This window comes from Agromyces sp. Marseille-Q5079 (assembly GCF_051016555.1).
Classification (GTDB): Bacteria; Actinomycetota; Actinomycetes; order Actinomycetales; family Microbacteriaceae; genus Agromyces.
In genome coordinates this window covers 229,688-458,039 of the sequence record NZ_JBPEJF010000003.1, presented here as the reverse complement: position 1 = coordinate 458,039, position 228,352 = coordinate 229,688, and the positions used below count along the sequence as shown (strand labels likewise).

At 71.0% G+C, this 228,352-nt stretch carries 203 protein-coding genes, 2 rRNA genes and 1 pseudogene (2 of these 206 cut by a window edge); 59 read left to right on the top strand and 147 right to left on the bottom strand.

The genetic code is table 11. From position 1 onward, the window contains the following. Positions 1-160, top strand: partial view of a TetR/AcrR family transcriptional regulator gene (locus ACR3IO_RS09575; RefSeq protein ID WP_434070960.1) — the final stretch only. 494 nt of this gene lie to the left of the window's left edge; 160 of the gene's 654 nt are visible here — the last part of the coding sequence; its start codon lies beyond the left edge, outside the window; it ends in the stop codon at positions 158-160. A 68-nt stretch (positions 161-228) separates the two neighbouring features. Here the strand turns inward: ACR3IO_RS09575 and ACR3IO_RS09570 are convergent, their stop codons facing one another. Further along, positions 229-1,071, bottom strand: coding sequence for a VOC family protein (locus ACR3IO_RS09570; RefSeq protein ID WP_434071175.1), 843 nt, complete (start codon positions 1,069-1,071; stop codon positions 229-231). A gap of 197 nt (positions 1,072-1,268) precedes the next feature. On the opposite strand from ACR3IO_RS09570, the gene ACR3IO_RS09565 reads away from it, so the two are divergent. Next, positions 1,269-1,796: a DUF1269 domain-containing protein gene (locus ACR3IO_RS09565; protein ID WP_434070959.1), complete on the top strand. Its 528-nt coding sequence runs from the start codon at positions 1,269-1,271 to the stop codon at positions 1,794-1,796. A gap of 85 nt (positions 1,797-1,881) precedes the next feature. Here the strand turns inward: ACR3IO_RS09565 and ACR3IO_RS09560 are convergent, their stop codons facing one another. Further along, positions 1,882-2,829: a phosphoribosylaminoimidazolesuccinocarboxamide synthase gene (locus ACR3IO_RS09560; RefSeq protein WP_434070958.1), complete on the bottom strand. Its 948-nt coding sequence runs from the start codon at positions 2,827-2,829 to the stop codon at positions 1,882-1,884. Between the two features lie 11 nt (positions 2,830-2,840). After that, positions 2,841-4,148, bottom strand: a complete 1,308-nt coding sequence (gene purD, locus ACR3IO_RS09555) for a phosphoribosylamine--glycine ligase (protein WP_434070957.1) — start codon at positions 4,146-4,148, stop codon at positions 2,841-2,843. Positions 4,149-4,238: 90 nt separating this feature from the next. Here purD and ACR3IO_RS09550 point away from each other — a divergent pair, with 90 nt between their 5' ends. After that, complete coding sequence (locus ACR3IO_RS09550) at positions 4,239-4,649, top strand: sterol carrier family protein (RefSeq protein ID WP_434070956.1); 411 nt, start codon at positions 4,239-4,241, stop codon at positions 4,647-4,649. 65 nt (positions 4,650-4,714) lie between these two features. Here the strand turns inward: ACR3IO_RS09550 and ACR3IO_RS09545 are convergent, their stop codons facing one another. Genes ACR3IO_RS09545 through ACR3IO_RS09535 form a run of 3 tightly spaced genes read right to left on the bottom strand, consistent with a single transcriptional unit; the run spans position 4,715 to position 7,727 of the window. Further along, positions 4,715-5,479: a heme ABC transporter ATP-binding protein gene (locus tag ACR3IO_RS09545; protein ID WP_434070955.1), complete on the bottom strand. Its 765-nt coding sequence runs from the start codon at positions 5,477-5,479 to the stop codon at positions 4,715-4,717. Next, on the bottom strand, positions 5,476-6,576 hold the full coding sequence (locus ACR3IO_RS09540) for a FecCD family ABC transporter permease (protein WP_434070954.1): 1,101 nt from the start codon (positions 6,574-6,576) through the stop codon (positions 5,476-5,478). Before ACR3IO_RS09540 ends, ACR3IO_RS09545 begins: the two co-directional genes overlap by 4 nt. After that, positions 6,573-7,727 (bottom strand): heme/hemin ABC transporter substrate-binding protein, encoded by a 1,155-nt coding sequence (locus ACR3IO_RS09535; RefSeq protein ID WP_434070953.1) that lies wholly within the window; start codon positions 7,725-7,727, stop codon positions 6,573-6,575. The genes ACR3IO_RS09540 and ACR3IO_RS09535 overlap by 4 nt, the downstream gene beginning before the upstream one ends. Positions 7,728-7,879: 152 nt before the next feature. On the opposite strand from ACR3IO_RS09535, the gene ACR3IO_RS09530 reads away from it, so the two are divergent. Together ACR3IO_RS09530 and ACR3IO_RS09525 are read left to right on the top strand one after the other, a co-directional pair. After that, positions 7,880-12,700, top strand: a complete 4,821-nt coding sequence (locus tag ACR3IO_RS09530) for an HtaA domain-containing protein (protein WP_434070952.1) — start codon at positions 7,880-7,882, stop codon at positions 12,698-12,700. A 115-nt stretch (positions 12,701-12,815) separates the two neighbouring features. Continuing rightward, on the top strand, positions 12,816-13,226 hold the full coding sequence (locus ACR3IO_RS09525; RefSeq protein WP_434070951.1) for a potassium transporter Trk: 411 nt from the start codon (positions 12,816-12,818) through the stop codon (positions 13,224-13,226). 97 nt (positions 13,227-13,323) lie between these two features. Here the strand turns inward: ACR3IO_RS09525 and purF are convergent, their stop codons facing one another. Beyond that, the gene (gene purF / locus ACR3IO_RS09520) at positions 13,324-14,781 is read right to left on the bottom strand and encodes an amidophosphoribosyltransferase (protein ID WP_434070950.1); all 1,458 of its coding nucleotides are present in this window, start codon (positions 14,779-14,781) and stop codon (positions 13,324-13,326) included. Positions 14,782-14,898: 117 nt separating this feature from the next. Then, positions 14,899-15,384 carry a carboxymuconolactone decarboxylase family protein gene (locus tag ACR3IO_RS09515; protein ID WP_434070949.1) on the bottom strand — a complete coding sequence of 162 codons (486 nt, stop codon included), beginning with the start codon at positions 15,382-15,384 and terminating at the stop codon, positions 14,899-14,901. Positions 15,385-15,431: 47 nt separating this feature from the next. Here ACR3IO_RS09515 and ACR3IO_RS09510 point away from each other — a divergent pair, with 47 nt between their 5' ends. Beyond that, positions 15,432-16,832 (top strand): PLP-dependent aminotransferase family protein, encoded by a 1,401-nt coding sequence (locus ACR3IO_RS09510; RefSeq protein WP_434070948.1) that lies wholly within the window; start codon positions 15,432-15,434, stop codon positions 16,830-16,832. Positions 16,833-16,848: 16 nt separating this feature from the next. Here the strand turns inward: ACR3IO_RS09510 and ACR3IO_RS09505 are convergent, their stop codons facing one another. Both ACR3IO_RS09505 and ACR3IO_RS09500 read right to left on the bottom strand, forming a co-directional pair. After that, a complete protein-coding gene (locus ACR3IO_RS09505) occupies positions 16,849-17,283 on the bottom strand; it encodes a PaaI family thioesterase (RefSeq protein ID WP_434070947.1) in 435 nt (144 codons plus the stop codon). 85 nt (positions 17,284-17,368) lie between these two features. After that, positions 17,369-17,980, bottom strand: a complete 612-nt coding sequence (locus tag ACR3IO_RS09500; RefSeq protein WP_434070946.1) for a zinc-binding alcohol dehydrogenase — start codon at positions 17,978-17,980, stop codon at positions 17,369-17,371. A gap of 90 nt (positions 17,981-18,070) precedes the next feature. Here ACR3IO_RS09500 and purM point away from each other — a divergent pair, with 90 nt between their 5' ends. Continuing rightward, complete coding sequence (purM, locus tag ACR3IO_RS09495) at positions 18,071-19,177, top strand: phosphoribosylformylglycinamidine cyclo-ligase (RefSeq protein WP_434070945.1); 1,107 nt, start codon at positions 18,071-18,073, stop codon at positions 19,175-19,177. Positions 19,178-19,190: 13 nt separating this feature from the next. Then, positions 19,191-20,003: an LLM class flavin-dependent oxidoreductase gene (locus tag ACR3IO_RS09490; RefSeq protein WP_434070944.1), complete on the top strand. Its 813-nt coding sequence runs from the start codon at positions 19,191-19,193 to the stop codon at positions 20,001-20,003. Between the two features lie 129 nt (positions 20,004-20,132). Here the strand turns inward: ACR3IO_RS09490 and ACR3IO_RS09485 are convergent, their stop codons facing one another. Further along, a complete protein-coding gene (locus ACR3IO_RS09485; protein ID WP_434070943.1) occupies positions 20,133-20,351 on the bottom strand; it encodes a DUF3073 domain-containing protein in 219 nt (72 codons plus the stop codon). Positions 20,352-20,362: 11 nt separating this feature from the next. Then, positions 20,363-20,500: a hypothetical protein gene (locus tag ACR3IO_RS09480; protein ID WP_434070942.1), complete on the bottom strand. Its 138-nt coding sequence runs from the start codon at positions 20,498-20,500 to the stop codon at positions 20,363-20,365. A gap of 33 nt (positions 20,501-20,533) precedes the next feature. Here ACR3IO_RS09480 and ACR3IO_RS09475 point away from each other — a divergent pair, with 33 nt between their 5' ends. After that, positions 20,534-21,712, top strand: coding sequence for an NAD(P)-binding domain-containing protein (locus ACR3IO_RS09475; protein WP_434070941.1), 1,179 nt, complete (start codon positions 20,534-20,536; stop codon positions 21,710-21,712). A gap of 119 nt (positions 21,713-21,831) precedes the next feature. On the opposite strand, the gene ACR3IO_RS09470 is transcribed toward ACR3IO_RS09475, so the two are convergent. From ACR3IO_RS09470 to ACR3IO_RS09445, 6 genes are all read right to left on the bottom strand, one after another. Next, positions 21,832-23,880 (bottom strand): APC family permease, encoded by a 2,049-nt coding sequence (locus tag ACR3IO_RS09470; RefSeq protein WP_434071174.1) that lies wholly within the window; start codon positions 23,878-23,880, stop codon positions 21,832-21,834. Positions 23,881-23,971: 91 nt separating this feature from the next. Beyond that, positions 23,972-24,352 (bottom strand): fluoride efflux transporter CrcB, encoded by a 381-nt coding sequence (gene crcB, locus ACR3IO_RS09465; protein ID WP_434070940.1) that lies wholly within the window; start codon positions 24,350-24,352, stop codon positions 23,972-23,974. Then, positions 24,349-24,768, bottom strand: coding sequence for a fluoride efflux transporter FluC (locus tag ACR3IO_RS09460; protein WP_434070939.1), 420 nt, complete (start codon positions 24,766-24,768; stop codon positions 24,349-24,351). Before ACR3IO_RS09460 ends, crcB begins: the two co-directional genes overlap by 4 nt. Positions 24,769-24,777: 9 nt before the next feature. Further along, positions 24,778-25,290, bottom strand: coding sequence for a GNAT family N-acetyltransferase (locus ACR3IO_RS09455; RefSeq protein ID WP_434070938.1), 513 nt, complete (start codon positions 25,288-25,290; stop codon positions 24,778-24,780). A gap of 87 nt (positions 25,291-25,377) precedes the next feature. Then, the gene (locus ACR3IO_RS09450; protein WP_434070937.1) at positions 25,378-26,025 is read right to left on the bottom strand and encodes a PadR family transcriptional regulator; all 648 of its coding nucleotides are present in this window, start codon (positions 26,023-26,025) and stop codon (positions 25,378-25,380) included. Further along, a complete protein-coding gene (locus ACR3IO_RS09445) occupies positions 26,022-26,909 on the bottom strand; it encodes a DUF4097 family beta strand repeat-containing protein (RefSeq protein ID WP_434070936.1) in 888 nt (295 codons plus the stop codon). The genes ACR3IO_RS09450 and ACR3IO_RS09445 overlap by 4 nt, the downstream gene beginning before the upstream one ends. 215 nt (positions 26,910-27,124) lie before the next feature. Here ACR3IO_RS09445 and ACR3IO_RS09440 point away from each other — a divergent pair, with 215 nt between their 5' ends. Then, positions 27,125-27,883, top strand: a complete 759-nt coding sequence (locus tag ACR3IO_RS09440) for a MerR family transcriptional regulator (protein ID WP_434070935.1) — start codon at positions 27,125-27,127, stop codon at positions 27,881-27,883. Positions 27,884-27,976: 93 nt separating this feature from the next. Here ACR3IO_RS09440 and ACR3IO_RS09435 read toward each other — a convergent pair whose 3' ends face one another. Continuing rightward, positions 27,977-28,657, bottom strand: coding sequence for a YczE/YyaS/YitT family protein (locus ACR3IO_RS09435; RefSeq protein ID WP_434070934.1), 681 nt, complete (start codon positions 28,655-28,657; stop codon positions 27,977-27,979). A 61-nt stretch (positions 28,658-28,718) separates the two neighbouring features. Between ACR3IO_RS09435 and ACR3IO_RS09430 the strand changes: the two genes are divergently transcribed. Beyond that, positions 28,719-30,170, top strand: a complete 1,452-nt coding sequence (locus tag ACR3IO_RS09430) for a PLP-dependent aminotransferase family protein (RefSeq protein WP_434070933.1) — start codon at positions 28,719-28,721, stop codon at positions 30,168-30,170. A gap of 58 nt (positions 30,171-30,228) precedes the next feature. On the opposite strand, the gene ACR3IO_RS09425 is transcribed toward ACR3IO_RS09430, so the two are convergent. Both ACR3IO_RS09425 and ACR3IO_RS09420 read right to left on the bottom strand, forming a co-directional pair. After that, positions 30,229-31,455 (bottom strand): hypothetical protein, encoded by a 1,227-nt coding sequence (locus tag ACR3IO_RS09425; protein WP_434070932.1) that lies wholly within the window; start codon positions 31,453-31,455, stop codon positions 30,229-30,231. Positions 31,456-31,570: 115 nt separating this feature from the next. Beyond that, positions 31,571-32,695, bottom strand: a complete 1,125-nt coding sequence (locus tag ACR3IO_RS09420; RefSeq protein WP_434070931.1) for a hypothetical protein — start codon at positions 32,693-32,695, stop codon at positions 31,571-31,573. Between the two features lie 152 nt (positions 32,696-32,847). On the opposite strand from ACR3IO_RS09420, the gene ACR3IO_RS09415 reads away from it, so the two are divergent. Further along, positions 32,848-36,468, top strand: a complete 3,621-nt coding sequence (locus tag ACR3IO_RS09415) for an efflux RND transporter permease subunit (RefSeq protein ID WP_434070930.1) — start codon at positions 32,848-32,850, stop codon at positions 36,466-36,468. 72 nt (positions 36,469-36,540) lie between these two features. On the opposite strand, the gene ACR3IO_RS09410 is transcribed toward ACR3IO_RS09415, so the two are convergent. From ACR3IO_RS09410 to ACR3IO_RS09390, 5 genes are all read right to left on the bottom strand, one after another. Then, complete coding sequence (locus ACR3IO_RS09410) at positions 36,541-38,616, bottom strand: ABC transporter ATP-binding protein (protein ID WP_434070929.1); 2,076 nt, start codon at positions 38,614-38,616, stop codon at positions 36,541-36,543. Beyond that, positions 38,613-40,349, bottom strand: a complete 1,737-nt coding sequence (locus ACR3IO_RS09405) for an ABC transporter ATP-binding protein (RefSeq protein ID WP_434070928.1) — start codon at positions 40,347-40,349, stop codon at positions 38,613-38,615. The genes ACR3IO_RS09410 and ACR3IO_RS09405 overlap by 4 nt, the downstream gene beginning before the upstream one ends. 14 nt (positions 40,350-40,363) lie before the next feature. Further along, positions 40,364-41,038 (bottom strand): TetR/AcrR family transcriptional regulator, encoded by a 675-nt coding sequence (locus ACR3IO_RS09400; protein WP_434070927.1) that lies wholly within the window; start codon positions 41,036-41,038, stop codon positions 40,364-40,366. Positions 41,039-41,209: 171 nt separating this feature from the next. Further along, the gene (locus tag ACR3IO_RS09395; RefSeq protein ID WP_434070926.1) at positions 41,210-42,571 is read right to left on the bottom strand and encodes an RNA polymerase sigma factor; all 1,362 of its coding nucleotides are present in this window, start codon (positions 42,569-42,571) and stop codon (positions 41,210-41,212) included. Positions 42,572-42,614: 43 nt separating this feature from the next. Next, the gene (locus ACR3IO_RS09390; RefSeq protein WP_434070925.1) at positions 42,615-43,043 is read right to left on the bottom strand and encodes a YciI family protein; all 429 of its coding nucleotides are present in this window, start codon (positions 43,041-43,043) and stop codon (positions 42,615-42,617) included. Between the two features lie 684 nt (positions 43,044-43,727). Here ACR3IO_RS09390 and ACR3IO_RS09385 point away from each other — a divergent pair. After that, positions 43,728-44,918 (top strand): 16S ribosomal RNA (locus ACR3IO_RS09385). A gap of 44 nt (positions 44,919-44,962) precedes the next feature. Here the strand turns inward: ACR3IO_RS09385 and ACR3IO_RS09380 are convergent. After that, positions 44,963-46,482: ribosomal RNA gene (locus tag ACR3IO_RS09380) — 16S ribosomal RNA — on the bottom strand. A 698-nt stretch (positions 46,483-47,180) separates the two neighbouring features. Further along, positions 47,181-48,482 (bottom strand): tyrosine--tRNA ligase, encoded by a 1,302-nt coding sequence (gene tyrS, locus ACR3IO_RS09375; RefSeq protein WP_434070924.1) that lies wholly within the window; start codon positions 48,480-48,482, stop codon positions 47,181-47,183. A 124-nt stretch (positions 48,483-48,606) separates the two neighbouring features. Between tyrS and ACR3IO_RS09370 the strand changes: the two genes are divergently transcribed. After that, positions 48,607-49,254 (top strand): DNA-binding protein, encoded by a 648-nt coding sequence (locus tag ACR3IO_RS09370; RefSeq protein WP_434070923.1) that lies wholly within the window; start codon positions 48,607-48,609, stop codon positions 49,252-49,254. A 67-nt stretch (positions 49,255-49,321) separates the two neighbouring features. Continuing rightward, positions 49,322-49,927, top strand: coding sequence for a hypothetical protein (locus ACR3IO_RS09365; RefSeq protein ID WP_434070922.1), 606 nt, complete (start codon positions 49,322-49,324; stop codon positions 49,925-49,927). Between the two features lie 74 nt (positions 49,928-50,001). On the opposite strand, the gene ACR3IO_RS09360 is transcribed toward ACR3IO_RS09365, so the two are convergent. The 12 genes from ACR3IO_RS09360 to ACR3IO_RS09305 all read right to left on the bottom strand — a co-directional run bounded on the left by ACR3IO_RS09360 (position 50,002) and on the right by ACR3IO_RS09305 (position 64,670). After that, complete coding sequence (locus ACR3IO_RS09360; protein WP_434070921.1) at positions 50,002-50,667, bottom strand: DNA-3-methyladenine glycosylase; 666 nt, start codon at positions 50,665-50,667, stop codon at positions 50,002-50,004. A gap of 8 nt (positions 50,668-50,675) precedes the next feature. Further along, positions 50,676-52,145 carry an argininosuccinate lyase gene (argH, locus tag ACR3IO_RS09355; RefSeq protein ID WP_434070920.1) on the bottom strand — a complete coding sequence of 490 codons (1,470 nt, stop codon included), beginning with the start codon at positions 52,143-52,145 and terminating at the stop codon, positions 50,676-50,678. Beyond that, positions 52,142-53,077 carry an ornithine carbamoyltransferase gene (argF, locus tag ACR3IO_RS09350; protein ID WP_434070919.1) on the bottom strand — a complete coding sequence of 312 codons (936 nt, stop codon included), beginning with the start codon at positions 53,075-53,077 and terminating at the stop codon, positions 52,142-52,144. The genes argH and argF overlap by 4 nt, the downstream gene beginning before the upstream one ends. Positions 53,078-53,126: 49 nt before the next feature. Continuing rightward, a complete protein-coding gene (locus ACR3IO_RS09345) occupies positions 53,127-54,320 on the bottom strand; it encodes an acetylornithine transaminase (RefSeq protein ID WP_434070918.1) in 1,194 nt (397 codons plus the stop codon). Further along, entirely contained in the window at positions 54,317-55,228 is a 912-nt protein-coding gene (gene argB, locus ACR3IO_RS09340) for an acetylglutamate kinase (RefSeq protein ID WP_434070917.1), read from the bottom strand. The genes ACR3IO_RS09345 and argB overlap by 4 nt, the downstream gene beginning before the upstream one ends. Before the next feature lie 2 nt (positions 55,229-55,230). Continuing rightward, on the bottom strand, positions 55,231-56,382 hold the full coding sequence (argJ, locus tag ACR3IO_RS09335) for a bifunctional glutamate N-acetyltransferase/amino-acid acetyltransferase ArgJ (protein ID WP_434070916.1): 1,152 nt from the start codon (positions 56,380-56,382) through the stop codon (positions 55,231-55,233). Further along, on the bottom strand, positions 56,379-57,422 hold the full coding sequence (gene argC / locus ACR3IO_RS09330) for an N-acetyl-gamma-glutamyl-phosphate reductase (RefSeq protein WP_434070915.1): 1,044 nt from the start codon (positions 57,420-57,422) through the stop codon (positions 56,379-56,381). Before argC ends, argJ begins: the two co-directional genes overlap by 4 nt. A 269-nt stretch (positions 57,423-57,691) precedes the next feature. Next, complete coding sequence (locus ACR3IO_RS09325; RefSeq protein WP_434070914.1) at positions 57,692-59,395, bottom strand: dipeptide ABC transporter ATP-binding protein; 1,704 nt, start codon at positions 59,393-59,395, stop codon at positions 57,692-57,694. Continuing rightward, on the bottom strand, positions 59,392-60,252 hold the full coding sequence (locus ACR3IO_RS09320) for an ABC transporter permease (protein ID WP_434070913.1): 861 nt from the start codon (positions 60,250-60,252) through the stop codon (positions 59,392-59,394). Before ACR3IO_RS09320 ends, ACR3IO_RS09325 begins: the two co-directional genes overlap by 4 nt. Next, positions 60,249-61,196, bottom strand: a complete 948-nt coding sequence (locus ACR3IO_RS09315) for an ABC transporter permease (RefSeq protein WP_434071173.1) — start codon at positions 61,194-61,196, stop codon at positions 60,249-60,251. The genes ACR3IO_RS09320 and ACR3IO_RS09315 overlap by 4 nt, the downstream gene beginning before the upstream one ends. 97 nt (positions 61,197-61,293) lie before the next feature. Next, entirely contained in the window at positions 61,294-62,943 is a 1,650-nt protein-coding gene (locus ACR3IO_RS09310; RefSeq protein WP_434070912.1) for an ABC transporter substrate-binding protein, read from the bottom strand. Positions 62,944-62,954: 11 nt separating this feature from the next. Next, positions 62,955-64,670, bottom strand: coding sequence for an amidohydrolase (locus ACR3IO_RS09305; protein WP_434070911.1), 1,716 nt, complete (start codon positions 64,668-64,670; stop codon positions 62,955-62,957). Between the two features lie 186 nt (positions 64,671-64,856). Between ACR3IO_RS09305 and ACR3IO_RS09300 the strand changes: the two genes are divergently transcribed. Further along, complete coding sequence (locus tag ACR3IO_RS09300) at positions 64,857-65,552, top strand: TetR/AcrR family transcriptional regulator (protein WP_434070910.1); 696 nt, start codon at positions 64,857-64,859, stop codon at positions 65,550-65,552. A 27-nt stretch (positions 65,553-65,579) separates the two neighbouring features. Here ACR3IO_RS09300 and ACR3IO_RS09295 read toward each other — a convergent pair whose 3' ends face one another. The 11 genes from ACR3IO_RS09295 to infC all read right to left on the bottom strand — a co-directional run bounded on the left by ACR3IO_RS09295 (position 65,580) and on the right by infC (position 75,276). Then, positions 65,580-65,984, bottom strand: coding sequence for a DUF1801 domain-containing protein (locus tag ACR3IO_RS09295; RefSeq protein ID WP_434070909.1), 405 nt, complete (start codon positions 65,982-65,984; stop codon positions 65,580-65,582). Between the two features lie 64 nt (positions 65,985-66,048). Beyond that, positions 66,049-68,571 carry a phenylalanine--tRNA ligase subunit beta gene (gene pheT, locus ACR3IO_RS09290; RefSeq protein WP_434070908.1) on the bottom strand — a complete coding sequence of 841 codons (2,523 nt, stop codon included), beginning with the start codon at positions 68,569-68,571 and terminating at the stop codon, positions 66,049-66,051. Positions 68,572-68,574: 3 nt separating this feature from the next. Further along, positions 68,575-69,615 carry a phenylalanine--tRNA ligase subunit alpha gene (pheS, locus tag ACR3IO_RS09285; protein ID WP_434070907.1) on the bottom strand — a complete coding sequence of 347 codons (1,041 nt, stop codon included), beginning with the start codon at positions 69,613-69,615 and terminating at the stop codon, positions 68,575-68,577. 63 nt (positions 69,616-69,678) lie between these two features. Continuing rightward, positions 69,679-70,608 (bottom strand): amino acid ABC transporter permease, encoded by a 930-nt coding sequence (locus ACR3IO_RS09280; protein WP_434070906.1) that lies wholly within the window; start codon positions 70,606-70,608, stop codon positions 69,679-69,681. Next, complete coding sequence (locus ACR3IO_RS09275) at positions 70,605-71,255, bottom strand: amino acid ABC transporter permease (protein ID WP_434070905.1); 651 nt, start codon at positions 71,253-71,255, stop codon at positions 70,605-70,607. The genes ACR3IO_RS09280 and ACR3IO_RS09275 overlap by 4 nt, the downstream gene beginning before the upstream one ends. Before the next feature lie 60 nt (positions 71,256-71,315). Continuing rightward, a complete protein-coding gene (locus ACR3IO_RS09270; protein ID WP_434070904.1) occupies positions 71,316-72,176 on the bottom strand; it encodes a glutamate ABC transporter substrate-binding protein in 861 nt (286 codons plus the stop codon). Positions 72,177-72,226: 50 nt separating this feature from the next. Further along, entirely contained in the window at positions 72,227-73,015 is a 789-nt protein-coding gene (locus ACR3IO_RS09265; protein ID WP_434070903.1) for an amino acid ABC transporter ATP-binding protein, read from the bottom strand. Positions 73,016-73,094: 79 nt separating this feature from the next. After that, the gene (locus ACR3IO_RS09260; RefSeq protein ID WP_434070902.1) at positions 73,095-73,898 is read right to left on the bottom strand and encodes a TrmH family RNA methyltransferase; all 804 of its coding nucleotides are present in this window, start codon (positions 73,896-73,898) and stop codon (positions 73,095-73,097) included. Between the two features lie 92 nt (positions 73,899-73,990). Beyond that, on the bottom strand, positions 73,991-74,377 hold the full coding sequence (gene rplT, locus ACR3IO_RS09255; protein ID WP_434070901.1) for a 50S ribosomal protein L20: 387 nt from the start codon (positions 74,375-74,377) through the stop codon (positions 73,991-73,993). A 29-nt stretch (positions 74,378-74,406) separates the two neighbouring features. Beyond that, positions 74,407-74,601: a 50S ribosomal protein L35 gene (gene rpmI / locus ACR3IO_RS09250; protein ID WP_434070900.1), complete on the bottom strand. Its 195-nt coding sequence runs from the start codon at positions 74,599-74,601 to the stop codon at positions 74,407-74,409. A 54-nt stretch (positions 74,602-74,655) separates the two neighbouring features. Beyond that, positions 74,656-75,276: a translation initiation factor IF-3 gene (gene infC / locus ACR3IO_RS09245; protein ID WP_434071172.1), complete on the bottom strand. Its 621-nt coding sequence runs from the start codon at positions 75,274-75,276 to the stop codon at positions 74,656-74,658. Positions 75,277-75,629: 353 nt separating this feature from the next. Between infC and ACR3IO_RS09240 the strand changes: the two genes are divergently transcribed. Further along, positions 75,630-75,965, top strand: a complete 336-nt coding sequence (locus ACR3IO_RS09240) for a DUF1844 domain-containing protein (RefSeq protein ID WP_434071171.1) — start codon at positions 75,630-75,632, stop codon at positions 75,963-75,965. A gap of 67 nt (positions 75,966-76,032) precedes the next feature. Here the strand turns inward: ACR3IO_RS09240 and ACR3IO_RS09235 are convergent, their stop codons facing one another. The 9 genes from ACR3IO_RS09235 to ACR3IO_RS09195 form a co-directional block, all read right to left on the bottom strand. After that, a complete protein-coding gene (locus tag ACR3IO_RS09235) occupies positions 76,033-76,812 on the bottom strand; it encodes a DNA-formamidopyrimidine glycosylase family protein (protein ID WP_434070899.1) in 780 nt (259 codons plus the stop codon). Then, positions 76,799-81,361 carry an ATP-dependent helicase gene (locus ACR3IO_RS09230; RefSeq protein WP_434070898.1) on the bottom strand — a complete coding sequence of 1,521 codons (4,563 nt, stop codon included), beginning with the start codon at positions 81,359-81,361 and terminating at the stop codon, positions 76,799-76,801. The genes ACR3IO_RS09235 and ACR3IO_RS09230 overlap by 14 nt, the downstream gene beginning before the upstream one ends. Before the next feature lie 50 nt (positions 81,362-81,411). Beyond that, entirely contained in the window at positions 81,412-82,806 is a 1,395-nt protein-coding gene (locus tag ACR3IO_RS09225) for a pyridoxal phosphate-dependent decarboxylase family protein (RefSeq protein WP_434070897.1), read from the bottom strand. 70 nt (positions 82,807-82,876) lie between these two features. Further along, on the bottom strand, positions 82,877-83,797 hold the full coding sequence (locus ACR3IO_RS09220; protein WP_434070896.1) for an SseB family protein: 921 nt from the start codon (positions 83,795-83,797) through the stop codon (positions 82,877-82,879). Further along, complete coding sequence (gene priA / locus ACR3IO_RS09215) at positions 83,781-84,530, bottom strand: bifunctional 1-(5-phosphoribosyl)-5-((5-phosphoribosylamino)methylideneamino)imidazole-4-carboxamide isomerase/phosphoribosylanthranilate isomerase PriA (RefSeq protein WP_434070895.1); 750 nt, start codon at positions 84,528-84,530, stop codon at positions 83,781-83,783. The genes ACR3IO_RS09220 and priA overlap by 17 nt, the downstream gene beginning before the upstream one ends. 105 nt (positions 84,531-84,635) lie before the next feature. Continuing rightward, the gene (gene hisH, locus ACR3IO_RS09210) at positions 84,636-85,274 is read right to left on the bottom strand and encodes an imidazole glycerol phosphate synthase subunit HisH (RefSeq protein ID WP_434070894.1); all 639 of its coding nucleotides are present in this window, start codon (positions 85,272-85,274) and stop codon (positions 84,636-84,638) included. Continuing rightward, complete coding sequence (hisB, locus tag ACR3IO_RS09205) at positions 85,271-85,885, bottom strand: imidazoleglycerol-phosphate dehydratase HisB (RefSeq protein WP_434070893.1); 615 nt, start codon at positions 85,883-85,885, stop codon at positions 85,271-85,273. The genes hisH and hisB overlap by 4 nt, the downstream gene beginning before the upstream one ends. Then, entirely contained in the window at positions 85,882-87,006 is a 1,125-nt protein-coding gene (locus ACR3IO_RS09200; protein WP_434070892.1) for a histidinol-phosphate transaminase, read from the bottom strand. The genes hisB and ACR3IO_RS09200 overlap by 4 nt, the downstream gene beginning before the upstream one ends. A 62-nt stretch (positions 87,007-87,068) precedes the next feature. Then, a complete protein-coding gene (locus ACR3IO_RS09195) occupies positions 87,069-87,542 on the bottom strand; it encodes a LysM peptidoglycan-binding domain-containing protein (protein ID WP_434070891.1) in 474 nt (157 codons plus the stop codon). Between the two features lie 252 nt (positions 87,543-87,794). On the opposite strand from ACR3IO_RS09195, the gene lexA reads away from it, so the two are divergent. After that, entirely contained in the window at positions 87,795-88,484 is a 690-nt protein-coding gene (gene lexA / locus ACR3IO_RS09190) for a transcriptional repressor LexA (RefSeq protein ID WP_434070890.1), read from the top strand. A gap of 137 nt (positions 88,485-88,621) precedes the next feature. Here lexA and metE read toward each other — a convergent pair whose 3' ends face one another. The 3 genes from metE to hflX all read right to left on the bottom strand — a co-directional run bounded on the left by metE (position 88,622) and on the right by hflX (position 93,795). Next, positions 88,622-90,967: a 5-methyltetrahydropteroyltriglutamate--homocysteine S-methyltransferase gene (metE, locus tag ACR3IO_RS09185; RefSeq protein WP_434070889.1), complete on the bottom strand. Its 2,346-nt coding sequence runs from the start codon at positions 90,965-90,967 to the stop codon at positions 88,622-88,624. Further along, complete coding sequence (locus tag ACR3IO_RS09180; RefSeq protein ID WP_434070888.1) at positions 90,964-91,956, bottom strand: methylenetetrahydrofolate reductase; 993 nt, start codon at positions 91,954-91,956, stop codon at positions 90,964-90,966. Before ACR3IO_RS09180 ends, metE begins: the two co-directional genes overlap by 4 nt. A 306-nt stretch (positions 91,957-92,262) precedes the next feature. Further along, entirely contained in the window at positions 92,263-93,795 is a 1,533-nt protein-coding gene (gene hflX / locus ACR3IO_RS09175) for a GTPase HflX (protein ID WP_434070887.1), read from the bottom strand. A gap of 92 nt (positions 93,796-93,887) precedes the next feature. Here hflX and ACR3IO_RS09170 point away from each other — a divergent pair, with 92 nt between their 5' ends. Next, a complete protein-coding gene (locus tag ACR3IO_RS09170; protein ID WP_434070886.1) occupies positions 93,888-94,496 on the top strand; it encodes a class I SAM-dependent methyltransferase in 609 nt (202 codons plus the stop codon). A gap of 40 nt (positions 94,497-94,536) precedes the next feature. On the opposite strand, the gene dapF is transcribed toward ACR3IO_RS09170, so the two are convergent. The 18 genes from dapF to ACR3IO_RS09080 form a co-directional block, all read right to left on the bottom strand. Beyond that, a complete protein-coding gene (gene dapF, locus ACR3IO_RS09165; RefSeq protein ID WP_434070885.1) occupies positions 94,537-95,418 on the bottom strand; it encodes a diaminopimelate epimerase in 882 nt (293 codons plus the stop codon). A 4-nt stretch (positions 95,419-95,422) separates the two neighbouring features. Then, positions 95,423-96,343 (bottom strand): tRNA (adenosine(37)-N6)-dimethylallyltransferase MiaA, encoded by a 921-nt coding sequence (miaA, locus tag ACR3IO_RS09160; protein ID WP_434070884.1) that lies wholly within the window; start codon positions 96,341-96,343, stop codon positions 95,423-95,425. Positions 96,344-96,359: 16 nt separating this feature from the next. Beyond that, a complete protein-coding gene (gene miaB / locus ACR3IO_RS09155) occupies positions 96,360-97,973 on the bottom strand; it encodes a tRNA (N6-isopentenyl adenosine(37)-C2)-methylthiotransferase MiaB (protein WP_434070883.1) in 1,614 nt (537 codons plus the stop codon). A 12-nt stretch (positions 97,974-97,985) separates the two neighbouring features. Continuing rightward, positions 97,986-98,747 (bottom strand): regulatory protein RecX, encoded by a 762-nt coding sequence (locus tag ACR3IO_RS09150; protein ID WP_434070882.1) that lies wholly within the window; start codon positions 98,745-98,747, stop codon positions 97,986-97,988. 85 nt (positions 98,748-98,832) lie between these two features. Beyond that, a complete protein-coding gene (gene recA / locus ACR3IO_RS09145; protein ID WP_434070881.1) occupies positions 98,833-99,900 on the bottom strand; it encodes a recombinase RecA in 1,068 nt (355 codons plus the stop codon). 318 nt (positions 99,901-100,218) lie between these two features. Further along, a complete protein-coding gene (locus tag ACR3IO_RS09140) occupies positions 100,219-100,464 on the bottom strand; it encodes a DUF3046 domain-containing protein (protein WP_434070880.1) in 246 nt (81 codons plus the stop codon). Positions 100,465-100,534: 70 nt separating this feature from the next. Next, positions 100,535-100,843: a helix-turn-helix domain-containing protein gene (locus ACR3IO_RS09135; protein WP_434070879.1), complete on the bottom strand. Its 309-nt coding sequence runs from the start codon at positions 100,841-100,843 to the stop codon at positions 100,535-100,537. Between the two features lie 217 nt (positions 100,844-101,060). Beyond that, positions 101,061-101,549, bottom strand: a complete 489-nt coding sequence (locus tag ACR3IO_RS09130) for a CinA family protein (protein ID WP_434071170.1) — start codon at positions 101,547-101,549, stop codon at positions 101,061-101,063. 13 nt (positions 101,550-101,562) lie between these two features. Beyond that, positions 101,563-102,165: a CDP-diacylglycerol--glycerol-3-phosphate 3-phosphatidyltransferase gene (gene pgsA / locus ACR3IO_RS09125; protein ID WP_434070878.1), complete on the bottom strand. Its 603-nt coding sequence runs from the start codon at positions 102,163-102,165 to the stop codon at positions 101,563-101,565. A 97-nt stretch (positions 102,166-102,262) separates the two neighbouring features. Continuing rightward, positions 102,263-105,178, bottom strand: coding sequence for a DNA translocase FtsK 4TM domain-containing protein (locus tag ACR3IO_RS09120; RefSeq protein ID WP_434070877.1), 2,916 nt, complete (start codon positions 105,176-105,178; stop codon positions 102,263-102,265). Positions 105,179-105,288: 110 nt separating this feature from the next. Next, positions 105,289-105,780, bottom strand: coding sequence for an N-acetyltransferase family protein (locus ACR3IO_RS09115; RefSeq protein WP_434070876.1), 492 nt, complete (start codon positions 105,778-105,780; stop codon positions 105,289-105,291). Between the two features lie 62 nt (positions 105,781-105,842). Beyond that, entirely contained in the window at positions 105,843-107,084 is a 1,242-nt protein-coding gene (locus tag ACR3IO_RS09110) for an ABC transporter permease (protein ID WP_434070875.1), read from the bottom strand. Beyond that, complete coding sequence (locus tag ACR3IO_RS09105; RefSeq protein ID WP_434070874.1) at positions 107,081-107,905, bottom strand: ABC transporter ATP-binding protein; 825 nt, start codon at positions 107,903-107,905, stop codon at positions 107,081-107,083. Before ACR3IO_RS09105 ends, ACR3IO_RS09110 begins: the two co-directional genes overlap by 4 nt. Continuing rightward, positions 107,902-108,936: a biotin/lipoyl-binding protein gene (locus ACR3IO_RS09100; RefSeq protein WP_434070873.1), complete on the bottom strand. Its 1,035-nt coding sequence runs from the start codon at positions 108,934-108,936 to the stop codon at positions 107,902-107,904. The genes ACR3IO_RS09105 and ACR3IO_RS09100 overlap by 4 nt, the downstream gene beginning before the upstream one ends. A gap of 147 nt (positions 108,937-109,083) precedes the next feature. Beyond that, on the bottom strand, positions 109,084-110,760 hold the full coding sequence (locus ACR3IO_RS09095; protein WP_434070872.1) for a ribonuclease J: 1,677 nt from the start codon (positions 110,758-110,760) through the stop codon (positions 109,084-109,086). Between the two features lie 104 nt (positions 110,761-110,864). After that, positions 110,865-111,839, bottom strand: a complete 975-nt coding sequence (gene dapA, locus ACR3IO_RS09090; protein ID WP_434070871.1) for a 4-hydroxy-tetrahydrodipicolinate synthase — start codon at positions 111,837-111,839, stop codon at positions 110,865-110,867. Between the two features lie 3 nt (positions 111,840-111,842). Further along, positions 111,843-112,406 (bottom strand): dihydrofolate reductase, encoded by a 564-nt coding sequence (locus ACR3IO_RS09085; protein WP_434070870.1) that lies wholly within the window; start codon positions 112,404-112,406, stop codon positions 111,843-111,845. Further along, complete coding sequence (locus ACR3IO_RS09080) at positions 112,403-113,212, bottom strand: thymidylate synthase (RefSeq protein WP_434070869.1); 810 nt, start codon at positions 113,210-113,212, stop codon at positions 112,403-112,405. Before ACR3IO_RS09080 ends, ACR3IO_RS09085 begins: the two co-directional genes overlap by 4 nt. 141 nt (positions 113,213-113,353) lie before the next feature. On the opposite strand from ACR3IO_RS09080, the gene ACR3IO_RS09075 reads away from it, so the two are divergent. From ACR3IO_RS09075 to ACR3IO_RS09060, 4 genes are read left to right on the top strand one after another with little or no spacing between them, the layout of a single operon-like run. Then, a complete protein-coding gene (locus ACR3IO_RS09075; protein WP_434070868.1) occupies positions 113,354-113,830 on the top strand; it encodes a thioredoxin family protein in 477 nt (158 codons plus the stop codon). Beyond that, positions 113,817-114,320 carry a DUF4395 domain-containing protein gene (locus ACR3IO_RS09070; RefSeq protein ID WP_434070867.1) on the top strand — a complete coding sequence of 168 codons (504 nt, stop codon included), beginning with the start codon at positions 113,817-113,819 and terminating at the stop codon, positions 114,318-114,320. Before ACR3IO_RS09075 ends, ACR3IO_RS09070 begins: the two co-directional genes overlap by 14 nt. 53 nt (positions 114,321-114,373) lie before the next feature. After that, positions 114,374-114,799, top strand: coding sequence for an OsmC family peroxiredoxin (locus tag ACR3IO_RS09065; protein ID WP_434070866.1), 426 nt, complete (start codon positions 114,374-114,376; stop codon positions 114,797-114,799). A gap of 1 nt (position 114,800) precedes the next feature. Further along, positions 114,801-115,703 carry a TIGR01777 family oxidoreductase gene (locus ACR3IO_RS09060; RefSeq protein WP_434070865.1) on the top strand — a complete coding sequence of 301 codons (903 nt, stop codon included), beginning with the start codon at positions 114,801-114,803 and terminating at the stop codon, positions 115,701-115,703. Here ACR3IO_RS09060 and ACR3IO_RS09055 read toward each other — a convergent pair. Continuing rightward, complete coding sequence (locus ACR3IO_RS09055) at positions 115,678-116,115, bottom strand: hypothetical protein (RefSeq protein WP_434070864.1); 438 nt, start codon at positions 116,113-116,115, stop codon at positions 115,678-115,680. The two genes, ACR3IO_RS09060 and ACR3IO_RS09055, sit on opposite strands and share 26 nt — an antisense overlap. 55 nt (positions 116,116-116,170) lie before the next feature. Continuing rightward, entirely contained in the window at positions 116,171-116,929 is a 759-nt protein-coding gene (locus tag ACR3IO_RS09050) for a 4-hydroxy-tetrahydrodipicolinate reductase (protein WP_434070863.1), read from the bottom strand. A 37-nt stretch (positions 116,930-116,966) separates the two neighbouring features. Between ACR3IO_RS09050 and ACR3IO_RS09045 the strand changes: the two genes are divergently transcribed. After that, positions 116,967-117,455, top strand: coding sequence for a GNAT family N-acetyltransferase (locus ACR3IO_RS09045; protein ID WP_434070862.1), 489 nt, complete (start codon positions 116,967-116,969; stop codon positions 117,453-117,455). A gap of 52 nt (positions 117,456-117,507) precedes the next feature. On the opposite strand, the gene ACR3IO_RS09040 is transcribed toward ACR3IO_RS09045, so the two are convergent. The 8 genes from ACR3IO_RS09040 to ACR3IO_RS09005 form a co-directional block, all read right to left on the bottom strand. Then, positions 117,508-118,110 carry a histidine phosphatase family protein gene (locus ACR3IO_RS09040; protein WP_434070861.1) on the bottom strand — a complete coding sequence of 201 codons (603 nt, stop codon included), beginning with the start codon at positions 118,108-118,110 and terminating at the stop codon, positions 117,508-117,510. A 45-nt stretch (positions 118,111-118,155) separates the two neighbouring features. Beyond that, complete coding sequence (locus ACR3IO_RS09035) at positions 118,156-119,538, bottom strand: M16 family metallopeptidase (RefSeq protein ID WP_434070860.1); 1,383 nt, start codon at positions 119,536-119,538, stop codon at positions 118,156-118,158. A gap of 60 nt (positions 119,539-119,598) precedes the next feature. Next, positions 119,599-120,705: an aldo/keto reductase gene (locus tag ACR3IO_RS09030; RefSeq protein WP_434070859.1), complete on the bottom strand. Its 1,107-nt coding sequence runs from the start codon at positions 120,703-120,705 to the stop codon at positions 119,599-119,601. A 177-nt stretch (positions 120,706-120,882) separates the two neighbouring features. Then, the gene (locus ACR3IO_RS09025) at positions 120,883-121,701 is read right to left on the bottom strand and encodes an HpcH/HpaI aldolase/citrate lyase family protein (RefSeq protein WP_434070858.1); all 819 of its coding nucleotides are present in this window, start codon (positions 121,699-121,701) and stop codon (positions 120,883-120,885) included. Further along, positions 121,698-122,258 (bottom strand): MaoC family dehydratase, encoded by a 561-nt coding sequence (locus tag ACR3IO_RS09020; RefSeq protein WP_434070857.1) that lies wholly within the window; start codon positions 122,256-122,258, stop codon positions 121,698-121,700. The genes ACR3IO_RS09025 and ACR3IO_RS09020 overlap by 4 nt, the downstream gene beginning before the upstream one ends. 23 nt (positions 122,259-122,281) lie before the next feature. After that, the gene (locus ACR3IO_RS09015) at positions 122,282-123,448 is read right to left on the bottom strand and encodes an acyl-CoA dehydrogenase family protein (RefSeq protein ID WP_434070856.1); all 1,167 of its coding nucleotides are present in this window, start codon (positions 123,446-123,448) and stop codon (positions 122,282-122,284) included. After that, positions 123,438-125,534 carry an acetyl/propionyl/methylcrotonyl-CoA carboxylase subunit alpha gene (locus ACR3IO_RS09010; protein WP_434070855.1) on the bottom strand — a complete coding sequence of 699 codons (2,097 nt, stop codon included), beginning with the start codon at positions 125,532-125,534 and terminating at the stop codon, positions 123,438-123,440. The genes ACR3IO_RS09015 and ACR3IO_RS09010 overlap by 11 nt, the downstream gene beginning before the upstream one ends. Before the next feature lie 114 nt (positions 125,535-125,648). Beyond that, positions 125,649-126,248 (bottom strand): TetR-like C-terminal domain-containing protein, encoded by a 600-nt coding sequence (locus tag ACR3IO_RS09005; RefSeq protein WP_434070854.1) that lies wholly within the window; start codon positions 126,246-126,248, stop codon positions 125,649-125,651. A gap of 116 nt (positions 126,249-126,364) precedes the next feature. Here ACR3IO_RS09005 and ACR3IO_RS09000 point away from each other — a divergent pair, with 116 nt between their 5' ends. Beyond that, complete coding sequence (locus ACR3IO_RS09000) at positions 126,365-127,090, top strand: MBL fold metallo-hydrolase (protein ID WP_434070853.1); 726 nt, start codon at positions 126,365-126,367, stop codon at positions 127,088-127,090. Positions 127,091-127,161: 71 nt separating this feature from the next. Here ACR3IO_RS09000 and ACR3IO_RS08995 read toward each other — a convergent pair whose 3' ends face one another. From ACR3IO_RS08995 to ACR3IO_RS08985, 3 genes are all read right to left on the bottom strand, one after another. Then, complete coding sequence (locus tag ACR3IO_RS08995; RefSeq protein ID WP_434070852.1) at positions 127,162-127,833, bottom strand: GAP family protein; 672 nt, start codon at positions 127,831-127,833, stop codon at positions 127,162-127,164. Then, a complete protein-coding gene (locus ACR3IO_RS08990; protein ID WP_434070851.1) occupies positions 127,830-129,515 on the bottom strand; it encodes a SulP family inorganic anion transporter in 1,686 nt (561 codons plus the stop codon). The genes ACR3IO_RS08995 and ACR3IO_RS08990 overlap by 4 nt, the downstream gene beginning before the upstream one ends. A gap of 72 nt (positions 129,516-129,587) precedes the next feature. Then, positions 129,588-131,195: a carboxyl transferase domain-containing protein gene (locus ACR3IO_RS08985; RefSeq protein ID WP_434070850.1), complete on the bottom strand. Its 1,608-nt coding sequence runs from the start codon at positions 131,193-131,195 to the stop codon at positions 129,588-129,590. Between the two features lie 100 nt (positions 131,196-131,295). On the opposite strand from ACR3IO_RS08985, the gene ACR3IO_RS08980 reads away from it, so the two are divergent. Both ACR3IO_RS08980 and ACR3IO_RS08975 read left to right on the top strand, forming a co-directional pair. Then, complete coding sequence (locus ACR3IO_RS08980) at positions 131,296-131,931, top strand: TetR/AcrR family transcriptional regulator (protein WP_434070849.1); 636 nt, start codon at positions 131,296-131,298, stop codon at positions 131,929-131,931. Beyond that, positions 131,910-132,278, top strand: a complete 369-nt coding sequence (locus ACR3IO_RS08975) for a hypothetical protein (protein ID WP_434070848.1) — start codon at positions 131,910-131,912, stop codon at positions 132,276-132,278. The genes ACR3IO_RS08980 and ACR3IO_RS08975 overlap by 22 nt, the downstream gene beginning before the upstream one ends. 80 nt (positions 132,279-132,358) lie before the next feature. Here the strand turns inward: ACR3IO_RS08975 and ACR3IO_RS08970 are convergent, their stop codons facing one another. The 4 genes from ACR3IO_RS08970 to pdhA are packed head-to-tail and all read right to left on the bottom strand — an operon-like array spanning position 132,359 to position 136,287. After that, complete coding sequence (locus ACR3IO_RS08970; RefSeq protein WP_434070847.1) at positions 132,359-132,667, bottom strand: 4a-hydroxytetrahydrobiopterin dehydratase; 309 nt, start codon at positions 132,665-132,667, stop codon at positions 132,359-132,361. Between the two features lie 49 nt (positions 132,668-132,716). After that, on the bottom strand, positions 132,717-134,108 hold the full coding sequence (locus ACR3IO_RS08965) for a dihydrolipoamide acetyltransferase family protein (protein WP_434070846.1): 1,392 nt from the start codon (positions 134,106-134,108) through the stop codon (positions 132,717-132,719). A 2-nt stretch (positions 134,109-134,110) separates the two neighbouring features. Next, positions 134,111-135,121 (bottom strand): alpha-ketoacid dehydrogenase subunit beta, encoded by a 1,011-nt coding sequence (locus tag ACR3IO_RS08960; protein ID WP_434070845.1) that lies wholly within the window; start codon positions 135,119-135,121, stop codon positions 134,111-134,113. Further along, positions 135,118-136,287 (bottom strand): pyruvate dehydrogenase (acetyl-transferring) E1 component subunit alpha, encoded by a 1,170-nt coding sequence (gene pdhA / locus ACR3IO_RS08955; RefSeq protein WP_434070844.1) that lies wholly within the window; start codon positions 136,285-136,287, stop codon positions 135,118-135,120. Before pdhA ends, ACR3IO_RS08960 begins: the two co-directional genes overlap by 4 nt. A 164-nt stretch (positions 136,288-136,451) precedes the next feature. Between pdhA and ACR3IO_RS08950 the strand changes: the two genes are divergently transcribed. The 4 genes from ACR3IO_RS08950 to ACR3IO_RS08935 all read left to right on the top strand — a co-directional run bounded on the left by ACR3IO_RS08950 (position 136,452) and on the right by ACR3IO_RS08935 (position 138,837). Beyond that, positions 136,452-136,916 (top strand): Lrp/AsnC family transcriptional regulator, encoded by a 465-nt coding sequence (locus tag ACR3IO_RS08950; protein WP_434070843.1) that lies wholly within the window; start codon positions 136,452-136,454, stop codon positions 136,914-136,916. Then, positions 136,913-137,812 carry an ATP-grasp domain-containing protein gene (locus tag ACR3IO_RS08945; protein WP_434070842.1) on the top strand — a complete coding sequence of 300 codons (900 nt, stop codon included), beginning with the start codon at positions 136,913-136,915 and terminating at the stop codon, positions 137,810-137,812. Before ACR3IO_RS08950 ends, ACR3IO_RS08945 begins: the two co-directional genes overlap by 4 nt. A gap of 136 nt (positions 137,813-137,948) precedes the next feature. Then, positions 137,949-138,629 carry an ArsR/SmtB family transcription factor gene (locus tag ACR3IO_RS08940; protein ID WP_434070841.1) on the top strand — a complete coding sequence of 227 codons (681 nt, stop codon included), beginning with the start codon at positions 137,949-137,951 and terminating at the stop codon, positions 138,627-138,629. A 1-nt stretch (position 138,630) separates the two neighbouring features. After that, complete coding sequence (locus ACR3IO_RS08935) at positions 138,631-138,837, top strand: hypothetical protein (RefSeq protein ID WP_434070840.1); 207 nt, start codon at positions 138,631-138,633, stop codon at positions 138,835-138,837. 111 nt (positions 138,838-138,948) lie between these two features. On the opposite strand, the gene ACR3IO_RS08930 is transcribed toward ACR3IO_RS08935, so the two are convergent. Then, positions 138,949-141,231 carry a polyribonucleotide nucleotidyltransferase gene (locus tag ACR3IO_RS08930; protein WP_434070839.1) on the bottom strand — a complete coding sequence of 761 codons (2,283 nt, stop codon included), beginning with the start codon at positions 141,229-141,231 and terminating at the stop codon, positions 138,949-138,951. Positions 141,232-141,480: 249 nt separating this feature from the next. Further along, positions 141,481-143,613, bottom strand: a complete 2,133-nt coding sequence (locus ACR3IO_RS08925) for a glycosyltransferase (protein WP_434070838.1) — start codon at positions 143,611-143,613, stop codon at positions 141,481-141,483. A 136-nt stretch (positions 143,614-143,749) separates the two neighbouring features. Between ACR3IO_RS08925 and ACR3IO_RS08920 the strand changes: the two genes are divergently transcribed. From ACR3IO_RS08920 to ACR3IO_RS08900, 5 genes are all read left to right on the top strand, one after another. Next, positions 143,750-144,454: a TetR family transcriptional regulator gene (locus ACR3IO_RS08920; protein WP_434070837.1), complete on the top strand. Its 705-nt coding sequence runs from the start codon at positions 143,750-143,752 to the stop codon at positions 144,452-144,454. A 55-nt stretch (positions 144,455-144,509) separates the two neighbouring features. After that, positions 144,510-145,436: an ATP-binding cassette domain-containing protein gene (locus ACR3IO_RS08915; protein ID WP_434070836.1), complete on the top strand. Its 927-nt coding sequence runs from the start codon at positions 144,510-144,512 to the stop codon at positions 145,434-145,436. Next, the gene (locus tag ACR3IO_RS08910) at positions 145,433-147,091 is read left to right on the top strand and encodes an ABC transporter permease (RefSeq protein WP_434070835.1); all 1,659 of its coding nucleotides are present in this window, start codon (positions 145,433-145,435) and stop codon (positions 147,089-147,091) included. Before ACR3IO_RS08915 ends, ACR3IO_RS08910 begins: the two co-directional genes overlap by 4 nt. A gap of 54 nt (positions 147,092-147,145) precedes the next feature. Further along, a complete protein-coding gene (locus ACR3IO_RS08905; protein WP_434070834.1) occupies positions 147,146-147,367 on the top strand; it encodes a DUF5302 domain-containing protein in 222 nt (73 codons plus the stop codon). Positions 147,368-147,465: 98 nt separating this feature from the next. Next, the gene (locus ACR3IO_RS08900; RefSeq protein WP_434070833.1) at positions 147,466-151,290 is read left to right on the top strand and encodes a DUF3376 domain-containing protein; all 3,825 of its coding nucleotides are present in this window, start codon (positions 147,466-147,468) and stop codon (positions 151,288-151,290) included. Positions 151,291-151,454: 164 nt separating this feature from the next. Here the strand turns inward: ACR3IO_RS08900 and ACR3IO_RS08895 are convergent, their stop codons facing one another. From ACR3IO_RS08895 to ACR3IO_RS08885, 3 genes are all read right to left on the bottom strand, one after another. Next, positions 151,455-152,084 carry an FMN reductase gene (locus ACR3IO_RS08895; RefSeq protein ID WP_434070832.1) on the bottom strand — a complete coding sequence of 210 codons (630 nt, stop codon included), beginning with the start codon at positions 152,082-152,084 and terminating at the stop codon, positions 151,455-151,457. A gap of 9 nt (positions 152,085-152,093) precedes the next feature. Further along, complete coding sequence (locus tag ACR3IO_RS08890; protein ID WP_434070831.1) at positions 152,094-153,305, bottom strand: LLM class flavin-dependent oxidoreductase; 1,212 nt, start codon at positions 153,303-153,305, stop codon at positions 152,094-152,096. Between the two features lie 186 nt (positions 153,306-153,491). After that, positions 153,492-155,114, bottom strand: a complete 1,623-nt coding sequence (locus ACR3IO_RS08885; protein WP_434070830.1) for a M28 family metallopeptidase — start codon at positions 155,112-155,114, stop codon at positions 153,492-153,494. A 187-nt stretch (positions 155,115-155,301) separates the two neighbouring features. On the opposite strand from ACR3IO_RS08885, the gene ACR3IO_RS08880 reads away from it, so the two are divergent. Beyond that, positions 155,302-155,679: a thioredoxin family protein gene (locus ACR3IO_RS08880; RefSeq protein ID WP_434070829.1), complete on the top strand. Its 378-nt coding sequence runs from the start codon at positions 155,302-155,304 to the stop codon at positions 155,677-155,679. On the opposite strand, the gene ACR3IO_RS08875 is transcribed toward ACR3IO_RS08880, so the two are convergent. The 3 genes from ACR3IO_RS08875 to ACR3IO_RS08865 form a co-directional block, all read right to left on the bottom strand. After that, on the bottom strand, positions 155,676-156,287 hold the full coding sequence (locus ACR3IO_RS08875; RefSeq protein WP_434070828.1) for a hypothetical protein: 612 nt from the start codon (positions 156,285-156,287) through the stop codon (positions 155,676-155,678). The genes ACR3IO_RS08880 and ACR3IO_RS08875 overlap by 4 nt on opposite strands. Positions 156,288-156,350: 63 nt before the next feature. After that, positions 156,351-157,262, bottom strand: coding sequence for an LLM class flavin-dependent oxidoreductase (locus ACR3IO_RS08870; RefSeq protein ID WP_434070827.1), 912 nt, complete (start codon positions 157,260-157,262; stop codon positions 156,351-156,353). 10 nt (positions 157,263-157,272) lie between these two features. Next, the gene (locus ACR3IO_RS08865) at positions 157,273-158,268 is read right to left on the bottom strand and encodes an EamA family transporter (RefSeq protein ID WP_434070826.1); all 996 of its coding nucleotides are present in this window, start codon (positions 158,266-158,268) and stop codon (positions 157,273-157,275) included. A 94-nt stretch (positions 158,269-158,362) separates the two neighbouring features. Here ACR3IO_RS08865 and ACR3IO_RS08860 point away from each other — a divergent pair, with 94 nt between their 5' ends. Continuing rightward, entirely contained in the window at positions 158,363-158,914 is a 552-nt protein-coding gene (locus ACR3IO_RS08860) for a CGNR zinc finger domain-containing protein (protein WP_434070825.1), read from the top strand. A gap of 55 nt (positions 158,915-158,969) precedes the next feature. Here ACR3IO_RS08860 and ACR3IO_RS08855 read toward each other — a convergent pair whose 3' ends face one another. Next, the gene (locus ACR3IO_RS08855; protein ID WP_434070824.1) at positions 158,970-159,683 is read right to left on the bottom strand and encodes an HNH endonuclease family protein; all 714 of its coding nucleotides are present in this window, start codon (positions 159,681-159,683) and stop codon (positions 158,970-158,972) included. 110 nt (positions 159,684-159,793) lie between these two features. On the opposite strand from ACR3IO_RS08855, the gene chrA reads away from it, so the two are divergent. Then, entirely contained in the window at positions 159,794-161,011 is a 1,218-nt protein-coding gene (gene chrA / locus ACR3IO_RS08850) for a chromate efflux transporter (protein ID WP_434070823.1), read from the top strand. A gap of 4 nt (positions 161,012-161,015) precedes the next feature. Here chrA and ACR3IO_RS08845 read toward each other — a convergent pair whose 3' ends face one another. After that, complete coding sequence (locus ACR3IO_RS08845; RefSeq protein ID WP_434070822.1) at positions 161,016-161,645, bottom strand: uracil-DNA glycosylase family protein; 630 nt, start codon at positions 161,643-161,645, stop codon at positions 161,016-161,018. A gap of 30 nt (positions 161,646-161,675) precedes the next feature. Here ACR3IO_RS08845 and ACR3IO_RS08840 point away from each other — a divergent pair, with 30 nt between their 5' ends. Next, complete coding sequence (locus ACR3IO_RS08840; protein ID WP_434070821.1) at positions 161,676-164,681, top strand: DUF2207 domain-containing protein; 3,006 nt, start codon at positions 161,676-161,678, stop codon at positions 164,679-164,681. Positions 164,682-164,724: 43 nt separating this feature from the next. Here the strand turns inward: ACR3IO_RS08840 and ACR3IO_RS08835 are convergent, their stop codons facing one another. The 6 genes from ACR3IO_RS08835 to rpsO all read right to left on the bottom strand — a co-directional run bounded on the left by ACR3IO_RS08835 (position 164,725) and on the right by rpsO (position 176,074). After that, a complete protein-coding gene (locus ACR3IO_RS08835; protein ID WP_434070820.1) occupies positions 164,725-165,483 on the bottom strand; it encodes an HNH endonuclease family protein in 759 nt (252 codons plus the stop codon). Between the two features lie 208 nt (positions 165,484-165,691). After that, positions 165,692-168,850, bottom strand: coding sequence for a hypothetical protein (locus tag ACR3IO_RS08830; RefSeq protein WP_434070819.1), 3,159 nt, complete (start codon positions 168,848-168,850; stop codon positions 165,692-165,694). 8 nt (positions 168,851-168,858) lie between these two features. Further along, positions 168,859-172,278, bottom strand: a complete 3,420-nt coding sequence (locus tag ACR3IO_RS08825) for a tubulin-like doman-containing protein (protein WP_434070818.1) — start codon at positions 172,276-172,278, stop codon at positions 168,859-168,861. Positions 172,279-172,317: 39 nt separating this feature from the next. Then, a complete protein-coding gene (locus tag ACR3IO_RS08820) occupies positions 172,318-175,032 on the bottom strand; it encodes a hypothetical protein (RefSeq protein ID WP_434070817.1) in 2,715 nt (904 codons plus the stop codon). A 5-nt stretch (positions 175,033-175,037) separates the two neighbouring features. Beyond that, the gene (locus tag ACR3IO_RS08815; RefSeq protein ID WP_434070816.1) at positions 175,038-175,367 is read right to left on the bottom strand and encodes a hypothetical protein; all 330 of its coding nucleotides are present in this window, start codon (positions 175,365-175,367) and stop codon (positions 175,038-175,040) included. 437 nt (positions 175,368-175,804) lie between these two features. Then, positions 175,805-176,074 carry a 30S ribosomal protein S15 gene (gene rpsO, locus ACR3IO_RS08810; RefSeq protein ID WP_056658110.1) on the bottom strand — a complete coding sequence of 90 codons (270 nt, stop codon included), beginning with the start codon at positions 176,072-176,074 and terminating at the stop codon, positions 175,805-175,807. Positions 176,075-176,247: 173 nt separating this feature from the next. Between rpsO and ACR3IO_RS08805 the strand changes: the two genes are divergently transcribed. Further along, positions 176,248-176,439, top strand: coding sequence for a hypothetical protein (locus ACR3IO_RS08805; protein WP_434070815.1), 192 nt, complete (start codon positions 176,248-176,250; stop codon positions 176,437-176,439). A gap of 14 nt (positions 176,440-176,453) precedes the next feature. Beyond that, positions 176,454-176,849 (top strand): DUF488 domain-containing protein, encoded by a 396-nt coding sequence (locus ACR3IO_RS08800; protein WP_434070814.1) that lies wholly within the window; start codon positions 176,454-176,456, stop codon positions 176,847-176,849. A 58-nt stretch (positions 176,850-176,907) separates the two neighbouring features. Here ACR3IO_RS08800 and ACR3IO_RS08795 read toward each other — a convergent pair whose 3' ends face one another. The 3 genes from ACR3IO_RS08795 to ACR3IO_RS08785 all read right to left on the bottom strand — a co-directional run bounded on the left by ACR3IO_RS08795 (position 176,908) and on the right by ACR3IO_RS08785 (position 179,891). Next, positions 176,908-178,017 (bottom strand): lysostaphin resistance A-like protein, encoded by a 1,110-nt coding sequence (locus ACR3IO_RS08795; protein WP_434070813.1) that lies wholly within the window; start codon positions 178,015-178,017, stop codon positions 176,908-176,910. 118 nt (positions 178,018-178,135) lie between these two features. Next, the gene (locus tag ACR3IO_RS08790) at positions 178,136-178,990 is read right to left on the bottom strand and encodes a CPBP family intramembrane glutamic endopeptidase (RefSeq protein WP_434070812.1); all 855 of its coding nucleotides are present in this window, start codon (positions 178,988-178,990) and stop codon (positions 178,136-178,138) included. A gap of 10 nt (positions 178,991-179,000) precedes the next feature. Continuing rightward, the gene (locus ACR3IO_RS08785) at positions 179,001-179,891 is read right to left on the bottom strand and encodes a hypothetical protein (RefSeq protein ID WP_434070811.1); all 891 of its coding nucleotides are present in this window, start codon (positions 179,889-179,891) and stop codon (positions 179,001-179,003) included. Positions 179,892-179,966: 75 nt separating this feature from the next. Between ACR3IO_RS08785 and ACR3IO_RS08780 the strand changes: the two genes are divergently transcribed. After that, positions 179,967-181,013 (top strand): M4 family metallopeptidase, encoded by a 1,047-nt coding sequence (locus tag ACR3IO_RS08780; protein WP_434070810.1) that lies wholly within the window; start codon positions 179,967-179,969, stop codon positions 181,011-181,013. A 25-nt stretch (positions 181,014-181,038) separates the two neighbouring features. Continuing rightward, positions 181,039-181,368: a protealysin inhibitor emfourin gene (locus tag ACR3IO_RS08775; protein ID WP_434070809.1), complete on the top strand. Its 330-nt coding sequence runs from the start codon at positions 181,039-181,041 to the stop codon at positions 181,366-181,368. Here ACR3IO_RS08775 and ACR3IO_RS08770 read toward each other — a convergent pair. Both ACR3IO_RS08770 and ACR3IO_RS08765 read right to left on the bottom strand, forming a co-directional pair. Further along, positions 181,280-181,951, bottom strand: a complete 672-nt coding sequence (locus tag ACR3IO_RS08770) for a lysoplasmalogenase (RefSeq protein WP_434070808.1) — start codon at positions 181,949-181,951, stop codon at positions 181,280-181,282. The genes ACR3IO_RS08775 and ACR3IO_RS08770 overlap by 89 nt on opposite strands. 152 nt (positions 181,952-182,103) lie before the next feature. Continuing rightward, positions 182,104-182,475, bottom strand: coding sequence for an FKBP-type peptidyl-prolyl cis-trans isomerase (locus ACR3IO_RS08765; protein WP_434070807.1), 372 nt, complete (start codon positions 182,473-182,475; stop codon positions 182,104-182,106). Between the two features lie 337 nt (positions 182,476-182,812). Between ACR3IO_RS08765 and ACR3IO_RS08760 the strand changes: the two genes are divergently transcribed. Then, positions 182,813-183,439 (top strand): hypothetical protein, encoded by a 627-nt coding sequence (locus tag ACR3IO_RS08760; protein ID WP_434070806.1) that lies wholly within the window; start codon positions 182,813-182,815, stop codon positions 183,437-183,439. A 32-nt stretch (positions 183,440-183,471) separates the two neighbouring features. On the opposite strand, the pseudogene ACR3IO_RS08755 reads toward ACR3IO_RS08760, so the two are convergent. The 3 genes and pseudogenes from ACR3IO_RS08755 to ACR3IO_RS08745 form a co-directional block, all read right to left on the bottom strand. Beyond that, positions 183,472-183,636, bottom strand: a pseudogene (locus ACR3IO_RS08755) (DUF779 domain-containing protein); the annotation flags it as partial. Next, positions 183,636-184,829: a PrsW family intramembrane metalloprotease gene (locus ACR3IO_RS08750; RefSeq protein ID WP_434070805.1), complete on the bottom strand. Its 1,194-nt coding sequence runs from the start codon at positions 184,827-184,829 to the stop codon at positions 183,636-183,638. The pseudogene ACR3IO_RS08755 and the gene ACR3IO_RS08750, both read right to left, overlap by 1 nt. Continuing rightward, the gene (locus ACR3IO_RS08745; RefSeq protein WP_434070804.1) at positions 184,826-186,226 is read right to left on the bottom strand and encodes an FAD-binding oxidoreductase; all 1,401 of its coding nucleotides are present in this window, start codon (positions 186,224-186,226) and stop codon (positions 184,826-184,828) included. Before ACR3IO_RS08745 ends, ACR3IO_RS08750 begins: the two co-directional genes overlap by 4 nt. Positions 186,227-186,301: 75 nt before the next feature. Between ACR3IO_RS08745 and ACR3IO_RS08740 the strand changes: the two genes are divergently transcribed. Both ACR3IO_RS08740 and ACR3IO_RS08735 read left to right on the top strand, forming a co-directional pair. After that, a complete protein-coding gene (locus ACR3IO_RS08740; protein WP_434070803.1) occupies positions 186,302-187,933 on the top strand; it encodes a DNA-3-methyladenine glycosylase 2 family protein in 1,632 nt (543 codons plus the stop codon). An 82-nt stretch (positions 187,934-188,015) separates the two neighbouring features. Continuing rightward, a complete protein-coding gene (locus ACR3IO_RS08735) occupies positions 188,016-188,687 on the top strand; it encodes a FadR/GntR family transcriptional regulator (protein ID WP_434070802.1) in 672 nt (223 codons plus the stop codon). Between the two features lie 172 nt (positions 188,688-188,859). Here ACR3IO_RS08735 and ACR3IO_RS08730 read toward each other — a convergent pair whose 3' ends face one another. The 4 genes from ACR3IO_RS08730 to ACR3IO_RS08715 form a co-directional block, all read right to left on the bottom strand. Continuing rightward, complete coding sequence (locus ACR3IO_RS08730) at positions 188,860-189,843, bottom strand: ABC transporter substrate-binding protein (RefSeq protein ID WP_434070801.1); 984 nt, start codon at positions 189,841-189,843, stop codon at positions 188,860-188,862. Between the two features lie 74 nt (positions 189,844-189,917). Continuing rightward, entirely contained in the window at positions 189,918-190,955 is a 1,038-nt protein-coding gene (locus tag ACR3IO_RS08725; RefSeq protein ID WP_434070800.1) for an ABC transporter permease, read from the bottom strand. Continuing rightward, positions 190,952-192,481, bottom strand: coding sequence for a sugar ABC transporter ATP-binding protein (locus ACR3IO_RS08720; protein WP_434070799.1), 1,530 nt, complete (start codon positions 192,479-192,481; stop codon positions 190,952-190,954). The genes ACR3IO_RS08725 and ACR3IO_RS08720 overlap by 4 nt, the downstream gene beginning before the upstream one ends. Further along, on the bottom strand, positions 192,478-193,782 hold the full coding sequence (locus ACR3IO_RS08715) for an enolase C-terminal domain-like protein (RefSeq protein WP_434070798.1): 1,305 nt from the start codon (positions 193,780-193,782) through the stop codon (positions 192,478-192,480). Before ACR3IO_RS08715 ends, ACR3IO_RS08720 begins: the two co-directional genes overlap by 4 nt. A gap of 245 nt (positions 193,783-194,027) precedes the next feature. Here ACR3IO_RS08715 and ACR3IO_RS08710 point away from each other — a divergent pair, with 245 nt between their 5' ends. Next, positions 194,028-194,951: a fumarylacetoacetate hydrolase family protein gene (locus tag ACR3IO_RS08710; RefSeq protein WP_434070797.1), complete on the top strand. Its 924-nt coding sequence runs from the start codon at positions 194,028-194,030 to the stop codon at positions 194,949-194,951. Positions 194,952-194,988: 37 nt separating this feature from the next. On the opposite strand, the gene ACR3IO_RS08705 is transcribed toward ACR3IO_RS08710, so the two are convergent. After that, complete coding sequence (locus ACR3IO_RS08705; RefSeq protein ID WP_434070796.1) at positions 194,989-196,479, bottom strand: aspartate ammonia-lyase; 1,491 nt, start codon at positions 196,477-196,479, stop codon at positions 194,989-194,991. Between the two features lie 40 nt (positions 196,480-196,519). Continuing rightward, positions 196,520-198,097, bottom strand: coding sequence for an amino acid permease (locus tag ACR3IO_RS08700; RefSeq protein ID WP_434070795.1), 1,578 nt, complete (start codon positions 198,095-198,097; stop codon positions 196,520-196,522). Between the two features lie 219 nt (positions 198,098-198,316). Between ACR3IO_RS08700 and ACR3IO_RS08695 the strand changes: the two genes are divergently transcribed. The 5 genes from ACR3IO_RS08695 to ACR3IO_RS08675 are packed head-to-tail and all read left to right on the top strand — an operon-like array spanning position 198,317 to position 203,505. Next, complete coding sequence (locus ACR3IO_RS08695) at positions 198,317-199,684, top strand: glutamine synthetase family protein (RefSeq protein ID WP_434070794.1); 1,368 nt, start codon at positions 198,317-198,319, stop codon at positions 199,682-199,684. Positions 199,685-199,742: 58 nt separating this feature from the next. Next, positions 199,743-200,510 carry a gamma-glutamyl-gamma-aminobutyrate hydrolase family protein gene (locus ACR3IO_RS08690; RefSeq protein WP_434071169.1) on the top strand — a complete coding sequence of 256 codons (768 nt, stop codon included), beginning with the start codon at positions 199,743-199,745 and terminating at the stop codon, positions 200,508-200,510. Beyond that, complete coding sequence (locus ACR3IO_RS08685) at positions 200,507-201,862, top strand: aldehyde dehydrogenase family protein (RefSeq protein WP_434070793.1); 1,356 nt, start codon at positions 200,507-200,509, stop codon at positions 201,860-201,862. The genes ACR3IO_RS08690 and ACR3IO_RS08685 overlap by 4 nt, the downstream gene beginning before the upstream one ends. Positions 201,863-201,890: 28 nt before the next feature. Then, positions 201,891-202,682 carry a 3-oxoacyl-ACP reductase gene (locus ACR3IO_RS08680; RefSeq protein ID WP_434070792.1) on the top strand — a complete coding sequence of 264 codons (792 nt, stop codon included), beginning with the start codon at positions 201,891-201,893 and terminating at the stop codon, positions 202,680-202,682. 10 nt (positions 202,683-202,692) lie between these two features. Next, entirely contained in the window at positions 202,693-203,505 is an 813-nt protein-coding gene (locus ACR3IO_RS08675) for a FadR/GntR family transcriptional regulator (protein ID WP_434070791.1), read from the top strand. A 64-nt stretch (positions 203,506-203,569) separates the two neighbouring features. On the opposite strand, the gene ACR3IO_RS08670 is transcribed toward ACR3IO_RS08675, so the two are convergent. Next, positions 203,570-203,863: a DUF4190 domain-containing protein gene (locus ACR3IO_RS08670; protein WP_434070790.1), complete on the bottom strand. Its 294-nt coding sequence runs from the start codon at positions 203,861-203,863 to the stop codon at positions 203,570-203,572. Between the two features lie 122 nt (positions 203,864-203,985). Here ACR3IO_RS08670 and ACR3IO_RS08665 point away from each other — a divergent pair, with 122 nt between their 5' ends. Further along, a complete protein-coding gene (locus tag ACR3IO_RS08665) occupies positions 203,986-205,272 on the top strand; it encodes a uracil-xanthine permease family protein (protein WP_434070789.1) in 1,287 nt (428 codons plus the stop codon). A gap of 93 nt (positions 205,273-205,365) precedes the next feature. Here ACR3IO_RS08665 and ACR3IO_RS08660 read toward each other — a convergent pair whose 3' ends face one another. From ACR3IO_RS08660 to ACR3IO_RS08630, 7 genes are all read right to left on the bottom strand, one after another. Continuing rightward, on the bottom strand, positions 205,366-206,820 hold the full coding sequence (locus ACR3IO_RS08660; protein ID WP_434070788.1) for an NCS2 family permease: 1,455 nt from the start codon (positions 206,818-206,820) through the stop codon (positions 205,366-205,368). A gap of 73 nt (positions 206,821-206,893) precedes the next feature. Further along, positions 206,894-207,238: a peptidase gene (locus ACR3IO_RS08655; protein ID WP_434070787.1), complete on the bottom strand. Its 345-nt coding sequence runs from the start codon at positions 207,236-207,238 to the stop codon at positions 206,894-206,896. Further along, on the bottom strand, positions 207,235-208,416 hold the full coding sequence (locus tag ACR3IO_RS08650) for an anion permease (protein WP_434070786.1): 1,182 nt from the start codon (positions 208,414-208,416) through the stop codon (positions 207,235-207,237). The genes ACR3IO_RS08655 and ACR3IO_RS08650 overlap by 4 nt, the downstream gene beginning before the upstream one ends. A gap of 97 nt (positions 208,417-208,513) precedes the next feature. Continuing rightward, positions 208,514-208,996 carry an 8-oxo-dGTP diphosphatase gene (locus tag ACR3IO_RS08645; protein WP_434070785.1) on the bottom strand — a complete coding sequence of 161 codons (483 nt, stop codon included), beginning with the start codon at positions 208,994-208,996 and terminating at the stop codon, positions 208,514-208,516. 28 nt (positions 208,997-209,024) lie between these two features. Next, complete coding sequence (locus tag ACR3IO_RS08640) at positions 209,025-210,056, bottom strand: 6-phosphofructokinase (RefSeq protein ID WP_434070784.1); 1,032 nt, start codon at positions 210,054-210,056, stop codon at positions 209,025-209,027. 188 nt (positions 210,057-210,244) lie between these two features. Then, positions 210,245-212,368, bottom strand: coding sequence for a DEAD/DEAH box helicase (locus ACR3IO_RS08635; RefSeq protein WP_434070783.1), 2,124 nt, complete (start codon positions 212,366-212,368; stop codon positions 210,245-210,247). Between the two features lie 273 nt (positions 212,369-212,641). Then, a complete protein-coding gene (locus tag ACR3IO_RS08630) occupies positions 212,642-213,388 on the bottom strand; it encodes a ZIP family metal transporter (protein WP_434070782.1) in 747 nt (248 codons plus the stop codon). A 110-nt stretch (positions 213,389-213,498) separates the two neighbouring features. Between ACR3IO_RS08630 and ACR3IO_RS08625 the strand changes: the two genes are divergently transcribed. Beyond that, positions 213,499-213,747 carry a hypothetical protein gene (locus tag ACR3IO_RS08625; protein ID WP_434070781.1) on the top strand — a complete coding sequence of 83 codons (249 nt, stop codon included), beginning with the start codon at positions 213,499-213,501 and terminating at the stop codon, positions 213,745-213,747. Here the strand turns inward: ACR3IO_RS08625 and ACR3IO_RS08620 are convergent. Further along, the gene (locus ACR3IO_RS08620; RefSeq protein WP_434070780.1) at positions 213,706-215,583 is read right to left on the bottom strand and encodes a DUF2207 domain-containing protein; all 1,878 of its coding nucleotides are present in this window, start codon (positions 215,581-215,583) and stop codon (positions 213,706-213,708) included. The genes ACR3IO_RS08625 and ACR3IO_RS08620 overlap by 42 nt on opposite strands. Before the next feature lie 91 nt (positions 215,584-215,674). Between ACR3IO_RS08620 and ACR3IO_RS08615 the strand changes: the two genes are divergently transcribed. Genes ACR3IO_RS08615 through mmuM form a run of 3 tightly spaced genes read left to right on the top strand, consistent with a single transcriptional unit; the run spans position 215,675 to position 217,592 of the window. After that, positions 215,675-216,358, top strand: coding sequence for a hypothetical protein (locus ACR3IO_RS08615; protein WP_434070779.1), 684 nt, complete (start codon positions 215,675-215,677; stop codon positions 216,356-216,358). Between the two features lie 60 nt (positions 216,359-216,418). Beyond that, positions 216,419-216,697, top strand: a complete 279-nt coding sequence (locus ACR3IO_RS08610) for a metal-sensitive transcriptional regulator (RefSeq protein WP_157428201.1) — start codon at positions 216,419-216,421, stop codon at positions 216,695-216,697. Next, a complete protein-coding gene (gene mmuM / locus ACR3IO_RS08605) occupies positions 216,690-217,592 on the top strand; it encodes a homocysteine S-methyltransferase (RefSeq protein WP_434070778.1) in 903 nt (300 codons plus the stop codon). The genes ACR3IO_RS08610 and mmuM overlap by 8 nt, the downstream gene beginning before the upstream one ends. A 61-nt stretch (positions 217,593-217,653) precedes the next feature. Here the strand turns inward: mmuM and ACR3IO_RS08600 are convergent, their stop codons facing one another. From ACR3IO_RS08600 to ACR3IO_RS08570, 7 genes are all read right to left on the bottom strand, one after another. Continuing rightward, positions 217,654-218,655: a glycerophosphodiester phosphodiesterase gene (locus ACR3IO_RS08600; protein WP_434070777.1), complete on the bottom strand. Its 1,002-nt coding sequence runs from the start codon at positions 218,653-218,655 to the stop codon at positions 217,654-217,656. Positions 218,656-218,731: 76 nt separating this feature from the next. Then, positions 218,732-220,207 carry an SDR family oxidoreductase gene (locus ACR3IO_RS08595; protein ID WP_434070776.1) on the bottom strand — a complete coding sequence of 492 codons (1,476 nt, stop codon included), beginning with the start codon at positions 220,205-220,207 and terminating at the stop codon, positions 218,732-218,734. A 31-nt stretch (positions 220,208-220,238) separates the two neighbouring features. Next, the gene (locus ACR3IO_RS08590) at positions 220,239-220,478 is read right to left on the bottom strand and encodes a hypothetical protein (protein ID WP_434070775.1); all 240 of its coding nucleotides are present in this window, start codon (positions 220,476-220,478) and stop codon (positions 220,239-220,241) included. A gap of 8 nt (positions 220,479-220,486) precedes the next feature. Continuing rightward, entirely contained in the window at positions 220,487-221,347 is an 861-nt protein-coding gene (locus tag ACR3IO_RS08585; protein WP_434070774.1) for an aldehyde dehydrogenase family protein, read from the bottom strand. Then, a complete protein-coding gene (locus ACR3IO_RS08580; RefSeq protein WP_434070773.1) occupies positions 221,344-222,924 on the bottom strand; it encodes an aldehyde dehydrogenase family protein in 1,581 nt (526 codons plus the stop codon). Before ACR3IO_RS08580 ends, ACR3IO_RS08585 begins: the two co-directional genes overlap by 4 nt. Positions 222,925-222,933: 9 nt before the next feature. Continuing rightward, positions 222,934-223,941, bottom strand: a complete 1,008-nt coding sequence (gene deoC / locus ACR3IO_RS08575) for a deoxyribose-phosphate aldolase (RefSeq protein ID WP_434070772.1) — start codon at positions 223,939-223,941, stop codon at positions 222,934-222,936. Between the two features lie 43 nt (positions 223,942-223,984). Continuing rightward, positions 223,985-224,929 carry a sugar-binding transcriptional regulator gene (locus ACR3IO_RS08570; protein WP_434070771.1) on the bottom strand — a complete coding sequence of 315 codons (945 nt, stop codon included), beginning with the start codon at positions 224,927-224,929 and terminating at the stop codon, positions 223,985-223,987. Between the two features lie 116 nt (positions 224,930-225,045). Between ACR3IO_RS08570 and ACR3IO_RS08565 the strand changes: the two genes are divergently transcribed. Continuing rightward, a complete protein-coding gene (locus tag ACR3IO_RS08565) occupies positions 225,046-225,978 on the top strand; it encodes an ROK family protein (RefSeq protein ID WP_434070770.1) in 933 nt (310 codons plus the stop codon). A gap of 49 nt (positions 225,979-226,027) precedes the next feature. Here ACR3IO_RS08565 and ACR3IO_RS08560 read toward each other — a convergent pair whose 3' ends face one another. The 3 genes in view from ACR3IO_RS08560 to ACR3IO_RS08550 are tightly spaced (at most 10 nt apart) and all read right to left on the bottom strand, a layout consistent with a single transcriptional unit that may run on beyond the window. Then, positions 226,028-227,245, bottom strand: a complete 1,218-nt coding sequence (locus tag ACR3IO_RS08560; RefSeq protein WP_434070769.1) for an MFS transporter — start codon at positions 227,243-227,245, stop codon at positions 226,028-226,030. Positions 227,246-227,255: 10 nt separating this feature from the next. Continuing rightward, entirely contained in the window at positions 227,256-228,206 is a 951-nt protein-coding gene (locus tag ACR3IO_RS08555) for a bifunctional riboflavin kinase/FAD synthetase (protein ID WP_434070768.1), read from the bottom strand. Beyond that, positions 228,203-228,352, bottom strand: partial view of a hypothetical protein gene (locus ACR3IO_RS08550; RefSeq protein WP_434070767.1) — the end only. The gene runs 369 nt beyond the window's last position; the window shows 150 of its 519 coding nt (coding positions 370-519); its start codon lies beyond the right edge, outside the window — the gene reads right to left on this strand; its stop codon occupies positions 228,203-228,205. Before ACR3IO_RS08550 ends, ACR3IO_RS08555 begins: the two co-directional genes overlap by 4 nt.

The following is a 228,352-nucleotide window of genomic DNA, read 5'->3' as shown; positions in this document are numbered from 1 at the left end:
GAGCGCGTACCTGCCGTTCTGGCGCAGGCAACTGACGATCGTGCTCGACGGACTGCGCGCACGGCCCGACAACACGCCGATCGAGGGCGAGGCGCAGGGGTTCGACGAGTTCCACGACATGTCGCACGCGAAGGGGCCGACCCGCCTGCGGCCCGAGTAGGCGCCCCGGCGCCGCGCAGGAGTCCGCCGGTCGAGTCGGCGCCCCGGCGCCGTATCGAGACCCGTGTCTCAGGCGCTCGCGCGCACCTCGACGAGATTCGCCCACGGGTCGTCGAACGACAGGCTGCGGCCGTCGTCGCGGGTCGGCACCGCGAAGTGCGCCATGCGCTCGCCCAGCTCGCCGAGGTCGTCGGCGGTCGGCACGAGGATCTCGACCTTGCCGAGTCCGAGCGCGAGCCCGCGACGGCCCGCGCCTCGGCTCGCCCACGTGTTCATCGCCATGTGATGGTGGTAGCCGCCCGCCGAGACGAAGAGCGCCTGGTCGCCCATGGCGGCCGTGGTCTCGAAGCCGAGTCGGTCGACGTAGAACTCGCGTGCGCTCGCCACGTCTCCCACCGACAGGTGCACGTGCCCGACGACGGCGTCGCCGAGGCCGGTGCCGGCGGCCGCGGCATCCGCCCCGGCCTGGCCGAGGTGCTCGCGGAGGTAGCCGTTGGGGTCGAGGAAGATGGTCGCCATCTCGATGGTGCCGTGCGTCCAGCTCCACTGCGAGCGGTCGCGGTCGAAGTAGAGTTCGACGCCGTTGCCCTCGGGGTCGGTGAAGTAGAAGGCCTCGCTCACGAGGTGGTCGGCGCTGCCGGTGAAGCTGCCCGGATGCCGCGAGGCGACCGAGTAGATCGCGGTCGCGAGCGCCTCGCGCGTGTCGAACAGGATGGCCGTGTGGTAGAGCCCGGCATCGCGCGGCGAGGCGTGCTTCAGCTCGGGGGAGTGCTGGAGGATCACGATGGGGGTCGTGCCCCGGCCGAGTACGGCCACCGGGCCGTCGTGGCTCAGCAGCTCGAGCGTCACCGCATCGCGGTAGTAGCGGATCATGCCGTCGAGGTCGCCGACGCGCAGGGTCACGGCGCCCATGCCGGTGTCGGCCGCGAGCAGTCCCGAGCCCTGAGGCGTTCCATTGGTTGTAAGCACAACTAATGATAACCCGGCGTTCGCGACGCGTATTCCGACCGGCCGTGACACGGCCCTTGGCAGCACCGTGCCGCATCCCTATGGTTGAGTCATCACCAGCTCCCAGGGGCAGCGGGGGGCACATGTCGAGGGGAACACACATGGGAATGGACAATCTGGCGCTGTACGTCGCGACGTACGACGAGGCCGCCACCGCCACCGACGAGTACCGGTCGCTCAAGGAGGCCGCAGCGTCGGACGACCTCGAGATCGTGTCGTCGGTCGTGCTGCGTCGCGGAGACGACGGCCGGGTCACGGTCGACGAGCACGGAACCGGGCAAGTCGCCGCCGGCGCGTGGATCGGCGGTGCCGCAGGCCTCGTCGTCGGGCTGTTCTCGCCGCCGCTGCTCGCAGCCACGGCCATCGGAGCCGGCGTCGGTGCCATCTCCGGCAAGCTCGCGAAGAAGCACGACGAGAAGAAGGTGGGCCTCGAGCTCGAGGAGTACCTGCCGAAGGGCACGTCCGCCATCGTCGCGGTCATCGACGACAAGTACCTCGACCGCATCGACGCGGCCCTGGGCAAGGCCGTCAAGAAGGTCAACAAGGCCATCGATCGCGAGGACTACGAGGCCCTCGAGAAGGCCATCGACGAGGGCGGCGACAAGATCGCCAAGGCCATCGCCTCGTAACGGAGCGGATGCAACGACGGCCGGCGCTCGCGCGCCGGCCGTCGTGCGTCTCCGGTGAGGTCGCCGCTGGTCGCGGCGGTGCGCGTCAGGCGCCGGTGGTCAGCCGATCGAGCAGCTCGCGGTACTTCGCCGCGGTCTGCTCCACGATCTCGTGCGGCAGCGTCGGCGGCGTCTCCGAGGCGGACCGGTCCCAGTTCGCCGCGAGCCAGTCGCGCACGATCTGCTTGTCGAAGCTCGCCATGCGCAACTCGGGCGTCGCCGCGCTCGCGTAGGTCGCGGCATCCCAGTACCGGCTCGAATCGCTCGTCAGCACCTCGTCGGCCAGGGTCACGATGCCGGTGGCGCGGTCGGCGCCGAACTCGAACTTCGTGTCGGCGAGCACGAGCCCGCGCGTCTCGGCGAGCACCGACGCCCGCGTGAAGATCTCGAGCGAGAGCTCCCGAAGCTGTGCGGCGACGGTCTCGCCGACGATCTCGACCGTGCGCTCGTACGAGATGTTCTCGTCGTGCTCGCCCAGCGGGGCCTTCCACGCGGGCGTGAAGATGGGCTCGGGCAGGCGGTCGCCGTTCGAGAGGCCCTCGGGCAGCGGGATGCCGCCGATGGCGCCCGTCGCCTGGTACTCCTTCCAGCCGCCGCCCGTGATGAATCCGCGCACGACGCATTCGATGGGGAACATGTCGAGGGTGCGGCAGAGCGTCGCGCGATCGGCGAGCTCGGCCGGGATCCCGGGCAGGTCGAGCGCCTCGAGGCGGTCGTCCTCGGCGTAGGCGAGGTGATTGGGCACCTCGGGGAGCTGGTCGAACCACCAGCGGGTGAGCTCGGTGAGCATCGCACCCTTGCCGGGGATCGCCGGCTCGAGCACCTCGTCGAACGCGCTCACACGGTCGCTCGCGACCACGAGCACGACGGGGGACAGCCGCAGCGGGTCGCCGGTCCACGAGTCGTCGTCGTCGAGCAGCGAGCTCGGCACGTACAGGTCGCGCACCTTGCCGGAGTAGACGTGGGTCCAGCCGGCGTATTCGCGATCGCTCATGGGGTGCTCACTCACTCCGCGACGCGCGCGGCGATGTCGGTGCGGTACTGGCCGCCGTCGAGGCGGAGGTGGCCGAGCGCCTCGTAGGCGCGACGGCGGGCATCGCCGAAATCGTCGCCGACGGCGACGACGTTCAGCACGCGGCCGCCCGTCGCGATGAGCGGCGAGGCCCCGTCGACCGCGGCGCCGACGGCGGTCGCCGCGTGCGCGATGTGCACGCCGGGCACGGATGCCGCGGCGTCGAGTCCCTCGATGACCCGGCCGGTCTCGGGCGCCTCGGGATACCCCTCGCTCGCGAGCACGACCGTGACCGCGGCATCCGGGCGGAAGACGGGCCGGGGCAGCTCGCCGAGGCCGCCGCTCGCCGCCGCGAGGAGCAGGCCCGACAGCGGGGTCTCGAGTCGCGGCAGCACGACCTGCGTCTCGGGGTCGCCGAAACGGGCGTTGAACTCGATCACGCGGATGCCGCGCGTCGTGAGGATGAGCCCGGCGTAGAGCAGGCCGATGAACGGCGTCTGCTCGTCGGCGAGCTGCTTCACGGTGGGCAGCGCGATGGTCTCGATGACCTCGTCGACGAACGCTTGCTCGCTGCCGAAGTCGGCGTCGAGCCACGGCAGCGGCGAGTACGCGCCCATGCCGCCCGTGTTCGGGCCCTGGTCGCCGTCGCGCAGCCGCTTGTAGTCCTGCGCGGGCGAGAGCGGCAGCACGTTCGTGCCGTCGGCGAGCAGGAACAGCGAGACCTCCTGGCCGTCGAGGAACTCCTCGACGAGCACGGGCCCCTGCTGCAGGTAGTGGGTGGCGTGCGCCAGTGCCGCGTCGCGGTCTTCGGTGACGAGCACGCCCTTGCCCGCCGCGAGGCCGTCGGCCTTCACCACGTAGGGGGCGCCGTACTCGTCGAGCGAGGCCTCGACGTCGGCGAGGGTCTCGGCCAGCCGTGCGCGACCGGTCGGCACGTTCGCGGCCTCCATGATGCGCTTCGCGAAGGTCTTCGAGCCCTCGAGGGCGGCGGCCGCCTTGCCGGGGCCGAACACGGGCACGCCGCGCCGGCGCAGGGCGTCGGCGACGCCCGCGACGAGCGGCGCCTCGGGGCCGACCACCACGAGGTCGATTGCGTTGTCGAGCGCGTACGCGGTGACGACGGAGGGGTCCGTCGGGTCGAGCGCGATCGTCGTGACGCTGCCGCGGGCCGACGACGTCGAGGATGCCGCGATGCCGGCATTGCCCGGTGCGGCGATGATCTCGTGTCCGGCCTCCTCGTCGAGGAGCGCGAGGATGATGGCGTGCTCGCGCGCGCCCGAGCCGAGGATGAGGATTCTCACCGGTTCAGGCTACCCGATCGCCGCTCCGCCGCCCGGGCCGCGAACGCCCGTGCGGCCCCGCATGACGGCGGTCTGCGCGAGGATGGACGCATGGCGAGAGCGAGGATCGGCGACGACGAGGGCCGCGCGGCGGTGGCCGCCTGGCGGGCGGCATCCGCCGAGGGTGCGAACGGGGCCGCCGGCGCCGGGGCATCCGCCCCGCCCGCGGTCGACCGCACGACGCTCGCGCTCGCCGTCCGGTACTCGCTGCAACTGCTCGCCGAACGCGCGCCGGGCGGCACCGTCGAGGTGCGCGTGCCCCCGTTCGCCGCGGTGCAGTGCGTCGAGGGCCCCAAGCACACGCGCGGCACCCCGCCCAACGTCATCGAGACCGACGCCGCGACCTGGCTCGCGCTCGCGACCGGCGGGCTCGCCTGGGCCGAGGCACGCTCCGCGGGGCGCGTGCACGCGTCGGGGCAGCGCGCCGACCTCGAGGGGCTGCTGCCGGTGCTCCGGAGCTGAGGCGTCCGGTCCGCGACGAGGCCGACTGGTTCCCGCCGACCTCGCCGACCTCGCCGACCGCGAGGTCAGCGCACCGGCAACACCAGCGGAACACCCGAGCGCGGATGTTCGATCACCTCGACGGCCTGTCCGTAGACGTCCTCGATGCGCTCGGCGGTCAGCACCTCCGCGGGCGAACCGTGCGCCGCCACGCGCCCGCGCTGCAGCAACGTGATCTCGTCGCTGTACGCGGCGGCGAGGTTCAGGTCGTGCAGCACGACCACCACGGCATCGCCGTCGGCCGCCTGCGCGCGAGCGAGCCGCAGCACGTCCTCCTGGTGCCGCAGGTCGAGTGCGGCCGTCGGCTCGTCGAGCAGCAGCACGGGCGCGCGCTGGGCGAGCACGCGGGCCAGCGCGACGCGCGCCTTCTCGCCGCCCGACAGGTGGGCGACCGGGCGATCGGCGAGGTGCGCGACATCCGTCACCGCCATCGCGCGCGCGATCTCGCGCTCGTCGTCGTCCTCGGCGGGCGTGCGAGCCCACGGGTGCCGGCCCATCTCGACGATCTCGCGGGAGCGGAACGCGAATGTCACGCCGTGCTCCTGCGTGAGCACGGCTCGCTCGCGGGCGAGCTCGCGGAGCGGCCACTCGTCGAGCCGCCGGCCGCGCAGGAGGACACGACCCGCGTCGGGTGCGCGGTCGCCCGCGAGCACGCCGAGCAGCGTGGACTTGCCCGCGCCGTTGGGGCCGATGAGCGAGTGCACGCGTCCGGGCGCGGCGGTGAACGAGACATCCGCCAGCAGGTCGGCGCGGTCGATCGAGACCGAGACGTGCTCGGCGACGAGGCTCATCGCCAGCCTCCTGCGCTCCGGCGCTGACGTCGGAGCAGCCAGAAGAAGAACGGCCCGCCGACGAGCGAGGTCAGCATGCCGATCGGCAGGTCGGCCATCGGCACGGCCGTGCGCGCGACGAGGTCGGCCACGAGCAGCAGCACGGCGCCGCCGAGTGCGCTGGCCGCGATGAGGCCCCGATGCGACGGCCCGATCACCATGCGCATGAGGTGCGGCACGATCAGGCCGACGAAGCTGATGATGCCCGCGAACGCGACGGCCGCGCAGGTCAGCAGGGCGACGACGACGATCGAGACGATGCGCACCCGTTCCACGTGGACGCCGAGGTGGCGTGCGCCGCGCTCGCCGAGGGAGAAGAGGTCGAGCTGCCGGGCCAGCCCGAACGCCACCACGAGCGACACGATGACGAGCGGGGCGATCACGGCGATCTCCTGCCAGCGCGAGCCGTTCAGCGACCCGAGCTGCCAGAACACGATCTCCTCGCGGCTGGCCGTGTCGCCGAGGAAGGTGAGCAGGGCGAGGCCGCCGGCGGCGAAGGCGTTCACCGCGATGCCCGTGAGCACGAGGGTCACGACCTCGGTGCGTCCGCCCGACCGGCTGGCGAGGTAGACGATCATCGTGGTCGCGAGCCCGGCGACGAAGGAGACGCCCGCCGTGACCCAGTCGCTCGTCGCCGTGAGGCCGAACACGATCGTGACGGCGGCGCCGAGCGCGGCGCCCGACGAGACGCCGACGACGCCGGGTTCGGCGAGCGGGTTGGCGAAGACGGCCTGCATCATGGTGCCCGCGACCGCGAGTGCCGCCCCGATGAGGATCGCGGCGACGATGCGCGGGAAGCGGATGGTCCAGAGGGCGGAATCGACGTGCGGCGCCGCGGCCGGTGCGTCGCTCAGCCCGAGTCCGCGCAGCAGGCTGTTCCACACCTCGCCCGGCGCGATCTGCAGTTGGCCCATGCCCGCGGAGACGAGCGCGAATCCGACGAGGGCGACCGAGAGCGCGGCGAAGAGGATGGCGCGACGTCGCTTCGACTGGTGGGCCTCGACGGGTGGTGCGGATGCCGCGACGACCGCCGGGGCGTCGGCGTCGAGTCGCGTCATCCGTCGGTCCCGGTCTTCGCGTCGTCGGCGGGCGTCTCGAGGGTCCCGGGTGCGTAGACGGCGCGGGCGAGCGCGTCGACGACGACGGGCGTGCGGGGGCCGAATCCGAGGATCTCCGTATCGGCCATGTCGATGATGCGCCGGTGCTCGCCCGCGGGCGTCGCGGCGAGTGCGGGAAGCCGCTCGAGCAGGCCGTCGACGCCGCCGGCCGAGGCGAGCCCCTCGGTCATGACGAGCACGACGTCGGGTGCGGCCTGGACGAGCGCCTCGGCGGTGACGGGCCGCATGCCCTCCCAGCCGATCTCGCCGGCGACGTCGACGCCGCCCACGGCCTCGATGAGCGAGTCCGCTCCGGACTCCTCGCCGAACAGGTAGTAGACGTTCGCGCTGCCGCGCACGTAGAGGAAGATCATGCGAGGGCGGTCGGCCGGGTCTGTCGGGATCGCCGCGTCGATCGCGGTGGTGACCCGGTCGAGATCGGTGCCGATGGCGTCCTTCAGGAGTTCGGCGCGCTCCGTGACGCCGAGTGCCGCGGCGACCTGGTCGACGAGCTCGCCGACGTTCTCGACGCTGCGTTCCTTCGTGACGATCACCACGGGGACGCCGGCGTCGCGCAACTGGGCAAGGGCATCGCGCGGGCCGAGTGTCGTGTCGGTGATCACTACGGTCGGGTCGAGCGCGAGCACGGCCTCGGCGGAGAGCGTGTGGCCCTCCTGCGTGACCTCGGGGAGGTCGGCGGCCTCGGCGAACCCGGTGGAGGAGTCGCGCCCCACGACCTGGTCGCCGAGCCCGAGGCTGAACACCGTGGCGGCGATGGTGCCGGTGATGTCGAGGGGCAGGATCCGCTCGGTCGAGTCGACGGTCACCTCGACGCCGTCGACGCCCGTCACCGTGAGGGGAACCGCGGATGCCTCGTCCGACGCGACGATCGGCAGGCTCGTGTCGGCGAGGCAGGCGGTCGAGGGGCCGTCGATCGCACGAGCGTCGTCGGCGAGGGCGAGTCGGTCGAACGCGGTCTCCGAGCCCGGGCACTGCACTTCGGCGCCGGTCGAGGTCTCCGCGGCGCTCGAGGTCGCGCAGCCGGTGAGCGCGAGCGCGAGCAGTGCTGCGACCGCCGTCGAGATGGCGCGCGCGATTGGTCTGGTGGTCATATTGAGGTTAGCCTTACCTCACCTTGCGCGGTGAGTCTTCGATCGCTTATGTTAGCTGAGCCTAACCTAACTTGGCATTCCCCCTCACCCGCTGCTTCGCCACGGAACCCCGCGTTCCGTCGCGCTCGCGCGCCGACCCGGAGGTCCGCGTCTTGACGTCGTCACTGCCCACAGCCCAACCCCCTGAGACGACGAAGGGCGGTCGAGCGCGGCGACGACGCTGGCTCGCGACCGTCCTCGCCGGAGCGCTCGCGCTCGGCGGGTCGATCACGGCGACGGCCCCGGCATTCGCCGACGGCACTCCGACGGTGACCGTGACCGAGGCGCCCCGCGAGGGCGGCAGCGTCACGATCGCGGGCACCGGGTTCAGGGCCGACGCCACCGGCGTCTACGTGGGCATCGGCTCGGCGGGGGCCACGGGCTTCTACGCCGCCGGCATCGGCGAGTCGGGCACCGTCTGGGTCGCGACCGGCCTCGAGCCGACCGCGACCCGCGCACCGATGTCCGCCGACGGCTCGTTCTCGCTCGAGCTCGCGGCGCCCGCGGTGGGCGACGCCGAGCTCGCGGTGTTCACGTCACGCGCCCATGGCGGCGGACTGATGGGCGATCTCTCCCAGGACACGAAGACCACGCTGGCCTACGCGGCTGCCCCGGAGGAGCCGGGCACGGAAGAGCCGGGCACGGAGGAGCCGGGCACGGAGGAGCCGGGCACGGAAGAGCCGGGCACGGAAGAGCCGGGCACTGAAGAACCGGGCACGGAGGAGCCCGGTACCGAGGAGCCCGGTACGGAAGAGCCGGGCACGGAGGAGCCGGGCACGGAGGAGCCGGGCACGGAGGAGCCGGGCACGGAGGAGCCGGGCACGGAGGAGCCGGCGACGGAAGAGCCGGCGACGGAAGAGCCGACCGTCGTCGTCTCGAAGACGACGGGCCTCGACCCGCACGGCGAGACGGTCACGATCACCGGTTCGGGCTTCGTGCCGAACGGTTCGGCCACGACCGGCGCGCGTCCGCCGCTCGCCGGCAAGTTCACGGGCGCGTACGTCGCGTTCGGCGCGTTCGCCGACGACTGGGCGCCGAGCACCGGCGCCGCGGCATCCACCCGGCCGACGGCCGACGTGAAGTGGGGGGTACACGAGGGTGATCTCGCGACGATCGGCGGCACGGCCAGGGGTGGCATCGTGATCGCCGAGGACGGCACCTTCGAAACCACCCTGACCGTCTCCTACGGCTACACCGGGGCGCTCGCCGAGGGCAACTACGGCATCTACACCTACCCGGGCGGCGGTGCGAAGAACGCCGAGTTCGAGAGCTTCACGCCGATCGGCTTCAAGCCCGGCGTCGTCGTCTCCGAGACCGAGGGGCTCGACCCGTTCGGCGACACCGTCACCGTCAAGGGCGTCGGCTTCACGCAGAGCGCCGAGACGACCGCAGCCCGCCCGCCGCTCGCCGGCCGGTTCGGCGGCGCCTACGTCGCGTTCGGTGCGTTCGCCGACAGCTGGTCGCCGAGCACCGGCGCTGCAGCCGGGACGCGGCCGACCGGCGACGTGAAGTGGGGCGTGCACGAGGCAGACCTGGGGGCGATCGGCGGGTCGGCCAACGGCGGCATCGTCATCGCCGAGGACGGCACCTTCGAGACCGAGCTCCGCGTGAGCGCGGACTACGAGAAGCTCGTCGTCGACGGCGACTACGGCATCTACACCTACGCCGGCGGCGGTGCGAAGTCCGCGTCCTTCGAGACCGAGACCGCGATCTCCTTCGCCCCGAAGGTCACCGTCTCCAAGACGAGCGGACTCGACCCATCAGGCGACACCGTGACCGTGCGCGGCGCGGGCTTCCTTCCGGCCGGTGCGGCCACGACCGGCACCCGTCCGCCGCTGGCGGGCACGTTCTCGGGCGCCTACGTGGTGTTCGGATCGTTCGCCGACGGCTGGCAGCCGAGCGCGGGCGGCGCGGCCGCCCTCCGCAAGGTCGACGCCCAGAAGTGGGCCGTGCACGCGAGCGAGCTCGCGACGATCGGCGGCGCGAACGCCGGCGGCATCGTGATCGGCAAGGGCGGCTCCTTCGAGTCCACCCTCACCGTCCGCGAGTTCGAGGGCGCGCTCGAGAACGGCCGGTACGGCGTCTACACCTACCCGGGCGGCGGCGCGAAGTACGCGCCGTTCGAGACCGCGACGCCCCTCGCCTTCGCCGAGCCCGAGCCGGAGCCCGAGCCCGAACCCGTCATCGACCCGGAGCTCACGGTGACCCCGTCGACCGCCGTCGACTCGACCGTGGCGAACACGTTCACGGTCTCGGGCACGGGCTACGTCGGCGACGGCGCGAAGAACGGCGCCTACGTGCTCATCGGCGAGTCCGGCGTGTGGGACGGCAGGGGTCCGCTGCCGTCGGCCGGGTGGCTCGTGCAGGGCTGGGTGATGCCGCAGCAGATCAGGGACGGCGCGTTCACCGCGACCCTGACCGTGCCGGCCGGCACGCTCGACCCCGCGAAGCGCTACGTCGCGGCGTCCTCCGCCGCGCACGGCCTCTCGGTCACCGATCGCAGCCTCGACGCGTTCGCGCCGATCACGGTCGCGCCGGTGTCCGTGACCTCGCCGAAGCTGACGGTGACCCCGTCGAAGGACATCGACGGCACGGTCTCGAACACCTTCACGATCTCGGGCACGGGCTACGTCGGCACCGGTGCGGCGAGCGGCGTCTACGTGCTCCTCGGCGAGGACGACATCTGGACCGGTGACGGCCCGCTCGTCGCCGACGGGTGGCTCGTCCAGGCCTGGGTCACGCCCATGCAGATCACGGACGGCGCGTTCACCACGACGCTGACCGTGCCTGCCGGCACGTTCGACGCGACCGAGGGCTATGCCGTGGCATCCTCCGCCGCGCACGGCCTCTCGGTCACGGATCGCAGCATGGACGCGTTCGCGCCGATCACCGTGGCGACGGGCACCGTCGATCCCGGGGGACCGGGCGAGCCCGGCACCCCCGTCGACCCGTCGAAGCTGAAGCTCGCCGTCTCGCCGTCGAAGGATCTCGACGGCTCCAAGAGGAACGTGCTCACCGTCACGGGCACGGGCTACACCGGCACGTCCGCCGCACAGGGCGTGTACGTCGTCTTCGGCGATAAGACGGTGTGGGCCGGTGAGGGCCCGCTCCCGGCCGACGGCTGGATCGCGCTCGAGTGGGTGAGCCCCGATCAGATCTCCAAGGGCGCCTTCACCGTGAAGATCACGGTTCCCGCGGGCAAGCTCGACGCGACGCGTTCGTACGTCGTCGCGAGCTCGGCCGCCCACGGCCTCTCGCAGACCGACCGCAGTCTCGACGCCTTCGCCCCGGTCACCGTCGAGACGGGTGCGAAGCCCGAGCAGCCGACGACGCCGACCACCCCGCCGGTGGTCCAGCCCGGTCCCACCACGAACCCCGGCACGGTCGTGTCCGGCGGCTCGCTGAGCTGGGGCGTGTACGACCGCTTCGTCGCGTACATCGGCGGGCCGATCGCCGACGGCAGCATCAGCGTGAGCGGCGCGACCCGTTCGGGCGGCGCGTTCCAGTTCGGCCAGTCGGGCGGCAGCTACGACGCCGGCGCCGGGCGCGGCACCGCCGAGTACGCGGGCTCCGTGAACTTCCGGGGACACGGCGGCGTGCTCGACCTGACCTTCGCCGACCCGGTGCTGCGCGTCGCCTCGTCGCAGTCCGGCGTGCTGAGCGTCGCCGTCAACGGTTCGCGCGTCGACCTCGCGAGCGTCGACCTCGGCGCCGCGGCCACGAGCGTCCAGAACGGGGCGACGCGCTTCGCGAACGCCCCGGTGACCCTGCTCGCGACGGGCGTGTCCGCCTTCAACGGCTTCTACGGCGCGGGCCAGGCGCTCGCTCCGCTGACGGCCGTGATCGGCTCGCCCGCCGCGGCTCCTTCCGGCGACAGCGGCACGGTCGTCACCGCGGCCGCGACGAGGAGCACCGCACGCGACATCCCCGCGACGCCCCCGGCCACCACGGGCATCGTGCTCGACACCGCGACCCTCGCGGCACTGGGCGCGGGTGAGGTCGTCACCGTCACGGCGGGCGGCTTCGAGCCCGGCGAGGAGGATGTCGCCGCCGTCGTGTACTCCACGCCGATCGTGCTCGCCGACGACCTGTCGGCGGATGCCGCGGGCAGCGTGACCTGGACGGGACGCATCCCGGCCTCGCTCGAACCCGGCGTGCACACCCTGACCTTCCAGGGGTCCACGAACGTGGGCGTGCAGTTCACGGTGCCGGCCGACGCCGCAGGCGTCTGCCAAGTCACCGCAGGCGACCTCGACTGGGGATTCAAGGAGTCGTTCCGCAGCTACCTCACGAGCGGGATCGCCAACGGCGACTGGGCGCTCGCGGGGGTCGCCGAGGACGGCGGCGTGTTCGCCTTCACCGGTGCGACCGGCTCGCTCGGCGAGTCGGGCCGCGGCGTCGTCGCCTACCCCGGAACCATCGAGTTCACCGGCCACGACGGCGCGCTCGACACGACGATCGCAAACCCGAAGGTCGAGCTCGACGGCGACGGCGGGGCGGTCCTGCTTCTGGATGTCGCGGGGACCACGCAGGACGGCGAGCCGATCGCCCTGACGTCGGTGCGCTTCGCCGAGCTCGACCTCGCCGACGGCGTCTCGATCGAGGACGGCGTGCTCTCGGGCGAGGCGACCGCCGTGCTCACCGAGGACGGCGCGGCCGCGTTCGGCACGTACCCGGCCGGCGAGGAGCTCGACCCGGTGTCGTTCACCGCGACCGTCTCGGGCGACTGCGTCGGGACCGCGCCCGTCGCGGACTCGTCGACCGAGGCCGAGGGCCCCACGGCCGAGGGCGATTCGGCCGCCGCGGCGACCGAGACGACCCAGTCCGGACCGGTCTGGTGGATCTGGGCGCTCCTCGCATCGCTGCTCGTGATCCTGCTGGCGGTCATCGCGGTCATCGTCATCCGCGCCCGTCGGGTCTCCGACCGGAGCTGATCGACCGACATCGCGGCGGGGCCGCCGATCCTCCACCGGATCGGCGGCCCCGCTGCGTTCCCGCTCCCGCTTCGGAGATGGCCGGACGCTCAGGCTGGTGCGAGACAATGGAGGGGTGAGCGAAGCCCCCAACCCCGCCGAGGCGAACGAGTCCGCCGTCGCACCCGTGCCCGTCGCGGCATCCGAGCCGGTCGTCGAGTCCGTCATCGAGACCGACGTCACGAGCGACACCGTGACCGTGCGGCGGGCGCCCAAGTACGGGCGGTTCATGACCATCGGCGGCGCGCTCGGCGCGGTGGTCGCCCTCGTGCTCACGCTGTCGTTCTCGCCGAACCCGACCCCGCTCCAGCAGGACCTGGGCATCGACAGCGGCCAGGTCTTCGGCTTCATGCTGCTCATCTGCGGGGCGATCGGCGTCGGCATCGGCGCCCTGGTCGCGCTCGCGTTCGACCGTTCGCTGGCCAAGCGCACCGCCTCGGTCACCGTCGAGCACGAGGTCGCGCACCGCGTCGACGAGACGCCGTAGCCCGTCCTGCACATGCCGAAGGGCCGCCCTGCGAACAGGGCGGCCCTTCGTGCGTCGTCGGCGCTGCGGCATCCGGATGCCGCGTGCCGGGCGCGGATCAGCTCAGCTGCGTCTGCTCCACCCAGGAGAGGTACTCCTCGGTGACCGTGCCGGTGACGTAGTCGCCCGTGAAGCACGACAGGTCGAGCGACTCGATGGAGGTGCCCTCGGTGATCGCGGCCTGCAGGTCGGCGACCTCCTGGTAGATCATGTGGTCGGCGCCGAGCTCGGCGGCGATCTCGGGGATCTTTCGTCCGTGGGCGATGAGCTCCTGACGGCTCGGCATGTTGATGCCGTAGACGTGCGGGAAGCGCACGGGGGGTGCCGCCGAGGCGAAGGTCACCTTGTTGGCGCCGGCGTCGCGGGCCATCTGCACGATCTGCTGCGAGGTCGTGCCGCGCACGATCGAGTCGTCGACGATGAGGATGTTCTTGCCCCGGAACTCGGTGCCCATCGCGTTCAGCTTCTGGCGCACCGAGCGCTTGCGCTCCGACTGCCCGGGCATGATGAACGTGCGGCCGACGTAGCGGTTCTTGTAGAAGCCCTCGCGGTACTCGATGCCGAGCTTCTGCGCGACCTGCATGGCCGAGGGGCGCGAAGAGTCGGGGATCGGCATGACCACGTCGGCGTCGCCGAGCGGCATGTGCCGCGCGATCGTGTCGGCGAGCCGGTCGCCCATGCGCAGCCGGGACTCGTAGACCGAGATGCCGTTCATGACCGAGTCGGGGCGGGCGAGGTAGACGTACTCGAACGAGCAGGGCACGAGGCGCGGGTTGCGCGCGCACTGCTTCGAGATCATCTCGCCGTCGAGGGTGATGAAGATCGCCTCGCCGGGCTCGACGTCGCGCACGATCTCGTAGTCGCCGTTCTCGAGCACGAGCGATTCGGATGCCACGATCCACTCGTCTTTGCCGGCCGCGGTGCTGCGGCGGCCGAGGATCAGCGGGCGGATGCCGAACGGGTCGCGGAACGCGAGCAGGCCGTGCCCGGCGATGAGCGCGATGACCGCGTAGGAGCCCTCGACGCGCTCGTGCACCTGCTCGACGGCGGTGAAGACCTGGTCGGGGTCGAGGTCGAACCCGGTGATCTGCCCCTGGAGCTCGGTGGCCAGCACGTTCAGCAGCATCTCGGTGTCGCTCGTGGAGTTCACGTGGCGGCGGTCGATGCGGAAGAGGTCTTCGCTCAGCTCGCGCGTGTTCGTGAGGTTGCCGTTGTGCACGAGGATGATGCCGTAGGGCGCGTTCACGTAGAACGGCTGGGCCTCCTCCTCGCGCTCGGCGGCGCCCTTCGTCGTGTAGCGCACGTGGCCGAGGCCGATGTTGCCCATGAGCGAGCGCATGTCGCGGGTGCGGAACGCCTCGCGCACCTGCCCGCGGGCCTTCGCCATGTGGAACACCGGCCCGTCGGCGGTGGCGATGCCGGTCGAGTCCTGCCCGCGATGCTGCAGGAGGAGCAGGCTGTCGTAGACCTGCTGGTTGACGGGTTCGGTCGAGACGATTCCGACAATGCCGCACATGCGAGCGATGGCTCCTCGAAGGTGGGGGGATGCGTCCGAGCGGACGTTCAATCCTCCCACATGCGCGCGTGTGAGCCGACTGGATGCGGGCTGCTGCTCAGTTGAGCGTCGACCGCGTCAGCCGCGCAGTTTCGCCCGCCATCCGCGCGTCGCGACCGAGATCTCGTTCCAGGCGTTGATCGAGACGAGCAGGGCGAGCAGGGCCGCGAGTTCGTCGTCGCTGAAGTGGGCGGACGCCTCGTTCCAGACGGCGTCGGGAACGTGCGTCTCCGACAGGCGGGTCACCGAGTCGGTGAGCGCGAGGGCGGCGCGTTCGCGCGCGGTGAAGAAGTTGGCCTCGGGCCACACGGCGACGGCGAAGATCCGCTGGTCGGACTCTCCGGCCTCGCGCGCGTCGTGCGAATGCAGGTCGACGCAGTACGCGCAACCGTTGAGCTGCGAGGCGCGCAGCTTCATCAGGTCGCGGAGTCCCTGCTCGATGCCGGCGCGGTCGGCTTCGGCGGATGCCGCGTCGTCGAGTGCGCTGACGGCGCGGGTGAAGGCGGGCGCGACGCCGTCGACGTCGAGGCGGCGGGCGGGGGTGATGGTGGCGGTGGTCGTCATGGAAATCACGCTACGGAGTGCGCCTCCCGCTGGTAACGTCCATTCGCATGGCGGATGACTGGGCCAATTCTGGATTGGACCTGCACGTCCTGCTCGACCCGCGCCGCAAGGTCGGCTCCCTCGAGCAGGCGCTCCGCGCCGTGATCGACGACGGCACGCTCGCCGCCGGCACTCGGCTGCCGGCGAGTCGCGCGCTCGCCGCAGACCTCGGCATCGCCCGCAACAGCGTCGTCGAGGTCTACGAACGGCTGCTCGGCGAAGGGCGCCTCGAGGCGCGGGTCGGGTCGGGCACCTGGGTGCGCGAGCGTCCGGTACCGAGCCGGCTTGCCCGTGTCGACCGGTCGACGCGGTTCGAGCTGGACCTTCGCGGCGGGCTGCCGGATGCCTCCGCGTTCCCGCGTTCGGCCTGGCTGGCCGCCATGCGGCAGGCCCTGGCCGCGGCGTCGAGCACGTCGCTCGGCTACGGCGCGCCCGAGGGGGTCGCGTCACTGCGCACCGCGCTCGCCGAGTACCTCGCTCGTGCTCGAGGCGTGCGCGTGCACGCCGACGACGTGATCGTGACGCACGGGTTCGGCGAACTGCTCGGCCTCGTGGCCCGGGCCATCGCGGCGCGTGGCGGCCGTCGCATCGCGGTCGAGGCCTACGGGCACGGCTCGCACCGCGACGTGCTCGCGGCGGCCGGGCTCGAGCCCGTGCCGCTCGAGGTCGACGTCGACGGGGCCGCGATCGAGCGCCTGCACGATGCCGGCGTCGACGCGGTGCTGTTGACTCCGGCCCACCAGTTCCCCACGGGGGTCCCGCTCTCGTCATCGCGACGTTCCGCGCTCGCGGAGTGGGCAGCCACCACCGGCGGCATCGTGATCGAGGACGACTACGACGGCGAGTTCCGGTTCGACGGGCGGTCGATCGGCGCATTCCAGTCCCTCGCGCCCGACTCCACCGTGTACGGCGGCACCGCCAGCAAGGCCCTCTCGCCGGCGGTCGGCATCGGGTGGGGCGTCCTGCCGCCCTCGCTCCGCGAGGACGTGCTGGCGCAACGGCGCCGCACCGGTGCGGCCACCGACGCGATCACCCAGTCGGCCCTGGCCGTGCTCATCGCCTCGGGCGGGTACGACCGGAGCGTGCGAACGCTGCGCACGAGGTACCGGGCGCGCCGGGAACGGTTCGAGGCGATGCTCGCCGAAGGCGCGCCCGATGCACGCGTGCTCGGCCTCGCCGCCGGCATCCACTGCCTGCTCGAGTTGCCCCACGGCATCGCCGAGGCGGCGGTCGTCGAGGCCGGGGCCGAACGCGGCCTGCGCTTCGACGGACTGGCCGCCTATGCCGCCGACGCGGAGACCGCCTCGAGGCGCCGTCCCACCATGGTCGTCGGCTTCGGCGCACCGCCCGACCTCAGGTTCGAGCAGGCCGTCGCCGCGGTCGTCGCGTCGATCGACGCGGCGCGCTGAGGCGGGCGCTCGGCAGTCAGTACTGCGAGGGGACCGGCAGCACGGCCATCGTGCAGCGCGACACGCACACGAGCTTGCCCGCATCGTCGGTGATGCGGATGTCCCAGACCTGGGTCGTGCGACCGCGGCTGATCGGGCGCGCCTCGCCGCGCACGAAGCCCTCGGCCACAGGGCGCACGTGGTTCGCGTTGATCTCCATGCCGACGCAGTAGTACTTCTCCGCGTCGACCGTGAAGCTCGCGCCCCAGCTCGCCAGGGTCTCGGCCAGCAGCACGGATGCCCCGCCGTGCAGCACGCCGCCGGGCTGGCGGGTGCGGCCGTCCACCGGCATCCGCCCGATCAGCGACTCGTCGGTGACCTCGATCATCTCGATGCCGAGCGCGCGGATCGCGGTGCCCTCGCAACGCGAGTTCGCCCACTCCACCGAGGGCTCGCCGTACCAGATACTCATGCCCTCGAGTCTGGCATGCGGCGCGCTGCCGGCGACCGGCTCGGCTCGACGGCGCGGACCCTGGAGGCCGGACCCGTGCTCCCGGCTAGGCCAGCTCGGCGATGATCGGGTGGATCGCGTCGTCGAACGCCGCGGCATCCGATCGCAGCGAGTCCGTGACCGCGACCGTCTTCTCGCCGATCCACCACACGCCGGTCGTGGCGAGCGGCAGCACCTCGACGTTGAGCTCGAACGAGTGCGCACGGCGGCCGACCTCGCGCTCGTGCTCGGCGATGGTGCCGGCGTAGGCGCGGTAGGAGTCGCCGCGCCTGGCGGCCGACGCCGAGCGATACGAGGACTGCGACCACTCGGCCCAGCCGCGGGCGGCCTCGGCGTGCGGCACGATCGCGACGGCGAGCACCTCGGCGCCCGAGACGGGCAGCGCGACCTCGGTCTCGTACGCGTCGACGAGCTCGAGCGGAACCGGAGACGGATGCGACTCGGGCTCGACGGTCATCGCCCACCAGTCGCGCCACTGCCGTTCGAGCAGGTCCTGCTGGTCGATCGCGAGTCCGGACCCGACCTTGCCGACATCACGGATGCGGGGCAGTTCGACGGGCGATGCGATGCCGAGGACCGCGCGGAGGTACAACGCGAGCAGCACCGGCCGACTCGCGTTCTCTCGGATCACCCACGACGGTGTGCCTCCCGGCTGCATGGCCGAATTCTACGCGCGCAACCGGCTCGCGGCCCGGATGGACGCGCGATCGGGGCGTCGCGCATGCCGCGCGGCGGGTACCCTTGACGGGTGAGCGCGAACTCGTCCTACGCCGCTGCCGGAGTCGACACCGCAGCAGGCGACCTCGCCGTCGAACTCATGAAGGCCTCCGTGGCCGCGACGCACGGTCCGAACGTGCTCGGCGGCGTCGGCGGCTTCGCGGGGCTCTTCGACCTCTCGTTCGCGAAGGAGTACGAGCGTCCACTGCTGGCGACCTCCACCGACGGCGTCGGAACGAAGATCGCGATCGCGCAGGCGCTCGACAAGCACGACACGATCGGTCAAGACCTGGTGGGCATGGTCGTCGACGACATCGTCGTGGTCGGGGCGACGCCGCTCTTCATGACCGACTACATCGCGTGCGGCAAGGTCGTACCCGACCGCATCGCCGCCATCGTCACGGGCATCGCGCGCGCGTGCGCCGAGACGGGCACCGCGCTCGTCGGCGGCGAGACGGCCGAGCACCCCGGCCTCATGGGCGTCGACGACTACGACGTCGCCGGTGCGGCCGTCGGCGTGGTCGAGGCCGACCGCCTGCTCGGCGCCGACCGCGTGCGTCACGGCGACGTCGTGCTCGCCATCGAGTCGAGCGGCCTGCACTCCAACGGCTTCTCGCTCGTGCGCCACATCCTCGCGAACGCCGGCCTGACCTACACCGACTCCGCGGCAGACCTCGCAACCACGTGGGGCGAGGCCCTGCTCGAGCCCACCCGCCTGTACTCGGGCCCCCTCGTGCAACTCCTGGCCGACGAGCGGCTCGGCTCGGCCGTCCACTCGCTCTCGCACGTCACGGGCGGCGGCATCGCCGCGAACCTCGCGCGCGTGCTCCCGCTCGGCTCCTGGGTCGAGGTCGACCGCTCAACGTGGTCGCCCGCGCCCGTGTTCCGCTCGCTGAGCGCCCTCGCCGGGTCGACGCTCGAGAGCTCCGAGGGAACCTGGAACCTCGGCATCGGCTTCTTCGCGGTCGTCTCGGCGGATGCCGCGTCCGACGTGGTCGCGGCGCTCGGCGCCCTCGGGCTGCCCTCGTGGCAGGTCGGCGAGGTCGCGATCGGTGCGCGGGACCTCACCGGGTTCGAGCAGGGTGCCAAGGGCGTCGACGGCGGCGCCGTGCGCCTCGTCGGGTCGTACTCGGCCTGAGCGGGCAGTGCGCATGACCCAGGCGATCTCGATCGGGCTGATGGGCACGACGCCCGTCGACGTCCTGCGCGTGCTCGCGCCGCGCATCGAGCGCCTCGGGTTCGACGCCCTGTGGCTGAACGACGTCCCGAGCGGGGATTCCCTCACCGGGCTGCGCGCGGCCGCCGACGTCACGACGACGCTGCGCCTCGCGTCGGGGGTCATCCCGCTCGACCGCCGGCCCGTCGACACGCTCGACCTCGCCGGGATCCCCGCCGAACGCCTGCGCCTCGGCATCGGCTCCGGGGGCCTGGCCCGCCCGCTCCGACCCGTCCGCGACGCCGTGCGCGCCCTGCGCGAGCGCACCGCGGCCGCGGTCGTCGTGGGCGCCCTCGGGCCTCGCATGCGTCGCCTCGCCGCCGAGGAGGCCGACGGAGTCCTGCTCAACTGGCTCACGCCCGATTCCGCGGGCACGGCGATGCACGAACTCGCCGCCGATGCCGCCGCAGCCGGCCGCGACGAGCCGGGAGCCGTGCGCGGGGTGCTCTACGTGCGCACGATCGTCGAGGAGTCGGCTCGACCCAACCTCGAGGCCGAGTCGGCGAAGTACGCCGCCGTGCCGGCGTATGCGGCGAACTTCGAACGGCTCGGGTTCCGGGCCGTCGACGCCACGATCGACGACGCGTCGGGTCTCGCCGCGTACGCGGACGATCGCGGTGACCGTGGCGCTCCGGCCGACGAGATCGTCCTGCGCGCGATCACGCCGAACGCGCCGCGTGCGTCACTCGACGAGCTCGAGTCGGTCGTCGAACGCACGGCCTCGTGGTTGGCAGCCGGCCGGCCGTGACCCGGCTGCCGCGCAGCTCGCGGCCCGTACGGCGTGCGTGACCCGCGGCATCCGCTGCACGTGAAATCGCTGCGACCTCGAGGGGCGCAGCGGGTCGACGAGCTCGGCGTCGGTGAAACTCGGGTCAGGCTACGCGCGCTCGCGTTGCTCGCGCGGTTCTTCGTCGGCGACGTAGCTGTCGTCTTCGTCGTCGGCGTATTCCGCCCACTTCGAAGCCTCTTCGCTGTAATCGTCATGGTTCGAACTCGTGAGTTCGCGCTCAAGCGCCGTGTAGTCGGTATTCGGGCTGAAGTACTTCAGCTCCCGAGCGACCTTGGTGTGCTTGGCTTTCTGACGGCCGCGCCCCATGCGTGACCCCCTTACGACGTCTGGCCGGATGGAATGATCTTCACCCGGCGCTTCTGGATATGAGTTTTGTCCGGCGGCCAGTTTAGCACCGCGTGCAGGGTGCCGATGCTGTCGTCCACAGGTGTCGGAACCCGCACATCATTGGGCATGCGCACAGCCGAACGTGGTTCGATGGAGGGGTGATGTCGAGCCCCGAACGCGTGAAGATCGTCGTGATCGGCGCAGGTCAGGCCGGCCTCTCCGTCGCGTACTACCTTCGGCGCTTCGAACTCGTCGCCGGCGAGGATTTCGTCATGCTCGACCGTGCGCCAGGCCCCGGGGGAGCATGGCAGCACCGCTGGTCGTCCCTCCGCCTCGGGTCCGCGCATCGCGTCAACGACCTGCCGGGCATGTCCGAGCTCGGGCTGAGCTTCGACACGGCCGACCGGGCGCTTCCCGCGCGCGAGGTGGTCGCCGACTACTACGGGCGGTTCGAGCAGCACTTCCAGCTCGAGGTCCGCCGGCCGATGGACGTGCGCTCGGTCACCAACGACGGCGCCGACCTGCTCGTGCGCTACGACGACCTCAGCCCGCAGCCCCTTGAAGAGCAGCAGGCCCGGGGCTTCTTCGGTCGCCGCCGCAAGTCGTTCCAGGAGCCCGAGCCGACCACCCCGCGCCACGAGCTCGCGGCCCAGTTCCTCGTGAACGCCACCGGCACCTGGGGTTCGCCGTTCGTGCCCTACTACCCCGGCATGGCCGACTTCGCCGGCCGGCACGTGCACACGTCCGACTTCGCCGACGCCGAGGACTTCCGCGGCAAGAATGTCGTCGTCGTCGGTGGCGGCACGTCGGCGATCGGCTTCATGCTCGAACTCGAGGGCGTGGCGGCCGGTCTCACCTGGGTCTCCCGTCGTCCGATCGACTGGCTCGACCGACAGGAACTCGACCTCGAGGGGGCATCCGCCGCGGTCGCCATGCAAGACGAGGCCGCCCGCTCCGGGCGTGCGCTGCCGTCCATCGTGAGCGGCACCGGCGTGCCGAAGAACCGCCGCATCGCCGCGGGCATCGAGCGCGGACTGCTCGTCGCACGGCCCATGTTCGATCGCATCGCGGCCGACCGCGTGATCTGGGACGGCGACGGCGACACGCCCGCGGGCGAGGTCGCCGCCGACGCGATCATCTGGGCCACCGGCTTCCGCCCCGAACTGCGCCACCTGTCGCCGCTGCGCCTCCGCGAGAAGGCGGGCGGCGTCACGGTCGGCCAGGGCGCGTCGTGGAACGACCCGCGCATCTTCCTCGCGGGCTATGGCCCCCAAGCGTCGACGATCGGGGCCAGCCGGGCCGGACGCATGATCGCGCGCCAGATCATGGCGATGATCTGACCCGATCGCACGGGCACGCCGCAGGCGCGTCGAGGCGAGTCGAGTCGAGTCGAGGCGCCGTGCCTCGCCGTGCGACTCGGCCTACGGCGAGACCGCCGCTGCCTGCACCGGCGCGGCGACTACGGCTTGTTCGACTTCGTCGGGGTGGTCGTGGCCGGGCGGCGCGGCAGCGGTCGCACCGGTTCGCCGCGTCGATCCTGTCCGGGCAGTGGTCGTGAGCGACGGCCGTAGATCATGTCGGACGAGTCGAGCAGCCAGGGCACGAGCGCGACGGTCACGCCGTGCACGAGCATGACCTTCTGGCGGATGCGGCGCGCCTTGTGGTTGTGGAGGATGCCCTCCCACCAGTGGCCGACGATGAACTGCGGCATGTAGACCGTGACGACCTCGGAGCCGTGCTCCTCTCGCCGCGACTTGATGTACTGGATCAGCGGGTAGCTGAGATCCCTGTACGGCGACGACAGGATGCGCAGCTTCACGTGGATGTTCTGCTTCACCCAGTCCTTCTTGAGCTGCTTCGTCGCGTCGTCGTCGATCGAGACGTGCACGGCCTCGATGGAGTTGTGACGGGCGGCGATCGCGTAGTCGAGCGCCTTCAGGGTCGGCTTCTGCATGCGGCCGACGAGCACGATCGCGTGGTCGCCGTTGGAGCCGAACGTGGTCGTCGGGTCGGGCTCGATCTCGCGCTCGACGTCGCGGTAGTAGCGGTTCACGCCCACCATGAGGAAGAACAGGATCGGCATCATCACGAAGACGATCCAGGCGCCGTGCGTGAACTTCGTCACGGTGACGACGATGAGCACGACCGCGGTCATGCCGGCGCCGATCGCATTGATCACGAGCGCCCGCATCATCGCGGACCGGGAGAGGGCGCGATCGTCCTCGGGCGCGCGACGGGCTGCCTGCGACTTCGACACCGGATGCCGCTGCTTCGAGAGCTCGCGCAACCAGTGCCGCACCATGCCGGTCTGGCCGAGCGTGAACGACACGAACACGCCGATGATGTAGAGCTGGATGAGCACGGTGAGGTTCGCCTGGAACACCACGAGGATCACGGTTGCCGCGAGTGCCAGGATGACGACGCCGTTCGAGTAGATCAGGCGGTCGCCGCGCGTCGAGAGCGACTTCGGGGCGTAGCCGTCGCGGGCCAGCACCGAGCCGAGCAGCGGGAAGCCGTTGAACGCCGTGTTGGCCGCGAGCAGCAGCACCAGCGCGGTGGTCGCCTGGATGAGGTAGAAGAACACGCTGGAGTCGCCGAACGTCGCGCCGGCGACTTGGGCCATGAGGCTCTGCTGCGGCTCCGTCGCGCACTCCGCCCAGCCGATGAGATGGCATGGATCCTCGGCGTAGTGCACCTGCGAGATGAGCGCGAGCGCGGTGAGCCCGGCGAACAGGATGATCGCGATGCCGCCCATGAGCACGAGGGTGCGCTGCGCGTTGCGCACCTTGGGGCGGCGGAACGCAGGCACGCCGTTCGCAATGGCCTCGACGCCCGTCAGGGCGGAGCATCCGCTCGCGAAGGAGCGCAGCAGCAGCAGGATCACGCCCGCCTGGGTCAGGGATTCGGCGTCGACCTGGTACTGCGCCGATTCGGCGATCGGAGGGTTGCCGAGCATCGTGCGCGTGAGCCCGACGACGATCATCACGAAGACGCTGCCGATGAAGAGGTACGTCGGCAACGCGAACGCCTTCGACGACTCGCTGACGCCGCGGAGGTTGGCCGCCGCGAGGATGATGACGAAGACGACCGCGATTTCGACGCGGAACGGGTCGAGCTCGGGGATCGCCGAGATGATGTTGTCCACGCCCGACGCGACCGAGACCACGACGGTCATCACGTAGTCGACGAGCAGGGCGGATGCCACGACGAGGCCGGCCTTCTCGCCGAGGTTGCGGTGGGCGACCTCGTAGTCGCCGCCGCCCGACGGGTAGGCGCGGATCAGCTGGCGGTACGACGCGACCACCGTCACGAGGAGCACCACGACGGCCAGGGCGACCCACGGCGCGAAGCTCAGGAACGCGAGTCCGCCGACCGTCAGGATCATGAGGAGCTCCTGCGGCGCGTACGCCACGGAGCTCAACGGGTCGCTCGCGAAGATCGGGAGCGCGAGGTGCTTCGGAAGGAGCTGCCCCTCGAGCTTCTCGGTCGGCAGCGGGTCGCCGATGATCCAGTGCTTCGGCGATTTCAGTTCTGGTGGCGGTGAACCCGCCTCATCTGTCACGGCGCATGACACTACACCCGCCACGCCCCATGTCAAGTCAGCGCGCGAGCAGGTACGCGATCGTTGCGGTCGCGGCCCCGAGCACGAGCGTGAGGAGCACGTTCAGGATCGCGGCGCGCCATCGGCCGCCGTCGAGCAGCTCGATGGTCTCGACGCTCCACGTGCTGAAGGTCGTGAGGCCGCCGCAGAAGCCCGTGACGAGGATCAGCTGGAGGTCGCCGCCGATCGCCGCACGCTCGGCGAGGCCGATCACGGCGCCCGCGATGCCCGACCCCACGACGTTGACGATGAGGATGCCGCCCGGCAGGTGCCCCGGTCGCACGGGCAGGGCCCGCGACAGGGCGAAACGGATGACCGCACCGGCGGATCCGGCCACGAGCACTGCGATCACCACGATCGGGGCGAGGGTGGCCGTCACAGGGTCTGCCCGGCGTCGGTGACCGTCGTGGGCATCGGTCGGTGGGCGATCAGCGATCCGAGGCGCAGGCCGAGTGCGGCGAGGGCGAGTCCGCCGACCACCGAGACGCCGAGGTAGAGGGCGGCGAGCCACACCTCGCCGGAGGTCGTCAGCAGGGGGAGTGCGGCCATGACGGCCGACATCGTCGTGAACGACCCGAGCACGCCCGCCCCGACGCCTGCCCGCACCCAGGTCGGCATGGTGGGCCGGGTCCAGAGTCCGCCGACGAGCCACCCGAGGAGGAGCGCGCCGATGAGGTTGACGATGAGGGTGCTCCACGGGAACTCGTTCTCGGCGTGCGGCAGCGTGAGATCCCAGGCCAGGCGCAGCCCGGTGCCGACGAGGCCGCCCAGGGCGACGGCGAGGTAGGTGCGCACGGCTCGAGATTACGCCGACGGCGCGGTGAGGTCGTACACCCAGTCGTTCGTATGCAGCACGAGGCCGGGCTTGATCTCGAACTCCAGGGGGCCGAGGAGCGTGTACCCCGCCTTGCGGCAGACCACGTTCGACGCGAGGTTGTCGACGCGCGGGTAGGCGTGCACCGGCCGCAGGTCGCCGCTCGCGCGAGCCAGGTCGAGCATCGCGCGCACGGCGGCGGGGGCGATGCCGCGGCCCCGGTACTCCGCCTCGACCGACCAGCCGGATTCGAAGGCGCGTTCCTCGCCGTGCTCGAGGTCCCAGTAGCCGACCATGCCGACCCCCTCGGGATGGCCCGGGATCACGATGCGGAACTGGAAGCCCGTGCCCTCCTGCCGGATGCGCTGGTACCTGGCGTGGCGCGCGATGACCTGCTCGTCGGTCTCGGGCCCGCCCATCTGGTCCATCAGCTCGGGCGTGTTGGCCCGACGCAGGAGGTCGAGGTCGGCGGCCGACCAGGGCACGAGGGTGACGTCCGTCATCTCCTCATGCAACCACCGGCCGCCGACACCCGGAAAGGGCCGGCAGTCGGCGGCGGAGCGCCTCGTGCCGACCCTGCCGGTCGGGCTTCAGCGTTCGGTGAACGTCGCGAGCACGTCGGCGCGCACCTGCTCGAGGCGGGCCTTCAGCATCGTGACCGCCTCGGGTCGAACCCGATCGCGGTGCGTGCGCAGGTCGGTGCGGAGCTGCTGGCGGAACGCGGCGACGGCGAGGTCGGCGTCCTGCAGTGCACGCTCGACGTCGATGCGACCGCGGTCCGCCGACCCGGCGGCGGAGGAGGCGCCACCGGTCGAGGCCGAGCTCGCCGTGGCATCCGTCGCCGCCCGCTTGGCCTCTCGGGCCGCGCTGGCGAGCTCGGCCCGCAGTGAGCGCATCGCCTCGTTCACCTCGGCGCGCACGCCGTCGGCGAGGCGGCGGACCGAGTCGGTAACCTCGTTCTCGATGCCGTCGAGCTCGTGCCGACGGGATTCGAGTTCCGCCCGGCCGGCCGCGGTGATCTCGTAGACGGTCTTGCGGCCGTCGGTCGACTTCGTGACGAGTCCCTCCTCCTCGAGCTTGGACAGGCGCGGGTAGATGGTGCCGGCGCTCGGCGTGTACGTGCCGCCGAAGCGCTCGGTGAGCGCCTGGATCAGCTCGTACCCGTGGCGGGGCTGCTCCTCGAGCAGGGCGAGCAGGTACAGGCGCAGGCTGCCGTGGGCGAAGACCGGCGGGGTCATGCTGCGCTCGTGTCGCTCGCGTCGGACGTGCCCGTCGTCGTGGTCGTGCGGGTGGTGCCCGAGGCATCCGCCGTGTCGGTGCGAACCCGGGTCATGACCGAGATCGAGCCCGAGACGCTGTTCGCGCCGAGGTCGAGCCATTCGCCCGCGAGCTCGCCCGTGATGCGCTCGAAGCCCTTGCCGAGCACGCCCTTGATGCGCGTGTCGTCGAGCAGGACGGTGCCGCCGACGGTGTTGATGCGGAAGCGGGCGCCAGCGCCGGCGTCGTAGCGCACGGTCAGTGACCCGGAGACCGTGTTCGTGTCGACGGATGACGGGGTGCCCTGCGCATCGAGGATCATGTCGCCCGCGACGGTGTCGGCGTCGAAGCGGTGGATGCGACCGGTCGCGATCACGTCGCCCGAGACCGAGTGCGCGTCGATGGATCCGACGTGGTTGCCGACCGACATCTCGCCCGAGACGCTCGAGACCTCGACGTCGCCCTCGTGGTTGTCGACGACCAGGCTGCCCGAGACGGTGCTGAGCTTCGCGTCGGTCGTGAACCCCGACACGAGCGCGTCGCCCGACACCATGCCGAGCTTCAGCGCGATGTGCCGGGGGGCGAGGATCGAGACGTCGGCCTTGGCCGACCCGGCCCAGCCCTTGAAGACGTCGATGAAGTTGTCCCAGCCGAGCTGCGGGTGGTCGATCTCGAGCACGTCGCCGTCGATCGAGACCTTCAGGTCCTTGCCGGTGACGCCCGTGATCTCGACGCGGGCGCCGGGCTCGTCGTGGGCGATGACGTCGACCTTGCCGCCGATCAGGCTGACCTTGAGGCGACGGACGAGTTCGAGGTCGATGACGCGGGACTCCCCGGGGTTGACGACCCACTGCTCGATGCTCATGAGGTGCTCCTTCTTCTCTGCGGGCGGGGAGGTCGATCACCCGCCCCGAAATCCATGTCGCGATATATCGCGTGTGCTGAGAGTCACGATATATCGCGTTTACACGGAATGCAACCCGAGAGCGGATGCCGCGAGCTTGACCTTGACGTAGCGTCAATCTCTAACGTGGCATCCGTGGGGGTGAACGCCCCGATGATCACCGAGAGGAGCACGTCGTGGACTGGTCGATCCAGGAGATCGCGAAACTCGCCGGCACCACCAGCAGGACCCTGCGTCACTACGACGACATCGGGCTGCTGGCGCCGGCCCGCGTCGCGTCGAACGGCTACCGCCACTACGACGCCGAGGCGCTCGTGCGACTGCAGCGCATCCTGCTGCTGCGCGAGCTCGGCCTCGGCCTCCCGGCGATCGCCGACGTCCTCGAGCGCGAGGACCGGGCGCCCCACGCCCTGCGCGGTCACCTCGAGTGGCTTCGCAGGGAGCAGGACCGGCTGGCGCGGCAGATCGCGTCGGTCGAGCAGACGATCGATTCATTGGAAGGAGGTGAACGACTCATGGCGGAGCAGATGTTCGACGGGTTCGACCACACCCAGTACAAGGAGGAGGTCGAGCAGCGTTGGGGCGAAGACGCGTACGCGAAGTCCGACGCCTGGTGGCGCTCGATGAGCGCCGAGGAGAAGCGCGCCTGGCAGGAGCGGCTCGCACAGCTGAGCGGCGACTGGATCGCCGCGCACGAACGCGGCATCGACCCGGCCGGCGACGAGGCGCAGGCGCTCGCCCAGCGCCACTTCGAGTGGCTTCGCGGCATCCCCGGCACTCCGGGCGGCGGCGCCCGGGGCCCGAGCCGGGAGTACTTCCTCGGCCTGGCCGAGATGTACGTGGCCGACGACCGCTTCGGTGCGAACTACGGCGGCGGCGACGGCGCCCGGTTCGTGCGGGACGCGATGACCGTCTACGCGGAGCGGAACCTGTAGCGGGGACGGCACGAGGCCCCGACCGCATCCTCCGGTCGGGGCCTCGTCGGTACGGCGGGTCGACGGGTGTCCCGACGCGTCGACCCTCCGGGCTCAGGGGGTCGCGGTGACGGGTGCGCGCTCGCCGGAGGCGCCGGCATCCGTCGCCTCGACCGGGGCGCGCCTGATGGCGAACAGCGGGATGGTGTACCCGCAGAGCGGGCCGATGAGCACGGCGAACGCGACGGTGCCGATGCCGACGTTGCCGCCGAGCAGCCACCCGGCTGCGAGCACGAGGGCCTCGATGCTCGTGCGCACGATCCAGATGGGCCATCCGGTCCGTCGGTGCAGCCCCGTCATGAGGCCGTCGCGCGGACCCGGGCCGAAGTGCGCGCCGATGTACAGGCCGGTGGCCACCGCGAGCACGAGGATGCCGGCGGCGAGCAGGAGGATTCGCACCCACAGGTCGAGGCCGGCGGGGATCAGCCACAGGCCGAGATCGGCCGCGGGCCCGACGAGGAGCACGTTCATGATCGTGCCGAAGCCGGGCTTCTGGCGGATCGGGATCCAGAGCAGCAGCACGAAGACGCTCGTGATGACCGTGATGAGGCCGAAGTTCAGCCCGGTCTGCTTCGCGATGCCCTGCGTCAGCACGTCCCACGGGGCGACCCCGAGCTCGCCGCGCACGATGAGCGCGATGGCGATGCCGTAGAGCAGCAGGCCGGCGTACAGCTGCACGAGGCGCCGAGCGAGGATCGGCGCAGGATCGCGGAATGAGGAGAATCGGCGGAGCATGGCTCAATCCAATTCCATGATTGGACTTCCCGTATACATCCAATTCTCCTAAAGTGGCCTGATGGTCGATCGGTCGCTCAGCGCACGCTCACTCGAACTCCTCCTCGGCGACTGGCGTGGCACGGGCAGCGCGTACGAGGCGCTCGCCGACCGCATCCGCCTGCTGATCGTCGACGGGCGCGTCCCGGTCGAGACCCGCCTTCCCGCCGAGCGGGACCTCGCCGAGCGACTCGGCCTCAGCCGCACCACCGTCGCGGCGGCGTACCGGCGGTTGCGCGAGCTCGACCACCTGCACAGCGTTCGAGGCTCCGGGAGTGTCGCCCGCCTCCCCGGCGCGCCCCTGATGCTGCCGGTCCCGCTCGAGTCCGAGTACCTCGACTTCTCCAAGGCTGCGCCGTCGGCCCTGCCGTGGCTCCCCGACCTGGCCCGGCAGGCCGCCGAGGACCTTCCCGCGCACCTGGGCGACGCCGGGTACGACGCGATCGGCATCCCGTCGCTGCGGCAGGCCATCGCCGACCGCTACACCGCGCGCGGACTGCCCACCTCGCCCGACCAGGTCATGGTGACCATCGGGGCGCAGCACGCGATCGCGCTGGTCTCCCGGGCCGTGATCGCCCGCGGCGACCGGGCGGTGATCGAGGCGCCGACCTATCCGCACGCCTATGAGGCGCTGCGCGGTGCCGGTGCGCGCCTCGTCGGAACGCCGGTCGTGCCGCGTGCCACCGGTGACGCCGGCGCCGAGGTCGACCGCGAGGAGGCGGCGGGGCTCGTGCAGGCGATCCGCCACTCCAATCCCGTCATCGCCTACCTGATGCCCGACTTCCAGAACCCGACCGGGCGCACGATGAGCCGCGAGTCGCGGGCGATGGTGCTGGATGCCGCGGCGCGGCAGGGCACGGTCGTCATCGCCGACGAGACCATCGCCGACCTCGACATCGACCGGGTGGGCGAGTATCCGCCCATGGCCGCCGACGGACCCGCCGTGCTCATCGGCAGCGTCGGCAAGACGGTCTGGGGCGGGCTCCGGGTCGGCTGGATCCGCGCCGACCGACCCCTGATCCGCAGGTTGCTCGCCGTGCGGTCCCCCGGCGACCTCGGCACGCCGATCCTCGAACAGCTGCTCGTGGCCCGCGCGCTCGAGCGCTTCGACGAGGTGCTCGAGCTGCGTCGCGAACAACTCCGCGCCGGTCGCGACCGGCTCGAGCGGCGCGTGGCCGAGCTGCTGCCCGAATGGAGCGTGCCGCACGTCGACGGCGGCATCGTGACCTGGGTCGGCCTCGGTGCGCCGGTCAGCTCGCAGCTCGCGCTCGCCGCGCGTCGCGAGGGGCTCATCATCACCGCCGGTCCCCGCTTCGGCATCGACGGCGCCTTCGAGCGCTTCCTCCGACTGCCGATCTGCCAGACGCCCGAGGCGACGGATGCCGCGGTGCAGGCGCTCGCGCGAGCGTGGCGCTCGCTCGCGGGGGCGCCGCTCGGCGAACCCGAGCCCGAACTGCTCGCGTCGGTCGTCTGACGGCAGGCCGAAGCGGCGGGCCGGACCGTCGAGGTCCGGACCGCCGCTTCGCCGTGGTTCAGCCCTGCAGGGCGAACCGCCGCATTCCGACGAGCACGAGGCCGAGCGCGAGCATGAGCCCCGCGAGCGGGAGCATGCTCGTGCCGGCTCCGGTCGAGGCGAGCATGCCGTCGTCGCTCGCGGTGACGACGCTCGTCACCGTCGTGGACGCCGCGGTCGTGGTGCTGCCGCCGGTGCTCCCGTCCGTCCCGTCCGTGCCCGGCGTGCCCGGTGTGCCCGGCGTGCCCGGGTCGGTCGGGTCGGTCGGGTCGGCGGGATCGGTCGGGTCGACAGGATCGGTCGGGTCCGTCGGGTCGACGGGATCCGTCGGGTCCGTCGGGTCGGCGGGATCGGCCGGGTCGACGACGGTCGTCGTCCCGTCCGTCACGCTGTCGCCGACGACCGAGACGGCGTTGCCACCGACGGTGACGGGCAGGGACAGGTCCGGAATGAGCTGTGTTCCCCCGAGCAGCCCGTCGGATCCATCCGTCGTGGCGGAACCGCCGCCCGTTCCCGGCACGACGACCGTCTCGGCGCCCGCCGACTCGCTGTCGCCGATGACGGAGATGGCGTTGCCGCCCACCGTCACGGGGATCGCGGCGTCGATGATCGCCTGGGTGCCACCGAGCAGCGAGTCGTCGCCGCTCGTGGACGCTCCGTCGCCCGAGCCCGTCGCGCCTGACGGCTCGACGGACGTCGCGGCATCCGTCGTCGACGAGTCGCCGATGACGGAGATGGCGTTGCCGCCCACCGTCACGGGAACCGCGGCGTCGATGACCGCCTGGGTGCCGCCGAGGACGCCGTCGTCACCCGAGGTCGAGGCGCTGCCCTCTGACCCGGCCGATCCGGCGGACTCGGTCGCGGCATCCGTGGACTCGCTGTCGCCGACGACCGAGATGGCGTTGCCGCCGACGGTCACCGGGACGGAGACGTCGACGAGGCCCTGCAGGCCGCCGAGCAGCGAGTCGTCACCGCTCGTGGCGGCTGCGGGTTCTGCCGCCGCCTCCGCGGGTGCGGGTGCGACCTCGGTCGCGGCATCCGTCGACGACGAATCGCCGAGGATCGAGATGCCGTTGCCCGAGGCCGTGACCGGCACCTCGATCGAGACGATCGCCTGCGTGCCCGAGAGGATGCCGTCGTCGCCGCCCGTTTCGGACGCGTGCGCGACGCCGGCGCCGAGGAGCGTGAGGCCCCCGGTTGCGAGGGTCGCATAGAGCGCCCTCATGGCGAACCGCTTGAGGTTCATGGTGTTCTCCTGACTGGATTGATGCGGATGCTCCACGCGTGGAGCGATGACCGTGTCCGCCGTCGTCCGGGCGTGCCGAATGAACGGCCCGCGAGGGCGGGCGGAACGGTCCCCGTCAGTCAGGGGTGGTGTCGGTGCCGTACACCGGCGACGACGGCAGTGCGTCATCATCGGCCGCGGAGAGTGCGAGCGACACGGTCGCATCGAGCCCCAGCGACGCGTCGACCGTGTCGGAGCCGAGAGCGCCCGATCCTCCGGCCGAACCGGCTCCCGAGCCTGCGCCGCCGGAGCCGCCGGAGCCGCCGGTGCCCACGGGCGCGCTCGACGGTCCGCCCGCGCCGCCTGGCGGGGCGAGGGACGCCGGACCCGACGCGGTCTGATGCGCGCCGACGACCGGGTCGGGCGGTGAACCGAGATCGGAGAAGCGGTCGGGCGACGTCGTGGAGCGAGCCGATGCGTCGCCGCGGTCGGCGGCGGGCGGATGCGGCCGGGCGGCCGGATTCGGAGCGACCGGTATCGTCGGCTCGCCGCCGGCCGTGCCCGGGACACCGGGGTCGACGGGGACCACCGGGTCGTCGGCGCCGTCGCCGGGAAGCACTGGAATCGCGGGGATGGTGGGGAGCACGCCGTCGGGCAGCTCGCCGGTCGACCCGACGACATGGTCGAGGGTCTCGTCGACCAGCCCGGTCACGGGGGCCACGACGACGCTCACGGCCCGGTCGCCGAGCAGCCCGTCGACGAGTCCGTCCACGATCGGCGTGTCGTCGACCACGTCGTCGACGGCGCCGGCCACGGGGTCGAGGAGCCCGCCGACCGTGCCGCCGTTCGCGACATCCGTCACCGTCGAGGTCGTGTCCTCGACGATCCCGACGACGGCCGTGTCGGTCGCGTCGACGATGCCGCCGACCGCCTCCGTGGTGTCGTCGACGAGGTCGGGAACCGTGTCGACGACCTCGGCGACGGGTTCGGGCGCGACCTCGACGACAGGATCGAGCACCGTGTTCACGGGAGCCGTGACGGAGTCGAGCACGGTCTCGAGCGTGCCGCCGACCGCGTCGGTCGTCTGCGAGACGCCGCCGACGAGGGAGCCGACCGCTCCGAGGAGGCCGGACGGGGCCTCGCCCTCATCGGCCGTGGCGCTCTGCCCGCCGGTGACGAGGGTGAGCGCGAGCCAGCCGGCCGAGAGCCCGACGCCGAGCAGGGCGTATCGAACACCCGTGCGCTGCGACGCCCTCGTCATCGAGACCACCGGATCACCCCCATCCATCCCGAACGTTACCGGCCGTCCCCCGAACGGGGCTAGTGGGCGCGACGAAATCGCGCCGATCGGATGCCCGAGTTCACAGCCATCCGTGACCGAAACGCCCCCGGCGTGCTGCGAGGATTGACCGCATGTCACTGCTCGCTGCACTCAGCATGAAGAACCGTGCCCTGATCGCGCTCGTCACCGTCGTCGTGGCGATCTTCGGCGGGCTCGCGCTGACCTCGCTCAAGCAGGAACTCGCGCCCTCGATCTCCTTCCCCCAGTTGACGATCGTCACCTCGTACCCGGGCGCGTCGCCCGACGTCGTGAACACTGACGTGTCGACGCCCATCGAGACGGCGATCCAGGGCATCACCGGCCTTGAAGACACCTCGACGACGAGCTCGACCGGCTTCTCGCGCGTGACGGCGAGCTTCACGTACGGCACCGACCTCGCGTTCGCCGAGCAGAAGCTGCTCTCCTCGGTCAACCGCATCCAGAACCAGCTGCCCGACGACGTCGACCCCCAGGTGTTCGCCCTGAGCCTCGACGACTTCCCGGTCCTGCAGATCGCCGTGACGGGCGCCGACGACCCGGCGACCCTGTCCGACGAGATCACGCGCACCACGCTCGGCGAGATCAAGGACGTCGACGGCGTCCGCGACGCGACCCTCGTCGGCGACGTCGGCCAGCGCGTGACCATCACGCCCGACGCCGAGAAGCTGGCCGCCTACGGCATCACCTCGCAGGCCATCGGCGACGCCCTCGCGCAGAACGGCGTGCTCATCCCCGCCGGATCGATCACCGAGGACGACAAGACCTACGCCGTGCAGACCGGCACGCGCATCACCGACATCGACGAGCTCTCGGCACTGCCGGTGCTCGGCGCGACCGAGCAGCAGCCGGCCGACACCGACGCGGATGCCGCATCCGGCGCGCTTCCCGATGGCGTCACGCTGCCCGACGCGACCGCGCTGCCCGGCGCCGCGGCCGCCGCGGTGAGCGTGCCCGTCGCGATCACGGTCGGCGACGTGGCATCCGTCGAGGTCACCGAGAACCCCGTCACGAGCATCTCGCGGGTGAACGGCGAGCCCGCGCTGACGATCCAGGTCACGAAGCTGCCCGCGGCGAACACGGTCGAGGTCTCGAACGCCGTCACCGCCCTGCTGCCCGACCTGCAGGCCTCGCTCGACACGACGAACCCCGGTGCCGAGTTCACCGTGGTCTTCGACCAGGCCCCGTACATCCAGCAGTCGATCGAGTCGCTCGCGACCGAGGGGCTGCTCGGGCTCGCGTTCGCCGTGATCGTCATCCTGCTGTTCCTCATGTCGGTGCGCGCGACCCTCGTCACGGCGATCTCGATCCCGACCTCCGTGCTCATCACCTTCATCGGGCTGCAGGCCACGGGATACACGCTGAACATCCTGACCCTCGGCGCCCTCACGATCGCGATCGGGCGCGTCGTCGACGACTCCATCGTCGTGATCGAGAACATCAAGCGGCACCTGGTCGCCGGCGTCGACAAGGCGTCCACGATCGTGCACGCCGTCCGCGAGGTCGCCGGCGCCATCACGGCGTCCACCATCACCACGGTGGCGGTGTTCCTGCCGCTCGCGCTCGTCGAGGGCGTGACGGGCGAGCTGTTCCGTCCGTTCGCGTTCACCGTCACGATCGCGCTGGTCGCGTCGCTGCTCGTCTCGCTCACGATCGTGCCCGTGCTCGCGTACTGGTTCCTCAAGCCCGCGAAGCTGCACCGGCACGAGGAGGAGGCCGAGGTCGCCGCGGCGGCGTTCGTCGACGACGTCTGGCTCGCGCCCGAGCTCCGCGGACCCGAGGGCGAGGCCGGACTCGGCCGGCCGGCACCCGGCGTGGGCGCGGCATCCGGGCGTCCCGCTGGCGGCACGGCCGTGCTCGAGGCCGCTCCGGCGGTCGTCGCACCCCACGTCGACGAGCTCGAGCACCCCTCGCGGCTGCAGCGCGGGTACCTCCCGATCATCGCCTGGACCCTGAAGCACAGCGTCGTGACGATCCTCATCGCGGTGCTGGTGCTCGCCGGCACCGTCGCGATGACCCCGCTCATGAAGACGAACTTCCTCGGCTCCTCCGGACAGAACACGTTCCAGGTCACCCAGGAGCTGCCCGTCGGCACGAGCCTCGACGCCATGGATGCGGCGTCGGAGCCGGTCGAGGACGCGATCCGCGGCACCGAGGGCGTCGAGACCGTGCAGACCTCCATCGGGTCGAGCGGGCAGGACCTCGCCGCCATCTTCGGCAGCGGCGGCGCGACGGTGACCTACTCGATCACGACCGACGAGGATGTCGACCAGGAGGCGCTCCAGGCCGAGGTGCGGGACGAGATCGACGGGCTCTCCGACGTCGGCGAGGTCACCCTCACGGCATCGAGCGGCTTCGGCGCCTCGAACGACATCGCGGTGAACATCACCGCCTCGAACGCCGAAGACCTCGAGAAGGCGACCGATGCCGTCGTCGACGAGTTCGAGAGCTTCGACTCGCTCACCCAGGTGAGTTCGAACCTCGGCGAATCGCGCGAGTACATCGCGGTCGAGATCGATCGGGATGCCGCGGCCGAGGCCGGGTACTCCGAGGTCGCCCTCGGCGGGTACGTGTCGGGCAATGTGTCCCCGCAGACCAAGGGCTCCATCGTGATCGACGAGCAGACGCTCACGATCTACATCGCCGACGAGAACCCGCCGACGACCATCGAGGAACTTCAGGCGCTCGAGATCCCCACGGCCACGGGACTCGTCCGGCTCGACACACTCGCGGCCGTCGAGACGGTCGACGGCCCGACCTCGATCACCACGGTGCAGGGGCTCCGAAGCGCGACCGTGACGGCCACTCCGTCCGGTGACGACCTCACGGCCGCGAACGCCGACGTGCAGGTCGCCCTCGCCGAGGTCGACCTGCCGGCCGGCACGTCGGCGGAGATCGGGGGTGTCTCGGCCGACCAGGCGGAGTCGTTCTCGCAGCTCGGGCTGGCGCTGCTCGCCGCGATCCTCATCGTCTACATCGTGATGGTCGCCACGTTCCGCTCGCTCCTGCAGCCGCTGCTGCTGCTCGTGTCGGTGCCGTTCGCCGCAACCGGCGCGATCGCGCTGCAGGTCATCACGGGCGTCCCGCTCGGCGTGCCCTCGCTCATCGGCGTGCTGATGCTGGTCGGCATCGTGGTGACGAACGCGATCGTCCTCGTCGACCTGGTGAATCAATACCGAGACCGGGGCATGAACGTGCGGGACGCCCTCGTGCACGGCGCATCCCGTCGTCTCCGGCCGATCCTCATGACCGCGCTCGCGACGATCTTCGCCCTCGTGCCGATGGCGCTCGGCATCACCGGACACGGCGGCTTCATCTCGCAGCCGCTCGCGATCGTCGTGATCGGCGGCCTGTTGTCGTCGACGGTGCTGACCCTCGTCGTGCTGCCCGTGCTCTACAACCTCGTCGAGGGCGGACGCGAGCGTCGGGCGGCCAAGCGCGCCGCCCGCGCGAAGGACGGCGGCAGCCGGGTCGCACCCGTGCTCGCAACGGCCGGCGCCGGCGTCGAGACGTCGGCCGCACAGCCGTCCGCCGCGCAGCCGTCCGCCGGGCAGCCGACGTCCGACGCATCGGGCTCGGTTCCCTCCGACACGGAGGCACCGGCATCCGGGGCCGAGACCGCGACCGACGCCGAGCCGGCGGTCGAGCCGCGGCCGGAACCCGGCGCCGAGCCCGGTTCGGCGCCCGACTCGGACTCCGACTCCCCGAAGGCCTGACCCGCGACATCCGGCGATGACGAAGGGGCTGTGCGCGATCGCTCGCGCACAGCCCCTTCGTCGTGACCCCGATCAGACCTGTTCGTCGACCGGCGCCTCGAACTGCGCGTTGTACAGGCGGTAGTAGGCGCCCTTGGCGTTGAGCAGCTCGGTGTGCGATCCCTGCTCCACGATCGAGCCGTTCTCCATGACCAGGATCACGTCGGCGTCGCGGATGGTCGACAGCCGGTGCGCGATGACGAAGCTCGTGCGGTCGGCGCGCAGTGCCGCCATGGCCTTCTGCACGAGCACCTCGGTCCTGGTGTCGACCGAGCTCGTCGCCTCGTCGAGGATCAGCACGCTCGGTCGAGCAAGGAACGCCCGTGCGATGGTGATGAGCTGCTTCTCGCCGGCCGAGAGGTTGCCTGCCTCGTCGTCGAGCACGGTGTCGTACCCGTCGGGCAGCGCGTGCACGAACCGGTCGACGTAGGCCGCGACGGCCGCGGCGAGGATCTCCTCCTCCGTGGCGCCCGGGCGACCGTAGGCGATGTTGTCGCGGATCGTGCCCCCGAACAGCCACGTGTCCTGCAGCACCATGCCCGTGCGCGAGCGCAGGTCGTCGCGGGTCATGTCCGCGATGTCGACGCCGTTGAACGTGATGCGGCCGGAATCGACGTCGTAGAACCGCATGATGAGGTTCACGAGCGTCGTCTTGCCCGCGCCGGTCGGGCCGACGATCGCGACCGTCGAGCCGGGTTCCGCCACGAGGTTCATGTGCTCGATGAGCGGCTTCTCGGGCGAGTAGCTGAACGAGACGTCCTCGAAGGCGAGCCGTGCGCCGGATTCCCCGCCGTCGATCACGGATGCCGGTGACGCCGGCGTCGCGGGGTCGGAGTCCTGCTCGTCGGCGTCGAGCAGCTCGAAGATGCGCTCGGCGCTCGCAACGCCCGACTGCAGGAGGTTCGCCATCGAGCCGAGCTGGCTGAGCGGCTGCGTGAACTGCCGAGAGTACTGGATGAACGCCTGCACGTCGCCGAGGCGCATGGTCCCGGCGGCCACCATGAGGCCGCCGACCACGGCGATCGCCACGTAGACGAGGTTCCCGACGAACATCATCGCGGGCATGATGATGCCCGAGACGAACTGGGCGCCGAAGCTGGCGGTGTAGAGCTCGTCGTTCTTCTCGTCGAACGCCGCGTCGACCTCCTTCTGCCGGCCGAACACCTTGACGAGCGCGTGGCCGCTGAAGGTCTCCTCGATGCGGGCGTTGAGGGCGCCGGTGTGCTTCCACTGGGCGGCGAAGAGCTTCTGCGAGCGCTTCGCGATCACGACCGTGATCACCGCCGACAGCGGAACCGTGACGAGGGCGACGAGCGCGAGCAACGGGGAGATCGTGAACATCATCACGAGCACGCCGACGACGGTGAGCAACGAGGTGAGCATCTGGCTCATCGTCTGCTGCAGGCTCTGCGAGACGTTGTCCATGTCGTTGGTGACCCGCGAGAGCACCTCGCCGCGCTGCAGGCCGTCGAAGTACTTGAGGGGCAGGCGATTGATCTTCTCCTCGACGTCCTCGCGCAGGCGGTACACGGTGCGCTGGATCGCCCCGTTCAGCACCCAGCCCTGCAGCCACATGAAGAGCGATGCGAGCAGGTACAGCACGAGCACGCCGATGAGCACCATGCCGAGCGCCTGGAAGTCGATGCCGGCACCGACGCTGAAGTCGTTCATCGCGGCGACCATGTTCGCGATGTCGTCCTGCCCGGCCGCCCGGAGCATGTCGACGGCCTCGGCCTGGGTGGTGCCCGCGGGCATCTGCTGCCCGAGGGCGGACGAGACCACGCCCTCGAAGATGATGTTCGTGCCCTCGCCGAGGAGCTTCGGGCCGAGCACGGTGAAGACCACGCCGATGATCGCGAGGATCGTGACCGTGATGACGGGCCAGGCCTCGGGACGGAGCCGGCCGATCAGGCGCCTGGCCGAGGGGCCGAAGTTCATGGCCTTCTGCACGGGCCCCTGGGCGCCGCCGCCGAATGGACCTCCGCCTCGTCGCGGCGGCGCCGCGGAGGGTGCGGGGGCGGCTTCGGCCTCCGAGGCGATCTCGGACTGCGTTGCCGCGCTGATCGAGCCCGTGTCGGGCCCTGCGTCGTTGCGCTGCTCGGTGGTCATGCTGCGGCCTCCTCGGCGCTGAGCTGGCTGGAGACGATCTCCTCGTACGTAGGCGAGCTCGCGAGGAGCTGCTCGTGGGTGCCGCGCGCGACGATCTCACCGTGCTCGAGCACGAGGATCTGGTCGGCGTCGACGATGCTCGAGACGCGCTGGGCCACGACGAACATCGACGCGTCGCCGATGTCGGCTCGGAGCGCTCGGCGGAGGCGCCCGTCGGTCGCCACGTCGAGTGCCGAGAACGAGTCGTCGAACACGTAGATCTCTGGCCGCTTCACCAGCGCCCGCGCGATCGCGAGTCGCTGGCGTTGCCCGCCCGAGACGTTCGTGCCGCCCTGGGCGATCGGGGCTTCGAGCCCGCCGGGCATCGCCGCGACGAATGCGCGGCCCTGCGCGACCTCCAGTGCGTGCCAGAGCTCCTCGTCGGTGGCGTCGGGCTTGCCGTACCGCAGGTTCGAGGCGACCGTGCCCGAGAACAGGTAGGGCTTCTGGGGCACGAGTCCGATGCGCTCCCAGAGGGCGTCGGGTTCGAGGTCGCGCACATCCACGCCGTCGATCCGCACGCTGCCCTCCGTCGCATCGAAGAGCCGCGGCAGCAGGTTGACGAGCGTCGTCTTGCCGGCGCCCGTGCTGCCGATGACCGCGGTGGTCGTGCCCGGCTCGGTGAGGAACGTGAGCCCGCGGAGCACCGGCGCCTCGGCGCCCGGGTACGAGAAGCTCACGTCGTCGAACTCGATCGCACCGTGCATGGAGATCTCGGAGACGGGCTGGAGAGGCGGCACGACGCTCGACTCGGTGTCCAGCACCTCGCCGATGCGGTCGGCGCTCACCGAGGCCCGCGGGATCATCACCGCCATGAACGTCGCCATCATGACCGCCATGAGGATCTGCATCAGGTACTGCAGGAACGCCATGAGCGTGCCGACCTGCATGCTGCCGTCCTCGACGCGGAACGCGCCGAACCACAGCACGGCGACGCTCGAGACGTTGAGCACCGCCATGACCACGGGGAACATCAGGGCCATGAGCCGCCCGGCGCGCGTCGCGACATCCGTGATCTCGGTATTCGCGACCGCGAACCGATCGCGCTCGACGGGCTCGCGCACGAACGCGCGGATGACGCGGATGCCGGTGAGCTGCTCGCGCAGCACGAGGTTCACGCGGTCGATCTTGGTCTGCATCACCCGGAACAGCGGCAGCATGCGCGTCACGATGAGGCCGACGGCGATGAGCAGGACCGGGACGCTGACCGCGATCAGCCAGGAGAGCTCGAGGTCTTGCTGCATCGCCATGATCACGCCGCCGATCGCGAGGATCGGTGCGGAGACGAGCATGGTCGAGGTCATCAGCACGAGCATCTGCACCTGCTGCACGTCGTTCGTGGTGCGCGTGATGAGCGACGGGGCGCCGAACTTCGAGACCTCGCGCTCGGAGAAGGCGCCGACCTTGCGGAACACCCCGCGCCGCAGGTCTCGGCCGACGGCCATCGCCACCTTCGCGCCGAAGAACACGGCGGTGATCGAGCACGCGACCTGCGCGAGGGTGATCAGCAGCATCCATCCGCCGGTCGTGAGGATGTACGCCGTGTCGCCGGTGGCGACGCCGTTGTCGATGATGTCCGCGTTCAGGGTCGGCAGGTAGAGCGACGCCATCGACTGGGCGAGTTGGAAGACGATCACGCCCGTGACCAGCCACCAATATGGCTTCACGTAGCGCTTCAACAGGGTCATCAGCATGCGGATGCGGCTTTCTACGAGGTGGCGGATGCGGATGCGGCGGTGGTACCGACGGCGGATGCCGCGGCGTCGCGTTCGGCGGCGGTCGCGGGAGCGCGGTCGCCGGGAGATGGGGTGGAGAAGCCGTGGAGCAGCAGCGCGCTGATCTCCTCGGCCGGCACGATGTCGCCTCCGGTGATGAGCGGATGCGTCATCGAGAAGGTCGCGTACCGGATGAACTGAGCGGCCCGTCGAGGCGACACCGTGAGCTGTTCGCGGTGCGGCAGCAGCACGTCGGCGATCGCCTGGATGACGGGTTCGTTGTCGGGCGGGCGACGCTTGGCGTTCTCGGGCGTGCGCTCGTGGAACCCGAGGATCGCGACGAGCGCGAAGATCTGCTGGGTGCGGTGCTGCGTGAGTTCGACGATCTGGCGGATCACTTCGTCGAGCTCGGTGGCCCCGGGGATGTCCCTGATGGCATCCACCATCGAGGTGGCCTCGATGTGCCGGTGGATCGCGGCGTGGATGATCTCGTCCTTGTCGTCGAACACGGAGTAGAGCGTCCCCTCGGCGACGCCGGCCGCCTTGGCGAGCTGCTTGCTCGTCACGTCCCGCCCGTACTGCACGAGCAGCGGGATCGCGGCGTCCATGATCGACGCCCGGCGTTCGTCACGGCTCAGCGATTTCGCACGGGTCGGCTTCTCGGTCATGCGGGAAGTGTAATTGAATGAGCGCTCACTCAGAAGCCCGCGACGTGCGATCTCGTTCCGCTTTCAGCGATCGCGACGCCCACCCTGCAGGTCCTGACGCCGGTCGGGTGAGCAGATGCCGCGGCGTGGCCTGATGCCCGCGGTGCGCGGCGCACCCGGTGTCGGAACGGCTCACGCACTCCCCAGCGCGGCGGCCCTCTCGAGCAGCGCCGCTCGCTCGCGTTCATTGCCCGTGAGACGCGCGGCGGTGGTGAGTTCGCCCCGCGCCTCCTGGGTACGGCCGAGTCGTGCCAGCACCTCGCCCCGCACCGCCGGCAGTCCGGGATACCCGGCGAGTCGTCCTGCGCGCGCGAGGTCGTCGAGGATTCGCAGCGCGCTCGCCGGCCCGGTCGACATCGCGACCGCGACCGCACGGTTCAGCTCGACCACGGGCGAGGGCGCGATGCGACCCAGCGCCTCGTAGAGCATCACGATCCGTGCCCAGTCGGTGTCCTCGGGTCGCGCGGCGACGGCATGGCACTCGGCGATCGCGGCCTGGAGTCCGTACGAGGCCCGGCCGCGGCCGATGCGGTCGGCATGGGCGAGCGCCGCGCGTCCGCGCTCGATCTGCGCGCGATCCCATCTCGTCCGATCCTGCTCGTCGAGCGGGATCGGAACGCCGTCGGGACCGACGCGTGCGGCGAATCTCGACGCATGGAACTCCATGAGCGCCACGAGTCCGTGCGCCTCCGGCTCGCGGGGCATGAGCGCCGCGACGACCCGCGCAAGGCGAAGCGCCTCGGCCGCGACATCGGGGCGCACCCAATGCTCACCCGACGCGGGCAGGTAGCCCTCGTTGAACACGAGGTAGAGCACTGAGAGCACCGAGCCCAGGCGTGCGGGGTAGTCCTGCGGCTCGGGCACCTCGAACGGAACCGCTGCGGCCGTCAGCGTCTTCTTCGCCCGCACGATGCGCTGCTGCACCGTGGCGACGGGCACGAGGAACGCCCGTGCGATCTCCTCGCTGGTCAGGCCGCCGACGACTCGCAGGGTGAGCGCGACCTGCGCCTCGCGGGAGAGCACGGGGTGGCACGACACGAACACGAGCCGGAGCACGTCGTCGTCGATCGTGTCGGGGTCCCATCCCCGGTCGGATGCCGCCTCGCCGCGCTGTTCGAGGTCGTGCGCGATGGTGGCGTAGCGCGCATCGAGCCGCTCGCGCCTGCGCCATGTGTCGATCGCCCGCCGCTTCGCGACGGTCGTCAGCCAAGCGCCCGGGTTCGACGGGATCCCGTCGACCGGCCACTGTCGCAGCGCCTCGAGCAGCGCCTCCTGGGCGAGGTCCTCGGCCTGCTCGACGTCGCCCGCGGCGAAGCGGGCGAGCGTCGCGACGATGCGCGCCGACTCGATGCGCCAGACCGCCGCGACGGCGCGACGAGCGCGGCCGGCGGCGTCTGCACGCGCGACCTCGCTCGTCGCATCCGAATCGACCGCGGCATCCGCACTCGTCTCGGTCGTCGCGATGTCGCTCGCATCCGCTCCGCGTTCGCTCATGTTCCGCTCACGCCCTTCCGGTCGTCCGGCCGCGTGCGACTCGTCATTCCCCGGCCGCGGCGGCCTCGGCGTCGGCCCGCCAGCCGGCCTCCTTCTGGATCCACTCGTTGTCCTGCGGGAAGTCCTCGAGCTCGTTCACCCGGCGCACCTCGAGTCGCGTGCCCGGACCGAGCGGGCACCGCTTCGCCCACTCCACGGCCTCCTCCTTGCTGGAGACGCCGATGATCCAGAACCCGTTGAACAGTTCCTTCGCCTCGGCGTACGGGCCGTCGGTGACGACCGGCGGGGTCGAGTCGAAGTCCACGACGAACCCCTCCTGCGCGTCGGCCAGCCCCTCGCCGGCGAGCAGGACCCCCGCCTTGATGAGCGACTCGTTGTACGCGCCCATCGCCGCGATGACCTCGGTGAAGTCGAGCTCCTCGTAGTTGGCGATGCCCTGGTCGTCGGCGCGCATGATCAGCATGTACTTCACGGTGTTCTCCCTCTTCGGTCGGGCCGGATGCCCGTTCACCTCTGCGTCGAACGACACCTGCCCCGGATCGACATCACGTGGAATTTCCTTCGAGCAAGTCTGGTCGCAGGGGGCGCTCCGTGCCAGATCCCGGTCGAAGCCGGCATCTCGAGTGCACCGCTGTTCAGCCGAGGTCGGACCGCTCGTCACGAGGTGCGCACACCGGAGGAAGCGCCGCCCCGGCGCCGACCGGATCGGGCGCGACTGGGTGTTTCCGGCCGTCTGGTCTGGGGTTGTGGTGGGGTGTGGGTGCGACACGCCCGGGGTGTGTGGTGGACGGTGTGGGGTGGGGGGTGGGGATTGTAGATTTGTTGCGGCGATCTCGGTTCGTCTCGTCAAATAAATTCAGGTTTGCACCCCCGGTGATTTCAAGCCTACACTCAGGTGCCGGCTTACGCCGGTTTCCCGGAGTGCGGACGTGGCTGGGGTCCCAGTGTTTTTGCGCGAGGCGGTTTGGTTATGGCGGCTGGCGTGGTGGCCGTCCCGAAGGCTGCGGGTTCGGCTTGAGACACAGCGTGCTCAGTCTCGGCAGTTTCACGCCGTCATTTATCGAATTTCAGCCTGCTTCCGGGGTGGGTATGACTTTTTGATTGATGGATAATTTGATTTTATAGTCGTCCGGACTCCTCGGGGTGTTGGGAACCATTTTTTGAGAGCTTGACTGGCTCACCGCCGGCGGCGTGCTTAACATGCAAGTCGAACGATGAACCCGAGCTTGCTCTGGGGATTATGGCGAACGGGTGAGTAACACGAGCAATCTGCCCTGACTCTGGGGATTTGTTGGAAAAACGACGTCTGCATGATCTGCGAAAGTTTTTCGCCCGGGGACGGACTGGCCTACCGTTTGCCGGCGGCAATGGCTCGTCGACGGTAGCCGGCCTGAGACCGGCCACACCGGGATCGAGACACGGCTCCAGCAAGTAGCAGTGGGGAATACGACAATGGGCGCAAGCCTGACAGGCCGCGTTTGATGGCCTTCGGGTTCGTAAACCGCTTTTAGCAGGGGAAGAAGGGGCTTGACGGCACCTCGAGCGACGCCAGCAGCCGCGGTAATAGCGGGCAGCTGTCCGGAATTATTGGGCGTGCAAAGGCCCGGGGGCGGTTTGCTGCGTCTGCTGTGAAATCTGAAGTGGGCCTCCAGTTTTAGTAGCCGGGCAGCGGTGGAAATGCAGATATCGAACACTGATGGCGAAGGCGCCCGCCAGGGGTACTGATGCGCTGAGGAGCGAAAGTGGGGGAGCGAATATAGATACTTCTGAAGTCCACGCCAAATGTTGGGCGCTGGGAGAACTGTTTCCCGTGTCGCAGCCAACGCATTAAGATAGCCCCGCAGCGGCCGCAAGCGTTGCAACCGGGGGCCTGCACTGCGGCGGAGCATGTGATTAATCTGATGTGCAAGGCGAAGAACCTACCAGTTTTGATGACCGAGAACGCCGCAGAGTCGTGGAACTTTTGGATCACTGCCGGCAGGTGGTGCATGTTGCCTTCGCGCCGTGATTGGGCCAGTTTCCGCAACGAGCGCACCTCTTCAGCACGTAACTGCGGGGAACTCCCATGTGAGATCCTGGTGGAGCGGTAGGATGATGTCATCATCATCTAAACGGCTTTCACGCATGCGTGTAAGGCGGAGCGAACAAAAAAGCCGGTCCAGTCTGGATTGAGGTCTGCACCCGACGTTGTAATCGCAGATCAGCAACGCCGTGGTATCATGTTTCGGCCTTACCGCTTCCGCCATGAAATGGCTGAGCCGCGGTGGCCCACCCATTTTCGTCGGCGGGATCGGCGAGGACTGTCGTAACAAGTCGTACCGGTGCTGCGGCTGGATCAATCTCCTTTCTATGAGCAACTCAGGAACCTGGAAAGTTCCTGAGTTGCTCCAGAAAGGAGGTGATCCAGCCGCACCTTCCGGTACGGCTACCTTGTTACGACTTAGTCCTAATCACCGATCCCACCTTCGACTTGCCCCCTCCACAAGGGTTAGGCCACCGGCTTCGGGTGTTACCGACTTTCATGACTTGACGGGCGGTGTGTACAAGGCCCGGGAACGTATTCTACCGCAGCGTTGCTGATCTGCGATTACTAGCGACTCCGACTTCGCGAGGTCGAGTTGCAGACCTCAATCCGAACTGAGACCGGCTTTGGGATTCGCTCCGCCTTACGACATCGCAGCCCTTTGTACCGGCCATTGTAGCATGCGTGAAGCCCAAGACATAAGGGGCATGATGATTTGACGTCATCCCCACCTTCCTCCGAGTTGACCCCGGCAGTCTCACATGAGTTCCCACCATTACGTGCTGGCAACATGCGACGAGGGTTGCGCTCGTTGCGGGACTTAACCCAACATCTCACGACACGAGCTGACGACAACCATGCACCACCTGTAACCGAGTGTCCAAAGAGTTCCACATTTCTGCGGCGTTCTCGGTCATGTCAAGCCTTGGTAAGGCCTCGCGTTGCATCGAATTAATCCGCATGCTCCGCCGCTTGTGCGGGCCCCCGTCAATTCCTTTGAGTTTTAGCCTTGCGGCCGTATCCCCAGGCGGGGCGCTTAATGCGTTAGCTACGACACGGAAACCGTGGAAAGGTCCCCACATCTAGCGCCCAACGTTTACGGCGTGGACTACCAGGGTATCTAACTGTTCGCTCCCCACGCTTTTTGCTCCTCAGCGTCAGTTACGGCCCAGAGAACTGCCTTCGCCATCGGTGTTCCTCCTGATATCTGCGCATTCCACCGCTACACCAGGAATTCCATTCTCCCTACCGCACTCTAGTCTGCCCGTACCCACTGCAGGCTGGAGGCGAGCCTCCAGATTTCACAGCAGACGCGACAAACCGCCTACGAGCTTCCTTACGCCCAATAATTCCGGACAACGCTCGGATCTCTCTACGTATTACCGCGGCTGCTGGCACGTAGTTAGCCGGTCCTTTTTCTGCAGGTACCGTCAAGCCGAAGCCCTTCTTCCCTACTAAAAGCGGTTTACAACCCGAAGGCCGTCATCCCGCACGCGGCGTTGCTGCATCAGGCTTGCGCCCATTGTGCACATTCTCACTGCTGCCTCCCGTAGGAGTCTGGGCCGTGTCTCAGTCCCAGTGTGGCCGGTCACCCTCAGGCCGGCTACCTGTCGACGCCTTGGTGAGCCATTACCTCACCAACAAGCTGATAGGCCGCGAGTCCATCCCAGACCGAAAACTTTCCCACCCCAGATCATGCGATCCAGGGTCCTATCCGGTATTAGACGTCGTTTCCAACGCTTATCCCAGAGTCCAGGGCAGGTTACTCACGTGTTACTCACCCGTTCGCCACTAATCCCCCAGAGCAAGCTCCGGGTTCATCGTTCGACTTGCATGTGTTAAGCACGCCGCCAGCGTTCGTCCTGAGCCAGGATCAACTCTCCAAAAAAAATGGTTCCCAACACCTAAAGGGCGTCAGGGAGTTTGTTCACTGACAGAGAAACAACTGACTATAAAAATCAAATTGTCCATCAATCAAAGGAATCCATACCCACCCCTGAAAAGGAGCAGGCTGGGGTTCAATAAATTGGCATTGAACATAGTGCACGCTGTTGAGTTCTCGTAAGAAACGGACGCACCCGAACCAGACAACCTGCACCAGCGGCCCGACCTTCAGGGCAACCTGTCAACCATACCACCAACCAAACCGCACCAGAACACAAGGCCCCGAACTACGATCACACTCCCAGAAACCAGCCCAAAACAAGCCAGCACACAAGAGAAGGTGGAGATCCGATCTTAGACTTGAAATCACCGAGTCGCAAACGCGCCTACGAGGTTATTTGGCTGAGATCTTCACCACACGAACCAGATCAACTCCAGCCCGCCGCGGCGACAAGAGAAAATCTACAATCCCCCACCCCACCCACACAAATCCACCACACACCCCGGGCGTGTCGCACCCACTTGGAACACCACAACCCCAGACCAGACGCGAATTCGCCCGATCCCGGCGCCACGACCGTTGCGGACGACAGGGTGGAGACCTCCGATCGCCGACCGTCCCGACCTCAGCCGGGCACGACGCAGAACGGCCCCGCTCCCCCTGCGAACAGGATGGGCGGGGCCGTTCCGACGTGGTGCCGGCTATTCGACGAAGATGCCGGCGAGCGTCTTCTTGCCGCGACGCAGGACGGCCATGCCACCACGAGCCACGCGGCCCTCGATGGTCGCGGTCTCATCCTCGATCTTGACGTTGTCGAGCGAGACGCCGCCCTGGGCGATCGCCCGCCGCCCCTCGCTCGCGGACTTCACGAGACCGGTGTCCACGAGCAGTTGCGCGATCGGGGCATCGGGAGAGGTCGTGGTGTTGGGCAGCTCGCGAAGGGCCGACTCGAGCGTCGCCTCGTCGAGCGCGGCGAGATCGCCCTGCCCGAAGAGCGCCTCGGACGCCGCGATGACGGCGGCCGTGGCATCCGCCCCGTGCACCAGGGTGGTGACCTCGTTCGCGAGCGTTCGCTGCGCCTCGCGGCGGAACGGCTCGCTTTCGACGAGCGCCTCGAGCTGTTCGATGCGCTCGCGCGAGAGGAACGTGAACACCTTGAGGCGTGAGATCACGTCGGCGTCGTCGGTGTTGAGCCAGAACTGGTAGAAGCGGTAGGGGCTGCACATCTCGGCGTCGAGCCAGATGGCGTTGCCCTCGCTCTTGCCGAACTTGGTGCCGTCGGAGTTCGTGATGAGCGGCGTGCCGATCGCGTGCACGCTGCGGCCCTCGACGCGATGGATCAGGTCGGTCCCGCTGGTGAGGTTGCCCCATTGGTCGCTGCCGCCGGTCTGCAGCACGCAGCCGTACTGGCGGAAGAGCTCGAGGTAGTCGAATCCCTGCAGGATCTGGTAGCTGAACTCCGTGTAGCTGATGCCGGCGTCGGAGTTGAGTCGCGATGCGACCGCGTCCTTCTTCAGCATCGTGCCCACGCGGTAGTGCTTGCCGATCTCGCGCAGGAAGTCGATCGCGCTGAGGTCGCCGGTCCAGTCGAGGTTGTTGACGAGGCGCATGGCGTTGCCTCCCTCGACGGAGACGAACCGACTCACCTGGCCCTGCAGGCGACCGACCCACTCGACCACGGTCTCGCGGGTGTTCAGCGTTCGCTCGGCCGTCGGCCGCGGATCACCGATGAGGCCCGTCGAGCCGCCCACGAGGCCGAGCGGCCGGTGTCCGGCGAGCTGCAGCCGACGCATGACGAGCAGCTGCACGAGGTTTCCGAGGTGCAGGCTCGGCGCGGTGGGGTCGAACCCGCAGTAATACGTGATCGGATCGCCGGCGAGGAGTTGCTTCAGGGCGGACTCGTCGGTGGAGACGTGCACGAGGCCGCGCCAGCGGAGCTCCTCCCAGACGTCCTCGAAGGAGTCGTCGTTGTGCTGGGATGCGAGGATCACGGGGTCTGACACGGGTGCAAGGTTACCAGCGCAGGCCACTCCGCCTTGGTCAATGCTCCACCCTTTACTCGACTGGATTCATGTTGTAGCCTTGATTCATCAAGATCAATGCCAGGGCATTCATCAGGGAGGCATCGTGTACGTCGTCACCGCCGATCAGGTCGCCAGTCGCCGCCATCCCGACCGCGCCGCCGCGTTCATCGGCGCCGTGGCGTCGCGGCACCGAGCGGCCCTGGCCCTGCCCGCCGATCAGACGGCCGGCGACGAGGTGCAGCTGATCACCGAGTCCGCACCCGCGGCCCTCGCGATCGTGCTCGACGCCACGCGCGACGGCCACTGGAGCGTCGGACTCGGCATCGGCGAGGTCCGTACGCCGCTTCCCGACGCGGCGCGCAAGGCGAGCGGGACGGCGTTCATCGCCGCCCGCGAGGCCGTCCAGGCGGCGAAGCGGGCCGACGGACGCTTCGCGCTGCGCGCGGCATCCGCGATCCGCACCGAAGGCGACCGACCCGGCGACGACCTCGATGCCGCAGAGGTCGAGGCGCTCATCCGCCTCGTGGTCCTCCTGCGCGAGCGCCGCAGCGACCTCGGCTGGGAGGTCGCCGACCTCGCACGGGCAGGGCACCTGCAGAAGGACATCGCGGCCATGCTCGGCGTGAGCGCGGCCGCCGTCAGCGCCCGACTGAAGGCCGCGATGTGGCGCGCCGAGGCCGACGCCCTGCCGGTGCTCGAGCGATTGCTCGCGGGCCTCGACACCGGGACCGGACGCGCCGGGTCGTCCTGAGCCGCGCACGTCGGTCGTCCTCGCTACGCTGATCGCATCCGCCCTGCCGGCCTCCCGAAGGAGCCCCGTGTTCGATCTCACCGCCGTCGCCGACACCGTCGCGTCGACCGTGCTCTTCCTCTCGCTCGCGGGAGCCGCGGCGGTCTCGGTGATCGCCTACCTGCGACCGAGGGCGCTGTTCGTCTGGATCGCGACCGGTGCCCTCGCGGTCGCGCTCATGTGCGCCTCGACGCTGTCGGCTCCCACCGCCGGCGGGTTCGCGCCGCTCCTCACGATCCTCGCGCTCACCGTCGCCGTCTTCGGCGGCAGCCCCGCCGCGGGCACCGCACTGCAGCTCGCGATGGGCACCAGCGTGTCCCCCGGCATCCACGGCGGCATCCTCATCACGACCAAGCCCACCACCGACGCCGAACGGCAAGGGCTCGTCGCCACCCCGCAGCACGAGGTCCTCCGAGGGGGGCGCGTCATCGGCATCCTCGAACGCGTCGCCGCGGCGGGCTCCATCGTCGCCGGGTTCCCAGAGGCCCTGGCCATCATCGTCGCCGTCAAGGGCGTCGGCCGATTCACCGAGCTCGAGGCGGCCGAGGCGCGCGAACGCTTCATCATCGGCACGCTCGCGAGTCTGATCTGGGCCTGCGCCGCGGGCCTGGTCGTGCATCTCGCCGTTCGCTGACGCCGAGGCCGCACGGCCGCCGCTCCCGTCGCGGCGGGTATTCGCGTCTCGCGGATCCGACGGGCGCTCGCGTCTCAGTCGTGCGACTTCGCGTGCCGGCGATAGGCGGACACACCCGGCTCGCCGGCGATCCAGAACCGCCACGGATATGCCGCTCCCCCACCTGCGCCGCTGATGCCCGTGCGCGGACCGGCCTCGAACGAGACGGGCCGCTCGGGCACGCGCAGCGAGAACGGCGGCGCGAGCAGGTCTGCACCGCTCGCCCGCAACGGCACCCCGAGCGCGACCGCGAGCCGCGCCGGACCGCGCGCGAGATCGCGATCGGATGCCGCGCCTCGCCGCTCGCGCGCGAGGTCGAGGCCCTCGACGACGGTGCCACCGCGCAGCAGGACGGCGGACGCCGTGCCCTCGTGACCGGCGACCACGTTGAGGCACGTGTGCATGCCGTAGGTGAAGTACGCGTACAGGTGCGCGGCCTCGCCGAACATGACCGCGGTTCGCGGCGTCATGCCGCGGAACGCGTGCGAACCGGGATCCTCGCCGACACCGCGGTAGGCCTCGACCTCGGAGAGGCGCACCGAGACCCGGCCTGCATCCGTCTCGAGCGAGAGGATCGCGCCGAGCAGCAGCGGCGCGAGCTCGACGGAGTCGCGCGCGAAGAACTCGCGCCCGACGACGAGGCCCGGCCCGGTCCCGCCGCCCGGAGACGGCGGGACGCGATCGAGGCCGGGGCGCGGCATCCGCTCGGTCAGTTCGCCGTCGTCGGCAGCCCGGCGACGAGGTGGCGCACGCGGTCGGCGAGCCTGGAGAACTGCTCGGCGACCCGGTCGGGGGCGGTACCGGAGACGCCGTCGCGGCTCGCGACCGAGCCCTCGATGGTGAGGACCGCGCGGACGTCGGGGGTCAGGTGCGGCGAGACGGCGGCCAGCGCCGCATCGTCGACCTCGTCGAGCCCGAGCGAGTGCTCCTCGGCGTAGCGCACCAGGGCGCCCGTGATCTCGTGCGCGTCGCGGAACGGGACGTGGCGCTTCACGAGCCACTCCGCGACATCGGTGGCCAGCGAGAAGCCCGCGGGCGCGAGCTCGGCCATGCGCTCCGTGTGGAACGTGAGCGTGGCGATCATGCCGGTGAAGGCCGGCAGCAGCACCTCGAGCGTCTCGACCGAGTCGAAGACGGGCTCCTTGTCCTCCTGGAGGTCGCGGTTGTAGGCCAACGGCAGCGCCTTGAGCGTCGCGAGCAGGCCCGTGAGGTTGCCGATGAGTCGGCCGGACTTGCCGCGAGCGAGCTCGGCGATGTCGGGGTTCTTCTTCTGCGGCATGATCGACGAACCGGTCGAGTAGCCGTCGTGCAGGGTGACGAAGCCGAACTCGCGGGTGTTCCAGAGGATGATCTCTTCGGCGATGCGGGAGAGGTCGATGCCGATCATCGCCGTCACGAACGCGAACTCGGCGACGACGTCGCGGCTGGCGGTGCCGTCGATCGAGTTCTCGGACGGGGCGGCCAGGCCGAGGTCACGGGCGACGGATGCCGCGTCGAGGCCGAGCGTGGACCCGGCGAGGGCGCCGCCGCCGTAGGGCGAGACATCCGCTCGCTTCGTCCAGTCGACGAGGCGGTCGAGGTCGCGCGAGAGCGCCCAGCCGTGCGCCAGCAGGTGATGGGCGAGCAGCACGGGTTGCGCGTGCTGGAGGTGGGTGCGCCCCGGCATGATCGCCGTTCGATGGGCATCGGCCTGCGAGGACAGGGCGTCGATGAGGTGCACGAGCAGCTGCCCGATGGCGGCCGCGTGATCCTTCAGGTACAGGCGAACGAGCGTCGCGATCTGGTCGTTGCGGCTGCGGCCGGCACGGAGCTTGCCGCCGAGCTCGGCACCGACGATGCCGATGAGCGCGGCCTCGAGCGCGCCGTGCACGTCTTCGTCGGCGTCGCCGGCCACGATCTCGCCGCTCGCGACGCGCTCCTCGAGCGTGTCGAGGCCCGCCAGCATCGCGGCGAGCTCCTCGGCGTCGAGGTACCCGGCGGCCGAGAGTGCTCGGGCGTGCGCCCGCGAGCCGGCGATGTCGTACGGCGCGAGCTGCCAGTCGAAGTGGGTCGACTTCGACAGCGCCTGCAGCTCGGGCGACGGCCCGCTCGCGAAGCGGGCGCCCCAGAGCGATCCCTCGTTGGTGCCGTGCGGTTCGGCGGTGCCGGCAGGGTCGGTGGGTTCGGTGGGTTCGGTCATCGTGCGTCCTCCTGGTGGGCGAGCAGCCAGACGAGCAGGGCCTTCTGCGCGTGGAGCCGGTTCTCGGCCTCGTCCCACACGACCGACTGCGGGCCGTCGATGACGGAGGCCTCGACCTCGTAGCCGCGGTATGCCGGAAGGCAGTGCAGGAAGATCGCGTCGGCGGATGCCTCGGCCATGAGTGCGTCGTCGACGCCGAAGCCGCCGAAGACGGCGATGCGCTCGGCCTTCTCGGCCTCCTGGCCCATCGAGATCCATGTGTCGGTGACGACGACGTCGGCGCCGCGCGCGGCCTCGCGCGGGTCGGTCGTGACGAGCACGGAACCCCCGGTCTCGGCGGCGATGCGACGCGCGTCCTCGACGATGTCGGCACGCGGGGCGTAGTCGGCCGGAGCGCCGATGCGCACGTGCATACCGGCGGTGGCGCCCGCGAGCAGATAGGAGTGGGCCATGTTGTTCGCGCCGTCGCCCACGTACACGAGCGACCGTCCGGCGAGGTCGCCGAAGCGTTCCTTCACGGTGAGCAGGTCGGCCAGCAGTTGGCACGGGTGGTAGTCGTCGGACAGGGCGTTGACGACGGGAACGGTCGTGCCCTCGGCCATCTCCTCGAGCCCGGACTGTGCGAACGTGCGCCACACGATCGCCGCGACCATGCGCTCGAGCACGCGCGCCGTGTCGGCGACGGACTCCTTCGCGCCGAGCTGGCTGTCGCCCGAGGCCGTGATGAGCGGGACCCCGCCGAGGTCGGCGATGCCGACCGAGAATGAGACCCGGGTGCGGGTCGAGGTCTTGTCGAAGAAGACGGCGACCGTCTGCGGCCCCGCGAGCGGGCGCTCGGCGAACCGGTCGCCCTTGAGCCGGAGCGCGAGGTCGAGCACCTCGGCCTGTTCGGCGGGCGACAGGTCGTCGTCGCGGAGGAAATGGCGGGTCATGTGGTTCTTTCCGTTCGGTGGGTCGGTCGGGCCGACGCGTCGGTTCGGGTCAGGAGAGCTCTCGCGCGACGACGTCGAGCGCGGCGGCGAATCGGTCGGCGAAGAGGTCGATCTCGGCGTCGCCGATGATGAGCGGGGGCGCGAGGCGGATCGTCGAGTCGTTCGCCGCATTCACGATGAGCCCGTGCTCGAGGGCCGCCGCGGCGACCCGTGCGGCGACGGGTTCGGTCAGCGCGACGCCGATGAGCAGGCCCCGCCCGCGCGTCGCCGCGACGAGCGGCGAGCCGATCGCCTCGATGCGCTCGCGCACCTGCGGGCCGCGCCGTGCAGCGTTGCCGACGAGGTCGGCGCGCTCGATCTCGCCGAGCACCGCGTTCGCGACCGCCGTCGCGAGCGGGTTGCCGCCGAACGTCGAGCCGTGCTGCCCCTTGGAGTACAGGTCGGATGCCGCGCCGAACGTGACGAGTCCGCCGATGGGGATGCCGCCGCCGATGCCCTTCGCGACCGTGATCGCATCGGGCGTGATGCCCGCGTGCTGGAACCCGAACCACTCGCCCGTGCGGCCGGCACCCGTCTGGATCTCGTCGACGATGAGCAGTGCGCCGTGGCGCCGGGTCAGCTCACGCGCCGCCACGAGGAAGCCGTCGGGCAGTTCGACGACGCCGGCCTCGCCCTGGATGGGCTCGACGATGAGCGCCGCCACGGCGTCGTCCATCGACGCCTCGAGCGCCTCGATCGTGGCCGGGATGTGCTCGACTCCGCCGGCGAGCGGTTCGAACGCCTCGCGCATGTGCGGCTTGCCCGTGAGCGCGAGCGACCCCATGGTGCGGCCGTGGAAGGCGTCGACGAGCGCGAGCACCCGGGTGCGGGCGCCGCCCGAGTTGTTCAGTCGGGCGAGCTTGAACGCGGCCTCGTTGGCCTCGGCGCCGGAGTTGCCGAACCAGGCCCGGCCGTTCTCGCCGGCGCGGGCGAGGCGCACGATGCGCTCCGCGAGTTCGAGCGCGGGCTCGGTGGTGAAGTAGTTGGACACATGCGCGAGGGTGGCCGCCTGGCGGCTCACCGCCTCGACGAAGACCGGGTGCGCGTGCCCGAGGGAATTGACCGCGATGCCGGCGAGGAAGTCGAGGTACTCGCGCCCCTCGTCGTCCCACACCCGGGCGCCTTCGCCGCGTTCGAGCTTCAGGAGCGGCATGCCGATGGAGCGCATGACGCGCCGGTCGAACCGCTGCTGCCAGGCGTTCATGCGGCCACCACCTCGGTGCCGATGCCCGCGGGCGTGAAGATCTCGAGCAGGATCGAGTGCGGCACCCGGCCGTCGATGATGGCGGCCTTCGCGACGCCGCCCTCGACGGCTTCGAGGCACGCCGCCATCTTCGGGATCATGCCGGACTCGAGCGTCGGCAGCAGCCCGGCGAGCTCGGCGGAGTCGATCTGCGACACGAGCGAGTCCCGGTTCGGCCAGTCTCGGTACAGGCCCGCGACATCGGTCAGCACGACGAGCTTGGCGGCGCCGAGCGCGACCGCGAGCGCCGCCGCGGCGGAGTCGGCGTTCACGTTCAACGACTGCCCCGAGTTGTCGGCGTCGGGCGCGATCGAGGAGACCACCGGGATGCGGCCGGCCTCGAGCTGGGCGATCACGGCGGCCGGATCGACCTCGACGACGTCGCCGACCTGGCCGAGGTCGACCTCGACGCCGTCGACCACGACGCCGCGACGGCGACCGCGGAAGAGCCCGGCATCCTCGCCGGAGAGCCCGATCGCGAGCGGCCCGTGCTCGTTCACGAGGGACACGAGCTCGCGGTTGACCTGACCGGAGAGCACCATGCGGACCACGTCCATCGCCTCGGGAGTCGTGACCCGGTAGCCGCCGCGGAACTCGCTCTCGATGCCGAGGCGGTCGAGCATCGACGAGATCTGGGGGCCGCCCCCGTGCACCACGACGGGCTTGATGCCCGCGTAGCGGAGGTAGACCATGTCTTCAGCGAAGGCCCGCTGCAGCTCGGGGCTGACCATCGCGTTGCCGCCGAACTTCACGACCACGGTCTCGCCGTGGAACCGCTTCAGCCATGGGAGGGCGTCGATGAGGACATGGGCCTTGGCCGATGCCGAAGCCTCGGCGTCGGCGGCATCCGTCTGTGCGCGTGTCTGCATCATCAGCTCGCGTACGCGCTGTTCTCATGCACGTAGTCGTGCGTGAGGTCGTTCGTGAGGATGGTGGCGGATGCCTCGCCCGCGTGCAACTCGATGAGCACGTGCGTCGAGCGCGGCGTCAGGTCGACCTGCTCGCGCGGCGCGTCGGGGCGACCCGAGTGGCACACCCGCACCCCGTTCATCGAGACGTCGACGAGGTACGGATCGAACGGCGCCTGCGTGGTGCCGATGGCCGCGAGCACCCGACCCCAGTTGGGGTCGTTGCCGAAGATCGCGGCCTTGAACAGGTTGTTGCGGGCGACCGAACGACCGACCTCGACCGCGTCGTCTTCGGTGACCGCCCCGCGCACCTCGATCGCGATGTCGTGGCTCGCGCCCTCGGCGTCGGCCTGCAGCTGCTCGGCGAGCGACCGGCAGGCCTCGGTCACCGCGGCGCGGAACGCCTCGCGCTCGGGCACGACACCCGATGCCCCCGACGCCAGGAGCGTCACCTGGTCGTTCGTCGACATGCACCCGTCGGAGTCGAGACGGTCGAACGTGACCCGCGTCGCCGCCCGGAGCGCGGCGTCGAGCGCGTCGCTCGGCAGGTCGGCGTCGGTCGTGAGCACCACCAGCATCGTCGCGAGGCCCGGCGCGAGCATGCCCGCACCCTTCGCCATGCCGCCCACGCGCCATCCGCCGCCCTCGACCACGACGGTCTTGGGCTTCGTGTCGGTGGTCATGATCGCGCGGGCCGCGTCGTCGCCGCCGTCACCGGACAGCCGCGCCGCGGCGGAGAGCACGCCCTCCTCGAGCACCTCGCCGTCGAGCTGGTCGCCGATGAGGCCGGTCGAGCAGACGAGCACGTCGCCCGCGGCGACGCCCAGTGCGGATGCCGCGGCCTCCGCCGTGCGGTGCGTGACCTGGAAGCCCTCGGGCCCCGTGAAGCAGTTGGCGCCGCCCGAGTTCAGGACGATCGCCGAGACCACGCCGTCGAGGATGACCTGCTCCGACCAGAGGATCGGATTGGCCTTCGCGCGGTTCGAGGTGAAGACGGCCGCCGCCGCCGAGGACGGTCCGCGGTTGACGACGACCGCGAGGTCGAGCGCTCCCGAGCGCTTGATGCCCGCGGCGATGCCCGCGGCGTCGAAGCCGGCGGGAGAGGTGACGGTCACGGAGCGACTCCATTCATGGGAAGACCGGTGGATTCGGTGAGGCCGAGCGCGATGTTCGCCGCCTGGATCGCGGCTCCGGCCGTGCCCTTGACGAGGTTGTCGACCGCGGCGACGACGACCACGCGGCCGGCGGCCTCGTCGATCGCCAGCCCGATGAGCGCCGTGTTCGCACCCTGCACGTCGGCCGTGCGCGGGAACTGCCCCTCGGGCAGCAGCTGCACGAACAGCTCCCCCGCGTAGGCGTCCTCCCAGGCCGCGCGGACCGTCGCGGCATCCGTGCCGGGCACGATGCGCGCGGTGGACGTCGCCAGGATGCCGCGGCTCATGGGCACGAGCACGGGCGTGAACGAGATCGTGGGCGCCGCGGCGCCCGCCCACCGCAGGGCCTGCTGGATCTCGGGGATGTGGCGATGCGAGCCGCCGACCGCGTACGGGTTGGCGGAGCCGAGGATCTCGGCCGCGAGCAGGTTCGTCTTCAGGCTCTTGCCCGCACCCGACGGGCCGACGGCGAGCACCGACACGAGGTCGCGATCCTCGATGACGCCCGCGCGGATGCCGGGGGCGAGCGAGAGCGCGACGGTCGACGCGTTGCAGCCGGGCGCGGCGATGCGGCGAGCGCCGGTCAGTCGTTCGCGCTGCGTGCCGGACAGCCGGGGCAGTTCGGGCACGCCGTAGGCCCAGGCGCCATGGTGCTCGCCGCCGTAGAAGGACGCCCAGTCGTCGGAGGACTCGAGCCGGTGGTCGGCGCCGCAGTCGATCACGAGCGTGTCGGGCGAGAGTTCGGCCGCGATCGCGCCGGACGTGCCGTGCGGCAGCGCCAGGAAGACGAGGTCGTGGCCGGCGAGCGTCTCGGCCGTCGTCTCGCGCAGCGTGAGGTGCGTGTACGAGCGCAGGTGCGGCTGCACCGAGACGAGGGATTGGCCGGCGTTCGAATGCGCCGTGACCGTTCGCACCTCGAATTCGGGATGGTCTGCGAGGAGCCGAAGGATCTCTCCTCCGGCATAGCCGGACGCGCCGGAAACGGCGACGGAGTACGTCATGGAATCCACCTTATGGTCTGAACGAGCGGGGCGATGTTCCGGCGACGCCCCGCGTCAGACCTCAGCCTGCCGCAGGGGTCGCCGAGATTCGGCGCTCGCCACGGCGTCGGTCGGCCACGATCGAGACATGCGCGAGGCATGCGATCGAGGAGGACTCGGCGGCGGACATGGCTCGACCCTACCCGCGCGGCGAGCGCGGCCGCAAACCGGCCGCGCTCGCTCCCCTCCCGCTCGGACTGTTCGCGGCTCCTCGCCGCCGTCCGCGACGCTCACGACGCGATGGTGAGGACCTCCGTCTCGCCGGCGGGCTTGGGTACCGAGTCGATCAGCAGTCGCGTGTACGGATGCTGCGGGGCGTCGAGGAGTTCGGCGGTGGCACCGCGCTCCACGATCTCGCCGCGGCGCATCACGAGCACCTCGTCGCACACCCGGCGCACGACCGCGAGGTCGTGGCTGATGAAGAGCACGGTGAGCCCCCGCTCGCGACGCAGCTCGGCGACGAGGTCGAGCACCTGTGCCTGCACCGAGACGTCCAGGGCGCTCGTCGCCTCGTCCATGACGAGCACGTCGGGTTCGATGGCCAGGGCTCGCGCGATCGCGACGCGTTGGCGCTGACCACCCGAGAGCGTGCGCGGCCTGGCATCCGCGTGCGCGGCCGTGAGTCCGACCTGTTCGAGCAGGTCGCCCACCCGCGACCGCGCGGAGGCACGGTCGCGGACGGCGTGGAGTCGAAGCGCGTCCTCGATGGCCCGGCCCGCGGTGATGCGGGGGTCGAGCGAGAGGTACGGGTCCTGGAAGACCATCTGGACGCTGCGGGCATGCGCGAGTCGCTCGGCCCGACCACGCGGAACCGAGGCGCGGTCCCGGCCGGCGATGAGGAGCTCGCCGCCGTCGCTCGCCTCGAGGCCGACGATCATGCGGGCGAGCGTGGACTTGCCCGATCCCGACTCCCCGACGATGGCGAGTGCGCCGCCGCGGGCGAGGTCGAAGGAGGCCTCGACGACCGCCTGCACCGGCGGCTTGCCCCGACGGTGATACGTCTTGGCGAGCCCGCGAGCCGAGAGGATCGGGGCATCGCCGGCGACGGCTGACGCGCCGGGTGCGGCTGCCGGGACCGACCCCGGCTCGGGCGCCGCGGCGACGGACGCGACGGCGACCGCGGCGGCGGCCGCGGCATCCGCGGTGCTCGCGTCGCGACCCGGGACGAGCGTCGGCGTCGCGGCGACGAGGCGGGCCGTGTACTCGGCCTGCGGCGCGGTGAACACCTGCAGCGCCGGCCCCTCCTCCTCGACCCGGCCCGCCCGCATGACGACCACGCGGTCGCAGATCGAGGCCGCCAGGTTGAGGTCGTGGGTGATGAACAGCATGCCCATGCCGCGGGCGTCGCGCTGGTCGGCGAGCACGCGGATGATCTCGGCCTGCGTCGTGACGTCCAGCGCGGTCGTCGGTTCGTCGCAGACGAGCAGCTTCGGCGAGCTCGTGAGGGCGCCGGCGATCATCACGCGCTGCAGCATGCCGCCCGAGAACTCGTGCGGATACTGGCGCAGGTGCTCCTCGGGGCGCGGCAGTCGGACGGCGGCCAGGAGCTCGAGCGCCCGAGCCGTGGCATCCGCGCTCGAGAGCCCCTCGCAGAGGCGCAGGGTCTCGGTCATGTGGTCGCCGATGGTGCGCATCGGGTTGATGCCCGACCTCGGGTCCTGGAAGATCATCGCGGCCGAGTGCCTGCGGAGCGCGAGGATGTCGCGGCCGCTCGCGCCGATCACCCCGTGCCCGTCGAGTTCGATGCGACCGCCGAGCCGCGACCGGTCGGGCGTGAGCCCGATGACGGCGCGCGCGGTCAGCGACTTGCCCGACCCGGACTCGCCGACGAGGCCGACGGTCTCGCCCGCCGCGACGGCGAGCGAGATGCCGTGCAGCAGCCGGGTGCCGTTCTCGAGGTCGAGGGTCAGGTCGGAAATCTCGAGCAGGCTCATGCGGGGATCCCCCCTCCGATGCGATCGGAGAGCTCGTCTCCGATGATGTTGACGGCCACGACCACGATGACGACCGCGACCGCGGGCACGAGGGCGGGCAGGAATGCGCCGGCGAGGATGCCGGACTGGGCCTCGTTGATCATCGCGCCCCAGTCGGGCGTCGGCGGCTGCACGCCGAGGCCGAGGAAGGACAGGCCCGCGAGTTCGGCGAGCACGTAGCCGAAGTTCAGCGTGGACTGGGCGCCCACGATCGGCGTGACGTTGGGCAGCACCCGTCGGAACGCGATCCAGCCGCCGCCGAAGCCCTGCACCCGGTAAGCCGACACGTAGGGCCGGTTCACCTCGGCCTTCACGAGCGACCTGGTCAGGCGCGCCACGAACGGGGCGTACGCGATGCTCATCGCGATCACCGGGGCCACGAGCCCCTTGCCGAACAGGGCGACGGCCATGATCGCGAGGAGCAGCGACGGGAACGCGAAGAGCACGTCGAACACCCGCCCGAGCACGGCGTCGATCCACCCTCCGCGCCACCCGGCGATGAGGCCGAGCACCATGCCGACGATCGTCGAGCCGATCACCACGAGCAGTGGGCCGAGCAGCGCGGTCCGTGCACCGTAGATGAGCCGGCTGAGCAGGTCGCGGCCCAGTCCATCGGTGCCGAGCCAGTGCGCGGCGCTCGGCGGTGCGTTGACGGCGAGCAGGTCGATCGCGTCCGGCGGGTAGGGGGCGACGAAGGGGGCGAAGATCGCCGCGAGCGTCATGGCGCCGAGGACGCCGACGGCGACCGCGAAGGACAGGTCGGGACGGCGCACGCGCGGCGAGCGCAGCACCTGGACGGCGAGGGTCGGCGTCGTCATCGCGCACCCGCCCCGGCCGCCGAGCGCGGATCGATCCACGGCTCGGCGAGGTCGACGATCGCGTTCACGACGACGAACGCGGTGACGATGAGCATCACGATCGCCTGCACCACCGGGAAGTCGAGCCGGTCGACGGACTGCACGAGGAGCGAGCCGATGCCCGCGAGCCCGAACGCCGCCTCGACGATCGTGCTCGCCACCAGGAGGCCGGCCACGAGGACGCCGCTCACCGTGAGGATGGGGCCGAGCGCGTTGCGGACCACGTGCCGGCGCACGACCGTGCCCCGGCGCAGGCCGCGGCTCGTCGCCACCTCGACGTGTTCACGACCGAGCTGCTCGACCATGGAGGAGCGCGTCACCTTGCCGACGAGCACGATGAACACGATCGCGAGCGCGATCGACGGGAGCACGAGGTGGTAGGCCATGTCGGCGAATCCCTCCCCCGACCCGAAGGTCGGGAACCAGCCGAGCTGCACGGCGAACACCGAGATGAGCACGATCGAGCCGACGAAGGACGGGATCGCGCTCAGCACGGTCAGTCCGACGAGCGTCGCCCGGTCGAGGGCGCGACCGCGGTTCAGCGCGGCGACGATGCCCGCCGAGACGCCGATGACGGCGATGATGAGGCCCGCCATCACGACGAGCATGAGCGTGACGGGCAGGCGTTCGGCGATGACGGTGGAGACATCCTGCCGATACTGCAAAGATCGGCCGAAGTCGCCGTGGATCGCGCCGGCGAGCCAGTGGAGGTACTGCTGCCACGGGGGCAGGTCGAGCCCGTACTGCTCGGTGACCTGTGCGATCGCCTCGGGACTCGGCTGCCGTCCGCGGAGGAGGAAGCTCACGGGATCGCCGGGAACGATGAACCGGGAGAAGAACACGAGCAGCGACGCCAGGAACAGCGTCAGCACGAGGCCGCCCAGTCGGCCGGCGATCCGGCGGATGCCGCCGGAATACCGACCCGGGGCGGCCGGCGCTGCCGGATCGAGCGGGGGGACCGCCCCGGTCGCCGAGGGAGTCGCGGCGACCGGGACCGTGGACCTATCGGGCGCCAATGGTCGCCGCCCACGGGTAGTACAGGAACGCGATCGACGGGGCGACGCCCGTGATGCGCTCACCGACGAACACCGGCATGGGGCTGGTGTACAACGGCAGCCAGGGCAGCTGGTCGTTGGCGATGTGCTGCAACTCGCTCGTGAGCTTCGCCCGTGCCTCCGGGTCCGCCGTGCCGACGGCCTCGGTCGCGATCTCGTCGAAGTCGGGGTCGCTCCACTCGCCGTAGTTGCTGAACTCGCCGGTGCGCAGCACCCCGTACATCTCCAGCGGGTCGGGGCTGGAGAGGTACCAGACCGTGTAGAAGAGGTCCACGCCCTCGCGCGCGCTCGGGTCCGAGAAGAGGGCCGTGTAGGCGTTGGGCGTGACGGTCTTGATCTCGGCCTCGAGGCCGATCGACTGCGCGGCGGCCACGGTCGCCTGCGACACGACGGTGAAGTCGTTGCTGATCGGGGCGGTCGCGATCACGATCTTCTCACCGGTCGCGCCGGCCTCCTCGACGAGCTTCTTCGCCGCCTCGATGTCCCGCGGGTACTCCTCGAGATCGCTGAACGCGTCGGTGCGGGTCTGCTCGGATGCCTCTCCCCAGACGGACTCGGTCGTCAGCGCGTTGGACACCGAGCCGTAGCCCTTGGCGGCGGCCTCGAGGATGCCTTCGCGGTCGAGTGCCATCATGAGCGCCTTGCGCACCCTGGGGTCGCTCAGCGGCCCATCGGTGTCGGAGACGATGAGGTCCGACGTGGCCGTGCTCAGGCCGAAGTAGACCTCGCCGGCACCTGACGCCTGGAGTTGCGCGATGCCGTCGGTGGGGATCATCCAGCTCCCGTCGACGTCGCCCGACTTCAGGGCGTTGATGCGGGCGTTGGCATCGTTCATGAAGACGAAGCGCACCTCGCCCGACTTCGCCTTCAGCGTGTCGTCCCAGTAGTCGTCGTACCTCGTGAGGGTGATGGACTCCCCCGACTTCCACTCAGTCAGCTCGAACGGACCGGTGCAATTGACGAGTCCGGTCGAGTTGCCGTAGTCGGCGCCCTTCTCCGCGAGCGTCGCCGCGGACTCGATGACGCCGGCCGAGCCGCCCATGCCCTGGTTGAACTGGGAGTCGGGGATCGCCGTCGTGACCGTGACCTCGCGGTCGCCCGTCTGCTCGATCGACGTGACGTTCTGGTAGACCGAGAACCACGACGACCCGACCGCGGGGTCGATGTGGCGACTCATCGAGGCGACGACGTCGGCGGCGGTGAGCGGCGTTCCGTCGTGGAAGGTCACGCCGTCCCTGATCTGGTAGACCCACGTCGTCGGGCTCGACTGCTCGTAGGACTCGGCGATACCGGGCGTGAGCGTGTAGTCGGGATTCAGCCGCAGCAGCGATTCGCAGACGTTCGACAGCACCATGTTGTCGGCGTAGTCGAACGCGTACGCGTAGTCGAGCGAGTACGGCTCGCCGTAGTTCGCCCAGGTGAAGGAGTCGATGTCGCCCGAGGGCGCCGCGGTCTGCGCGGTGAGCTCCCAGTCGGGCGCCGACGCCTTCGGCGTCGTCTGCGGCGTGCACGCGGTGAGCGCCAGCGCGCCCGCCGCGAGACCGGCGATGAGCAGGATGCCGCGTCGTCGGCCGATACGGGATCGGAATGTGGTCATGATGGGGCTCCTCAGCGGGTGGGGGTGGGGATTCCGGGCGCAGCGGCGGGGTCGGCGAGGCGGGTCTCGTCGCCGTCACGGAGGTAGACGGGTTCGCCTTCGATCCACGTCGAGGCCACCGCGGCGAGATGCAGGTCCTCGTCGGGAAGGGCGAACGGGTTCGGCTCGATGACCACGAGGTTCGCGAGGTACCCCTCGCGCACGTACCCGGTGTCGTGATCGCGGTGGTTCACGTACGCGCTTCCGGAGGTGTACGCGGCCATGGCCGTCTCGAGGTCGAGTCGCTGGTGCGCCCCGCCGAGCGGTTCGGCGTCGAGCTCGGGCGCGACCCTCGTGACGGCGATGTGGATCGCGGCCAGCGGGTCGGCCGAGGACACGGGCCAATCGCTGCCCGCAGCCAGGCGGGCGCCGTCGCGCACGAGGTCGCCGAACGGATACTGGCGCGCCTCGGCGCCATCCTGGAGGAACGGCAGCGTGAGCACGTCGATCTGGCTCTCGTGGGTCGCCCAGAGCGCCTGCAGGTTGGCGACCGCGTCGAGTTCGGCGAATCGGGCGGTGTCGGCTTCGGCGACGACCTGGAGGTGGGCCAGGTGGTGTCGGCCGTCGCTCGCCCCGTTCGCGGCGCGAGCCGACTCGATGGCGTCGAGCGCCTCGCGCACGGCCCGATCGCCGAGCGCGTGGAAGTGGACCTGCATGCCGGCGGCGTCGAGCGCTTCGACCGCACGCCGCAGAACCGTGGGATCGACGAACGAGATGCCGCGGTTCGCGGTGTCGTGGCCGTGCGCATCGCGATACGGCGCGAGCATCGCGGCGGTCTGGTTCTCGGCGACGCCGTCGACCATGATCTTGACGGTGCCGAAGGAGAGCCGCTCCTCGTGCCCGCGCCGAGCGATCTCATCGCGCAGCTGCAGCATGCCCTCGACCTGCTCGAGCCCTCCGGAGCGCTCCCACCACTGAGCGCCGACGACGTGCGCGCGAAGGGCGCCCTCGTCGACGGCCCGCAGGTAGGCGCCGGTCGGGTCGGAGATGCCGGCCGACTCGCCGGCGACGAGCGCATCCTGCCAGCCGGTGATCCCGAGCGAGAGCAGGAGCTCCTGGGCACGGAGCAGTCCGCGGTACGAGAGATCCTCGCTGCCGACCGGACGGACCTCGGCGAAGAGATCGCTCGCCCCCTCGTGGAAGGTTCCCGCGGGCGTCCCGTCGGCCTCGCGTTCGATACTTCCGTCGGCCGGGTCGGGGGTCTCGGCATCGATGCCGGCGAACCGGATCGCGGTGGTGTTCGCCCAGGAGCTGTGGTGGTCGCGGCTCATGAGGAGCACCGGGCGGTCTGGCACGACCGCGTCGAGCAGGGCGCGGACAGGCGCTCCCCCGACGAAGTGGTCCATCGACCAGCCGCCGCCGAGGATCCACGGCTCATCGGGGTTCGCGGCCGCGTAGGCGGCGACCGTCTCGACCGCGTCGGCGGCATCCGTCGCGCCGGTCAGGTCGCACTGGAGCAGTTCCACGCCGCCTCCGACGGGGTGGATGTGGGCGTCCTGGAATCCAGGCGACAGCAGGGCGCCGTCGAGCTCGACGACCTGCGTGTCGGGGCCGACGAGGCTCGCCGCCTCGGCCTCGGGCACGATCGCGGCGATGCGCCCGCGCCAGATGCCCACGGCGTGGTCGTGCAGGGGCGAGCCGGATCCGGTGAACACGGACCCGCCGGTGAATAGGACGTCGACAGCCACTTCGCCTCGATTCTTCGTTGTGTGTGGTGGCGACAGTAGCCGCCGTCGGAGTTCGCGTCAACAGTGTTGACAGCACCGTTGTCCAATTCGTTATGCTGGCCGACGAGACGCACGCCCGACCCTCCGCCGAGGGCCGCCGGCGCGTGACAGGATGGGTCCCACCCACGCGAACCGAAGGCAGATGCGATGATCACCGCGAGCGAACCCAATCGCCATACCGCAGCGGGCGGCGGCGCGAAGGTGCGCCTCGATCGCGACACGATCCTCGCCACCGGCCTCGAACTCGCCGCCGACACGGGCGCGACCTCCATCTCGGTCCGTGAGCTCGGCGCCAGGCTCGGCACCGACCCCACGGCGATCTACCGGCACTTCCGCAACAAGGAAGCGCTCATGCAGGCGCTGCTCGACGAACTCAACGCGCGCTCCGTCGCCGCGGTCACGGCCGAACCCGACCAGTGGCGCGAGCGACTCCGGCAGCTCGCGGCCGCCACCCTCGCCTCATTCACGACCTACCCGGCGATCGCCGTCGAGGCGGTGGTGCTGACCACGCACGGCCCCGGCGAACTCGATGCCGTCGAGCTCATGCTCGACGCGTTCGCCCGGGCCGGGCTCGCCGACGACGAACTCGTGCGCCACTACGCCCTCATGGCCTCGCACGTGCTCTCCACGGCAGCCGGCATCGCCCGCGGCCGCAGCGGACGGACGTCGGGCGAGGAGGAACCGAGCCCCTGGTTCGACGGACCGATCCTCGCCGACCCCCGCACGCATCCGCGCGTCGCAGAACTCAGCGTCAAGATCGTCGGGCTCGAAGACCGCGACCTCTTCATGCTCGGCGTCGAGGCCGTCATCCAGTCGGCCGAGCGCGCCGCCGCAGCCCACTGACACGGCGTCGACGGCGGATGCCGCGACTCAGCCCCGCGCGTGGATCCAGGACCGGTCGATCAACGAGGCCAGCACGTCGAGGTCGACGTTCGACAGGCGACCGACCCAGAGGCATCCGGCCCCGACCTTGACCTTGCCGAGGCGCTCGACGAGGGCCTCGCCGCCCGGGATCTGGAGCCCGTAGAGCGACACGTTCGCCTTGCGCGGCGAGAACCCGAGGATGGGCCAATCGCCCTCGCGCCCCGTCTCGTACTTGTAGTGCTGCACGCCGTAGCCGACGATCGACGGCCCCCACATCACCGCGTCGGTGTCGGTCACACGATCGAACAGCTCGCGGAGGGCGTATCCGTCTTCGCGGCGACCCGCCGGCTCGACGGCGTCGAGGAACTCGGCGACGGATGCCCCGGTCGGAACGGTCTTCGGTTCGGCCATGGTTCAGGGTATCGCCGGGTCGGGGCATCCGACAGCCCCGACCCGGCGAACGACCGGATGCGTGCTACTCGCGGATCGCCGCGCCCGTGCGCTCCCCTGCCAGGGCCGCGCCGGCGAGCTTCGCCTCGCTGGCCTCGGCCGCGGTGAGCGTGCGATCGGGTGCACGGAACCGCAGTGCGAACGTGAGGCTCTTCGCGTCGTCGGGCACGCCGGCTCCGCGGTAGTCGTCGACGAGGTGCAGCTCCTCGAGCAGGTCACCGGCGCCCTCGCGAACGGCGGCCGCGACGACCGCGGCGGGCACGTCGACACCGACCACGAGCGAGAGGTCCTGCGTGGCCGCCGGGAACGTGCCGATGGCACGGGCCTCGGGCTGCGCGTCGGCGAGCTCGATGACGGCGTCGAGGTCGAGCTCGAGCACCGCGACGACGCGCGGCAGGTCGGCGTCTTCGGCGATCGAGGGCAGCAGTTCGCCGGCGAACCCGACCGTGCGGCCGGCGACGCGGAGCTCGGCCGTGCGGCCCGGGTGCAGCGCGTGGTGCGATCCCTGCACGATCTCGAACTCGGCACCGGTCGCGAGGCCGACGCCGCGGACGGCGTCGAGCGCGTCGACGATGCCCGCGGGCACGGCCGCCTGGCCCGGCTGCTTCGTGATCGCGTCACCGACGAAGAGCGCGGCGACGTGGCGCGGCTGCGGCGGGATGCCCGCGTTCAGCGCTGCGAGCTCGTCGTCGTTCGGCAGTGCGGCCCCGGCCGGGAGCTCGCTCGAGCCGTAGGAACGGCCCGGCTCGGGCAGGAACACGAGGCCGAGCTCGAACAGCGCGAGGTCGACGAGGCCGCGCGAGCGGTTGCGCTTGGCCGCTCCGATGAGCCCGGGCAGCAGCGAACGACGCAGCAGCGCGTTCGAGGCGTCGAGCGCGTTCGCAAGCCTCACCGAGGCCACGGGGCTGCCGTCGACGCTGCCGTACTGCTGGTTGTCGTCGGCGTTCGAGAACGGGAACGAGAGCACCTCGGTGGCACCACCGGCGGCGAGCACCTCGGCGACGCGGCGACGGATGCGCTGCGACCGCGTGAGCCCGCGCCCGGGCGGCGCGACCGGCAGCACGGACGGGATGCGCTCGTAGCCGCCGAGCCTGGCGACCTCCTCGACGAGCTCCTCGCGCCCGGTCAGGTCGGGACGCCACGACGGCGGGACGACGGCGAGTCCGCCGTCGACCTCGGTGATGACGCCGCCGATCTCGGCCAACGCGTCGTGCACCTCGGCGTCGGAGTACTCGACGCCGATGACCCGGGAGACGTACCCGTGCGGCAGCACGATGGCGGACCGCTCGTCGACGTCGCGGATCTCGGCGACGCCCTCGGCCGTGCCGCCCGCGAGGTCGACCATGAGCTGGGCGACCCGCGCCGACGCCGCTGCGGCGATGGCCGGGTCGACGCCGCGCTCGTTGCGCTTGGACGCCTCGCTCGGCAGCTTGTGCCGGCGTGCCGATCGCGCGATCGTCACGGGGTCGAAGTTGGCGGCCTCGATGAGGACGTTCGTCGTCGAGGCCGACATCTCGGTGTCGGCGCCGCCCATGACGCCCGCGATGCCGATGCCCCCGCGGTCGTCGGCGATGAGCAGGTCTTCGACGTGGAGCGTGCGCACCTTCTCGTCGAGCGTCGTGATCGTCTCGCCATCGGCCGCGCGCCGCACCACGATGCCGCCCTGGAGGCGGTCGAGGTCGTAGCCGTGCGTGGGCTGGCCGAGCTCGAGCATCACGTAGTTCGTGATGTCGACGAGCAGCGAGACCGAGCGGATGCCGGCGAGCTTCAGCCGCGCGACCATCCACGCGGGCGTCGGACGCGTGGCGTCGACGCCCCGCACGACCTGCGTCGTGAACACCATGGTTCCGGCGCGGCCGCGGATGGGCGCGTCGTCGCGGATCTGGACCGGGAACGGCGCGGCCGCGGCATCCGTCGCCGGCACCACGGTGACGGGGTCGCGGAATGCGGCCCCGGTGGCGTGCGCGTACTCGCGGGCGACGCCGCGGATCGAGAACGCGTAGCCGCGGTCGGGCGTGACGTTCAGCTCGACGGCGGTGTCGTCGAGGCCGAGCAGCGCGATGGCGTCGGTGCCGACGGGCGCGTCGATGCCGAGCGTCGACAGGCGCAGGATGCCGTCGTGGTCCTCACCGAGGCCGAGCTCGCGAGCCGACGCGATCATGCCGTCGGAGACGTGGCCGTAGGTCTTGCGCGCCGCGATGGGGAACGGGCCGGGCAGCACCGCGCCGGGCAGGGTCACGACGACCTTGTCGCCGACGAAGAAGTTGCGGGCACCGCAGACGATGCCGTGCACGGCCTCGCCGCCGTCGGCCGCGGTCTCGCCGTCGGGCGCGACGCGCACCTGGCACCAGCGGATCGTCTTGCCGTTCGACTGCGGTTCCTCGACGAACTCGAGGACCTCACCGACGACGATGGGCCCGACGAGGTCGAACGTGTGCACGTCCTCCTCTTCGAGGCCGATCTCGACGAGGGCGGCGTGCACCTGCTCGGGCGTCGTCCCGGGGACGAGCTCGACGTACTCGGCGAGCCAACTCAGCGGCACTCGCATGTCTCAGACCACCATTCCGAACTGCTGGGAGAAGCGGATGTCTCCCTCGACCATTTCGCGCATGTCCTGCACGTCGTTGCGGAGCATCAGGCCGCGCTCGATGCCCATGCCGAACGCGAACCCCGTGTAGACCTCGGGGTCGATGCCCGCGGAACGCAGGACGTTCGGGTGCACCATGCCGCAGCCGCCCCACTCGATCCAGCGGGGCCCCGACTTGAACGTCGGGTGCCAGAAGTCGAGCTCGGCCGACGGCTCCGTGAACGGGAAGTAGCTGGGGCGCAGGCGCACCTTCGCCTCGTCGCCGAAGATCGACTTGACGAAGTGGTCGAGCGTGCCCTTGAGGTTGGCCATCGTCAGGCCCTTGTCGACGGCGAGACCCTCGAACTGCATGAAGACCGGCAGGTGCGTGGCGTCGAACTCGTCGGTGCGGTACACGCGGCCCGGGGCGAGCACGTAGATGGGCACCTCGCGGTCGAGCATCGAGCGCACTTGGACGGGGCTCGTGTGCGTGCGCATCACGAGGTGGGCTTCGGGCGGGTCGACGAAGAACGTGTCCTGCATCGCCCGCGCCGGGTGATCGGCGTCGAAGTTCAGCGCGTCGAAGTTGAACCACTCGCTCTCGACCTCTGGGCCCTCGGCGATCTCCCAGCCCATGCCGGTGAAGACGTCGCACACCCGGTCTTCGAGCAGGGTGAGCGGATGCCGCGCTCCGACGGCGCCGCGCGACGGCAGCGCCGTGACGTCGAGCGCCTCGGCCTCGAGCTGCGCCGCCGCCTCGGCGGCGACGATCTCGGCCTCACGGGCGGCGAAGGCCTGGTTGACGCGCCCGCGCGCGCCGCCGACGAGCTTGCCGAGGGCGGCCTTCTGGTCGTTGGGCACGTTGCGCAGTTCTGCGTTCAACTGGGCGAGTTCGCTCTTCTCGCCGGTGTGCTCGGCGCGGACGGCCTTCAGCGCGGCGGAATCGCCGGCCGAGGCGATCGCGGCGAGGGCCGCGGCGACGGCGGACTCGACGGACTGCTCGGTGATTTCACGGGGCTCGGACACAAGGAACGAGTCTAGCGGGGCGGGCTCGGAGGATCGCGCGGAGCGACGAGCGGATGCGGCCGGTCAGCGCCCCGCGTCGCGCGCCGCCTCGTCGGCCTCGGCCGTCGCATCGGCCAGCAGCAGCGCCTGGCTCGGGTCCTCGGGTGCGGGGCCGGCCTTCGCGGGGTGGTACCGGCGGTCGGTCCGCTTCGCGAGCCACCGCGCGAACCACGACAGGAGGAGGTCGATCGTGAGGTACAGCACGAACGCGATGCACCACAGCGTGAACAGGTACCGGTTGCCGTAGTAGCTACCCAGGTTGTTCAGCGTGACGCGCAGCAGCTCGGGGTAGCCGACGATGTACGCGAGCGACGTGTCCTTCAGGAGCACGACGAGCTGGGCGACGATGATCGGGAGCATCTGGCGGAACGCCTGCGGGAACTCCACGAGCATCTTCGACTGCAGCGGTCGCATGCCGACGCTGAGCGCGGCCTCGCGCTGGCCCCTCGGCAGCGCGACGAGGCCGGCCCGGAGCGCCTCGCCGATCAGGGCGCCGTTGTAGATGGCCAGCGCGGAGACGACGGCCCAGTACTGGCCGGTTCCGGCCACCAAGAGGATGAACAGCATCATCAGCAGCACGGGCATGCCGCGGAAGAACTCGATGAGCACGGCGGTCGGGATCCGCACCCACGCGATCGCCGAGCTGCGCAGGAGCGAGAGCACCACGCCGATCGCGATGGCGAGCACGGCCGCGACGACCGCCGCGCGGAGGGTGTTCCACACGCCGACGCCGAAGATGAAGCCCCACATCTCGGGGTCGAGGACGATGTCCCACCGGCTCGGGTCGAACAGGCCCGGCAGCGTGACGCCGCCCGACTCGCGCGGCGTGTTCAGGGTCGCGATGACCCAGCCCATGCCGCCGACGACCACGATCGCCGTGACGACCGAGAGGATGCGGGACAGCCGCCGGGCCTTGGGGCCGGGCGCATCGAACAACACGACGGCACCGCTCATCGCTGCACCACCCACTTCCGCTCGAGCTGGGTCGCGAGGAACCCGAGGGGCACCGTCACGACGAGGTAGAAGAAGGCGATGCCGACGAGGATCGCGATCACGGCGTCGCCGTGCGCGTTCGCGAGCGTGCGGCCCACGCCGAACAGCTCGCTGACGAACCCGACGCCGCCGACGACGGACGTGTTCTTCGTGAGGGCGATGAGGACGTTGATGAGGGGCGGGATCGTCATGCGGAACGCCTGCGGGAGGACGATCAACGACACCGTCTGGCCGAATCCGAGGCCGAGGCTGCGCGCCGCCTCGGCCTGGCCGAGCGGCACGCCGTTGATGCCGGACCGGAGCGCCTCGGCGATGAACGGCGAGGTGTACACGGCCAGGGCGATCATGCCCGCGGCGAGGTAGGGCAGGTCGGACCCGAGGATCGGCAGGATGATCGCGCAGAAGATCACGACGAGCGTGAGCGGGGTGTTGCGGATGATCTCGGTGTAGACCGTGGCGACCACGCGCAGCGTGGCGATCGGCGAGATGCGCATGGCTGCGATGACCGTGCCGAGCACGAGTGCGCCCGCCCCGCCGACCGCGAGGAGCAGCAGCGTCACGCTGAAGCCCTCGAGGTAGAGCGGGAGGTTCGCGATGACGACGTCCACGCGCGTCCTCTCAGTGGTGAAGGGTCGGACCCGGGCCCATCGGGCCCGGGTCCGTTCGGATCAGTACCGGTCGACGGCGGGCGGGTCCACGAACGGCAGTTCGGCACCGGCGGTGGAGTTCCACGCCTCCTCGTACCGACCGTCCTCGTACGCCTCTTCGAGCACGTCGTTGATGAACATGCGGAAATCGGTGTCGTCGAGCTTCACGCCGATGCCGTAGGGCTCCTCGGTGAACGGCTCGCCGACCACCTTGAACTCGCCCTCGTTCTGCGCCGCGAGGCCCGCGAGGATCACGTTGTCGGTCGACACCGCGACCACCTTGCCGCTGCGGAGCGGTTCGAGGCAGTTCGAGTACGTGTCGGTCTCGAGCACCTCGGCGCCGAGCTCCTTGAGGTTCGCCGCCGGCGTGGATCCCGTGACCGAGCAGACGGGCTGGCCGACGAGGTCGTCCTCGCTCGTGATGTCGTCGTTGTCGGCGAGCACGAGGATCGACTGGCCGGCCAGGTAGTACGGCCCGGCGAAGGAGACGACCTTCTTGCGCTCGTCGTTGATCGTGTACGTCGCGACGACGAAGTCGACCTGGCCGTTCTCGATGAACGGCTCGCGGTTGGCCGAGACGGTCTCGGTCCAGTCGATGTTCTCCTCGTCGATGCCGAGCTCGGAGGCGATGATCTTCGCGATCTCGACGTCGAAGCCCTCAGGGTCGCCCGACGGTCCCGACAGCCCGAAGAGCGGCTGGTCGAACTTCGTGCCGACGGTGACCTTGCCGGCCTCCTGGAGCTTGGCCATGGTCGTGCCGGCCGCGAACGTGGGGGCGGGTTCGTCGGACGCGCCGCCCGAGTCGCCGCCCGAGGTGCATCCGGCGAGTGCGAGCACGGCGACCGCCGCTGCTGCGACGATCGCGATTCTCCTGCGTGACATGTTCCTGCCTCTTTCTCTTGGTGTTCCGGGCCCGCTCGTGGCGAGACCGGCTAGTGGTCGAGGATCTTGGAGAGGAAGTCCTTCGCGCGGTCGGACTTCGGGTGGTCGAAGAAGTCGGCGGGCGTGGCCTCCTCGACGATGCGGCCGTCGGCCATGAACAGCACGCGATCGGCGGCCTTGCGCGCGAAGCCCATCTCGTGGGTGACGACGATCATCGTCATGCCGTCCTTCGCGAGGCCGATCATGACGTCGAGCACCTCGTTGATCATCTCGGGGTCGAGTGCGCTCGTCGGCTCGTCCATGAGGATCAGCTTCGGGTTCATCGCGAGCGACCTCGCGATCGCGACGCGCTGCTGCTGGCCGCCCGAGAGCTGCGCCGGGAGCTTCTTCGCCTGGTTGGCGACGCCGACTCGCTCGAGCAGCACCATCGCCTCGGCCTCGGCGGCCTTGCGCGACATCCGCTTGACCCTGATGGGTGCGAGTGTGATGTTCTCGAGCACCGTCTTGTGCGCGAACAGGTTGAAGGACTGGAAGACCATGCCCACGTCGGCACGCAGCTTCGCGAGCGCGGCCCCCTCTTCGGGCAGTCGCTGGCCGTCGATGCTGATCGAGCCGGAGTCGATGGTCTCGAGACGGTTGACGGCGCGGCAGAGCGTGGACTTGCCCGACCCGCTCGGCCCGATCACCACGACGACCTCGCCGCGATTGACCACCGTGTTGATGTCGTTCAACACGTGCAGTTCGCCGAAATGCTTCTCGACGTGCTCGATCACGACGAGCGGCTCGCCTCGACGCACCGAGATGTTCGACGTCGCAGGTGCGGGTTGAGTCGGCTCCATACCCCCAAAACTAGGGGTCGGAGCGCCCTCCGCGCGTGGGGGCCGGGCCTTGGTTACCGTTTCGTAACCCGGCGCGAGGTCAGCTGCTGCGCTGGGCGAACGCGCTCTCGTAGAGGCAGACGGATGCCGCGGTCGCGAGGTTCATCGATTCGGCGTGGCCGTAGATCGGCACGGTCACCACCCGGTCGGCGAGCTCGAGCTGCTCGTCGAGCAGGCCGTGGGCCTCGTTGCCGAACAGCCATGCCGTCGGCTGCGCGAGCAGGCCCTCGGTGCGCACCTGCAGCAGGTCGTCGCCCTTCACGTCGGCGGCGAGCACGGTGAGACCGGCCGCACGCGCGCGGCGCAGCACGTCCTCGAGATCGGCGCCCACCGCGACGGGCACGTGGAAGATCGACCCCGTCGAGCTCCGGACCACCTTGGGGTTGTACAGGTCGACGGCGCGACCCGTGAACACCACGGCGTCGGCGCCCGCGGCATCCGCAGCCCTGACGATGGTGCCGGCGTTGCCCGGATCGCGCACCTCCTCGAGGATGGCGATGAGCTTCGGGGATGCCGCGAACACGTCCTTGACGGCGGTCGGGAACTGACGGCAGACGGCGACGAACCCCTGCGGCGTCACCGTGTCGGCCATCGAGTCGAGCACCTCTTCGGTGACGTACTCGATCTCGAGGTCAGCGGCATCGGCCGCCTCGGCGATCTCGGGGTGGCGCTCGAGTGCGGTCGGCGTGGCGAAGAGCTCGAGCACGAGCTCGGCACGGAACCGCAACGCCTCGGACACGGCCTGCGGGCCCTCGAGCAGGAACAGCCCGCTCTCGGAGCGCGACGCCTTCTTCGCGAGCTTCGCGACGGAGCGCACACGGGGGGAACGGGGGTTCTCGAGCATGCCGCAAGTCTACGGTCGGCGGGCACCGCGGCCGGGACGCAGAACGGCCCGCCACCACTGGGGTGACGGGCCGTTCGAGGCGAGGATGCTGCTTACGCGGCAGCCTTCGGAGCCGAGGTGTCGGCCGGGAGCGCCTTCTTGGCGGACTCGACGAGTGCCGCGAAGGTCGCGGGCTCGTTCACGGCGAGCTCCGCGAGGATGCGACGGTCGACCTCGATGCCGGCAAGGCCGAGGCCCTGGATCAGACGGTTGTACGTGAGGCCATTCGCACGCGAAGCCGCGTTGATCCGCTGGATCCAGAGGCGACGGAAGTCGCCCTTCTTCTTGCGGCGGTCGTTGTACGAGTAGACGAGGGAGTGGGTGACCTGCTCCTTGGCCTTGCGGTACAGACGCGAACGCTGGCCGCGGTAGCCCTCGGCGCGCTCGAGGATGACGCGGCGCTTCTTGTGGGCGTTGACGGCCCTCTTCACTCTTGCCATGACTGTTTCTTCCTAACGGGTCTCGCGGCTCAGTGGCCGAGAAGCTTCTTGATGACCTTGGCGTCGGGGGCCGACACGACCTTGTCCTGGTTCAGACGGGCCTTGCGCTTCGAGGACTTGACCTCGAGGTTGTGGCGCATTCCGGCCTGCTGCTTCCTGATCTTGCCGCTACCGGTGATCTTGAAGCGCTTCTTGGACCCGGAGTGGGTCTTCTGCTTCGGCATCTCGTGTGTCTCCTTGGTTCTGCCGCCAACTCGTGGCGGACGTGGGGGTCTGGCCTACGCCTCTGCGGCGTCGGCCGTCTGCGTCTCGGACTCGTCCGCGGCGTCCGCCGCCGGGCGCGCCTTGGACGCAGCACGCTGTGCGTTCGCCTCGGCCTTGGCCTCGGACTTGTTCTTGAGGGGAGCGATCACCATGACCATGTTGCGGCCGTCGATCGTCGGGTTGTGCTCGACCGTGCCGAACTCGGCGACGTCCTCGGCGAAGCGCTGCAGGAGGCGCACGCCCATCTCGGGGCGCGACTGCTCGCGGCCTCGGAAGAGGATCATGGCCTTGACCTTGTCGCCGGTCTTCAGGAAGCCGATCGCGCGCTTCATCTTGGTCTCGTAGTCGTGCTTGTCGATCTTGAGGCGGAACCGGACCTCTTTGAGGATCGTGTTCGCCTGGTTGCGCCGGGCCTCTTTCGCCTTCTGCGCAGCCTCGTACTTGAACTTGCCGTAGTCCATGATCTTGGCCACCGGCGGCTTGGAGTTCGGAGCGACCTCGACGAGGTCGAGATCGGCTTCCTGCGCGAGCCGCAGGGCCACCTCGATCTTCACGACGCCGACCTGCTCTCCTGCGGGACCCACGAGGCGGACCTCGGGAACGCGGATACGGTCATTGGTACGGGGATCGCTGATGCGGGTACTCCTCTACTCAAGCTTCTTCACTCGATGGGAGACCGGATGCCGCCCATCGTTCCGAGAGCGAAGATCCACGCACGCTGCACGGAATCACACCGTGCAACTCTGCGGCCCCCTGTCTACTTCACCGCCTTTCGGGGCGGATGAAGCGGAGGGCGTACAACCCGGTAACCTTGATGAAGCGGTATGCGCGGGTGGGAGAATCTCCACTTTCGATCTGGGACAAGCCCAGACGCGCTGGGGACGAGCCCCAGCAGACCGGAGCATTGCTCCGGACCGAACGAGTCTAGCAGAGGATGTCTGTGAGCAACAATTCAGGCGAGTCCACCACGTCGGCCGAGGTCGACGACATCAACGGCGCCGTCGACGACGCCACCCGCGACATCGCGGAGGTGCCCGCCGTCGAGATCATCACCACGGCGGCCGTGCACCTCATGAGCGCCGCCGCGGTGAAGGTCGGCCTCGCCGACGACCCCGAGGAGCAGACCGACCTCGATGAGGCGCGCAAGCTCATCAACGCGCTCGCGGGCCTCATCACGGCCGGCGCACCCGAGATCAGCGACATGCACGCCCGTTCGCTGCGCGACGGCCTCCGCTCGCTTCAGCTCGCGTTCCGCGAGGCATCCGTCATTCCCGATGCCATCGGCCAGGGACCCGGCGAGAAGTGGACCGGCCCGGTCAACTGAGCCCGGTGCGCCGGTGACGCCCCGTCGTCGGCGCGCCGCCACCGGTAGCGGTACCGTCACCGGGCCGTCACCGCTGGCATGACGGGCACCAGAACGTGACCCGCTCCTCGAGCTCGGTGCGGCCGAGGTCTCCTCGCTCGATGCGTGTGCCGCATCGCCGGCACGGCTCGCCCGCGCGGCCGTAGACCCAGAGGCGCCGCCCCCGCTGATCGACCCCCGTCGTGACCCGAGCTGCGCGATCGCGATTGGCGACCAGCAGGCGACGGCCGAGGTCGACGACGGCCTCGACGCCCGGCACCTCGACGACCGCGCGTTGCGGTCGGATGCCGCGGAGGAAGCACAGCTCGTTGACGTACACGTTGCCGAGTCCGGCGAGGTTCCGCTGGTCGAGGAGCGCCACGGCGATCGGCACGTCGGGTGCCGACCGGATGCGCTGGACCGCCTCGGCGGCATCCCAGTCGGGTCCGAGCAGGTCGGGCCCGAGGTGACCGACGACCTCGGCCTCGGCCGTGCGCGGCACGACCTCGAGCACCCCCAGCTCGAACCCGACGGCGACCGACCTCGGCGTCTCGAGCACGGCACGGGCGAGGTGCGCCGGCCGGTTCCACCGCTCCCCCGGCGCGAAGACCGACCATCGGCCCTCCATGCGCAGGTGCGAGTGCACCGTGACATCCCCGATGCGGACCAGCAGGTGCTTGCCGCGCGACAGCACCTCGTCGACCGCTCGCCCGGACAGGTCGAGCGTCGCGAACCTCGGCACGCGGAAGTCGGTGCGGGTCAGCGTCTCGCCCACGAGCGCGTGCCGCAGCCGTGCCGCGGTCTGGAAGACGGTGTCACCCTCTGGCATCGAGGCGGAGCCCCTTCGGTGTCTCCCCGAATCCGGCCGCCTTCAGCGCGACGCCGAGCGGCGTGCCGAGCACGAACGCGGCGTTCACGGTCTCGACCGCGAGGCGGCGGACCCGCCCGGCGCGAACGAGGCCCGCGACGGCCTCGGCCGCTCGGGCCAGCACGGCGGCGTCGTCGTCGACGTAGGCGAGCATCGTCTTGCCGCCCCGCTCGACGTAGAGCACGAGTTCGCCGTCGACGAGCACGACGATCGCGCCGGCCTTGCGGGCCGCGCGATGCGAGCTCTCGCCCGGCGGCTCGGGCCACGGCAAGGCGGCCCCGTAGGCGTTCGCCGGATCGGTCGCCGCGAGCGCGAGCATCGACGGCTCGAGTGCCGACCCGCCCGCACCGTCTGCGCGGTCGGCGCGATCCGCGTAGCCGCGCAGCCGATCGACCGCACCGGAGGCGGCGAACTGCGCCGCGCCGAGTCGCTCGACGAAGTAGCCGCGACGGGATCGCCCCGAATCCTCGAAGCCGCGCAGGGTGCGGTACACGAGCGCGAACCCGCCCACGACGCCCTCGGCGACCGCGGTGCCCCGCGTGACGACGCCGTAGCGGTCGAGGAGCGTCTCGCCCAGGGCATGGGCGCGCCGGGTCGCATCATCGTCGGGAACGGGCAGGATCGACCATCGCCCGGCGACCGAGGGCGGGCCGGATCGCATGACGGCCGACGAGGCCCTGGGCAGCGCCGCCCGACCCCGGAGCATCCGCGATCTCGGGGTGGACCGCGCCGAGCGGTGGGCGCTGCGCCCGCCCGCGATGAGGGCGCGCACGGGCGCGAACGTGTCGTTCGTGACGAGCCCCGCCCAGACCAGCCCCCACAGGGCCTCGACGAGCTCGTCGTCGGCGACCGGGTGTCCGAGCTCGCCGAAGCGGCCGACGGCATCGGAGAGCTGCCGGAAGAAGAACGCGCCGCCCGACCCGAGCGCCACGAGCACCTCCCGCTGCAACGGCGTGGTCTCGACGCCGATCGGCGGGTCGAGGGTGAGCGGCGCCGAGTCGGCGAGGTGGAGCGTGACCCAGCCGTCGTCGCCCGCGAGCGCCGACGAACCCGACCAGACGATCTCGCCCGTCGCCATGAGCTCGTCGAGCATCGCCGGACTGTAGTCGGCCACGCGCGCCGGCAGCACGAGCGACTCCCAAGCGGATGCCGGGATGCGGGCGCCCTCGAGTTGCTCGACCGCCGAGAGCACGCCCTCGATGCCCCGGAGCGGCCGACCGAGGTGCTGCCATTCGGGGAGGAAGCGTGCGTACGCGCGTTGCGGCACCGGCTCCACCTCGTGACGGAGCGCGGCGAGCGAGCGCCGGCGCAGGCGCCGGAGCACCTCGGCGTCGCACCACTCGGTGGACGTGCCGTTCGGGCGGAACTCCCCCTCGACGACCCGGCGCTCGTCGGCGAGCCGGCGCAATGCGGCCTTCGCGACTGCGACGCCGATGCCGAACCGCTCGGCCACCTCGTCTGCGGCGAACGGCCCGTGCGATCGCGCGTACCGGCCCACGAGGTCGCCGAGCGGATCGCCGACGTGCTCGGCGAACGCGACCGCGACCCCGGGCGGAACGGGTACCCCGAGCGCATCGCGGAGGCGCCCGACATCCTCGATGGCGGCGAGGTGCTCGCGGCCGGCGAACGTGAGCCGAACGGCTCGCCGGGCGGCGATGAGCTCACCCGCGGCCTCGCCCGCGTCGGTGCCCTCGGCGACCCGCGCGACCAGCTCGTCCTCGGTGAGGGGCCCGAGCAGTCGAAGCAGGTCGGCGACGCCCTCGACGCCGCGCGCCTTCCAGTCGTCGGCCAAGCGCTGCAGTTCGCGTTCGGTGGTCTCGATGACGCCCGGATCGAGGAGCTCGCGCAGCTCGACCCGCCCGAGGAGTTCGCCGAGCAGCGTCGCATCGATCGCGAGCGCCGCCGCACGGCGCTCGGCGAGCGGCGAGTCGCCCTCGTACATGAACGCCCCGACGTAGCCGAAGAGCAGGGAGCTCGCGAACGGGCTCGGCGCCTCGGTGGTCGTCTCGACCAGGCGGACGCGACGGGCCGCGACGTCGCGCGAGAGCTCGACGAGCGCCGGGACGTCGTAGACGTCCTGCAGCACCTCGCGCACGGTCTCGAGGATGATCGGGAACGTCGGGAACGCGCTCGCGACCTCGAGCAGCTGCGCCGACCGCTGGCGCTGCTGCCAGAGCGGCGAGCGCCGGCCCGGCTGGTAGTTGGGCAGGAGCAGCGCACGCGCGGCGCATTCGCGGAAGCGGCTCGCGAACAGCGCGGATCCGCCGACCTCGTCGGTGACGAGCTGTTCGAGCTCGTCGGCCTCGAAGACGAACAGGTCGGCGCCGGGCGGGTCGACGCCGGTGTCGGGGATGCGCACGATGATGCCGTCATCGGCGGCGACCGCCGCGCCGTCGACCCCGTGCCGTTCGCGCACGCGGGCGGCCACGGCGAGCGCCCAGGGCGCATGCACGGGCATGCCGAACGGCGAGTGCAGGATGACGCGCCAGTCGCCGAGCTCGTCGCGCGTGCGCTCGACCACGAGCGTGCGATCGGACGGCACGTGCCCGGTGGCCTTCGCCTGGTCGGCCAGGAAGGCGATGAGGTTGCTCGCCGCGAACGGGTCGAGGCCGGCGTCGGTGATGCGCGCCCGTGCCTCGGTCTCGGGCGCGGACGCCACCTCGCGCATGAAGGCCCCGAGTGCGCGGCCGAGCTCGGCCGGGCGCCCGAGCCCGTCGCCCTTCCAGAACGGCACCCGCCCCGGCTGACCGAATGCGGGCACCACGTTGACCCGATCGAACGTGATCTCCTGGATGCGCCAGCTCGTGGCGCCGAGCGCGAACACGTCGCCGACCCGGGATTCGTAGACCATCTCCTCGTCGAGCTCGCCGACCCGGCGGCCGCCGGCCTCGTCGCCCACGAGGAAGACGCCGAACATGCCCCGGTCGGGGATCGTGCCGCCGCTCGTGACCGCGAGGCGCTGGGCGCCGGGTCGCCCGACGAGCGTGCCGGCCTCGCGGTCCCAGACCACGCGGGGGCGCAGTTCGCCGAACCGGTCGGACGGATACCGGCCGGCGAGCAGGTCGAGCGTCGCCTCGTACGCCGATCGGGGAAGCCCGGCGAACGGAGCCGCCCGCCGCACGGCATCGAACCAGGCGTCGACGTCGAGCGACTCGAGTGCCGCGGCGGCGATGGTCTGCTGGGCGAGGATGTCGAGGGGGTTCGCGGGCACGCGCATCGTCTCGATCGCCCCGGCGAGCATGCGTTCGCTCGTGACCGCCGCGTGCACGAGGTCGGCGCGCTGCTTCGGGAAGATCACCCCGCGCGAGACCTCCCCGACCTGATGCCCGGCGCGACCGAGTCGTTGCAGGCCGCTCGAGACCGACGGCGGCGACTCGACCTGCACCACGAGGTCGACGGCGCCCATGTCGATGCCGAGCTCGAGGCTCGACGTCGCCACCACGCACCGCAGGCGGCCGCTCTTCAGGTCGTCCTCGATCTCGGCGCGCTGCTCCTTGCTGACCGAGCCGTGATGGGCGCGGGCGAGCAGCGGCGGCGCCCCTGAGGTCTGGCCGGACTGCGCCATGACGGCCGCCGGCGGCCCGCTCGCGGCAGCGGCCACGACGAGTGCCTCGCGTTCGGAGGCCTCGAGGGCGAGCTCGTTGAGGCGCGCCGTGAGCCGTTCGGCGAGCCGCCTCGAGTTGGCGAACACGATCGAGGATCGATGCGCGAGCACCTGGTCGAGGATCGCCTCCTCGACGTGCGGCCAGATCGACCCGGTCGCGTCGTCGCTCGCGGGCAGCTGCGCCATGTCCTCGACGGGCACCACCACGCGCAGGTCGAACCGCTTCTCGCTGGGCGGCGCGACGATCTCGACCGGCGCGCTCGCGCAGAGGAAGCGCGCGACCTCTTCGACCGGACGCACGGTCGCCGACAGGCCGATGCGCTGGGCGGGCTTGGCCAGGAGCGCATCGAGCCGCTCGAGCGACAGCGCGAGGTGCGCACCGCGCTTGGTCGCCGCCACGGCGTGGATCTCGTCGACGATGACCGTCTCGACCGTGCGGAGCGTGTCGCGAGCCTGCGAGGTGAGCATGAGGAAGAGCGACTCGGGCGTCGTGATGAGGATGTCGGGCGGCGTTCGCAGCAGCGCCCGGCGCTCGGAGGCCGGCGTGTCGCCCGACCGCACGCCGACGCTCACGTGGGGCGGCTCCACGCCGAGGCGCTCGGAGACCCGGGCGATGCCCGTGAGCGGCGCCCGCAGGTTGCGCTCGACGTCGACGCCGAGCGCCTTCAGCGGCGACAGGTAGAGCACGCGCGTGCCGGGCTCGGCGGGCGGCGGGCCCGCGTGCAGCCGGTCGATCGCCGAGAGGAACGCCGAGAGCGTCTTGCCCGACCCGGTCGGAGCCACCACGAGCGCGTGCGCGCCGCGACCGATGGCCTGCCAGGCGGCGGACTGCACGGTCGTGGGCGCGCGGAAGGACTCCGCGAACCAGGTTCGCGTGGCTTCGGAGAAGGTATCGAGCGCGACCACGAGTCCATCCTGCCGCCGACCGCCGACATGCGGACCCTCCCCCGGCGGATTCACCGGGACGGCGGGACGGCGAGCACGCGTCGCAGCGCGGCGAGCGCGGCCTCGACCGCCGCGGCATCCGTCGACCGGTTGCTCACCGAGAAGCGCAGCACGTCCCGGCCGTGCCAGTGCGACGGGTGGGCAAGCGCCACGCCGTCGGCGTCGAGCGCCTGCGCGACCGCGGCGACGTCGCGCCCGTCGAGCGCCGCGCACACCTGCGTGAAGCAGACCTCGTTCAGCACGTCGACCCCCGGCAGTTCCCCGAGGCCCGAGGCGAGGCGCCGGGCCGACTCGACCAGCCCGTCGACGAGGTCGACGACGCCGTCGCGCCCGAGCGTGCGCAGCGCCGCGTAGGTCGGGACGCCGCGAGCACGCCGCGAGAGCTCGAGCACCCGATCGGCCTGGTCGACCCCGACCTCCGCAGCCGGGAGGTAGGCCGCATGCATCGTCATCGCCGCGACGAGGTGCGCGGGGTCGGCGACGGCGACGATGCCGGCGTCGTACGGCACGTTGAGGGTCTTGTGCGCGTCGGTCGCCCACGAGTCGGCGAGTTCCACGCCGGAGACAAGGTGGCGAAGGCGCGGGCTCGCCGCGGCCCACAGTCCGAACGCGCCGTCCACGTGCACCCAGGCGCCCGCGGCGCGTGCCACGGCGATGGACGCCTCGAACGGGTCGGATGCCCCGGAGTGGATGTTGCCCGCCTGCAGGCACACGATCGCGGGCCCCTCTCCCCCGGCCATGACGGCCTCGAGGGCTTCGGGGACGAGTCGGCCCTCGTCGTCGGAGGCCACGTCGACCGCACGGCCGAGCCCGAGCACCCGCAATGCGACATCCACCGAGGGGTGGTGCTCGTCGCCCGCGAGCACGCGGATGCGCGGGGCCCCCTGGATGCCGGCCTCGGCGTCGTTCCAGCCGACCCCTTCGAGCACGGCGTGCCTCGCGGCCGCGAGGGCGACGAGGTTCGCGGTCGTGGCCCCGGTGGTGAACCCGGCGACGGTCGTGGCGGGGAGGCCGAACAGTTCGCAGATCCACTCGCCCGCGAGCTCCTCCGCGGCGTTCACGCCCGGGGTCACCTCGCGGAGCGCCGCGTTCTGGTCCCACGCGCTCACGAGCCAGTCGGCGGCGAGCGCCGCGGGCGCCGTGCCGCCGATCACCCAGCCGAAGAAGCGGGCCGACTGCATCGCCATCAGCCCCGGTTCGACCGCGGCGGCGAGCGCCTCGACGACCTCGACGGGATCGGATGCCCCGCCGGGCAGCTCACGGCCGAGCGCGTCCTTCACCCCCTCGATGCCGACGCGCGGCGCGATCGACCGCGCGGGAAGGGCCTCGAGCCAGGCGTCGGCGATCCGCGCGGCGGCCTCGAGCGGCCGGCGGAACTCGTCGTCGGATTCCGATCCTCGTTCCATGAGAACCCCCCGGGCGTGATTCTGCACCCGGGATCGACGCGCGGCAACCTCACCGGGTCGGGCTCGAACCTCAGGCGGTCGTCGGTGCGGCGCGCAGCCGCACCTTCAGGGAGTCCACACCCGTCGCGATCTCGTCGTCGGCCGCCCACCGCTGCGCGAGGCGCGTGAGCACGATGTCGAGCTCCGAGCGCTCGAGACCGCCCACCAGCGACAGCTCGACGATGAGCTCGGGTCCGGCCAGTCGCGCATCGGGATCGCCGGCTTCGAGCTCGAATCCGAGCACCGCGAGCTCGGTCGACACCGAGCGCGCGAAGGCCATGCGCACAGGCGCCGATTCGAACGACGGATGCCACGGCTGCGACTGGGCGACCGCCCAGACCGCCGGCCGGCGGAGGACGAACTCCGTCGGCGAGCCGGGGTCGAGCACGACGAGGTCGGTACCGTCGTCGGCCGCCGCGAGCGCGACGCGAACTCCGTCGGCCGGGACCGGTCGCGCGAGCGGATTCCACCGGTTCATCGCCTCGACCGACGCGAACACGGGCAGGACCCGGCGTCCGTCAGGCCCTTCGACGGTCACGATGGAGAGCTCCTGGCTCTTCTCGATCTCGAGCCCGTGCTCGCCGATCTCCGTGCCGCCGTCGCCGAGCTGCGCCAGCAGCGGGATCAGCAGGCGCGAACCGCCGAAGGCGGCCACCACGTCGGCCTGGGTTCCGTCGCCGTCGCGGAACGCCGTGAGCGCCTCCGCGAGCTCCTGCGGCGCGCGCCCGTCGTCGGCCGCATGCGGGTTCGGGGCGAACGAGCGCCCCGCCCACGGCACGCCGGCGGAGTCCGTGCGGCCCCCGGGCTCGCCGTGGTCGTGCGCGGGCTCCGGGGCACCATCGTCATGCGTCGGAGCGGGACCGCCCGCGGAGGCCTCGACGTCGCCGGTCACGCGCCGGCCCGCGGCATCCGCGGACCCGGCGTCGTCGCCCGGCTCAGTGGGACGCGACATCCAGCGCCTCGGGGAGCGTGAACGCACCCGCATAGAGCGCCTTGCCCACGATCGCACCCTCGAGGCCGAGCGGCACGAGTTCGCGGAGCGCGGCGATGTCGTCGAGGTTCGAGATGCCGCCGGACGCCACGACCGGACGGTGCGTGCGGTCCATGACCTGGCGCAGCAGGTCGATGTTCGGGCCCTGCAGCGTGCCGTCCTTCGTCACGTCGGTGACGACGTACCGGGCCGCGCCCGCCTCCTCGAGGCGGTCCATGACCTGCCAGAGGTCGCCGCCGTCCTTCGTCCACCCGCGCGCGGCGAGCGTCGTGCCGCGCACGTCGAGCCCGACGGCGATCGCCTCGCCGTACTGGGCGATCACGGATGCCGCCCACTCCGGGTTCTCGAGCGCGGCCGTGCCGAGGTTGATGCGCTTCGCGCCGATCTCGAGCGCGTGCTCGAGCGACTCGTCGTCGCGGATGCCGCCCGAGAGCTCGATGTTCACGCGGCCGCGCACCTGGCGGATGACCTTCTTCAGGATGCCGCCGTTCGAGCCGCGGCCGAAGGCCGCATCGAGGTCGACGAGGTGGATCCACTCCGCGCCCTGGTCGGCCCAGTCGACGGCCGCATCGATCGGGTCGCCGTAGTTCGTCTCGGTACCGGCTTCACCCTTGGTCAGACGTACGGCCTTGCCGCCCGCCACGTCGACCGCGGGAAGCAGTACGAGGCGGGGGGTCTTGTTGAACTCACTCATCACTGTCCTCGGGAATTCGGATGCCGCAGAACCGCGGCATCGGCACAGTCACAGCATCCTAGCCCGCGCACCCCGAAGTGCTGCGATCGTATGACGCGGCGATGCTCAGTCGAGCGAACGGATCCAGTTCGAGAGCAGCCGGATGCCCGCATCCGCCGACTTCTCGGGGTGGAACTGCGTCGCCGACAGCGGGCCGTTCTCGACCGCGGCGAGGAACGACGCGCCGTGCTCGGCCCACGTCAGTCGCGGCTTCGGGAAGGGCGGCATGACGTCGAGGGTCCACTCCTGCGCCGCGAACGAGTGCACGAAGTAGAAGCGCTCGTCGGCGATGCCGTCGAAGAGCACCGAGCCCTCGTCGGGCCGGACCGTGTTCCAGCCCATGTGGGGCAGCACGTCGGCCGGGAGCTCGGTGACCGTGCCCGGCCATTCGCCGAGCCCCTCGGTGTCGTTGCCGCGTTCGACGCCGTGCTCGAAGAGCACCTGCATGCCGACGCAGATGCCGAGCACGTGCCGGCCGCCGGCGAGGCGCCGGTCGATGATCTCGTCGCCGCGAACGGCCCTCAGCTGCTCGATGACGGCCTTGAACGCCCCGACGCCCGGCACGAGGAGGCCGTCGGCCTCGAGCGCCGCGGTGCGATCGGAGGTGACCTCGACCTCTGCACCGGCGCGCTCGAGGGCCTTGGCCGCGGAGTGCACGTTGCCAGACCCGTAGTCGAGCACCACGACGCGCCGCGGACGGGTCACAGCGCGCCCTTCGTCGACGGGATGCCCGACACCAGCGGGTCGTACGCCTTGGCCTGGCGGAACGCGCGCGCGAACGCCTTGAACTCGGCCTCGGCGATGTGGTGCGCATCGCGCCCGCCGAGCACGTTCACGTGCACGGTCAGGCCCGCATTGAACGTGATGGCCTCGAAGACGTGGCGCACCATCGAGCCCGTGAAGTGCCCGCCGATCAGGTGGTACTCGAAGCCCGCGGGCTCTCCGGCGTGCACGAGGTACGGACGCCCGGAGATGTCGACCACGGCCTGCACGAGGGCCTCGTCGAGGGGCACGAGCGCATCGCCGTAGCGCGAGATGCCGCGCTTGTCGCCGAGCGCCTGCCGGATCGCCTGGCCGAGCACGATGCCAACGTCTTCGACCGTGTGGTGCACGTCGATGTGCGTGTCGCCCGATGCCCGCACGGTGAGGTCGGTCAGCGAGTGCTTCGCGAACGCCGTCAGCAGGTGGTCGTAGAACGGCACCGAGGTCTCGATGTCGCTCGTGCCGCTGCCGTCGAGGTCGATGGACAGGTCGATGCTCGACTCGCTCGTCGCGCGCTGCACCCGCGCCGTACGCGAGGCGTTCGAAGTGGTCATGCGTCCATCCTATTCGCGGGGTCGTCGCCGGCCCCTGAGCCGGCGGCCGGGGCGAACGCGGCGATCGCCTCGAGGAACGCGGTGGTCTCGGTCTCGGTTCCGGCCGTGACGCGGAGGCATCCGGGAAGCCCGATGTCGCGGATCAGGATGCCGCGCTCGAGGAGCGCCGTGAACACCGCGCCCGGATCGTCGACACCGCCGAACAGCACGAAGTTCGCGCCGCTGCGGTACGGGTGGAACCCGAGTCGCGCGAGTTCGTCGACGATGCGCTCGCGCTGACCGCGGATGTCGTCGACCATGGCGAGCATCTCGTCGCTGTGCGCGAGCGCCGCGAGTGCGGCCGCCTGGGTCAGCGCGGAGAGGTGGTACGGCAGACGGACGAGCCGAAGCGCGTCGACGACCGCGGGATCGGCGGCGAGGTACCCGACCCTGGCGCCCGCGAACGCGAACGCCTTGCTCATGGTGCGCGACACGATGAGCCGCGGCCGACCGTCGAGCAGCTCGAGGGCGCTCGGCGTGCCGGGGTCGGCGAACTCGTGGTACGCCTCGTCGACCACGACGATGCCGCGTGCCGCGTCGACGACCGCCGCGATGGTCTCGTGCGAGAGCGGAGTGCCGGTGGGATTGTTCGGCGAGCACAACAGCACGAGGTCGGGGTCGTGCTCGCGGATGGCGGCGACCGCCGTCTCGGGGGTCAGCTCGAACTCGGCGTCACGCGGGGCCGCGATCCATGCGGTGCCCGTGCCGGCCGAGAGCAGGCCGTACATCGAGTACGTCGGGGCGAAGCCGAGTGCGCTGCGGCCGGGACCGCCGAACGCCTGCAGCACGTGCTGCAGCACCTCGTTGGAGCCGTTGGCGGCCCAGATCTGGGCGGGCTCGAGACCGTGCCCGAGATAGCGCGCGAACGCCGCGCGAAGCTCGGAGAACTCGCGATCGGGGTACCGGTTCAGGTGAAGGATCGCCGCGGCGACCCGAGCGACGATGTCGTGGGCCACTGCCTCGGGGATCGGATGCGTGTTCTCGTTGACGTTGAGCGCGACGGGAACCGCCTTCTGCGGCGCTCCGTACGGGCTTCGGCCGCGAAGGTCGTCGCGGATGGGCAGGTCGTCGAGAGTGGTCACCTGATCAATGCTAGCGAGCGGAGCGAGGGCATCTCCGCCCGGACGACACCCGGCGAAACCGGTTATCGGACGGCCGGGAGCGCGAGTCGCTGGCCGGGCTGCACGGTCGAGTCGTCGAGCCCGTTGAGCCGCATGATCTCGGAGATGACCTCGCGCGGGTCGCTGTTGGGAGCGAGCGACTCCGCGATGCCCCAGAGCGATTCGCCGTCGGCGACGGTCAGATAGGAGAGCCCCACGTTCGACGGCGCATCGACCTCGGCGGCGGCTCCCCCGCTGCCGAGCACCAGCGACGTGGCGAGCACGACGATCGGGATCGCCGAGAGCACGGTGAGCACGACGCGCCCGCGGCGCGTGAGCCGAAGCCTGCTGCGCACGTCGGCGGTGGTCGGGTGCGCGTATGCGATGCGATCGCTCGCGGCACCGAGTGTTCGCTGCTCCGGACCGACACGATCGCGGACCCCGCGGAAGACGTGCGGGCGATACCCGCCGGCTGCGGAGTTGCCGGTATACGAACCGGTGACCATCACTGCGCTCATCTCGCACCTCCTGAAGCGAGTCGCATCCGGCCCTCGGCCGGGAGGGCCGGATGCGAAACTCTGTTCCGAATATATCTTCGAATGTCGAACATCGCAAGAACCCGATTCGAACGGAATCCGAGGCCGGATCTCGCGACACACTCGAACGGATGTTTGCCGCGCCCCTTCGGGGCGGATACAGTTTCGAATGTCCGACGACAGTCGATCAGACACCACCGACATCCGTTCGATGGATCGGAACGAGGAGCGACGATGAGCACCGAACTCGACGACCTGCGCGAGTCCGGCCGCAGCCGACGCCGCAAGAGCCTCAGCGCGAAGCAGATCTCGATCCTCGAGGCCATCCAGCGCTCGGTGGCCGACCGGGGCTATCCGCCGAGCATGCGCGAGATCGGCGATGCGGTCGGCCTCTCGTCGCTGTCGAGCGTGACCCACCAGCTCAACCAGCTCGAGCTCGCCGGATACCTGCGCCGCGACCCCAACCGGCCCCGTGCGCTCGAGGTGCTCATCGAGCTTCCGGGCGTCGAGGGCCGCACACCGGCAGTCGGCGACCCCGCCCCCGTCGGCGACGCCGCCATGGTCCCGCTCGTCGGCCGCATCGCGGCCGGCATCCCGATCACGGCCGAGCAGCAGATCGACGAGGTGTTCCCCCTCCCCCGGCAGCTCGTCGGCAAGGGCGACCTGTTCATGCTGAAGGTCGTCGGCGACTCCATGATCGACGCCGCGATCTGCGACGGCGACTGGGTCGTCGTGCGCTCCCAGCGCACCGCCGAGAACGGCGAGATCGTCGCGGCGATGCTCGACGGCGAGGCCACCGTCAAGGTCTTCCGGCAGCGCGACGGCCACACCTGGCTGCTCCCCCGCAACAGCGCGTTCGAACCGATCCTCGGCGACGCAGCCGAGGTGCTCGGCAAGATCGTGGCGGTGCTCCGCTCCGTCTGAGCCGCTCGCACGATCCGACCGCTCGCCCGGTCCCGCTCTACGGGTTCGCCGGCGCCGCGGACGCACCGTCGCACGGACGCGGACGGCGGGCGACGCATGCCGCGTCGCCCGCCGTCCGTTCCGGCGCGTCGAGAACCCTAGACGGAGACCCGTTCGCGACCGGCGAGGGCCCGCACCTCGTTCGTCGCGGCGACGAGGTTCTCGAGCGAGGCGACCGTCTCGTCGTACCCGCGCGTCTTCAGGCCGCAGTCGGGGTTCACCCAGAGGCGTGACGCCGGGATCTCCGCGACCGCGCGCTCGAGGAGCGCGGTCACCTCGTCGACGCTCGGCACCCGGGGCGAGTGGATGTCGTACACGCCCGGACCGATGCCGTGGTCGAACCCGCTCGTCGCGAGGTCGTCGACGACCTCCATGCGGCTGCGGGCGGCCTCGATCGAGGTGACATCCGCATCGAGGTTCTTGATCGCGTCGATCACGACGCCGAACTCCGAGTAGCAGAGGTGGGTGTGGATCTGCGTCGCGGATGCCGCGCCCGCCGTCGCGAGCCGGAACGACCCGACCGACCAGTCGAGGTACGCCGGCTGGTCGGCGCGCTTCAGCGGGAGGAGCTCGCGCAGCGCGGGCTCGTCGACCTGGATGATGCGGATGCCCGCGCCCTCGAGGTCGGTGATCTCGTCGCGGAGCGCGAGGGCGACCTGCCTCGCGGTCTCGCCGAGCGGCAGGTCGTCCCGGACGAACGACCACGCGAGGATCGTGACCGGGCCGGTGAGCATGCCCTTCACCGGCTTGTCGGTGAGCGACTGCGCATAGGTCGACCACTCCACCGTCATCGGCTCGGGCCGGGAGACGTCGCCCCAGAGGATCGAGGGACGCGTGCACCTCGACCCGTACGACTGGACCCACCCGTTCGTCGTCACGGCGAAGCCGTCCAGGAGTTCGGCGAAGTACTGCACCATGTCGTTGCGCTCGGGCTCGCCGTGCACGAGCACGTCGAGGCCGATGCGCTCCTGCAGGCGGATGACGCGCTCGATCTCCTCGCGCATCTGCGCGGCGTACGCGTCGGCGGACAGGCTGCCGCTCACGAGGCCGGCACGCGCGCGCCGGATCTCACCGGTCTGCGGGAACGAGCCGATCGTCGTCGTGGGCAGCCCGGGGAGCTCGAGCGACTCCTGCGCGGCGACGCGGACCTCGTACGGGGCGCGGGAGAAGTCGCGGTCGGCGAGCCCCGCGAGACGCTCCCGCACGGCGGGGACGCGCACGCCGGGGGCGGCGGCACGATCGGCCAGTGCGGCGGATGCCGCGTCGAGGTCGCCCTCGATCGACCCACGTCCCTCGGCGAGTCCGCGTGCGAGCACGGCGACCTGCGCGACCTTCTGATCGGCGAAGGCCAGCCAGCTCGCGAGGCGCGGATCGAGCTGGGGCTCGTCCTCGACGTCGTGCGGCACGTGCAGCAGCGACGTCGACGTGGAGACCGCGACCGTCGCCGACAGCGTGCGCACCGCCTCGACCCGCTCGAAGGCACCCGCGAGATCGCCCCGCCAGATGTTGTGGCCGTCGACCACGCCGGCCACGAGCGTCTTGGACGCGAGCGCCGCCGCCGTCGCGGCGTCGAGCGACTCGGGCAGGGTGCCCCTCACGAGGTCCAGTCCGATCGCCTCGACGGCCGTCGTCGCCAGCGCGGGCAGCGCCTCGTCGAGCGAGCCGTACGGCGTCGCGACGAAGATCGCCGGGCGGCCGGCAACGGAGCCGAGCGCCCCGTAGGCGGCTCCGATCGCCGCGACGATGCGTTCGCGGGACTCGTCGAGGCTCTCGCTGACGAGGGCAGGCTCGTCGAGCTGCACCCAGTCGACACCGGCCTCGTGCAGACGTTCCAGGAGCTGCGCGTAGACCCGGACGAGCTCGTCGAGGCGATCCAGCGGACGGAACCCCTCGGGCGCGTCATCCGCCGGCTTCGCCAGCGCGAGGAACGTGACCGGGCCGACGACGACGGGCCGGGTGCGGAAGCCCGCCGCCCGGGCCTCGGCGACGTTCGCGAGGATGCGCTCGGCGTGCAGGGAGAACGACGTGCTCGGCGAGATCTCGGGCACCAGGTAGTGGTAGTTGGAGTCGAACCACTTCGTCATCTCGAGCGGCGCGTGCTCGCCCTCGCCGCGGGCGATGGTGAAGAGCCCGGCGAGGTCCGTGCGACCGTCGGCGTCGAGCAGGTGCGCGAACCGCGCGGGGACGGCACCGACGGCGAGCGCGGCGTCGAGGACCTGGTCGTAGAACGAGAACGACTCGGGGATCGACGAGTCGTCTCGCCCGAGTCCGAGTGCGACGAGACGGTCGCGCGTCACGGCTCGGAGGTCGGCGGCCGTGCGCTCGAGCTCCTCCGCGTCGATGCGGCCGGCCCAGAACGCCTCGACGGCTCGCTTGAGCTCGCGGCGACGTCCGATGCGGGGGTACCCGATGATCGTTCCTGTAGGGAAGGTGCGTGCGGTCATCGTCTCGTGACGTTCCTCTCGTTGGTGGTCTGCGGGTTCGGCGCCAGCCCGAGCCGGTCGACGACGTCGAGCACGGCCTCATGGCGGTTGTACGTGTAGAGGTGGAGCCCCGGGGCACCGCCCGCGAGCACCTCGGCTGCGAGATCGGTCGCGAACGCGATGCCGATGTCGGTCCGGCCGGTGGCATCCGGTTCGATCTCGAGCGCGATCGCGAATTCGGCGGGCGCCTGAACGCCGGTGAGCTCGGTGAGCCGCGCCAGGCGGGCCGGGCTGGTGGTGGGCATGATGCCGGGCAGGATCGGGATCGTGACCCCTCCCGTACGTGCGCGCTCGACGAACGTCAGGTAGTCATCGGCGACCCAGAACAGCTGCGTGATCGCGAGGTTGGCGCCCGCGGCCTCCTTCGCGAGGAGGATGTCGACGTCCTGGTCGAGGTCCCTCGACCGCGGATGCCCGTTCGGGAAGGTCGCCACGGCGACCCGGGTGTCACGGGCACGTTCGCGGATGCGGCTCGCGCCGGGGTTGCCCGGCACCTCGACCTCCTGGAACGGCTCGCGCTCCTGCTGCACCCGATGGATGAGCTGCACGAGCTCGGCCGCGGTCCCGAGGTCGCCGAGCGGCGCATCCGGATCGGCGCCGTCGGGGAGATCACCCCGGAGCGCGAGGAAGCTGCGGATGCCGGCGTCGAGGAACCTGCGCACCAGGTCGTTGGCCTCGGCGTGGGAGGAGCCGACGCACGTGAGGTGGGCCATCGGCTCGACGTCGGTCTGCTCGAGGATGTACCGGAGGACCGTGAGCGAGCGGTCGCGCGACGAGCCGCCGGCGCCGAAGGTCACCGAGATGAACGCCGGGTCGACGTCGACGAGACGATCGATCGTGCGGCCGAGCGCGATCGCCGCGGCATCCGTCCGCGGCGGGAAGAGCTCGAACGAGAGGGGCGTCGCGGCGCGGGCACCCCCGCCGGTCGTCTCGTTGCCGTGCTGCGCCATGCTCTGCTCCCCGGTCGACACCGTGGGAGGCGGGGCGGGCACACAGGCCGCGTACCCCGGCCGTCACGGCTGGTGGTCTCGCGGGCGGGTGCCGGGCTCGGCTGTCGCTCCAAGTGGCCGGCATGGGCCGGACACGTTTCGATCAGATGAGACGATACGCGGGTGTCGGGGCGGCCCGCACGCGTTGTGACGCACTTTGACGCAGAATTTCCTTCCGCGACGACCGAACATCCACCGATCGGGTCGTTCGGTCGCCGCGGCGCCCGTTGCGGCGACGCCGGTCGCGGCGCGCCGGCCGATCCGTCGTCAGGAGGCCGGAGTCGCTGCGGATGCCGCGGAGAAGACGTCGAGCTGAGCCGCCTGCTCCGGAGAGGCGAGCGCGCGCACCCGCGTGCCGTCTTCGACGTAGTCGATCGACATCACGCGGCCGGTCTCGTGCAGGGCCGACACCACGTCGCCGCGGTCGTAGGGCACGAGCAGGTCGATCTCGACCGACGGATCGGGCAGCATGCGCGTGATCGCGGCGAGGACCTCGTCGACGCCCTCGCCCGTGCGGGCGGAGGCGAAGACCGCGTCGGGTGCGAGGCCACGGAGCACCAGGCGTTCCTCGGGGCCGACGAGATCGGCCTTGTTGAAGACGATGAGCTCGGGGATGTCGCGTGCACCGACATCGCCGATGACGTCGCGGACCGTCGCGATCTGCCCGGCGGGGTCGGGGTGCGCGGCATCGACGACGTGCACGATCAGGTCGGCGTCGCCGACCTCCTCGAGCGTCGACCGGAACGCCTCGACGAGCTGGTGCGGGAGGTTGCGGACGAATCCGACCGTGTCGGCGATCGTGTAGATCCGGCCGTCGGCCGTCGTGTTGCGGCGCACCGTCGCATCGAGGGTGGCGAACAGGGCGTTCTCGACCAGCAGGCCCGCCCCCGTGATGCGATTGAGCAGGCTCGACTTGCCGGCGTTCGTGTACCCCGCGATCGCGACCGACGGCACCGCGTTGCGGCGGCGGTTGGCGCGCTTCGCGTCGCGGGCGGGCTTCATGCCGACGATCTGCTTGCGCAGCCTGGCCATGCGCGTGTGGATGCGACGGCGATCGAGCTCGATCTTCGTCTCACCGGGTCCGCGCGAGCCCATGCCCGCGCCTGCCCCGCCGACCTGTCCACCGGCCTGACGCGACATCGACTCGCCCCAGCCGCGCAGTCGCGGCAGCAGGTACTCGAGCTGGGCGAGTTCGACCTGCGCCTTGCCCTCGCGGGACTTGGCGTGCTGGCTGAAGATGTCGAGGATCACGGCGGTGCGGTCGATGACCTTCACCTTCACGACGTCCTCGAGCGCACGACGCTGGCTCGGGGCGAGCTCGGTGTCGGCGATGACGGTATCGGCGCCGACCGCCGCGACCACGTGCCGGAGCTCCTCGGCCTTGCCGCGGCCGAGGTAGGTGCTGGGGTCGGGATGCGGCCTGCGCTGCAGCAGCCCGTCGAGCACGCGGGCGCCGGCCGTCTCGGCCAGGGCCGCGAGCTCGCGCATGGAGTTCTCGGCATCGTCCTGCGAGCCCTGGGAGTACACGCCGATGAGCACGACGTTCTCGAGCCGCAGCTGGCGGTACTCGACCTCGGTGACATCCTCGAGCTCGGTGGAGAGCCCGGCGACGCGCCGGAGGGCGGCGCGGTCCTCGCGCTCGAACTGGTCGCCGTCGGTCGTTGACCGGTCGGCGGCATCCGTTCGCATGATGGCGGTGGCGTCGCCCGCGCCGAACCGCGCCACGCTCGCGGTCGGTTCCGCGCTGCGCAGCACCCGGTCGACGGCGTCGTCGGTGGGGCGGTCTTCGGCTTCGTTCATTCTCTCAACCCTACTTCGCTCTGCATCTTCGATCGATTCCCGTGACCCGGCCTGCTCGGCCGGGGCCCATCTCGGTGCGCTACCGTGCTGGAATGAGCTCCGATCACTACTTCTCCGCGTCTCCTCGGAGCAAATCCAGCACCCGCACCATCCGCGTGCGCCTCGCCGGACGAGACATCGATCTCGTGACCGCCGGAGGCGTGTTCAGCCCCGAGCACCTCGATCAGGGCACCTCGGTGCTCCTGGACACGGTGCCGACGCCGCCGCCCACCGGTCACCTGCTCGACCTCGGCGCAGGCTGGGGCCCGATCGGTCTCGCATTGGCGCTGCAGGCGCCGGATGCCACGGTGTGGGCCGTCGACGTGAACGAACGCGCGCTCGAACTGGTTCGCGCCAACGCGGCCCGCCTCGGGCTCTCCAATGTCAACGCGGTCGAGCCCGGAGATGTTCCCGCTGACATCCGGTTCGACACGATCTGGTCGAATCCCCCCATCCGGGTCGGCAAGCAGGAGCTGCACGCGATGCTGTCGCAGTGGCTGCCGCGGCTCGCCGACGACGCCACCGCGTGGCTCGTGGTCGCCAAGCACCTCGGCGCGGAGTCGCTCCAGCGGTGGTTGGGCGACGAGCTCGGCCTCGAGGTCGAGCGTGCGGAGACGTCGAAGGGCTTCCGCGTGCTCGCCGCCGGCCGCCCGATCGACTGAGGCGCGCGACGGGCCACGAGGCCGAGCACGCGAGGCGGCCTCACGCGAGCGCGAGCACCCCGTCGAACACGAGCTCCGCAGGCCCCGAGAGCGCCACGTGCTCGCCGTCGGGCCCGTCGAACATGCGCACGCCGACGATGCCGCCGGGCACCTGCACCCGCCAGACGTCGGGTGCGCCGGCCCCTGCCCAGTACCGCACGGCCAGCGCCGATGCCACCGCGCCGGTGCCGCACGAGAGCGTCTCGCCGGAACCGCGCTCGTGGACGCGCATGCGGATGCGCCCGACGCCGGCCTCGACGAGCGGCTCGGCCGGGACGACGAACTCGACGTTCGCGCCAGCGTCAGGTGCCGGATCGAGGATCGGCAGGTAGCCGAGGTCGAGGCCGGCGAGCTCGTCGTCGTCGGCCAACGCCACGACCACGTGCGGGTTGCCGACGTCGATGCCGACGCCCGGACGCGCCACCGGCAACCCCTTGGCGCGCACGAGCGGTTCGCCTCCGGCGAGGCGCCAGACGCCCATGTCGACCTCGAAGCCCTGGTCGCTGTGGCTCACCCGGCGGATGCCCGCGCGCGTTCCGATCGCGATCGACTCCCCCGGCCCGAGCTCGACCAGGCCCTGGTCGATCAGGAATCGCATGAACACGCGCACTCCGTTGCCGCACATCTCGGATGCCGAGCCGTCGGCGTTCCAGTAGTCCATGAACCAGGTCGCGTCGGGATCCTCCGCGACCGTCGCCGCCCCCGCGGACAGGTTGGTCGAGCGGACTGCGCGGATGAAGCCGTCGGCGCCGACGCCGAAATGGCGGTCGCACACCGCCGCGATCTGCGTGGGCGTGAGCTCGGTCGCTCCGTCGGGGTCGGCGAACAGCACGAAGTCGTTGCCGGTGCCGTGGCCCTTGGTGAAGCGGAGGTCGAAGGACATCTGCTCAGTCTATGGCGGTCTGCCGCGCCAACTCCCCGGCGCGGGAGCCGGGATCGGAGGCATCCACCTCGACCGCGTCGCGGTACCGCCGGAACCACCCCACCTGCCGCCTGGCGTAGGTGCGGGTCAGTTGCTGGGTCTCGGCGACCGCCTCGACCCGGGTGGCATCGCCCCTGATCTCGGCGAGGGCCTGCGCGTAGCCGATCGCCCGCCGCGCCGTGACTCCGGCCTCGATGCCGATCGGGATCAGCCGTCGCACCTCGTCGATGAGCCCGTCGTCGAACATGCGGGCCGCCCGGGCGTCGAGGCGTTCGACGAGCTGCGCGCGATCGCTGCGGAGGTGCACGATGCGGTGCGGACGCCACGGCACCGGTTCGTCTGGCAGGCGTGCGGCCTTCGGTTCGCCCGTGAGCTCGATGACCTCGAGCGCGCGGACGATGCGACGCCCGTTCGCCGCGTCGACGGCCGCCGCCGTCTCGGCGTCGATCGCACGGAGGCGCGCGTGCAGCAGGCCGGGCCCGAGCTCGGCGAGTTCGGCTTCGAGACGAGCCCGCACCGCGGCATCCGTGCCCGGGAACCGGAAGTCGTGGATCACCGAGGAGACGTAGAGTCCCGAGCCGCCCACGAGCAGTGCCACACGGCCCCGATCGAGGATGTCGTCGATGACGCGGCGGGCGTCGCCCTGGTACGCGGCGACGGATGCCTCGTCGGTGACGTCGAGCACGTCGAGCAGGTGGTGCGGGACGCCGCGTCGCTCCTCGACGGACAGCTTGGCCGTGCCGACGTCCATGCCCCGGTAGAGCTGCATGGCGTCGGCGTTGACGACCTCGGCCCTGCGACCGGTGCGGTCGAAGGACTCGGCGAGGTCGAGTGCGAAGTCGGACTTGCCGGTGCCGGTCGCACCGACGATCGCGATGAGCGTCATGCGATGCCCGCCGCGCTCAGCGGAGATCGTCGTCGGGATCGTAGATCGGGAACGTGCCGAACCCGGGCTTGATCAGCGGCTCGCCGGTCGACGGCAGGACCCGCACGCTCGGCAGCCCGAGCGAGACGCGGGCGGCGGCCCCGGTCGAGGATGCCGCGCCGGGCGCGGCCGGGACGCCGCAGCTCTCGGCCTCCGATCGATCCCACGCGTCTCCGGAGCGGGTGCGGCGGATGACGAGCGGCGCGTCATCGATCGAGTCCGCGATGAGGTGGAACGACGCGGCCTGCGTGATCGTCACCGAGACGACATCGCCGGGGCGCGGCACCTCCGACCCCTGCGGCACCTCGAAGTGCACGAGCCTGCTGTCTTCGGCGCGACCGCTGAGACGGTGAGTCTCCGCATCCTTCTTGCCCTCGCCGGTGGAGACGAGCACCTCGACGCGACGGCCGACGAGCTTCTGGTTCTCCTCCCAGGAGATGCGGTCCTGGAGCGCCGTGAGGCGCTCGTAGCGCTCTTGGACGACCTCCTTCGGCACCTGGTCCTCCATGGTCGCGGCGGGCGTGCCCGGCCGGATGGAGTACTGGAACGTGAACGCCGAGGCGAACCGTGCGGCCTCGACCACGCGGAGGGTCTCCTGGAAGTCCTCCTCGGTCTCGCCCGGGAATCCGACGATGATGTCCGTCGAGATCGCCGCGTTCGGGATCTTCGCCCGCACCCGATCGAGGATGCCGAGGAACTTCTCCGAGCGATAGGAGCGACGCATCGCCTTGAGCACGCGATCGGAGCCGGACTGCAACGGCATGTGCAGCTGGGGCATCACGGCGGGCGTCTCGGCCATGGCGTCGATCACGTCGTCGGTGAACGCGGCCGGATGCGGGCTCGTGAATCGGATGCGCTCGAGCCCGTCGATCTGACCGGCCGCGCGGAGGAGCTTGCCGAACGCCTGGCGGTCGCCGAACTCGACCCCGTAGGAGTTGACGTTCTGGCCGAGGAGCGTGACCTCCATGGCGCCGTCCTCGACGAGTGCCTGGACCTCGGCGAGGACCTCGCCAGGGCGCCGGTCCTTCTCCTTGCCGCGCAGCGCGGGCACGATGCAGAAGGTGCAGGTGTTGTTGCACCCGACGGAGATCGAGACCCAGCCGCTGTAGGTCGAGTCGCGCTTGGTCGGCAGGGTCGAGGGGAACACCTCGAGCGCGTCGAGGATCTCGAGCTGCGCCTCGTCGTTGTGGCGAGCACGTTCGAGCAGGCTCGGCAGGGACCCCATGTTGTGCGTGCCGAACACGACGTCGACCCACGGCGCCTTCTCGAGGATGACGTTCTTGTCCTTCTGCGCGAGGCAGCCGCCGACGGCGATCTGCATGCCGGCGTGGCGCCGCTTGACCCCGGCCAGGTGCCCGAGGTTGCCGTAGAGCTTGTTGTCGGCGTTCTCGCGCACGGCGCAGGTGTTGATCACGACGATGTCGGGCTCGGCGCCGTCGGCCGGAACGTACCCGGCCGCCTCGAGCGAACCGGAGAGCCGCTCGGAGTCGTGCACGTTCATCTGGCAGCCGAAGGTGCGCACCTCGTAGGTGCGCGGGGCGGGCGCAGCGCCGGGGGCCTCGGTGACCGAGACGTCGTCAATGATGCTCATGATGAGAACAGTTTACGAGCCCTCACCCGTGAGGACCTCCGTCACCACCTGGCGGACGACCTCGCCCGAGTAGCCGCGGCGCTGCAGGAACGCCGAGAGCCGGCGCTCGGCGACCTGTCGCTCGAGACCGCGGAGCTGGCGCACCCGGCGCTCGGCCACGGCGCGGGCGTTGTCGAACTCCGTCTCGGGGTCGAGCCCCTCGATGGCGGTACGGGCCGCTTCGGCGTCCACGCCCCGACGCGTCAGCTCTTGGAGGATCGCCCCGCTGCCCCGGCCGCGGCGCCCGGCGTGCACGTGCACGAGCTGCTCGGCGAGCCGGGTGTCGTCGAGGTAGCCGAACCGCTCGTAGCGCTCGATCCACTCCTCGACCTCGCCCTGATCGAGTCCGTGCTCGACCAGGACCGATCGCACCTCGGCCACCGACAACGCCGATCGGCGCAGCCTCGACACGATGATGCGGTCGATGCGGTCGTCGCGCTCTGGCCCGGTCTCGGCCTCACGGGCGTCGTCGGCGTCGCCGTCTGCGGCATCGACGGCGGCCAGCGACGCCCGCTCGCCTCGACCGTTCGCACGACCGCCGCTCGCACGCGACGAGCTGCCCGAGCGGGTCGAGCGCCCCCAGCGTCCGCTGCCGGACGACGGCGCCGCCCCGTCGGAGCGCTGCCCCCGAGGCTCGCTTGCACCACTCGACGACTCGACGCGTTCGTCGTCGGGCGCGGGGTTCGCCCAGGGCAGGTACGAGACCGGGGCGATGTGCTCTGATGCGTCACTCATGTCGTGCTCCCCCGGTCTCGTTCCGCCCGCCGTCGACGGCGGTGCGGTCGTTCCGCCATTCGCCCGCGCGGCGGGCGGATGGCGTTCAGGCGCCCTTGCGCGCCGGCTGCTTGGGCTCGATCGACTCGACCTTCGCCGCTGCACCGGCCGCGCCGGCAGCGCCGATGCCCAGCTTGACGAGGATCTTCGTCTCGATGTCGGCTGCGATGTCGGGGTTCGACAGGAGGAAGTTGCGGGCGTTCTCCTTGCCCTGACCCAGCTGATCGCCGTCATAGGTGTACCAGGCACCGGACTTCTTGACGATGCCCTGATCGACGCCGTAGTCGATGAGGCTGCCCTCTCGGGAGATGCCGACACCGTAGAGGATGTCGAATTCGGCCTGCTTGAAGGGCGGCGCCATCTTGTTCTTGACGACCTTGACACGTGTGCGGTTGCCGACGGCCTCGGTGCCGTCCTTCAGCGTCTCGATGCGACGGATGTCGAGGCGGACCGAGGCGTAGAACTTGAGCGCCTTGCCGCCGGCCGTCGTCTCGGGGCTGCCGAAGAAGACGCCGATCTTCTCGCGGAGCTGGTTGATGAAGATCATCGTCGTGTTGGTCTGGTTGAGGCCACCGGTGAGCTTGCGGAGGGCCTGCGACATCAGGCGCGCCTGCAGGCCCACGTGGGAGTCGCCCATCTCGCCCTCGATCTCGGCACGAGGCACGAGCGCGGCGACCGAGTCGATGACGATGAGGTCGATCGATCCCGATCGCACGAGCATGTCGGCGATCTCGAGCGCCTGCTCACCGGTGTCGGGCTGCGACACCAGGAGCGCGTCGATGTCGACGCCGAGCTTCTTGGCGTACTCGGGGTCGAGAGCGTGCTCGGCGTCGACGAACGCGGCGATGCCGCCCGCGCGCTGGGCGTTGGCGATCGCGTGGAGCGTGAGCGTGGTCTTTCCCGAGGACTCGGGACCGTAGATCTCGATGATGCGACCACGGGGCAACCCGCCGACGCCGAGCGCGACGTCGAGCGCGATGGACCCGGTGGGGATCACCTCGACCGGGGCGCGGTCTTCGCTGCCGAGGCGCATCACCGAGCCCTTGCCGAACTGACGGTCGATCTGGGCGAGGGCGGTCTCGAGGGCCTTCTCGCGGTCTACTGCTGATGGCATGGTGGCTCCTTCGTTGGTGATGCGGCTGCCTCTAGGCTGTCGTTGCTCGTGCGGGCCGTGACCCGCGCGTCTGGCGACAAGGCGGTTGCGGTGTGTTCCGACGTCTGAACCGTATGGCCGGCCACCGACATCCGCTCGGGCGAACCGGGCGGATGTGGAGAGCGGCGTCGAAGCTCCTGCTGTTGAGGAGCCTACCCGAGGAACCGAACACATGTTCGAACGGCGGCCCGCGTGTCGAACCCGCCTCGCCGACTGTGACTGCCGCGGACGCGGCGCCACGAAGCGGTGACCGCCACGCGCCCGTCAGCCGGGCACCCGTCACCCGGCGCGGTGCGACCCGGCATCCCCGGGCGCGGGGCGCCCGGCTCCGTGCCTGCGCTCCTCGGGCACGTCGGCCGCATCGCAGAGCGCGAGCCACACCGTACGAGCCGGCACGCCGGCGGCCAGGGCCTCGCGCGCCGTACGGCCGCCGACCCCCGCCAGCGAGAGGTCGGTGACCACCACGGCACCGTAGCCCGCGCCGAACTCGTGCTCGACGGCGAACTGGAACTCGCTCAACTTCACAACTGCTCCTGGAACGAACGATCGGCCGGTCCGAGGACCGGCCGATCGAGATCGAGATTCGTGTTCGGGGTCAGCGCACCATCATGCCGGCGTCGAACTCGGCGACGAGCTCGTCGGGAAGGCTGTCGGGCACGACCGAGAGGCTCTCGAGCACCGCCATGCGGTCTCCGACCTCGTGCATGATCACCGAGATGGGCGTGTCGAGCGCTTCGGCCACGGACGCGAGGATCTCGGAGGAGGCCTCCTTCTGGCCGCGCTCCACCTCGCTGAGGTATCCGAGCGCGACGCTCGCCTTGGAGGCGACCTGACGAAGGGTGCGACCCTTCTGCAGTCGGAAGTCCCTCAGAACATCGCCGATCTCCTGTCGAACCAGAACCATCGGGAACCTCCTTCGTACTGCCTACGACTCCGCTGGAGCCAGAAACGGGAGCGTCAGTTTACCTGAAACTCGGTGCTTCCAACCTAGCGTCGCACACTGGGGCTTTCGTGTGAACCTGCGAGATGTAACAGGCTCTTCACGAATCGTATTCCGACGAACCGGAGATCGACCGGATCCCTCGACCGCAGGCGAGGCGGCGGATGTCGCGGCGGCGGGTTCAGAGCCGGTCGAGCACCGCGACGAGCGCCGCGATCACGCTCGCCCGGCGGATCTCGGCGCGATCGCCGCGCAGCGCCAGCTCGACCGACTCGGCCCGATCGCCGATCGAGACGCCGACGTAGACCGTGCCGGGCGACCTGCCGTCCTGCGGGTCGGGTCCGGCGACGCCCGTCGTGGCGACCCCGACGTCGGCGGGTCGGCCGTCGACCGCGAGCGCGCGCCGGACGCCCTCGGCCATCCGGCGAGCCACCTCGGGATGCACGGCGCCCTCGCGCGCGAGCAGCTCGGAGGGGACGCCGAGCAGCGAGTGCTTCACGGCGGTGTCGTACGCGACAACGCCCCCGCTCACCGCCGCCGAGGCGCCGGGAACGCTCGTGAGCTCCGCCGCCACGAGGCCGCCGGTCAGCGACTCGGCGATCGCGATGCGGAGCCCCCGCCGGGTGAGCAGGGCGATCAGCCGCGATGCCTCATCGCCCTGCGGCGGCATCCGCTCGCCCACCTCAGGAGGCGTTCCGCCCGCTGCGGGCCAGCCGCACGGCGTCGCGAACGTAGAGCAGGCCCGACCAGAGCGTCAGGACGACCGCGGCCGTCATGAGGATGCCGTTGACCCAGTGGATCCATTCGCCGAACACCGTCCAGAGCGGGACCAGCGCGAACGAGATCGCGACGGCCTGCACGACGGTCTTCAGCTTGCCGCCGGATGACGCCGGTACGACGTTGCCCCGTCGCAGCTCGACGAGACGCCAGATCGTGATGCCGACCTCGCGCACGACGATGATCGCCGTGACCCACCAGGGCAGCTCGCCGAGGATCGACAGGCACACCAGTGCGCCGCTCGTGAGGAGCTTGTCGGCGATGGGGTCGAGGATCTTGCCCAGGTCGGTGACGAGCCCGCGGGAACGCGCGATGTGCCCGTCGATGCCGTCGGTCGCGATCGCGATGATGAACAGCGCCGCGGCGGCCCAACGGAGCCACCCGTCGGCCCCGTCATCGACGAGCAGCATCCAGAAGAAGATCGGCGCGAGGATGATGCGCACGATCGTGATCGCGTTCGGGAGGTTCCAGTTCGCCGATCGCTCGGGGCTGCCGGCGGAGGAGGTCATAGTCGAAGGATAGCGGCCCGACCGCCCCGGAGGATCGCGATCGCGCCCGCGTCACCGATCGACGCGTCTCGGACTGCCGCACACTGCGCCGGTGCGCTCAGTCGCGGCCGGTGAGGCCCCAGGCGTCCTCGTCGGCGTCGCCGTCGACCTCGGGCAGGCCCTGGGTGGCCCTGGCCACCGGGTCGCCGTCGTAGCGGTCGTCGGGGGCACCGTACTCATCACCCTGCGGCTGGCTCGCCGTGACGGGTGTCGCCGGCGCGGCCGCCTTCGGTGCGGACGCCACCGGCTCGCCGCGCAGCCGCGCGAGCACCCCGGGCAGCTGGTCGGCGGTCACGAGCAGGTCTCGCGCCTTCGACCCTTCGGAGGGGCCGACGATCTCGCGCGACTCGAGCAGGTCCATGAGGCGGCCGGCCTTCGCGAAGCCCACGCGGAGCTTGCGCTGCAGCATCGAGGTGGATCCGAACTGCGTCGAGACGACGAGCTCCGCCGCCGCGAGCAGCAGCTCGAGATCGTCGCCGATGTCGGCGTCGATCTCCTTGCGCTCGACGGATGCCGCGACGTCCTGGCGGTACTCGGGCCGCGCCTGTCGGGTGACGTGCTTGACGACCTTCTCGATCTCGGCCTCGCTCACCCACGCGCCCTGCACGCGAACGGGCTTGGACGCCCCCATCGGGAGGAAGAGTCCATCACCCTGGCCGATGAGCTTGTCGGCGCCGGGCTGGTCGAGGATGACGCGCGAATCGGTGACGCTCGTGACCGCGAACGCGAGCCGCGACGGCACGTTGGCCTTGATGAGGCCGGTCACCACGTCGACGGACGGGCGCTGCGTGGCGAGCACGAGATGGATGCCCGAGGCCCTGGCCAGCTGCGTGATGCGCACGATCGAGTCCTCGACGTCGCGCGGGGCGACCATCATGAGGTCGGCGAGCTCGTCGACCACGACCAGCAGGTACGGGTACGGCTTGAGCTTGCGCTCGCTTCCGGGAGGCAGCACGATCTCGTCGTTCACGACGGCCTTGTTGAAGTCGTCGATGTGGCGGAAGCCGAACGACGCGAGGTCGTCGTACCGCATGTCCATCTCCTTCACGACCCACTGCAGCGCCTCGGCGGCCTTCTTGGGGTTCGTGATGATGGGCGTGATCAGGTGGGGCACGCCGGCGTACGGCGCGAGCTCGACGCGCTTGGGGTCGATGAGCACCATGCGCACGTCGGCGGGCTTGGCGCGCATGAGGAGCGACGTGATCATCGAGTTCACGAAGCTCGACTTGCCCGAGCCGGTCGATCCGGCGACGAGGAGGTGCGGCATCTTGGCGAGGTTGGCCACGACGTGGCCGCCGCCGACGTCCTTGCCGACCCCGATGGTCATCGGGTGCTTCGCGTTCACGGCCGCCGTCGAGCGGAGGATGTCGCCGAGCGTGACGATCTCGCGGTCGGCGTTCGGGATCTCGACGCCGATGGCGCTCTTGCCCGGGATCGGCGAGAGGATGCGCACCTCGTTGGAGGCGACGGCGTAGGCGAGGTTCTTCGACAGCGCGATGACCCGCTCGACCTTCACGCCCGGGCCGAGCTCGATCTCGTACTGCGTGACCGTGGGCCCGCGGGAGAACCCGGTGACCTTCGCGTCGACGCCGAACTGGTCGAGCACGCCGGTGATCTGGCGCACGACCTCGTCGTTGGCCGCGGAACGCGACTTCGCGGGCGCGCCCGCGGCGAGCGTCGAGGACGCGGGCAGGTTGTAGGGGCGGTCGGGCTCGGATGCCGCCGGCTCGCCGGCCGGAGCGAGCGCCGCGCTGCCGGCCGGGCCGGAGGCGTCGTCGTCGATCTCGTCGAACACGGCGAGCACGCCGGTCGCACCGGCGTCGTCTCCGCGCAGGCCGGTGCCGCCGCGGGCCACGTCGCCCGTGAACTCGTGCAGGGCGGACTCGGCTCGTTCGAGGTCGCCGAGGACCTCGGTGCCGTAGCCGGCGGGCCCCCCGACGCCCTCGATGGGCGATTCGAAGCTGCCCGCCGCGGAGCCGGCACCGAAGACGGCGGTGAGGCCGTCGGCACCGGGGGCCGCGAATTCGGGATCGACCTCGCGGTTCGAGTCGTTGCGCCGCCACCAGGGCAGCATGCCGCCCTTGGACTGACCGTCGTCGTCGGCATCGCCGTCGAGCGATTCGAGGCCGTCGAGCTCGACCGGCACCGACTTGCGTCCGCGCTTCGGCTTCTCGGCCTTCTCGGCGGGGGCCTGCTCCTCGATCTCGTCGGGGGCCCCGAACAGCCACGCGTAGAGCTCGCGGAACCGTGCCGGGATGCGGTTCGGCGGCGTCTTCGTGATGATCAGGATCGACAGGAGCAGGAGCAGTATCACGACCGCGGTCGCGCCGATCGGCGTGATGAGCAGGGCGAGCGGCTCCGCCAGCATCCACCCGAGGATGCCGCCGGCACGCGCGAGCACGGGCATGCCCTCGCTCGGGGCGGGCCGACCGCCGAAGAGGTGGCAGAGCGCGGAGACCGTGAGCAGCAGGATCGCGAGGCCGATGCCGATGCGCGTGTTGTCGTGCACCGAACTCGGGTGGCGGAACAGCCAGATCGCGAAGAGCAGCATGATGACGGGCAGCGCGAAGGCGACCCGGCCGACGAGGCCCCCGAAGGTCCAGGAGTCGAGCACCTGCGCGACGGACTCGTTGATGAAGAACCACTCGACGACCGCACCCGTGATGGCGAGCAGCACGAGGAAGAACGGCAGCCCGTCGCGGCGCTCCTCCTTCGACAGCGTCTCGGGGCCGAGCGCGCGCGCCGCGCCACCCGTGAGATGCGCGAGCCCCATCCACATGCGGACGAGCACGTTCGGTCGATCGGATGCCGTGCCCTGGGGCTTCGCGCCTGCGGAGCGAGTCGTGGTGGTCGGCAGCTTCTTCGTCGGGGCCGTCTTGGAGGTCGTCGGCTTCGCCGCCGATGCCTTCGAGCCAGCGCCGGAGCGCGCGGACCCGCTCGGGGCACGCCCGTTCGACCTGGTGCTCGTAGCCATGGGCTCTAGGTTAGGGCCGACCGCCGACGCGGCCGGTCAGGACGCCGCGAGTGTCCCTGATCCACGGGGGCGCGCCGATCACCGCGCCGATCGCCGCGCCGACGCCGGACTCACCCGAGCAGGCGCACCATGGTGTCGCGATTGCCGCGCGAGGAGACGACCGCGAACCCCTCGCTGCGGTACAGGCCCTCGGCGTAGTTGCCGTGCTCGACGCTCAGTGCGAGGCGAGAGAAACCCGCCGTACGCGCGGTATCCGCGAGCTGCTGCATGAGTGCACGCCCCACACCCTGGGCTCGCCACATGGGACGGACGCCGATGATGAGCTCGGGAACCCCCGCCGCGACGAACCCGTGCGCCGGCACGTCGGCGGCGAGCAGCCGGTACCAGGCGGCCCCGATGGGCCGCTCCTGCGCGTCGACCGCCACGAACCCGCGATCGGCCGGGCGCTGCCAGCCCGTGATGTAGTTGCGATACACCGGATCGCTCAGCACCGCGGGGCGCGGGCGCGTGGCATCCACCCGCCAGTTGGCCGCCTCGACCACCATGTCGGCGAGGAAGGACCCGTCGCCCACGACAGCCGGGCGAATCGTGTAGTCCGCCATGAGCGGAGGCTACGGCACGCCCGTTTCGGCGGTGTTTCGCCCGCCGCCGGACCGCACGGGTCTCAGAACCGGATCGCGTCGATCACCCGGACCCGCACCGCGGTGAGCGCGGGCAGCAGCCCCGCGAGCGCGCCCACCAGAACCGACGACGCGATGCCGATCAGGGCCGCATCGATCGGGAACGGCGGGAAGTCCTCGACCATGCCCTGTCCGACGAGTTGCTCGAACAACGGACTCTTCACGGCCACGATGGCGAGCGCGACGCCGATGCCGCCCGCGACGGCGGTGCCGACGACGCTCTCCATCATCACCGAGAAGAACACCCGGCCGCTGGTCGCGCCGAAGCTGCGGCGGATGCCGATCTCGCGGATGCGGTACTTCACGGTGACGAGCGAGATCGTCACGAGCCCGAGCGCCCCGAGGAGCAGGATCACCACGGCCACGCCCGCGACGACGAGCTTCAGCACGAGGAGCGGGTCGCCGCCCTCCCAGGCCAGGTAGTCCTGCCGGTACACGTCGGCCTGCATGCCGGGCGCGGCCGCCTGCAACTCGGATCGCACCCGCTCGACGAGGGCGTCGGCGACCTCCGTCGGCACCCAGGCCTCGTACTGGTAGCCGTTCGTCGTCCCGGCGCCGACGAGACCGAGCCGCTCGACGGCGTCGGCCAGCACGAACGAACGGGGGTACGTCTCGAAGTCGGACGTGCGCACGACCCCGATCACGACGGCCGTCACCGGGCCGTCTGCTCCCCGGAGCTCGACCGTCGGATGCGACGCGATCGACGGCGAACCGAGGTCCTGCCAGAAGGGCACGTTGACCACGAGCGCCGGAGCGAGGCGATCGACGTCGCCTTCGACGAACCAGGCGCCCTCCTGCATCGGGGTGCGGTGCATCGTGCCGTAGTCGGCATCGACGATCGTCGAGTCGACCGGGGTCGCCCCGTCGACGAACTGCGCCGTCAGCGCGCCGTAACCGACCCGCGTCTCGTACGCGATGTCATGGCGGGCCACCACGGTCCGCCACGCCTCGGTCATGCGGCTCGGGTCGGGCACCGCGCCGTCCATCGACGTGGAGTACACGCTCGCGGAGAGCATCGCCGGCCGGCCCGAGTTGCGCTCGTTGCTCTCGTTCAGCGCCTGCTGCGCGACCGCGGCGGCGCCGAGCACCGTCGTGAGCGCGAACACCGCGATCGCGACGCCGACGAGCGAGAGCAGCACGCGCGTGCGGTGGATGCGCAGCTCCTCGGCCGATTCCACGAACGTCGAGATCAAGCCGGTGACGGCGCGGCCCAGGAACGACATCATGCGCTCGCTCCCTCGGGCTGGGGTTCACGTGCCGATGCGGTTCCGGATGCCGCGGGCGCGACGCCCGGGGCATCCGCGTCGCCGTCGCCGCCGAACTCGCGACCGCCACCGCCACCGCCGATGGCGGCGGGACCGACCTCGTCGAGCGGGACCAGTCGGCCCGCCTCGAGCCGCAGATGCCGCACCGCGCGCCGCGCGATCGCGGGATCGTGCGTGATCGTCACGAGCGCCGCACCCGTCTCGCGCGCGACCTCCTCCATGAGCTCCATGACCGTCGCGCCGGTCTCGAGGTCGAGGGCGCCGGTGGGCTCGTCGGCCAGGATGAGCCTCGGCCGCCGGACGAGCGCCCTCGCGATCGCGACGCGCTGCTGCTCGCCACCCGACATGCGATCGGGCATCGACGTGAGCCGCGCGCCGAGGCCGACGCGCTCGAGCATCGCCGTGGCCAGCCGTTCGCGCCGCCAGAACGCCGCACCCCGGTCGTACAGGAGCGGCGTCATCACGTTCTCGATCGCGGTGCGGCCCGGCAGCAGGTTGAACTGCTGGAACACGAAGCCGATCGACGCGCCGCGGAGCCGGGCGAGCCGCCCGTCGGACAGGCGCCGGACGTCGGCGCCGTCGAAGCGGACCTCGCCGTTCGTCGGGCGGTCGAGCAGGCCGAGCAGGTTCAGCAGCGTCGACTTGCCCGACCCCGAACGCCCGACGACCGAGACCCGGTCGCCGTCGTCGATGACGAGGTCGACCGCCGAGAGGATCTGGAGCGGAGGCGCATCGGGGAGCTCGACCGTGCGCCCGACGCCCTCGAGCGTGATCAGCGTCACTCGGCGGCGCCCATGACCATGCCGGCGCACGCCGCCGGATCCATCTCGCAGTCGGGCTGCGCCGGTGCGCCCGGCACGAACTGCAGCACGGCGTCGCCCTCGGCGAGACCGTCGACGATCTGCACGTTCATGCCGTCGGTCAGGCCCAGCGTCACCGGGTGCTCCGCGCCCTCGCCGTCTTCGCCCACCAGCCACACGACACCCGTCTCGGCGCCGCCCTCGACCGCCGTCGTCGGCACCGAGAGCACGTCGTCGGCGCTTCCGGCGGCGATCGTCACCTCCGCCGTGAGTCCGGAGAAGACCTTCACCTCGGCCGGAACCGAGCATCGCACCGTCGCACCGGCACCCGCACCCGCGGTGTCGGCCGCCGGGTCCGCATCACCCGTGGCCGCGGCATCCGTCGCCGAGATCGTGAGCCCCGTGCATGCGAACGGCGCAGGGCCGCCCGCGATGACCACCTCGGCCTCGGCCGGCATCTGCGTGAGCCGGTACTGCTGCTCGGGGCTCAGCGGCGCCGTGACCTGGAACGACGGAGGCGCGACCCTTCCCGCGGCCTGGCCGACCGCCATCGGCTGCTCCGAGAGCACCTCGAAGCCCGTCAGCACGCCCGAGATCGGCGCGAGCACCTTCTCGAAATGGTGGCCCGGCTGGGCGAGCGAGACGATCGGCACCCCGTCGGGACCGACGGTCGTCGTCTCGACCGGCTCGTCGACCACCTTGATGTCGAAGAGCACGTCGCCCTCGCCGACCACCTGGCCGGGCGTGACGAACACCTCGTCGACCGTGCCGTTGGCCGTCGCCTTGATCGTGACGGCGGGATCGGGCGACACCGAACCCGCGAGCACGACGTCGTTGCGGATCGACGCACGCGCCACCTGGACCTGCGGCTCCGAGATCGTGCCCGTCGGCTGCAACGAGGCGTCGGCCTGCGGGGCATCCGGGAAGAATGCGAGCTTCACCAGTGCCACGGCGATCGCCGCCACCAGCACCACTCGGACGATCGGGAAGATCCATTTGCGCCAGACGCCCACGGCTGCGCCTCCATCGGTAGGGTTCGAACGGGTCGCCCAACGCTATCGGCGCGCATGCCGCGAGCGGAATCCGTCTCGGGGATGATTCAGGGGCGGCTCGGGGATGTCCCGAACCGCCCCTGTGAACCGATGGAGCCGGAGGCTCGCCTACGCCTCGATGACGAGCGGCACGAGCATCGGACGACGACGCAGGCGCCGGTTGACCCAGGTGCCGACCGTGCGGCGCACGATCTGCTGCAGCGCCTGCGAGTCGCGCACCCCGCTCTGGGCGGCATCGAGCAGCGCCGCCGAGATCTTCGGCTTGACCTCCTCGAACACGGCGTCGTCTTCGGCGAACCCGCGCGCGTGGATCTCGGGCCCCGAGATGATGCGACCGGTTGCGGCATCCACGACGATGATGACGGAGATGAAGCCCTCTTCGCCGAGGATGCGGCGGTCCTTGAGGTCGGCATCGGTGATCTCGCCGACGGTCGAGCCGTCGACGTAGACGAACCCGAGGTCGAGCTGGCCCGCGACCTTCATCTCGCCGTCGAGCAGGTCGTAGACCGTGCCGTTCTCGCCGATGAACGTGTTGCGCTCGGGGATGCCCGTGTCGCGCGCGAGCTTCGCGTTCGCGAACAGGTGACGGTACTCGCCGTGGATCGGCAGCACGTTCTTCGGCTTCAGGATGTTGTAGCAGTAGAGCAGCTCGCCCGCGGCCGCGTGTCCGGAGACGTGCACCTTCGCGTTGCCCTTGTGCACGACGTTCGCGCCGAGCTTCGTGAGGCCGTCGATGACCCGGTAGACGGCGTTCTCGTTGCCCGGGATCAGGCTCGAGGCGAGGATCACGGTGTCGCCCTCGCCGACCTCGATCTGGTGGTCGCGGTTGGCCATGCGGCTGAGCACCGCCATCGGCTCGCCCTGCGAACCCGTCGACATGTAGACGATCTTGTCGTCGGGGATGTCGCCGGCCTTCTTGTAGTCGACGAGCACGCCCGCCGGCACGTTGAGGTACCCGAGGTCTGCGGCGATGGTCATGTTGCGGACCATGCTGCGACCGAGGAGCGCCACGCGACGACCGTTCTGGTGGGCCGCGTCGAGGACCTGCTGCACGCGGTGCACGTGGCTCGAGAAGCTCGCCACGATGACCCGGCGCGGGGCGCGGGCGATGACCTCGTCGAGCACGGGGCCGATCGCGCGCTCGAGCGGCGTGAAGCCCGGGACATCCGCGTTGGTGGAATCGACCATGAACAGGTCGACGCCCTCCTCGCCGAGGCGGGCGAACTCGCGCAGGTCGGTGAGCCGGCCGTCGAGCGGCAGCTGGTCCATCTTGAAGTCGCCCGTGGCGAGCACGGTGCCGGCGTCGGTGTGGATCGCGACGGCGAGCGCGTCGGGGATCGAGTGGTTGACCGCGATGAACTCGAGGTCGAACGGGCCGATCTCCTCGTCTTGACCCTCCTTCACCGTGAGGCTGTACGGCTTGATGCGGTGCTCCTTGAGCTTCGCCTCGACGAGCGCGAGCGTCAGCTGCGACCCGATCAGGGGGATGTCGGCGCGCAGGCGCAGCAGGTAGGGCACGCCGCCGATGTGGTCTTCATGGCCGTGCGTGAGCACTACGCCCACGATGTCGTCGATGCGGTCGCGCAGGAACCCGAAGTCGGGCAGGATCAGGTCGACGCCCGGCTGGTGCTCCTCGGGGAAGAGCACGCCGCAGTCGACGATGAGGATCTTGCCGTCGATCTCGTAGCTCGTCATGTTGCGGCCGACCTCGCCGAGGCCGCCGATGGGGATGATGCGAAGCGTCCCGGGGGTCAGCGGGGCAGGATCGATGATGGAATCGGGCATGGGCCCTCCTTCAGGTTTCGGTGTTCAGTTCGGTGCGACCCTCGGGGCCGCGGATGTCTCGGGGCGGATGCGGCGCGACGATGGTCGTCGCGGCATCCGCGGGTTCAGCGTGTGGTGCCGGCGACCTTCGGCAGCGCACCGCCGGCGGCGGCGTTGCGGTCGGGTCGGAAGTTGCGGAAGTCGACGCCCGGGATTCCGCGGACGTGATCGATCTCGTCTTCGATGAGCGCGGCCTCCCACTCCTCGGGACCCACGAGCGGCAGGCGCACGCGCGGGCTCGAGATGCGGCCGAGGCCGTGCAGGATGTACTTCGCGGCCACCGTGCCGGGCACGTGGGTCATGACGGCGCGCACGAGCGGCTCGAGCTGCCGGTGCGCCTCGGTCGCGGCCTTCAGGTCGCCGCGGTTCACGGCGTCGACGATGGTGCGGTACGGCGCCGGCGCGATGTTCGCCGTGACGCCGATGAGCCCGGTCGCCCCGATGGCCAGGTGCGGCAGCGCGTTCGCGTCGTCGCCCGAGAAGTACATGAGGTCGGTCTGGTTCAGCACCCGGCTCACCTCGGAGAAGTCGCCCTTGGCGTCTTTCACGGCGAGGATGTTCGGGTGCTTGGCCAGGCGCACGATCGTCTCGTACTTGATCGGGACGCCCGTGCGGCCCGGGATGTCGTAGAGGATGACCGGCAGGTCGGTGGCATCGGCGACCATGCGGAAGTGGGTGAGGATGCCCGCCTGGGTCGGCTTGTTGTAGTACGGGGTGACGATCATGATGCCGTCGGCGCCGGCCTGCTCGGAGTGCTTGTAGAGCTCGATCGCGTGCGCGGTCTCGTTCGACCCGCCGCCCGTGATGATCTTGGCGCGCCCCGCGGCCACGTCTTTGCCGACCTCGACGAGGCGGATCTTCTCGGGGTCGGTGAGCGTGGAGGTCTCGCCCGTGGTGCCCGTGACGACGATGCCGTCGGCTCCCGCCGAGATGACGTCGTCGATGTGCTTCTCGACCCCGGGCCAGTCGACTTCGCCGTCAGCCGTGAACGGGGTGACGAGCGCGACGAGTACCTGTCCGAAGGGGTTTTCCTGAGTCACGCCTTACAGGCTATCGGGTCGAGCGGATGCCGCGAACCTGACGAATCGGTAGCGGATGCCGCTCGTCGACGTGCGCTCGCCTTCGCGCGACGCCTCGAGGCCGGCGGGGATCGCCGGCGCCAGCACGTCGCCGTCGGCCGGCGCGAACCCCCCGTCGGCGTGCCGGAGCTCGGTGACCTCGAGACGATCGGCGATGCCGATGACCGCCGCGAACAGCTCGGCGCCGCCGATGACCCACACCCGATCGACGCCGTGCGCCAGGTCGAGCGCCGATTCGACGGACGACGCGACCTCGGCGCCGTCGGCCCGCCAGGCGCGCTGCCGCGTCACGACGATGTTGCGCCGGCCGGGCAGCGGGCGGAACCTCGGGTTCAGCGAGTCCCACGTCTTGCGGCCCATGATCACGGGAGCGCCGAGCGTGACCTCCTTGAAGTGCGCGAGGTCCTCGGGCACGTGCCAGGGCATGCCGCCGTCGCGCCCGATGACGCCGCCCTCGGCCTCGGCCCAGATGAGCCCGATGCGAGGCCGCCCGGAGGCCGGAGCGGGGTTCGCGGGCTTCGAGCTCATACGGCGACGGCCGCGCGGATCGCGGGGTGGTGCTGGTAGCCCTCGATCACGAAGTCGTCGTACTCGTAGTCGAAGACCGAGTCGGGCGTGCGGGCGAACCGCAGTGTCGGCGGCGCGTACGGCGCCCGCTCGAGCTGCGTGCGCACCTGCTCGACGTGGTTGTCGTAGATGTGGCAGTCGCCGCCGGTCCAGACGAAGTCGCCGACCTCGAGCCCGGTCTGCGCCGCGATCATGTGGGTCAGCAGGGCGTACGACGCGATGTTGAACGGCACGCCGAGGAAGAGGTCGGCGCTGCGCTGGTAGAGCTGGCACGACAGCTTGCCGTCGGCGACGTAGAACTGGAAGAGCGCATGGCACGGCGCGAGCGCCATGTCGGGGATGTCGGCGGGATTCCACGCCGAGACGATGAGCCGGCGCGAATCGGGGTTGCGGCGGATCTGGTCGACGACGTCGGAGATCTGGTCGATCGTCTCGCCGTTCGGCGTCGGCCACGAGCGCCATTGCACGCCGTAGACGGGCCCGAGCTCGCCCGCCGCATCGGCCCATTCGTCCCAGATGGTGACGCCGTGCTCGCGCAGCCAGCCGACGTTCGAGGAGCCCTGCAGGAACCAGAGCAGCTCGTAGGCGATGGACTTGAAGTGGACGCGCTTCGTGGTGACGAGCGGGAACCCCTCGGCGAGGTCGAACCGCAACTGGCGGCCGAACACGCTCGTGGTGCCCGTGCCGGTGCGGTCGGTCTTGCGCGTGCCGTGCTCGAGCACGTCGCGCAGCAGGTCTTCGTACGGGGTCGCAATCGTCTCGGACATCGCTTCGATGCTAACCCCGCCCACCGGCATCGGGGCCGACATCCGGCGGATGCCGCGTGACGCGCCGCACGCACGGCGGATCGGCGCGTCATCCGTCGTCACACTGGACACGCCGTTCCGGGGCGCTCGTACCCTTGGCGCATGGACTGGCAGGCGGCGATCATCGTCGGCCTCGGCCTGCCCGCGCTCGCGACGGCCGTCGGCCTGGTCTGGCGGGCCCGCACCGGCCGGGTGCGCTCCACGACGACGGCGAGGGCGACGACGACGGATGCCGCGACCACGCGCAGCGCGTCCGCCGCCGCACTCGGGCTCGACGACGCCGACCTCGGCGCCGCCGCCACGCTCGTGCAGTTCTCGACCGAGTACTGCAGCCGTTGCCCGTCGACGGCGCGACAGCTCACCGCGGTCGCCGACGGCTACGAGGGCGTTCGGCACGTCGAGATCGACCTCACGCACCGCGCCGACCTCGCCGACCGGTTCCACGTCCGGCAGACGCCGACGACGCTGATCCTCCGCGCCGACGGCACCACGACCGCACGCATCGGCGGAGTCCCCCGCCCGGAGGCCGTCCGCACCCACCTCGAGACCATCACCCGGAGTCCCCATGTCGCATCCTGAACCCGCCGCATCCGCCGCTTCCGACGCCGGCGCCACGACCGGCGCGCCCGCCGGCATCGATCCCCGCGCCCCGCGCTTCTCGGCGGCGATCACCGCGGTCCTGCTGCTCGCGGTCGTCGTGCTCTCGGTCGCCGGCGCCGCGCTCGCGGCCTGGGTGCTGCTCGCGGCGATCTCCGCGATCTTCCTGTGGGGTGCGGTCGCGGGCGTGCGGCGGCATCCGTTCGGGGTGCTCTTCCGTGTACTCGTGCGCCCGCGCCTCGCGCCACCGACCGAGCTCGAGGACCCGCGCCCGCCGACGTTCGCCCAGCTCGTCGGCTTCATCGTCACGATCGTCGGCGTCGTGCTCGCCCTCTTCGGCAGCGTCTACGCCGTTCCGATCGCGGCGGCGATCGCCTTCATCGCGGCGTTCCTGAACGCCGTGTTCGACTACTGCCTCGGATGCCAGATCTATCTGCTGCTCGTACGGGCGCGCATCGTGCAGCGGGCCTGACACGGCACCGACGTCGCGGCTAGGCTGGGATCCCGGCTCGACGAGGAGGACCCATGGCCGTCACGAGTGAATCGACCACCGTCTGGACCGGCACCCTCACGGGCGGTTCCGGCACGACCAAGCTGGACTCGTCGAAGGTGGCCGAGTTCCCCGTGAACTGGAGGGCGCGCTCCGAGGGCGAGTCCGGCACGACCAACCCCGAGGAGCTCCTCGGGGCAGCCCACTCGGCGTGCTTCTCGATGGCGCTGGCGCATGCGCTCACGGGCGCGGGGCACGCACCCGAGTCCATCCAGACCACCGCGGCGATCACGTTCGAGGCCGGCCGCGGCGTGCTCGGCAGCCACCTCCTCGTGAGTGCGCGCGTCCCGGGCCTGACCGAGGAGCAGTTCGAGGCCTTCGCCGACGACGCGAAGAAGAACTGCCCGATCTCGCAGGCCCTCACCGGCATCCCGATCACGATCGAAGCCGAACTCGCCTGACGTGCGGGTGCTCATCGCCGGCGCGTCCGGCTTCATCGGCACCGCACTCGTCGGCCGCCTGACCGACGAGGGGCACGACGTCCTCCGGCTCGTGCGCCGGCGCGCGGAATCGGCGGACGAGGTCACCTGGTCGCCCGCAGCGGGGATCATCGACTTCACGGTCATGGACCGCGTCGATGCGGTCGTGAACCTCTCGGGCGCCTCGCTCTCGCACCTTCCCTGGACCAAGGGGTACCGGGCGGAGATCCTCGCGTCGAGGGTGACCGCGACGCGCACCCTCGCTGACGCCATGCGCAAGGCGCGCACTCCCCCGGCCGTCTTCCTCAGCGGTTCCGCCGTGGGCTACTACGGCGACCGGCCCGGCGAACTGCTCGCCGAGACCTCGCCCGCCGGCACGGGAACCCTCGCCGACGTGGTGCAGAAATGGGAGAGCGCCGCGAAGCTCGCTCCGCATGCGACGCGCACCGTGACGTTCCGCACCGGACTCGTCATCGGCGACGGCGGCGCGATGCGCACCGTGGGCATGCTGACGCGGTTCGGCGTCTCCGCGCGCCTCGGCACCGGCGGCCAGCACTGGCCGTGGATCGCGCTCGACGACGAGGTCGGCGCGATCGTCCACCTGCTCGACTCCGACCTCTCGGGCCCGGTGAACCTGGTCGGGCCGACGCCGGCGACCGCCGATCGCGTGCTGGGCGCCCTGGCCGAGCGCATGCGACGTCCGTACGCCCTCGCGGTGCCCGAACGCGTGCTCGGCCTCGTACTCGGGCAGGCCGCCGACGAGCTGCTGCTCGCGAGCCAGAAGGTGTCCTCGCAGCACCTCGTCGACGACGGGTTCGCCTTCGAGCACGAGAGCGTCGAGTCCGCGCTCGACGCGATGCTCAGCCGGCCCGTTCCAGTTCGATAGCGCGGCGCACGGCCGAGCGGGCGCGACGACGGTCTCCGGCGGCGTCGTAGGCCATGCCGAGGCGCAACCAGGCGCGCCACGACTCGGGCTCGGCCTCGGCCTCGGCGCGGAACCGCGCGAACTCGGCGTCGGCGGAGGCGCGATCGGCGCGACCGCTCTCGCGGGTCTCGATGCCGAGATCGGTGCCGCCCTCGGCCTCGAGGCGCTTGACGAGGGCCTGGGAGCGGACGCCGAAGGCGAGCTCGCGCCAGATCGCCCACGCGGCGATGATCGGCATGACGAGGAGGGCGATGCCGATGGCGATGGCGATCGGCTCCCCGGTGCCGACGAACTGCACCGCGCGCCAGCCGACGAGCGCGACGTAGATCACGAGGAGGACCGCCATGGCGAGCGCCCCGACCTTCGCGGTCATCGAGCGGCTCCGCGGAGGATGGGCGGCACCGCGAGGCGCCGCCCGGCGCGGGCGATCACTCGCCGCCGCCGGCGGCGGGCAGGTCGAGGCCGATGAGCGTGCCGAGGCCGACCGTGACCCCGACGGCCGACGGCGCCTGGCGGAGCGCGAGCAGGATGCCGGCCTCGTAGGAGCTCGGCGAGAACGTGGAGTGGGCGATCGTGAGCGTCTCGCCGTCGCCGCCGAGGATCACGCGCTGCTCGGCGAGGAGGCCGGACATGCGCAGGCTGTGCACCGGGATGCCGGAGACGAGCTGTCCGCGGGCGCGCTGGTCGGCGTGCGGCGCCGCGACGGGGCCCTTGCCCGCGCGCGCCTCGCCGATGAGCTCGGCCGTACGCACCGCGGTGCCCGACGGGGAATCGACCTTGCCCGCGTGATGGGCCTCGACGATCTCGATGGAATCGAACCAGGGCGCCGCCATCGCGGCGAAGGCCGTGCCCAGCACGCTGCCGATCGAGAAGTTGGGGATGAACAGCACGGCGCCGGCCTCGTCGTGGTCGCGCACGAACCGCTCGATGTCGCCGATGCGGTCGGCCGACCAGCCAGAGGTGCCGACGACGATGGGGATGCCGGCTCCGGTGGCGAATTCGACGATGCCGGGGCTCGCCGCGGGGTGCGAGACGTCGAGGACCGCATCGGCTCCGAGCATCTCGTCGAGCTCGGACGTCGAGGAGAGCGCGGCGTGCAGCTCGAGATCGTCGGCGGCCTCGATGAGGGTGGTCGCCAGTCTGCCCATCTTGCCTGTGGCCCCGGCCACGGCGACCCGTATCGTCACGCAATCACCCTAGCAAGCCGCCATTAGGCTGGGCGCCATGCGGTTCAGGACGGCTCTGGTCAGCGGCGCGGAGGCGCACGGGATGCTCACGGCGTACTTCGCCGAACGCGCGGCGGGGTTCCCGCCCGAGCAGGGCGAGTACCGGCCGACCTTCCCGACGGATGCCGCGTTCACGCCGCCCGCGGGGGTGTTCCTCATCGTCGACGACGAGGTCGGCGCCGAGTCCACGGCGATCGGCTGCGGCGGCATCCGTCGCATCGATCCCGATCCGCAGTCGGGGCTCGTGCGCTACGAGGTCAAGCACCTCTGGCTGACGGATGCCGCGCGCGGGCGCGGTGCCGGACGCGCACTGCTCGTCGAGCTCGAACGCCGCGCCCGAGGCTTCGGCGCCGAGGAGCTCGTGCTCGACACGAACGCGAGCCTCGCGGCCGCGGGCGGCCTGTACCGCTCGAGCGGCTTCGTCGAGATCGAGCCCTACAACGACAACCCCAACGCGACGACCTGGTACGCCAAGCGCCTGCACTGACCCGGGTCGGGCGCGGCACCTCGGGCGCGGCGCCGGCCGCGGCATCCGGGATTCAGACCGCGAAGGGCTCGGGAAGACCGGTGCGCAGCTCGAAGGGCAGGTGCGCGAGGTCGTTGTGCACGACGAGGTTCCACGGCCGGCCGGACTTCTGCGTGAGCACGGTGAGGCCGCAGTTGGCCTGGTTGATCGAGAGCCAGCGCCAGTCGGGCGCGCCGAGCACCTCGCGCACGAACCAGCCGATCACGAAGTTGTGGGTGATGAGCAGGTCGTGGCGGTCGTCGCGGTGCGAGCGGAGGAACTCCGCCGCGGCATCCTCCATCTGGGCGGTGCCGGCCTCGATCTCGGCCTCGGTGACGGACCCGAAGAACGCGTCGTAAGCCTTCGGGGTCGCGGGCGCCGGACCCGACGGCACGCAGTCGAAGAGCAGTGCCGAGGGTTCGGGTGAGAGCGAGGGCATCTTCGCGGCGATGATCTCGGCCGTCTCGGTGGCCCGCTGCAACGGCGAGTGCCAGGCGTTGTCGAACGGGATGCCGCCGAGTCGCTCGGCGAGGAGCTCGGCCTGGCGGCGGCCGCGCGGCGACAGCGGGCCGTCCTGGAGGCCGTGTTCGGCGTCGAGCTGTTCGCCGTGTCGGACGAGGTAGAGGTGGTGTGGCACGGGTGCGGCTTCCTCGGAAGGGGCGGTCGGGAGGCGAACGGGCCGTCAGGCCGCGTCGGAGCGTGGTGGGCCGTTCAGGAGCCCGTCGAAGTCGGACTCCTCGCTCGCGCCGACGGCGACGAGCGAGAACGGGCGGGCGGCGAGGTCCGCCGCGAGGGAGCGGACGTCGTCGACGGTGACCAGGGCGATGCGGCGCAGGGCCTCGTCGAGGTCGACGAACTCGCCGAGCGTGAGCTCGGCTCGGCCGAGGCGCGACATCCGCGTGTCGGAGTCCTCGAGTGCGAGGGCCGAGGCCCCGGCCAGCTGGCCCGTCGCGCGCCGGAGCTCCTCGTCGGTGACCCCGTCGGATGCGACGCGCTCGAGCTCGGAGCGCATGAGCTCCGCGACCGTCGACGCCTTCGCGGGCGCGCAGCCGGCGTACATGCCGAACAGGCCGGCGTCGGAGTACGACGGCGAGAACGAGTACACGGCGTACGCGAGGCCGCGGCGTTCGCGCACCTCCTGGAAGAGGCGGGACGACATGCCGGAGCCGAACACCGTGTTCAGGACGCTCATGGTCGAGCGGCGTTCATCGGTCGCGACGAGTCCCGGAACCCCGAGCAGCAGGTTCACCTGCTCGATCGGGCGCTGCACGACGGTGAGCTCGCGCGAGGGCGCCAGGACGACGGGGGCGTTCGCGCGGCGTTCGACCGGGGCGGCCTCGACGGCGAGGTCCCACCCGCCGATCGTGAGCGCGCGCTCGAGGCCCGCGACGAGCTCGTCGTGGTCGACGGCGCCCGCGGCGGTGACGACGAGGTCGTTCGGCCGGTAGTTCGCGCCGTAGTGGGCGTGCACCGCCGCGCGGGTCGCCTGGTTGATGGTGTCGGCGTTGCCGCCGATGGGACGCCCGAGGGGGTGCTCGCCGAGGACCGCCTCGAAGAACCGCTCGTTCGCGACGTCGCCGGGGTCGTCGCCCGCCATCGAGAGCTCCTCGAGGATGACGCCCCGCTCGTTGTCGAACTCGACGGGGTCGAGGAGCGACGACGTGAACATGTCGGAGAGGACCTCGACGGCCATGGGCAGGTCGCGGTCCTGCACCTTGGCGTAGTAGCAGGTGTACTCCTTGGCCGTCAGCGCGTTGTGCTCGCCGCCGACCGCGTCGAAGGAGATCGCGATGTCGAGTGCCGTGCGAGTGGGCGTGCCCTTGAAGAGCAGGTGCTCGAGGAAATGGGTCGAGCCGAAGGTCGCCGGACGCCCGGCACTGGCCGCCTCCTCGTCGCGTGAGCCGACGGCGACCCAGAAGCCGACGGTCGCGCTGCGACTGCCGGGCACCTGCTCGGTGAGCACACGCACCCCCGAGGGCAGGATGCTGCGACGCACGCGAGACTCGCCGGCGGCGGTGAAGGAGAGTTCGGCAGTGCCGAGCGGAAGTTCGACGGCACCGTTCATCGTGACCACCCTATGCCACCGACTCTCCGATCGGGGGTCCGCCTCGCAGCGCGGCGCGCGTCAGTGCGAGGCGCGGTCGAGCTCGACGAGCTCGGAACGATGCAGGTCGAGGGATGCCGCCGCGATGAGCGCGTCGAGCTGGTCGGGCGAGGAGGCGCTCGCGACCGGCGCGAGCACCGACGGCTTCGCGAGCAGCCACGCCAGCGCGACCGTCGCCGGTGCGACCTCGTGCGCGCTGGCGATCTCGTCGAGCGCGGCGAGCACCCGGGCGCCGCGGCGGCCGAGGTGCGCGCCCGCCCGCTCGCCCCTGGCGTCGTGGCGCACGTCGGCACGACGGCGGATGCCGCCGCCGAGGAAGCCGTTGGCGAGCGGGAAGTACGGCAGCACCGCGAGCCCCTGCGCGTGCGCGACGAGCTCCGTCGCGCCCTCGAAGGCCGTGCGCTCCATCAGGTTGTACCGGACGGTGAGGGCCTGGAACCGCGGGAGCCCGTTCGCGGCGAGCACGCGGGCCTCGATGAGGCGCTCGGGGCCGAAGTCGCTCGCGCCGATCGCGCGCACCTTGCCGGCGTCGACGAGCGCGCCGACCGCACCCAGCGATTCCTCGAGCGGGACCTCGGGGTCTTCGCCGTGGAAGAAGAGCACGTCGATGCGGTCGGTGGCCAGGCGCTGGAGGCTGTCGTCGACCGCGGCGCGGATCGCCTCGGGCGAGAGGCCCGGGTGCTCGGGGGAACGGCCGACCTTCGTCATGACGTGCATGCGATCGCGCGTCTTCCGCGAGGCCATCCAGGCACCGATGATCGACTCGCTGCGGCCCGACGCGTAGCTGTCGGCCGTGTCGACGAGGTCGCCGCCCGTGCCGGCGAAGCGGTCGAGCACCGAGAAGGCGTCCTCGTTGCCGAGCGTCCAGCCGAACGTGCTCGTGCCGAGCGCGAGCGGGTGCACGACCATGTCGGTGTCGCCGAGCCTGGAGCGGAACGGCACGAGGATGGGGCCGGAGAACGTGTTCGACGGGATGGCCTCGGCGCGATGCGCGGGCGTGCGGTGCTCGACGTGCATCGTGCCCGTCGCATCCGTGCTCGGGAATGCGTCGCCCTCGGGCTCGCGTTCTGCGAGCACCACCCCCGTCTCGCGCGTGCCGCGAGCTCCTGCCATGTGCCGTCGTGCCACGTCGGTCCTCCTCCCCAGGATTGAATCGAGAGTACGTTGCTCCCGAGGGCCAACCGATGCCGCCACGGGAATTCCGGGTGAACTGTTACCGAATCGTTTCGGCATGTCCCCCGAAATGAGGGCGGATCCCGCTGGTCAGGAGTGATTCGGAGCCGACGGGCGATCGGATGGGACGCTTCAGTCGCGCGAGCGCCGACGCACGATCGCCTCGGCCTGGCGGAGCACGGGAGCGTCGACCATGCCCCCGCGGAAGGCGAACACGCCCGGCTGGATCGACGCCTCGGCGAGCACGGCGCGCGCCCACTCGAGCCGGTCGTCGGCGGGCCGGTACGCCTCGCGCACGGCGTCGACCTGCGACGGATGGATGCACGCGGTCGCGGCGAAGCCGAGCGCCGCGGCATCCCGGGCCTCGGCGGACTGGCCGACGAGGTCGGCGATGTCGAGGTGCACCGTGTCGATCGCGGCGATGCCGTGCGCGGCCGCGGCGAGCTGCACGCGGGCGCGCGCATGCGTCGCGACGCCGCGGTAGGTGCCGTCGTCGTGACGGCTCGACGATCCGCCGAGCGAGGCGACGAGGTCCTCGGCGCCCCACATGAGCGCCACGACATTCGGGATCGCCGCGACCTGCTCGGCCGCGAGCACGCCGCGAGCCGTCTCGCAGAGGGCGACGACCTCGAAGTCGACGAGGTCGACCAGGTCGACCGTGCCCTCGCACTTGGCGAGCATGACCGTGCGGTACGGCGTCTCGGCGAGCATCTCGACGTCGGCGGCGAACTCGGGCGACGAGGCCGGGTTCAGGCGCACGATCACGCGCTCGGGATCGAGGGCGGATGCGGCCACCGCACGTCGCGCGTCGGCCTTCGCGTCGGGCGCGACCGCGTCCTCGAGGTCGAGGATGACGGCGTCGGCGCGCTCGAGCGCCTTGGCGAACCGGTCGGGCCGATCGGCGGGGCAGAAGAGCAGCGCCGGGCCGAAGCGGAAGGGCGGGTGCGTCATCCGCTCGCTCCCCGATCCGCGGCCCGGGCCCCGGCCGACGTGCGTTCGCCCGCCTCGCGCGTCTGCACCAGCATCGTGCGCGACGCCGTGGCGACCACGACCCCGTGCTGGTTGCGGGCCGTGTGCCCGAGCACCACGATGCCCTCGCCCGGCCGCGACGACGACAGGCGCTTGGATTCGACGACGCTCTCCCCGTAGAGCGTGTCGCCCACGAACACGGGGTTCGGGAACGCGACCTCGCCGAACCCGAGGTTCGCCACGAGCGTGCCCTGCGTGAGCTGGCCGACCGACTGGCCCACGAGCGTCGACAGGGTGAAGAGCGAGTTCACGAGGATGCGGCCGAACGGCTGCGTCGCCGCGAACGCCGCATCGAGGTGCAGCGGCTGCGGGTTCATCGTGAGCGTGGTGAAGAGCACGTTGTCGGCCTCGGTCACCGTGCGACCGGGGCGGTGCAGGTAGCGCACGCCCAGCTCGAACTCCTCGAACCAGAGGCCCCGCTGCACGACCTCGCGCAGCGGCACCGGCTCGCCCGCGGCATCCGTCATGGCTTCGGTCATCTGCTCCCCCTCGACGTGCCCTGCTAGGCGACGAGCCCGAGCTCGCGCGTGATGATCATGAGCTGCACCTCGGTCGTGCCCTCGCCGATCTCGAGGATCTTCGAGTCGCGGTAGTGACGCGCCACGGCGTTCTCGTTCATGAAGCCGTAGCCGCCGAAGATCTGCGTGGCGTCGCGTGCGTTGTCCATGGCCGCCTCCCCCGAGACCATCTTCGCGATGGATGCCTCGAGTGTGAAGGGCTTGCCCGCATCGAGCTTGCGCGCGGCGTCGTGCCACGCGAGGCGAGCCTGGTGCACGCGCGCCTGCATCTTCGCGATCTTGAACGCGATGTGCTGGTTCGAGCCGATGTTCGTGCCGAACACGTGGCGCTCCTTGGCGTAGCGGATCGACTCCTCGAGGCAGCCCTGGGCCGCACCGGTGGCGAGCGCCGCGAACGCGACCCGGCCCTCGTTGAGCGTGCGCAGGAAGTTCGCGTAGCCGCGGCCGCGCTCGCCGAGCAGGTTCGCCTCGGGCACGCGCACGTCGCGGAGCGTGAGCGGGTGCGTGTCGGAGGTGTGCCAGCCGACCTTGTCGTAGCTCGGCTCGACCGTGAACCCGGGGGTGTCGTTCGGGACGATGATCGTCGAGAGCTCGGGCTTGTCCGTGCCGTCGGCGCCCGTGCGCCGCCCGGTGACCGCGGTGATCGTCACGAACCGCGTGATCGGCGTGCCGGAGTTGGTGATGAACTGCTTGGACCCGTTGACGACCCACTCGCCGCCCTCGAGCACGGCCGTGGTCGCCGTCGCGCCGGCGTCGCTGCCCGCGTCGGCCTCGGTGAGTCCGAACCCGGCGAGCGCGCGACCCGCGACGAGGTCGGGCAGGTACTCGGCCTTCTGCTCGGGCGTGCCGTGCCGGTAGATCGGCATGATGCCGAGTCCGACGCCCGCCTCGAGGGTCACGCCGATCGACTGGTCGACCCGGCCGAGCGCCTCGACGGCGAGGCACAGCTCGAAGTAGCTGCGCCCCTGGCCGCCGACCTCCTTCGGGAACGGCAGGCCGAACAGTCCCATGTCGCCCATCTGCGCGATGATCTCCATCGGCAGCCGGCGCTCGGTGTCGTACTCGTACGCCGCAGGCGCGACGACGCGGTCGGCGAAGTCCGAGACGTCGTCGTAGAGGCGCTGCTCGTCGGCGCTCAGCTCATACTGCATTCGGGTGCTCCTGTTCCTGGTGGGATGCATGTGGTGCATTCGTCGGTGCGGATGCCGCGTCGGGGGTGCCCTCGGCGGGTTCGATGCGGGCGACGGGTTGGTCGCGTGAGACGAGGTCGCCGACGGATGCCGCGAGCCGCACGGTTCCGGCGGTCGTGGCCGTGATGCGGTGCTCCATCTTCATGGCCTCGATGGCGATGACGGGGGTGCCCTCCTCGACGAGGTCGCCGTCGGCGACGAACACGGCCGTGACGGTTCCGGGCATCGGCGCCCGCAGCTCGGGGTTCGCGGCGACGCCGCCGCGCTCGGCGGAGGCGCGACGCGCCTCGGCGAGGTCGCGGCGATCGTGCCGCACGAACGCCGCCGTGCCGCTCGCGTCGTGGACCCAGATCGTGCCGTCGGCGGCGACGCGCACGGTCGGGCCGGCGGCGTCGTCCGCGCCGGCGCGATGGGCGGTCGCGGTCGCGATAGTGGTCGTGGTCGCGGTCGCGGTCGCCGCCGCGTCGTGCCCGGCCGCCTCGACGACGACGATCGCGTCGGGCTCGTCGCGCGGCGCGAGCAGCACGGTCGGCGCGCGGTGGGCGCCGACGCGCCAGCCCGCGGCATCCGCCCAGGTCGAGGGGCCGCCTTCGAGACCTGCGCGCCGATCTCGTGCGGCCTCGGCCGACACCGCCGCGGCCGCGGCGGCGAGCTGGCCGGGTCGCGGCGGCTCGGCACTGGGGACGGGCATGCGGTCGATGAGGTTCGTGTCGAGCGAGCCCGCGCGCACGGCCGGCTCGGCGATCAGCCTCCGCACGAAGGCGACGTTCGTGTCGATGCCGAGCACGACGGTGCCGGCGAGCGCCGCGTCGAGCCGGTCGAGCGCCTGGGCGCGGTCGTCGCCGTGCGCGATGACCTTCGCGAGCATGGGGTCGTAGTCGGCGGTGATGAGCTGGCCGCTGCGGATGCCCGCGTCGACGCGCACGCCCTCGCCGGTCGGCGCCCGCCAGGCGAGCACCTCGCCGGTCGAGGGGAGGAAGCCGCGTTCGGGCGACTCGGCGTAGACGCGCGCCTCGATCGCGTGCCCCGTGAGCCGCACGTCGTGCTGCGCGAGGCCCAGCGGCTCCCCGGCCGCGATGCGCAGCTGCTGTTCGACCAGGTCGACGCCCGTCACGAGCTCGGTCACGGGGTGCTCGACCTGCAGCCGCGTGTTCATCTCGATGAAGAAGAACTCGTCGGGCGCGGCATCCGACACCAGGAACTCGACCGTGCCGGCGCCGAGGTAGGCGACGCTGCGGGCCGCGTCGCAGGCCGCCCGGCCGATGCGCTCGCGGGTCGCCTCGTCGAGGAGCGGCGACGGCGCCTCCTCGACGACCTTCTGGTGGCGACGCTGGAGCGAGCACTCGCGCTCGCCGAGGTGGATGACGGCGCCCGCGGCGTCGGCGAGCACCTGCACCTCGATGTGCCTCGGGCGTTCGATGAGGCGCTCGAGCAGGAGCGTGTCGTCGCCGAACGAGGTGCGGGCGACGCGGCGCGCGGCGGGGATCGCCTCGGCGAGCTCGGCCGCGTCGCGGGCGATCTGCATGCCCTTGCCGCCGCCGCCCGCCGAGGGCTTCACGAGGAGCGGGAACCCGACCTGCTCCCCCGCGGCGAGCAGCGCCTCGTCGTCGAGGTCGGGGTCGGAGACGCCCGGCACGACGGGGACGCCGGATGCCGCGACGTGCCGCTTCGCGCGGATCTTGTCGCCCATGACGGCGAGGGCCTCGTCGCCGGGGCCGATGAACACGATGCCCGCGTCGCGGCAGGCCTCGGCGAACCCCGCGTGCTCCGAGAGGAATCCGTAGCCGGGGTGCACGGCCTGCGCGCCGGTCTCGAGCGCGGCGGCGACGAGCCGCTCGGGGTCGAGGTAGCTCTGCGCGGCGGGCGCCGGCCCGATGCGCACGGCCTCGTCGGCCAGGCGCACGTGCGGGGCATCCGCGTCGGCATCGGAGTACACGGCGATCGAGCGGATGCCGAGCCGGCGGAGCGTGCGGATGACCCTGACGGCGATCTCGCCGCGGTTCGCGACGAGCACGCGCTCGAAGGGGCGGGCGGCGATCGTGGCCATCTGCGTCTCTTCCGCCTCTCTGCGGGATCCGTGCGCAGCGATCGGTTAATGCGCACTAACTGGATCTGATGTTAGTGACGATTAACTGAAATGGCAAGACTGGCGCGCCGACGGTCAGGTGCGCGGCGCCGTCTCGGCCGTCGCGACGGCCGAGACGGCCGCGACGGCCGCGACGATGGCCTCGACCCCGAAGTCGAAGGCGCGGTCGACGTCGCCGCCCAGCCGGAACGCGCCCGAGAGCTCCATGCTCACGAAGCCGTTGGCCCACGCCGTGAACGTGCGCGCCGCGTCGAGCGCGTGCTCCTCGCCGACGAGGTCGGAGGCCGCGCCCACGACCGCGACGCTCGAGGCGCGCAGCGAGTCGGCGTCGAGGTGCAGGTCGGAGGTCGGCGCGAACACCATGCGGAACGCGACGGGTCGACGGTGCGCGAAGCTCCGCAGCGCCCGCGCGAGCGCGCGGAGCCGGTCGCCCGGATCCGCGCCCGCGTCGCGCGCGGCCCGGTCGGCCGCATCACCCAGGTCGCGGAGCGTGGCATCCGTCACGAGGGCGATGAGGGCGTCGCGATTGCTCACGCGCTTGTAGAGCGAGGGCGCGCGCACGCCGACGCGCGTGGCGACGGCCTGCATGGTCAGCCCCTCGAGCCCGTGGAGCTCGAGGAGGTCGCGCCCCGCCTCGACGATCGCGGCGAGGGAGGTGCGGTCGGGTGTCGGCATATCGGCTCCTCGGCTCGGGATCGGGCTGCGGGCCCCTCCACAATGGCTATTGACGTTAGCCATCATAGCTATGTATCGTAGCCATCGCTACCGCACACCAAGAATCGAGGCCTCCCATGCAGCTCGCACCCTCACTCCACCGCATCGGCAACGACATCGTCGCCGTCTACCTCGTCGACGCACCCGACGGGGTCACGCTCATCGACGCTGGCCTCGCCGGCCAGTGGAAGGAACTGCTCGCGGAACTCGACGCCATGGGTCGCACCATCGACGACGTGCGGGGGGTCGTGCTCACGCACGGCGACAGCGACCACATCGGCTTCGCCGAGCGCCTGCGCCGCGACCACGGCGTGCCCGTGTTCGTGCACGAGGCCGATGCCGCCCGCGCCAGGGGCGAGGTGTCGACCAAGCCCGAGTGGGGTCACGTCAGGCTCGGAGCCACGGCCCGCTTCCTCTGGTACGCCATGCGCAAGAACGGACTGCGAACGACCCCGCTCACCGAGGTCGTCGCGGTCCACGACGGCGACGTGCTCGACCTGCCCGGTGCACCCGTGATCGTCGCACTGCCCGGCCACTCCCCCGGCAGCATCGCGATCCACGTGCCCTCGGTCGACGCCGTGTTCGTCGGCGACGGCCTCACGACGCGGCACGTGCTCACGGGCGTCGAGGGCCCCCAGCCCGCGCCGTTCACCGACGACCCCGCCGAGGCGCTCGCCTCGCTCCGGCACCTCGCCGGCCTCGGCGCGACCTGGGTGCTCCCGGGCCACGGCTCGCCATGGCACGGCGGCGTCGAGCAGGCGGTCGCCGAGGTCGAACGCGCGGCCGCGGCATCCGGGGCCTGAACCCTGCCCGCCATCGACCTGCGCCGACGTCGACGCGGCCGCGCCCGTACCGGAGCGGCCGCGCGGGCGGCTCAGAAGCTGCCGATGCCCTTGCCGAGCATCGAGACGCCGATCACGAGCAGCAGCACCGCCATGATGATCGCGTTCTCGTGGCCGAGCCACACGCGCAGCGCATCGAGCGGACCACGCAGCCGGTCGGCCGCGATGAGGTAGGCGATCACCGGAACCGCCACGGTGGACGCCGCGATGAGCACGTAGATCGCGATGACGAGCACGACCTCGCCCGTGGCGAGCCCGGCCGAGCCGATCTCGGTGCCGGCGCCGGCCGCCATGATCAGGTTCTTCGGGTTCAGCGCGGAGAGCAGGAAGGCGAGTCCGAACGCGCCGAAGAAGCTGACCTTGTCGATGGCCTGCATCCACTTGGGCAGCGCCGGCTCCTCGCCCTTCTTCGGGCGCTTGCGCCACTGGCCGACGGCGAGCACGAGCAGCAGCACGCCGAGGAGGAGCTGGACGGTGCCGACGATCGGCTTCGACGCATCGGAGTCGCCCTCGGGGAGCACCGACGCGAGGGCCGTGAACACGCTGACGGCGATGACGATGCCGATGACCCAGCCGAGCAGGAACCCGACGCTCGTGACGCGCGCCTTCGGCGAGAGCAGCATGAGGATCGCGGCGATGACCGGGACCGGGCTGATCGCGACGCCGAGTGCGAGCGGGAGGATGCCGCCGATTGCGCCGTTCATGAGGTGCTCTTCTCTGTCGTGGTTCGGGGGTCGGATGCCGGATCGACGGCGAGGGCCGTGATGGCCGCGCGATTGGTGGCGAAGACCTGCTCGTCGCCGAGCAGCCCGAGCTGCACGAGGCGCTGACGCGCCGGGCCTCGCATGCGGCTGAACGAGAGCGAGACGTGGTTGCCCTCGAGCCAGGTCTTGAGCGCCTCGAACTCCTCGCCGCCCGTGACGTCGATGTCGGTGACGGCCTCCATGTCGATGACGACGGCGCGCACGGGATCGCCTTCGGCCGAGGTCACCGCGCGCTTGACCGCGGCGGTGAAGACGCTGCCGTTCGCGAAGAACAACGGGGCCGCGAGGCGGATGACGATGATGCCGGGCGCCGTGGTGGACCCGACGGGGGCGTCCTCGAGCAGCGACTCGCTCGGGTCGCCGGACGTGCCGAGCACGTCGATCGCCGGGTTCGCCGCGCGCCTGGCGAGGTTGATGAGCGCGAGCGTGAACGCGACCACGATGCCCGGGATCGCGCCGACGAACAGCGTCACCACGAAGCAGACCGCACCGATCGCGAACTCGAAGCGGTCCTTGCGCCAGAGGTCCGCGAACTCGCGGATGCCGAGCAGCGGGATGATCGCGACGCCGACGACCGCGCCGATGGCCGGCGAGGGGATGTCGGCGAGCAGCGCCGTGCCGAAGAGCAGCAGGAGCAGGGTGCCCACCGCGAGCACGAGCGAGGGCAGCTGCGTGCGCGAGCGGGCCTGGTCCATCGCCGCCGTGCGCGAGGTCGAGGACCCGACCGAGAAGCTGCCCTGGGCGCCCGCCGCGATGTTCGACAGGCCGAACGCCAGGAGGTCGCGGTTCGCTCGGAACGGGTAGCGGTGCTTCTCGGCGTAGGAGCGGGAGACGAGCAGGCCCTCGGCGGTGGTCACGAGGGTGAGGGCGATCGCGGACGGGATGAGGGCGAGCCAGACGGTCCAGTCGAGCACGGGCCAGGTGAGCGTGGGCGGCCCGGCGGGCACAGCCCCGAGCACGTCGACGCCCGCGTCGTCGAGGTTCGCGACCACCACGACGATCGTGGAGAGCACGAGCACCACGAGGGCCCAGGGCACCGCGCCCAGGAACCGCTTGCCGAGCAGGAGCACGGCGACCGACGTCGCGGAGATGGCGAGCGACCAGGCGTTCGTGGTGCCGAGCCCGCCGACCAGTCCGACGACCTTGTCGACGAACTCGCCGCCCGAGTCGATCTTCACGCCCAGCATCTTCGCGATCTGGCTGACCATGATGTCGAGCGCCAGACCGCCGACGAAGCCGATGAGGATCGGCTTGGAGAGGAAGTTCGCGAGGAACCCGAGCTTGAACACCGAGAGCAGCATGAACATGACGCCGCAGATGATCGCCTGCGCGAGCGCCATGGTGGCGTAGTCGGCACTGCCGGCCGCCGCGAGGCCGCCGATCGAGGAGGCCACGAGCGCCGCCGCCGCCGCATCGGGGGATGCCACCAGCTGGCGCGACGACACGACGAGGGCGTACACGACGGTCGGCACGATGAGCGCGTAGAGGCCGGCGGTCGCCGGCAGCCCGGCGATCTGCGCGTACCCGATGTTCAGCGGGATCGCGATCGCGATCAGGGTCACCCCGGCCGTCAGCTCCGTGACGAGGTTCCTCCTCGTCAGGCCGGCGAGTGGTCGCTGCATGCTGCCCCCATCATGTTCTGCGTACGAGAACACTCTGGCATGGCGTGATGGCCGATCACGCATCCGCCCCGGTCACATGCGGAACAGGCCGAATCGCGGCTCGGGCAGGGGCGTACGGCTCGCGAGCTCGAGCGCCATGGCGAGCACGGTGCGGGTGTCCGCCGGGTCGATGATGCCGTCGTCCCAGAGCCGGGCGGTCGAGTGGTACGGGCTGCCCTGCTGCTCGTACTGCTCGCGGATGGGCGCCTTGAACGCCTCGGCCGCGGCATCCGACCAGGGCTCGCCCCTGACCGCCAGCTGGTCGCCCTTCACGGTCGAGAGCACGGATGCCGCCTGCTCGCCGCCCATGACCGAGATGCGGGCGTTCGGCCACATCCAGAGGAAGCGCGGCGAGTACGCCCGCCCGCACATGGAGTAGTTGCCGGCGCCGAACGAGCCGCCGATCACGACCGTCAGCTTGGGCACGCGCGTCGTCGCGACCGCGGTGACCATCTTCGCGCCGTGCTTGGCGATGCCGCCGGCCTCCGCGTCGCGGCCGACCATGAAGCCCGAGATGTTCTGGAGGAACAGGAGCGGGATGCCGCGCTGGTCGCAGAGCTCGATGAAGTGCGCGCCCTTCATGGCCGACTCGCTGAAGAGCACCCCGTTGTTGGCGATGATGCCGACCGGGTGCCCGTCGAGGTGCGCGAAGCCGGTGACGAGCGTGTCGCCGTACTCGGGCTTGAACTCGGAGAACTCGCTCGCGTCGACGAGCCGGGCGATGACCTCGCGCACGTCGTAGGGCTGCTGCACGTCGACCGGCACCGCCGCCGTGAGCGACGCGGGGTCGACCGCCGGAGGCCTCGACTCGCGCACGGCCCAGGCCCGCGGCGCCTCGGGTGCGAGCGTGGCGACCATGTCGCGCACGAGCTCGAGGGCGTGCTCGTCGTCGTCGGCGAGGTGGTCGGTGACGCCGGACACCCGGGAGTGCAGGTCGCCGCCGCCGAGTTCCTCAGGGGTCACGACCTCGCCGATCGCCGCCTTCACGAGTGGCGGGCCGCCGAGGAAGATCGTGCCCTGGTCGCGCACGATGACCGACTCGTCGCTCATCGCCGGCACGTAGGCGCCGCCGGCGGTGCAGGAGCCCAGGACGGCCGCCAGCTGCGGGATGCGCATCGACGAGAGCTGCGCCTGGTTGTAGAAGATGCGGCCGAAGTGCTCGCGGTCGGGGAACACGTCGTCCTGCATGGGCAGGAACGCCCCGCCGGAGTCGACGAGGTACACGCACGGGAGGCGATGCTCGCGGGCGACCTCCTGCGCGCGGAGGTGCTTCTTGACGGTCATCGGGTAGTAGGTGCCGCCCTTGACCGTCGGGTCGTTGCAGACGACCACCACGGGCCGGCCGTGCACGAGGCCGACGCCCGTGATGATGCCCGCGCCGGGCGTCTGGCCGTCGTACATGCCGTCGGCCGCGAGCGGTGAGAGCTCGAGGAACGGGCTGCCCTCGTCGAGCAGGCGGTCGACGCGGTCGCGCGGCAGGAGCTTGCCGCGGGCGACGTGGCGGTCTCGCGACGCCTCGGGTCCGCCGAGCGCGGCGCCCGCGAGACGTTCGCGCAGCTCGTCGACGAGCGCGGCGTGCTCCTCGACGTTGCGTCGCGCGGCGTCGCCGTTCGGATCGACCCTGGTCGTGAGTGTCGGCATCGGCCCTCCGCGTGCTCGTGGCGCGCCTCTTGTGCGTCATCGCGATTTTCGGTTAGTGTTCACTAACTCGATTTCCCGAGAGTAGCGAGCAGGCAGGCAAATGGCAAGCACACCGACGCCGACGGCACCCGAGCGGTCCGCGGCCGAACCGCTCACCGAGCGAGGGCGGCAGAAGGCCGATCGACGCGCCGCGATCCTCACCGCCGCCGCCCAGCTCTTCGCCGAGCGCGGCTACGCCGGGGTCACCATCGAAGACCTCGGCGCGGCGGTCGGCGTCAGCGGCCCCGCCGTCTACCGCCACTTCCCGGGCAAGTCCGCCGTGCTCGCCGCGATCCTCGAAGGAGCGAGCCGCTCGCTCCTCGACGGCGCCGACCGCGTGCTCGCAGGGGCGCCCGACGCGGCATCCGCCCTGCGCTCGCTCATCGCCTTCCACGTCGACTTCGCCCTCGCCGACGCCGACGTCATCGTCGTGCAGGACCGCGAGCTCGAGCAGCTCGACGCCGGCGTTCGCCACGTCGTGCGTTCGCTCCAGCGCCGCTACGTCGAGCACTGGGTCGCGACCCTCGCAGAACTCAGGCCCGACCGGGCCGAGGTGGAATTGAGGTTCCGGGCACACGCCGCCTTCGGACTCCTGAACTCCACTCCGCACAGCGCCCGCACCCCTGGGCGCAGACCCGCCGACGGCACCGTCCGCGGCATCCTCGAGGAGATGGCATGGGCGAGCCTCATGTCGTGACCCTGCGCGCGACCCGCGACACGGATCTCGACACCCTGCACCGATTCCGGCACGACCCAGACCCAGGCCCCGACGCGCCAGACCTCGTGCGCCGCACCGTGCGGGCCGACGGCGAGATCGTCGGCGAGGTCGCGAGCTGGAACGAGGGCGGCGCCACGTTCGTCGCCGTCGAGGCACGTTCGCCGTCGGGCGACGACGTCGTCCGGGTCCGCGCGCTGCGCCTCTTCGTCGACACGCTTCCACGACCGCTGTTCGCGCGGGCCGCCGACGACGACGCGGCCACCGCCGCCGTGCTCGGGCACTGCGGGTTCCGACGCGTCGACGGGGTCGTCCACCGGCTCGACTGACCCGCCGACGCCCGCACCACCGCCGCTGCCGCTGCCACGGCTGCCGCTGCGCGACGCGCTGCGCGATGCGTCGACCGCGATCAGCGCGGCACGGCGCCCTGCTCGTCGGCGATGCCGCGGATGACGCGTGCGAGCGTGACATCGCGCCCGGTGACCCCGCCGGCGTCGTGCGACGACAGTTCGAACGCGACCCGACCCCAGCCCACCTGCACGTCGGGATGGTGGTTCATCTCGTCGGCCACGATCGCGACCGCGTCGAGCAGCCGCACCGCGGTGGCGAAGTCGACCGTGGAGAAGGTCGCGACGAGGTGGTCGTCGACATGGGCGAACCCGGTGGCGGCGAGGTCGGCCCGGGTGTCGTCGGGAGTGAGCGTGCTGCGTCCGTCCATGGCGTCCATCCTCCCCCTCGGAGGGGACGGACGCCATGGATCGGACGGATCAGATCATCGTGATCGCACGCGCCGGGTCGCGGAGGATCGCGCCGACGTCCGTGAGGAAGCGGGCGCCCTGCTCGCCGTCGACGAGCCGGTGGTCGAACGACAGGCTCAGCGTCATCACCTCGCGCAGGGCGATCTCGCCACGGTGTTCCCAGGGCATGCGCCGAACGGCGCCCATCGCGAGGATCACCGCCTCGCCCGGGTTCAGGATCGGCGTGCCGGCGTCGACGCCGAACACCCCGACGTTCGTGATCGAGAGGGTACCGCCCGCGAGGTCGGCGGGAGGGGTGCGTCCCTCGCGGGCGGTGGTCGCGAGGGCGCCGATCGCGTCGGCGAGCTCGACGAGCGTGAGGCGCTCGGCGGCCTTGACGTTCGGCACGACGAGTCCGCGTCCGGTCGCCGCGGCGATGCCGAGGTGGACGCCGGCGAACTGCACGATCTCCTGCGCGTCCTCGTCCCATCGCGCATTGACCTCGGGCGTGCGCCGGGCCGCGATGCAGACGGCCTTCGCGACCACCGCGAGCGGCGTGATGCGATGTCCGGCGAACGCACGGTCCTCGCGGAGGTCGCGCACGAGGTCCATCGTCGCCGTGACGTCGACCGTGAGGAACTCGGTGACGTGCGGCGCCGTGAAGGCGCTGCGCACCATCGCCGCGGCCGTGTGCTTGCGGACTCCGCGGATCGGGATGCGGGTCTCAGCGGCGTCGCCCGGCATGTCGGGTGCCGGCTCGCCGACCGCATCGAGGGCGGCGGATGCCACCACTGCGCCGGATGCCGCCGCCTCGACGTCGGCCCGCGTGATGAGGCCGCGCTCCCCCGTGCCGTGCACCGACTCGAGCGCGACGCCGAGGTCGCGTGCGAGCTTGCGGACGGGCGGGGTCGAGCGCGGGCGATCCGGCTGGAGCGCCGACACGTCGATGCCCGTCGCGGCCGGCACGACGCCGGCGCCGCCGGCCGCGGCTCCGGAGTCCGGCGTCGGAACGAGATCGGCGACGAGCGCGGCCCGGCGGGCGCGGCGCTTCGGACCGCCCTCGTCGCGGGCGCCGTAGCCCACGAGGTTGGGGCCTGGCGCGGCATCCGGAGCTGCGTCGGCGGACGGCGCGGCGGCATCGGCGGTTCGGGCCGCCGCCGGCCCCGCGGCATCCGACGCACCCTCGCCCGTCTCGCACGAGAACAGCGGCTCGCCGACGTTGACGGTCTCGCCCTCGACCGCGTGCAGGGCCGTGATGACACCGGCGAACGGCGACGGCAGCTCGACGACGGCCTTGGCGGTCTCGACGTCGGCGACGATCTGGTTGAGCTCGACCCGGTCGCCGACGGCGACGCGCCAGGCGACGACCTCGGACTCGGTCAGCCCCTCGCCGAGGTCGGGCAGCGGGAAGTCCCGGATCATGCTCACGCCTCCACCCCGCTCAGCGAGTTCGGGCGGCCGAGCACGCGGTCGACGCCGTCGAGGATGCGGTCGAGGTCGGGCAGGTGGTGCCGCTCGAGCTTCGCCGGCGGGTACGGGATGTCGTGCCCCGTGACCCGCACGGGCGCGGCCTCGAGGAACTCGAAGCAGCGCTCGGTGATGCTCGCGACGATCTCGGCGCCGAGGCCGACCTGCTGCCCGGCCTCGTGCGTGATCACGAGCCGACCGGTGCGCCGCACGGAGGCCGCGACGGTCGCGAGGTCCATCGGCGCGAGCGAGCGCAGGTCGATGACCTCGATCGAGACGCCGTCCTCACGCGCCGCGATGGCCGCGTCGCGCGCGGTCTGCACGAGCGCGCCGTACGTCACGAGCGTGACGTCGGTTCCGGATGCCACGACCGAGGCGACCCCGAGCGGCTTCGCGTCGGCGAGGCTCGCGGTCTCGTCGACCTCGCCCTTCACGTGGTATCGGCGCTTGGGCTCGAAGAACAGCACCGGGTCGTCGCTCGCGATGGCCTGCTGGATCATGACGTACGCGTCTGCGGCATCCGAGCACGCCACGACTCGGAGGCCGGCGGTGTGGGCGAAGTACGCCTCGGGCGACTCCGAGTGGTGCTCGGCCGCGCCGATGCCGCCGCCGAACGGGACGCGGATCGTGATCGGCATGCGCACGTTGCCGTGCGAGCGGTAGTGCAGCTTCGCGACCTGCGCGACGATCTGGTCGAATCCGGGGTAGATGAACCCGTCGAACTGGATCTCGACGACCGGCCGGTATCCGCGATAGGCGAGCCCGACCGCGGTGCCGACGATGCCGGCCTCCGAGAGCGGCGTGTCGACGACGCGGTGCGCGCCGAACTCCGCCTTCAGGCCATCGGTGATGCGGAACACGCCGCCGAGGGTGCCGATGTCCTCGCCGAGCAGGACGACCCTGTCGTCGCCCGCGAGCGAGCGGCGGAGGCCGGCGTTCAGGGCGCCGCCGAGCGTGAGCGTGGTCATCGCGCGCCTCCCTCGGTGGTCGCGGGCGTTCCCGCTGCGGACGTTCCTGGCGCGGCCGCGTCGTCGAACTGCGCGAGGTAGCGCGTGTAGTGCTCGCGCTGGCGCTCGAGGTGCACGTTGGGCTCGGCATAGACGTGGTCGAAGACGCTGAGCGGCTCGGGGTCGGCGATCGAGGTGATCGCCGCGCGCAGGTCGGCCGCCATGCGGTCGGCCTCCTCGGTCGCGTCGCGTTCGAGGTCGGCGACGTCGACGCCGGATGCCGCGAGCAGCGCCGCGACCCGGGCGATCGGATCGCGGCCTCGCCATTCGGCCACCTCGTCGTCGGCGCGGTAGCGCTTCGGGTCGTCGGCGGTCGTGTGCGGGCCCATGCGGTACGTGACGGCCTCGATGAACGTCGGGCCCTCGCCGCGGCGAGCGCGGTCGAGCGCGACGCGCGTGGTCGCCATGACGGCGAGCACGTCGTTGCCGTCGACGCGGACGCCCGGGATGCCGAATCCGTCGGCCCGGCGTGCCAGCGGCTGCTTGGACTGCAGGCCGACGGGCTCGGAGATGGCCCACTGGTTGTTCTGGCAGAAGAAGACCACCGGGGCGTCGAAGCTCGCCGCGAACACGAGCGCCTCGTTGACGTCGCCCTCGCTCGTGGCGCCATCGCCGAAGTAGGCGATCGCCGCGGCATCCGTGCCGTCCCACCGGGCGCCCATGGCCCAGCCGGTCGCGTGCAGCGCCTGCGCGCCGATGATGATCTGGGGCACGGCCATGCCGTGCTCGTACGGGTTCCAGCCGGATGCCGCGGCGCCGCGCCAGACGCGGAGCAGGTCGGCGGGGCCGACGCCGCGCACCCACGCGACGGCGTGCTCGCGGTAGCTGGAGAACGCGAAGTCGTCGTCGCGGAGGGCGCGAGCGGAGCCGATCTGCGCGGCCTCCTGGCCGGCCAGCGGGGGCCAGAGCCCGAGTTCGCCCTGACGCTGAAGGGCCGTCGCCTCGGTGTCGAGGCGACGCACGACGGACATGTCGCGGTGCAGGCGGCGGAGGGCGTCGGTGTCGATGTCGGCGACCCAGCGGTCCAGCTCGGGGTCGGCGCGTCGCTCACCCGTCGGGGTGATGAGCTGCACGAACTCGTCGGGGCGCGTCAGCACCCCGGTGGCGTGTCGGTCGGATGGGGTCATCGGAGGATCCTCGCGCTCGGCGACCGCCTCGTGAGCGATCGCACCCGGCGGCGTTGCCGGATACCCGGAGACTACGTCGATCCAGCGATGCGCTCAAGCATCGATGAATGCGTTGAGCATGTTGCTCAATCGGGGGGTACCAGACAGTGCTAACGTGTGGCGGTATGACCGCCTACGACGATGTGGACCGCGCCCTCCTGCTCGAGCTCGGCACCGATCCGCGCGCGACCGTCGTGGCCCTCGCCGACCGGCTCGGCCTCTCCCGCAACACCGTGCAGGCGCGCATGGCCCGGCTCGAGGCATCCGGCGCCTTCCTCTCATTCGAGCGCAGCATCGACCCGACGCCGCTCGGCTTCCCCCTCGAGGCCTTCATCTCCGTGCACGTGCGCCAGCGCCAGCTCAGTGATGTGGTCGACGAGCTCAGGTCCATCCCCGAGGTCATCCAGGCCCACGGCCTCTCGGGTACGGTCGACCTGCTCGTGCGCGTGGTGTGCCGCGACGCGCACGACCTGTTCCGCATCGACGGGGAGATCCTCGCCGTCGACGGGGTCGAGCGCACCGAGACCTCGCTCGCGATGGGCGAGCTCATCCCGTACCGGCTCTCGCCCCTGCTCGAACGCCGGACATGAACGCGCTGCGCGTCGCGGTGCTCAGGTGCGAACGGCTCCCCCGGTTCCTCACCTGGGAGATCCCCGACGTCGAGGCGCTCTTCGCCGACGACCGGCTGCTCGTCGAGGCCTTCGCCGCACGCGGTGTCGAGGCGGTGCCGGTGGCCTGGACCGACGACGGCGTCGACTGGAACGGGTTCGACGGCGCGGTGATCCGGAGCACCTGGGACTACGTCGACGACCTCGCGCACTTCCTCGAGGTGATCGACGCCATCGAGCGGTCGCGGTGCCGGCTGCTGAACCCCGCCGACGCCGTGCGCTGGAACACCGACAAGCGCTACCTCGACGACCTCGACGACCTGGGCGTCGCCGTCGTGCCGCTCCTGCGCGGCGACGCCCGCGACGCGCCCCGCCTCCGCGAGCGCATCGAGCAGGCCGGGTGGGGCGAGCTGGTGCTGAAGCCCGCCGTCGGCGCCGGCGGGTCGGGCGTCGTCAGGGCGGATGCCGCCGGGTTGGAGCGAGCGCTCGCGGGCTTTCCGCCCGGCACCGACGTGCTCGTGCAGCCGTTCGCGCGGTCGGTCCTCGACGAGGGCGAATGGTCGTACATCTTCATCGGCGGACGGCCGAGCCACGTGCTCCGCAAGCGGCCGGCCGTGGGCGACTTCCGAGCGCACGGCATCTACGGCGGCACGATCGCGCCCGCTCGACCCGACCCCTCTGACGCGCGGGCGGTGACCGCCATGCTCGCGCGGCTGCCGTTCGACCTCGACTACGCGCGCGTGGATGTCGTGCGATTCGGCGGCCGCCCGGCCGTCCTCGAGCTCGAGCTCATCGAGCCGATGCTCTACCTCGACCTCGCACCCGGCAGTGCCGACCGCCTCGCCGACGCGACGCTCCGCCGGCTCCGGAGGGCGTGACGCCCCCGCCCTCGTCGCGCGAACCGCGGAAGCCGCTCGGCGCAGCGCAGACGCCGTCTTCGCAAAGAACTCGTTGCAAACGTATTTCTGCAAAGAGATCCTTGCAAAGAGTTCTTTGCAGCGCTATCTTTGCATCATGTCCAGAGACCAGCCCCGAGACCTCTCGAGCGAGCCGAGCAGCACGCGCCACCCCGGCATCGACCACGTCCTGCCCTCCGCGAGCCTCAAGTCGCTCGCCCACCCGCTCCGCGTGCGCATCTACGACGAGCTCTCGGCGTACGGCCCGCTCACCTCGAGCGGCCTGGCCGATCGACTCGGCGAGTCCAGCGGCTCGATGAGCTACCACCTGCGGCAGCTCGCGGGCGCAGGCCTCGTGCGCGAGGACACCGCACGCGGCAAGGGCCGCGAACGCTGGTGGGAGCGCACGCCCGGCTCGATCGCGATCCCCGACGCCCGTTCGCTGCCGCCGGGCAGCGCCGAGCGGCTCGCGGTCAAGCTCGTCGAAGACGAGTGGTTCCGCACCCGCGAGCAGAACTTCCGCGAGTTCGTCGTCGAGGGCGACCAAGTCTTCGGCGACGAATGGCTCGACATCGCCACGAGCGACACCATCAACCTGCGCCTGACGCCCGATCAGCTCGCCGGCCTCGTCGCCGACGTCGACGCCGTGCTGAAGACGTACATCGACGCGCACAAGCGCACGCCGACGCCCGGATCGCGCCCCGTGCAGATCCACATCAACGCCTTCCCGCTCGTCCGAGGGGAAGCCACCGAAGCATCCGCAGAACGATCCGCAGAACGATCCGAGAAGGAGAAGTGACATGACCACCGCGACCCTCTCCCCCACGTCCGGCCTCGTCGCCTCGGTCGCCGTGCGCGGCGGCCTCAGGATGGCCGAGTGGGGGCTGCGCCGGGCCGCCCGGCGCAACGACCCCGACCGCCTGCTGCGTCGCACCGAGGCGCGGGCGATCGTCGCGGCCGCCCTCGCCGAACGCGACGCCGTCATCCGCAGCACGCTGCACTACTGACCGCGGCGGCGCTCGCCCGTGCGGCCCGACGCGTCATGCGTCGACCGCCCCGGAGACGACGGATGCCCCGCCCGAACGAATCGGGCGGGGCATCCGCAGTGCGACGGGTGACTACGCGTCGGCGCCCTCGGCGGGCTCCTCCGAGTGCGTACCGGCGGTCTCGCGACCCTCGGTGTCGGCCTCGTCGGCCACCACCGGGGCGAGCGAGAGCTTGCCGCGGTCGTCGATCTTCGTGATCTCGACGAGGATCTTCTGGCCGACGCCGAGCACGTCTTCGACGTTCTCGACGCGCTTGCCACCGGCGAGCTTGCGCACCTCGCTGATGTGCAGCAGGCCGTCCTTGCCCGGGAGCAGCGAGACGAACGCACCGAACGCCGCGATCTTGACGACGGTTCCGAGGAACTGCTCGCCGACCTCGGGGTTGGTGGGGTTCGCAATCGCGTTGACCTGGGCGCGTGCGGCCTCGGCCGACGGTCCGTCGACGGCGCCGATGTAGACGGTGCCGTCCTCCTCGATGGAGATGTCGGCGCCGGTCTCGTCCTGGATCGCGTTGATCGTCTTGCCCTTCGGGCCGATCAGCTCGCCGATCTTGTCGACGGGGATCTGCACCGAGATCACGCGGGGCGCGGTCGGGGCCATCTCGTCGGGCGCGTCGATGGCGGCGTTCAGCACGGCGAGGATCGTCGTGCGGGCCTCCTTCGCCTGCGTCAGCGCGCCGGCGAGCACCGATGCGGGGATGCCGTCGAGCTTCGTGTCGAGCTGGATCGCCGTGACGAACTCGCTCGTGCCGGCGACCTTGAAGTCCATGTCGCCGAGGGCGTCTTCGGCACCGAGGATGTCGGTGAGGGCCGCGTAGCGCGTCTCGCCGTTCACGGTGTCGGAGATGAGGCCCATCGCGATGCCCGCGACGGGAGCGCGCAGGGGCACACCGGCGTTGAGCAGCGACAGCGTCGAGGCGCAGACCGAGCCCATCGAGGTGGAGCCGTTGGAGCCGAGCGCCTCGGAGACCTGGCGGATGGCGTAGGGGAACTCGTCGCGCGTGGGCAGCACCGGCACGAGTGCGCGCTCGGCGAGTGCGCCGTGCCCGATCTCGCGACGCTTCGGCGACCCGACGCGACCGGTCTCACCGGTCGAGTAGGGCGGGAAGTTGTAGTTGTGCATGTAGCGCTTCTTGGTGACCGGGCTCAGCGAGTCGATCGACTGCTCGAGCTTCAGCATGTTGAGCGTGGTGATGCCCAGGATCTGGGTCTCGCCACGCTGGAAGATGGCGGAACCGTGCACGCGGGGCACGACCTGCACCTCGGCGTCGAGCGGGCGGATGTCGGCGAGGCCGCGGCCGTCGATGCGGACGCCCTCTTCGAGCACGCGCGTGCGCATGACCTTCTTGGTGACCGACTTGTAGGCCGCGGAGACCTCGGCGTTGGCGGACTCGGGCAGCTCGCCCGCTTCGACCTTGGCCGCGACGTGCTCCTTGACGCGAGCCTTGAGGGCGTCGTCGGCGTCCTGACGCTCGACCTTGCCGGCGATCTTGTAGACGTCCTTGAGCTCGGTGCTCGCGAACGCCTCGACGGCGGCCTTGACCTCGGCCTGGTAGGGCGGGAAGGTCGGGTAGTCGGCGGTGGGCTTCGCGGCGGTCTTCGCGACCTGCTGCTGCGCCTCGACGAGCTGCTTGATGAAGGGCTTCGACGCCTCGATGCCCTGCGCGATGACCTCTTCGTTCGGCTTGACGGCGCCGGCCTGGATGAGGTTCCACGCGTTGTCGGTGGCCTCGGCCTCGATCATCATGATCGCGACATCCTGCGAGCCGTCGTTCTCGGTGATGACGCGACCCGCGACGACCATGCTGAACACGGCGTCTTCGAGCTGCGAGTGCTTCGGGAAGGCGACCCACTGGCCGTCGATGAGCGCGACGCGCACACCCGCGACCGGACCGGAGAAGGGCAGGCCCGAGAGCTGCGTCGAGAGCGACGCGGCGTTGATGGCGAGCACGTCGTAGAGCTCGTCGGGCTCGATGGCGAGCACGGTGACGACGACCTGGACCTCGTTGCGCAGGCCCTCGACGAACGAGGGCCGCAGGGGGCGGTCGATGAGACGGCAGGTGAGGATCGCCTCGGTCGAGGGGCGGCCCTCGCGACGGAAGAACGAGCCCGGGATGCGGCCCGCGGCGTACATGCGCTCTTCGACGTCGATCGTGAGCGGGAAGAAGTCGAAGTGGTCCTTCGGCTGCTTGGAGACGGACGTCGCCGAGAGCAGCATGGTCTCTTCGTCGATGTAGGCGACTGCCGAGCCCTGCGCCTGCTGCGCAAGACGGCCGGTTTCGAACCGGATGGTGCGGGTGCCGAACTTGCCATTGTCGATGACGGCTTCGGCGAACGTGATTTCAGGACCTTCCAAGAGGTCTCTCTCCTTTGTTTTTCGTCGCACCCCGTATGGGCGCGACTCGTACGTCGGAGCAGGAACAGGCAATACGAATCGCATCAGGACGATGCATTCACGCTGGCCACCAGTAGAAGTCCACCATTCGAGACGGGCATTTCTCGTTCGATTGGTGATCCACCACAGGGGACCAGCTTCCTGCCGGCCTGCTCCATCGGCCGCCGATTCTCGCCGTGCACCTGCACGGCAACCCACCGGCAACCTCGTTCAGCCTAGCAGAGGCCGTGTTTTTCGCCTGTGAACAGCGGATGTCGCGTCGCCGACGACCGGGGATGCGGCGGGTGCGAGCACCGGGAGCAGCTCGGGCCGCTTGGACTCGCGCCCGTCGCCCGCGGTCCGTCCGCGCAGCCGTCGGCCGATCCAGGGGGCGGCGTGGCTCGCGAGCCACCGCAGGTCGCCGACCTGCCGGTCGATCGCCGTCGCGGCGCCGTCCTCGGGGTCCTCGTGCGCCGCCTGCTCGAGCGCGCCGAGCGCGGCGGCATCCGGGACTCCGAGCGCTCGGGCGGCGGCGTAGGCCAGTGCGCGGTGGCCCGCGGAGTTCAGGTGCACGCGGTCCTCGGCCCACATGTCCGTGGCGGTCAGCTCGGGCAGCACGGCGACGTCGAGGAGGATCGCCCCGGTCTCCCGGGCGATGCCGCGCAGGCGGTCGGCGAACACCCCGAACCTCCCCCGGTACAGCCGGGAGGCCGGCCGCTGCGGCAGGAACGGCGTCACGAGCAGCACGTCGGCGCCGGTCGCGCGCAGGGCGGCGACGGATCCGCCCAGCCGGTCGGCCAGGGCGTGCACGTCGGGGTGCGGACCGACGAGGTCGTTGGCCCCGATGAACACGCTCACGAGGTCGGCGCGCATCGAGGTCGCGAGCGGCACCTGCGTGCCGACGGCGTCGGCGACCTTGCGGCTGCGCACCGCCACGTTCGCGTAGGCGACACGATCGCCGTGCGGGCTCGCGAGGGCGAGCAGCATCGCGAGGCGGTCGGCCCAGCCGCGGTACTCCCCCGCGACCATCCGCGACGTGTCGCAGAGCCCCTCGCTCAGGGAGTCCCCCACGGCGACGTAGCGCTGCCACCGGGGCGGGGCTGGTGGTGCGGATGCCGCGACCTGGCGCATCGGCACCCGCGCCGCTGCCGCGGGCGACGTCGCGGGCGCGGGCGTCGCGGGCGCGGGCGTGGTGGTGGACGTCGCGGAGCCGGCGGGCGCCGTGGCGCGCCGGTTCGCGATGGCCGCTCGGTCGTAGTGGCCGAGCAGCTCGTCGCCGAGCACGTCCCACCCGCGTCCGCGAACCGCCTCCCGGGCGCGGACCGCGAAGGCCCGCCGCTTCGCGTCGTCGCCGACGAGGTCGAGCACCCGCGCACGGAACTCCGCGAGGTCGCCCGGGCGGTACAGCCAGCCGTCGATGCTGTTCTCCACGAGGTCGAGGGGCCCGCCGCGGCCGACGGCGACGACCGGGACGCCGCTCGCGAGCGCCTCCTGCACGGTCTGGCAGAAGGTCTCGTTCTCGCCCGGGTGCACGAACACGTCGAACCCGGCCATGGCCTCCGCGAGCGCGTCCCCGTCGAGGAATCCGGTGAACACCGCGGTCGGCAGCATCCGCTCGAGGGGTGCGCGCGACGGCCCGTCGCCGACGACGACGAGCCGGGTGCGCGGCAGCCCGACGAGCGCCCGCAGGTCCTCGACCTGCTTCTCGGGCGCGAGCCGGCCGACGTAGCCGACGACGACCTCGTCGGGTGCGGCGCCGGCCACGTCGCGTCGCCAGCGCCCGGAGCGCCGGCCCGGGGCGAACCGGTCGGTGTCGACGCCTCGGCGCCAGAGCGCGACGCGGTCGGGTTCGACGCCGAGCGCGGTGAGCCGTTCGACGGCCGAGGTCGAGGGCGCGAGGGTGAGCGTGGCCCGGCTGTGGAGCCTCGCGAGGTGCCTGGCGAGCGCGGGCGCCGCCCCAGGCACCCCGTAGCGCTCGGCGTAGCCGGGCACGTCGGTCTGGTAGACCGCGACCGACGGGACGCCGATCGTCTCGGCCGCCGCGATCCCGCGCCAGCCGAGCACGAAGGGACTGGCGAGGTGGACGACCTCGCTGCCGTGCGCGCGGAGCACGCCCGCGAGCCGGTGGGCTCCGGCGAGCGCGACGCGGACGTCGGGGTAGCTCGGCAGCGGGACCGAGGGGACGAAGACGGTGCGGGCGCCGTGCAGGGCCTCGTCGAATGCCCCGTCGGCCGCGCCCGGCCCTGGTGCGATCACGAGGGCGTCGTGCCCCCTCCGGTCGAGGTGGCGGAGCACCTGGAGCAGCGAATGGGTCACGCCGTTCATGTGCGGGAGGAACGATTCTGCGAGGAGTGCGACCTTCACACCTCAAGCGTGAGGGCTGGTCGGGGGCGATTTCCGCGTTTCGGGTCGGCATCGCCCAACGTTCACCTGCCGGTCGTGCCGGGTTCGGCGTCGAGACCTCTGGACGATGGCTATACACCTGTGTAGTATCCGATACGTGCGTATTGCGGATGCCCCGACGGGCGATGCCCCCACCGGCGACGCCCCGGCCGACGAGTCGCCCGACGGCGCGCTTCCGCCGAGCGACCTCACGGCGCGGGCCCGCCTGCGCGATGCGGCGATCGAGTGCTTCGCCGCCGAGGGCTTCACCGCATCGGTGCGCACCATCGCGGCACGGGCGGGCGTGAGCGCCGGGCTCATCCGCCACCATTTCGGCTCGAAGGAGGCGCTGCGCGCCGAATGCGACGAGGCCGTGCTCGCGATGCACCGCACCGCGAAGGTCGAGGGCCTGACCTCCCCCCTGAGCGCGCTGGCGCAGTACGCCGAGGCCGACGAGTACGGCGCCATGCTCGTCTACATCCTCCGCAGCGTGCAGGACGGCAGCCCGGCCGGAGCCGCCTTCATCGAGCACATGATCGCCGACGCGCTCGCCTATTCCGAGACGGCGGTCGAGGCCGGCATCCTGCGCCCGAGCCGCGACCCCGAGGGGCGCGCCCGCCTGCTCGTGACGAACTCCATCGGCGGGCTCATCGTGCAACTGTCGCTGCATCCCGAGATCTCGCTCGCCGACTTCAAGGGCGTGCTCCACGAGACCTTCGAGTCGACGGCCCTGCCCTCGATCGAGCTCTACACGCACGGCGTCTTCGCCGACAGCACCTACCTCGACCAGTACCTGCTCTACATCGGCGACCCGCCCGGCTGAGCGCGACCGCGCACGCCCGAACCCCGTCACCGAATCCAGATTGCAAGGAGCCGTCATGAACGCAGCATCCACCCCGGCGATCGAGGTCGCCGGCCTCGTCAAGCGCTTCGGCGCCGTCACCGCCCTCGACGGACTCGACCTGCGCGTCGAGCAGGGCCAGGTCATGGGATTCCTCGGGCCGAACGGCTCGGGCAAGTCCACCACCATCCGCATCCTCCTCGGCCTCGCCCGAGCGGATGCCGGCAGCGCACGCCTGCTCGGCGGCGACCCGTGGCGCGAGGCGGTCGAACTGCACCGCCGCATCGCCTACGTGCCCGGCGACGTGAACCTCTGGCCGAACCTCACGGGCGGCCAGGCCATCGACATCCTGTCGCGGCTGCGCGGCGGCGTCGACCGCGCGAGGCGCGACGCCCTCGTCGAGCGCTTCGACCTCGACCCGTCGAAGAAGGCCCGCACGTACTCGAAGGGCAACCGGCAGAAGATCGCCCTCGTGGCCGCGCTCGCCTCCGACGCCGAGCTGCTGATCCTCGACGAGCCCACGTCGGGCCTCGACCCGCTCATGGAGGGCGTGTTCACCGACACCATCCGCGACCTCACGCACGAGGGCCGCAGCGTGCTGCTCTCCAGCCACATCTTCGCCGAGGTCGAGAAGCTCTGCGACCAGGTCACGATCATCCGCGCCGGGCGCACGGTCGAGGCGGGCACGCTCGCCGACCTGCGGCACCTGCACCGCACGTCCGTGTCGGTCGTGCTGCCGGGCGGCCCGGGCACCCTCGCCGAGCGCACCGACCTGCACGACCTCGCGGCCGACGGCGAGCACGTGAGCTTCACGGTCGACGACGCCGACCTCGGGCCCGTGCTCGTCGACCTCGCGTCGCGCTCGCCCCGCTCGCTCGTGTCCACGCCGCCGTCGCTCGAAGAGCTCTTCCTCCGCCACTACGGCATCGACCTGCCCGCCGGCGAGGCGGTGAGCGCGTCATGACCGCGATCGCCCCCGCCCGGCCGACCGCGACGACGCCCGGGCACACGTCCCCGGTCGCGACGTTCGCCGGCTTCCCCGACCTCACGGCGTTCATCCTGCGCCGCAACTGGCTGCGGCTGGCGCTCTGGATCGTCGTGCTCGTCGCCATGGTCGCCATGGTCTTCGAGTCGCAGCGCGTGGCGTTCCCGACGCAGGAGTCCCGAGACGCGTACGCGGCCGTCGCCAACACGCCCGCGGTCGCCGCGCTCACCGGCCTGCCATACGGGGCGGGCACGCTCGGCGGCATCCTGAACATCAAGATCTGGATGACGCTCGCGGTGTCGATCGGCTTCGCGTCGATCTTCCTCGTGACCCGCAACGGTCGGGCCGAGGAGGAGAACGGGCGAACCGAGCTCGTCCGCGCCGGCGCCGTCGGGCACCACGCGTACAGCCTCGCGAACCAGCTCGTCGTCGGCGGCCTCAGCGTCGTCATCGGCCTGCTCATCGGCCTCACCTGCATCGGCCTCGGCCTGCCCGCCGAGGGGTCGCTCGCGATGGGCGCCTCGATCGCCGGCGTCGGCATCGCCTTCCTCGGCATCGCCGCGATCGCCGGCCAGCTCACCTCCACCAGCCGGAGCGCGAACTCGCTCGCCTCGATCGTGCTCGGCGTCTCGTACCTCGTGCGCGCGATCGCCGACGTGCAGGCCGAGGGCGACACGCCGAGCCCCCTGAGCTGGGCGTCGCCCATCGGCTGGGCGCAGAACATGCGCTCGTTCGGCGAGAACACCTGGTGGCCGCTGCTCCTGCTCGTCGGCCTCGGCGTCGGCGGATGCCTCGTGGCCGGCGCCATCGAGTCCCGCCGCGACGTCGGCGCCGGCGTGCTGCCCGATCGCCCCGGACCCGCACGCGCGAGCCGATCACTCACGACCACGCTCGGGCTCGCCGTGCGGCTCCAGCGCGGCCCCATGATCGGCTGGCTGATCGGCGGCATGGTCGGCGGTGCCTTCTATGGCGGCGTCGCGACGGCGATGGCCGACCTGCTGGAGCCCGGCAACGCGTTCGCCGAGGCGTTCGCGGGCTCCGCGGACTCGATGCTCGACGGCATCCTCGGCCTGTTCGTGATGGCGGCCGCGATGGTCGCCGCCGGATTCGCCGTGCAGGCCGCGACCACCGTGCGGCTCGAGGAGGCCGCCGGCCGTCTCGAGCCCCAGCTCGCCGGCGCCGTCTCGCGCACCCGATGGGCGCTCGTGCACCATCTGCTCGCCGCCGGCTGGGGCGTGGTGATCCTCGCCGCATCCGGCCTCGTCTTCGGGATCTCGTACGCCGCGACGTCGTCTGACCCCGACCAGGTCTGGCGCATCTTCGCCGCGTCGCTGGCGTACATCCCGACGATGTTCGTGCTCACGGGCGTGGCGGTGTTCCTCACCGGGTGGATGCCGCGGGCCACCGTGCTCGTCTCCTGGATCGTGTACGGCGCGAGCGCCGTGATCGCGATGTTCGGCCCGCTGTTCTCGATGTCCGAGGCGGCGATCGAGTCGACGCCGTTCGCGGCCACCCCGCGCCTGCCCGGAGCCGAGTTCGAGCTCCTGCCGCTCGTCGTGCTCTCCCTCGTGGCGCTCGCGCTCTGGGTGCTGGGACTCCTGCGGTTCCGGGCGCGCGACCTCACGCAGGCCTGACCGGGTGCGTGCGGGCGCCGACCCGCCCGCACGCATCGCGCCTAGACTGGGCCCATGAGTTCGGACGACGACAAGACGACCACGGGCGAGACCGGCGCGGACCAGAACGGCACCGGCCCCTCCGATGACGTCAAGCGAAAGTTCCGCGAGGCGCTGGAGCGCAAGAACAAGCAGCAGCACCACGGCGAGGCGCACCTGAACGGGCGGGGCGCGGTCGACCACGCGCAGGGCAACGCCGCGACGAAGCAGGAGTTCCGCCGCAAGAGCGGCGGCTGAGCGCGCCGACGCCCGATCAGGGCGGGCCCTGATGACGGCGGGGCATCCGACTCGGTAGCGTGTGGCCGACCATCCCAGGTCTTCCGCAGGAGCCGCAGATGTCCGAGCCAGTCCCGCACGATTACGTGAGCTTGCACCTCGACCGCGCCGCGGTGGCGGGGTCGGTCCCCCGGACCTACGGCACCTTCCCCGAGCCCGAGGGCGTCGACGCCGCACCGGAGTTCGCCGGCGACGTCAACGCCCGCGTGTTCCTGCCGTCGGGCGCGTCCCCGTACGCGGCCCGAGGGCTGCGCATCGCCTTGGCGATGAAGGGCGGCGTCAGCCTCGCCGTGTGGATCGGCGGGGCGGTCGCCGAGCTCGACGTGCTGCGGCGCATCCGCATCTACCGCGATGCCGACGACACGGCGCAGGCGCTGCTGATCCGGCCCGCCCCGTCGGACGCGTCCGCGGTCGCACCCGACGAGCTGCTGCTGCTCCGCGCCGACGCCTACGCCCGCGTCCTGCACCGGCACGGCTACGACAAGATCGAGTTCGACGTGCTCGCCGGCGCGAGCGCGGGCGGGCTGAACGCCGTCATGTACGCGGTGGCGCAGCGCGCGGGCGTCGGACTCGACGGCATCCTCGGCACGTGGCTCACCACGGGATCGGCGTGGGGCCTGCTGCAGACGGGCGAACCGTCGCAATTCGACTCCGTGCTCCGCGGCGACACCTTCTTCTGGCCCGAGCTCACGGGCGCGCTCGAACGCATCGCCGCCGGCGACGTCGGCGGCGCGGCACGCCCCGCCGAGGTCGGCGAATCGGACCGCACGAGCGCGGCGCGCTCGGCACTCGCCTCGCCGCACGTCGTCGTCGACCTCTCGGCGACGCTCATCGACGGCACCGACACGACCGAGCGGGGCACGGCCGAGGGCCACGCGCATTTCCGCTTCGTCGGCGACGACACCGACACGGTGCCCGATCGCGGCATCCCCGGACTCGATCCCGACGCCGATGCGGCCCGCGCCTGGTCGCGCCTCGCCTACGCCGCACGCACCACGTCCTCCTTCCCGGGCGCGTTCGAGCCGGCGCTCATCTACTCCGGGGAGGGCCCGCTCGGGACGACGGATGCCGCGGACACCCCTGACATGCGCAACGTCTTCAGCGCCCATCGGCCGAAGGCCCGGAAGCATCCCTTCCGCGTGGTCGACGGCGGCGTGCTCGACAACATCCCGATCGACCGGGCGCTCCGCGCGGTGCGGAACGTGCCGGCCAACGAGCACGTCAACCGCGCGCTCGTCTACCTCGATCCGTCGCCGAAGGAGCGTCTGAAGGCCCTCGTGCGCGCGACGAAGTACGACGGGCCGCCGCCCGTCCGCCCGCCGCTCGCCCCCGAGGTCCGGACCGACCGGCTGTCCCGCATCGTGTTCGCGGTGCGCTCGGCGCTCGGCAAGCGCACCGGCGAGTCGACTGAGGACGAGATCGACGCGGTGTTCGCCGAACGCACCGCGGCCCTCGTGCGGAAGGGACGCGACGAGCTGCTCGCCGTGCGCCTCGACACCACGCCGACGGCCGGCGAGCAGCCCGCCGAGCCGTGGCTCAGCTCGCTCGCCGCGTACACGCGCCTGCGTTCCACCGCCGACGCAGAGCTCCTCTGCTCGGTCTTCGCCAAGCCGGGCGAGTGGACGCTCGGCACGAACCTGGAGCGCCGCCCGTCCCGCCGCGCCCTCGACCGGCTGAGCCTGTCGAGGTTCGCGGGCCGCCTGCACGACCTGCTCGAGGCCATCAGCCGCGAGGAGCCTGCCGACGCGCGGATCCCGTCCGACGCGGTCGCCCTCGGTGCCCAGACCCTCGTGGACGCCTCGTTCTGCGTGCTCTCATGGGTGCGCGCCATCGAGGATCAGGCGTTCTCGACCGCGTCGCTGCCCGCCTTCGATGCCGAACTGAAACGGCAGGGCATCGGGCGCACCCGCGCGGCCGTTCGGGAGTCGCTCTACCAGGTGCTCCGACGCGCCCGCGACCTGCGCGACCTCGCCGTGCAGGAGGCGCTCGACGTCATCGACGCCATCACGCCGTCCGACGGGCCGATCAGCGCCCCGCAGGCCGCCGAGGTGGCCGTCGTCTGGCTCACGGAGAACGGTGCCGAGCAGGTCCGGCGCACGCAGCTCTGGACCGATCTCGACGGCATGGTCGCGTGGCTGCAACAGGCGAACGCCGTGCTCGCGACGCTCCCGGAGCAGGCGAAGTGGGCGACGTCGCCCTGGCACCGGATGCCTCCCGCCGGGGTCGCGTTCCCGGCGAGCGACCTGCCGCTCGTCTTCGCGGGCAGCGGACTGCCGACGGCCTCGTCGCTGATCCGGTTCCACGCGATCGGCTCGGACACGCAGCCCGCGAAGGTGCGGGGCTACCGGACCCTGCTCGACGCACAGCTGCTCGACGGATACCGGGCCGCCCTCGCCAAGCCGAAGCAGGAGCTCGACGCCGAGACGCTCCGCCGCCTGCTGGAGGACGACAAGCTGTACTCGTCCTCGAAGCTGGCGGGCCTGCGCATCGCGAACTTCGCCGGGTTCCTCAGCACCGACTGGCGCCGCAACGACTGGTGGTGGGGGCGGCTCGACGCCTCGGCCGGCATCATCTCGTTCCTCCAGGCCATGGAGCCGGCGCCCGGCGCGCCGCGCGTCGCCGAGTCCGAGCTGGAGACCGTGCACACCGCCCTCCTCCGGGAGCTGAACGCGAGCGACGATCGCCCGTACGTGGGGGCGGTCGGGCCCGTCGACGCACCCCACGACGTGGAGCCCGAGAAGATCCGCGAGCGGATGGTGCGCGGCACGCAGGACCTCGAATCGCTGCGTTCCGGGTACCGCATCGCCCTGTCCTCGCGGGTCGTGCGGGCGGCCTCCTCGGCGCTCGTGCGCGACACGGCCCGGCTCTCGCCCGCGCGCATCTCGCAATGGCTGCTGCGACCGCTGCTCGTCCTCGCGCCCGTGCTGCTCTCGACGCCCCGCCTGATCCTCGCCCTCATCGTGATGGCCTGCGGCCTGATGCTGACCGTGCGCGAGCTCACCGGCACGCTCGACGAGTCGGCGGGGCTCTCGCGAAGCCTCCTCGGCGCCGGCATCGCCACCCTCATCGCCGCCGCGATCGTCGCCGTGCGGTTCGCGACCGCGATCGGCGCCGCACGCGCACGCCGCAAGCTGATCCACGCCCATCTCGACGGGAGCGCGAACGGCCTCGTCGACGCGGAGCGCGCCCGCCGCGTCGTCGACACGGCCGAGCGTCGCGCGCGGTCGCCTCGGCTCTGGCTCGTCGTCATCACGGTCGCGCTGCTCGCCGTCTTCTTCACCGTGTCCTGGCGCTTCGGCCTCTGGACCCTGCCGTTCTGGGTGGCCCTCGTGGTGCTGGTCGGCATCACCGAGCTCGCGCATCGCCAGTTGCAGACCGTCGCGGTCGCCAGGCGCCGGCGCCCGGGCCGCTGGGTCCTGCTCATCGCCTTCGTCGTCGCCGCGATCGCCGTCACCAGCATCCTGCCGACGTGGCTCGACCAGCTGACGGCCGAGCTCGCCACGCCCTACGCCGAACTGGTCTGGCGCTCGATCGCGGCACTGGTGGTCGTCGCCGCGATGACGCTCACGCTGTTCGCGGCGACCATGCGGACCCGCCACCTCCTCCTCGTGCTCGGCGTGGCGCTCGTCTCGACGGTCGCGGCGGTCGCGGCGACGACGCTGCTCGCCTCCCTCGACGACGCCGCGACGGGAACCGATCCCACGGCCGTCGCGATCGCCGCGGGCATCACGGCGGCCCAGGGGTGGGCGGCGTACGCCCTCACCGCCTGGCTGGTCGGCACCGTGCTCTGGTGGGCGCCGTGGTTCCGCGGCTTCGAGACCGACGTGGAGCCGCCCAGCGATCGAGTGTGGGACCTCGAGCCCGACTCGCTCGTCGGCGGCTGACATCCTCTCGTCGCGGCATCCGCGATGGTGCACCGGCGCACCGCCGTGCTCGTGTTCACGGCCCGGCACGTGCCGTTCGCCCGGATCACCGTGAACCTCGCCGCGGGCGCAGACCGCGGGCCCGGCGCCGGTGTCGGCGTCGGGCCCGTTCGGTCAGGCGGAGATCACTCCCCCGCGAGGCCGCCGATGAGGTGGCCGGTGGGCCGGTCGAGCGCGAACGGGTCGTTCACGAGGTCGGCGCGGTCGCTCCGCTCGACGAGGTCCGCGAACTCCTTGGCGCCGCGGAAGATGCGGTCGGGCAGCGACCGCACGCCGTCGCCGCCGTCGCCCCAGTCGCTCGTGGCCGCGTACACGCCCGTGGACACCGGGATCGCGTGCAGGTAGGTGAAGAGCGGACGGATCGCGTAGTCGATCGCGAGCGAGTGCCGCGGGGTGCCGCCGGTCGCACCGATGAGCACGGGCAGGTCGGTGAGCGCCTGCGAGTCGATCACGTCGATGAACGACTTGAACAGGCCCGCGTAGCTCGTGGTGAAGATCGGCGTGACGGCGATGAGCCCGTCGGCCGAGGCCACGGCCTCGAGCGCCTGCTCGAGCTTCGGCGGCGCGAAGCCCAGCAGCAGGTTGTTCGTGATGTCGTGGGCGAGGTCTCGCAGCTCGAAGGTCTGCACGTCGACCTCGATGTCCCGCCCGCCGAGGATGCTGACGGCATCCGCGGCGAGGCGATCGGCGAGCTGGCGTGTCGAGCTCGGGGTCGAGAGCCCCGACGAGATGACGACGATGCGCTTGATGGTCATCGTGGACTCCTAGCGGACGGCGGCGGGGCCGAAGGCCGAGCCGGTCTTGACGGGTGCGGGTGCGGCCTGCGCGTCCTGGTAGGGCGAGGGGCCGGCGAGGTTGTCGCCGCGGTTCGCGTTCGGCGTGGCCTGGCGCGGGGCCTCGTCGCCGTACTTCGCGGCGACGAGCGAGGCGTGGGTCGGGGCATCCGGAACCTCGGCGGGGCGGTTCTTCGCGAACTCGCGACGCAGGACCGGCACGACCTCTTCACCCAGCAGGTCGAGCTGCTCGAGCACGGTCTTCAGCGGCAGGCCCGCGTGGTCCATCAGCCACAGCTGGCGCTGGTAGTCGCCGACGTAGTCGCGGAACCCGAGGGTGCGGTCGATGACCTCCTGAGGGCTGCCGACGGTGAGCGGTGTCTGCTGCGTGAAGTCCTCGAGGCTCGGGCCGTGCCCGTACACGGGCGCGTTGTCGAAGTACGGACGGAAGTCGCGCACCGCGTCCTGCGAGTTCTTGCGCATGAACACCTGGCCGCCGAGGCCGACGATCGCCTGTGCGGCGGTGCCATGGCCGTGGTGCTCGAAGCGCTGGCGGTAGAGGGCGATCATGCGCTGCGTGTGCGAGGCGGGCCAGAAGATGTGGTTCGCGAAGAAGCCGTCGCCGTACGAGGCGGCCTGCTCGGCGACCTCGGGGGTGCGGATCGAGCCGTGCCAGACGAACGGGGGCACGCCGTCGAGGGGGCGGGGCGTCGAGGTGAAGCCCTGCAGCGGGGTGCGGAACCGGCCCTGCCAGTCGACGACGTCTTCACGCCAGAGGCGGTGCAGCAGCTCGTAGTTCTCCATCGCGAGCGGGAGGCCCTGACGGATGTCCTTGCCGAACCAGGGGTAGACCGGCCCGGTGTTGCCGCGGCCGAGCATGATGTCGACGCGACCGCTCGACACGTGCTGCAGCATCGCGAAGTCCTCGGCGATCTTCACGGGGTCGTTCGTCGTGATGAGCGTGGTCGAGGTGGTCAGCTGCAGGGTCGAGGTCTGCCCGGCGATGTAGGCGAGCGTCGTGGTGGGCGAACTCGACCAGAACGGCGGGTTGTGGTGCTCGCCGAGTGCGAAGACGTCGAGTCCGACCTCCTCGGCGTGCTTGGCGATGGTGAGCGTCGCCTGGATGCGCTCGGCCTCGGTCGGGGTGCGGCCCGTGGTCGGATCCTGGGTGATGTCGCTGACGGTGAAGATTCCGAATTGCATGGTGCCCCTCCCGGGTGTTCCCTCTGACGCATTCAGTATATGCATTTGCATATATCTCGTCCAACGGATGCCCCGGCCAACCTATTCCCGATTTCCTCCCGCCGATTTCACCCCGGCCGCGAGGCCGCCGCGCACACGAGAGCGGGGGCACCCGAAGGCACCCCCGCTCAGTCGTGGAACGTCGGATCAGACCGCGTCGAGCGGACCGTGGCCGTGGTCGGGCGAGAGCCCGCCACCGCCGCCGACGGTGCCCTCGGGCCCGGCCGGATCCGGCAGGAGCTCGAACGGCAGCCTCTTGCCCTCGACGCCGTTCACGTCCTCGGTCGAGTACGCGTAGGTGAGCACCGCCGTGGCGATCGCGCCCAGGTTCACGCTGAGCGCCTCCGCGCTGATGTTGTCGATCGTGTCGCACACGAGGTGGTAGCACTGGTCGAACTGCTCACCCGCGACGCCGCCCCAGATCGCCTGCTGCTCCTCGGTCTTCACGACTTCGGCGCCAGTGAACAGACCGCCCGACGGGATGCCGTTCAGGATGAAGGCCTCGTAGTCGCTGCGACCCGAGAACTCCGCGTCGTCGTACGGCGTGTTGGTGACCGTGAAGTAGCTCTCGAAGAGGTCCTCGATGGCGACCGATCCCTCGGGCACCACCACGGGGGCCTCGTAGCCCGACTCGTCGCTGTCGTACACCATGTAGATGTAGTTGGGCGATGCGACCATGTCGAAGTTGAGGTACAGCGCGATCTCGTCCTTCTCAGGCTGCGACAGTCCGTCGACGTAGGCCGCCGAACCGAGCAGGCCGCTCTCCTCCGCACCCCACCACGCGAAGCGCAGGGTGTTCTCGGGCTTCAGCTTGCTGAGGTTCTGGGCGATCTCGAGGAGCGAGGCCGAGCCGCTGCCGTTGTCGTTGATGCCGGGTCCGGCCTGCACCGAGTCGAGGTGCGCGCCGGCCATGACGACGTTGCCGTCGTTCTTGCCCGGGAGCTCGGCGATGACGTTGACCTGCGGCCGCTCCTCGGGAGCCGGGACGAAGATCGACGCCGCCGACGACGGCTGCGCGAGCGCCACGCCCTGCTCGAAGCTCGCACCGACGACGGGGATGTCCAGCGCCTCGGTGTTCTGCCCGAAGAGCGTGCCCACCAGCGGTCCGGATCGTTCGGGCGTGTTGCCCTGGTTGAAGATGATGACCGCCTCGGCGCCGGCATCCTGCGCGTTGCGCGCCTTGATGCCGAACTCGCACGTTCCGCGCTGGATCAGCGCGATGTCGCTCGTGCCCGAGAAGTCGAGTCCGTCGAAGTCCTCGGGCTCGCAGCCGCTGTCGACCGGATCGTAGGGCGCCGTGAGCACGAGGTCGACCGGGATGACGTTGCCGTCGACCGAGCCGTAGCCGGTTCCGGTGAAGGAGTCGGTGTCGTACTCGGCCTCGATCGGCGCGGTCTGCGACAGCGTGGCCGGCCCGACGAACGTGTACGGGAACTCGTCGAGGGTGACGTTCCACCCGGCGGCCTCGAGCGTCTCGACGACGTACTCGACGCTCGCGTCGTAGCCGGGCAGGCCCGCCGCGCGATTGCCGCCGTTCTCGTCGGCGATCTCCTGGAGTGCCGTGAGGTGCTCCAGGGCACCCGCGGTCGAGGCGCATTCGAGCAGTTTCGCGACCGTGTTGTTGTTGCGGTTGTCGCATTTCGCCGCTGCGCCCGCCTGTCCGCCGGCGGCCACCGCGGCCCCCGTCGGGACGAGCACCAGCGCGAGTGCGGCGGATGCCGCGACCGCGATGGTTCGGATGTCTCTGGATCGTGGTGCTGTTCGTCGCATCATGTTCCCTTCGCTGTTCCGCACGGGCATCTCCGTTGACACCCGTTTGGGCCGAAAGCATAGGATGCGCGCGCGACCGCCGTAAGGGGAAGGCGAGCACCCGCCCGAGAGACGCACGAATCGTGCGTCCAGCCCTCTCGCAGCGAACATCGGGTGAGTGCCGAGCACGAGACCGTACGCTTGACGCATGGCTACCGTCGCACTGACCCTGGAGACCTTCGAGCAGACCATCCTCGAGGGCGGCACCGTCTTCGTCGACTTCTGGGCCGGCTGGTGCGGCCCGTGCATGCAGTTCGCCCCCAACTACGAGGCGGCGTCCGAGGCGAACCCCGACCTCGTCTTCGCGAAGGTCGACACCGAGGACCAGCAGCAGCTGGCCGCGGCGATGAACATCACGTCGATCCCGACGATCATGGCGTTCAAGGACGGCATCGGCGTCTTCGCCCAGGCCGGCGCGCTCCCCCGCCCGGTCTTCGACGACCTCGTCTCGCAGGTGCGCGACCTCGACATGGACAAGGTCCGCGAGCAGATCGCGGCCGAGCAGTCGGAGTCCGTCGAGGCCTAGGCCCGCGCGAGCGCGTCCGCGAGGCCGCTCACGTCGAGATCGACGCCGAACGGGCGGTCTGCCCCCGTGATGAGCGCCGGGACACGCACGAACACGCCTTCGCCCCGGAGCTCGTCGATCCGGTCGAGCCACGGCTCGGCCGCGGCATCCGCGATGAATCCGGCGTGACGCGGTCGGTCGCCGCCGACGAGCTGCACGCCCACCCGGTATCGGCGGGACAGCCAGCGGCTCGAGCGCGGCACGAGCACGGCGTGCTGCTCACCGCCGCCGTGGATGCGCGCGAGGTCGATGGCCGCCTGGTGGCGGTGCACGTCGGCGACCGGCAGCAGGGTGCGTACCTCCCGCTCGCGCTGCGGCGCGTCGAGGATCACGAGTCCGTCGAGCGTCGAGAGGTCACCCCAGCGATCGGGGTTCGGACGCTCGTTCCGCCCGCGCACCAGCGGCACCACGAGCCACGCGAGCGCCGCCACGAGCACGACCGTGAACGGCCAGAAGAGCCACGGCGACGAGCTCGGACGCACCAGTCCGGTGAGGATCAGGAGCACGAGCAGCACGAGGTACGGCGCCGGCTCCCACGCCAGGATGGGCTTCGAGCGGGGTGCGGGCATGCAGGTCAGGCTATCGCGGCGTCGGCGAGCAGAAGAATCGAGCGGATGCCGCATCCGCGCGTCTCAGCGCAGCGCGGGCAGGCGCGAGGCGACCTCGTCGAGCACGGCGCGGTCGCCCGCGTAGATGCCGTGCTCGCGGGGCCAGTGCGCGACGACGTCGGTGAAGCCGAGCTCGGCGGCCCGTCCGACGGCGTCCTCGAATGCCCCGACGCTCGTCAGCGAGTACCGCGCCGACGAGTCGAGCAGCAGCGTGCGCGGCATCGTCGCGGCGTCGCGTCCGGCGGCCGCGCAGGCGTCCTCGAGGCGGCGCGAGAGCACGCCCGCGTACGCCCACCACTCCTCGGTGTCGTCGACCGACCCGGCCGTGGTGACCCAGCCGTCGCCGAGGCGCACGGCGAGCGCCATGGCCTTCGGGCCGTCGGCGGCGATGTGCAGCGGCATCCGCGGCGCCTGCGCCGGTGCGCCGACCATGCGGGCGTTCACCGCGCGGTACCACTCGCCGTCGTAGGAGATGCCACCGGATGCCGCGTCGGCGCCGCGCCCGTCGGCCTCGCCCTCGAAGCGCAGCAGCACGTCGAGCGCCTCGGTGAACTCGGCGAACCGGTCGAAGCGGGCGCGCGGGGAGATCTCCTCGTCGCCGAGCACGAACGCGTCGAAGCCGGTGCCGCCCGACCCGACGCCGAGCAGCACGCGGCCGCCCGAGATCTGGTCGACGGTGGCGATGTCCTTCGCGAACGGCACCGGATGCCGGTAGTTGGGCGAGGCGACGAACGTGCCGAGCCGGATGCGCTCGGTGACCATGGCGGCCGCGGTGAGCGTCGGCACGGTCGCGTGCCAGCGCTCGCCGGCGAGGTCGCGCCACGAGAGGTGGTCGTAGGTCCAGGCGTGGTCGAAGCCGTACTCCTCGGCGCCGCGCCAGAGTCGGGCGGCTTCGGGCCAGTCGGCCTGGGGCAGGATGCAGATTCCGAATCGCATGGTCTGGAGTCTAGGTCTCCGACCGGCCCGCCCTCGCGTCGACGGGCACGGGCTCCGCGCCGAGGAGCAGGTCGGGTTCGCGTCCCGTCGCGAGGCCCGCGACCGGGCGCTCGAAGCGCACGAGCACGATGCCGCCGAGGATGAGCAGGCCGCCGAGCAACTGCACCGGGCCGATCGCCTCGCCGAGCAGCACCCACGCGACGATGCCGGCGAACACGACCTCGGACAGGCCGAGGAACGACGCCAGCCTGGTGCCGAGGATCTGGATCGCCTGGATGCCGGAGACGTAGGCGAACGCCGTCGAGACGGCGCCGACCGTGAGCACCGGCACCCACCACGGCGCCATGCTCCCGAAGAACGCGACCTCGCCGAAGCGCGCCTCGAACGGCACGAGGCCGATGGCGAGCGAGAGGCCGAGCACGAGGCATCCGATGAAGAGGCCGACGGCCGCGAGCGCGATGGGCGGGATGCCCGTGTCGCTCCGCTCGCCGAGCACGTAGTAGACGGCGACGCCGATCATCGCGATGGCGGCGAAGGCGATGCCGATCGGGTCGAGCGCGCCACCGCCCGTCGGGCCGATCACGAGCACGAGCCCGGCGATGGCGACGACCGAGCCCGCGAGCACGACGAACTGGGGCACGTGACGGGTGCGCACCCACGCGAGTGCGACGAGCGCGACCGGCGCGAGGTACTCGATGAGCAGGGCCGTGCTGACGGGGATGCGCGAGATCGACATGTAGAAGGCGAGCTGCACGCCGGCGACCGCGACGACCGAGTAGACGAGCACCGTCCACTTGGCGCGCCAGAGCGGCCGCAGGTCGAACTTCAGCGCCACGAGGCCCGGGACGAGCAGCAGCAGCGCGCCGACGAGCACGCGGAAGAACACGGCCGCACCGGGCGACCAGCCCGACTCGAGCAACGGCTTCACGATCGCGCCGCCCGCGCCGAACGCCAGGCCGGACCCGAGGCCCAGCGTGATTCCGAGGATGCCGCGTGAGGCGCGCATTCCGACCCCGATCCGTTCGTTCGCGAGTCGAGCCCCGTCATGCCCGAAACTCGTTATGCTCGTGACAGTACTCGCGAGAGCGGTCAGGAGTCAAATGTTTTTCACCCATGACACGGAGTCGGCGCTCGTCTTCATCGCGGCCCTCACGGACACGGTCCCCGAAGCCTCGGACTCGGGCGACGACGAGCTGCGCACCATCGAGCAGCTGAACGCGCTCATCGAGCACTGGCGGTACTCGGGCCGGCACGACCGCGACGCCCGCGAGCTCACCGAGGTGCGCGAGGTGCGCGGACTCCTGCGCACCCTGTGGCTGCTCGAACGCGACGACGCGGCCGAGGCGGTCAACGACCTGCTGGCCGACGCCCATGCGCTCCCCCGGCTCGTGCGCCACGACGACCTCGACTGGCACATCCACGCGACCGCGAACGACGAGCCGCTGGCCACGCGCATCCTCGTCGAGGCGGCGATGGCGTTCGTCGACGTCATCAGGTCCGACCAGATGGATCGCCTGCGCCTATGCGACGCCGACGACTGCGAGAGCCTCTACGTCGACCTCTCGAAGAACGGCTCCCGCCGGTTCTGCACCAGCCGCTGCGGCAACCGGATGGCGGTTCGCGCCTACCGCGCGAGGGCCGAGGCGGAGTAGGCGCCGCAGCGCCGCAGGCGCAGCGCCGCAGGCGCAGCGCCGCAGGCGCAGCGGCTCAGGGGCAGCCGGCCTCGACGCGCAGGACCGCGTCGTAGTCCTCGGGCGCGATCGTGAGGCCGTACGAGAGCAGCACATCCGCGAACCGGTCGACGTACGTGCAGGCGTAGTCGGCGGCCGGCGGCATCCATTCGGCGGGGCCCGAATCCGACTTCGACTGGTTGGCGGGCCCGTCGACCGCGGACAGGTTCGCGGGGTCGTTCGCGAAGGCCTCGCGCACGTCGTCGGGCCACTCCGACGCGCCGTGCTGCCATGCGTACGACAGGGGCACGACGTGGTCGATCTGCACCGCCTCGGAGGTGTCGGGCCCGCGCACGAACGAGATCACGGTGTTCGTGTACGGGTCGGTCAGCGTGCCGGTGCGGACGATGCAGTCGGCGCTGTCGGCGCGGAACCGCACGTCGGCGAGGTCGCGGATCAGCACGTCGTTGCGGGTGTCGCATCCGTTGCCGTCGACGTCGAGCCAGGCCTCGCCGAACAGGTCGCGGTCGTACGGCGATGCCGACGACGGCGGGGCGACCACGAGCCCGGCCAGGTCGGGGTCGGGCGCGAGCGCCGGGTCGGATGCCGCGGGCCCGCCCGTCGCCGCGCCGCCGGCCGCCAGCGAGCCGTCGCCCTCGGGGCCGTAGACGTAGACCCACATCGCGACGGCGATGACGACGACGAGCATGACGGGCAGGGAGATGCGGCGGGAACGACGACGACGGGGCATCCGCTCATTCTGGCGTGGACGGCGGACACCCGATGACCACGGCGACCTCGGCGCGCGCGACCGGGGTTCCGTTCTCCTGCTCGTCACCCCGGGCGACTACGGTGTCGATCGTGCCAGCTGACGACGCCGCCGACTCCGATCGGGCCGAGGGCACGCCCGGCGAGGTGTTCCGCGCGTTCCTGAAGCTCGGCGTGACCTCCTTCGGCGGGCCGATCGCGCATCTCGGGTACTTCCGGGACGAACTCGTCACGCGCCGTCGATGGGTCGGCGAGCGCGACTACGCCGAACTCGTCGCGCTCAGCCAGTTCCTGCCCGGCCCGGCCTCCAGCCAGGTCGGGTTCGCCCTCGGCCTGCTCCGGGCGGGACCGCTCGGGGCCCTCGCGGCGTGGCTCGCGTTCACCCTGCCGTCGGCCGTGCTCATGGTCGGGTTCGCATACGGGTCGTCGCTGCTCGGCGGCGTCCTCGGGAGCGGGATCCTCGAGGGGATGCGGATCGTCGCGGTCGCCATCGTCGCGCAGGCCGTGTCGGGAATGGCACGCACGCTCACGCCCGACGCCCGGAGGGCCTCGATCGCCGTGGGGGCCGCGATCCTCGTGCTCCTGCTCGCGGGAACCGCCGGGCAGCTCGCGGCGATCGTGCTCGGCGCCCTCGCCGGGCTCGCCCTCTGCCGCACCCCGGCGGAGGTCGCCCCGGCGCCGCTGCCGTTCGCCGTGTCGCGACGCGCCGGCGTCGTCTGCCTCGCGACGTTCGCCGCGCTGCTCGTCGTACTCCCGATCGCGGCGTCGGCGCTGCCCGGACCCGCGTTCGACCTCGCCGACGGCTTCTTCCGCGCGGGCGCGCTGGTGTTCGGCGGCGGGCACGTCGTGCTGCCGCTGCTGCAGGCGGAGTTCGTCGGAGCCGACTGGCTGACGCCCGAGCAGTTCCTCGCCGGGTACGGTGCGGCGCAGGCCGTGCCCGGGCCCCTGTTCACGTTCGCCGCATACCTGGGCGCGCTCGCGGCGCCGGGGGCCGCGGGGCTCGTCACCGCGGCGATCGCCCTCGTCGCGGTGTTCCTGCCGGGCATGCTCGTCCTCGTCGGCGTCCTGCCGTTCTGGAACGGCCTCCGCAGCCGGCCCGGCGCCCAGTCGCTCATGCGCGGCGCGAATGCGGCGGTCGTGGGCATCCTCGCCGCCGCCCTCTACGACCCGGTGTTCGTCACGGCGATCGTGTCACCCGCGAGCTTCGCGCTCGCGCTCGCCTGCTTCGTGCTGCTCGTCTCGTGGCGCACCCCGCCATGGGTCGTCGTGATCGTCGGCGCGCTCGGCGGCGTGCTGCTCGCGCTCGCCTGAACCCTCATCCCTCGGCCGAGGAGCCGAGCGCCGCGGCGACGCGACGTTGCAGATCGGGCACCAGCTCCTCCTCGAACCAGGGGTTCCTGAGCTGCCAGCCGACGTTGAGCGGGGACGGATGCACGATCGGGATCAGGCCCGGGCCGTAATCGCGCCACCCGCGAACCGTCTCCGTGAGCGTCGACGCACGACGATCGCCGAGGTGGTGCCGCTGGGCGTACGCGCCCACGAGGATCGTCAGCCTCGGCGCCATGAGCGAGAAGGCCCGCGGATGCCACGTCTCCGCGACTCCGCGGCGGGGTGGCAGGTCGCCCGACGCGCCCTTGCCCGGGTAGTAGAAGTCCATCGGGACGATCGCGAATCGCGAGACGTCGTCGAACTCGGCCCGCGTCACGCCCAACCACTGCACCAGCCGGTCGCCGCTGGCATCGTGGAACGGGATGCCGCTCTCCTGCGCTCGGCGCCCCGGAGCCTGGCTGACGATCACGACCCGCGATGACGGCGAACCCGTGAGGAGCGGCCGCCAGCCCTGCCCGGTGAACGCCGCATTGGCGGGGTCCGCGGCGATCGCGTCGCGGAGCTCCTCGAACGGATCCGGCGAGGTGCCGCGTCCGCGGCGGGCGGTGACGTCCACCGCACCATCATGCCCCCTAGAATCGGCCGGGTGACCCGACGCCCCCGCCGCGATGACGACGCGTCCGCGGCATCCGCCACCGCCGCGACCGGGATCCCCGACGACGCGATCCGCGACGACCGCCCGCGGCACACGCCGCTCTGGGCGCTGCTGTCTGGGTGGCTCCTCGCGCTCGAGGCGTGGCTGCGCTCGCACGGCGGGCGCGGCCTCCGTCGTGGCATCCGCGTCTTCTGGGCCGTGGTCGCGGCGGCCGGTGTACTCCTCCTCGTCGGACCCGTCATCAATCCGCCCATGACGCTCGACGACATCACCTCGTCGGCCTCGCACGCGACCGACGACTGGATCGCCAAGCAGTTCGCCGCCGACTACGACATCGAGCGCGACGGCGACGGCCGGCTCCGGGCCGAGGTCGAGGAGCGGATCACGGCGTCCTTCCCGGCCGACGTCGAGGAGACCGGCATCCGACGCGTGCTCGCCGCCGAGTACGAGGGCCACTCCCTCGACCCGTCGTCGATCACCGCGACGCTCGACGGCGAACCCGTCGACGCCGACATCCGACGCGAGCCGACGCAGGTCACGGTCACCATCGACGCCGGCGAGCGCCTCACCGGCGAGCACGAGTTCGGGCTGCGGTACCGCATGCAGGACCTCGCGTACATCGCCGTCGACGACGCGACCGGCGCCGAGGTCGACCTGCTCGAATGGGACGTGTTCGGCCCGTCGTGGCCGCAGGCCCTGGCCGGGCTCGACGTGGCGATCACGCTGCCCGACGACCTCGCCGACCGGCTCATCCGCGAGCCGCGCGGCAGCCTCGCCTGGACGCTCGTCGGCGGTGGCGAATGGCTGGAGCCCGAGGACGACAGCCCGGCGGGCCACTCCACCTACCGACTCACCAACGACCAGAACATCCCGCCGCACGCGCAGGCCTGGTTCACGATGAGCTTCGAGGCCGGCACGTTCGAGATGCCGCCACCGTCGCCCCTGTTCATCGTGCAGTCCTTCGGACCGCTGGTGCCGCTCGCGCTGCTCGCCATCGCCCTGCTGTTCGCGCTGGCGGCGCGCGCCGTGGCCTGGGCCGACGCCCGCGGCCGGCCGTGGTTCGTGGCGCAGCACGAACCGCCGGGAGTGGACTCCGCCATCGCCGCGCACGTGCTCGGCGCCCCTCGTGCCGTCGAACTCGGCGAGGCGCTCGAGGACATCCCGCGGTGGAAGCGGACTCGCGCCGCCGACGTCGCATCCGCCCGAGTGCGCGCCGCTCGCGCCGCCCGGCGCACCGGCCGCGTGGGCGACCTGCCCCGCGCGCTGACGCGGTACTGGTTCGGCGCCGACCGCCGTCGGATCGTGGCCGAGGGCCTGCGCCGGGTCCCCTCCGGCTTCGTCCGCGACGCGTTCCTCGCCGCTCCCCCCGCGCTCGTGCTCGTGCAGTGGGGGCTCGTGCGCCAGCTCTCGCACCAGGCCAAGCTCACGGTCGTGTGGTGGCCGGTGGCCTTCGTCATCGCCTCGACGGTGATCGCCGCGATCGTGCTGTGGATCGCGTGGTCGTCCCGGCCGCTCACCCGTCGCGGGGCCCTCCTCAAGCAGCACCTGCTCGGCATCGACGTCTTCGCCGAGCGCACCCGGCTCCTCGAGCGCGGACCCTCGAACGACCCGGCGCTTCCCTACGCCGTGCTCGGCGCGGAGCCGCGCGCGGCCGGACGACGCGTCGGGGCGATGCTCGACGCCGAGATCGGCGATGCGTCGGCGACGCGCGGCTGGCGCACGCCCGGCTACCTCACCTGGCCCCGACTGCTCGTGATCGGCGGCTCCCTGCTGCTGCTCCCGGCCATGATCGCGATGATCGCGCTCGTGCCGAACCCGTACGAGCGCGACATCCGGTACGCCGCGTACGACCAGGACGTGCCCGGCACGCTGTGGACGAGCGTCGAGTCCGCGGACATCGTCGGCGAGCTCGTCAGGACGAGCGATGGCCGCGCCGTCCTGCACGTCACCGAGCGCTTCGAGGTCGCGTTCGACGATTCGAGCAGCCGGGTGCCGCAGTTCGCCGACCAGTGGCGCAACCGCGTCCAGGGCCAGCCGCTCGACCTGCGGGTGGACGCGGTGCGGATCGACGGCGACGACGTGCCGTTCGCGACCGAGCAGGTGCGCGACACGCTCCTCATGTACACGACGCTCACCGAGGTGCTGTCGGGCACGCGCGACGTCGTCGTCGAGTACACGCTCGATTCGGCCGCCGTCGCGACCGCGGGCGACGAGGGCGGCTACGGTCGGGGGCCGATCGTCGACCGCGTTCGGTGGGCGGCGCTGATCGAGAACTGGGACCTCGCGGGGTCGTGGCGCAACAGCGAGACGTACGACTTCGCGCCCACGCGGATCGAGTTCCGCGTGGCCGACGACCTGCTCGCGCTGGCGACCGAGGCCGGCTGGATCACCCGCGACACCGACGCCGCCGAGGAGGTGCGCGACTGGCCCGAGACCGTCGTGCCGTTCGGCGAGGTCGACGCGGTCGTGACCGATCCCGAGATGCACGGCACGGAGGAGACGACGGATGACGCCGACGGCACGTTCATCGCGGCCGTCTCGTTCGAGGACTCCGAGTACGGCGTGCCGCTCCCGCTGACCGTCGACGACCTCGGCGTGCGCATCGACTTCCCGGCCGGCACGTTCACCGGCCCCGACGTCGGCGCCCTCCGTGCATGGCAGACGTTGAGCGCGCTGCCGTTCGCCGTGACGCTCGCGCTCGAGGTGCTCGCGATCCTCATCGCCGGACTCGGCGTCCTCGCCGGCCTCGCGCAGGTGCCGGCCGCGTTCCGGCCCGGCGTGTTCCGCGACCTCGTCGTCTGGTTCGCGCCCCTGGCGACGCTCACGGCGACCGTCGGGTTCTTCTGGCTGTGCGGCGATATGGTGCCCGATCATCCCGTGCTCCCCGCGCTCGGCCTGCCCCTCATTGCGGCGATCGTCGCCGCCATCGCCGCGCTCGTGCTGACGGCGCGCCGGCGCGCCCCCGAGGAGATCCGGGACGAGCTCGCCCGGCGTTGACCAATACCCCCGGCCGCCACGAGGGCGCCCCGACCATTCGGGCTCAGCCGCAGTCCGAAACGATGCGGGCCATCGCATCGAGATCAGACTGCGTCACCGTGAGCCCGTAGACCGCAGCGACGTGTACGAACCGCTGGACGTACGGGCACGCGTACGCAGAATTTGGTGGCATCCACTCCGCTGGTCCCGAGTCCGACTTCGCCCCATTAGTGGGACCGTCCACCGCCTGGAGATTCACCGGATCGTTTGCGAAGGCGAGGCGTTGGGCATCAGACCAGCCGGATGCCCCGTGTCGCCACGCGTACGCCAACGGCACGATGTGATCGATCTGCACTGCCTCCGACGTCTCCCAACCCCTCGTGAACGGAATCGTCGCGCCCGTGTACGCGTCTTCCAGCACTCCAGACCGGACAATGCAGTCCGGGTTGTCGGAACGGAACCGCACATCGACGAGATCGCGACGAAGTATGTCGTTGCGGGTGTCGCACCCGTTGGCGTCGACGTCGACCCAGGCTTCGCCGAAGTACGCGCGTTCGTACCGCGGATTGTTCGTCCCCCCGTCGACCGCAAGCGTCTGCAGTTCGCGCAGCGCGGCCGGAGACGAAGGGCCCGTCGGTGCGGACGGTGTCTGTTGGGCTGCGGTCGGGGTGCTTCGGTCAGTCGACGCGCTCGGCCCTACAACACCCGGAGCCGCCGATGTGCCGACGGCGTCGACCGAGGACGCACCGGTCGTTGCAGGTGAGTTCGCCACGACGATGGCCACACCGACCAGAAACGCGACAGCGAGTGGCACGGCGACCATCGCCGTCCGCTTGGCACGCACAGCTCGTGAGACGGGGAGCAGGACATCCGAGACCACCGCCGCAGCGCCGTCTCGCGGCATGGCCGGGGCGCGCCGTACCGCGCCGGGGGGTCGAGGCGGATCCGCCTCCTGCCAGTCGGCCTTCGAGCTCAGACGTGGTCGGGGCTTCGGCGGTTGCGGGAGCGGGTCGCGCGGCAGGCGAGGCGGCCTAGACACCTGAGTACTGGCCAGAGCGTGGTCGGTCCTTGCGTGGCACCACACGCTCAGGCTCGGCGCCTGTTCCCACCGGTGAGATGCCCAGCCGCACCGCGTCGACCGGGATCGGTCCGATGAGGTCGATGCGAATCGCTGCCTCGAACGATCGGGACCGGTCGTCGATGGTCCGCACACTCAGATCGGCTCGGGCAGAGAGACCGAGGATCTCAGCCACCTTCTCGCGCGCCAGCGCGAAGGACCTGACCTGCTCGTGATGACCATCCTGAAGCTGGTACCTGCTGATGGCCAGCGGCGTCAGCGGCGTCGCCCGGTCGGTCGGGTCGCCGAACGGTGCTCCGAGGAACTCGCTCCACCCGATGCGCGGAGACGAATCACCGTCGACGAGCTCGGCAAGCGGGTCGGGCATGAGCGGCACGACATCCGAAATCGCCGCATTCAACGGTGCGAAATCAGCATCGTGGCGAATGCGCTCGATCTCGTACGCGCCTACCTGTTCGAGCACCTCGTCGCGCCCCATGTTCTCGCGCGCGATCTTCCGGGCTTGGTTCGGCAGATGCGGCAGATCGCGGTCGAGCGCGTCGAGGTCGACCGCCTCAGCAGCGATGCCCTGCGTCGTACTGATCGCACCTAGCAGTTCAACGAACGCGTCGGACCGCCACCCGCGCTTCACGAGTGCCTCGGCCGCGGTCCGACGGTACTGCCGGGCCAGCGCCTGATCGGAAAGATCCGCAGTCGCGAGACGCAGCGCGAACGGCAGTTTCGCCGCACGCTCGGCAGAATCGTCCGACCCCGCATCCTCGCCCAATGCATCGCCGGCCCGCCCCGAAGGTTCCTGGGCAGTCCAAGGTCGCCGCATCGCCGCGGCGAGCAGATCGAGCCAGTCACGCGTCTGCTCGGACATCCCCGCCAGGCGAAACGCCTCACGTCGAGCGGTCATCCCTCGATCGTGAAGTTCGAAGAGTTGTGATTCTGCATCGAGGATCGATCGGTGGAACGCAGACCAGTCGCGGTAATAGCGAACCAGCAGCAACACGAGACCCACGAGCAAGAAACCAAGCCCCGCCAACCCGAACACGAGCCATCCCGGCCAGTCTCCCAGCTCGATCGACGGATCCCACAGAATGACTCCGGCGACGAGAAGGACGACGACCGCTGCCAGGATCGCCGCTCGGCGGTGATAACGATCGCGCAACTCTCGGAGCCTGCCGGTGGCCGGCAGTCGAAACGTGGTGAGCGCCGTCGCCGCAGCCGAGGCGTCCAGCTCAGCGGACTCGCGCTCGGTCTCCACTGCATGAAGCAGACCCGCACCGACGTTGCTGCCTTGGCGCGCAGCCCAGGTCTCGAAGTTTGCACTCAGCCGCTCGGCATCCCGGATGGCACGGATCGCGTCCTCCTGACCGAGTTCTGCCTCATGGCGGAGCGCAACGAGGGCAGTGCTACGAGCAAGCGACTCCTTGAACTCGCGGAACGTGGCGGCGACCTGCGCCCGGTCGACGCCAGGCGGCAACGCCACCTCCTTGAGCTTCAGCAGTCGATCGTGTCCGTCGTCATCGGTCTCGAGCACGCCGGCGTGAGCGAGGAACGGGCGCGCCTGCGCGCGTCGATCCGCGAGCTCGACCGTCTCCCGGTCGAACCCGGCGATCGCTGCTTCGGCCGTGGCCTGCGCGGTCTGCGCGTTCGCAAGCCTCGATGCGATCGCACTGCGCACGGAACGCTGACTGCGCTCGTCCAGTGGCTCCACCTGTTGGAGGCCGTCGACGAGTCCGGCCGGAGCATCCCAGACGTCGCCCGGATCGTGCAGAACGTCGGCGACGCGCGCGAACACGGGGATCCGGCCCTCGACGACGGGGAATCCGCGCTCCTCCGGATCGCCGCCGCCATCGAGCGCACCGAACACAGCCTGCCGCAAGGCAGACCAGAGCATCGGAGTCGAGCCGGCCGCTGCCGCCGGGACCGGGAGTTCGAGGGAGATCCCGAGATCGGCCTGCTGCGACCTGACGTTCGCGAGCGCATCCGCGATCATCCGATCCTGCTGATCGAGCCGATCGAGTTCGCCGTCGACCACGTACAGTCCGCGATCATCGCCCTGCAGCCGGCGCCCGAGCATCCGCGCGAAACCGCGGCGGACGTAACTCCACCAGGCTGCCGGCGAGCCGGCGAGGACTGCTCTGCAGAACCCGACGAACGCGCGCCACTGCCTGCTCGGCGAGATCCTCGGGCGTTCCGCGGACGGCTCGGCATCCTGCCTTCGATATCGCAGCACCGCGCCGTCGTAGTCGATCGCAGCACGGACCATCGCTTCGCGATACCTGGCGACATCGCGATGCGGGATCGGCGCAGTACCGTCGGCGAGCACGCCACTGTACGGATCAACGATCCGCGAGTCGGGGTCGGCCGCGGATCGCACCACGTCGAGTGTCGCGGCGTTCTCGAGCGTCGTGGTCACGATGCCTCCGACGAACACGCGGGTGAGCCAGACGCCGGTGGTGGCGGAGTGGTCGCGTTCGAGGAGTTCGGGCAGTCCGTACGGGAGTCCGATCCACGCTCCGACGGCCGTCACCGCATGCATCAGCACGAATGCTTCGAACCGCTCATCGTCGCGCACGAACGCATCGCCCGACCACGGCGTTGCGCGATCCTCCGGCGACGCGACGACCGTCAGCGTGTCATCGCCCGCGACCCAGTCGACCCGCTCCTTCAACGTGAACTCCGTCGGCGCGCAGATCAACGTCACCCTCGACAGGTCGATCCGGAGGCTCGCGGCCGTGGAGCCGACCGGCTCCTTCGGCACGGCGTGCTGCACATACTCGGTGATCGTGCGTCGTATCGAGTCCTGAGCGGCATCCCCCGCTTGATCGGGACGTGCGGAGCGCACCGTGAGCAGCGTGATGCGGTGCAGCGAACGGGTCGCCATCAGATGGAACAGGTCCCGATGGACCTCCTTCAGCGCACCACCGAGATCGCGTCCGAAGACTGTGGCCGGAACAACGGGCGGCGCGTCTCCACGTCGTTGGACGTCTTCGGGGCGCACCCAGAATGTCCGCCCCAAATAGCCGAAACTGGTCCAGTCCCGTGCGAGTTCGAGCAGGCTTGCACCCTCTGCGCCGCCCGGCAGCACGATGATGACGAGCGCGGGATCGGCTTCGACCACGGCACTCATCAGACGCCCGATCTGGGTTCGCGGAGTTCCCTGACGGCGTCGACGAGCGCGTCGAGTGCCGACAGCACCGTGTCGCGGATCTCCCAGCTCACCGGATATGCGTAGACGGACACACCCGGCTCCTGGTCGACCACGTCCTCGCGGAACCTCTGGCGCTCGTCGTGCAGCAGGTATTCCGCGACCTTGGCCTGACGCGCACGCATGCCCTCATCTGACGTACCGGCACGGTCGGCACCCGGCGTCGGCGCGCCGTCGAGGACCCGGCCCGCCTCGATCCAGCCTCTGAGCGCTATGCCGAGCTGCCGATCGCGTCCGCCGAGATCCATGAGCTGGTGGTACGCCCGCAACGGTTCGAGCGAGCCGGCCCCATTCGACAGCGCGAGCGCGACGGTGAGCGATTCCATCACGACGCCGATGAAGTCATGCGGCTGAACCTCGACGCCCGACAGCAACGGATGCGGGAAATCGGCGCGGCTACGGCGCTGCGGGTCCCAGATCGACAGTTTCGGTCCTCGCTGCTGGTTGCTGTCATCGACCTCGAGCAGACCGAGCACCTTTGCCACGTACCATCCGCGGACCATCTGATCGAATACCTCAGGTGCAGCAGGTGCCGATTCGCGGAGCAGGCGCGAACGCTTCCATTTCCAGAACGCCGCGCGACTGTCCTGGGTGTTCGACTCTGCCAGCCAGGACTTGGCGATCGGCGCCATCACTGAGTCCATCACGATCGGCTGGTAGGGGTACCCGAGCATCGCGAAGATCTCGAGCGAGCTGACCTTGACGTCCTTGAACCATCCTGGCGACTGCGCTTCATCCCAGTAGCCCTGGGACGCCAGGACCGACTTGGTGAGTTCATAGAGGTCGCTGTGGGCCGCGAACGGGATGGAGCTGAACACCGTGCGCACGCCGTCACCGATCGCCTTTCCGTGCACCTCGGACAGGAGCCCGGGATTGAGCTTCACGAGCGGCTCACTCGAACCGAGGGCGGCCGTCAACTGCTCGCGGAATCGGTCCTTGCGTTGCTTGAATTCGCCCGCGCCCACCCGCTCCTCATCGAAATACGTCGAGAGGTCTTCGGTGATGTAGGCGTGGAACGTCGTTCCCTCGCGCTGCATCCACTGCTTCGCCCGGACGATGTATTCCGCCGGGTCGTCTTCGAACTGGAATCGCGGACGCTGTGCGCTCGTCTTCTCGCCGACGGCGGCCGTGGCCGCAGGGCGCCAGCTGCGCGGGTAACTGATGAGTCGGGGCCCGCGGCGCATCATGCCCGCCTCACCGTCGGCACCATCGACGCCAATGAGGAGACTCGTCATGACATCGAACATCGCGTCGTCGGATCGCGTTTGGAGCGACGATGCCGCGACGAGACGGTCGAACTCTGCGGGATACTCGCTGTGCTCCACGAGGAGACGCTCGTTGGGCGACGGCTCATACTTACGAGGCACGGATCGGCTGTTCCTCGTCGGCCACTGCTCATAGTCGTTCTCGCGCCCGTCAGTGCGTGTGCCCTCCGTGACGTGAGCGAGGAGAGACTGTCGCCCCTCGGTCAACGCATCGGCCAGCGGATCGAGGAACTCGGTCCGGAACTCCGTGAGCAGTACTGAGGCCGACTCGCGCAGGGCGGCCTCGGACTGCCATTCGAGGCCCTGAACCGCACGCTCGACCGCGTTCAGCCACACATCACTCTCGGGTCTGATCGCCGCGATATCGGGAGCCGCAGCCAGCTCCTCGTTCACGAATCCGCGCAGTCGACGTGCCCAGCCGCGGTTCGTCTCGGCCTCGCTCACGAGTTGCTCGGCGGCAGTCTTCACGCTGCCTGAGAGACGACGCAGGAGTTCGACGGTGACCGAAAGGCCGACGGTGGCGACGTACTGCTCGACGAGGGAGAGCACGCGCTCGGGGGTTTGGTCGACCCATTCGGTGAACTTGACACCACGATTGCCGCGGTCCTGCTCGAGCAGGGAACGCTCGCGCGCCGAGTACGACGATATGATCCGCTCGACCCACTCGCCCTGCGAGAGCCCACCCGTCTTGGCGTCGAGCGACCCGGGGGTGTTGATATCGGCACGGATCGCGGCATTGAGTTCGTCGCCGAGCGCACGGATCTGCGGCAACGCGCGCAATGCGTCGATGACGTCGTTCCGATCTTCGGTCTCTTCATCAAGACCGCTGGCCCTGATGAAGCCCTCGAGCGCGCGGCTCGCGCCGAAGTCGACCCACTCGCCCTGCGTGCGCTCCTTCAACATTCGGTCGTCTTCGATGTGGGCGTAGAGCATCTGGTCGACGACACTGCGGGCGAACCGTTCGCCCGCGTAGTCGAGGAACTTCTCGCGACCGAGAGTCACTCGGCCGAAGCCGATGGCCGAGAATGGCGGGGTCTGGTCGAGCGGCGACATCAGGCGAGAATTGTCGGGCAGCACGTTCGCCCCGGTGTTCGCGTTCCAGTTCGTGACCGCATACTCGTCGATTTCGCCCTGCACCTTGTCATCGGTCATCCATGCCGCCACGCTCGTCGAGACCGCGGAGTACACGGACCCCTGGCTCGGGAACGCCACCTTGGAGTTCTGACGGCCCACGATGAATGGATACGCAGCGCCGACTCGATCGCGCGCACCGCCGTAAGAGGGCTGGAGTCCGCGCGACTTGAAGATCTCGAGCGTCGAGCGAGATGGGGCCTTGGTCCAGAACCCGGCCATGGTCTCGGCAACGGTGCCGAGTGCATTCGACGGGATCCCGGCAGAACCCGAGACCTGATCGAAGACATCCGGTGCGTACAACATGCTGAAGATGTTGTGCGCCCAGTCATGCGTCTTGGCAACCTCCTTCACGGCCTCGACCACGTCGAGGTACTGGCCCGCACCGGAACCGCCGGCGATCGACGATGCGACGATCACGGTCGGACTCGGTGTAGCACCGGCCCGCGGCTTCGCCCCAAGTCGCTCGCCGAGCGTCTCGAGTTCGCCGAGCGCATCGGCCGCGGTCATCCGGTCGATCGCCCGGCGAGCTGCGGCCGAGACATCCGCGAGCTTGGAGAGCACGACGGTGCGTCCGACCGCGCGGAATTGGCCCGCCCCCTTCGCTACCGTCACCGGAACACGACCGGAGTCGGGAAGCTGGCGCTTCACGTCGTCGACGACGTCTGCAGCGAGGCGCTGCCCGTGCACGACCGACCCATAGACCGTCTCGTAGGTCGCGCCCGATGCGATCAGCCCGTGGTAATCAGAAGGCGGGAGAAAGGGCAGCACGAAGTCGGTGCCGTCCTGCGAGGTCGGCGTGTCGATGTGCAGGAACTGCCACGCTGTCGGAAGACCGCCCTTCCAGTCGGCCTGTTGGAGGCGAAGTTCGAGCGCGTGGCGCAGGCCGCGAAGCGTCTTGCCGCCGGAACCGCCGACACCGATGACGAGGAACGGGCGAAGCATGTGGACCTACTTTCTCAGGTGGATCTCGTGTGAACTGAATCAGCTGCGGCGACGCGGCGGAGGTGGAGGGGGCGGTCCGTCAGCCCCGGTCGTCGGCGATGAGGATCGGTCGCGTGGCGGGGCACCCCTCGGTCTCTGTTCCGGATCGGTCGACGGTGTCGGCGTGGATCGCGACGGTGAAGCCCCTGTCGGTGCACCCGATCGCGTGGGTGCGGCAGCACGTCCAGTGCCTCCGGCTGCGCGATCGTCGTTGGAACGCGGTGGCGGGGGTCCTTCGGATCCCCGACCGGAGCTCAATGTCCTCTGCGGGATCGGAGCGGACGCATCGTCACGTGGCGGTGGCTCTCTGAGTGCTCCGGGTGCACTCGAGGCAGTCGTCGCAGTCGTCGCGTTCTGCAACGACGCCCGTGCGGCCGCCAGCTTGGCCGTGAGCTTCGTCTGCAGCACTTCGGACAGGCGAGCGCTGAACTGGTCTGCACCTGCGCGACTCACCTGGTACACCACGAGCGTGCCGATGACCGCCTCGTTCGCCGTCTTTCCGCTGAGCTCGGCCTCGGGCACGATCAGCGCCCAAACCCGGCCCAACACACCGCCGAACGGCGCGGCCCCACCTCCCACGTACACGCCGCGGCGTGCGACGCTGCCCTGCGCATCGGGGGCGAACACCCGGAATCCGGGACGCGGACGGATCTCGAACCACGGGTCACCGAACGGCGACTTCGGCGTCAGCGCGACGAGCGATCCGAGCACCGGGTCATCGAGCCGTTTCACGGCTTCGCGTGGCGGCTCGTTCTTGAAATGGTCGGCGCCGACTTCCTCCGAGCGCAGGTCGATCTCGGTCCCTGTGAGTCCATCGGCTGTCAACCGTACCGGGAACTCCGCACGCAACAGGTTGCGCCCGGTGGTGATCTTCGCCGCCTGGCGGTTCATGGCCCAGAGCGCGGCCAGCGGCAGCAGGGTGCCGACGACAAGCAGGATCACCAGGAGCCAGCCGAACTGTGCCAGGTCGAACGGCTTCGTCGTCGGCACGGTGACGTCGAGCTGCACGCCGTGATCGGTCTGGTCTGCGTCGTATGTGGTGAAGTCGAGAGAGAAGCTCGCGTCGGCGTTTGCGCTCTCGGAGTTCGCGAGGGTGTACGTGACCACCTTGGATTCACCGGCAGCCAGCTCGATGTCGGTCTGGTCGGGGCCGTCCGCGTCCCAGGTCGCCGATCGGTCGGCAGGAGCGGTGTCGGTGATCTGGTCGGCGGTTGGCGGTGCGGGAAGCATGACACTGCCCATGCCATTAACCGGTGCCGTGAGACGCACCTCGATCTCGGCAACGCCGTGCGTGCCGGCGATGTGCGACACCGAAACGAGCTCGACCGTCGGGAATGCCGACACGGCCTTGACCTTCACCGTCTGCGGCTGCGAGACGACGTCTTCGAGGCGAAGGTCGTGCCCGACTGTCGTGAGATCGGTGATGCGTGCGACCGTGTTGAGGTCGTCTTCGTCCGTCGGGGTCGACCACGGCACAGTGAAGGAACCGTCGGCTGCGACATTCTCTGGCCCGATTTTCGCCGTCGCTCCGTCGATCGCCGTGATATCGATCGTGAACTCGTAGTCGTCGAGGTCGAGCGGCGTCGCCATGCCGTCGTCCGCGACCCGGATGACCTTGCCTTCAAGCCCGCGGGCGTCGCCGACGACGAGCGCGTTTTCCGGATCCATCGTGAGTGCGAGCCCGCTGAATCGATAGACGATGCCGCCGCCTGCGCCGGTCCAGTGCCATTTACCGACGTCCATGCCGACGTCGATCGTCTGCGTGATCTGGGTCGCCCCGCCGATGACGGCCTCCGTGCCGCTGGCGCCCGACTGCCAAACGGTACCGTCGGGCTTGGTGAGCACGCCGCTCTGCGGTGACGCGAGCACGAACCGCGAGACACCGGGGTCGATCCAGAACCCCCCGTCGGCGTCGAGTTCGCCTTCCGCGCCTCCCGCAAGTTGAGCGCCCAGCTTCATGAATAGGAATGCGAGGTCGCTCGGGCCGTGCGCATTTAGGAAGATGCCGTCGGCAGTGTCTTCGACCAGCGGCCGCATCTCGTCGGCCGCCGCAGCGGAATCGCTGCCTTCGCGATTGAGCATCACGCCGATGGTGGTGACGTCGTCGTCGTCGAGCGCCTGTAGCGGACCGTCGTCGCTCTTCAACTCGGCGCGGGCTCTCGCGGTGTCGGCAGGATCGCCGAGGTCGAGACGACCGTCGGTGAGCCAGACGAGCAGCTTGCATCCATCGGTAGAGTCGACGGCCGTGAAGGCATCGGATGCCCCGGTCAGCCCGGCCGCCCAGTCGGTGCTGCCGAGGCTCTCCTGTGCTCGGATTTCGTTGGCGAGCGCTCCACCGCTCGCGGGCGTCACGCCCGTCCACGCGGTGCCTGGCACGAAGCCCGTGCCGAAGTACCCCGAAGCGTATCGGGAGCTGACACCGGGCAACGTCGCGACCTGCGTGAGGCTGTTGCCGAGCACGTCCGCACGCACGAACTCGGGGTCGGAAGGATGATCGTCATGTTCGGCGAAGAGGCTTCCCGAGGCATCCGTGAGGTAGTAGACCTCGAGGGTGCGCGTTGCCCCGTCTGCAGGGGCGAGGCAACTCCGCAGTTCGGTGATCTTCTCCTGGTCATGGGGGGTCAACGTGCCGTCGTCGGTCGCCGCCCCGGCGGCGCCGATCGGTATCAGCACCATAGCTGCCGCCGCCGCAAGTATGGAGCCGATGCGTGTCACGCCTCTCATGCCGCCGCCCCGTCGGCGATGAGGGATGCAATGGCGTAGGCGATGTTGACGACGTGCCAGATTCCGAGCAGCCACGAGACGATCGCGAGTATGCGGAGCGTCCGCGAATAGTCGCGGCGCGGCGCGAAGTTGGGATGCACGGCGGCACGACGCTGCAGAATGCGGTCACGCCCGAATGCGACGATGACGAGCATCGGGGCGAACAGGTATCCGACGAAAGACAGCCACACCCACGGCCCGGTGATGAGCGGCAGCGTGATCGGGCCGAGCTGCTGCGGCACGGAGACGACCAGTTCGATCACGAACACCATGAGTCCGGCGAGCATCGCGACCCCACCGACGATGAGCGGGACTCGGCTCGCTCGCGGCGTGGGTCCGTAGAGGGACGAACCCGCCGGTTGACGCACCGGAACCGGAGGGGTCGACCCCGATACTCTGGCCGCGGGTGCGGCGTGTTCGAACGACAAGGTCGACTCCAAGTGACGCGAGGGAGGCGAGTTCCGCTCGAGAAGCAGACTTCACCTCAATAGCTGCTACACGTCCGATACCACTGTGAACGAGATTGATTCGTATGCCTCGAACGGCACGATCCATCGTTTCACCGAAACTGGCGGTCAACCGACAGACAACTACCCCCAGAATGGGGGCTCATCGGAATGACGAAAGCCCCCGGCCGGCTCCGAAGAGCGGGCGGGGGGCTTTCGCAAGAAGCTCGCGGTATCAACGAGAGCCGCAGCGCCGCACGAATGCGGCAGGGTGCTGCTTAGCGGCGCAGGCCGAGACGCTCGATGAGCTTGCGGTAGCGGTTGATGTCGACATCGGCGAGGTAGCCGAGGAGACGACGGCGCTGACCGACGAGGAGGAGCAGGCCACGACGCGAGTGGTGGTCGTGCTTGTGCTCCTTCAGGTGCTCGGTGAGGTCCTTGATTCGCTTCGTGAGGAGCGCGATCTGGACCTCGGGGGATCCAGTGTCACCGGGGTGGGTCGCGTACTCTTCGATGATCGCCTTCTTGACGTCTGCTTCGAGTGCCATAGATGGGATCCCCTCTCTCTTCGTTGCGCGCTGCCCGGGGCAGGATGCCTGGGCTCTCTTGATGCGCGGCCGTTTCACGGCAACCTGAAGAGTCTACCAGAGCGGATGCCGCGCGGCCGCCCCGCGGCCATTCGACCCTTGCGGCGGGGCCGAACCTGCGAGATGCTGCCGCCATGCGAGTGATTCTGGTCGTGCTCGGTGTGATCGTCGGCCTCATGGGCGTGGTCTTCATGCTCCAGGGCTACGGCGTCATCGGCGGCAGTGCAATGTCGGGCTCCCTCCTGTGGGCGGTGCTCGGCCCGGTCATCATCGTGGTCGGCATCGCGCTCGTCGTCTTCGGACTGCGCAAGCGGCCCGAGCGCTGAGCCGCACGGCCCCCATGAGTTTCGCGGTCAAGCGCATCTACGCCGCGCCCGAGGCATCCGACGGGTTCAGGATGCTGGTCGATCGGCTGTGGCCGCGCGGCGTGAGCAAGGAGCGCGCCGAGCTCGACCAGTGGAACAGGGACATCGCCCCCTCCCCTGAACTGCGCACCGAATGGCACCACGACCCCGCGCGGTTCGACGAGTTCGCGGCCCGGTACCGGCGAGAGCTCGACGAGAACCCGGCCGCCGCGGCGCTCATCGCCCTCGGCACGGAGCACGATCGGGTGACGCTGCTCTTCGGCGCGCGCGACGAGCAGGTCAACCACGCGACCGTGCTGCTCGACTGGCTCGCCGGCCGCGGGGCATCCATCGAGCGGACCCCGCCGGCCGCGTCGGGGGCGGTCGGGTAGCGAAGCCGCTCGAGACCCGCCGGTCGAGGAGCGAAGCCATCGAGACCCCGCCACTCCCTCAGACGCTGCGATCATCCACCCGCGCCTCGGCCATCGTGAGCCCCGGCGTCGCCTGCTTCCACAACTGGCGCGTGAGCACGAGCGCGAGGATCACGACCACGAGCAGCATCCACCCGGGCCAGCCGAGGATCGTGCCCCACGGCCCCACGGGCAGGTCGTCGGCGTGCACGAAGATGAGCCACTGCGCGGTCGCGGTGTTGATCGCGCCGTGCGCGATCACCGCGGGCCACACCGACGCCGAGCGCAGCCGGAGCCATCCGACGACGACGCCCGTGAGCACGCAGAAGACGACCATGGCGAGCACGCCGAGCAGGTCGGTGCGCTGGTAGTTGTAGCCCAGCAGGATGATCGGCGAGTGCCAGAGGCCCCAGATGACGCCCGTGAGCACGAGCGCGGGCACCGTGCCGAGCGGCCGGAGCGAGGGAAGCAGCCAGCCGCGCCAGCCGATCTCCTCGCCGAATGCGGCGGCGCTGTTCACGACGGTGACGATCGGCAGCGTCACGAGCGTGATGAGCACGACCGTGGCCGGGTCGATCGCCACCCCGCCTGACGCCTCGAAGGCGGCCGTGATGCCGCTGAGGCCGGCGAAGTCGAGGCTGATGAGCCCCATCGCCTGTCCGAGCAGCATCGCCAGCAGCGGCAGCACGGTGAAGAGCACGAAGGCGATCGCGACGAACAGCCAGGTGCGTCCGGCGGGCCGGATCGGCGAGAGCCCGAGGTATCGCGGGATGTTCGCGGGCCGGCGCACCCACAGCACCACCACGACCGTGGCGAGCGCGGGCGTGTACATGAGGGCCAGCGCGAGCAGGCCGAAGAGCGGGTCGGTCAGGCCCTCGCCGCTCAGCCAGACCGGCAGCACGACGAGCCATCCGGCGCCGCACGCGATCAGCGTGAACACCGCGACCGCGACCCACGGCACGCTCGTGGGGAAGATCTGCCCGCGGTCGGCGTTCTTCGCGCGCTGGCGATCGGCCGCCGCGCGCCGGCGATCGGCGGGGCCCATCGGGGCGGGTGCGGATGCCGGGGGCGCCGCCGGCATCGCCCGAACGGCCGGAATCGGCGCGGGCAGGGGCTGGTCGGGTGTGGCGGAGCGCACGTCGTCGGTCATACGTCCATGCCACCACCCATCAGGGGTCGGGCGGATCCCCCGCAGTGCGGATTCCGCGTCTCCGTCGAACGGCGGATGCCGCGGCATCCGCGAGGCGCGCAAGGGGCGCGGCGCGACGCTACGGCGCGAGCAGGAAGATCGCCGGCCAGCCCGTGTGCGCGTAGACGATGACCGCGAAGACGACCGCGTCGAAGAGCATGTGCACCGTGAACACGTAGCCGAGCGACTTCGTGAGCTTGAACGTGTAGCCCTGGATGAGCGCGAACGGGATGGTGAGCAGCGGCCCCCACGACTGGTAGCCGAGCTCCCAGAGGAACGAGACGAAGACGATCGACTGCAGCAGGTTCGCCTGCCACGACGGGAAGTGGCGGCGCAGCAGCACGAAGACCGTGCAGATGAAGAAGAGCTCGTCCCAGGTGCCCACGGCGGCGACGCCGACGAACAGGCGCGCGATCGTGTCGGGCTCGGTCACGGTCGGCCAGTTCTGGTAGACGCCCGAGGTGATGAAGTAGAACGGCAGGATGAGCCAGCCCGCGAGCGTCACGAAGATGAGGTAGAGCCACTGCGTGCGGTTCCAGCGACGGCCGGTGCGCCACGGGAAGCGGATGGTGCGCTCGCGGTACACGAACCTCGAGATGAGGAACGGCACGAGCACCGCGAGGCCGAGCACGACGGCGAACCGCACCATGCCCGTGTCGCTGAGGTCGGCCTTCATCGACGCCGTCGAGATGATGACCTGGCCGATGGCGATGAGCGCGAGGTCGGCGAGCAGCCGCTCGGTGCGCCCCGAGCGGTCGCACAGCCACGCGACCACGAGCCCGACGGCGAGCATCGCGTAGCCCGCGACCGGCAGCAGGAACCCGAACAGCAGCACCGCGGCGCCGCAGACGAGCAGCGCCGGCAGCAGGGCGATCGGATGCGTCCGCAGCGCGGCGACGTCGGCGGTGTCGGCTGAGACGTTCGCGCGCGGCATCCGCTGCCCGCTACTCGTCGTCGGCGAGGTCGCCGCGGCGCGAGGCCTCGGCCCAGCGGGAGAGGAAGACCGCCCCGGCCTCGTCGTGGATGAGCTCCCCCGCCGTGAGCACTGGGTACGCGGTCGCCGGGATGCCCTCGGCCGGCCGCACGTCGACGTGCCGCACGGACTCGCCGCGCTCGGCGAGCCAGTCGGCCATGCGGTAGTCGCCGCGCGAGTCGCCCATGGTGCGCCAGTGCTGCGGGCGGATGCCGCGCTCGGCGAGCAGTGCGACGGCGCGCTCGGCGCCGAGGTCCTTGCCGAGGCGCACCGACTCGATGTCGGTCGAGATGATCGTGGGGTCGATGCGCCAGTGCACGCGCCCTGCGGCATCCGGTCGCTCATCGCCCTCGCGGACCGTGCCGAACCCGCGCGCGGCGAGCGTGTCGTGCGCGTGCGCGTCGAAGCGCGGCTGCGCCTCGAGGTAGTCGTCGGATGCCACGTGCACGTGCTGCTCGACCGAGACCATGGCGCGCTTGGTGCCGTCGAAGAACGCGAACTCGTCGAAGTGCTCCTCGACGTACGCGCGCATGTCGGCGGCGAAGTCGGCGGGCATCGCGAGGTCGAGGTCGACGAACACCTCGCCGAGGCCGTCCTGGTCGATGGCCGCCCAGACGGCGCCCTTCTCGCAGATCGCCCAGACCGGCGCGACCGGTTCGAGGCCGGCGGCGAGCAGCGGCGGCACGACCTGCTCGGCGATGAAGGCGTCGGATCGGCCAGTGTTGAAGATCACCGGGTTGCCGGCGTTCGCGAGCATCGCGAGGTCGCGCGCGATCGACGGGATCGCGATCGACCGCGTCACGGGGCTCGCGATGGGGCCGTCGACGTCGAGCAGGAGGCCGAGGAGCGGGGAGGTGGTCACCGGTCCAGCCTATTCGGGCGGCGCGCGCCGCGCGCCGTTCCCCGAGATGTCGGCGGCGGGTGCGAGCATCGACGCATGCCGACGATCGTTCCGCCCTACCTGCTCGACCGCATCGCCGAGGCCGGGGAGCCGCGGTTCCCACTCGCCGCCGAGGCCGCCCGCCGGGCCCTCCTCCGCGAGCCGCCGGCGCACCTCGGGCCGCTCATCGTGCCCGACGTGCCCGACCAGCCGAGCGCCCTGCCCGACGCCCCCTCCCAGCCCGACCGGCGCATCTCCGACGCCGAGGGGCGCGAGGTGCTTCCCGGCCGCCTGGTGCGCCGCGAGGGCGAGCGCGACACGGGCGACGAGGCCGTCGACGACGCCTACGACGGGCTGGGCGACACGCATCGCCTCTTCGACCGCGTGTTCGGCCGCGACTCCATCGATGGCGCCGGCATGCCGCTCGAGGCCACCGTGCACTTCGGCCGCGCCTACGACAACGCCTTCTGGGACGGCGAGCGCATGGTGTTCGGCGACGGCGACGGCGAGGTGTTCCGGGGTTTCACCGATTCGCTCAGCGTCATCGGGCACGAGCTCGCCCACGGCGTCACCGAGCACACCGCCCGACTCCGCTACCAGGGCCAGTCGGGGGCGCTCAACGAGCACGTCTCCGACGCGTTCGGCGCGCTCGTCGAGCAGTACGCGCTCGGACAAGACGCGACCGCCGCCACGTGGCTCATCGGCGAGGGCATCTTCACCGACGAGGTGCAGGGGCGGGCCCTGCGGTCCATGCTCGAGCCCGGCACCGCCTACGACGACGACGTGCTCGGCCGCGACCCGCAGCCGGCGCACATGCGCGACTTCATCGAGACCACCGACGACAACGGCGGCGTGCACGTGAACTCGGGCATCCCCAACCGCGCGTTCGCGCTCGCGGCGCGGCAGATCGACGGGTTCGCCTGGGAGAGCGTGGGGCGCATCTGGTACGACACGCTCACGTCAGGCAACCTCGATCAAGACGCGACGTTCGAGCAGTTCGCCGACGAGACCGTGAGGCAGGCCGAGCTCCGCTTCGGTGCCGACTCCACCGAGCACCGTGCCGTCCGCGAGGGCTGGCAAGAGGTCGGCGTGCTGTCGGCGTAGCCCTGCGAGGGGTACCTTGGGCAGCATGGACGTCTTCGTGGCGCGCAGCGGCGGCATCGCCGGCATCCGCCTGACGTGGCATGTCCGCGTCGACGACCAGCCCGACGCCGACGACTGGTTCGTGCTCATCGAGGAGATCCCGTGGAACGACGTGCCCGCGGCGCCGCCCGAGCCCGACCGGTTCACGTGGGACATCCGGTGCGAGCCGGCCGAGCAGGGGGTGCCCCCGCTGAAGGCCGCCGAGGCGACGCTCGCCGAGCGTCAGCTCACCGGGCCGTGGCGGGAACTGGTCGACCGGGTTCGCGAGACGTCGGAGCCGCAGCGCGAAGCGCCGCGAGCACCCCGAGCGAGATGAGCAGCTGCGCCGCGAGGTAGGTCGACATGACCGTGAGGTCGTGCAGCGCGAACTCGTAGCCGGGCAGGAACCGACCGAGGCCGAGCACCGAGTCCGAGGTGACGAAGAGCGCGCCGCCGACCGCCATCAGGGGTCCGCGGCTCGCCGCGAACGCGGCCATCAGGCCGAGCACGAGGCCGTACACGGCGACGGGCACGAACAGCACGCCCGTGTGCGGACCGAGCAGCACGAGGAATCCGGCGAACCACGCGACGTAGACGAGCGTCCAAAGCGGCGGGCGGCGGCGACCGCCCGGCATCCGCAGGAAGACCGTGATGTACGCGACGTGCGCGAGCAGGAACGCGCCGAGGCCGACGACGAACATCCCCGGGAACGACAGGGCGACGTCGCCCGCCCACGAGAGGGCGATCGCAAGGAGCAGCAGCCACGGCGACCTCGCGCCGGCGGACCGCGCCGCGAGCACGACGCCGAGCGCGAGCAGCGGCATGAGCAGCGCCTTCGAGCCGGTCACCGCCCAGTCGGGCCCGGTCTCGAGGAGGACGAGGTGGGCGGCGCAGAGCACCAGGTAGGGAGTGAACGTCATCGGCACCCGCCGATCGTAGCCGAGCGGATGCCGCGGTCCGAACGCCGACCGCGGCACGGGCTGCGATCAGGAAGGCCGCGCGACGGGCGGGCACGACGAAGGCCGGCGGGGTTCGCCCGCCGGCCTCCGGATGGTTCAGGTGTCGCTCGGGCTCAGCTCACGCCGAGCAGGTCGATCACGAAGATCAGGGTCTGGCCCGAGAGGCGGTGGCCGCCGCCGGCGGGGCCGTACGCCTTGTGCGGGGGCACGATGAGCTTGCGGCGTCCGCCGACCTTCATGCCCGGGATGCCCTCCTGCCAGCCGGCGATGAGCGCCTGCAGCGGGAAGTTGATCGACTGGTTGCGGCTCCACGAGGAGTCGAACTCGTCGCCGGTGTCGTACTCGACACCGAGGTAGTGGACGTCGACCGTGGAGCCGGGCGTCGCCTCGGCGCCGTCGCCCACCACGATGTCCTCGATGATGAGGTCGACGGGGGCCGGACCCTCAGGAGCGTCGACCTCGGGCTTGCTGTTCGTGTCAGTCATGTCCTCCATCCAATCGGAGCGACCGGTCACGGACAAGCGTCCACCCCCCTCTTGCGCTGACTGCGAACATGACGCACGCTGGTCTCCTAAGAACTCGTCGCCCCGCTGAGTCGTCGGCATTGCCACACCGCAGGGCGGCGAGTTTCTTTTGCCTCCGGGAGGCGATTGCAGGATCGGAAACCGCCCGCGCTGTCCCCGTAATTGGGGTACGGGAGACGCGGATGGTCCCGATGCCCGCGTATAGGGTTCGAGATGGCCTGACGCTCCGGTGCGATTCGGAGGTCCACCGAGCGGAGTTCCGAGGTCGCGTCGACGTCGAGGTTGGAGACCGGACCCCATGAGGTTTTTCAAGGCGAGGGTGCTGCTGTGGCCGGTCATCCTCGTCATCACGGTGTTCGTCGCGGGCACCGGCTCCGCCTTCGCCGCCGGCGGACTCAACGCTCTCGCACTCGGTTCGCTGTTCACCAGCAGTTCGAGTGAACGCGATTCACAGGTGATCCAGTCGGTGACCAGCGTGCAGGAGGTTGCCCTGCTCAGCCTTCACATCGAAGGCGTCACAAGGCATCACGATGACGGTGAGATTCTCGGCATGGCCGTAGACGCGATCGACAGGACGACGCTGATCCAGTACAGGTTCGACGCCAAGCTCGGCATCGATGGATCCCAGGTGACGATCGAGCCGAACGGACCGGGGTCGTACCGAGTGACGATTCCGGAATTCGTCGGCATCGGCTTCGACGATCCCGTGTTCGAAGACCCCATGGAGAGCAACGGCGCGCTCGGTTGGTTGGCACCGCCCGCGGTGCAGACGCGCATGATCAACAACATTCTCAGTGACGAGAACAAGCAGACGTACATCGACCAGAACGAAGCGGCGCTGAAGGAGCAGGCTCAGGTCTTCTACCGGGGAATCGTTGCGAGCGTCGATCCCGAGATCACCATCGACTTCGAGTTCGCCGACTAGTTCGATCCAGACTTCTCCGGGTCCGCCCGCTCGCCGAGCAGCACGTCGGCGTCGCTCGTGATGAAGTCCCCCGCCGGATAGCACATGGGCGAACTTCCGTCGCAGCATCCGCCCGACTGGTGGAACATGAGCGGGCCGTGGGTCGCCAGGCGCGGGTTCGGCAGAGTCCTCGGCGTGGTCGCCCGCGTTCCGCGCATCAGCCGGAGATCGCGCGCCGATCGGCCGCGACCCGGTCGAGCAGGTCGCGCTCGTCGGCGAGCCGCCGCTCGTCGGCCCGGCCGCTCACGATCGCCTGCCGGGTGAAGGCCAGGCGCGTGGCATCCGCGATGAACCGCCTGACCTGGTCGGTGCGCGGCGGATGCTGCGACCGACCCCAGGCGATGGCCGCCGCCCGGCCGGACGCGGTGGCGAGGCCCTCGACCTCGTCGGGGTTGAACCAGCCGGCCGCCGCGTACTCGCGCAACCGGTCGCGCGTGATCGTGCGCTCCTGGCGGCGGAGCAGCACCGTGAGCGCGATCGCGCCGAGGAAGATCGGGACCTGGACGACCAGGTAGAGCACGACCGCGTCGTCGGCGAAGGTGAGCGAGCCGTTCCAGAGCGCGTGCAGCGCGATGGCGCACGCGAGCCCGCCGAGGAACCACACGAGGATGCCGGGGCCGCGCGTGCGTCGCGCGCCGAGGCCGACCGCCACGCCCGTGCAGATCGTGAAGAGCACATGGGCGAACGGCGAGAACAGCCCGCGCACCACGAACGTGGCGCCGAGGGCCGCCCCGCCGCCCTCGATGAGGGACGAGCCGAAGTAGAGGATGTTCTCGGTGAACGCGAAGCCCGCCGCGACCGTGGCCGCGTACACGAGCCCGTTGACCGGGCCGTCGAAGTGGCTGCGCGAGAAGGTGAACAGGAGCAGCACGCCGATGCCCTTCGCCACCTCCTCGACGAGCGGCGCCTGCACGACGGCCTGCATGGCGTCGTCGGGCCCCGTGGTCGCGAATGCCAGGGCCAACTGCACGCCCGTGTCGACGATGAGCGCGATCGCGACCGAGACCGCGGCGCCCCAGAGGAACGCGAACCAGAGCGCCCACCGCGGCTCGGGCTCCCAGCGGTCGATCCACCGGATCGCGAGCAGCACGATCGTGAGCGGCACGAGGGCGAGCAGGGTGCCGACGACGAGCGTCGAGGTGCCCAGGGCCCACGCGAGGTAGGCCAGCACGAGCGCACCCACGATCGCGGCGACGACGAGGCCGATCGGGCCGAAGAGTCCGTCGCGGATGCGCCGGCGCGGCGGCGCGGCGAACTGCGCGAGCACGTGCGGGCTCGGCTCCGGATTCACCACCGGACCGCCCGGGTACCCGTAGGGGGTCGGCCCGCCCATGGGATCGCGGCCGCTCATGCCGCACCCCCGAACATGACGCCGGGGTTCAGGATGCCGGTGGGGTCGAAGAGCGCCTTGATGCCCCGCTGCAGCTCGAACGAGTCCTCGCCGAGCTCGTCGGCGAGCCACCGCCGCTTCAGGACGCCGACGCCGTGCTCGCCCGTGAGCGTGCCGCCGAGGGCGACCGCCTCGCGGAACATCTCGTCGGCCGCGGCCCAGACGTGCTCGGGCACCTCGCCCGGGTCGCCGTCGAACACGAAGTTCGGGTGCAGGTTGCCGTCGCCCGCGTGCGCGAGCGTCGGGATCTCCAGCCCGTGGGCGGCGCCGATGCGCTCGATCGCGCGGAACATCTCGGGCAGTCGCGAGCGCGGCACGGCGACGTCCTCGATGAGCACCTGGCCGCGGGACGCGAGCGCGGGGTGCATCGCGCGGCGGATCGCCACGAGCCGGTCGCCCGACGCGGCATCCGTCGACGTCGTCACGCGGCCGCCGGCCCGCGCGAAGATCGCCGCGATCGCCGCAGCCTCGTCGGCCGCGCCGGCGGCATCCGCCTGTGCCAGCAGGAACGTCTCGCCCGGGGCGAGCGTCGCGAGCGGCGTGCCCTCGAGTGCTGCGGCGCCGAGGTGCTCGGCCACCCGCGCGAGCCCGGCGGCGTCGATGAGTTCGAGCATCGCGGGCCGGAGGCGCGCGGCCGTCACGGCGGCGGATGCCCCGGCGGCCGCCTCGACGTCGGGGAACATCGCCGCGACCGTGACCACCTCGCCCGCGACGGCCGGGCGGAGTCGCACCGTCGCCTCGACGATGACGCCGAGCGTGCCCTCGGAGCCGGTCATGAGCGCCGTGAGGTCGTAGCCGGTGACCCCCTTGACGGTGCGGTGCCCCGTGCGGAGCAGGCGCCCGTCGGCGAGCACGACCGCGAGGCCGAGCACCGACTCGCGGGTGACGCCGTACTTCGCGCAGAGCAGGCCCCCCGCGTTCGTCGCGATGTTGCCGCCGATCGAGGAGATCGCCCGGCTCGCGGGGTCGGGTGCGAACCAGAGGCCGAGCGGCGCGAGGGCGTCGTTGAGGTCGCCGTTCAGCACCCCCGGCTCGACGACCGCGAGCTCGTCGGCCTCGGAGATCTCGAGCACCCGGCGCATGCGGGAGAGGTCGAGCACGACGGCGCCCGCGCTCGCGATGGCGCCGCCCGCGAGGCCCGTGCCCGCGCCGCGCGGCACGACGGGCGTGCCCGTGGCGTGCGCGATGCGCATGACGGCCTGCACGTCGTCGACGGATGCCGCGTGCACGAGCGCCAGCGGCGCGACGGCGCTCCGCCACCCCGAGCGGTCCTCGCGCGTCGCCTCGAGCGCGTCGGGCTCGATGGTGACCGCGGGTCCGAGGGCGGCGCTGAGCTGGGAGACGACGTCGTGCGGCATGCCGCCAGCATAGGCGTCGCCGGTGATGTCCGATTTCCGCGAGTCGATGTCGGCGGGGCGTGCGAGGGTGGAGTCATGCCCGCACTCGAATCCCGCACCGCCGACCCGACGTTCGACGAGCGCTATCGCGCCATGCAGGCCCGCGACGCGCGCTTCGACGGCCAGTTCATCACGGGCGTGCACTCCACCGGCATCTACTGCCGGCCGAGCTGCCCGGCCGTCTCGCCGAAGCCGTCGAACGTGACCTTCTACCTCACGGCGGCCGCGGCGCACGAGGCGGGGCTGCGCGCGTGCAAGCGGTGCCTCCCCGACGCGGTGCCCGGCTCCCCCGAATGGAACCTCCGAGACGACCTCGCGGCGCGCGCCATGCGGCTCATCGCCGACGGGCTCGTCGAGCGCGAGGGCGTTCCCGGGCTCGCCGCGCGCCTCGGCTACACCCCGCGGCACCTCACGCGCGTGCTCACGGCCGAACTCGGTGCGGGGCCGCTCGCCCTCGCGCGGGCGCACCGGGCGCAGACGGCCAGGTCGCTGCTCACCTCGACGACCCTGCCGGTCGCCGACGTCGCGTTCGCCTCGGGGTTCGGCAGCATCCGGCAGTTCAACGACACGATCCGCGAGGTCTACGAACGCAGTCCCCTCGAGGTGCGCGCCGCCGCACGGGTCCGCGAGCGCGCCCCACGCCCGCCCGTCGGGCGCGCCGACCTCGTGGCCACCGGCGAGGCCCCGGCCGCGGAGCCCGAGTCCGGGCACGGGACCGGCGCGACCGACGCGGGCGTCGTGCGCCTGCGCCTGCCCGCGCGAGCGCCCTTCGACGCCGCGGGCGTCTTCGCCTGGCTCGCCGCGCGTGCCGTCGTCGGCGTCGAGGAGGCGTCGACGACCGCCGACGGGCGGCCGGCGTTCCGCCGCACCCTCGGGTTGCCGGGCGGCCCCGCGCTCGTCGATCTCGCGCCCGGCGGCGACGCCGCGTCGCCGAGCATCGAGGTGACGGCGCGGCTCGCCGGGCTCGGCGATCTCCCGCCGCTCGTCGCCAGGGTGCGTCGCCTCTTCGACCTCGACGCCGACGCCGTCGCCATCGACGCCGCGCTCGCGGCCGATCCCGCGTTGGCAGGCTCCGTCGCGTTGGTGCCCGGCATGCGCGTGCCCGGCTGCCTCGACCCGCACGAGCTCGTCTTCCGAGCGCTGATCGGCCAGCAGATCTCGGTCGCCGCCGCCCGCACCGCGCTCGGGCGCCTCGCGAACGACCTCGGCGTGCGCGTCGACCGCCCCGCCGCGTCCACCGATCCCGCCGACCCGGCGGCCACGACCGTGGGCTCTGATGCCGCTGCGCCGGCGATCCTCTTCCCCACCGCCGCGACCATCGCCGAGCACGGCGCAGCAGTGCTCCGGGGTCCCGCCGCACGCATCCGCACGATCGTCGACGTGGCCGACCGGCTCGCCTCGGGCGCACTCGTCGTCGCCGCCGATCGCGAGCGGCACGACCTCGAGGCGCGCCTGCTCGAGGTCCCGGGCATCGGCCCCTGGACCGCGGGCTACGTCGCCATGCGCGTCACCGGCGCGCCCGACGTCCTGCTCACGGGCGACCTCGCGCTCCGCAACGGCGCCGCCAACCTCGGGCTCCCCCATTCCGCTCGCGACCTCGCGGAGACGGGCCTGCGCTGGGCGCCGTGGCGCAGCTACGCGTCGATGCACCTCTGGCGCGCGGCGTGAGGCCGCAGGCGCGGCCTCGACACCGCGACATCCGCGCTCGCAAAGATCGGATGTCTCGCAGGTGCCACGCTACGATGCCCCTATGGCCGTCACCGACGAAGCGATCCTGAAGATCAAGGAGATGATCCTCGCGGGCGAGCTCGCTCCCGGCGATCGGCTGCCGCCCGAGAAGGAGCTGAGCGAGCGGCTCGGCCTCTCCCGGTCGTCGCTGCGCGAAGCGGTGAAGGCCCTCGAGGTCATCCGCGTCCTCGACGTGCGGCGCGGCGACGGCACCTACGTGACGAGCCTCGAGCCACGCCTGCTCCTCGAGGCGATGTCCTTCGTGGTCGACCTGCACGACGACCAATCGGTCCTCGAGATCTTCGCGGTGCGGCGCATCCTCGAACCCGCGGCCGCGTCCCTCGCGGCCCGCAAGGTCGACGCCGAGACCGTCGAACGCCTGCGCACCGTGGTGGCCAGCGTCGACGACGCGACCGACGTCGAGGGACTCGTGACGCACGACCTCGAGTTCCACCGCGGCATCGCCGAGGCGACGGGCAACGCCTACCTCGCGAGCCTCATCGACTCGATCTCGGGCCACACCGTTCGCGCCCGTGTTTGGCGTGGCATCACTGAAGAGAACGCCGTCGATCGCACGCTCCACGAGCACCACGCGATCCTCGACGCGATCGCCATCGGCGACGCCGACCTCGCGCACGCGCTCACCCTGACGCATGTGAGCGGCGTCGAGCACTGGCTGCGCTCCGCCCTCTGACCGCGCACGCATCGCGTCGGCCGCGCCGTTCCGTCCCGCGGCCACGCCGTCGCGTCCCGCGGTCGGCGAGGTCAGCAGCGCGCCTTCGCGGCAGGCCGCCCGCGGCCGGCCACCTCGCCGGGCACGACGAAGGGGCGCCGACCGCGTCGACGCCCCTCCGTGCGAACCGTCCCTACTCGTAGAGCACGGCCTGGATCTCCTCGTCGTCGATGTTCGTCGAGTCGTACCAGTAGAAGCCCGTGTCGATGGTCTTCGGCAGGTCCTTGCCGTCGATCGCCTCGACGGCGGCCTTCACCGTCTCGTAACCGATGCCGACGGGGTTCTGGGTGATCGCCCCGATCATCAGGCCGTCGCGGATGGCGTCCATCTGCGCCTTGCCGGAATCGAAGCCCACGACCGCGAGGGTGGCGGGATCGATGCCGAGCTCCTTCACGGCCTGCACGACGCCGATCGCCGAGCCCTCGTTCGAGCCGTAGATGCCCGCGAGGTCGGGGTTCGCGGCGATGATCGCCTTGGCGAGGTCGGCCGACTTCGCCTGGTCGCCGCCGCCGTACTGGATGTCGACGATCTCGATGTCGGGCTCGTTGTCCTCCATGTACTGCACGAACCCGTCGCGACGCTCCTGGCCCGTCACGGACGTCTGGTCGTGCACGACCAGGGCGACCTTGCCCTTGTGGTCGACGGCGTCGGCCATGTGCTTCGCGGCCTCGGCGGCGGCCGCGAGGTTGTCGGTCGCGGCGGTCGTGACCGGGATGTCGCTGTCGACGCCGGAGTCGAACGCGATGACCGGGATGTTCGAGTCCTTCGCCTGCTGCAGCAGCGGACCGGCGGCCTGGCTGTCGAGCGCCGCGAAGCCGATCGCGGCGGGGTTCTTGTCGAGGGCGGTCTGCAGCATCTGGATCTGCTGGTCGACGTCGGCCTCGGTGTCGGGGCCCTCGAACGTGATCTCGACGTCGAACTCCTCGGCGGCCTGCTCGGCTCCGGACTTGACGGCCTGCCAGAACTGGTGCTGGAAGCCCTTCGAGACGAGGGCGACGTACGGCTTGTCGCCGCTGGCATCGTCGCCGCCCGTGGACCCGCTGTCGGCGCAGCCCGCGAGGACGAGGGCTGCCGCGACGAGACCGGCGACGGTGCCGATCGTGCGCTTCTTGAACATGTCACTCCTTGGTGTTCGGATTCGGTGGTGCGTTTACTTGCCTCCGCGGCCCCGTGCTGCCGGCCGCGGATGGATCAGGATCGACGGCGCCGCAGCATGTCGAGGTACACGGCGACGAGGATCACGATGCCGACGGCGACCGACTGCCACTCCTGGGGCACCGAGATGATGCGCAGTCCGTTCGTGAGCACCGCCATGATGAGCGCGCCGATCACGGTTCCGACGATCGATCCCTTGCCGCCCTGCAGGGACGTGCCGCCGATGACGACCGCGGCGATGGCCTCGAGTTCGAGCCCCATGCCGCCCGTCGGCTGCGCCGAGGAGAGCCGCGAGGCGCTCAGCACGCCGGCGAGCCCTACGAAGAGTCCGGCGAGCGTGTAGATCACGATCTTCCAGCGGCGCACGTTGACACCGGACAGCGCCGTCGCCGCCTCGTTCGAGCCGATCGAGAACGTGTAGCGGCCGAGGATCGTCTTCGAGAGCAGCACCGCGGCGATCACGATCATGACGATGAAGATCGCGACGCCCATCGGGAACCGGATACCGGGGATGATCGACAGGTTCATGATCGACTGGAAGTCGGGGGTCTCCGAGAAGTAGATCGGCTTGGTGCCCGAGATCACGAGCGAGAGGCCGGCGCAGATGAGCATCATGCCGAGGGTCGCGATGAAGGGCGGGATGCCGAGCACCGAGACGTTCACGCCGTTGACGATCCCGATGAGCCCGCCGAAGACGATCGTCGCGAGCACGCCCGCCCAGATCGGCCATCCGAGGTAGGTGAGGAAGACGCCCGCCATCACGCCGCAGAGCACCATGCCGGTGCCGATCGAGAGGTCGATGCCGCCCGTGATGATCACGAACGTCGTGCCGAGGGCGAGGATGCCGGTCACCGTCGCCGCCGTGAGGATGGAGACCAGGTTGTTGGCGGTGAAGAAGTGCGGGCTCGCGAGTGAGAAGACCACGACGATGAGGATGAGGCTCGCGAACGCCAGGAGCTGCTGCAGTGATCCGCGGAGGCGCGCGAAGCGGGGCGCCCCCTTGTCGATCGCGGCGAACGCCGTGGTGGACGGGGACCGATCCGACTTCGGCGGCGTCACGGTGGGGCTGGTCATGCGATCGTTCCTTCGCTCGAGAATCGGGTTGCGGCGTCCATGAGGTTCTCCTGCGTGGCATCCGCGTTGTCGAAGATCGCCGTGAGCCGCCCTTGGGCCATGACGGCGATGCGGTCGGAGAGGCGGAGCACCTCGGGCAGTTCGGAGGAGATCATGACGATCGCCTTCCCCTGTTCGGCCAGGCTCTTCAGCAGGGCGTAGATCTCCTCCTTGGCACCGACGTCGATGCCACGGGTCGGCTCGTCGAAGATCAGCACGTCGCAGTCCTTCGCGAGCCACTTCGCGATGACGACCTTCTGCTGGTTGCCGCCGGAGAGGTTGCGCACGAGCTGCGCGCTGGAGGGGGTCTTGATGCGCAGCTTGTCGATGTAGTCGCGACCGGTCGCCTCGATGCGGGCGTCGTTGACGAAGCCCAGCGCCGACGTGTAGTCGCGCAGCGCGGAGAGCACGATGTTCTCGCGCACGCTCCGCTCGAGCAGCACGCCCAGGTGCTTGCGGTCCTCGGAGAGGTAGCCGATGCCGTGCCGCGACGCCTCGGCCGGGTTGCCGATGGAGACCGGCTTGCCGTGCATGCGGATCTCGCCGGATTCGCGCGGGTCGGCGCCGACGATCGCCCTCGCGACCTCGGTGCGGCCGGCGCCCATGAGGCCGGCGAAGCCGAGGATCTCGCCGGCGCGCACCTCGAAGCTCACGTCGCGGAGCAGCGACCTCGTGCTGAGGCCCTCGACCGCGAGCACCGGCGCGGTGTCGAGGATGCGCGGCACGGGGCGCTGCTCGCCGGAGATCTCCCGACCGACCATGAGCGAGATGACCTCGCGCTGATCGGTCTCGGCCGTGACGCGAGTGCCGACGTTGCGCCCGTCGCGGAGGACGGTGATGCGATCGGAGATGCGGTTCAGCTCCTCCATGCGGTGCGAGATGTAGATGACCCCGGTGTCGGGTCGGCGGAACCGGCCGATGAGCTCGAAGAGCACGTCGACCTCGGCGTCGTTCAGTGCGGCGGTCGGCTCGTCCATGATGAGCACCTTCGCCTCGAACGAGAGGGCCTTCGCGATCTCGACCATCTGCTGCTTCGCGACGGTGAGCTCCTCGACGCGCTCGCTCGGGTCGAGTGCGAGCCCGAGGCCCTCGAAGAGCTTGCGTGCGCGGCGGTTGAGGCTCCGGTCGTCGAGGAAGAACCCGGCGGCGCGCTGCTCGCGCCCGATGTAGATGTTCTGCGCGACCGTGAGGTCGGGCATGAGGTTGAACTCCTGGTGGATGATCGAGATGCCGAGCTCCTGCGCGTGCTTCGGTCCCTCGATCGCGAGCTCCTCGCCGTTCAAGCGGAAGGTGCCGGCGTCGGGCGTGTAGATGCCGGCGAGCAACTTCATGAGCGTCGACTTGCCGGCGCCGTTCTCGCCGACGAGGGCGAGCACCTCGCCGTGATGCAGCTCGAGGCTCACGTCGTCGAGCGCCTGCACGCCCGGGAACCCCTTGCTCACGCCGCGCAGGTCGAGCAGTGGGGCCGTCTCGGCAACGTCGGTCATGCCGGCACCTCGCGAAGGCGGATGCCGCGCCAGGTGTACTCGTGCACGGAGGCCTCGTGCATCTCGGTGCCGGCGCCGGGCGCCTCGGGCACGAGGTAGCGGCCGCGCTCGACGACCGCCGGGGTCACGAAGTGCTCGTGGAGGTGGTCGACGAATTCGATCATGCGACCGTCCATGCTGCCCGAGACGGCGACGAAGTCGAACATCGAGAGGTGCTGCACCGCCTCGCAGAGCCCGACGCCGCCGGCGTGCGGGCAGACCGGCACGCCGAACTTGGCCGCGAGCAGGAGGTTCGCGATGTTCTCGTTGACGCCGCCGACCCGGGTGGCGTCGATCTGCATGACGGCCATGCCGCCGGCTTGCAGCAGCTGCTTGAAGACGACGCGGTTCGCCACGTGCTCGCCCGTCGCGACCCGGGTGGGTGCGACGCCCCGGGCGATCGCCGCGTGGCCGAGGATGTCGTCGGGGCTCGTCGGCTCCTCGATCCAGGCCACGTCGAACTCGGCGAGCGCGTTGACCCAGGCGATGGCGTCGGCGACGTCCCAGCGCTGGTTCGCGTCGATCGCGATCGGGAAGTCGGGTCCGACGGCGGCCCGGGCGATGGCGAGGCGACGGCGGTCGTCGGCGAGGTCGCTGCCGACCTTCAGCTTGATCTGCGGGAACCCGTCGGCGACCGCCTCGCGGCAGAGCCGCTCGAGCTTCTCGTCGGAGTAGCCGAGCCACCCCGGCGTCGTGGTGTACGCGGGGTACCCGATCGCGAGCAGTTCGGCCTCACGCTCGGCGCGCAGCGGCTCCGCGGCGCGCAGGATGTCGAGGGCCTCGTCGCGGGTGAGCGCGTCGGAGAGGTAGCGGAAGTCGACCAGGTCGACGAGCTCCTCGGGCGACATGCGCGAGAGCAGGCGCCACAGCGGCATGCCGGCGCGCTTGGCCTTGAGGTCCCAGAGCGCGTCGATGGCCGCGCCGATCGCCATGTGCATGACGCCCTTCTCGGGGCCGAGCCACCGGAGCTGGGAGTCGTGGGCGAGCAGGCGCCAGGTGGCGCCCATGTCGTCGAGGAGCACCTCGACGTCCTGCCCGAGGAGGTGGTCGCGGAGCGCGTCGAGTGCGGCGACCTCCACGTCGTTGCCGCGCCCGATGGTGAACACGAAGGCATGCCCCGCGAGACCGTCGGCGGCGTCCGTTCCGACGGTGATGTACGCCGCCGAGTAGTCGGGGTCGGGGTTCATCGCGTCCGAGCCGTCCAGCTGGAGGGAGGTCGGAAAGCGGATGTCCGTGGTGTCAACGCTGACGATCGTGCTCATGAGGTCCTTTCGTGGGCACCACCGAGCATAAACATCCGATGTCTGCTGCGTCAAGAGGCAAGTTCATGCCGCTCGGGCGTGAGGACTCCCGCTGCAGCCCGCAATACTTCGGATGTTCGCGCCCCGATCCGCCGCTGCCCGATCGTCTCCTGCATGACCGCCCAGTCGACATCGTGTCGTGTCCTCCATCGGATCTTGTACGTTGTGCACAGCAGTCGGCCGTAACCGGCGGATAGTCTGGACAGGTGAGATTTGCGCACCTCAGAGTCGAAGGCCAGACGACCCCCCGACTCGCGGTGGTGGAGGGCGAGTCCGCGATCTTCCTCGACGAGGTCATGCGCCGGGCGCCCCGCGACCTGCAGGATCTCATCGAGCAGGGCCCCGAGGGCCTGGCCCGGGTGCGTTCCGCCGTCGGCGCCCCCGAACCCGCCGAGACCGACCCCGAGCCCGCAGCCGAGACCGACCCCGAGGCGCCGGGCGCGCTGCCGCGGCATCCGGTCGCCGAGCTCCGCCACGCCTCCGCGGTGCTCCGTCCGGCCCAGGTCATCGCGATCGGCGCGAACTACGCCGCCCACGCGTCCGAGCTGAAGCTGCGCTCCGAGACGGCGATGACGATCTTCTCGCTGTGGCCGAACTCGCTCACCGCCCACGGCGCCACCACCACCTGGCCCGAAGACCTCACGACGCAGGTCGACTACGAGGCCGAGCTCGGCGTCATCATCGGCCGGCCCGCGCGGGGCGTGCACGCCCGCGACGCGCTCGACTACGTGTGGGGCTACACCGTGGTCAACGACATCACCGCCCGCGACATCCAGTTCAGCGAGGCGCAGTGGTCGCGCTGCAAGTCCTTCGACGGCTTCACGCCCACCGGCCCGGTGGTCGTCACGGCGGACGAGATCCCCGACCCGCAGAACCTCTGGCTCACGACGAACCTCGACGGCAGCATCATGCAGGACGCCTCGACGGCCGAGATGGTGCGCAGCGTCGCCGAGATCATCTCGCTGCTGTCGCGGTCGGCGACGATCCCGCCCGGCACCCTCATCTCCACCGGCAGCCCCGGCGGGGCCGGGTACTCCCGCAAGCCGGCCGTGTTCCTCCGCGACGGGTCCACCGTCACGGTGAGCATCGAGGGCATCGGGTCGCTCACGACCCACTGCCGCGTCGTCTGACGATGCGGGCGGCGCCGGAGCGCCACCCCGCACGCGGTCACTCCGCCGGTTCGCCCTGCAGGTCGATCACCGGGATCGCCTGCGTGATCGGGCCGATGCCCGACAGCTTCGACGGCACCAGCTGCGCCTCGACCGCCTGACGGGTCATGAGGCCCGCCTCGACCACGAGGTCGGCCACCGGTCGCCCGGTCGCGAGCGCCAGCTTCGCCACGGCGGATGCCTCGGAGTAGCCGATGAACGGGATGAGCGCGGTGATCATGCCGACGCTCGATCCGACCATCGCCGCGAGGTGGTCGGTGTTCGCCGTGATGCCGTCGACGCAGTTCACGCGCAGGGTCCAGCAGGCCTGGCGCATCCACGTGATCGACTGCAGCAGGGAGTGCGCGATGACCGGTTCGAAGGCGTTCAGCTGCAGCTGCCCGCTCTCGGCGGCCATGGTCACCGTGACGTCGGCGCCCGCGATCGCGTAGGCGACCTGGCTCACGGCCTCGGGGATGACCGGGTTCACCTTGCCCGGCATGATGCTCGAGCCGGCCTGCCGCGGAGGCAGGTTGATCTCGCCGAAGCCGGCCTGGGGCCCGGAGGAGAGCAGCCGGAGGTCGTTGCAGATCTTGGACAGCTTGATCGCGCTCCGCTTCAGGGCGCTCGAGAAGGTCATGAACACGCCCGTGTCGCTCGTCGCCTCGATGAGGTCGGGCGCGGTGACGAGCTGCTGGCCGGTGATCGCGCTGAGGTGCGCGACCGCGCGTGCGGCATAGCCGGGGTCGGCCGTGATGCCCGTGCCGATGGCCGTCGCGCCGAGGTTCACCTCGCCGAGGAGCTTGATGGTCTCGCGCAGCCGTTCGAGGTCCTCGCCCAGCGTCGTCGCGAACCCGTGGAACTCCTGGCCGAGCGTCATCGGCACGGCGTCCTGCAACTGGGTGCGACCGACCTTCAGCACGCTGTGGAACTCGCGCCCCTTGGCGGCGAACGAGCGCCGCAGCAGTTCGAGCTCGTCGAGCATGGTGGTGAGGGAGAACGTCATCGCCAGCTTCAACGCCGTCGGGTACGTGTCGTTCGTCGACTGGCTCCGATTGACGTCGTCGATCGGGTGCAGCACGTCGTAGCGACCCCGGCCGTACCCGGCCAGCTCGAGTGCGACGTTGGTGATGACCTCGTTGGCGTTCATGTTCGTCGAGGTGCCGGCGCCGCCCTGGATCACGCCGACGACGAACTGCTCGTGATAGGCGCCGTCGATGATCCGCTGGCAGGCGTCGTCGATCCAGGCGGCCTTCTGCCGGTCGAGCACGCCCACGTCGTGGTTGGCTCGCGCCGCGGCCTGCTTGACCGAGGCGAGCGCGACGATCAGCTCGGGGTAGACCGAGATGGGCCGCTTGGAGATCGGGAAGTTCTCGAGTGCGCGCATCGTGTGCACGCCCCAATAGGCTTCGGCCGGGATCTCGACCGAGCCGAGCGAGTCGGTCTCGGTGCGGGTATGGGCAGGGTTTTCGGACGTCGTCGTCACGTGCACCTCCGGGTCGATAGGCACCTTCGAGCCTACCGCCGCACCGAGACCGCTTCCTGAGAGCTCAGTCCTTCGCGGGACCGCCCGCCGGGTCGGGCACGGCGCCCTGGCCGTCGACGCCGTCGGCGGCCAGGAGCTGCTCCTCGACCGTGCCGCCGTACCCTTCGGCCTGCGGGTCGCCGTGGAGTCCGCCGGAGACCGCGTACTCCTCCTCGGGCGAGAGCACGAGCCGGTGACGGCCCCAGAACGCGAAGATCGCGAGCATGACGGCGTACACGACGATGATCGCGATGATCGCCGGCAGGAACGTCGGGTTGAGGAGGAAGCCGACGAAGATGAGCGCCGCGATGATCGCCGCGGTCACGGCGCCTCCGACGCCCCACGGGCTGCGGTAGGGCCGCTTCGCATCCGGGTACTTGCGTCGCAGGATCACGAACGACACCATCTGCAGCAGGTAGGCCAGCACTGCGCCCCACACGGCGATGTTCAGCACGATCGCCCCGGCGACGCCGCCCGCACCGCCGGCGGCGTCGACGACCACGAGGGCGACGAAGCCGATGAGCCCGCCGGCGAAGAGCGCGACGTACGGCGTCTGCCGCTTGCCGGTCAGCGAGAGGAAGCGCGGATAGTACCCGGCGCGGGAGAGGGAGTACATGTTGCGCCCGTAGGCGAACATGATGCCCTGCAGGGAGGCGAGCAGGCCGATGAGCGCGAAGAGCGCGAGCACCGCCGCGGCGCCGTCACCGACGATCGCCCGGAATCCGTCGAGCAGCGGCTCGCCCGCGACGCCGGTCGCCTCGGCGCCGACGACACCCGTGTTCAGCACGAGCACGAGCAGGCCCGTGACGATGAGGGTTCCGCGCGCCCAGAGCCCGGCCCGCGGGATGTCGCGGACGGGGTTGTGCGACTCCTCCGCCGCGAGCGGGAGCTCCTCGATGCCGAGGAAGAACCACATCGCGAACGGCAGTGCGAACAGGATCGGGAAGACCCCGTGCGGGAGGAACGCCGTGGCACCGGCATCCGGCGCGATGTCGTAGAGGGCGTCCCACGAGAACTGCCCCGAGAAGATCGCCATGGCGCTGAACACGAGCAGGATCGCGATGGAGATGATCGAGACCACGATCGCGAACTTGAAGGAGATGCTCGCGCCCGCCGAGTTCAGGGCGATGAAGACGAGGTAGAGGACGACCCACCAGATCCAGGCCGGCATCGAGAAGCCGAGCAGCTCGGAGGTGATGCTGTCGGCGTACGCCGCAGAGAAGTAGACGATCACCGCGGTCGTCGCGACGTACTCGATCGTCTCGGCGAGGCCCGTCACGAATCCGCCCCACGGGCCCATGGCCGCGCGCGAGAACGAGTACGCCCCGCCCGTGTGCGGCATCGCCGAGGCCATCTCGCCGATCGAGAAGATGAGGCCGTAGTACATGACCACGAGGATCGCGAACGCGATGAGCATGCCGCCGAACCCGGCGAAGTCGATGCCGAAGTTCCAGCCCGAGAAGTCGCCCGAGATGACCGCGGCGACCGCGAGTCCCCAGAGCCCCCAGACGCCGGCGGTGCGCGTGAGTCTGCGCTTCTCGAAGTAGCCCTGCTCGGCGGTCGTGTACTTCACGCCCGAGACCTTGAGGGTGTCTTTCGCCATGACGGCTCCCTTGTGCTCGTCGCGCAGGCCGTCGGCCGGCGCAGGGGGGTGCGATGCTTGGGGCTGACTGTAGGGGTCGGAATGGTAGCCTGTCCAGACCTTTCTTGCAGCAGGGCCGCCCGACAGCGCGATCGACTCCCCCGCAACACCTACCGAGCCGTGCGCGACTGTGCTCTAATGGTCGGAACACCCGACCATTTCGTTCGCAGAGGAGCACGGATGCCGGCACCGAAGGGGTTCCTGGACCTCGAGGCACTGCGAACCGCGGTGTCCGAGGGCGACGTCGACACGGTCATCGTCGCCTTCACCGACATGCAGGGCCGACTCGTCGGCAAGCGCGTGTCGGCGCGGCTCTTCCTCGACGATGTCGCGGAGCACGGCGCCGAGGCGTGCAACTACCTGCTCGCCGTCGACGTCGAGATGAACACCGTCGACGGCTATGCGATGTCGAGCTGGGAGCGCGGCTACGGCGACATGGCGCTCATCCCCGACTTCACGACGTTGCGCGCGGCGCCGTGGCTCGAGGCGACCGCCCTCGTCACCGCCGACCTGCAATGGCTCGACGGCACCCCGGTCGAGGCGGCTCCCCGGCGCATCCTCCAGCGCCAGCTCGATCGCCTCGCCGAGCGGGGCCTCACCGCGTACGTGGGCACGGAGCTCGAGTTCATCGTGTTCGACGACTCGTTCCGCGACGCCTGGCGCAAGGGCTACCGCGAGCTCACGCCGGCGAGCGACTACAACATCGACTACGCGCTGCTCGCGTCCACGCGCATGGAGCCGCTCCTCCGCGACATCCGCAACTCGATGGACGGCGCGGGCATGTACTGCGAGGGCGTGAAGGGCGAGTGCAACCTCGGCCAGCAGGAGATCGCGTTCCGCTACACCGACGCGCTCGGCACCTGCGACAACCACTCGATCTACAAGAACGGCGCGAAGGAGATCGCCGACCGCCACGGCAAGTCGCTCACCTTCATGGCGAAGTTCAACGAGCGGGAGGGCAACAGCTGCCACATCCACATCAGCCTGCGCGGCACGGGCGGTGAGGCCGTCTTCGCCGACGACGACGCGCCTCACGGCATGTCCACGCTCTTCCGCCACTTCCTCGGCGGCCAGCTGGCCGCGATGCGCGAGCTCACCCTGTTCTCGGCGCCGAACATCAACTCGTACAAGCGTTACGTCGCGGGCTCGTTCGCGCCGACGGCCATCGCCTGGGGCCTCGACAACCGCACGTGCGCGCTGCGCGTGGTCGGTCACGGCCTCGGCATGCGCGTCGAGAACCGCGTGCCGGGCGGCGACGTCAACCAGTACCTCGCCGTCGCGGCGCTCATCGCCGCGGGCCTGCACGGCATCGACCACGGCATCGAGCCGGGCGACGTGTTCCGCGGCAACGCCTACGAGAGCGAGGTCGCCCGCGTGCCGGCGACCCTGCGCGAATCGGCCGACCTGTTCGCCGGCTCGGCCATCGCGCGCGAGGCGTTCGGCGACGAGGTCGTCGAGCACTACCTGAACAATGCGCGCGTCGAGCTCGCCGCCTACGACGCGGCCGTGACGGACTGGGAACGGGTACGTGGCTTCGAACGACTCTGAGCCGGCCACCGAACTGCTCGACGGACCTCGGGGGACGGGGACCGGTGCGGATGCCGCGGTGGGGGCCGCGGCATCCGCACCGCTGATCGGCGTGACGACGTACCTCGAGCAGGCGAGCACCGGCGTCTGGGACGTGCCGGCGTCGTTCCTGCCGAAGGCCTACCTCGATGCGGTGACGGATGCCGGCGGCATCGCCGTGCTGCTCCCCCCGCAGCCGGCCTCCCCCGAGGTCGCGCGCACGCTGCTCGACGCCCTCGACGGGCTCATCGTCGCCGGCGGCGCCGACGTCGACCCGGCGCGCTACGGCCAGGCCCCGCATCCGCGCACGGGCGCGCCGCGTCCCGACCGCGACGAGTGGGAGCACGTGCTGCTGACCGAGGCGATCGCGTCGGAGACCCCGTTCCTCGGCATCTGCCGCGGCGCCCAGGTGCTCAACGTGGCACTCGGCGGCACGCTCGTGCAGCACCTGCCCGACGTCGTCGGATCCGAGCGGTACCAGCCGGCGCCCGCGGTGTTCGGCGAGGGCGACGTGCACGTCGAGGCCGACACGCTCCTCGGCTCGCTCGTCGGGCAGCGGCGCCTGCCCGTGCACCTCTACCACCACCAGGCGCTCGACCGGGTCGCCGAGGGCCTGGCCGTCACCGCCCGCAGCGACGACGGCGTCATCGAGGCCGTCGAGGTCGAGGCCGTGCCGTTCGGACTCGCCGTGCAGTGGCACCCCGAGCAGGATGCGGCCGACCGGCGACTCTTCGCGGGTCTCGTCGACGCCGCCCGCGCGCATCGCGCCGCCCGATCGACCGCCGCCACCGCGAGGAGCCTCGAATGACCCGCACCATCATCAATCCGGCCGATGGGCAGGTCGTCGCCGCGGTCGCATCGGCCACGATCGAGGAGACGGATGCCGCGATCGCCGGCGCGGCCGCGGCGCAGCGTCACTGGGCCGGGCTCGCACCCGCCGATCGCGGCCGGATGCTGCGACGCTTCGCCGAGGCCGTCGACGGCGCGGTCGAGGAGCTCGCCGCCATCGAGGTGCGCAACTCGGGGCATCCGATCACGCAGGCGAGGTGGGAGGCCGCCCATGTTCGCGACGTGCTCGAGTACTACTCGGCGTCGCCCGAGCGCCTCTTCGGCCGGCAGATCCCGGTCGCGGGCGGACTCGACGTCACCTTCCAGGAGCCGCTCGGCGTCGTGGGCGTGATCACGCCGTGGAACTTCCCGATGACGATCGCGTCGTGGGGCTTCGCGCCCGCACTCGCGGCGGGCAACGCGGTCGTCCTGAAGCCCGCCGAGTGGACGCCGCTCACGAGCCTGCGGCTGGCCGAGCTCGGCCTCGAGGCCGGGCTGCCCGAGGGGCTCTTCCAGGTGGTGGTCGGCAGCGGATCCGTCGTGGGCGAGCGGTTCGTCACGAACGAGACCGTGCGCAAGGTCGTGTTCACGGGATCGACCGAGGTCGGCAAGCACATCATGGCCGGATGCGCCGACCAGGTGAAACGCGTGACGCTCGAGCTCGGCGGCAAGAGCGCGAACATCGTCTTCGCCGACTCCGACCTCGAACGCGCCGCGGCCACCGCCCCGTACGGGGTGTTCGAGAACGCCGGGCAGGACTGCTGCGCGCGCAGCCGGATCCTCGTCGAGCGCAGCGTCTACGAGCGGTTCATGGAGCTGCTCGAACCGGCCGTCGCGGGCGTGAAGGTGGGAGACCCGACCGACCCGGCCACCGAGATGGGTCCGCTCGTGGCGCGCGAGCACCTCGAGCGCGTGCGCTCGTTCGTGCCCGACGACACCGACGTCGCGTTCCGCGGCACCGCACCCGAGGGCGAGGGCCACTGGTTCGCCCCGACCGTCCTGACGCCCGCGCGCGACGCCCGCACGGCGCGCGAGGAGATCTTCGGCCCCGTCGTCTCGGTGTTCCCGTTCGACGACGAGGCCGATGCGATCGGCTTCGCCAACGCGAGCCGGTACGGGTTGTCGGGCTCGATCTGGACCCGCGACCTCGGCCGCGGCATCCGCGTGGCCCGAGCCGTGGAGGCCGGCAACCTCAGCGTGAACTCGCACTCCTCGGTGCGCTACGCGACGCCGTTCGGCGGCTTCAAGCAGTCGGGCCTCGGCCGCGAGCTCGGCCCCGACGCGCCCCTCGCCTTCACCGAGACCAAGAACGTCTTCCTCGCGGTCGACTGACCCGAACGAATCCCACGACAGGAGCACCATGACCGCACTCGCCCGCATCGACCTCACGCAGCGCCTCGCGGGCCGGGTCGCCGTGATCACCGGCGGCGCCTCCGGCATCGGCCTCGCGACCGCGAAGCGCCTCGCCGCCGAGGGCGCCCGGGTCGTCATCGGCGACCTCGACGCCACGGCCGGCGCGGCCGCCGCGCAGCTCGTCGACGGCCTGTTCGTCCAGGTCGACGTGACCGACGAGGCGCAGGTCGACCACCTCTTCGACACCGCCGCAGCCACGTACGGATCGGTCGACATCGCCTTCAACAACGCCGGCATCTCCCCGCCCGACGACGACTCCATCGAGACCACCGAGCTGCCGGCGTGGCAGAAGGTGCAGGACGTCAACCTGAAGTCGGTCTACCTCTGCTCGCGCGCGGCGCTGCGGCACATGGTCGCGCAGGGCCGCGGCTCGATCATCAACACGGCGTCCTTCGTCGCGGTGCTGGGATCGGCGACCTCGCAGATCTCGTACACCGCCTCGAAGGGCGGTGTGCTCGCCATGAGCCGGGAGCTCGGGGTGCAGTTCGCCCGCCAGGGCATCCGCGTGAACGCCCTCTGCCCCGGCCCGGTGAACACGCCGCTCCTGCAGGAGCTGTTCGCGAAGGATCCCGAGCGGGCGCAGCGCCGCCTCGTGCACATCCCCGTCGGCCGGTTCGCCGAGCCCGAGGAGCTCGCGGCCGCGGTCGCCTTCCTCGCGAGCGACGACGCGTCCTTCATCACCGGGTCGACGTTCCTCGTCGACGGCGGCATCAGCTCCGCCTACGTGACGCCGCTCTAGGCTGGACGCCATGAGCTCCCGTTCCGCGTCGCATGAGGCTCCGGACGCCGCATCCGAGGCCGTCGCCGACGCGGGGGCGGGTGATGCCGCAGCCGGCGCACCGAGCGCCGCGCTGCTGTTCACGCCCGCGCGACAGGCGAACGCGTTCGAGGAGACCGTGCAGCGCCTGCTGCAGTCCATCCGCCTGGGCCTCATCGGCCCCGGCGACCGCCTGCCGCCCGAGCGCGAGCTCGCGGGCATGCTCGAGGTGAGCCGCGACACGCTGCGCGAGGCGATCGCCTCGCTCGCCGACGCGGGCTGGCTGGTCGCGCGCCGCGGGCGCACCGGTGGAACCTTCGTCTCCGACGTGCTGCCCACGCCCCGACCGGTCATCGCCGGCGAGGCGACCGAGGACGAACGCGCCCGGCACGCGGCCCGCATCGAGGACACGCTCGCCCTGCGCGCCGTCATCGAGGTCGGCACCGCGCGACGGGCCGCCGAGAGCGAGCTGAGCGCGGCAGAGCGCGAGCGGCTCTGGCAGGCGTACGAGGCCTGCACCGACGCATCCGCCGACCAGTACCGCACCGCGGATTCGCGCCTGCACCTGCTGATCGCCGAGCTCCTCGGCGTTCCGAGCGTGATCCCGCTCGTGGCCGACGTGCGCATGCGGGTCAACGAGCTGCTCGACGGCATCCCCCTGCTGGCGCCGAACATCTCGCATGCGAACGACCAGCACCGCGCGATCGTCGCGGCGATCCTGCGGGGCAATCCCGACGAGGCCGCTGCGGCGATGGCCGAGCACATCGGCGGAACCGAGGCGCTGCTGCGCGGGTTCTACGCCTGAGGCGGGCGCCCCGTGCGGAGCGCCCGCCTCGAGCGGTGCGTGCGGCCCGATCGGGCCCCGATCCTCAGATGAACGCGAACGGCAGCATCACGAGGCCGAAGACGAGCGCGCCGAGGGTGACGAGCACCGTGCCGGCGAGCATGACGCCGTTCAGCACGATGCCCCAGATCGCCATGGTGCGCGAAGCCGGCTCGCGCTTGAGCGCCATGATGCCGAGCACCAGGCCGATCACGGGCGCGAAGAAGGTGAAGCTCGCGAAGATCGACACGATGCCGAGCACGAGGCTCGAGATGCTGAAGCCGTTCGTCTCCGTCGCGGCGGTCGCGATGTTCGGCGTGGTGGCGGTTGCGGTGGTCATGGAAACCAACTCCTGTTCTCGGTGGTGATTCCACGCTACGGATGCCGCGAGCCACGCGATATCCGGTGAACCCCCGGATACGCTCTCAGGGATCCCCGAGAAACCGAACGAACGGAACCCCTATGAACCTGCCCTGGACGGTCCACGGCGACGGCCGGAACGTCGCGCCGGGCGAGGTCGTCGCCCCCGGCGAACGACTCAGCTGGCCGCGCACCATCGGGCTCGGGTCCCAGCACGTGGTGGCCATGTTCGGTGCGACCTTCCTCGTGCCGATCCTCACCGGGTTCCCGCCCGCGACGACCGTCTTCTTCTCCGGCATCGGCACGATCCTCTTCCTCGTGATCACGCGCAACCGGGTCCCGAGCTACCTGGGGTCCTCGTTCGCGTTCATCGCCCCGATCACGGCGGCGCTGGCGGCGGAGAACGTCGCGGACCCGATGGGCGCCGCGCTCTTCGGCATCGTGGCCGTCGGCGCGCTGCTCGCGCTGGTCGGCGTGATCGTGGTGTGGCTCGGCACCCGGTGGATCGACGTGCTCATGCCGCCCGTCGTCGCCGGCTCGATCGTCGCGCTCATCGGCTTCAACCTGGCTCCGGCGGCGCGCGACAACTTCATGGCGGAGCCGTTGACGGCTCTCGTGACCCTCTCGGCGGTCATCATCTCGAGCGTCGCCTTCCGCGGTCTGCTCGGGCGCATGTCGATCCTGGTCGGCGTGGTCATCGGCTACGTCGTCGCCGCGACGCTCGGGCAGGTCGACTTCGAGCCGATCGCGCAGGCGGCGTGGGTCGGGCTCCCGACCTTCCACTTCCCGGCGAATCCGTTCGCCGACGCCGCGGTCTGGGGCTACCTGCCCGCCTTCCTCCCGGTCGTGCTCGTGCTCGTCGCCGAGAACGTCGGGCACATCAAGGGCGTCGCCCAGATGACGGATGCCTCGATCAACCGCTCGACCGGGCGCGCGCTGCTCTCCGACGGGCTGGCGACGATGCTGGCCGGATCGTTCGGCGGTTCGGGCACGACGACCTACGGCGAGAACATCGGCGTCATGGCGGCCACCCGCGTGTACTCGACGGCCGCGTACTGGGTCGCCGGCATCGTCGCGGTGCTGCTCGGCCTCTCCCCCAAGTTCGGTGCCGTCATCAACACCATCCCGCCCGGGGTGCTGGGCGGCGTGACCACCGCGCTGTACGGGCTCATCGGCATCATCGGCGTGAAGATCTGGGTCGACAACAAGGTCGACTTCTCACGCCCGGCGAACCAGTTCACGGCGGCGACCGCGCTCATCATCGGCATCGCCGACTTCACGTTCGCCGTCGGCGGCGTCTCCTTCAACGGCATCGCACTCGGCACGATCGCGGCGATCGTGATCTACCACGTGATGACGGCCATCGGCCGGGCCCGCGGCACGAACTGACCCGCGGCCGCTCCGTCGCGGCATCCGAATTCGCACCGGAACGGCGGATGCCCCGGGGTCGACCGACCCCGGGGAATCCGACTCGCCGATCGATCAGCCGCCGAAGAGCGCCTCGATCGGACCGCGCGCGAAGTACAGCACGAAGCCTGCGGCCACGATCCAGAGGAGCGGGCTGATCTCCTTCGCCTTGCCCGAGAGCGAGCGCAGGACGACCCACGTGACGAAGCCCGCGCCGATGCCGTTGGCGATCGAGTAGGTGAACGGCATGACCGTGATCGTCACGAACACCGGCAGCATGACCGAGAACGCGTCGAACTCGATGAACCGGATCTGCGACATCATCATCGCGCCGACCACGACCAGCGCGGCCGAGGCGACCTCGGACGGGACGATCGAGGTCAGTGGCGTGACGAACATCGCCAGCAGGAACAGGGCACCGGTCACGAGGTTCGCGAGACCGGTGCGCGCACCCTCGCCGATGCCCGCTCCGGATTCGATGAAGACGGTGTTCGACGAGCTCGAGGTGAAGCCGCCGGCGACCGCGCCGACGCCCTCGACGATGAGCGCCGAGCGCAGGCGCGGGAAGTCGCCCTTCGCGTCGGCGAGCTCCGCCTCCTTCGAGAGGCCCGTCATGGTGCCCATGGCGTCGAAGAAGTTCGTGAAGACGAGCGTGAAGATCAGGCCGAGCGCGGCGAGGGCGCCGATGCGCTCGAAGCTGCCGAAGCTCACCTGGCCGACGAGCGACAGGTCGGGCCAGCTGAACCAGGACGCCGGGAGCGTGGGAACGCCGAGGCCCCAGCCGCCGGGGTTCTCGGCCCCCGAGCCGAGGTGCCAGATCGCCTCGACGATGACGGCCACGACCGTGCCGGAGACGAGGCCGATGAGGATGCCGCCGCGCACCTTGCGGGCCACGAGCACGCCCGTGAGCAGCAGCGTCAGCACGAAGATCAGGCTCGGGACCGTGGCGATCGACCCGGCGGCGCCGAGCTGGACCGGCGGGGAGTTGAAGCCCGTCGCGGTCACGAAGCCCGCGTCGACGAACCCGATGAAGGCGATGAACAGGCCGATGCCCACCGTGATGGCGAGCTTGAGCTGCATCGGGACCGCGTTGAAGATGAGCCGGCGCAGGCCCGTGGCGGCGAGCAGCACGATGATGAGGCCGTTGATGAGCACGAGGCCCATGGCCTCGGGCCAGGTGACCTCGCCGACGACCGCGACAGCGAGGTAGGAGTTGATGCCGAGGCCGGCCGCGAAAGCGAACGGCAGTCGTGCGACGACGCCGAAGAGGATCGTCATGACGCCGGCGGTGAGCCCCGTGACCGCCGCGACCTGCTGGAACGCGAGCACGTCGCCCGCGACATCGGGGCTGCCCGAGAGGATGATCGGGTTCAGGATCACGATGTAGGCCATCGTCACGAACGTGACGAGGCCGCCCCGCACCTCGGCGCCGACGGAGGAGCCGCGCTTGGTGATCTCGAAGAAGCGGTCGATGAACGAGGTCGGCGCGTGCTGCTCGGGCGGCGCCTCGGAGGTGGGGGTTTCAGTCATGCGATGAGAGTAGCGGCGCGCAGGTTACGAACGCACGTCGGGAGGTTCGGGGCGGCGCGGAGGGGTCGGAGGGTCACGAGAACATCTTGAGGACGTGGTCGCCGATGATGAGGTAGACGCCGTAGACCACGGCGAGGGCGCTCACCACGAAGCACGCCCAGGCGCCGACGAGGGCCATGCGCTTCTGCCCGTCGGTGAGGGGGCTCTTGCGAGCGGCCTTCGCCGCGCGCTTCTCGGCCTTGCGGATCTCGGCCGGCGACACGATGGTGATGGCGTCGGTGAACTCCGCGGGCGAGACGATCGGCGTGCGGCCCGAGACGGTGAGCAGGCGGATGCCGAGAGCATACGCCGAGACGATGACGCACGCGCTGACGAGCGAGGCGACGAGCACCAGCAGGAAGGATCCCCAGTCGATCACTTCGTCACCCTGCCCTTCTTCGGCTTCGGGTTGCGCTTGATCTTGACCGCGCGACCCGAGTCGGCGACCTCGCTGACGACGTTGTTCGCCGACACTTCGTTGCGCTGGGACAGCAGGAAGATCCCGATGATGACCGCGGCGCCGACGATCATGTCGATGATGATGCCGATCGGGCCCAGGAGCGCGACGAACGCGGTGATGGCGCCGACGGCGCCGGCCGCGGGCAGGGTCAGCAGCCAGCCGACGCCGATGCGCCCGGCCGTGCGCCATCGCACCTTCGAGCCTCGTCGTCCGAGGCCGGAGCCGATGACGGAGCCCGAGGCGACCTGCGTGGTCGAGAGCGCGAAGCCGACGTGGCTCGACGCGAGGATGGTCGCCGCGGTCGCCGTCTCGGCGGCGAACCCCTGCGCGGGCTTGATGTCGGTGAGGCCGGTGCCGAGCGTGCGGATGATGCGCCAGCCGCCCATGTACGTGCCGAGCGCGATCGCGACGGCGCACGAGACGATGACCCAGGTCTGCACCTCGTCGCCGGAGGACTGGAGCCCGGCCGAGACGAGCATGAGCGTGATGACGCCCATCGTCTTCTGCGCGTCGTTGGTGCCGTGCGCGAGCGCGACGAGCGAGGACGAGAAGATCTGCGCGTGACGGAAGCCGTCGCGCCCGTCGGGCTTGCCGTCGTAGCGGCGGGTGATCGCGTAGGCGAGCTTCGTCGCGAGGTAGGCGACCAGCCCGGCGGTCAGCGGCGCGAGGATGGCCGGCAGGATGACCTTGGAGACGACGACCGAGAAGTTGACCGCACCGAAGCCCGCACCCACGATCGCCGCGCCGATGAGGCCGCCGAACAGGGCGTGGCTCGACGAGGACGGCAGCCCGAGCAGCCAGGTGACCATGTTCCAGATGATGGCGCCGATGAGGCCCGCGAAGATGAGCTGCGGCGTGATCAGCACACCGCCATCGCCCTCGTTGATGATGCCGCCCGAGATGGTCTTGGCCACCTCGGTCGACAGGAACGCGCCGATCAGGTTGAGGACCGCCGCGAGGGCGACGGCGACCTTCGGCCGCAGCGCACCGGTCGCGATGGGCGTCGCCATCGCGTTCGCGGTGTCGTGGAAGCCGTTCGTGAAGTCGAAGAAGAGCGCCAGTGCGATGACCAGCACGACGATGAGGGTGAGATCCACCGGCGTCTTTCTTGGTTCGGTCTGGGACGGTGCGGAATATCACCGGATGAACTGGCGCCGAAGGCCGAATGGACCTGAGACGAACGCCGCGTAAATCCTACGCGACGCTCCCCTGCTGATCCACCACGCTGGCGAGGTCGGCGCCGAAGGTGAACGTGCGGCGTACGGAACCGCCCGCGAGCACGCCGGGCACCCAGTGCGCGGCGTCGTCCCACATGAGGTCGTACGGCACCTCGTCGACCGGGAACCACTCGGGATCGAGTTCGTCGGATGCCGTGGGCTCGCCGCTCCACGACCGGCACACGAACACGCTGGACTCCTGGCTCCACGCCTCGCGGTGCGGGAACAGGTACGTCAGGAGGCCGCGCGGCTCGAGGTCGGCGGCCCGCACGGTGAGGCCCGTCTCCTCGAACACCTCGCGCACCGCGGCATCCGCGGCCGACTCGCCGGGCTCGAGCTTGCCGCCGGGACCCACGAGGCGCCCCTCGCCCAGGCCGTGCTTCTTGCGCCCGAGGAGCACCTCGGTGCGACCCCCGTGCTCGCGCAGGAGGTAGCAGACGCAGACCTGTGGCAGTGGCATCCGGTCGTGGATCCGAACGCTTCGGCGACTAGCCGAAGAGGATGCGGGCCTCGTCGTAGCGACTCTGCGGAACGCTGTTCAGGGTGCCGACGGCCTCGGCGATCGACACGGTCTCGATGTCGGTGCCGCGCAGCGTGACCATGGAGCCCCACGCGCCGTCGTACACGGCGTCGACGGCGGCCATGCCGAGGCGCGTCGCGAGCACGCGGTCGAACGCGGTGGGCTCGCCGCCGCGCTGGATGTGTCCGAGCACGGTCGCGCGCGACTCGATGCCCGTGCGCTCCTCGATCATCGGTGCGATGAGCTCGGCGATGCCGCCGAGCCGCGGGCGGTTGAACGCGTCGAGGCCCTTGTGCGAGTGCGCCTCGGTCATGCCGTCGAACTTGAAGCCCTCGGCGACGACGACGAGGGGCGCCCGCCCGCGATCGCGCACCGACTCGACCCACTCGGTGATCTGCTCGATGGTCTGCGGCTGCTCGGGGATTAGGATGGCGTGCGCGCCGCCGGCCATGCCCGAGTGCAGGGCGATCCAGCCGACGTGGCGGCCCATGACCTCGAGCACCATGCAGCGCCCGTGCGAGTCGGCCGTGGTGCGCAGGCGGTCGATGGCTTCTGTGGCGATCTGCACGGCGGTGTCGAAGCCGAACGAGTAGTCGGTGGCCGCGAGGTCGTTGTCGATGGTCTTCGGCACGCCGATGACCTTGATGCCGCCCTCGTCGTAGAGGCGACGGGCGGCGGTGAGGGTGCCCTCGCCGCCGATCGCGACGATCGCGTCGATGCCGTTGCGGTCGAGCATCTCCTGGATCTTCTCTGGGCCGCCGCCCTCGCCCTCGAAGGGGTTGGTGCGGCTCGAGCCGAGGATCGTGCCGCCCTGCTTGGCGAGGCCTCGCACGTCATGACGCACGATCGGCATCAGGTCCTCTTCGACCACGCCGCGCCAGCCGTTTCGGAAGCCGACGAACTCGGTGTCGTACGAGATGACGCCCTTCAGCACGGACCCGCGGATGACCGCGTTCAGGCCCGGGCAGTCGCCGCCGCTGGTGAGAATGCCGATCTTCATGGTGTGAACGACTCCAAGGTGCTCGTCAGATCAAGAGATGTGCCGGATGCCACAACGGCGGGGCTGTTCGACTGCGGCAGTCTATAGCTTCCCGTCAACGCGGACGTGCCGTGCCGGTCGGACCGCACGCCGCGGCGCCGACCGGACGGCCTCGTCGACCGCCCGTCGGAGCCCGGTTCGGGCGTCGGTCAGAGCGCCCCGTCGAGGGCCGCCCGCAGCAGGTGCTGCAGGGCATCCATCTGCACCGAGTCGGCCGACCCCGGCTCGACGTCGCTGCCGTCGAGCGCACGCGCCGCGAGGCCCTGCTTGGAGTCGATGAGCTCGGCGATGCGCGCGTCGATCGTGTGCGCGGCGATGATGCGCCACGCCGTGACCGGCTCGTCCTGGCCGATGCGGTGCACGCGGTCGATCGCCTGCGTCTGCTCGGCGGCCGTCCAGCTGAGCTCGGCGAGCACGACGTTCGACGCGGCCTGCAGGTTGACGCCGACGCCCGCCGCCGTGAGCGAGCACACCGCGACCGCGACATCCGGTTCGGTGTTGAACGCGTCGATGGCCGCCTGGCGCTGCAGGGCCGTCTGGTCGCCGCGGAGCGACACCGTGCGCAGGTCCCGCGCCGCGAAGGCGGCCTCGGCCTGGTCCATGACGTCGATGTGCTTGGCGAAGAAGACGACCTTGCCGACCGAGCGTGCGAGCTGGGCCGCGTAGTCGGCGGCGAGCCCGGCCTTCGCCTGGCCGATGCGGCGCACCATGGTGAAGACGTTCTCGCCGGTCTTGGCCGACTTCGACTCCTCGAGCTCGGCGGACGCGACCGCGCGGATGAACTGGTCGCGCTGGTCGTCGTCGAGGTCGCCGATGCGCAGGTGCCTGGCCTCCACGAGCGCCCGGAAGCGCCCCAGCAGGCGGTTGCCGAGCTCGCGCTCGGCGGCGCGCACCGAGCGGCCCAGCTCGTCGTCGAGTTCGACGGGCAGGTCGGCGATGCGCTTGGCCGGCAGGTCGGCCGCGACGTCGACCTTGCGACGGCGCACGATGCCGAGGTCGATGACGGTGCGCCTGGCCGCGGAGTAGAAGCCCTGTTCGGCGGGCGTCAGCCCGTTCTCCTCGAGGAGGCCGAGCAGGCGCGGCGACGGCTTGTCGCCCTCGATCCAGCCGAGGAACTGCCAGATCGCGCGGAAGTCGTCGACGTCGTTGATGAGCGGGGTGCCCGTGAGGGCGAGCAGCAGCGGGTCGTTGCCGGGCGCGGTGCGGCGGATGCGGTCGGCCAGGGCGAGCACGTTCTTCGAGCGCTGCGACTGCAGGTTCTTGATGAAGTGCGCCTCGTCGACGACCATGCCCTTGAACCCGAGCGTCGAGAGCCAGGCCATGTGCCGGTCGAGCACGTCGTAGTTGACGACGACGACGTCGGCGAAGGCGTCGAGGGTGTCGCCGTCGCCGTGGATCACGGTCGCGCGGCGGTGCGGGGTCCAGCGCTCGACCTCGCGGGCCCAGTTCATCTTCACGACGTTCGGCACGACCGCGAGCAGCGGATAGGCGTCGGCGACGGATGCCGCGAGCACGGACTGCGCGGTCTTGCCGAGGCCCGGCTCGTCTGCGAGCAGGAACGTGCGGTGGCCCTCGCGGGCGGCCTCGATGAAGCGCGCCTGGTGCATCATGAGCTCGAGCCCGCGCGGCGCGAGGCGGTCGATCTTCGGCGCCTCGGGCAGCTCCATGGTCGCCGCCTGGCCTCCCGAGCCCTGCTCGAACGCCTTGAACAGCGGGCCGAGGAGCTCCCAGTTCGCGAGGCGGCGCACCGGCACGGGCGGTGCCGTCGGCTTGGAGAAGTCGGGGGCGAGGAACGGATTGGCGAGCTGCCGGGACCGCACGGATGCCGGGATCACCTGGTTCTCGGCGAGCACGGGCTTGGCCTCGGCCTCGCGCGTGATGATGAGCTCGTCGGGGCTGAGCTCGGCACCGGATTCGAGCAGCCAGTCGCGGCGGAACCGCTGCGCGACCGTGGAGATCGAGGCATCGGGCTCGAGCAACGCGATGAGGCTCGTGTCGCGGGCGGCGGTCTTCGCGAGGATCTGCGCGATGCCGTCGAGGCGCTTGAGCAGTTCGGGCCGGGCGTTGTCGGGCACCTCGGGGTCGGACTTCACCCGGGCGCGCTCCTCGCGCATGAGCAGCGCGATGACCTGGAACTTGGTGCGGTTGGTCGGGCCCAGCTTGCCCTTCTGCGCCTTCTGCTCGACCTCGCGCACCTTGCGCGCGAGGATCGGGATGATGGGGGCGTCGTCGTCACGCGAACGCGTTCGCGTTCGCTGCCTCGTCTGGGCCATGATCCTCCGGGTATCGGGGCTCGTCTCCTGGGCGCCTGCCCGTCACCGATCGCGATGGCCGGGACCGCACGCCGCACCTGGATGCGGACGAGAGCGGTTCGGGCGAATCTTTGCACGTGATGAGCACGGCGGTTCGAATGAACACTGCCCGAGCAGCATGCGGGCGGAGCTCGCATGGTCGGACGAAGAACGGATTCGCCTGGGCGCAGGGTCCAGTCTAGCCGTAGGCGGCGCGATGCCGCGAGATGACGCGCGCGGGCGGGCTCCGATCGATCAGCCGGCGGTGTGCACGGCGAAGCTCAGCAGGAAGCCCGAGGTCGCCAGCAGTCCGGTGAACGCGTGCGTCGTGCGGAACGCCTCGGGGATCATCGTGTCGCAGATCATGGCGAGGATCGCGCCCGCGGCGAGGGCCGTGATGAACGCCGTCGTCTGCCCGCTCGCCCCGTCGAGCAGCACGAAGCCGAGCAGGGCCGCGACCGCGCTCGCGAGGGCGATGCCGATCCAGAGGGTGAAGACGTAGCGCGCCGAGCGGCCGTCGGCCTTCAGCGCCGCGGTGCTGGAGAGGCCCTCCGGGACGTTGGAGATCACGATCGCGAGCAGCACCGGCACGCTCACGCCCGTACCGCCGACCATGCTGAGTCCGAGCACGGCCGACTCGGGGATGCCGTCGAGCAGGGCCCCGAGCGCGATGCCCACCCCCGTGCCCGCGCTCTCGCCCCGGCCCCTCGGATTGCGCTGGTCGAGCCGGTCGAGCAGGGTGTTCGCGGCGACGTAGACCACCGCGCCGGTCGCGAAGCCGCCGACGGTCGGCCAGAAGCCGCCCTCCTCCTGGGCCTCGAGCACGAGGTCGTAGGCGAGCGCCGAGATGAGCACGCCGGCGCCGAAGGCCATCACGGACGCGACGATCCTCGTCGGCACCTCGATCGTCCAGGCGATCACGGCGCCGACGACGAGCGCGGCGCCGGCGACGAGTCCGGCGAGCGCCGCCCACATCCAGTCCGCGCCGAGCCAGTCCATCATGGTCGGAGCCTAGGCCCGCCGGCCGCACGGGCATCGACGGCTCGCGGATGCCGCGTGCACGGTGTCCGCGATCCGGTGCGGCAGCGTGCCGACGGGCCTACACTGCCCCCATGAGCGAGCTTGCGGGGGCGGCCGCGGAGCCCCGAGACGCCGAGTTCACCGTGGCGCAGGACACCGAGTTCGACGAGGTCGAGTCCGTGATCGACGACGAGCATCGTCCCCTCGACGACGACCTGGCCGACGAGGTGCCCGGCATCGACGCCGAGCGCCGGGCCGACCTCGGCGACGAACGGGACCCCAGGGCGGGCACGGGCGGGTCAGACGCCGCCGCCTCCGCCGCCGCCGCCTCCGCCACCTGAGGACCCGCCGCCGCCGGAACCCGACGACGACGAACTCGATGCGGAACCCGACCACGAGGTGGTCGACGCGGTCGCGAACGAGGAGACCGCGATCGAGAACGCGGCCGCGTCGAAGCCGGACGGCCCGGCGTACCAGCCCGGCTGCTGCCCGGCGGTCTCGTAGAGCGATGCGAGCTCGCGCAGCCACTCCTTCTCGAGGCCGAACAGCGCCGCGTACGGCAGCAGCCGCTCGGTGAGTCGCAGCATCTCGGCCTGATCGACGCCGGGAGTCGCCGAGGCCGCACCGACCACGTCGACGGGATCGCGCAGCGCACCGCCCGGGCTCTGCAGCATCCGGATCCGGTCGGCCTCCGCGAGCCGGATGAAGAGTCGGAGTCCCTCCAGGTGGTCGCGCACGCGCCGTCCCTCGACGGTCAGCGGCCGCACCCCGATGACCGCGATGCCGGCGCCGATCGCGAAGACCAGCCCGGCGAAGAGCGCCACCGCCGGCCAGAACCCGCCCATGTCCGCCTCGAGGGCGATGACCGCGGCGATGAAGCCGAGCACGGCCGCGAAGAGCGCGACGACCGCGATGACGATGCGCACGCCGAGCGAGGGGCTGCGACGCAGGCCGCTCGCCACGCTGCGACCGGCGACGGCCTTGCGGATCGCGAGCAGGCGCTGGCCGAGGCTCGTCGACTTCTCGCTGAGGAGGCGTTCCTGGCCGACCTGGGGATGATCGTCGAAGAGCGCCCGCACGACCGACTGGGCGTCGGCGTCGCCGAGCGGCCCTCCCGTGAACTGCACCGAGTAGGCCTTGGCCCCGCGATCCAGGATGCGCACCTCGCCGGCGACGGCGCGCTCGAGGATCGTCGCGGTCACGCCTCGCGACGGCTGGTCGACGAGGTCGGCCGCCAGGAGTGCGCTGACGCCGGCCGGCGGCTCGTACTGGGCGATGATCGTGCCGCGGCGTGCGGGTCGCCACCTCGTCAGGCGCAGGATGAGCGCCAGGACGAACATCGCGAGCGCCACGAAGGCCGAAACCGCGGAGGTCAAGGCCGCGGGCGAGGAGGCGAACGAGTCGTCGCGCGGAACGAAGGTGCCCGGTTCGAACGCCGCCGCGATCGTGAGGTTCTCGTACGGACCGATCGCGTCCGCGCGGGCGACGAGCAGCGGATCGGGTGCCGCTCCGACCTCGAGCGCCTCGCACGGCGCGCCCGAGCCGCTGCCGCCTCGATAGCACGCGGCATCGCCCGTGAACGCGTCCTCGAGCGACGCGTCGACGCGCAGTTCGGCCCGCACCGTGGCGAACGGCTGCGCCCAGCCGACGCCGTTGACGTCCCAGTAGAACTCGTCGACCGCGGCGTCGTCGGGCTGGAGGGTGACGTTGTGCTGACGGTAGGTGATGACGTAGGTCTGCTCGCCGTGCACGTAGTCGGAGCCGGCCACCGTCACGAGCAGGAACTCGTCGTCGTCGTCGGTCTCGGCCTCGTAGGGGCGGGGCTCCCCCGCGGCATCCGTCACCGACAGCACCTGCACGTCGACCGGGTGGCCGTCGTACTCGAGCGGGATCGCCCGTCGGATGCCGCGGTTCTGGTCGAACTCGGGGAAGACGGCGACGAGGGTCTCGGTCGTCTCGAGCACCGACCTGCCGTCGCCGTCGCGCCCGAGGTCGTAGACAGCGTCGAAGGAGGCGAACGTGAAGTCGTCGACGCCCGCGGGCACGGCCGCGACGGGCGCCGCGGCGACGGCGGCCGGGACCGGCGCGGCGGCGATCGCGACGGTGGCCGGAACCAGCGCGAGCACCGAGGCGACGGCGATCGCGGGGACCGCACGGAGGAGGAGTCGGATGCGCACGGAGTCAGGCTAGTCCCGGTCGCCGTGAGCAGCCGCCTCCGGTGAGGGTGCGGCGCTCCGCCTCGAGGCTCGGGGCACGTACAGTCGACAGGTGATCATGCACGAGAAGCCGCAGCGCCTGGAGGTCACCGTCGTCCACGACGGTCGCCTGCTGTTCGAACTGCTCACCCAGAGGGGCCTCACCCTCGAGATCGGCGAGTCCGACGTCGACGATGCGGGTCGTACCGTCGATCTTCTCCTCGCCTGGGCCGCCGCCCCCGCGCGGGAGGCCAGACCCCGATGGCAGGCACGTACCGACCGCTCCCCCGACTTCCGCGACGGCGTCACGGTCGCGGTGTCGTCCGAACTGACGACGAGACCCGCGGGATGGAGCACGGCCGGGCTGCGTTCGTCGTTCGACCGGGCCTTCGGAGCGGGCGCGGCCCCGGCCTCCGAGGCCCGGCCGTTCGCGGAGCAGCTCGCCTCGGCGCTCGCGCGGTTCCTCCGGCGAAGCCGGGAGACGGCTCGCGTGCGCCTCGCCGGCGGCGCCTACGTGCCGGTCATGCAGGAGGCACTCGAACGGCTCCGCGGAATCGTCGCCGTCGAGGATCAGATGTGGCATGACACGCTCGAGGGCCAGGCCTTCGCCGAGATCGTGAGCCAGGAACGAGTTCTCGCCCTGAGCGAGGATGCCGCGGCCCGGGAGCTGCATCTCGCGGTCGCCGGGCAGCTGAGCAGCCTCTACAACTGGTACATGGACCTCGCGAAAGGCGGGAGCGCGCACCCGAGGCGGTGATCGGGGGCATCACGCCCCGTACCCCTCCGGGGTAATGCACGCCGGGCGTACGATGGTCTGGTGATCGACGACATCAAGAAGCGCGCACTGCACCGCACCAAGATCATCGAGGGCCAGCTGCGCGGCATCGAGAAGATGATCGAGAACGAGGACTACTGCGTCGACATCATCACCCTCTCGCTCGCGGTGCAGAAGTCGCTCGGATCGCTCAACAAGCTGCTGGTCGAGAACCACCTGCGCACGCACGTGAGCGACATGTACGACGCGGGCGGAGAGCAGCGCGATGCGGCGGTCGCCGAGCTCCTGCGCATCTTCGAGCTCTCGAACAACCGTGGGTGACACCTCCTCGACCTCGCTCCTCGCCGCCCTGGCCGAACGCCCCGTCGTCCTCGACGGCGGGCTCGGCACCCTGCTCGCCGAGCGCGGGGCGGATGTCGCGGCGCCGCTCTGGAGCGCCAGGACCCTGATCGACGAACCCGACGCGATCCTGGCCGTGCATCGCGACTACGCCGCCGCGGGTGCCGAGATCGCGGTCACGGCGTCGTACCAGGTCTCCGAGTCCGGCTTCGCGGGGGCGGATCGCACGGCGCGCGAGGCGCGCGCGATGCTCGCCCGCAGCGTCGACCTCGCCGTCCGGGCGCGCGACGAGGCCGGCCGCGGCTGGGTCGCGGCATCCGTCGGCCCCTACGGGGCGTCGCTCGCCGACGGCTCCGAGTACCGCGGCGACGACGGGCTCGGCATCGCCGAGCTGCGCGCCTGGCACCACAACCGGCTGCGCATCCTCGCCGACTCGGGCGCCGACCTGCTGGCCGTCGAGACGATCCCGTCGCTCCGCGAGGTCGAGGCGATCGTGCGCGAACTCGACGGCGCCGGCATCGACGCGTGGGTCTCGGTGACCCCCGACCGCGACCGGCTGCGCACGGGCGAGCCGCTCGCCGAGGCGTTCGAGCTCGCCGCGGCATCCGATCGCGTGCTCGCCGTCGGCGTCAACTGCTGTACGCCCGATTCCGTGCTCGACGCGATCGGCCTCGCCCGCTCCGTCACCGGCAAGCCCGTGGTCGCCTACCCGAACAGCGGCGAATCGTGGGATGCCGTGACCCGCACATGGCACGGCGCGCCCGGCTTCGACGCGGCCCTCGTGCGGGCCTGGCACGAGGCGGGCGCGGGACTCATCGGCGGATGCTGCCGCACGGGCCCCACCGAGATCGCCGCGGTCGCGGCCGCGCTCGGCTGATTTACGCCGCCGCAGCGCCGCCGCAGTGCTCCGGTGCCGCGGTGTCACTGACGGGCGCGGATCAGGTGCCGGGCGCGGTCACGGCGAGCCACTCGTCGAGCTCGCTCGGCTCATCGGTGATGATGCCGTCGACGCCGAGCGCGCCGACCTCCTCCCACCGGTCCTCGGTGTTCAGCGTGTAGCAGAGCACCGCGACCCCGGCCTCGTGCAGCGCGACCAGGGCCTGCGGCTGGGCGGTCACCGACCTCGCCGTCGTGCCGTAGCCGATGAGGCCGAGCCGCTCGGCCATCGGCACCGGATCGGCGGGCAGCTCGCGGATGAGCATGATGCGTGGCGTCGTGGGCGAGACCCGCTGCACGGCGAAGAGCGTCTCGAGGCTGAAGCTCTCGAGCACCACCCGGCCCCGCAGTCCGAACTGCTCGACGAGGTCGACGACCGTGCGCACCTCGTCGTTCGTCCAGTCGGCCTTCAGCTCGACGAGCGCCCGGGCGTCGGGGCGGTCGGCGAGGGCGGAGAGGAACCGCTCGAGCGTCGGCATCCGCTCGTCGGCGAACTCGGGGCCGTACCAGGCGCCCACGTCGAGCCGCCCGAGCTCGTCGGCGTCGAGGTCGCCGACCGAGGCGTCGTCGCCGGTGATGCGCTCGAGGTCGGTGTCGTGGAAGAGCATCGGGACCCCGTCGCGGCTGAGCTGCACGTCGGTCTCGACGTAGGCGAGCCGGTCCATGGCGAGCTCGAGCGAGGGCATCGTGTTCTCGGGTGCCTCCGCGCGGTCGCCGCGGTGCCCGATGATGAGGGCGGGCTCCCCGGGGCCCCGGAGCGCGCCGAACACGTCGATGGCCGTGGCGCTCGTGGGCGTTCCGAGGATGAAGATGAGGGCGGAGACGCCCGCGACGCCCACCGCCCCGAGGAGCACGCGCACGAGCCGCCTCGGCGGATGGAGGTCGAGCCTCCTGCGGGCGGACGCGGCCGATTCGAGCGGCCGGGATGCCGTGATCGTGGAGACGGGCAGCTGGGATTCAGGGGGTGCGATCGTCGGGTCGATCGCGCCGGGAACGCGAGTCACGGGTCGGGCCTTTCCACCGATCGCGCGTCCCTGCGCGATGGTTCCCGTCACTCTAGCAAAGAGCGTTACCGTTTCGTTATCTTTTTTCGGAGCGTTCGGATGCCTCCGCCTCCGCCGTGATCCGGTTCGCCATCCCGGCGAAGATGACGCCGTGGAACGGCAGGATGCCGAACCAGTAGAGCCGGCCCGCGAGCCCCTTCGGGAAGAACACCGCCCGTTGGCGATACGCGGAGCCGCCGCCCGGCGCCTCCGCCGCCGAGAGCTCGAGCCAGGCCCGCCCCGGCACCCGCATCTCGGCGCGCAGCCGCAGGAAGGACCCACGGTCGATCGCCTCGACGCGCCAGAAGTCGACGGCGTCGCCCACGCGCAGCGTCTCGGGGTCGAGACGCCCCCGACGCAGGCCGACCCCGCCGGTGAGCTTGTCGATCCACCCGCGCAGCGCCCAGGCGAGCGGGAAGGAGTACCACCCGTTCTCGCCGCCCACGCCCTCGATCACGCGCCAGAGCGACGCCCGGCTCGCGGAGGAGTCCCGCCGCCGCTCGTCGACGAACACGGTGTGCCCGGCCCAGTCTGGATCGCTCGGCAGCGGGTCGCTCGGCGCGCCGGCCACCTCGGCGTTGCGCCAGCTCGTCTCGACCTCGCCCGCGCGCTCGCGCTCGAGCGCCAGCCGCACGGCGGTGCGGTACGGCAGCAGTCCTTCGGCGGGCGGCGGGATGACGTCGTCGATGTCGTGGTCGTGCACGACGCAGTCGAACTGCAGCGATTCGATGATGGGCACCGCGAGCCGCCGAGGGATCGGCGTGACGAGGTTCACCCACTGGCCGGCGAGCCACGGCGTGAGCACCGGCAGCGCGGCGATCGGCCGCTGCGGCAGGCCGGCCTCGACCGCGTACCCGTTCATGAGCTGCCCGTAGCGGTGCACGTCGGGTCCGCCGATGTCGAAGGCCCGGTTCACCTCGGACGGCACGTCGACCGCGGCGACGAGGTAGTGCAGCACGTCGCGCACCGCGATGGGCTGGATGAAGCTGCGCACCCACCGGGGAGCGGGCATGTACGGGAGCACCTCGGTGAGGTGGCGGATCATCTCGAACGACGTCGATCCCGACCCGATGACCACCCCCGCCTGGAGCACGATCGTCGGCACGCCCGAGCGCAGGAGCACCTCGCCGACCTGCGCCCGCGAACGGAGGTGCCGCGAGAGCCGCCCGCCCTCGGGATGCAGCCCGCCGAGGTACACGATGCGGCGCACGCCGTGGCGGAACGCGGCATCCGCGACGGTGCGCGCGATCGCGAGCTCGGTCTGCTCGAAGTCGCCGCGCCCTCCCATCGAGTGCACGAGGTAGTAGACCGCGTCCATGCCGGCGGTCGCGGCGTCGACGGCGGCCGCGTCGGCGAGGTCTCCCGTCACGACGTCGACGGATGCCGCCCACGGGACCTCGCGCAACCGCTCGGGTCGGCGCACGAGGACGCGCACCTCGTGGCCCGCTGCGAGCAGGCGCGGCACGAGCCTGCCGCCGATGTAGCCGGTCGCACCGGTCACGAGTACGCGCACGAGTCCCCCGTTCCGAGACCGACGCGGCGCGTCAGGCCCGTTCGTTCCCTCGACGATAGTTGCCGCTCGCCCGCGCCAGCAGGTGCTGCGCCTGTGAATCGTCCGCACGCTGCAGGGCGTCGATGAGTCGCGCGGCGTCGCCGCCGCCGACCGTCATGACGGGCCGGCCGCCGCGATACACGATCACGCCGCCGCGGCCCGTCAGCCGGTAGTCGAACGGATCGGACGAGAGCCGGCCCCGCTCATCGGAAGCTCCATCGCGTCCGGACATCGTGGCGCCTACCGCATGCTCTTCGTGTGCCAGACCGTCTTCGTCTCGGTGAACGCCGTGATGCGGCCGAGCGCCGGCGCCGCGGCATCCGGACCCTGCTCGGGCCGGAGCACGCGCTTCAGGGTGTCGGCGGCCGCGATCTCGAGGTCGATCCAGTCGAGGTCGCCCGCGCCGACCAGGTCGAGCGCGTTCACGTCGGCGTGGCTCGCGAGCCACGGCGCGATCTCGGCCGGCGACCCGGTGAGCACGTTGACGACGCCCTTCGGCACGTCGCTCGTGGCGAGCACCTCGGCGAGGCTGATCGCCGACAGCGGGAACCGCTCGCTCGCGACCACGACGACCGCGTTGCCGGCGACGAGGGCGGGCGCCACCGCCGAGACGAGCCCCACGAGCGAGGAGTCCTGCGGCGCGACGACCGCGACGACGCCCGTGGGCTCGGGCACCGAGATGTTGAAGTAGGGGCCCGCGACCGGGTTCGCGTTGCCCGCGACCTGGGCGTACTTGTCGGCCCATCCGGCGTACCAGACCCAGCGGTCGATCGCCTCGTCGACCTGGGCGGATGCCGCGGCGCGGGTCGCGCCCTCGGCGTCCTCGATCTCGGCGACGAACTGCGCCCGACGCCCCTCGAGGAGCTCGGCGATGCGGTAGAGCACCTGTCCGCGGTTGTACGCGGTGGCGCCCGCCCATCCGCCCACGGCGGCGCGCGCGGCGACGACCGCGTCGCGGGCGTCTTTGCGGGAGGCCTTCGCGGCGTTCGCGAGGAAGGCGCCCGAGGCGGAGAGCACCTCGAAGGTGCGCCCCGACTCGCTGCGGGGGAACGCTCCCCCGATGTAGAGCTTGTACGTCTTCGGCACGGCGAGGCGGCTCATCGCTTCGATCCCTTCGTCGCGGCCTTGGCTGTTCGGGTCGCACGGGTGCGACGGGTCTTCGGCTCGGCCGCGGCATCCGTCGCCGCCGACTCGACCGCCGCGCGCGACGCCGATCGGGTCACCGAGGCCTGACCGCCGATCGCCGCCGGGGCGAGGTACGCGGCGAGCCCGTGACGGCCGCCCTCGCGGCCGTAGCCCGACTCCTTGTAGCCGCCGAACGGCGACGCCGGGTCGAAGCGGTTGAACGTGTTCGCCCAGATCACGCCGGCGCGAAGCTGGTCGGCGACCGCGAGGATGCGGCTGCCCTTGTCGGTCCAGATGCCGGCCGAAAGGCCGTAGGGCGTGTTGTTCGCCTTGGCGATCGCCTCGGCGGGCGTGCGGAACGTGAGCACCGAGAGCACCGGGCCGAAGATCTCCTCCCGGGCGATGCGGCTCGAGGTCTGCACGCCCGTGAAGATCGTCGGCGCGTACCAGAATCCGTTCTCGGGGATCTCGCACGGCGCGCTCCAGCGCTCGGCGCCCTCGGCGACGCCCACGTCGGAGAGTTCGCGGATGCGCTCGAGCTGCTCGCGCGAGTTGATCGCGCCGATGTCGGTGTTCTTGTCGAGCGGGTCGCCGAGGCGCAGCGTCGACAGGCGAGCCTTGAGGCGGTCGACGACCTCGTCATGGATGTTCTCCTGCACGAGCAGGCGACTGCCCGCGCAGCAGACGTGGCCCTGGTTGAAGAAGATGCCGTTGACGATGCCCTCGATCGCCTGGTCGATGGGCGCGTCGTCGAAGACGATGTTCGCGGCCTTGCCGCCGAGCTCGAGGGTGACCTTCTTGTCGGTGCCGGCGATCTGCTTCGCGATCGCGCGGCCGACGGCGGTCGATCCGGTGAACGCGACCTTGTCGACGCCCTCGTGCGAGACGAGCGCGGCGCCGGTGTCGCCCGCACCCGTGATGATGTTCACGACGCCGGGCGGCAGGTCGGCCTGCTGCAGGATCTCGGCGAAGATGAGCGCCGTGAGCGGCGTCGTCTCGGCCGGCTTCAGCACCACGGTGTTGCCCGCGGCGAGCGCCGGCGCGATCTTCCACGCGAGCATGAGCAGCGGGAAGTTCCACGGGATCACCTGGGCGGCGACGCCGAGTGCGCGCGGGTTCGCCCCGAGGCCCGCGTGGTCGAGCTTGTCGGCCCACCCCGCGTAGTAGAAGAACCACGCCGCCACGAGCGGCACGTCGACGTCGCGCGACTCCTTGATGGGCTTGCCGTTGTCGAGCGACTCGGCGACCGCGAGCTCGCGGGCGCGCTCCTGCACGAGGCGCGCGATGCGGAAGAGGTACTTGCCGCGGTCGCGGCCGCTCATGCGCGACCAGGTGCGGTCGTAGGCGCGACGGGCGGCGGCGACGGCGTCGGCGACATCCGCCTCGTTCGCATTCGAGATCGTCGCGATGCGCGCCTCGGATGCCGGGGAGATGGTCTGGAACGGGGTGCCGCGGCCGTCGACGAACTCGCCGTCGATGAAGAGGCCGTACTGCTCGCGCAGGTTCAGGACCGCCGTGGACTCGGGGGCGGGAGCGTATTCGAGGAAGCTCATGATCTCGTCTCAGTCGATCGTCACGTAGTCGGGGCCGGAGTAGTGCGAGCTCGCCAGCTTCTGGCGCTGCAGCAGCACGTCGTTGAGGAGGCTCGAGGCGCCGAAGCGGAACAGGTGCGGCACGAGCCACTCCTCGCCGACGGTCTCGGCGACGGTCACGAGGTACTTGATCGCGTCCTTCGAGGTGCGGATGCCGCCCGCGGGCTTCACGCCGATGCGCTGGCCGGTGGCGAGGTGCCAGTCGCGCACGACCTCGAGCATGAGGAGAGTCACGGGCAGCGTCGCGGCCGATGGGACCTTGCCGGTGGAGGTCTTGATGAAGTCGCCGCCCGCGAGGATGGAGAGCCAGGACGCCCGGCGCACGTTGTCGTAGGTGACCAGCTCGCCGGTCTCGAGGATGACCTTGAGGCTCGCGCTCGTGCCGTCGGCACGGCGGCAGGCCTCCTTGACGGCGGCGATCTGGTCGAAGACGAGGCCGTAGCGGCCGGCGAGGAAGGCGCCGCGGTCGATCACCATGTCGATCTCGTCGGCGCCGGCGGCGACCGCCTCGGCGGTGTCGGCGAGCTTGATCTCGAGCGACGCGCGGCCGCTCGGGAAGGCCGTGGCCACCGCCGCGACCGAGACGAGGCCGTCGTCGGGGTCGCCGTGCGCCGCTCCGAGCGCGTCGATCGCATACGGCACCATGTCGCCGTAGACGCAGACCGCCGCGACGCGGGGCGTCGACGCATCGGCCGGGTCGGGGTTCAGCGCCTTCGCGACGAGCGAGCGCACCTTGCCCGGGGTGTCGGCGCCCTCGAGGGTGGTGAGGTCGATGAGCGAGATGATGTGATCGAGCGCCCACCGCTTGGAGGTGGTCTTGATGCTGCGCGTGCCGAGGCCGGCGGCGCGCTGCTCGAGGCCGACCGCGTCGACACCGGGGATGCCGTGGAGGTACCTGCGCAGCGTCGCGTCGTCGGGCTCGCCGCCGAGCACGGCGAGCGCGCGCTCCCGGGCGGTGATGAGGGATGTTCCTGTCATGGGATGACCTGACTTTCGAGGAGTCGGTTGGCGACGGCGGGCGTCAGCCGTCGAGAAGGTGGAGGGCGGTCGCCTCGTCGGTGACCAGCACCGAGCAGAGGCCGCTGCGCACGACCGCGTCGGCGACCGCGTGCTTGGCGCGGCCGGCGATCACGGCGACGCCGAGGGTGGCCGCGCGCAGCTCGTCGAGCGTCAGTCCGACCGTGCGCGCATCGAGGGCCGCGTCGACGATGTTGCCGTCGGAGTCGATGTAGCGCCCGACGACGTCGCCCACGGCGCCCTTCTGCACGAGGAGGTCGACGTCGGCCTCGGAGAGGTACCCGCTCTCGACGTGCACCGACGTGTGGTCGGCCGCACCGGCACTGAAGAGGTACGCGTCGGCCGAGCGAGCGAGGTCGATGACGCCGGCGACGACCCGGTCGGCCTCGATCGCGTGCTTGGTCTCGAGGCGCTCGAGGATCGCGGGGCTCGGCAGCAGGGTGGCGCTGCCGCCCGCCTTCTGCGCGATGCCGACGGCCGTCGCCGCGGCCGTGCCGGGGCGACGGTTCAGGCTGACGCCGCCGTTGATCTGCACGACGTTGACCCCGGAGGCCCAGCCGTTGCGCAAGTGCTGCGAGATCTCGAACAGCGTGCGGCCCCAGCTGACGCCGAGCGTGCGCGGCACCGGGCGGAGCGAGGTGAGGTAGTCGGCGGCGGCCTGCGCGGTGCGCGACTGCAGCTCCTCTGCCGAGGCGACCCCCGCCGAGGAGACCACGACCGCGTCGGTGAGCCCCCGCTCGTCGCGGAGACGCCGCTCGATGGGCAGTCGCCTGGCTCGCGGGTGCACGATCTCGATGCGGATGAATCCCTGCTGCTTCGCCTGCGCGAGGAGTCGGCCGACCTTCCACCGGGTGAGGCGGAGGGCCTGCCCGATCTCGTCCTGCGTCTTGTTCTCCTCGTAGTAGAGCTCCGCCGCTCGGATCGAGAGGAGTTCGTCGATCTCGTCCACACCAGTCCTTCCGCCGTACCCAGCGTAGGCACGCCCGTGCTCATCGGCAACACTCGCGGCAGATCGTGCTCATATGAGCAGGATGCCGCCGGTCGTGCGCGCCCTATGCTGGCGGGGTGACCCGCCCCCTCGCCCTGGCCGTCGATCTCGGCGGCACGAAAGTCGAAGCCGCCCTCGTCGACGACACCGGAACCGTGCTCGGGGCCTCCCGCCGTCGCCGGCCCACGGGGCCGACGGCCTCGAGCGCGCAGCTCGAGCAGGCCGTCCGCGAGGTCGTGGTCGCCACGCACGGCACGCTCCCCGACGGGGCCGAACTCGTCGGCGTCGGCATCGGGTCCGCCGGGCCGATCGGCGTGGCCGCGGGCACGGTCTCCCCACTGAACGTCCCGGCCTGGCGCGGGTACCCGCTTCGCGACTTCGTGGCCGGCCTCCTGCCGGGCACTCCGGTGACGCTCCGCATGGACGGCGTCTGCATCGCCCTCGCCGAGCACTGGGTCGGCGCCGGTCGCGGTGCCGGCAACCTGCTCGGCATGATCGTCTCCACCGGCGTCGGCGGCGGACTCGTGCTCGGCGGCCGGGCCACGCCGAGCCCGACCGGCAACGGCGGCCACATCGGCCACATCGAGGTCGGCGGGTTCGAGGATCCCTGCCCGTGCGGGGGCCGCGGATGCCTCGAGGCCGTCGCCTCCGGCCCGCGCACCGTGGCCTGGGCGCGCAGCCACGGCTTCGCCGGGACCACCGGCGAAGACCTCGCGGTCGCCCACGCCGCCGGAGACCGGGTCGCCCTCGCCGCGGTCGAACGCGCCGGCACCGCGATCGGCCGGGCCGCGGCATCCGCCTCGAGCCTGCTCGACCTCGACGTCGTCGCCATCGGCGGCGGCTTCAGCCGCGTCTCGCCCGCACTGTTCGAGCACGCGCGCGCCGCCCTCGCAGAACGCACCACGTTCGACTTCGTCACGCGCACGCGCATCGTGGCCTCGGGCCTCTCCGACGAGGGCCCGCTGATCGGCGCGGCGGCGCTCGTGCACGAGGCCGACCTGCTCGCCTGAGCGGTCGGCGAGCCGCGACCGCCAACCGGCGACGCGCGACCGGCTCCCGCTATCGGGCCGCGCGCTCGTCCTCGAACATGCGCGGACGCGACACGACCAGCCCGGCGACGGCGGCCGGAACCGCGGTGGCCGACAGGATGACGAGCGGCCAGAACCAGCCGCCCGACGCGTCGTGCACGAGCCCCACGAGCAGCGGACCGACCGCCACGATGAGGTAGCCCACCGACTGCACGAAGCCCGAGAGCGCGACGGACCCCGAGTGGCTCTTCGTGCGCAGGTTGATGAGCACGAGCGAGAGCGGGAAGAGCAGCGGCCCGAGGCCGGCCAGCGCCACCCAGAGCCAGGTCGCGACCGACGGCACGAGGAGCAGCCCGAGGTAGCCCGCGACGAGCGAGAACACCGAGATGCCGACGAGCAGTCGCACGCGACCGTACTTCGCCGCGACGATGGGCACGAGCAGTCCGGCCGGCAGCCCCATCGCGGCGTACAGCGAGAGCAGCGCGCCCGCCTCGGCCGCGGAGACGCCCGCGAGGTCGGGCAGCATCGAGGGCAGCCAGGCGAAGAGCGCATAGGCGTTGAAGCCCGACACGGTGAACGTGATCGTGATCGCCCACGCCAGGGGCGAACGGACCGCGTAGCGCAGCAGGCCGCGCTCGGCCTCCTCGGGCATGACCGCGGGCGCCTGGCGCCGCGGGTGCACGAGCAACGCGATCCACGGCACGAGGGAGAGCGCCGCGATGATCGCCCACTCCCCCAGCGAGACGCGCCAGCCCGCGGCCTCCGCCACCGGGACCGCGATGAGCGGCGGGACGAAGGTGCTCACCGACATGGCCGTGACGTAGATCGTCGTCATCACGCCGATGCGGTCGGGGAAGTAGCGCTTCACGAGCGGGGGCAGCAGCACGTTGCCCACGCCGATGGCCGCGAACGTGAGCGTGCTCGCGGCGACGAGCCAGAGCGCATCGGGCGCGAGGCCCCGCCCGAGGAGACCGACGGTGAGCGCGGCCAACGCGATGACGAGCGTCGGCTCGAGGCCGAGGCGCTTCGCGAACAGCGGGGTCACGATGCCGAACACCGCGTAGCAGAGCGGCGGCAGCATGCCGAGCAGCCCGACGAGCGTCGGGTTCAGCGGGATGTCGACCTCGAGCTGCGTGATGATCGGCGACAGCGACGCGACGGCGGTGCGGAGGTTGAACGCCACCAGCACGATGCCCACGAGGGCGAGGGTTCGTCCGGCCCACAGGGAACGGGGCTGGGCGGATGTCACTCGATCGAGTCTACGGCCCGTCGACGACGGGCCCGGCCAGGATCTCCCTCGCGCGCACGACGTCGCCGCGCATGGTCTCGATGAGGTCGGGGACCGACGTGAAGGCGACCATGCCGCGGATGCGCTCGACGAACTCGACGTCGACGACGTGGTCGTACAGGTCGAGCTCCCGGTCGAGCACGTACGCCTCGACCTGCTTCGCCGCCACGCCCTCGAACGTCGGGTTGTCGCCGACCGAGATCGCCGCCGGGTAGCGGGTGCCCGCGTCGGTCAGCCACCCCGCGTACACGCCGTCGGACGGGATGAGCCCCTCCGACTCGGGCGTGAGGTTCGCCGTCGGGAAGCCGAGCTCGCGGCCGCGCTTCGCGCCGTGCACGACGATGCCCGACACCGTTGGCGTATGCCCCAGGAGGCTCGTGGCGTGGCGCACGTCGCCATCGGCCAGCAGCTCGCGGATCCACGTGGACGACGCACGACGCTCGCCCTCGGGGCGCACGTCGTCGACCACCTCGACCGTGAAGCCCAACGTGCGTCCGAGGTCGATGAGCAGGTCGACGTCGCCCGCACCACGGGCTCCGTAACGGAAGTCGCGCCCGACGAGCACGACCTCGGCGTGGAGGGCGTCGACCAGCACGCGTTCGACGAACTCGGTCGCGGGCACCGACGCGAGCGCACGATCGAACGGCAGCATCAGCGTGGCGTCGACGCCGGTGGTGGCGAGCAGCTCGAGCTTCTGGCGCACGCTCACGAGCGGGTCGGGGCACTTGTCGGGTGCGAGCAGCGCGAGCGGATTGCGATCGAACGTCACCACCGCGGAGATGATGCCGCGCTCGTCGGCGATCGCGCGGATCCGCTCGATGAGCGTGCGGTGCCCGCGATGCACCCCGTCGAACTTGCCGATCGTCACCACGCTCGGGCCGAAGCCCGCGGGCACGGCCGCGAGGCCCTTGAAGGTCTTCATGCGGCATCCGCCCCCTGTGCCGTCTCGTCGTCGACGGCCGATGCGCCGGCCTCGACGGGATGATGCCGCGCGAGCCACCACATGCCGAGCACGGGCAGCACGAGCGGGATGAACACGTACCCGCGGCCGAAGAACGACCAGACCGT

Bases quoted from the DNA above. Each gene is read 5' to 3' on its own strand.
- ACR3IO_RS09570 (WP_434071175.1), bottom strand. From the start codon at position 1,071: ATGGGCGCCGTGACCCTGCGCGTCGGCGACCTCGACGGCATGATCCGC.
- ACR3IO_RS09565 (WP_434070959.1), top strand. From the start codon at position 1,269: ATGGGAATGGACAATCTGGCGCTGTACGTCGCGACGTACGACGAGGCC.
- ACR3IO_RS09560 (WP_434070958.1), bottom strand. From the start codon at position 2,829: ATGAGCGATCGCGAATACGCCGGCTGGACCCACGTCTACTCCGGCAAG.
- ACR3IO_RS09550 (WP_434070956.1), top strand. From the start codon at position 4,239: ATGGCGAGAGCGAGGATCGGCGACGACGAGGGCCGCGCGGCGGTGGCC.
- ACR3IO_RS09545 (WP_434070955.1), bottom strand. From the start codon at position 5,479: ATGAGCCTCGTCGCCGAGCACGTCTCGGTCTCGATCGACCGCGCCGAC.
- ACR3IO_RS09540 (WP_434070954.1), bottom strand. From the start codon at position 6,576: ATGACGCGACTCGACGCCGACGCCCCGGCGGTCGTCGCGGCATCCGCA.
- ACR3IO_RS09535 (WP_434070953.1), bottom strand. From the start codon at position 7,727: ATGACCACCAGACCAATCGCGCGCGCCATCTCGACGGCGGTCGCAGCA.
- purF (WP_434070950.1), bottom strand. From the start codon at position 14,781: ATGTGCGGCATTGTCGGAATCGTCTCGACCGAACCCGTCAACCAGCAG.
- ACR3IO_RS09515 (WP_434070949.1), bottom strand. From the start codon at position 15,384: ATGACGACCACCGCCACCATCACCCCCGCCCGCCGCCTCGACGTCGAC.
- ACR3IO_RS09510 (WP_434070948.1), top strand. From the start codon at position 15,432: ATGGCGGATGACTGGGCCAATTCTGGATTGGACCTGCACGTCCTGCTC.
- ACR3IO_RS09505 (WP_434070947.1), bottom strand. From the start codon at position 17,283: ATGAGTATCTGGTACGGCGAGCCCTCGGTGGAGTGGGCGAACTCGCGT.
- ACR3IO_RS09500 (WP_434070946.1), bottom strand. From the start codon at position 17,980: ATGCAGCCGGGAGGCACACCGTCGTGGGTGATCCGAGAGAACGCGAGT.
- ACR3IO_RS09490 (WP_434070944.1), top strand. From the start codon at position 19,191: ATGACCCAGGCGATCTCGATCGGGCTGATGGGCACGACGCCCGTCGAC.
- ACR3IO_RS09485 (WP_434070943.1), bottom strand. From the start codon at position 20,351: ATGGGGCGCGGCCGTCAGAAAGCCAAGCACACCAAGGTCGCTCGGGAG.
- ACR3IO_RS09480 (WP_434070942.1), bottom strand. From the start codon at position 20,500: ATGCCCAATGATGTGCGGGTTCCGACACCTGTGGACGACAGCATCGGC.
- ACR3IO_RS09475 (WP_434070941.1), top strand. From the start codon at position 20,534: ATGTCGAGCCCCGAACGCGTGAAGATCGTCGTGATCGGCGCAGGTCAG.
- ACR3IO_RS09455 (WP_434070938.1), bottom strand. From the start codon at position 25,290: ATGACGGACGTCACCCTCGTGCCCTGGTCGGCCGCCGACCTCGACCTC.
- ACR3IO_RS09450 (WP_434070937.1), bottom strand. From the start codon at position 26,025: ATGACCCCGCCGGTCTTCGCCCACGGCAGCCTGCGCCTGTACCTGCTC.
- ACR3IO_RS09445 (WP_434070936.1), bottom strand. From the start codon at position 26,909: ATGAGCATCGAGCAGTGGGTCGTCAACCCCGGGGAGTCCCGCGTCATC.
- ACR3IO_RS09435 (WP_434070934.1), bottom strand. From the start codon at position 28,657: ATGCTCCGCCGATTCTCCTCATTCCGCGATCCTGCGCCGATCCTCGCT.
- ACR3IO_RS09430 (WP_434070933.1), top strand. From the start codon at position 28,719: ATGGTCGATCGGTCGCTCAGCGCACGCTCACTCGAACTCCTCCTCGGC.
- ACR3IO_RS09425 (WP_434070932.1), bottom strand. From the start codon at position 31,455: ATGAACCTCAAGCGGTTCGCCATGAGGGCGCTCTATGCGACCCTCGCA.
- ACR3IO_RS09420 (WP_434070931.1), bottom strand. From the start codon at position 32,695: ATGACGAGGGCGTCGCAGCGCACGGGTGTTCGATACGCCCTGCTCGGC.
- ACR3IO_RS09415 (WP_434070930.1), top strand. From the start codon at position 32,848: ATGTCACTGCTCGCTGCACTCAGCATGAAGAACCGTGCCCTGATCGCG.
- ACR3IO_RS09410 (WP_434070929.1), bottom strand. From the start codon at position 38,616: ATGACCACCGAGCAGCGCAACGACGCAGGGCCCGACACGGGCTCGATC.
- ACR3IO_RS09405 (WP_434070928.1), bottom strand. From the start codon at position 40,349: ATGCTGATGACCCTGTTGAAGCGCTACGTGAAGCCATATTGGTGGCTG.
- ACR3IO_RS09400 (WP_434070927.1), bottom strand. From the start codon at position 41,038: ATGACCGAGAAGCCGACCCGTGCGAAATCGCTGAGCCGTGACGAACGC.
- ACR3IO_RS09395 (WP_434070926.1), bottom strand. From the start codon at position 42,571: ATGAGCGAACGCGGAGCGGATGCGAGCGACATCGCGACGACCGAGACG.
- ACR3IO_RS09360 (WP_434070921.1), bottom strand. From the start codon at position 50,667: ATGCCGCGCCCCGGCCTCGATCGCGTCCCGCCGTCTCCGGGCGGCGGG.
- argH (WP_434070920.1), bottom strand. From the start codon at position 52,145: ATGACCGAACCCACCGAACCCACCGACCCTGCCGGCACCGCCGAACCG.
- argF (WP_434070919.1), bottom strand. From the start codon at position 53,077: ATGACCCGCCATTTCCTCCGCGACGACGACCTGTCGCCCGCCGAACAG.
- ACR3IO_RS09345 (WP_434070918.1), bottom strand. From the start codon at position 54,320: ATGAACGCCTGGCAGCAGCGGTTCGACCGGCGCGTCATGCGCTCCATC.
- argB (WP_434070917.1), bottom strand. From the start codon at position 55,228: ATGCAGACACGCGCACAGACGGATGCCGCCGACGCCGAGGCTTCGGCA.
- argC (WP_434070915.1), bottom strand. From the start codon at position 57,422: ATGACGTACTCCGTCGCCGTTTCCGGCGCGTCCGGCTATGCCGGAGGA.
- ACR3IO_RS09325 (WP_434070914.1), bottom strand. From the start codon at position 59,395: ATGAGCCTGCTCGAGATTTCCGACCTGACCCTCGACCTCGAGAACGGC.
- ACR3IO_RS09320 (WP_434070913.1), bottom strand. From the start codon at position 60,252: ATGACGACGCCGACCCTCGCCGTCCAGGTGCTGCGCTCGCCGCGCGTG.
- ACR3IO_RS09310 (WP_434070912.1), bottom strand. From the start codon at position 62,943: ATGACCACATTCCGATCCCGTATCGGCCGACGACGCGGCATCCTGCTC.
- ACR3IO_RS09300 (WP_434070910.1), top strand. From the start codon at position 64,857: ATGATCACCGCGAGCGAACCCAATCGCCATACCGCAGCGGGCGGCGGC.
- ACR3IO_RS09295 (WP_434070909.1), bottom strand. From the start codon at position 65,984: ATGGCCGAACCGAAGACCGTTCCGACCGGGGCATCCGTCGCCGAGTTC.
- pheT (WP_434070908.1), bottom strand. From the start codon at position 68,571: ATGCGAGTGCCGCTGAGTTGGCTCGCCGAGTACGTCGAGCTCGTCCCC.
- ACR3IO_RS09280 (WP_434070906.1), bottom strand. From the start codon at position 70,608: ATGAGCGGTGCCGTCGTGTTGTTCGATGCGCCCGGCCCCAAGGCCCGG.
- ACR3IO_RS09270 (WP_434070904.1), bottom strand. From the start codon at position 72,176: ATGTCACGCAGGAGAATCGCGATCGTCGCAGCAGCGGCGGTCGCCGTG.
- ACR3IO_RS09265 (WP_434070903.1), bottom strand. From the start codon at position 73,015: ATGGAGCCGACTCAACCCGCACCTGCGACGTCGAACATCTCGGTGCGT.
- ACR3IO_RS09260 (WP_434070902.1), bottom strand. From the start codon at position 73,898: ATGCTCGAGAACCCCCGTTCCCCCCGTGTGCGCTCCGTCGCGAAGCTC.
- rplT (WP_434070901.1), bottom strand. From the start codon at position 74,377: ATGGCAAGAGTGAAGAGGGCCGTCAACGCCCACAAGAAGCGCCGCGTC.
- rpmI (WP_434070900.1), bottom strand. From the start codon at position 74,601: ATGCCGAAGCAGAAGACCCACTCCGGGTCCAAGAAGCGCTTCAAGATC.
- ACR3IO_RS09235 (WP_434070899.1), bottom strand. From the start codon at position 76,812: ATGCCAGAGGGTGACACCGTCTTCCAGACCGCGGCACGGCTGCGGCAC.
- ACR3IO_RS09225 (WP_434070897.1), bottom strand. From the start codon at position 82,806: ATGGAACGAGGATCGGAATCCGACGACGAGTTCCGCCGGCCGCTCGAG.
- ACR3IO_RS09220 (WP_434070896.1), bottom strand. From the start codon at position 83,797: ATGTCGCGTCCCACTGAGCCGGGCGACGACGCCGGGTCCGCGGATGCC.
- priA (WP_434070895.1), bottom strand. From the start codon at position 84,530: ATGAGTGAGTTCAACAAGACCCCCCGCCTCGTACTGCTTCCCGCGGTC.
- hisB (WP_434070893.1), bottom strand. From the start codon at position 85,885: ATGACCACTTCGAACGCCTCGCGTACGGCGCGGGTGCAGCGCGCGACG.
- ACR3IO_RS09195 (WP_434070891.1), bottom strand. From the start codon at position 87,542: ATGAGCGCAGTGATGGTCACCGGTTCGTATACCGGCAACTCCGCAGCC.
- lexA (WP_434070890.1), top strand. From the start codon at position 87,795: ATGAGCACCGAACTCGACGACCTGCGCGAGTCCGGCCGCAGCCGACGC.
- metE (WP_434070889.1), bottom strand. From the start codon at position 90,967: ATGACCGCACGCACCTTCCCTACAGGAACGATCATCGGGTACCCCCGC.
- ACR3IO_RS09180 (WP_434070888.1), bottom strand. From the start codon at position 91,956: ATGGCGCAGCACGGCAACGAGACGACCGGCGGGGGTGCCCGCGCCGCG.
- hflX (WP_434070887.1), bottom strand. From the start codon at position 93,795: ATGAACGAAGCCGAAGACCGCCCCACCGACGACGCCGTCGACCGGGTG.
- ACR3IO_RS09170 (WP_434070886.1), top strand. From the start codon at position 93,888: ATGAGCTCCGATCACTACTTCTCCGCGTCTCCTCGGAGCAAATCCAGC.
- dapF (WP_434070885.1), bottom strand. From the start codon at position 95,418: ATGTCCTTCGACCTCCGCTTCACCAAGGGCCACGGCACCGGCAACGAC.
- miaA (WP_434070884.1), bottom strand. From the start codon at position 96,343: ATGACGCTCATCGCGATCGTCGGTGCGACCGGCACCGGCAAGTCCGAC.
- miaB (WP_434070883.1), bottom strand. From the start codon at position 97,973: ATGAGCATCATTGACGACGTCTCGGTCACCGAGGCCCCCGGCGCTGCG.
- ACR3IO_RS09150 (WP_434070882.1), bottom strand. From the start codon at position 98,747: ATGAGTGACGCATCAGAGCACATCGCCCCGGTCTCGTACCTGCCCTGG.
- recA (WP_434070881.1), bottom strand. From the start codon at position 99,900: ATGCCATCAGCAGTAGACCGCGAGAAGGCCCTCGAGACCGCCCTCGCC.
- ACR3IO_RS09135 (WP_434070879.1), bottom strand. From the start codon at position 100,843: ATGGTTCTGGTTCGACAGGAGATCGGCGATGTTCTGAGGGACTTCCGA.
- ACR3IO_RS09130 (WP_434071170.1), bottom strand. From the start codon at position 101,549: ATGCCGCCGCAGGGCGATGAGGCATCGCGGCTGATCGCCCTGCTCACC.
- pgsA (WP_434070878.1), bottom strand. From the start codon at position 102,165: ATGACCTCCTCCGCCGGCAGCCCCGAGCGATCGGCGAACTGGAACCTC.
- ACR3IO_RS09120 (WP_434070877.1), bottom strand. From the start codon at position 105,178: ATGGCTACGAGCACCAGGTCGAACGGGCGTGCCCCGAGCGGGTCCGCG.
- ACR3IO_RS09115 (WP_434070876.1), bottom strand. From the start codon at position 105,780: ATGGCGGACTACACGATTCGCCCGGCTGTCGTGGGCGACGGGTCCTTC.
- ACR3IO_RS09110 (WP_434070875.1), bottom strand. From the start codon at position 107,084: ATGATGTCGTTCCTGGGCCGCGCCGTCACCGGCTTGATCTCGACGTTC.
- ACR3IO_RS09095 (WP_434070872.1), bottom strand. From the start codon at position 110,760: ATGCCCGATTCCATCATCGATCCTGCCCCGCTGACCCCCGGGACGCTT.
- ACR3IO_RS09085 (WP_434070870.1), bottom strand. From the start codon at position 112,406: ATGAGCTCGAAGCCCGCGAACCCCGCTCCGGCCTCCGGGCGGCCTCGC.
- ACR3IO_RS09080 (WP_434070869.1), bottom strand. From the start codon at position 113,212: ATGTCCGAGACGATTGCGACCCCGTACGAAGACCTGCTGCGCGACGTG.
- ACR3IO_RS09075 (WP_434070868.1), top strand. From the start codon at position 113,354: ATGGACTGGCAGGCGGCGATCATCGTCGGCCTCGGCCTGCCCGCGCTC.
- ACR3IO_RS09070 (WP_434070867.1), top strand. From the start codon at position 113,817: ATGTCGCATCCTGAACCCGCCGCATCCGCCGCTTCCGACGCCGGCGCC.
- ACR3IO_RS09065 (WP_434070866.1), top strand. From the start codon at position 114,374: ATGGCCGTCACGAGTGAATCGACCACCGTCTGGACCGGCACCCTCACG.
- ACR3IO_RS09055 (WP_434070864.1), bottom strand. From the start codon at position 116,115: ATGACCGCGAAGGTCGGGGCGCTCGCCATGGCGGTCCTCCTCGTGATC.
- ACR3IO_RS09045 (WP_434070862.1), top strand. From the start codon at position 116,967: ATGCGGTTCAGGACGGCTCTGGTCAGCGGCGCGGAGGCGCACGGGATG.
- ACR3IO_RS09035 (WP_434070860.1), bottom strand. From the start codon at position 119,538: ATGAACGGTGCCGTCGAACTTCCGCTCGGCACTGCCGAACTCTCCTTC.
- ACR3IO_RS09025 (WP_434070858.1), bottom strand. From the start codon at position 121,701: ATGACGCACCCGCCCTTCCGCTTCGGCCCGGCGCTGCTCTTCTGCCCC.
- ACR3IO_RS09020 (WP_434070857.1), bottom strand. From the start codon at position 122,258: ATGACCGAAGCCATGACGGATGCCGCGGGCGAGCCGGTGCCGCTGCGC.
- ACR3IO_RS09015 (WP_434070856.1), bottom strand. From the start codon at position 123,448: ATGCAGTATGAGCTGAGCGCCGACGAGCAGCGCCTCTACGACGACGTC.
- ACR3IO_RS09010 (WP_434070855.1), bottom strand. From the start codon at position 125,534: ATGGCCACGATCGCCGCCCGCCCCTTCGAGCGCGTGCTCGTCGCGAAC.
- ACR3IO_RS09005 (WP_434070854.1), bottom strand. From the start codon at position 126,248: ATGCCGACACCCGACCGCACCTCCCTCGCCGCGATCGTCGAGGCGGGG.
- ACR3IO_RS09000 (WP_434070853.1), top strand. From the start codon at position 126,365: ATGCAGCTCGCACCCTCACTCCACCGCATCGGCAACGACATCGTCGCC.
- ACR3IO_RS08995 (WP_434070852.1), bottom strand. From the start codon at position 127,833: ATGAACGGCGCAATCGGCGGCATCCTCCCGCTCGCACTCGGCGTCGCG.
- ACR3IO_RS08990 (WP_434070851.1), bottom strand. From the start codon at position 129,515: ATGCAGCGACCACTCGCCGGCCTGACGAGGAGGAACCTCGTCACGGAG.
- ACR3IO_RS08985 (WP_434070850.1), bottom strand. From the start codon at position 131,195: ATGCCGACACTCACGACCAGGGTCGATCCGAACGGCGACGCCGCGCGA.
- ACR3IO_RS08980 (WP_434070849.1), top strand. From the start codon at position 131,296: ATGGCAAGCACACCGACGCCGACGGCACCCGAGCGGTCCGCGGCCGAA.
- ACR3IO_RS08975 (WP_434070848.1), top strand. From the start codon at position 131,910: ATGGGCGAGCCTCATGTCGTGACCCTGCGCGCGACCCGCGACACGGAT.
- ACR3IO_RS08970 (WP_434070847.1), bottom strand. From the start codon at position 132,667: ATGGACGGACGCAGCACGCTCACTCCCGACGACACCCGGGCCGACCTC.
- ACR3IO_RS08965 (WP_434070846.1), bottom strand. From the start codon at position 134,108: ATGATCCGGGACTTCCCGCTGCCCGACCTCGGCGAGGGGCTGACCGAG.
- ACR3IO_RS08960 (WP_434070845.1), bottom strand. From the start codon at position 135,121: ATGACCACGCTCACGCTCGGCGGCGCCCTGAACGCCGGCCTCCGCCGC.
- pdhA (WP_434070844.1), bottom strand. From the start codon at position 136,287: ATGACCCCATCCGACCGACACGCCACCGGGGTGCTGACGCGCCCCGAC.
- ACR3IO_RS08950 (WP_434070843.1), top strand. From the start codon at position 136,452: ATGACCGCCTACGACGATGTGGACCGCGCCCTCCTGCTCGAGCTCGGC.
- ACR3IO_RS08945 (WP_434070842.1), top strand. From the start codon at position 136,913: ATGAACGCGCTGCGCGTCGCGGTGCTCAGGTGCGAACGGCTCCCCCGG.
- ACR3IO_RS08940 (WP_434070841.1), top strand. From the start codon at position 137,949: ATGTCCAGAGACCAGCCCCGAGACCTCTCGAGCGAGCCGAGCAGCACG.
- ACR3IO_RS08935 (WP_434070840.1), top strand. From the start codon at position 138,631: ATGACCACCGCGACCCTCTCCCCCACGTCCGGCCTCGTCGCCTCGGTC.
- ACR3IO_RS08915 (WP_434070836.1), top strand. From the start codon at position 144,510: ATGAACGCAGCATCCACCCCGGCGATCGAGGTCGCCGGCCTCGTCAAG.
- ACR3IO_RS08910 (WP_434070835.1), top strand. From the start codon at position 145,433: ATGACCGCGATCGCCCCCGCCCGGCCGACCGCGACGACGCCCGGGCAC.
- ACR3IO_RS08905 (WP_434070834.1), top strand. From the start codon at position 147,146: ATGAGTTCGGACGACGACAAGACGACCACGGGCGAGACCGGCGCGGAC.
- ACR3IO_RS08900 (WP_434070833.1), top strand. From the start codon at position 147,466: ATGTCCGAGCCAGTCCCGCACGATTACGTGAGCTTGCACCTCGACCGC.
- ACR3IO_RS08895 (WP_434070832.1), bottom strand. From the start codon at position 152,084: ATGACCATCAAGCGCATCGTCGTCATCTCGTCGGGGCTCTCGACCCCG.
- ACR3IO_RS08890 (WP_434070831.1), bottom strand. From the start codon at position 153,305: ATGCAATTCGGAATCTTCACCGTCAGCGACATCACCCAGGATCCGACC.
- ACR3IO_RS08885 (WP_434070830.1), bottom strand. From the start codon at position 155,114: ATGCGACGAACAGCACCACGATCCAGAGACATCCGAACCATCGCGGTC.
- ACR3IO_RS08880 (WP_434070829.1), top strand. From the start codon at position 155,302: ATGGCTACCGTCGCACTGACCCTGGAGACCTTCGAGCAGACCATCCTC.
- ACR3IO_RS08875 (WP_434070828.1), bottom strand. From the start codon at position 156,287: ATGCCCGCACCCCGCTCGAAGCCCATCCTGGCGTGGGAGCCGGCGCCG.
- ACR3IO_RS08870 (WP_434070827.1), bottom strand. From the start codon at position 157,262: ATGCGATTCGGAATCTGCATCCTGCCCCAGGCCGACTGGCCCGAAGCC.
- ACR3IO_RS08865 (WP_434070826.1), bottom strand. From the start codon at position 158,268: ATGCGCGCCTCACGCGGCATCCTCGGAATCACGCTGGGCCTCGGGTCC.
- ACR3IO_RS08860 (WP_434070825.1), top strand. From the start codon at position 158,363: ATGTTTTTCACCCATGACACGGAGTCGGCGCTCGTCTTCATCGCGGCC.
- ACR3IO_RS08855 (WP_434070824.1), bottom strand. From the start codon at position 159,683: ATGCCCCGTCGTCGTCGTTCCCGCCGCATCTCCCTGCCCGTCATGCTC.
- ACR3IO_RS08835 (WP_434070820.1), bottom strand. From the start codon at position 165,483: ATGGTCGCCGTGCCACTCGCTGTCGCGTTTCTGGTCGGTGTGGCCATC.
- ACR3IO_RS08825 (WP_434070818.1), bottom strand. From the start codon at position 172,278: ATGCTTCGCCCGTTCCTCGTCATCGGTGTCGGCGGTTCCGGCGGCAAG.
- ACR3IO_RS08815 (WP_434070816.1), bottom strand. From the start codon at position 175,367: ATGCTCGCCGGACTCATGGTGTTCGTGATCGAACTGGTCGTCTCCGTG.
- rpsO (WP_056658110.1), bottom strand. From the start codon at position 176,074: ATGGCACTCGAAGCAGACGTCAAGAAGGCGATCATCGAAGAGTACGCG.
- ACR3IO_RS08805 (WP_434070815.1), top strand. From the start codon at position 176,248: ATGCGAGTGATTCTGGTCGTGCTCGGTGTGATCGTCGGCCTCATGGGC.
- ACR3IO_RS08800 (WP_434070814.1), top strand. From the start codon at position 176,454: ATGAGTTTCGCGGTCAAGCGCATCTACGCCGCGCCCGAGGCATCCGAC.
- ACR3IO_RS08795 (WP_434070813.1), bottom strand. From the start codon at position 178,017: ATGACCGACGACGTGCGCTCCGCCACACCCGACCAGCCCCTGCCCGCG.
- ACR3IO_RS08790 (WP_434070812.1), bottom strand. From the start codon at position 178,990: ATGCCGCGCGCGAACGTCTCAGCCGACACCGCCGACGTCGCCGCGCTG.
- ACR3IO_RS08780 (WP_434070810.1), top strand. From the start codon at position 179,967: ATGCCGACGATCGTTCCGCCCTACCTGCTCGACCGCATCGCCGAGGCC.
- ACR3IO_RS08775 (WP_434070809.1), top strand. From the start codon at position 181,039: ATGGACGTCTTCGTGGCGCGCAGCGGCGGCATCGCCGGCATCCGCCTG.
- ACR3IO_RS08770 (WP_434070808.1), bottom strand. From the start codon at position 181,951: ATGACGTTCACTCCCTACCTGGTGCTCTGCGCCGCCCACCTCGTCCTC.
- ACR3IO_RS08765 (WP_434070807.1), bottom strand. From the start codon at position 182,475: ATGACTGACACGAACAGCAAGCCCGAGGTCGACGCTCCTGAGGGTCCG.
- ACR3IO_RS08760 (WP_434070806.1), top strand. From the start codon at position 182,813: ATGAGGTTTTTCAAGGCGAGGGTGCTGCTGTGGCCGGTCATCCTCGTC.
- ACR3IO_RS08750 (WP_434070805.1), bottom strand. From the start codon at position 184,829: ATGAGCGGCCGCGATCCCATGGGCGGGCCGACCCCCTACGGGTACCCG.
- ACR3IO_RS08745 (WP_434070804.1), bottom strand. From the start codon at position 186,226: ATGCCGCACGACGTCGTCTCCCAGCTCAGCGCCGCCCTCGGACCCGCG.
- ACR3IO_RS08740 (WP_434070803.1), top strand. From the start codon at position 186,302: ATGCCCGCACTCGAATCCCGCACCGCCGACCCGACGTTCGACGAGCGC.
- ACR3IO_RS08735 (WP_434070802.1), top strand. From the start codon at position 188,016: ATGGCCGTCACCGACGAAGCGATCCTGAAGATCAAGGAGATGATCCTC.
- ACR3IO_RS08730 (WP_434070801.1), bottom strand. From the start codon at position 189,843: ATGTTCAAGAAGCGCACGATCGGCACCGTCGCCGGTCTCGTCGCGGCA.
- ACR3IO_RS08725 (WP_434070800.1), bottom strand. From the start codon at position 190,955: ATGACCAGCCCCACCGTGACGCCGCCGAAGTCGGATCGGTCCCCGTCC.
- ACR3IO_RS08720 (WP_434070799.1), bottom strand. From the start codon at position 192,481: ATGACCGACGTTGCCGAGACGGCCCCACTGCTCGACCTGCGCGGCGTG.
- ACR3IO_RS08715 (WP_434070798.1), bottom strand. From the start codon at position 193,782: ATGAGCACGATCGTCAGCGTTGACACCACGGACATCCGCTTTCCGACC.
- ACR3IO_RS08700 (WP_434070795.1), bottom strand. From the start codon at position 198,097: ATGGCGAAAGACACCCTCAAGGTCTCGGGCGTGAAGTACACGACCGCC.
- ACR3IO_RS08695 (WP_434070794.1), top strand. From the start codon at position 198,317: ATGCCGGCACCGAAGGGGTTCCTGGACCTCGAGGCACTGCGAACCGCG.
- ACR3IO_RS08685 (WP_434070793.1), top strand. From the start codon at position 200,507: ATGACCCGCACCATCATCAATCCGGCCGATGGGCAGGTCGTCGCCGCG.
- ACR3IO_RS08680 (WP_434070792.1), top strand. From the start codon at position 201,891: ATGACCGCACTCGCCCGCATCGACCTCACGCAGCGCCTCGCGGGCCGG.
- ACR3IO_RS08675 (WP_434070791.1), top strand. From the start codon at position 202,693: ATGAGCTCCCGTTCCGCGTCGCATGAGGCTCCGGACGCCGCATCCGAG.
- ACR3IO_RS08670 (WP_434070790.1), bottom strand. From the start codon at position 203,863: ATGACCACCGCAACCGCCACCACGCCGAACATCGCGACCGCCGCGACG.
- ACR3IO_RS08665 (WP_434070789.1), top strand. From the start codon at position 203,986: ATGAACCTGCCCTGGACGGTCCACGGCGACGGCCGGAACGTCGCGCCG.
- ACR3IO_RS08660 (WP_434070788.1), bottom strand. From the start codon at position 206,820: ATGACTGAAACCCCCACCTCCGAGGCGCCGCCCGAGCAGCACGCGCCG.
- ACR3IO_RS08645 (WP_434070785.1), bottom strand. From the start codon at position 208,996: ATGCCACTGCCACAGGTCTGCGTCTGCTACCTCCTGCGCGAGCACGGG.
- ACR3IO_RS08640 (WP_434070784.1), bottom strand. From the start codon at position 210,056: ATGAAGATCGGCATTCTCACCAGCGGCGGCGACTGCCCGGGCCTGAAC.
- ACR3IO_RS08635 (WP_434070783.1), bottom strand. From the start codon at position 212,368: ATGGCCCAGACGAGGCAGCGAACGCGAACGCGTTCGCGTGACGACGAC.
- ACR3IO_RS08630 (WP_434070782.1), bottom strand. From the start codon at position 213,388: ATGATGGACTGGCTCGGCGCGGACTGGATGTGGGCGGCGCTCGCCGGA.
- ACR3IO_RS08625 (WP_434070781.1), top strand. From the start codon at position 213,499: ATGAGCGAGCTTGCGGGGGCGGCCGCGGAGCCCCGAGACGCCGAGTTC.
- ACR3IO_RS08590 (WP_434070775.1), bottom strand. From the start codon at position 220,478: ATGTCCGGACGCGATGGAGCTTCCGATGAGCGGGGCCGGCTCTCGTCC.
- ACR3IO_RS08585 (WP_434070774.1), bottom strand. From the start codon at position 221,347: ATGAGCCGCCTCGCCGTGCCGAAGACGTACAAGCTCTACATCGGGGGA.
- ACR3IO_RS08580 (WP_434070773.1), bottom strand. From the start codon at position 222,924: ATGAGCTTCCTCGAATACGCTCCCGCCCCCGAGTCCACGGCGGTCCTG.
- deoC (WP_434070772.1), bottom strand. From the start codon at position 223,941: ATGACAGGAACATCCCTCATCACCGCCCGGGAGCGCGCGCTCGCCGTG.
- ACR3IO_RS08555 (WP_434070768.1), bottom strand. From the start codon at position 228,206: ATGAAGACCTTCAAGGGCCTCGCGGCCGTGCCCGCGGGCTTCGGCCCG.